The organism is Sulfobacillus thermosulfidooxidans DSM 9293 (assembly GCF_900176145.1).
Classification (GTDB): domain Bacteria; phylum Bacillota; class Sulfobacillia; order Sulfobacillales; family Sulfobacillaceae; genus Sulfobacillus; species Sulfobacillus thermosulfidooxidans.
This window is the reverse complement of the sequence record NZ_FWWY01000001.1, coordinates 1,718,762-1,949,447: the sequence shown is the minus strand read 5'-3', so window position 1 is coordinate 1,949,447 and position 230,686 is coordinate 1,718,762. Positions and strand designations below refer to the sequence as shown.

General features: G+C 48.0%; 229 protein-coding genes, 3 tRNA genes and 2 pseudogenes. 85 read left to right on the top strand and 149 right to left on the bottom strand.

What is annotated here, in order from left to right; translation table 11 throughout:
• Positions 1-77 precede the first annotated feature (77 nt).
• A pseudogene (locus tag B8987_RS09770) lies at positions 78-694 on the top strand (DJ-1/PfpI family protein).
• A 172-nt stretch (positions 695-866) separates the two neighbouring features.
• Here the strand turns inward: B8987_RS09770 and B8987_RS09765 are convergent.
• From B8987_RS09765 to B8987_RS09740, 6 genes are all read right to left on the bottom strand, one after another.
• Entirely contained in the window at positions 867-1,406 is a 540-nt protein-coding gene (locus B8987_RS09765) for a hypothetical protein (RefSeq protein ID WP_139793518.1), read from the bottom strand.
• Positions 1,348-3,189 carry a PHP domain-containing protein gene (locus tag B8987_RS09760; RefSeq protein ID WP_084661390.1) on the bottom strand — a complete coding sequence of 614 codons (1,842 nt, stop codon included), beginning with the start codon at positions 3,187-3,189 and terminating at the stop codon, positions 1,348-1,350. Before B8987_RS09760 ends, B8987_RS09765 begins: the two co-directional genes overlap by 59 nt.
• 41 nt (positions 3,190-3,230) lie before the next feature.
• Complete coding sequence (locus tag B8987_RS09755) at positions 3,231-4,724, bottom strand: SLC13 family permease (protein ID WP_084661389.1); 1,494 nt, start codon at positions 4,722-4,724, stop codon at positions 3,231-3,233.
• Between the two features lie 315 nt (positions 4,725-5,039).
• Entirely contained in the window at positions 5,040-5,969 is a 930-nt protein-coding gene (locus tag B8987_RS09750; protein ID WP_176213214.1) for a PfkB family carbohydrate kinase, read from the bottom strand.
• Between the two features lie 4 nt (positions 5,970-5,973).
• Positions 5,974-7,365 carry a purine-cytosine permease family protein gene (locus tag B8987_RS09745; protein WP_084661387.1) on the bottom strand — a complete coding sequence of 464 codons (1,392 nt, stop codon included), beginning with the start codon at positions 7,363-7,365 and terminating at the stop codon, positions 5,974-5,976.
• A gap of 260 nt (positions 7,366-7,625) precedes the next feature.
• A complete protein-coding gene (locus B8987_RS09740; RefSeq protein WP_084661386.1) occupies positions 7,626-8,897 on the bottom strand; it encodes an aminotransferase-like domain-containing protein in 1,272 nt (423 codons plus the stop codon).
• A 639-nt stretch (positions 8,898-9,536) separates the two neighbouring features.
• Between B8987_RS09740 and B8987_RS09735 the strand changes: the two genes are divergently transcribed.
• From B8987_RS09735 to B8987_RS09705, 7 genes are all read left to right on the top strand, one after another.
• Complete coding sequence (locus B8987_RS09735) at positions 9,537-10,970, top strand: aminotransferase-like domain-containing protein (protein ID WP_084661385.1); 1,434 nt, start codon at positions 9,537-9,539, stop codon at positions 10,968-10,970.
• 93 nt (positions 10,971-11,063) lie between these two features.
• The gene (locus B8987_RS09730) at positions 11,064-12,194 is read left to right on the top strand and encodes a trans-sulfuration enzyme family protein (RefSeq protein ID WP_423242304.1); all 1,131 of its coding nucleotides are present in this window, start codon (positions 11,064-11,066) and stop codon (positions 12,192-12,194) included.
• Between the two features lie 280 nt (positions 12,195-12,474).
• Complete coding sequence (locus tag B8987_RS09725) at positions 12,475-13,710, top strand: ABC transporter substrate-binding protein (protein ID WP_084661383.1); 1,236 nt, start codon at positions 12,475-12,477, stop codon at positions 13,708-13,710.
• Between the two features lie 83 nt (positions 13,711-13,793).
• On the top strand, positions 13,794-14,669 hold the full coding sequence (locus B8987_RS09720; RefSeq protein ID WP_084661382.1) for a branched-chain amino acid ABC transporter permease: 876 nt from the start codon (positions 13,794-13,796) through the stop codon (positions 14,667-14,669).
• Complete coding sequence (locus B8987_RS09715) at positions 14,662-15,618, top strand: branched-chain amino acid ABC transporter permease (protein WP_084661381.1); 957 nt, start codon at positions 14,662-14,664, stop codon at positions 15,616-15,618. The genes B8987_RS09720 and B8987_RS09715 overlap by 8 nt, the downstream gene beginning before the upstream one ends.
• A complete protein-coding gene (locus B8987_RS09710) occupies positions 15,608-16,321 on the top strand; it encodes an ABC transporter ATP-binding protein (protein WP_084661380.1) in 714 nt (237 codons plus the stop codon). Before B8987_RS09715 ends, B8987_RS09710 begins: the two co-directional genes overlap by 11 nt.
• A 45-nt stretch (positions 16,322-16,366) precedes the next feature.
• Entirely contained in the window at positions 16,367-17,071 is a 705-nt protein-coding gene (locus B8987_RS09705; protein ID WP_076006493.1) for an ABC transporter ATP-binding protein, read from the top strand.
• Positions 17,072-17,211: 140 nt separating this feature from the next.
• On the opposite strand, the gene B8987_RS09700 is transcribed toward B8987_RS09705, so the two are convergent.
• From B8987_RS09700 to B8987_RS09665, 9 genes are all read right to left on the bottom strand, one after another.
• A complete protein-coding gene (locus B8987_RS09700) occupies positions 17,212-17,556 on the bottom strand; it encodes an amidohydrolase family protein (RefSeq protein WP_084661379.1) in 345 nt (114 codons plus the stop codon).
• A 15-nt stretch (positions 17,557-17,571) separates the two neighbouring features.
• Positions 17,572-18,003, bottom strand: coding sequence for an amidohydrolase family protein (locus B8987_RS09695; RefSeq protein ID WP_084661378.1), 432 nt, complete (start codon positions 18,001-18,003; stop codon positions 17,572-17,574).
• A gap of 77 nt (positions 18,004-18,080) precedes the next feature.
• Complete coding sequence (locus B8987_RS20240; protein WP_207651517.1) at positions 18,081-18,353, bottom strand: zinc ribbon domain-containing protein; 273 nt, start codon at positions 18,351-18,353, stop codon at positions 18,081-18,083.
• Positions 18,245-18,508 (bottom strand): hypothetical protein, encoded by a 264-nt coding sequence (locus tag B8987_RS19635; RefSeq protein ID WP_176213116.1) that lies wholly within the window; start codon positions 18,506-18,508, stop codon positions 18,245-18,247. The genes B8987_RS20240 and B8987_RS19635 overlap by 109 nt, the downstream gene beginning before the upstream one ends.
• Before the next feature lie 309 nt (positions 18,509-18,817).
• Positions 18,818-19,651, bottom strand: a complete 834-nt coding sequence (locus B8987_RS09685; protein WP_020375933.1) for a 2Fe-2S iron-sulfur cluster-binding protein — start codon at positions 19,649-19,651, stop codon at positions 18,818-18,820.
• A gap of 29 nt (positions 19,652-19,680) precedes the next feature.
• Complete coding sequence (locus B8987_RS09680) at positions 19,681-20,904, bottom strand: complex I 51 kDa subunit family protein (protein WP_084661377.1); 1,224 nt, start codon at positions 20,902-20,904, stop codon at positions 19,681-19,683.
• Positions 20,901-21,350, bottom strand: a complete 450-nt coding sequence (locus B8987_RS09675) for an NADH-quinone oxidoreductase subunit NuoE family protein (protein ID WP_176213213.1) — start codon at positions 21,348-21,350, stop codon at positions 20,901-20,903. Before B8987_RS09675 ends, B8987_RS09680 begins: the two co-directional genes overlap by 4 nt.
• Positions 21,351-21,370: 20 nt before the next feature.
• Entirely contained in the window at positions 21,371-23,323 is a 1,953-nt protein-coding gene (fdhF, locus tag B8987_RS09670; RefSeq protein WP_084661375.1) for a formate dehydrogenase subunit alpha, read from the bottom strand.
• A 194-nt stretch (positions 23,324-23,517) separates the two neighbouring features.
• Positions 23,518-23,898 (bottom strand): zinc ribbon domain-containing protein, encoded by a 381-nt coding sequence (locus tag B8987_RS09665; protein ID WP_084661374.1) that lies wholly within the window; start codon positions 23,896-23,898, stop codon positions 23,518-23,520.
• A gap of 219 nt (positions 23,899-24,117) precedes the next feature.
• Between B8987_RS09665 and B8987_RS09660 the strand changes: the two genes are divergently transcribed.
• Entirely contained in the window at positions 24,118-24,462 is a 345-nt protein-coding gene (locus B8987_RS09660; RefSeq protein ID WP_084661373.1) for a rhodanese-like domain-containing protein, read from the top strand.
• Positions 24,463-24,638: 176 nt separating this feature from the next.
• On the opposite strand, the gene B8987_RS09655 is transcribed toward B8987_RS09660, so the two are convergent.
• The 8 genes from B8987_RS09655 to B8987_RS09620 are packed head-to-tail and all read right to left on the bottom strand — an operon-like array spanning position 24,639 to position 34,045.
• Positions 24,639-25,985 carry a GH1 family beta-glucosidase gene (locus B8987_RS09655; RefSeq protein WP_084661372.1) on the bottom strand — a complete coding sequence of 449 codons (1,347 nt, stop codon included), beginning with the start codon at positions 25,983-25,985 and terminating at the stop codon, positions 24,639-24,641.
• 53 nt (positions 25,986-26,038) lie between these two features.
• Entirely contained in the window at positions 26,039-27,403 is a 1,365-nt protein-coding gene (locus tag B8987_RS09650) for a GH1 family beta-glucosidase (RefSeq protein WP_084661371.1), read from the bottom strand.
• A 6-nt stretch (positions 27,404-27,409) separates the two neighbouring features.
• Positions 27,410-28,441 carry a LacI family DNA-binding transcriptional regulator gene (locus B8987_RS09645; RefSeq protein WP_084661370.1) on the bottom strand — a complete coding sequence of 344 codons (1,032 nt, stop codon included), beginning with the start codon at positions 28,439-28,441 and terminating at the stop codon, positions 27,410-27,412.
• Positions 28,442-28,490: 49 nt separating this feature from the next.
• A complete protein-coding gene (locus tag B8987_RS09640; RefSeq protein WP_084661369.1) occupies positions 28,491-29,462 on the bottom strand; it encodes an ABC transporter ATP-binding protein in 972 nt (323 codons plus the stop codon).
• Entirely contained in the window at positions 29,455-30,444 is a 990-nt protein-coding gene (locus tag B8987_RS09635) for an ABC transporter ATP-binding protein (protein ID WP_084661368.1), read from the bottom strand. Before B8987_RS09635 ends, B8987_RS09640 begins: the two co-directional genes overlap by 8 nt.
• 19 nt (positions 30,445-30,463) lie before the next feature.
• The gene (locus B8987_RS09630; protein WP_028963284.1) at positions 30,464-31,366 is read right to left on the bottom strand and encodes an ABC transporter permease; all 903 of its coding nucleotides are present in this window, start codon (positions 31,364-31,366) and stop codon (positions 30,464-30,466) included.
• A complete protein-coding gene (locus tag B8987_RS09625) occupies positions 31,363-32,352 on the bottom strand; it encodes an ABC transporter permease (RefSeq protein ID WP_084661367.1) in 990 nt (329 codons plus the stop codon). Before B8987_RS09625 ends, B8987_RS09630 begins: the two co-directional genes overlap by 4 nt.
• A gap of 46 nt (positions 32,353-32,398) precedes the next feature.
• Positions 32,399-34,045 (bottom strand): ABC transporter substrate-binding protein, encoded by a 1,647-nt coding sequence (locus tag B8987_RS09620; protein ID WP_084661366.1) that lies wholly within the window; start codon positions 34,043-34,045, stop codon positions 32,399-32,401.
• 328 nt (positions 34,046-34,373) lie between these two features.
• Between B8987_RS09620 and B8987_RS09615 the strand changes: the two genes are divergently transcribed.
• From B8987_RS09615 to B8987_RS09585, 7 genes are all read left to right on the top strand, one after another.
• Complete coding sequence (locus B8987_RS09615; protein WP_084661365.1) at positions 34,374-35,207, top strand: class I SAM-dependent methyltransferase; 834 nt, start codon at positions 34,374-34,376, stop codon at positions 35,205-35,207.
• Positions 35,208-35,530: 323 nt separating this feature from the next.
• A complete protein-coding gene (locus tag B8987_RS09610) occupies positions 35,531-36,826 on the top strand; it encodes an MFS transporter (RefSeq protein ID WP_084661364.1) in 1,296 nt (431 codons plus the stop codon).
• A gap of 142 nt (positions 36,827-36,968) precedes the next feature.
• Positions 36,969-37,760: a DeoR/GlpR family DNA-binding transcription regulator gene (locus tag B8987_RS09605; protein WP_084661363.1), complete on the top strand. Its 792-nt coding sequence runs from the start codon at positions 36,969-36,971 to the stop codon at positions 37,758-37,760.
• Between the two features lie 103 nt (positions 37,761-37,863).
• Entirely contained in the window at positions 37,864-39,042 is a 1,179-nt protein-coding gene (locus B8987_RS09600) for a four-carbon acid sugar kinase family protein (RefSeq protein ID WP_176213212.1), read from the top strand.
• A gap of 2 nt (positions 39,043-39,044) precedes the next feature.
• Positions 39,045-40,061 carry a 4-hydroxythreonine-4-phosphate dehydrogenase PdxA gene (gene pdxA / locus B8987_RS09595; protein WP_084661361.1) on the top strand — a complete coding sequence of 339 codons (1,017 nt, stop codon included), beginning with the start codon at positions 39,045-39,047 and terminating at the stop codon, positions 40,059-40,061.
• Between the two features lie 423 nt (positions 40,062-40,484).
• Entirely contained in the window at positions 40,485-41,024 is a 540-nt protein-coding gene (locus tag B8987_RS09590; protein ID WP_084661360.1) for a thioredoxin family protein, read from the top strand.
• A 162-nt stretch (positions 41,025-41,186) separates the two neighbouring features.
• Entirely contained in the window at positions 41,187-43,070 is a 1,884-nt protein-coding gene (locus B8987_RS09585) for a WD40/YVTN/BNR-like repeat-containing protein (protein WP_084661359.1), read from the top strand.
• 25 nt (positions 43,071-43,095) lie between these two features.
• Here the strand turns inward: B8987_RS09585 and B8987_RS09580 are convergent, their stop codons facing one another.
• Entirely contained in the window at positions 43,096-43,998 is a 903-nt protein-coding gene (locus B8987_RS09580) for a LysR family transcriptional regulator (RefSeq protein WP_084661358.1), read from the bottom strand.
• Between the two features lie 144 nt (positions 43,999-44,142).
• A complete protein-coding gene (locus B8987_RS09575) occupies positions 44,143-45,414 on the bottom strand; it encodes an MFS transporter (RefSeq protein WP_084661357.1) in 1,272 nt (423 codons plus the stop codon).
• Between the two features lie 260 nt (positions 45,415-45,674).
• Here B8987_RS09575 and B8987_RS09570 point away from each other — a divergent pair, with 260 nt between their 5' ends.
• The 7 genes from B8987_RS09570 (at position 45,675) to B8987_RS09545 (ending at position 49,337) form a co-directional block, all read left to right on the top strand.
• Entirely contained in the window at positions 45,675-45,905 is a 231-nt protein-coding gene (locus tag B8987_RS09570) for a DUF2249 domain-containing protein (RefSeq protein WP_084661356.1), read from the top strand.
• 417 nt (positions 45,906-46,322) lie between these two features.
• Positions 46,323-46,712, top strand: a complete 390-nt coding sequence (locus B8987_RS19860; RefSeq protein WP_207651514.1) for a YeeE/YedE thiosulfate transporter family protein — start codon at positions 46,323-46,325, stop codon at positions 46,710-46,712.
• A gap of 24 nt (positions 46,713-46,736) precedes the next feature.
• Positions 46,737-47,585, top strand: a complete 849-nt coding sequence (locus B8987_RS09565) for a YeeE/YedE thiosulfate transporter family protein (RefSeq protein ID WP_207651513.1) — start codon at positions 46,737-46,739, stop codon at positions 47,583-47,585.
• Entirely contained in the window at positions 47,582-47,803 is a 222-nt protein-coding gene (locus B8987_RS09560; protein WP_084661355.1) for a hypothetical protein, read from the top strand. The genes B8987_RS09565 and B8987_RS09560 overlap by 4 nt, the downstream gene beginning before the upstream one ends.
• 125 nt (positions 47,804-47,928) lie before the next feature.
• Positions 47,929-48,237: an FAD-dependent oxidoreductase gene (locus B8987_RS09555; protein WP_084661354.1), complete on the top strand. Its 309-nt coding sequence runs from the start codon at positions 47,929-47,931 to the stop codon at positions 48,235-48,237.
• 20 nt (positions 48,238-48,257) lie between these two features.
• Positions 48,258-48,470, top strand: a complete 213-nt coding sequence (locus B8987_RS09550; protein ID WP_084661353.1) for a hypothetical protein — start codon at positions 48,258-48,260, stop codon at positions 48,468-48,470.
• 48 nt (positions 48,471-48,518) lie between these two features.
• Positions 48,519-49,337 carry an FAD-dependent oxidoreductase gene (locus B8987_RS09545; RefSeq protein ID WP_084661352.1) on the top strand — a complete coding sequence of 273 codons (819 nt, stop codon included), beginning with the start codon at positions 48,519-48,521 and terminating at the stop codon, positions 49,335-49,337.
• A gap of 343 nt (positions 49,338-49,680) precedes the next feature.
• On the opposite strand, the gene B8987_RS09540 is transcribed toward B8987_RS09545, so the two are convergent.
• The 4 genes from B8987_RS09540 to B8987_RS09525 form a co-directional block, all read right to left on the bottom strand.
• Positions 49,681-50,172, bottom strand: a complete 492-nt coding sequence (locus B8987_RS09540; RefSeq protein WP_242940704.1) for an IS607 family transposase — start codon at positions 50,170-50,172, stop codon at positions 49,681-49,683.
• Positions 50,173-50,405: 233 nt separating this feature from the next.
• Positions 50,406-50,747, bottom strand: a complete 342-nt coding sequence (locus B8987_RS09535; RefSeq protein WP_084661350.1) for a DUF6582 domain-containing protein — start codon at positions 50,745-50,747, stop codon at positions 50,406-50,408.
• Positions 50,748-50,872: 125 nt separating this feature from the next.
• Complete coding sequence (gene cydB / locus B8987_RS09530) at positions 50,873-51,874, bottom strand: cytochrome d ubiquinol oxidase subunit II (RefSeq protein ID WP_084661349.1); 1,002 nt, start codon at positions 51,872-51,874, stop codon at positions 50,873-50,875.
• Positions 51,875-51,895: 21 nt separating this feature from the next.
• On the bottom strand, positions 51,896-53,299 hold the full coding sequence (locus B8987_RS09525) for a cytochrome ubiquinol oxidase subunit I (protein WP_084661348.1): 1,404 nt from the start codon (positions 53,297-53,299) through the stop codon (positions 51,896-51,898).
• 368 nt (positions 53,300-53,667) lie between these two features.
• Between B8987_RS09525 and B8987_RS09520 the strand changes: the two genes are divergently transcribed.
• Both B8987_RS09520 and B8987_RS09515 read left to right on the top strand, forming a co-directional pair.
• Entirely contained in the window at positions 53,668-53,898 is a 231-nt protein-coding gene (locus B8987_RS09520; protein WP_084661347.1) for a hypothetical protein, read from the top strand.
• A gap of 351 nt (positions 53,899-54,249) precedes the next feature.
• Positions 54,250-55,707 carry a DUF2079 domain-containing protein gene (locus B8987_RS09515; protein ID WP_176213211.1) on the top strand — a complete coding sequence of 486 codons (1,458 nt, stop codon included), beginning with the start codon at positions 54,250-54,252 and terminating at the stop codon, positions 55,705-55,707.
• Between the two features lie 24 nt (positions 55,708-55,731).
• Here the strand turns inward: B8987_RS09515 and B8987_RS09510 are convergent, their stop codons facing one another.
• A complete protein-coding gene (locus B8987_RS09510) occupies positions 55,732-56,880 on the bottom strand; it encodes an anhydro-N-acetylmuramic acid kinase (RefSeq protein WP_084661345.1) in 1,149 nt (382 codons plus the stop codon).
• A 169-nt stretch (positions 56,881-57,049) separates the two neighbouring features.
• Here B8987_RS09510 and B8987_RS09505 point away from each other — a divergent pair, with 169 nt between their 5' ends.
• From B8987_RS09505 to B8987_RS09465, 9 genes are all read left to right on the top strand, one after another.
• Entirely contained in the window at positions 57,050-58,663 is a 1,614-nt protein-coding gene (locus B8987_RS09505; RefSeq protein WP_020375889.1) for a spore germination protein, read from the top strand.
• A complete protein-coding gene (locus tag B8987_RS09500; protein ID WP_084661344.1) occupies positions 58,656-59,747 on the top strand; it encodes a Ger(x)C family spore germination protein in 1,092 nt (363 codons plus the stop codon). Before B8987_RS09505 ends, B8987_RS09500 begins: the two co-directional genes overlap by 8 nt.
• 50 nt (positions 59,748-59,797) lie before the next feature.
• On the top strand, positions 59,798-60,865 hold the full coding sequence (locus tag B8987_RS09495; RefSeq protein ID WP_020375887.1) for a GerAB/ArcD/ProY family transporter: 1,068 nt from the start codon (positions 59,798-59,800) through the stop codon (positions 60,863-60,865).
• 99 nt (positions 60,866-60,964) lie between these two features.
• Positions 60,965-61,954: an IS1634 family transposase gene (locus tag B8987_RS09490; RefSeq protein ID WP_139793515.1), complete on the top strand. Its 990-nt coding sequence runs from the start codon at positions 60,965-60,967 to the stop codon at positions 61,952-61,954.
• A gap of 75 nt (positions 61,955-62,029) precedes the next feature.
• The gene (locus B8987_RS09485; RefSeq protein WP_076006230.1) at positions 62,030-62,299 is read left to right on the top strand and encodes a transposase; all 270 of its coding nucleotides are present in this window, start codon (positions 62,030-62,032) and stop codon (positions 62,297-62,299) included.
• On the top strand, positions 62,296-63,171 hold the full coding sequence (locus tag B8987_RS09480) for an IS3 family transposase (protein WP_084661343.1): 876 nt from the start codon (positions 62,296-62,298) through the stop codon (positions 63,169-63,171). The genes B8987_RS09485 and B8987_RS09480 overlap by 4 nt, the downstream gene beginning before the upstream one ends.
• 208 nt (positions 63,172-63,379) lie before the next feature.
• Positions 63,380-64,114, top strand: coding sequence for an IS1634 family transposase (locus B8987_RS09475; RefSeq protein WP_084661342.1), 735 nt, complete (start codon positions 63,380-63,382; stop codon positions 64,112-64,114).
• A gap of 75 nt (positions 64,115-64,189) precedes the next feature.
• Positions 64,190-65,665 (top strand): FMN-binding glutamate synthase family protein, encoded by a 1,476-nt coding sequence (locus tag B8987_RS09470; protein ID WP_084661341.1) that lies wholly within the window; start codon positions 64,190-64,192, stop codon positions 65,663-65,665.
• On the top strand, positions 65,658-66,830 hold the full coding sequence (locus B8987_RS09465) for an NAD(P)/FAD-dependent oxidoreductase (protein WP_028963303.1): 1,173 nt from the start codon (positions 65,658-65,660) through the stop codon (positions 66,828-66,830). Before B8987_RS09470 ends, B8987_RS09465 begins: the two co-directional genes overlap by 8 nt.
• A 71-nt stretch (positions 66,831-66,901) precedes the next feature.
• Here B8987_RS09465 and B8987_RS09460 read toward each other — a convergent pair whose 3' ends face one another.
• Entirely contained in the window at positions 66,902-67,846 is a 945-nt protein-coding gene (locus B8987_RS09460; protein WP_020375884.1) for a hypothetical protein, read from the bottom strand.
• Positions 67,827-68,486 (bottom strand): cytochrome b N-terminal domain-containing protein, encoded by a 660-nt coding sequence (locus tag B8987_RS09455; RefSeq protein WP_020375883.1) that lies wholly within the window; start codon positions 68,484-68,486, stop codon positions 67,827-67,829. The genes B8987_RS09460 and B8987_RS09455 overlap by 20 nt, the downstream gene beginning before the upstream one ends.
• Positions 68,487-68,777: 291 nt before the next feature.
• Here B8987_RS09455 and B8987_RS09450 point away from each other — a divergent pair, with 291 nt between their 5' ends.
• The 3 genes from B8987_RS09450 to B8987_RS09440 all read left to right on the top strand — a co-directional run bounded on the left by B8987_RS09450 (position 68,778) and on the right by B8987_RS09440 (position 70,335).
• Positions 68,778-69,032 (top strand): DUF2249 domain-containing protein, encoded by a 255-nt coding sequence (locus tag B8987_RS09450; protein WP_037913740.1) that lies wholly within the window; start codon positions 68,778-68,780, stop codon positions 69,030-69,032.
• A 131-nt stretch (positions 69,033-69,163) separates the two neighbouring features.
• Positions 69,164-69,421, top strand: coding sequence for a hypothetical protein (locus B8987_RS09445; RefSeq protein ID WP_084661340.1), 258 nt, complete (start codon positions 69,164-69,166; stop codon positions 69,419-69,421).
• On the top strand, positions 69,418-70,335 hold the full coding sequence (locus tag B8987_RS09440) for a GGDEF domain-containing protein (protein ID WP_084661339.1): 918 nt from the start codon (positions 69,418-69,420) through the stop codon (positions 70,333-70,335). Before B8987_RS09445 ends, B8987_RS09440 begins: the two co-directional genes overlap by 4 nt.
• 125 nt (positions 70,336-70,460) lie before the next feature.
• Here the strand turns inward: B8987_RS09440 and gad are convergent, their stop codons facing one another.
• On the bottom strand, positions 70,461-71,861 hold the full coding sequence (gad, locus tag B8987_RS09435; RefSeq protein WP_020375880.1) for a glutamate decarboxylase: 1,401 nt from the start codon (positions 71,859-71,861) through the stop codon (positions 70,461-70,463).
• A gap of 514 nt (positions 71,862-72,375) precedes the next feature.
• Between gad and B8987_RS09430 the strand changes: the two genes are divergently transcribed.
• Positions 72,376-73,263, top strand: a complete 888-nt coding sequence (locus B8987_RS09430; protein ID WP_084661338.1) for a hypothetical protein — start codon at positions 72,376-72,378, stop codon at positions 73,261-73,263.
• A 293-nt stretch (positions 73,264-73,556) separates the two neighbouring features.
• Positions 73,557-74,588: an NAD(P)-dependent alcohol dehydrogenase gene (locus B8987_RS09425; RefSeq protein ID WP_028963306.1), complete on the top strand. Its 1,032-nt coding sequence runs from the start codon at positions 73,557-73,559 to the stop codon at positions 74,586-74,588.
• Between the two features lie 82 nt (positions 74,589-74,670).
• On the opposite strand, the gene B8987_RS09420 is transcribed toward B8987_RS09425, so the two are convergent.
• From B8987_RS09420 to B8987_RS09400, 5 genes are all read right to left on the bottom strand, one after another.
• Positions 74,671-75,447 carry an enoyl-CoA hydratase/isomerase family protein gene (locus B8987_RS09420; RefSeq protein ID WP_139793514.1) on the bottom strand — a complete coding sequence of 259 codons (777 nt, stop codon included), beginning with the start codon at positions 75,445-75,447 and terminating at the stop codon, positions 74,671-74,673.
• Between the two features lie 253 nt (positions 75,448-75,700).
• Positions 75,701-76,618, bottom strand: coding sequence for an NAD(P)-dependent oxidoreductase (locus B8987_RS09415; protein ID WP_278281300.1), 918 nt, complete (start codon positions 76,616-76,618; stop codon positions 75,701-75,703).
• 371 nt (positions 76,619-76,989) lie between these two features.
• The gene (locus tag B8987_RS09410) at positions 76,990-78,375 is read right to left on the bottom strand and encodes an APC family permease (protein ID WP_084661335.1); all 1,386 of its coding nucleotides are present in this window, start codon (positions 78,373-78,375) and stop codon (positions 76,990-76,992) included.
• A gap of 287 nt (positions 78,376-78,662) precedes the next feature.
• Positions 78,663-79,103: a cyanase gene (gene cynS, locus B8987_RS09405; RefSeq protein WP_084661334.1), complete on the bottom strand. Its 441-nt coding sequence runs from the start codon at positions 79,101-79,103 to the stop codon at positions 78,663-78,665.
• A 48-nt stretch (positions 79,104-79,151) separates the two neighbouring features.
• Entirely contained in the window at positions 79,152-79,517 is a 366-nt protein-coding gene (locus B8987_RS09400; protein ID WP_084661333.1) for a group I truncated hemoglobin, read from the bottom strand.
• 346 nt (positions 79,518-79,863) lie between these two features.
• On the opposite strand from B8987_RS09400, the gene B8987_RS09395 reads away from it, so the two are divergent.
• The 4 genes from B8987_RS09395 to B8987_RS09380 all read left to right on the top strand — a co-directional run bounded on the left by B8987_RS09395 (position 79,864) and on the right by B8987_RS09380 (position 85,066).
• Complete coding sequence (locus B8987_RS09395) at positions 79,864-81,996, top strand: molybdopterin oxidoreductase family protein (protein ID WP_084661332.1); 2,133 nt, start codon at positions 79,864-79,866, stop codon at positions 81,994-81,996.
• An 18-nt stretch (positions 81,997-82,014) separates the two neighbouring features.
• Entirely contained in the window at positions 82,015-82,593 is a 579-nt protein-coding gene (locus B8987_RS09390) for a precorrin-2 dehydrogenase/sirohydrochlorin ferrochelatase family protein (protein WP_076006449.1), read from the top strand.
• Positions 82,594-82,692: 99 nt separating this feature from the next.
• The gene (locus B8987_RS09385; RefSeq protein ID WP_076006448.1) at positions 82,693-83,931 is read left to right on the top strand and encodes an MFS transporter; all 1,239 of its coding nucleotides are present in this window, start codon (positions 82,693-82,695) and stop codon (positions 83,929-83,931) included.
• A gap of 85 nt (positions 83,932-84,016) precedes the next feature.
• Positions 84,017-85,066 (top strand): anthranilate phosphoribosyltransferase, encoded by a 1,050-nt coding sequence (locus tag B8987_RS09380; protein WP_084661331.1) that lies wholly within the window; start codon positions 84,017-84,019, stop codon positions 85,064-85,066.
• Here the strand turns inward: B8987_RS09380 and nirD are convergent.
• Both nirD and nirB read right to left on the bottom strand, forming a co-directional pair.
• On the bottom strand, positions 85,054-85,419 hold the full coding sequence (nirD, locus tag B8987_RS09375) for a nitrite reductase small subunit NirD (RefSeq protein WP_076006446.1): 366 nt from the start codon (positions 85,417-85,419) through the stop codon (positions 85,054-85,056). The two genes, B8987_RS09380 and nirD, sit on opposite strands and share 13 nt — an antisense overlap.
• A gap of 46 nt (positions 85,420-85,465) precedes the next feature.
• A complete protein-coding gene (gene nirB, locus B8987_RS09370) occupies positions 85,466-87,868 on the bottom strand; it encodes a nitrite reductase large subunit NirB (protein WP_084661330.1) in 2,403 nt (800 codons plus the stop codon).
• Between the two features lie 373 nt (positions 87,869-88,241).
• On the opposite strand from nirB, the gene B8987_RS09365 reads away from it, so the two are divergent.
• The 4 genes from B8987_RS09365 (at position 88,242) to B8987_RS19370 (ending at position 92,195) form a co-directional block, all read left to right on the top strand.
• A complete protein-coding gene (locus B8987_RS09365; RefSeq protein ID WP_084661329.1) occupies positions 88,242-89,723 on the top strand; it encodes an efflux RND transporter periplasmic adaptor subunit in 1,482 nt (493 codons plus the stop codon).
• Positions 89,720-90,409: an ABC transporter ATP-binding protein gene (locus B8987_RS09360; protein ID WP_020375858.1), complete on the top strand. Its 690-nt coding sequence runs from the start codon at positions 89,720-89,722 to the stop codon at positions 90,407-90,409. Before B8987_RS09365 ends, B8987_RS09360 begins: the two co-directional genes overlap by 4 nt.
• Entirely contained in the window at positions 90,406-91,578 is a 1,173-nt protein-coding gene (locus B8987_RS09355; protein WP_020375857.1) for an ABC transporter permease, read from the top strand. Before B8987_RS09360 ends, B8987_RS09355 begins: the two co-directional genes overlap by 4 nt.
• Positions 91,579-91,814: 236 nt before the next feature.
• A complete protein-coding gene (locus tag B8987_RS19370) occupies positions 91,815-92,195 on the top strand; it encodes a hypothetical protein (protein WP_139793512.1) in 381 nt (126 codons plus the stop codon).
• A 48-nt stretch (positions 92,196-92,243) separates the two neighbouring features.
• On the opposite strand, the gene B8987_RS09345 is transcribed toward B8987_RS19370, so the two are convergent.
• The 21 genes from B8987_RS09345 to B8987_RS19630 form a co-directional block, all read right to left on the bottom strand.
• The gene (locus B8987_RS09345; protein WP_020375855.1) at positions 92,244-93,692 is read right to left on the bottom strand and encodes an APC family permease; all 1,449 of its coding nucleotides are present in this window, start codon (positions 93,690-93,692) and stop codon (positions 92,244-92,246) included.
• A 62-nt stretch (positions 93,693-93,754) separates the two neighbouring features.
• Positions 93,755-94,876, bottom strand: coding sequence for a helical membrane plugin domain-containing protein (locus B8987_RS09340; protein WP_139793511.1), 1,122 nt, complete (start codon positions 94,874-94,876; stop codon positions 93,755-93,757).
• Positions 94,877-94,954: 78 nt separating this feature from the next.
• Positions 94,955-95,455, bottom strand: coding sequence for a hydrogenase maturation protease (locus B8987_RS09335; RefSeq protein WP_084661327.1), 501 nt, complete (start codon positions 95,453-95,455; stop codon positions 94,955-94,957).
• Positions 95,452-95,766 carry a hypothetical protein gene (locus B8987_RS09330; protein ID WP_020375852.1) on the bottom strand — a complete coding sequence of 105 codons (315 nt, stop codon included), beginning with the start codon at positions 95,764-95,766 and terminating at the stop codon, positions 95,452-95,454. The genes B8987_RS09335 and B8987_RS09330 overlap by 4 nt, the downstream gene beginning before the upstream one ends.
• Entirely contained in the window at positions 95,759-96,739 is a 981-nt protein-coding gene (locus B8987_RS09325; protein WP_020375851.1) for a hypothetical protein, read from the bottom strand. The genes B8987_RS09330 and B8987_RS09325 overlap by 8 nt, the downstream gene beginning before the upstream one ends.
• A 4-nt stretch (positions 96,740-96,743) precedes the next feature.
• On the bottom strand, positions 96,744-97,394 hold the full coding sequence (locus tag B8987_RS09320; RefSeq protein WP_020375850.1) for a DUF6084 family protein: 651 nt from the start codon (positions 97,392-97,394) through the stop codon (positions 96,744-96,746).
• Positions 97,391-98,011, bottom strand: a complete 621-nt coding sequence (locus B8987_RS09315) for a DUF5947 family protein (protein ID WP_084661326.1) — start codon at positions 98,009-98,011, stop codon at positions 97,391-97,393. Before B8987_RS09315 ends, B8987_RS09320 begins: the two co-directional genes overlap by 4 nt.
• A gap of 12 nt (positions 98,012-98,023) precedes the next feature.
• Positions 98,024-98,914, bottom strand: a complete 891-nt coding sequence (locus tag B8987_RS09310; protein WP_020375848.1) for a NifU family protein — start codon at positions 98,912-98,914, stop codon at positions 98,024-98,026.
• Positions 98,915-98,985: 71 nt separating this feature from the next.
• On the bottom strand, positions 98,986-99,804 hold the full coding sequence (gene hypB, locus B8987_RS09305; RefSeq protein WP_084661325.1) for a hydrogenase nickel incorporation protein HypB: 819 nt from the start codon (positions 99,802-99,804) through the stop codon (positions 98,986-98,988).
• A gap of 62 nt (positions 99,805-99,866) precedes the next feature.
• Positions 99,867-100,268, bottom strand: coding sequence for a hydrogenase maturation nickel metallochaperone HypA/HybF (locus B8987_RS09300; protein WP_020375846.1), 402 nt, complete (start codon positions 100,266-100,268; stop codon positions 99,867-99,869).
• Between the two features lie 9 nt (positions 100,269-100,277).
• Positions 100,278-101,363, bottom strand: a complete 1,086-nt coding sequence (gene hypE, locus B8987_RS09295) for a hydrogenase expression/formation protein HypE (protein ID WP_084661324.1) — start codon at positions 101,361-101,363, stop codon at positions 100,278-100,280.
• A 28-nt stretch (positions 101,364-101,391) separates the two neighbouring features.
• Positions 101,392-102,516, bottom strand: coding sequence for a hydrogenase formation protein HypD (gene hypD, locus B8987_RS09290; RefSeq protein ID WP_084661323.1), 1,125 nt, complete (start codon positions 102,514-102,516; stop codon positions 101,392-101,394).
• Between the two features lie 26 nt (positions 102,517-102,542).
• Positions 102,543-103,211: a D-sedoheptulose-7-phosphate isomerase gene (locus tag B8987_RS09285; protein WP_084661322.1), complete on the bottom strand. Its 669-nt coding sequence runs from the start codon at positions 103,209-103,211 to the stop codon at positions 102,543-102,545.
• Positions 103,208-103,465 carry a HypC/HybG/HupF family hydrogenase formation chaperone gene (locus tag B8987_RS09280; protein WP_020375842.1) on the bottom strand — a complete coding sequence of 86 codons (258 nt, stop codon included), beginning with the start codon at positions 103,463-103,465 and terminating at the stop codon, positions 103,208-103,210. The genes B8987_RS09285 and B8987_RS09280 overlap by 4 nt, the downstream gene beginning before the upstream one ends.
• Positions 103,462-104,046, bottom strand: coding sequence for an SIS domain-containing protein (locus B8987_RS09275; RefSeq protein WP_084661321.1), 585 nt, complete (start codon positions 104,044-104,046; stop codon positions 103,462-103,464). Before B8987_RS09275 ends, B8987_RS09280 begins: the two co-directional genes overlap by 4 nt.
• Positions 104,047-104,076: 30 nt before the next feature.
• Positions 104,077-104,349 (bottom strand): HypC/HybG/HupF family hydrogenase formation chaperone, encoded by a 273-nt coding sequence (locus tag B8987_RS09270; RefSeq protein ID WP_020375840.1) that lies wholly within the window; start codon positions 104,347-104,349, stop codon positions 104,077-104,079.
• Complete coding sequence (hypF, locus tag B8987_RS09265) at positions 104,349-106,703, bottom strand: carbamoyltransferase HypF (protein ID WP_084661320.1); 2,355 nt, start codon at positions 106,701-106,703, stop codon at positions 104,349-104,351. The genes B8987_RS09270 and hypF overlap by 1 nt, the downstream gene beginning before the upstream one ends.
• Positions 106,704-106,745: 42 nt before the next feature.
• A complete protein-coding gene (locus B8987_RS20235) occupies positions 106,746-106,859 on the bottom strand; it encodes a DUF6893 family small protein (RefSeq protein ID WP_020375838.1) in 114 nt (37 codons plus the stop codon).
• An 80-nt stretch (positions 106,860-106,939) separates the two neighbouring features.
• Complete coding sequence (locus B8987_RS09260) at positions 106,940-108,751, bottom strand: nickel-dependent hydrogenase large subunit (RefSeq protein ID WP_020375837.1); 1,812 nt, start codon at positions 108,749-108,751, stop codon at positions 106,940-106,942.
• Between the two features lie 19 nt (positions 108,752-108,770).
• Positions 108,771-109,787 (bottom strand): NADH-quinone oxidoreductase subunit B family protein, encoded by a 1,017-nt coding sequence (locus B8987_RS09255; protein ID WP_028963327.1) that lies wholly within the window; start codon positions 109,785-109,787, stop codon positions 108,771-108,773.
• 387 nt (positions 109,788-110,174) lie between these two features.
• Positions 110,175-110,351: a hypothetical protein gene (locus B8987_RS19630; protein ID WP_156023691.1), complete on the bottom strand. Its 177-nt coding sequence runs from the start codon at positions 110,349-110,351 to the stop codon at positions 110,175-110,177.
• 156 nt (positions 110,352-110,507) lie between these two features.
• On the opposite strand from B8987_RS19630, the gene sor reads away from it, so the two are divergent.
• A complete protein-coding gene (sor, locus tag B8987_RS09250) occupies positions 110,508-111,428 on the top strand; it encodes a sulfur oxygenase/reductase (RefSeq protein WP_020375834.1) in 921 nt (306 codons plus the stop codon).
• Positions 111,429-111,529: 101 nt separating this feature from the next.
• On the opposite strand, the gene B8987_RS09245 is transcribed toward sor, so the two are convergent.
• The 14 genes from B8987_RS09245 to B8987_RS09180 form a co-directional block, all read right to left on the bottom strand.
• Positions 111,530-112,423, bottom strand: coding sequence for a DMT family transporter (locus B8987_RS09245; RefSeq protein WP_020375833.1), 894 nt, complete (start codon positions 112,421-112,423; stop codon positions 111,530-111,532).
• 259 nt (positions 112,424-112,682) lie between these two features.
• Positions 112,683-113,057, bottom strand: coding sequence for a response regulator (locus B8987_RS09240; protein ID WP_020375832.1), 375 nt, complete (start codon positions 113,055-113,057; stop codon positions 112,683-112,685).
• 18 nt (positions 113,058-113,075) lie between these two features.
• Positions 113,076-114,392 carry an MFS transporter gene (locus tag B8987_RS09235; protein WP_020375831.1) on the bottom strand — a complete coding sequence of 439 codons (1,317 nt, stop codon included), beginning with the start codon at positions 114,390-114,392 and terminating at the stop codon, positions 113,076-113,078.
• The gene (locus B8987_RS09230) at positions 114,385-115,053 is read right to left on the bottom strand and encodes a histidine kinase dimerization/phospho-acceptor domain-containing protein (RefSeq protein ID WP_020375830.1); all 669 of its coding nucleotides are present in this window, start codon (positions 115,051-115,053) and stop codon (positions 114,385-114,387) included. Before B8987_RS09230 ends, B8987_RS09235 begins: the two co-directional genes overlap by 8 nt.
• A gap of 79 nt (positions 115,054-115,132) precedes the next feature.
• Positions 115,133-116,929, bottom strand: coding sequence for an ATP-binding response regulator (locus tag B8987_RS09225; protein ID WP_242940702.1), 1,797 nt, complete (start codon positions 116,927-116,929; stop codon positions 115,133-115,135).
• A gap of 69 nt (positions 116,930-116,998) precedes the next feature.
• Positions 116,999-117,514: a response regulator gene (locus B8987_RS09220; RefSeq protein ID WP_020375828.1), complete on the bottom strand. Its 516-nt coding sequence runs from the start codon at positions 117,512-117,514 to the stop codon at positions 116,999-117,001.
• On the bottom strand, positions 117,511-118,773 hold the full coding sequence (locus B8987_RS09215; protein ID WP_084661318.1) for a hypothetical protein: 1,263 nt from the start codon (positions 118,771-118,773) through the stop codon (positions 117,511-117,513). Before B8987_RS09215 ends, B8987_RS09220 begins: the two co-directional genes overlap by 4 nt.
• Before the next feature lie 11 nt (positions 118,774-118,784).
• The gene (locus B8987_RS09210; RefSeq protein ID WP_084661317.1) at positions 118,785-119,069 is read right to left on the bottom strand and encodes a hypothetical protein; all 285 of its coding nucleotides are present in this window, start codon (positions 119,067-119,069) and stop codon (positions 118,785-118,787) included.
• Positions 119,070-119,262: 193 nt separating this feature from the next.
• A complete protein-coding gene (locus tag B8987_RS09205) occupies positions 119,263-122,043 on the bottom strand; it encodes a helix-turn-helix transcriptional regulator (RefSeq protein WP_084661316.1) in 2,781 nt (926 codons plus the stop codon).
• A gap of 431 nt (positions 122,044-122,474) precedes the next feature.
• Positions 122,475-124,286: an EAL domain-containing protein gene (locus B8987_RS09200; RefSeq protein ID WP_084661315.1), complete on the bottom strand. Its 1,812-nt coding sequence runs from the start codon at positions 124,284-124,286 to the stop codon at positions 122,475-122,477.
• Between the two features lie 360 nt (positions 124,287-124,646).
• Positions 124,647-125,465: a Dam family site-specific DNA-(adenine-N6)-methyltransferase gene (locus B8987_RS09195; protein ID WP_084661314.1), complete on the bottom strand. Its 819-nt coding sequence runs from the start codon at positions 125,463-125,465 to the stop codon at positions 124,647-124,649.
• A gap of 71 nt (positions 125,466-125,536) precedes the next feature.
• On the bottom strand, positions 125,537-126,130 hold the full coding sequence (locus B8987_RS09190; RefSeq protein WP_084661313.1) for a LutC/YkgG family protein: 594 nt from the start codon (positions 126,128-126,130) through the stop codon (positions 125,537-125,539).
• Between the two features lie 18 nt (positions 126,131-126,148).
• Positions 126,149-127,600 carry a lactate utilization protein B gene (locus B8987_RS09185; RefSeq protein ID WP_084661312.1) on the bottom strand — a complete coding sequence of 484 codons (1,452 nt, stop codon included), beginning with the start codon at positions 127,598-127,600 and terminating at the stop codon, positions 126,149-126,151.
• Entirely contained in the window at positions 127,601-128,434 is an 834-nt protein-coding gene (locus B8987_RS09180) for a (Fe-S)-binding protein (RefSeq protein WP_242940655.1), read from the bottom strand.
• A 465-nt stretch (positions 128,435-128,899) separates the two neighbouring features.
• Here B8987_RS09180 and B8987_RS09175 point away from each other — a divergent pair, with 465 nt between their 5' ends.
• The 4 genes from B8987_RS09175 (at position 128,900) to B8987_RS09160 (ending at position 132,753) form a co-directional block, all read left to right on the top strand.
• On the top strand, positions 128,900-129,970 hold the full coding sequence (locus B8987_RS09175) for a sugar ABC transporter substrate-binding protein (protein WP_084661310.1): 1,071 nt from the start codon (positions 128,900-128,902) through the stop codon (positions 129,968-129,970).
• A gap of 70 nt (positions 129,971-130,040) precedes the next feature.
• The gene (locus B8987_RS09170; RefSeq protein ID WP_084661309.1) at positions 130,041-130,823 is read left to right on the top strand and encodes an ATP-binding cassette domain-containing protein; all 783 of its coding nucleotides are present in this window, start codon (positions 130,041-130,043) and stop codon (positions 130,821-130,823) included.
• Complete coding sequence (locus B8987_RS09165; RefSeq protein WP_084661308.1) at positions 130,813-131,766, top strand: ABC transporter permease; 954 nt, start codon at positions 130,813-130,815, stop codon at positions 131,764-131,766. Before B8987_RS09170 ends, B8987_RS09165 begins: the two co-directional genes overlap by 11 nt.
• Complete coding sequence (locus B8987_RS09160; RefSeq protein WP_084661307.1) at positions 131,767-132,753, top strand: LacI family DNA-binding transcriptional regulator; 987 nt, start codon at positions 131,767-131,769, stop codon at positions 132,751-132,753.
• Positions 132,754-132,820: 67 nt separating this feature from the next.
• Here B8987_RS09160 and B8987_RS09155 read toward each other — a convergent pair whose 3' ends face one another.
• Genes B8987_RS09155 through B8987_RS09145 form a run of 3 tightly spaced genes read right to left on the bottom strand, consistent with a single transcriptional unit; the run spans position 132,821 to position 135,853 of the window.
• A complete protein-coding gene (locus tag B8987_RS09155) occupies positions 132,821-133,840 on the bottom strand; it encodes a 2-oxo acid dehydrogenase subunit E2 (protein ID WP_084661306.1) in 1,020 nt (339 codons plus the stop codon).
• Between the two features lie 10 nt (positions 133,841-133,850).
• Positions 133,851-134,867: an alpha-ketoacid dehydrogenase subunit beta gene (locus B8987_RS09150; RefSeq protein ID WP_084661305.1), complete on the bottom strand. Its 1,017-nt coding sequence runs from the start codon at positions 134,865-134,867 to the stop codon at positions 133,851-133,853.
• A gap of 23 nt (positions 134,868-134,890) precedes the next feature.
• A complete protein-coding gene (locus tag B8987_RS09145) occupies positions 134,891-135,853 on the bottom strand; it encodes a thiamine pyrophosphate-dependent dehydrogenase E1 component subunit alpha (protein WP_084661304.1) in 963 nt (320 codons plus the stop codon).
• Between the two features lie 112 nt (positions 135,854-135,965).
• Between B8987_RS09145 and B8987_RS09140 the strand changes: the two genes are divergently transcribed.
• Positions 135,966-137,195, top strand: a complete 1,230-nt coding sequence (locus B8987_RS09140; protein ID WP_084661303.1) for an IS256 family transposase — start codon at positions 135,966-135,968, stop codon at positions 137,193-137,195.
• A 25-nt stretch (positions 137,196-137,220) separates the two neighbouring features.
• On the opposite strand, the gene B8987_RS09135 is transcribed toward B8987_RS09140, so the two are convergent.
• The 13 genes from B8987_RS09135 to B8987_RS09075 all read right to left on the bottom strand — a co-directional run bounded on the left by B8987_RS09135 (position 137,221) and on the right by B8987_RS09075 (position 155,266).
• Positions 137,221-137,913, bottom strand: coding sequence for an IclR family transcriptional regulator (locus B8987_RS09135; RefSeq protein WP_242940654.1), 693 nt, complete (start codon positions 137,911-137,913; stop codon positions 137,221-137,223).
• Positions 137,914-138,248: 335 nt separating this feature from the next.
• Positions 138,249-139,340, bottom strand: a complete 1,092-nt coding sequence (locus B8987_RS09130) for a DUF917 domain-containing protein (protein ID WP_084661302.1) — start codon at positions 139,338-139,340, stop codon at positions 138,249-138,251.
• Positions 139,324-140,895, bottom strand: a complete 1,572-nt coding sequence (locus B8987_RS09125) for a hydantoinase/oxoprolinase N-terminal domain-containing protein (protein ID WP_084661301.1) — start codon at positions 140,893-140,895, stop codon at positions 139,324-139,326. The genes B8987_RS09130 and B8987_RS09125 overlap by 17 nt, the downstream gene beginning before the upstream one ends.
• On the bottom strand, positions 140,892-141,968 hold the full coding sequence (locus B8987_RS09120; RefSeq protein ID WP_020375806.1) for a DUF917 domain-containing protein: 1,077 nt from the start codon (positions 141,966-141,968) through the stop codon (positions 140,892-140,894). The genes B8987_RS09125 and B8987_RS09120 overlap by 4 nt, the downstream gene beginning before the upstream one ends.
• Entirely contained in the window at positions 141,965-143,266 is a 1,302-nt protein-coding gene (locus tag B8987_RS09115; protein ID WP_084661300.1) for a purine-cytosine permease family protein, read from the bottom strand. The genes B8987_RS09120 and B8987_RS09115 overlap by 4 nt, the downstream gene beginning before the upstream one ends.
• A gap of 100 nt (positions 143,267-143,366) precedes the next feature.
• Positions 143,367-144,881: a PucR family transcriptional regulator gene (locus B8987_RS09110; protein ID WP_020375804.1), complete on the bottom strand. Its 1,515-nt coding sequence runs from the start codon at positions 144,879-144,881 to the stop codon at positions 143,367-143,369.
• A gap of 137 nt (positions 144,882-145,018) precedes the next feature.
• Entirely contained in the window at positions 145,019-146,605 is a 1,587-nt protein-coding gene (locus B8987_RS09105) for a hydantoinase B/oxoprolinase family protein (protein ID WP_242940653.1), read from the bottom strand.
• Between the two features lie 3 nt (positions 146,606-146,608).
• A complete protein-coding gene (locus B8987_RS09100; RefSeq protein WP_084661298.1) occupies positions 146,609-148,600 on the bottom strand; it encodes a hydantoinase/oxoprolinase family protein in 1,992 nt (663 codons plus the stop codon).
• A gap of 32 nt (positions 148,601-148,632) precedes the next feature.
• On the bottom strand, positions 148,633-149,439 hold the full coding sequence (locus B8987_RS09095; RefSeq protein ID WP_084661297.1) for a putative hydro-lyase: 807 nt from the start codon (positions 149,437-149,439) through the stop codon (positions 148,633-148,635).
• Between the two features lie 43 nt (positions 149,440-149,482).
• Positions 149,483-151,039 (bottom strand): purine-cytosine permease family protein, encoded by a 1,557-nt coding sequence (locus B8987_RS09090; protein ID WP_084661296.1) that lies wholly within the window; start codon positions 151,037-151,039, stop codon positions 149,483-149,485.
• A gap of 1,431 nt (positions 151,040-152,470) precedes the next feature.
• A complete protein-coding gene (locus B8987_RS09085; protein WP_176213208.1) occupies positions 152,471-153,355 on the bottom strand; it encodes a hypothetical protein in 885 nt (294 codons plus the stop codon).
• 311 nt (positions 153,356-153,666) lie between these two features.
• Positions 153,667-154,266 carry a glycosyltransferase family 2 protein gene (locus tag B8987_RS09080; protein ID WP_020375791.1) on the bottom strand — a complete coding sequence of 200 codons (600 nt, stop codon included), beginning with the start codon at positions 154,264-154,266 and terminating at the stop codon, positions 153,667-153,669.
• A 28-nt stretch (positions 154,267-154,294) separates the two neighbouring features.
• Positions 154,295-155,266 (bottom strand): glycosyltransferase family 2 protein, encoded by a 972-nt coding sequence (locus B8987_RS09075; protein ID WP_176213207.1) that lies wholly within the window; start codon positions 155,264-155,266, stop codon positions 154,295-154,297.
• A gap of 250 nt (positions 155,267-155,516) precedes the next feature.
• Between B8987_RS09075 and B8987_RS19365 the strand changes: the two genes are divergently transcribed.
• A complete protein-coding gene (locus B8987_RS19365; RefSeq protein ID WP_139793510.1) occupies positions 155,517-155,711 on the top strand; it encodes a hypothetical protein in 195 nt (64 codons plus the stop codon).
• Positions 155,712-156,790: 1,079 nt separating this feature from the next.
• Here B8987_RS19365 and B8987_RS09065 read toward each other — a convergent pair.
• The 3 genes from B8987_RS09065 to B8987_RS09055 all read right to left on the bottom strand — a co-directional run bounded on the left by B8987_RS09065 (position 156,791) and on the right by B8987_RS09055 (position 157,030).
• Positions 156,791-156,866, bottom strand: a tRNA-Lys gene (locus B8987_RS09065).
• Between the two features lie 9 nt (positions 156,867-156,875).
• Positions 156,876-156,952, bottom strand: a tRNA-Met gene (locus B8987_RS09060).
• A gap of 1 nt (position 156,953) precedes the next feature.
• Positions 156,954-157,030: transfer RNA gene (locus tag B8987_RS09055), tRNA-Met, on the bottom strand.
• A gap of 164 nt (positions 157,031-157,194) precedes the next feature.
• Here B8987_RS09055 and B8987_RS09050 point away from each other — a divergent pair.
• Both B8987_RS09050 and B8987_RS09045 read left to right on the top strand, forming a co-directional pair.
• Entirely contained in the window at positions 157,195-157,410 is a 216-nt protein-coding gene (locus B8987_RS09050) for a hypothetical protein (protein ID WP_020375787.1), read from the top strand.
• 94 nt (positions 157,411-157,504) lie between these two features.
• On the top strand, positions 157,505-157,705 hold the full coding sequence (locus tag B8987_RS09045; RefSeq protein ID WP_020375786.1) for a Spo0E family sporulation regulatory protein-aspartic acid phosphatase: 201 nt from the start codon (positions 157,505-157,507) through the stop codon (positions 157,703-157,705).
• A gap of 22 nt (positions 157,706-157,727) precedes the next feature.
• On the opposite strand, the gene B8987_RS09040 is transcribed toward B8987_RS09045, so the two are convergent.
• Positions 157,728-157,928, bottom strand: a complete 201-nt coding sequence (locus B8987_RS09040) for a Spo0E family sporulation regulatory protein-aspartic acid phosphatase (RefSeq protein ID WP_028963350.1) — start codon at positions 157,926-157,928, stop codon at positions 157,728-157,730.
• Positions 157,929-158,166: 238 nt separating this feature from the next.
• On the opposite strand from B8987_RS09040, the gene B8987_RS09035 reads away from it, so the two are divergent.
• The 6 genes from B8987_RS09035 to csrA are packed head-to-tail and all read left to right on the top strand — an operon-like array spanning position 158,167 to position 161,957.
• Entirely contained in the window at positions 158,167-158,487 is a 321-nt protein-coding gene (locus tag B8987_RS09035) for a DUF327 family protein (RefSeq protein ID WP_028963351.1), read from the top strand.
• 20 nt (positions 158,488-158,507) lie between these two features.
• A complete protein-coding gene (locus B8987_RS09030) occupies positions 158,508-158,837 on the top strand; it encodes a hypothetical protein (RefSeq protein ID WP_020375783.1) in 330 nt (109 codons plus the stop codon).
• A 17-nt stretch (positions 158,838-158,854) separates the two neighbouring features.
• The gene (gene flgK, locus B8987_RS09025) at positions 158,855-160,261 is read left to right on the top strand and encodes a flagellar hook-associated protein FlgK (RefSeq protein WP_028963352.1); all 1,407 of its coding nucleotides are present in this window, start codon (positions 158,855-158,857) and stop codon (positions 160,259-160,261) included.
• A 50-nt stretch (positions 160,262-160,311) separates the two neighbouring features.
• The gene (gene flgL / locus B8987_RS09020; RefSeq protein WP_020375781.1) at positions 160,312-161,211 is read left to right on the top strand and encodes a flagellar hook-associated protein FlgL; all 900 of its coding nucleotides are present in this window, start codon (positions 160,312-160,314) and stop codon (positions 161,209-161,211) included.
• Between the two features lie 34 nt (positions 161,212-161,245).
• Positions 161,246-161,707 (top strand): flagellar assembly protein FliW, encoded by a 462-nt coding sequence (fliW, locus tag B8987_RS09015; RefSeq protein WP_020375780.1) that lies wholly within the window; start codon positions 161,246-161,248, stop codon positions 161,705-161,707.
• On the top strand, positions 161,688-161,957 hold the full coding sequence (gene csrA / locus B8987_RS09010; RefSeq protein WP_020375779.1) for a carbon storage regulator CsrA: 270 nt from the start codon (positions 161,688-161,690) through the stop codon (positions 161,955-161,957). Before fliW ends, csrA begins: the two co-directional genes overlap by 20 nt.
• Here csrA and fliN read toward each other — a convergent pair.
• From fliN to B8987_RS08995, 3 genes are all read right to left on the bottom strand, one after another.
• Entirely contained in the window at positions 161,905-162,306 is a 402-nt protein-coding gene (fliN, locus tag B8987_RS09005) for a flagellar motor switch protein FliN (protein ID WP_076006249.1), read from the bottom strand. The two genes, csrA and fliN, sit on opposite strands and share 53 nt — an antisense overlap.
• 42 nt (positions 162,307-162,348) lie before the next feature.
• Complete coding sequence (locus tag B8987_RS09000) at positions 162,349-163,254, bottom strand: flagellar motor switch protein FliM (protein WP_020375777.1); 906 nt, start codon at positions 163,252-163,254, stop codon at positions 162,349-162,351.
• A gap of 88 nt (positions 163,255-163,342) precedes the next feature.
• Positions 163,343-163,819, bottom strand: a complete 477-nt coding sequence (locus B8987_RS08995; RefSeq protein ID WP_020375776.1) for a flagellar basal body-associated FliL family protein — start codon at positions 163,817-163,819, stop codon at positions 163,343-163,345.
• Positions 163,820-163,908: 89 nt separating this feature from the next.
• Between B8987_RS08995 and B8987_RS08990 the strand changes: the two genes are divergently transcribed.
• A complete protein-coding gene (locus B8987_RS08990) occupies positions 163,909-164,460 on the top strand; it encodes a lytic transglycosylase domain-containing protein (protein WP_020375775.1) in 552 nt (183 codons plus the stop codon).
• Here B8987_RS08990 and B8987_RS08985 read toward each other — a convergent pair.
• The 10 genes from B8987_RS08985 to fliO form a co-directional block, all read right to left on the bottom strand.
• Positions 164,457-165,233: a flagellar hook-basal body protein gene (locus B8987_RS08985; RefSeq protein ID WP_084661293.1), complete on the bottom strand. Its 777-nt coding sequence runs from the start codon at positions 165,231-165,233 to the stop codon at positions 164,457-164,459. The two genes, B8987_RS08990 and B8987_RS08985, sit on opposite strands and share 4 nt — an antisense overlap.
• 103 nt (positions 165,234-165,336) lie before the next feature.
• On the bottom strand, positions 165,337-166,065 hold the full coding sequence (locus B8987_RS08980; RefSeq protein WP_242823863.1) for a flagellar hook-basal body protein: 729 nt from the start codon (positions 166,063-166,065) through the stop codon (positions 165,337-165,339).
• 105 nt (positions 166,066-166,170) lie between these two features.
• The gene (locus tag B8987_RS08975; RefSeq protein WP_020375772.1) at positions 166,171-167,079 is read right to left on the bottom strand and encodes a MinD/ParA family protein; all 909 of its coding nucleotides are present in this window, start codon (positions 167,077-167,079) and stop codon (positions 166,171-166,173) included.
• Positions 167,072-168,178 (bottom strand): flagellar biosynthesis GTPase FlhF, encoded by a 1,107-nt coding sequence (flhF, locus tag B8987_RS08970; protein ID WP_084661292.1) that lies wholly within the window; start codon positions 168,176-168,178, stop codon positions 167,072-167,074. The genes B8987_RS08975 and flhF overlap by 8 nt, the downstream gene beginning before the upstream one ends.
• Positions 168,175-170,211, bottom strand: coding sequence for a flagellar biosynthesis protein FlhA (gene flhA / locus B8987_RS08965; RefSeq protein WP_020375770.1), 2,037 nt, complete (start codon positions 170,209-170,211; stop codon positions 168,175-168,177). Before flhA ends, flhF begins: the two co-directional genes overlap by 4 nt.
• A 3-nt stretch (positions 170,212-170,214) precedes the next feature.
• The gene (locus B8987_RS08960; protein ID WP_084661291.1) at positions 170,215-171,312 is read right to left on the bottom strand and encodes an EscU/YscU/HrcU family type III secretion system export apparatus switch protein; all 1,098 of its coding nucleotides are present in this window, start codon (positions 171,310-171,312) and stop codon (positions 170,215-170,217) included.
• Entirely contained in the window at positions 171,309-172,085 is a 777-nt protein-coding gene (locus B8987_RS08955) for a flagellar biosynthetic protein FliR (protein WP_242940652.1), read from the bottom strand. The genes B8987_RS08960 and B8987_RS08955 overlap by 4 nt, the downstream gene beginning before the upstream one ends.
• A gap of 51 nt (positions 172,086-172,136) precedes the next feature.
• Complete coding sequence (locus B8987_RS08950) at positions 172,137-172,409, bottom strand: flagellar biosynthetic protein FliQ (protein WP_084661290.1); 273 nt, start codon at positions 172,407-172,409, stop codon at positions 172,137-172,139.
• A gap of 11 nt (positions 172,410-172,420) precedes the next feature.
• Positions 172,421-173,185: a flagellar type III secretion system pore protein FliP gene (gene fliP, locus B8987_RS08945; RefSeq protein WP_139793509.1), complete on the bottom strand. Its 765-nt coding sequence runs from the start codon at positions 173,183-173,185 to the stop codon at positions 172,421-172,423.
• Entirely contained in the window at positions 173,182-173,541 is a 360-nt protein-coding gene (gene fliO, locus B8987_RS08940) for a flagellar biosynthetic protein FliO (protein WP_176213205.1), read from the bottom strand. The genes fliP and fliO overlap by 4 nt, the downstream gene beginning before the upstream one ends.
• 131 nt (positions 173,542-173,672) lie before the next feature.
• Between fliO and B8987_RS08935 the strand changes: the two genes are divergently transcribed.
• Positions 173,673-174,158: an extracellular solute-binding protein gene (locus B8987_RS08935; RefSeq protein WP_176213204.1), complete on the top strand. Its 486-nt coding sequence runs from the start codon at positions 173,673-173,675 to the stop codon at positions 174,156-174,158.
• A gap of 116 nt (positions 174,159-174,274) precedes the next feature.
• On the opposite strand, the gene B8987_RS08930 is transcribed toward B8987_RS08935, so the two are convergent.
• From B8987_RS08930 to B8987_RS08825, 21 genes are all read right to left on the bottom strand, one after another.
• Positions 174,275-174,577: a hypothetical protein gene (locus tag B8987_RS08930; RefSeq protein WP_084661287.1), complete on the bottom strand. Its 303-nt coding sequence runs from the start codon at positions 174,575-174,577 to the stop codon at positions 174,275-174,277.
• A 49-nt stretch (positions 174,578-174,626) separates the two neighbouring features.
• Positions 174,627-174,962, bottom strand: a complete 336-nt coding sequence (locus B8987_RS08925) for an ArsR/SmtB family transcription factor (protein WP_084661286.1) — start codon at positions 174,960-174,962, stop codon at positions 174,627-174,629.
• Positions 174,963-175,205: 243 nt separating this feature from the next.
• Positions 175,206-176,507, bottom strand: coding sequence for a transposase (locus B8987_RS08920; RefSeq protein WP_084660898.1), 1,302 nt, complete (start codon positions 176,505-176,507; stop codon positions 175,206-175,208).
• A 312-nt stretch (positions 176,508-176,819) separates the two neighbouring features.
• Complete coding sequence (locus B8987_RS08910) at positions 176,820-178,082, bottom strand: flagellar hook protein FlgE (RefSeq protein ID WP_076006265.1); 1,263 nt, start codon at positions 178,080-178,082, stop codon at positions 176,820-176,822.
• A gap of 75 nt (positions 178,083-178,157) precedes the next feature.
• On the bottom strand, positions 178,158-178,640 hold the full coding sequence (locus tag B8987_RS08905; protein ID WP_051351282.1) for a hypothetical protein: 483 nt from the start codon (positions 178,638-178,640) through the stop codon (positions 178,158-178,160).
• A complete protein-coding gene (locus B8987_RS08900; RefSeq protein WP_028963365.1) occupies positions 178,640-179,059 on the bottom strand; it encodes a flagellar hook capping FlgD N-terminal domain-containing protein in 420 nt (139 codons plus the stop codon). The genes B8987_RS08905 and B8987_RS08900 overlap by 1 nt, the downstream gene beginning before the upstream one ends.
• A gap of 90 nt (positions 179,060-179,149) precedes the next feature.
• Positions 179,150-180,469: a hypothetical protein gene (locus tag B8987_RS08895; RefSeq protein WP_084661284.1), complete on the bottom strand. Its 1,320-nt coding sequence runs from the start codon at positions 180,467-180,469 to the stop codon at positions 179,150-179,152.
• A 45-nt stretch (positions 180,470-180,514) separates the two neighbouring features.
• Positions 180,515-181,141 carry a PilZ domain-containing protein gene (locus B8987_RS08890; protein WP_028963367.1) on the bottom strand — a complete coding sequence of 209 codons (627 nt, stop codon included), beginning with the start codon at positions 181,139-181,141 and terminating at the stop codon, positions 180,515-180,517.
• Positions 181,065-181,574, bottom strand: coding sequence for a hypothetical protein (locus B8987_RS08885; RefSeq protein ID WP_020375752.1), 510 nt, complete (start codon positions 181,572-181,574; stop codon positions 181,065-181,067). The genes B8987_RS08890 and B8987_RS08885 overlap by 77 nt, the downstream gene beginning before the upstream one ends.
• On the bottom strand, positions 181,567-182,922 hold the full coding sequence (locus B8987_RS08880; RefSeq protein WP_028963368.1) for a FliI/YscN family ATPase: 1,356 nt from the start codon (positions 182,920-182,922) through the stop codon (positions 181,567-181,569). The genes B8987_RS08885 and B8987_RS08880 overlap by 8 nt, the downstream gene beginning before the upstream one ends.
• Complete coding sequence (locus B8987_RS08875) at positions 182,909-183,610, bottom strand: hypothetical protein (protein WP_028963369.1); 702 nt, start codon at positions 183,608-183,610, stop codon at positions 182,909-182,911. Before B8987_RS08875 ends, B8987_RS08880 begins: the two co-directional genes overlap by 14 nt.
• The gene (fliG, locus tag B8987_RS08870; protein WP_242823872.1) at positions 183,594-184,586 is read right to left on the bottom strand and encodes a flagellar motor switch protein FliG; all 993 of its coding nucleotides are present in this window, start codon (positions 184,584-184,586) and stop codon (positions 183,594-183,596) included. The genes B8987_RS08875 and fliG overlap by 17 nt, the downstream gene beginning before the upstream one ends.
• A 7-nt stretch (positions 184,587-184,593) precedes the next feature.
• Positions 184,594-186,156 (bottom strand): flagellar basal-body MS-ring/collar protein FliF, encoded by a 1,563-nt coding sequence (gene fliF, locus B8987_RS08865; RefSeq protein ID WP_084661283.1) that lies wholly within the window; start codon positions 186,154-186,156, stop codon positions 184,594-184,596.
• A gap of 17 nt (positions 186,157-186,173) precedes the next feature.
• On the bottom strand, positions 186,174-186,476 hold the full coding sequence (fliE, locus tag B8987_RS08860) for a flagellar hook-basal body complex protein FliE (RefSeq protein ID WP_020375746.1): 303 nt from the start codon (positions 186,474-186,476) through the stop codon (positions 186,174-186,176).
• 7 nt (positions 186,477-186,483) lie between these two features.
• Positions 186,484-186,897, bottom strand: a complete 414-nt coding sequence (flgC, locus tag B8987_RS08855) for a flagellar basal body rod protein FlgC (protein WP_020375745.1) — start codon at positions 186,895-186,897, stop codon at positions 186,484-186,486.
• Positions 186,898-186,900: 3 nt separating this feature from the next.
• Positions 186,901-187,263, bottom strand: coding sequence for a flagellar basal body rod protein FlgB (locus B8987_RS08850; RefSeq protein ID WP_020375744.1), 363 nt, complete (start codon positions 187,261-187,263; stop codon positions 186,901-186,903).
• 105 nt (positions 187,264-187,368) lie between these two features.
• Positions 187,369-188,118: a flagellar motor protein MotB gene (locus B8987_RS08845; protein ID WP_020375743.1), complete on the bottom strand. Its 750-nt coding sequence runs from the start codon at positions 188,116-188,118 to the stop codon at positions 187,369-187,371.
• Positions 188,115-188,948, bottom strand: a complete 834-nt coding sequence (locus tag B8987_RS08840; RefSeq protein WP_020375742.1) for a motility protein A — start codon at positions 188,946-188,948, stop codon at positions 188,115-188,117. Before B8987_RS08840 ends, B8987_RS08845 begins: the two co-directional genes overlap by 4 nt.
• A 41-nt stretch (positions 188,949-188,989) precedes the next feature.
• The gene (locus tag B8987_RS08835; protein ID WP_101494342.1) at positions 188,990-189,565 is read right to left on the bottom strand and encodes a hypothetical protein; all 576 of its coding nucleotides are present in this window, start codon (positions 189,563-189,565) and stop codon (positions 188,990-188,992) included.
• Between the two features lie 97 nt (positions 189,566-189,662).
• Positions 189,663-190,835, bottom strand: coding sequence for a tetratricopeptide repeat protein (locus B8987_RS08830; protein ID WP_084661282.1), 1,173 nt, complete (start codon positions 190,833-190,835; stop codon positions 189,663-189,665).
• A gap of 14 nt (positions 190,836-190,849) precedes the next feature.
• A complete protein-coding gene (locus B8987_RS08825; protein ID WP_176213202.1) occupies positions 190,850-191,317 on the bottom strand; it encodes a FliM/FliN family flagellar motor switch protein in 468 nt (155 codons plus the stop codon).
• Between the two features lie 341 nt (positions 191,318-191,658).
• Between B8987_RS08825 and B8987_RS08820 the strand changes: the two genes are divergently transcribed.
• Positions 191,659-192,393, top strand: a complete 735-nt coding sequence (locus B8987_RS08820) for an SCO family protein (protein WP_020375738.1) — start codon at positions 191,659-191,661, stop codon at positions 192,391-192,393.
• A 64-nt stretch (positions 192,394-192,457) separates the two neighbouring features.
• Positions 192,458-193,384, top strand: a complete 927-nt coding sequence (locus B8987_RS08815; RefSeq protein ID WP_084661280.1) for a hypothetical protein — start codon at positions 192,458-192,460, stop codon at positions 193,382-193,384.
• Here the strand turns inward: B8987_RS08815 and B8987_RS08810 are convergent.
• The 3 genes from B8987_RS08810 to B8987_RS20000 form a co-directional block, all read right to left on the bottom strand.
• On the bottom strand, positions 193,381-193,761 hold the full coding sequence (locus B8987_RS08810) for an FxsA family protein (RefSeq protein WP_020375736.1): 381 nt from the start codon (positions 193,759-193,761) through the stop codon (positions 193,381-193,383). The genes B8987_RS08815 and B8987_RS08810 overlap by 4 nt on opposite strands.
• Before the next feature lie 75 nt (positions 193,762-193,836).
• On the bottom strand, positions 193,837-195,015 hold the full coding sequence (locus B8987_RS08805) for an MFS transporter (protein ID WP_084661279.1): 1,179 nt from the start codon (positions 195,013-195,015) through the stop codon (positions 193,837-193,839).
• 94 nt (positions 195,016-195,109) lie between these two features.
• Entirely contained in the window at positions 195,110-195,463 is a 354-nt protein-coding gene (locus tag B8987_RS20000; protein WP_242940651.1) for a hypothetical protein, read from the bottom strand.
• 199 nt (positions 195,464-195,662) lie between these two features.
• Here B8987_RS20000 and B8987_RS08795 point away from each other — a divergent pair, with 199 nt between their 5' ends.
• From B8987_RS08795 to B8987_RS08785, 3 genes are all read left to right on the top strand, one after another.
• Positions 195,663-195,968 (top strand): MTH1187 family thiamine-binding protein, encoded by a 306-nt coding sequence (locus tag B8987_RS08795; RefSeq protein ID WP_020375733.1) that lies wholly within the window; start codon positions 195,663-195,665, stop codon positions 195,966-195,968.
• 261 nt (positions 195,969-196,229) lie between these two features.
• Positions 196,230-197,294 (top strand): hypothetical protein, encoded by a 1,065-nt coding sequence (locus tag B8987_RS08790; protein WP_084661278.1) that lies wholly within the window; start codon positions 196,230-196,232, stop codon positions 197,292-197,294.
• A 117-nt stretch (positions 197,295-197,411) separates the two neighbouring features.
• Positions 197,412-197,780: a hypothetical protein gene (locus B8987_RS08785; protein WP_051351283.1), complete on the top strand. Its 369-nt coding sequence runs from the start codon at positions 197,412-197,414 to the stop codon at positions 197,778-197,780.
• A gap of 167 nt (positions 197,781-197,947) precedes the next feature.
• On the opposite strand, the gene B8987_RS08780 is transcribed toward B8987_RS08785, so the two are convergent.
• The 3 genes from B8987_RS08780 to B8987_RS08770 are packed head-to-tail and all read right to left on the bottom strand — an operon-like array spanning position 197,948 to position 200,468.
• Complete coding sequence (locus tag B8987_RS08780) at positions 197,948-199,081, bottom strand: hypothetical protein (protein ID WP_084661277.1); 1,134 nt, start codon at positions 199,079-199,081, stop codon at positions 197,948-197,950.
• The gene (gene dcd, locus B8987_RS08775) at positions 199,078-199,695 is read right to left on the bottom strand and encodes a dCTP deaminase (RefSeq protein ID WP_020375729.1); all 618 of its coding nucleotides are present in this window, start codon (positions 199,693-199,695) and stop codon (positions 199,078-199,080) included. The genes B8987_RS08780 and dcd overlap by 4 nt, the downstream gene beginning before the upstream one ends.
• Positions 199,689-200,468 carry a hypothetical protein gene (locus B8987_RS08770; RefSeq protein ID WP_084661276.1) on the bottom strand — a complete coding sequence of 260 codons (780 nt, stop codon included), beginning with the start codon at positions 200,466-200,468 and terminating at the stop codon, positions 199,689-199,691. The genes dcd and B8987_RS08770 overlap by 7 nt, the downstream gene beginning before the upstream one ends.
• Before the next feature lie 182 nt (positions 200,469-200,650).
• Between B8987_RS08770 and B8987_RS08765 the strand changes: the two genes are divergently transcribed.
• Together B8987_RS08765 and B8987_RS08760 are read left to right on the top strand one after the other, a co-directional pair.
• Positions 200,651-201,298: a DUF1054 family protein gene (locus B8987_RS08765; RefSeq protein ID WP_020375727.1), complete on the top strand. Its 648-nt coding sequence runs from the start codon at positions 200,651-200,653 to the stop codon at positions 201,296-201,298.
• Complete coding sequence (locus B8987_RS08760; RefSeq protein WP_084661275.1) at positions 201,295-201,705, top strand: thioesterase family protein; 411 nt, start codon at positions 201,295-201,297, stop codon at positions 201,703-201,705. Before B8987_RS08765 ends, B8987_RS08760 begins: the two co-directional genes overlap by 4 nt.
• A 4-nt stretch (positions 201,706-201,709) precedes the next feature.
• Here the strand turns inward: B8987_RS08760 and B8987_RS08755 are convergent, their stop codons facing one another.
• Entirely contained in the window at positions 201,710-202,699 is a 990-nt protein-coding gene (locus B8987_RS08755) for a LysR family transcriptional regulator (protein ID WP_020375725.1), read from the bottom strand.
• Positions 202,700-202,868: 169 nt separating this feature from the next.
• On the opposite strand from B8987_RS08755, the gene B8987_RS08750 reads away from it, so the two are divergent.
• From B8987_RS08750 to B8987_RS08735, 4 genes are all read left to right on the top strand, one after another.
• The gene (locus tag B8987_RS08750; protein WP_084661274.1) at positions 202,869-204,617 is read left to right on the top strand and encodes a 2-oxoacid:acceptor oxidoreductase subunit alpha; all 1,749 of its coding nucleotides are present in this window, start codon (positions 202,869-202,871) and stop codon (positions 204,615-204,617) included.
• Positions 204,617-205,480 carry a 2-oxoacid:ferredoxin oxidoreductase subunit beta gene (locus tag B8987_RS08745; protein ID WP_028963378.1) on the top strand — a complete coding sequence of 288 codons (864 nt, stop codon included), beginning with the start codon at positions 204,617-204,619 and terminating at the stop codon, positions 205,478-205,480. Before B8987_RS08750 ends, B8987_RS08745 begins: the two co-directional genes overlap by 1 nt.
• Before the next feature lie 105 nt (positions 205,481-205,585).
• Positions 205,586-206,608, top strand: coding sequence for a radical SAM protein (locus B8987_RS08740; protein WP_020375722.1), 1,023 nt, complete (start codon positions 205,586-205,588; stop codon positions 206,606-206,608).
• Between the two features lie 34 nt (positions 206,609-206,642).
• Positions 206,643-207,923 carry a hypothetical protein gene (locus B8987_RS08735; RefSeq protein WP_028963380.1) on the top strand — a complete coding sequence of 427 codons (1,281 nt, stop codon included), beginning with the start codon at positions 206,643-206,645 and terminating at the stop codon, positions 207,921-207,923.
• An 80-nt stretch (positions 207,924-208,003) separates the two neighbouring features.
• On the opposite strand, the gene B8987_RS08730 is transcribed toward B8987_RS08735, so the two are convergent.
• Positions 208,004-209,011 carry an MFS transporter gene (locus B8987_RS08730; RefSeq protein WP_176213201.1) on the bottom strand — a complete coding sequence of 336 codons (1,008 nt, stop codon included), beginning with the start codon at positions 209,009-209,011 and terminating at the stop codon, positions 208,004-208,006.
• Between the two features lie 251 nt (positions 209,012-209,262).
• Here B8987_RS08730 and B8987_RS08720 point away from each other — a divergent pair, with 251 nt between their 5' ends.
• From B8987_RS08720 to B8987_RS19990, 3 genes and pseudogenes are all read left to right on the top strand, one after another.
• The gene (locus B8987_RS08720) at positions 209,263-209,490 is read left to right on the top strand and encodes a hypothetical protein (protein WP_084661272.1); all 228 of its coding nucleotides are present in this window, start codon (positions 209,263-209,265) and stop codon (positions 209,488-209,490) included.
• Positions 209,491-209,558: 68 nt separating this feature from the next.
• Positions 209,559-210,812: pseudogene (locus B8987_RS08715) on the top strand (IS256 family transposase); the annotation flags it as partial.
• Between the two features lie 395 nt (positions 210,813-211,207).
• Positions 211,208-211,987: a transposase gene (locus B8987_RS19990; RefSeq protein ID WP_242823947.1), complete on the top strand. Its 780-nt coding sequence runs from the start codon at positions 211,208-211,210 to the stop codon at positions 211,985-211,987.
• A gap of 91 nt (positions 211,988-212,078) precedes the next feature.
• Here B8987_RS19990 and B8987_RS08705 read toward each other — a convergent pair whose 3' ends face one another.
• The 3 genes from B8987_RS08705 to B8987_RS08695 all read right to left on the bottom strand — a co-directional run bounded on the left by B8987_RS08705 (position 212,079) and on the right by B8987_RS08695 (position 214,298).
• The gene (locus tag B8987_RS08705; protein ID WP_084661271.1) at positions 212,079-212,387 is read right to left on the bottom strand and encodes a hypothetical protein; all 309 of its coding nucleotides are present in this window, start codon (positions 212,385-212,387) and stop codon (positions 212,079-212,081) included.
• Positions 212,388-212,470: 83 nt separating this feature from the next.
• Positions 212,471-213,202, bottom strand: a complete 732-nt coding sequence (locus B8987_RS08700) for a DUF6062 family protein (RefSeq protein WP_020375718.1) — start codon at positions 213,200-213,202, stop codon at positions 212,471-212,473.
• Between the two features lie 562 nt (positions 213,203-213,764).
• Positions 213,765-214,298 (bottom strand): TQO small subunit DoxA domain-containing protein, encoded by a 534-nt coding sequence (locus tag B8987_RS08695; protein WP_020375714.1) that lies wholly within the window; start codon positions 214,296-214,298, stop codon positions 213,765-213,767.
• Positions 214,299-214,685: 387 nt separating this feature from the next.
• On the opposite strand from B8987_RS08695, the gene B8987_RS08690 reads away from it, so the two are divergent.
• Positions 214,686-215,921, top strand: coding sequence for an IS110 family RNA-guided transposase (locus tag B8987_RS08690; protein ID WP_084661229.1), 1,236 nt, complete (start codon positions 214,686-214,688; stop codon positions 215,919-215,921).
• A 177-nt stretch (positions 215,922-216,098) separates the two neighbouring features.
• Here the strand turns inward: B8987_RS08690 and B8987_RS08685 are convergent, their stop codons facing one another.
• Positions 216,099-216,665, bottom strand: coding sequence for a TQO small subunit DoxD (locus B8987_RS08685; RefSeq protein ID WP_139793508.1), 567 nt, complete (start codon positions 216,663-216,665; stop codon positions 216,099-216,101).
• A gap of 487 nt (positions 216,666-217,152) precedes the next feature.
• Between B8987_RS08685 and B8987_RS08680 the strand changes: the two genes are divergently transcribed.
• Positions 217,153-217,809 carry a helix-turn-helix domain-containing protein gene (locus B8987_RS08680; protein WP_020375711.1) on the top strand — a complete coding sequence of 219 codons (657 nt, stop codon included), beginning with the start codon at positions 217,153-217,155 and terminating at the stop codon, positions 217,807-217,809.
• A 62-nt stretch (positions 217,810-217,871) separates the two neighbouring features.
• On the opposite strand, the gene B8987_RS08675 is transcribed toward B8987_RS08680, so the two are convergent.
• Together B8987_RS08675 and B8987_RS08670 are read right to left on the bottom strand one after the other, a co-directional pair.
• The gene (locus B8987_RS08675; protein WP_020375710.1) at positions 217,872-219,140 is read right to left on the bottom strand and encodes an amino acid permease; all 1,269 of its coding nucleotides are present in this window, start codon (positions 219,138-219,140) and stop codon (positions 217,872-217,874) included.
• Positions 219,137-220,075, bottom strand: a complete 939-nt coding sequence (locus B8987_RS08670) for a GntR family transcriptional regulator (protein WP_020375709.1) — start codon at positions 220,073-220,075, stop codon at positions 219,137-219,139. The genes B8987_RS08675 and B8987_RS08670 overlap by 4 nt, the downstream gene beginning before the upstream one ends.
• 184 nt (positions 220,076-220,259) lie before the next feature.
• Here B8987_RS08670 and B8987_RS08665 point away from each other — a divergent pair, with 184 nt between their 5' ends.
• Positions 220,260-220,718: an HAD hydrolase family protein gene (locus B8987_RS08665; RefSeq protein ID WP_020375708.1), complete on the top strand. Its 459-nt coding sequence runs from the start codon at positions 220,260-220,262 to the stop codon at positions 220,716-220,718.
• A 4-nt stretch (positions 220,719-220,722) separates the two neighbouring features.
• Here the strand turns inward: B8987_RS08665 and B8987_RS08660 are convergent, their stop codons facing one another.
• On the bottom strand, positions 220,723-221,220 hold the full coding sequence (locus B8987_RS08660; protein ID WP_020375707.1) for a GAF domain-containing protein: 498 nt from the start codon (positions 221,218-221,220) through the stop codon (positions 220,723-220,725).
• 115 nt (positions 221,221-221,335) lie between these two features.
• Between B8987_RS08660 and B8987_RS08655 the strand changes: the two genes are divergently transcribed.
• From B8987_RS08655 to B8987_RS08645, 3 genes are read left to right on the top strand one after another with little or no spacing between them, the layout of a single operon-like run.
• Positions 221,336-223,054 carry a DNA repair helicase XPB gene (locus B8987_RS08655; RefSeq protein ID WP_020375706.1) on the top strand — a complete coding sequence of 573 codons (1,719 nt, stop codon included), beginning with the start codon at positions 221,336-221,338 and terminating at the stop codon, positions 223,052-223,054.
• A complete protein-coding gene (locus tag B8987_RS08650; protein ID WP_020375705.1) occupies positions 223,051-224,784 on the top strand; it encodes a helicase-associated domain-containing protein in 1,734 nt (577 codons plus the stop codon). The genes B8987_RS08655 and B8987_RS08650 overlap by 4 nt, the downstream gene beginning before the upstream one ends.
• Complete coding sequence (locus B8987_RS08645; RefSeq protein ID WP_020375704.1) at positions 224,781-225,821, top strand: Kelch repeat-containing protein; 1,041 nt, start codon at positions 224,781-224,783, stop codon at positions 225,819-225,821. Before B8987_RS08650 ends, B8987_RS08645 begins: the two co-directional genes overlap by 4 nt.
• A 10-nt stretch (positions 225,822-225,831) precedes the next feature.
• Here the strand turns inward: B8987_RS08645 and B8987_RS08640 are convergent, their stop codons facing one another.
• Both B8987_RS08640 and B8987_RS08635 read right to left on the bottom strand, forming a co-directional pair.
• Positions 225,832-226,872 (bottom strand): rhodanese-like domain-containing protein, encoded by a 1,041-nt coding sequence (locus tag B8987_RS08640; protein WP_020375703.1) that lies wholly within the window; start codon positions 226,870-226,872, stop codon positions 225,832-225,834.
• On the bottom strand, positions 226,847-228,040 hold the full coding sequence (locus tag B8987_RS08635; protein ID WP_020375702.1) for a thiolase family protein: 1,194 nt from the start codon (positions 228,038-228,040) through the stop codon (positions 226,847-226,849). Before B8987_RS08635 ends, B8987_RS08640 begins: the two co-directional genes overlap by 26 nt.
• 98 nt (positions 228,041-228,138) lie before the next feature.
• Here B8987_RS08635 and B8987_RS08630 point away from each other — a divergent pair, with 98 nt between their 5' ends.
• The gene (locus B8987_RS08630) at positions 228,139-228,624 is read left to right on the top strand and encodes a flavin reductase family protein (RefSeq protein ID WP_020375701.1); all 486 of its coding nucleotides are present in this window, start codon (positions 228,139-228,141) and stop codon (positions 228,622-228,624) included.
• Here B8987_RS08630 and B8987_RS08625 read toward each other — a convergent pair.
• The 3 genes from B8987_RS08625 to gmk are packed head-to-tail and all read right to left on the bottom strand — an operon-like array spanning position 228,621 to position 230,575.
• Positions 228,621-228,887 carry a hypothetical protein gene (locus tag B8987_RS08625; protein WP_020375700.1) on the bottom strand — a complete coding sequence of 89 codons (267 nt, stop codon included), beginning with the start codon at positions 228,885-228,887 and terminating at the stop codon, positions 228,621-228,623. The two genes, B8987_RS08630 and B8987_RS08625, sit on opposite strands and share 4 nt — an antisense overlap.
• Before the next feature lie 14 nt (positions 228,888-228,901).
• Entirely contained in the window at positions 228,902-229,975 is a 1,074-nt protein-coding gene (locus B8987_RS08620; protein ID WP_084661270.1) for a glycosyltransferase family 4 protein, read from the bottom strand.
• On the bottom strand, positions 229,976-230,575 hold the full coding sequence (gene gmk, locus B8987_RS08615) for a guanylate kinase (protein WP_020375698.1): 600 nt from the start codon (positions 230,573-230,575) through the stop codon (positions 229,976-229,978).
• Positions 230,576-230,686: the final 111 nt, after the last annotated feature.

The following is a 230,686-nucleotide window of genomic DNA, read 5'->3' as shown; positions in this document are numbered from 1 at the left end:
GGGTCCTTTACGAACCGGTGTGTTAATTCATATGGCCATGCACGCGGCAGACGCTCTTGGAGCGCCTTTCATCTTTGATGCCACGCGTTCTCATTCTTACAGGCGACGGCACCGAATCCCTTGAGGTCATGTATCCATTTCAACGATTTCAAGAAGAAGGTTATGATGTCGACATTGCGGCTTCCAGTAAAAAGGTTCTCGAAACCGTCCTACATGATTTGAACCGGGGTTTGACAACACCTGGGTACCGTATTGAAGCCCCCATCGCCTTCAAAGATGTGCGTCCCGAGGAATATGTTGCCGTCGTTATCCCAGGTGAACGTGCCCCCGAGTATATTCGCAATGACCCGGATTTTGTCATTTTTTTCAGACCGAAAAACCCGTCGCTCAAATTTGTCATGCACCGATCGCTTTAGCCGCGGCCCATGTTATGACCGGCAGAACATCGGCCACTTACCCGGCCTTGAAATCTGATGTAGAGGCCACTGGCGCTCGGTTTGTTGACGGAGCCGCCGTCATTGATGGCCGTATGGTCTCAGCGCGGGCTTGGCCTGATCACCCCCAGTGGATGCGGGCTTTTATGAACATGCTCAAAGAGAAAGCTCCCGTAATCCCTTTGCCATGCCGTCTTGCGACTTACCTGCAGTTCTCGGCTCAATTGGCTGGGAAAACGCCTTCTTTGACGTCATTATGACGCCCATGATATTTCGAAATGGCTAGGATGCTATGCCCTGGAATTGGACCAGATATGTCAAATGGCCCTGGTAAAACAACACCAGGGCCATTTGCGATTTTTGTTCTATCCGGCACTTTTTAGCCAGCAACATCACCATCCCGCTCGCACACGGGTTTTTGCACCATTAGACCTATTGCCTGGTAATAAACAAGGGACTGGTAAAGACTCTGTGATCATCTTGTTGACGAGCACGCAGATAAATTCCATTTAGGCCCGGGTGCAGGGCCACCTGAAGATGTCCCCTGATATCTCGTGGCAGTTCTTGCTCGGTGAGTTGCTCCACAACCAGTTTGAGTCCTATTCCCCCCACCTCAAACGATACCGATCCCTTATGAGTTTCGAGCATTTCCCCATTAACATGCAAGTCAATGGTCGTACCCCCATTAAAATTAGGAATCTCAACGTGAATGGCAAAATCCATGCGTTTGACATCATTCACCCAAAATTCAATGCCATCGGCATCACCAAAGGTATCCGTATCAAAGCGCATACGACGCGGTCCCTCCGATGCCACAATTTTGGCTGGATGATCGAGTCCCCAAGGAGCATAACGCTCGACATGCCCTCGTTTAATGTCAATGGTTCCACGCCACGTTGCCCAGCGGTAGCGATCAAAGATTCTCGCTCCTTCCCAACGGATGAATACGCTTGGAACTGAGTCCCAGGTCATGGTGAAGATCACGCTCTAGAAGCCGCGTCACTCCGTTAAAGATCTCAATGTATTCCCATCCCTGATTACCCAAGAGTTGATATTCCACGTCCACCGCATCATCACGGGTCTCCCACTCATCGCCTTGGACGTATGTTCCACACCGCATTAGCGCAACCACATGTTCTCCCGTCGTGGCCCATGTGTGCCGATCTCTCAAGGCTTTGGCGACCGCCTTTTTGGTCAGTTCCGGTGCTAGTACGCCTGTTAATCCCCCTTTGGTGCCAAAAACTGCCGTGCCCGGCACACCGCCTCCACAACGTCCGCGATGTTCATCACCGTTAGCTGCCACCCCCAATTTATAGCCCCGGCGCATGGCATCTTCCAACAACCAGGGAAAGGAACCCCACGCCGAATGGACTTCAACCAATCGATCTAAAGGCTCATAATACCAGTCGAGATTGCACCGTCTTCCTCCCACATGGGGCATCAGTAAATAGTTATCGGGATCACTAGCATAAGCCTCATATAATTTGTCAATAGGCCATGCTTCTGGCATGGGAATACTCTCCCGTAAATGTTCATGCCATTCCACCCCTCGCACCATATCCGCTTTGTCACCCAAATAGACAACATTATGATCTCCCCCGGCAGCTGAATTACCACACCATTCGATACCCGGGAAGCAAATGAATTGATGATCTTGGCTAAAAGCATTGGCTAGCTGCACATCTTGGGCCCAGTCGGCATCAGTAATTTGAAAATCATTGGCGGTATAGCCTAAAATATCTAATCCTGCAACATCCCGACCATAACTAAAGTTATATTCGGTGGAATTAGTTCCTACCGTGTGATTACTGTGAACGTGCAGGTCAGCAAAATATGCGCGCGGCACGGGACAGGTGGGATCGACAAGAAGATAGATGGGAGTGGCCTCAAGACTTTGGTTCTCCATTTCATAGCGGGCTGAGATTTGGTATTCACCCACCGCCTTTACCGGAAGCATTACACGTGTTGTGCTCCATCCCTTTTCCGATAATTTTACTGGCATCTCTTGGGTTTCATGGTCATGATGGACAAAAATCGAGAGGGGTCCACTTTCATCCGTACAGGTATTGCCCCAATGATCTTCAAGACGGGCAAGAACCGGAATCGACGCATCCGGGCGACTCCAACGCGGACCCGTTAACACCACCTTTTCAGGGGGGCCGGAGACAATGTCAAAAACCACATCACCAATTTCTGCAAACCGCGAGGTGCCGAGAACATCTACGTAGGCACGCATTCTAAAGTCTTTTTCAACAAAAGTTTGAATGCGCGTGCCGGGGCCGCCAAAGCGGCGATCACCCAAGCGAATGATAATATGATCGCCGGGTTTAAGATATCCATCGACGACGTGTACAACCACCGCTTTTTGATAGGGACGCTCATGGCCTTTAACCAAGTACTCGACTTTCAAATCTCTGACGGTACTTTGACTTTGTCCCGGCAAGGGATCACACAGCACGTATTCCGCGCTTAAATAATTGGCGCCACTCGGATCATGAGTTTGGAACGGGGCCCAATCCGAATAAAACTTAAAGGTCAGTTTCAACCACCCACTATCGGCAATACCAGAGGCCCCTACTTCATAATCCACGACGATTTCCTGATAACTTCCGGCGATAAGAGATTCCACACGGGAATCAAGACGCCCTAAAAAGGGCAATCCCCGGTCTGTACCTTTCGGTCCTACTAATCCTGGCAAAGATTCAGAAACCCCCGTGGACGTTGTGAGTTCCATCGTTTTTTTCAGTGAAGACATCTTTGTTCCCTCCTAAATTTATTGAAGAATGGTGATAAAAATCACGGTTGCCAAATGGGATAACCAATGAGAGCCCACCACGGGATCATGACAACGACCATGTAAAGGATGGCGATAGCGGTTAAAGGCGCTCCAGCACGGAAGAATTCGCCAAAGGTAAATTCTCCCGAGGCATAGGCGACGAGGCACGCCTCAATTTCTAACGGAATTAACAAGGCATAAGAATCCACGTTCAGCACGCCCATACTAAAAGACACCGGATTTAAATGTAAGGTCATCGCTAACGTCACGATAATGGGGGTAAATAAGGCAATCGATCCCACATTGCTAACAATGCCAATGCGTAAGATTTGCATGGTCACAATGGCCAAAATGAATAACACGAGCCAATCAGCCGTGGGAAAAAAGTGCTGAAGCTGGTGGGAAAGCCATACGTTGGTTTTGGTTACGGTAAAGGCGTTACTCATACACACCGCTCCTCCCAACAACAACCAGACTCCCCACATCATATGCCGTTCAATCCGCTGCCAATATCCTGATAACAGACCGGGCAAGAATAAAAGACAGGCAGCACCCACCGCGACCAAACCCGTTGAAAGATGCGTCCAGTGACCAGTTGCCCAGAGCACAACGGCGAGAGCCACCACACCTAATGACAGCTTATCCGTCAGATTCAGTGGGCCTAGCTTCGCCCGTTCGGTAGTAATAGTCTCGGGACCATGACGCAATCCCACATCTTGGATTTTGAAATGGCGCAGGGTCCAAAAATACATAATGGGAATTAACCCGGCAAGAGGGAGATTCAACCAAAACCACTGAAACCAATAAATGTGGGCACCAGCCTGATGATTTAATTGATGCGCGACAATGACATTAGGCATCGACCCCGTCAAAAACAACGGTCCAGCAAATACCGCCGCAAATCCCACCGCGCTCATCGTCATCGCCTGCCGTGCCCGTTGACCTTTTTCCCCGGGTTCCAATAACGCATTGGTACCTTGCACAATGGGCAGAAAGATCGCAGCACGGGCAACAATCGCCGGAATGATGACCGCCGTTGCGGTTTGAGCGAGGATATAGGTTTTCAGGAAACTCGATATCTTGGGTTTAGCCCACGACATAATGGTTAAGGCGATGCGTCGGTCTAAGTGACGGGCATTTAGGGCAGAAGCAATCAAAAATGAACCAATCACAAGCAGCGAGGTATTACTCGTAAATCCGGCAAAAGCTACAGATTTCGATGTTGCGCCACTCACATAAAGCAATACCGGGATACTCAGACCCGATATGGCCTTAGGTAGCGCACCCGTAATCCATATAGTACAAGCCCATAAAGTGACAGCCAACGTCGCCCGTTGGTGCATATCAAGTTGAGAACCGAGAGGAAGCCATTCCAATACGGCAAAGAAAATGGCGAACGCTGCCGCCAATCCCACCCACATCGTCCACGCAACGTCCACATGTCGGACGGGAAGCATTTCCACTGTTCCCGAATCTTGCTGGACTACTTCTAAATCTGGCGACAGTCCTTCCATTTACACCCCTCCCCGGACAACCCATATGATCCATATATTATCGGTATTGTATGGTTTATCGATAGATTGGTTCTGCTGCTGTCTCACAAGTTGCTAATCTTAATAACTAGTTCTTTGTAACTAGTTATGATTCTAGTTATACTTATAGCATGTATTCAAGTTAAGTCTCAACCCTGTTTGAAGTAAAATTCATAATTAACCTATTTTGCCGAAATATCATTACAATGAGAAAGGTTTTTTATTCAAAATAAAGAGAGCAAGAAACACGGAGTTTCTCGCCCTCATTATCCCTATCCTCAATATAAATACTAAAATCTAGCGCTTCATGATTCTTTCAATGTCTTTTCGCCGAGGAGACGTGGCCGGTCCTTTTTTTTCAACCGATATGGACGCTGCAATATTGGCAGCCCAAATCGCATCGTAAACAGACCATCCCGCCATCAAAAAAGCGACGAGAACACCTGTATGGGTATCTCCAGCTCCCGTCAAATCCACAACTTGAGCTGGACGCGGGGGGACGTGAACAAGTCCCTGATTGTCGACAAACCATGCCCCCTTCTCACCATCTCGGGCTACGACCAACGAATGGGGTGGACGTTGTGACGCTAAAAGGGCAGCTGCTTCGGTAATTTCATGCTGATTCATCCACTGGCAAATTTCTGCGCGGTTAGCACTGATAAGCCAAGCCCGGCGACGCATGAATTCAAGGCGTTCTGGTGCAATGTCACCAATCAAAGGACCGGGATCAAAAACCAAGCGAATTTCCTCATTCATCATGGTCAAATACTCGGCAATTGTCGCACCCGATACCGGATAAAGCAGATCATAGCCGGATACATAGACCACATCATGGCGGCTTAAATTAAGCGCCACCAAATCATCGGGCCGGATATGACTTTCGATACCAGGACTCGTGACAAACGTACGCTCCCCAGAGGGCTCAACCAGGGTGATAACGAATCCGGTATCATCGCTGCCTTCCCTATAGGTATGAAGAGCAGTAATGCCTTCTTGCTGCAGTACCTCTCTTATGCGTTTACCCATGGGTCCCTGACCAATGCGCCCAGCATATAAAGCCGGTATTCCTTGCCGTGTCACCGCCGATAAGACATTAAAGCCGCCACCTGGGTAATACATAGCAGTTGAGGCCATCACATCCCCTCCGGAAGGGGGGATGTGGGTCACAAAAAGTTGGATATCCATAATAATGCTCCCGATAAGCACAAACCGTCCATTTTTATCCATCAGTCTACCTCGCAGGAGAATGACTCCATAACCAAAGTCCATACACGAGCATGCTAATGGCAAAGGTCATAAGAATCTCTAAGCTCGAATGCGCAAAGATTCCTTGCGCAAAAGGACCAGAAAACCAAGGAGAGGAAGTATAGAGAAGACCTATCCCAACAGAGACGATCCAAATGAAAGTTGCTGGCCACTGAATGCGGCGCACATGGGCGTCATCCACATATAAGGGCAATCGGCGGAAATAGGCAACCAGTTGAAAGGCTAAAAACATACCAGCCCATGCCGCTAATCCCACACCCAAAAGGATTACAAATGCTTCAAAGGGGCCAAGAAAGTTCTTCGCAATGAATAGCACGTAAATCGTGCCGGTGACCATGATGAGAGCATCAAGCACCACCGTTTGGTAACGGGCAAAAGGGATAAATAAATTTAACAAATTTAATCCCGAAGAATATAAACTGAGATCGGCCTCCACAACCAATCCCCCGGCCGCGGTGAGAAAATAGGGAATCGTCATCCATGATGGCATCTCCCGACCTAGCACCGTCAGGGGATTTAAAGCCGTCGCCAATCGCGGCTCCGTCGTGGCCGCCAACATGCCCACTCCCATCAACAAGACAAGCGGAATAAAACCTCCCACACTCGAAGCCACCACAATCGTCTTGGCGCGGGCACTTCGAGGAAGGTATCGGCTGTAATCGGCCGCAGTATTGGTCCAGCTTAATCCGGTACCCGCAATAATAATCGATACCGCGGGCACAAATCCCGTGATCCAGGATCCCGCCGGACGGTGAAACAAGTGCGCCCAATCCGTATGGGACAGAAGAAACCCAATCACCACCAAGGTTAAGATGCCAAACAGATAACTCGCCCACTTTTGGATAATCACCAGCGTGGCCTGTCCTAACAATCCGGCCATAATACTTACACCGACCATAAGGCTCAGTGAAATGCCAGCGGAAGTACCGTAAGATACATGACCCTCGTCCCCAAATAAGGCCATTAACCCAAGCGTACCGATAATAACGGTAATCGTTTCCCATCCCACCAAAGAAATCCAGCTGACCACATTCGGCAAGATATTCCCATAGACACCAAAAATTGAGCGGGACAACGTCATCATGGGCACACCCCCATCCCGTCCCGCTACAGAAAATGAACCCACCAACAAAAACGATAAAGACCCGACAATAATAGCCAGAAGTCCCTGCCAAAAATTGAGTCCAAAACTCGATAGCATCGCCCCATACACCACACCCAGTAATCCCAAATTGCCAGCAAACCAAATCCAAAATAAATCCTGAATTTGACCATGCCGCTCCGAATCGGGAATGGGCTCAATTCCTGATAATTCAATATGCCAGGGACGATTTAACGTCATGCCTTGTCGATCCATTCACATCACACCGTCTTATTAACAAATCATCAGATCAATGCATTGAAAATCTGGTCTGATCTTTCTTGCTTATCTTGCCACGGACTGAGCAAGGCATCGTATAATTTCATCATTTTCCACAAAATTCTTTAAATAAAAAGATGGTCAATATATTGCCTATCAATAATAGGATGGCGGAAGTCGCCCTTCAAAAAAAATTACAAGCGGAGACACGAATGCTCCGCTTGCTCATCAGAATTCATGGGCCCATTTAGAAAAAATTATGGCTGTACAGATTCGATCAACTGCTTAAGTCGCTTCATTCCTTCGGTAATGGCTTCTGGAGGATACAGAGAAAAACTAAGCCGAATATGATTTTGACCCCCATCGCCCACATAAAATGCTGTTCCGGGCACAAAACTGACCCCCATCTTTTCACTGAATGCCATCATTTGAGAAAGTCTCGTAGTACTCGGTAATGTCAGCCAGACAAAAAATCCTCCACTCGGTTTCGTCCATTCACAAAGGGCCCGGAAATCGCGTTCCAAAGCCTCCAACATAGCATCCCGTCGACTTTGGTAATGGGTTTTTAGATGGGCAATGTGAGCCTCATAGTCAATGGACTCTAAAAATCTGCTCAGAACTTCTTGCACAAATCCCCCATTTGCCCCTTCAGCCTTAACTTCCCGGATCTTGGCCACTGCCTCAGCTGGCGCCATAATCCACCCAACACGAAAACCCGGGGCGATGGTTTTAGAGAAAGTATTCAAATACAGCACGTGACTGGGACAAAGTTGGCGAAGAGTTGGCAGCATTTCCCCATCAAAGCCCAAATCACCATAGGCATCATCCTCGACAATAAGGAAATGATATTGTTGTGCTAAATGAATAAGTTGCTGGCGCCGGGCTAAGGTCATCGACCGACCGCTAGGATTTTGATAATTCGGGATGGTATAAAACAATTTGGGTAACGGTTCACCGTTTCGGCGACGACGGGCCAATTCTTCCTGGACAGCATCGACAATCAGGCCGTCCTCATCCATGGGAAAATCGCGTTCTACAGCACCCCGTAAACCAAAAATTTTAATCGCACCGAAATATGTCGGCCGTTCAAACCAGACTTCATCTCCGGGATTCAAAAAGACCCGGGCAATCAGGTCCATGGCTTGTGACGAGCCATGAGTCAATACTAATTCGCCGGGCTGACATGGAATTTGGCGTCTTGCCGCCTGAATGGTTCGAATCCATTCCGGCAATTGTGCCATGCCGGATCCTCCTCCATATTGTAACGCCCTGAGTCCATCGGTTCGTAGCGCCTTATCCGCGGCATCGCGCAGATCATCAATCGAAAACAGTTCCGGATCAGGTAGCCCAAAACCGAGAGCAATCATTTGCGCGTCTTTATTGACAGGTAGGGAGGTAAAGTCGCTTGCTGCAATACCCCTGGCAAAATCAAGACCACTGGCAAAAAGATTCGAAAGCTGAAAGTCCAATGTGGATCCGGACAATAAGGAATTGTGCGAAGAGGAGGATTTCATTTCTGATACAGACATTTTCTGCTCACGCCTTTCTAATCCATGCTGTCTTTGAGTTCATCCCATGGCCTAAAAGATCATCCTGTTGCCCACTGTTTTGACAGTATGCCGACACGTCAGTCAATGATTTCTTACATGTATTGCTCCATCATACCGTACGTGCTCCATCACTTTTCTGTTTTCTTTTAGTCTATCATTCCTGACAGTATTTCGTGCCTGGATAGAGCCAAGCCTTTTAGACTTCTTCATATGTTTTAGTAAGCAGATTTCATCATTCAGGCAACAATACAGCCAACAATACAGTCAACAATGTTGGTCTTTGACTGGGACTTTTCTACTGGTTACGGCAGAAATCACCGATTTTGCTTGACTGGGTTCCGACATTCGCTGGGATAAACTACCGCGGCTGTACACATTAAGCCCAAGCACCAGATTAAAAGAATCTTACAATACGGGAACAACGAGAAAATGTTCCATTTTATCCAACGGTGTACAATGGTGTTATTTGTAAGTCATCATTTCGAGATGCGTGCATCGGTACAGCAGGATTTTTGTCTAAAAAACGCGAACTATCTCCTCAAAATGACAGCCCGATCTGATCCCAGCCCATCATCTTAATCCGCGATCCGTTCATTTTTTGAAGGAGGGGGGAAGTGCATGCGAGCATTTCAAAAAGTTGCCGAAAAAATTCGCTTAGACATTGAAAACGGTGTTTGGCGCATTGGAGACACCCTATCGTCCGAAAGGCAAATGGCTCAGCAGTATCAGGTTAGTCGATCAACAATTCGACGTGCGTGGGAAGAGCTCGAAACAATGGGTTATATTAAATGGGATGCCTTTTCACCTCCTCAAGTCATCAATGTTCCGCAGTGGCCTACCGCTATTGCACGCTCCTCGTTGACCCAATGGAATCAAGCCCAAACGAAGCCAGTATCCAGTTTCTTAAGCGATTTAATGTCGGCAGCGACCAGTCAAGCCCGCTTTAATTTTGAAATCGGCATGCCCGATGCCTCACTGTTACCGATCTTTGAACTCGAAAGCGTCATTCGCGAACTCTTTACACAGCGAACCCGTGAAGTTTTTTCGTATTCACCGACCGCGGGTATCGACCGCGTAAGAGAAGCCATTGCCGAAGAATTTTTAGGACGACGCAATCTTCATCTTTCGCCAGACCATCTTCTCATCACATCCGGATCGCTACAAGCACTGGATTTATTAAGTAGTTTGTGGATACGACCCGGCGATATCGTCATAACCGAGTCCCCCACTTTTGCTGGGGCACTGCAAATATTTCGGGCTCACGGCGCGCAAATCATTGGTATTGACGTGGGAACCGAAGGCGTGAATCCGGCACAAATGAAAGACGCCCTATCACGTCATGATACCCGCCTGATTTACTTGCAACCCTATTATCAAAATCCGACGAGTGTGAGCATGAGTGAAGCGACCCGACAAGCTCTATTAGATCTCGCTATCTCCTATCATGTACCCATCATTGAAGATGATGCCTATGGTTTTTTAGCTCCGGGGCATTCATTGCCTCTGAGAGCCTACAAGGGCGCGGAAGAACATGTGATTTATATCAACACCTTCTCCAAAATTTTAGCTCCCGGTCTACGCGTTGGATTAATTGCCGGGCCTCCAGATCTCATTTACCAACTGACCCAAATTAAACAACTAGGGGATTTACATACTGGGACGGTGAGTCAATTACTCGTGGAAGGCTGGTTGAGAAGCGGCAATATTGATCAATATATCCAAGCCGTGCGCAAGGTTTATGCAGAACGCATCCAGACTGCCAAACAGCTTTTACCGCAGCTAGGCTTCCCGATTTGGGGCAATCCTCATAATGGTTTTTATGTCTTTGCCGAACTCCCTCGCTCCCTCAGTGCCCTCGCCTTTCATCAATACGCGGCCAAACGCGATGTCCTCTTCGCCCCGGGACTGGCCTTTGGCACGGATGATCAATTTCGTCATTGGATAAGGCTTTGTGTCAGCACGGCAAATCCTATGGCCATTCACACTGGCCTGGCTCGGCTCTCTCGACTCGTCAAGGCCTATACAGACACTCCTGGTTCCTTTGGTCTTTGAGAACAGACCATTTGTCACAACATGGTTCTTGTTGTGATTGCCTTTAACTCGTAAAGTGCACCCTAAGAGTTAAAGGAGGAATTGTCCGTGGACATGCTAACGAAACTTATTCACAATCCCGCGCTGATGGACAAATACACCGGGGCCAGCAGCATCCCTGTCTATCACAGTTCAACATATCATCAGGATTTGGCGGATACGCCTGTACGCTGGACATATAGCCGCATCGGCAACCCCACGCGTCAAGCCTTGGAAGATACGATTGCGGAATTAGAAGAAGGCGTCCGCGGTTTCGCCTTTGCTTCAGGAATGGCAGCCATTGCCGCCGTATTCACGTTACTGGGTCAAGGCGATCATATCATTTTGCCCTACGATCTTTATGGCGGCACTTATCATCTGATGACAACGATGGTGGAACGATTCGGTCTTTCAGCGAGTTTTGTCGACATGACAAACTTAACCGCCGTTGAAAACGCCCTAACACCCCGCACCCGGGCATTGTATATTGAAACCCCGTCCAATCCTCTCATGAAAATTACTGATATTCGCGGCATTGTTCATATCGCGCAACATCACAGGCTTTTAACGATTGCCGATAATACCTTTATGTCTCCGTACTTGCAAAGACCCTTAACACTCGGATGCGACATTGTTATTCACTCCGCTACCAAATTCTTGGGTGGCCATAGTGATGTGGTAGCTGGACTCGTAGTCGTCAAGGACAATCAACTTGGCGACAGGCTTGCCCAAATCCAAAAAGATTGGGGAGGGATATTAGGGCCCGAGGACAGTTGGCTCGTTATCCGCGGGATTAAAACATTAGGGGTACGCATGGATCGTGCTCAACAAAATGCTCAATATCTTACCCGATGGCTAAAAAGCCAACCCCAAATCGCGCACGTGTATTACCCCGGATTGCCCGGTCATGACGGCACTGCTCTTCACCATTCCCAGGCGCTGGGACCGGGCTGTGTATTTTCCCTACGTTTTCAAGATCCCAATTATTGGAAGGCCTTTGTTAACCGTCTTCATTATGCCTTATATGCTGTGAGTTTGGGCGGTGTAGAAACCATCGTTAGCCATCCGGCCACGATGTCCCATGCCAGTCTCACAGAAGAAGAACGCCGTCAACAAGGTATTACGGACGATCTGTTGAGAGTGTCCATGGGTATCGAAAGTCTTAATGATCTCCTCGCTGATTTTCAGCAAGCTTTGGAAGGTTAAAGGCGTTCGTCTCAATTTCTCTCAGTGGGCGTATCATGCATTATGGGTTCACCGAATGATCAATTTTAAAGAAGACGAATCATAACTGTTAAATCTCGGTCATCACGGGACCGAGATTTAATTGTCATAAATTGTCGTTTCTTCATACTTCATGTACTATCGATATAACTATTCACATAAAGTACTGAATAATTTTTCAATATTGTCTTATCGAATCAAGTCACTCATTTTGCAGTATTATCATCTTGTCTGTCGATTCATAAAATAGGAGGCACACACGATGATTAGCCGAAAAAGCACTGCCGTCTTGGGTATCTCGGCCGCTTTGCTCTCCGCCTCATTGGCCGGATGTGGCAGCAGCAGTTCACCCACATCTGCACCGAGTTCTCAAAACATTAAAGATATTACTATCGGCACGCTGTATGCGGAATCTGGACCATTTGCTACCTCGTCCATGCCCGAATATAATGGGTTAAAATTTTGGGCTTCACAGGTTGACAAAAGTGGCGGGGTCTTCGTTAAAGCGCTGAACAAAAAGGTTCCTGTGAAAATCGTCGCGTATAATGATCAAAGCTCTCCGACGACCGCAACAACTCTTTATTCCCAATTAATCTCTGTCAATCACGTCAACGTTCTCGTCGCGGACTTTGGTTCCGTGCTCACCTCAGTGGCTGTCCCGATTGCCGAAGAAAATAAAATGTTGCTTTTTGATCAAACAGGCACGGGCGCTTCCTTTTTCACCCCGTCTAATCCCTATATTGTCTTAACCTCCTTGCCGACCTCAGGTTTATGGCCTGATTCATTGGCGCAATATTTAATCAAGAAAGGCTATTCGCGCATCGCTATTGTCTATGCGACGAACGATTTTGACCAATCGCAAGATCAAACATTGGTAAGCAAATTGAAAGCTGCCAATATTACTCCCGTGTATAACAATGGGGTTCCAACCAGCACATCCAGTTATTCGGTCCTGTTAAATAATATGGCTAACACCCACCCTCAAGCGGTCATTGAGCTAGGCTATCCCAACAACGATATCGCCTTCCTTCAGGCACTCAAGGCCAGCGGCGATCATTTTAAGATGGTGTTCACCATATTCCCGGGTCAGTTACCGCAACTGTTCCTGACGAGCAATGGCCCGAGCTCAATCAACAACGTCTATACGTATCCGGCGCCTCCGCTTCTATCTTTTTCGCATGTCAATTATGGACTCAATACCGCCCAATTCGAATCGGCTTATAAACAGCAAACGGGTCAAAGCGCAAACTTTTTAAGCATTGCTGGCTATAACACGGGGCTTATCATTCAAAAAACACTAGAAACAGCCAACAGCCTCAACCAATTGTCGCTACGACATGCGGTCAGCCACTTTTCGGGTTCGCTGACCACATTGGACGGCACTTTTAAGATTAATTCCGAAGGGGCTCAGGTTGGAGAAACTTTGCCCGTCGGCAAAATCACCACCACGTCCCAAGGACAGGTATCGGTTAAGTTTGTGACATCCCCCAATTCTTAATGGAAAGGGTTCCTGCAATCAACCCATCAACCTGCCATATGCCGTTTATTCAAGATTGCAGGAACCCTTAGTAGGAGGATTTTATGTTCACTTATAGTCTCATTTCCGGAATCCTATTTGGCCTATTTTTTGGATTTATGGCTTTAGGACTTAATCTGATTTTCGGCGTCATGCAAATGGTCAATTTAGCCCATGGGGATTTCGTAGTATTGGGAGGCTATCTGGCCGTGGTTCTTTATTCGTCATTGCATCTTAATCCGGTTGTGAGCTTGGTGGTTGCGCTGCTGCTGTTTTTTGTTTTCGGTCTTACCTTGTTTTTCCCGATTATTCCCAGGCTGACGAGTTCCCGGGATCCCGAAATGCTGTCATTAATTTTATTTTTCGGCTTGTCCCAAGTGCTCGAAGCGTTGATGGTCATTGGTTTCGGCGATAATCCGCGTTCGTTGCCCTTATCGGTCTTTGGTAATGCACCGTGGCATTTTCTGGGACAAAGCTACCAAATTGTTTGGGTTATTACCGCGGGCGTTAGTCTCTTGATGATTGCTCTCACTTATCTCTTTTTGTACTACACGCGTACCGGTCAAGCCGTACGCGCCGTCATGGGCAACCGTGACGAAGCGATGGCCAGTGGATTGCCCGTAAAGCGGACATCGGCCATTATTTTCTCTTTAGGCATAGCCCTTGCTGCCATGTCCGGAGTCCTCAGTCCCTTTATGATCGGAAGTCTCGACCCCACCTCTGGACTTGGGCTCACGACGATTGCCTTTGCCATTGTCGTTATCGGATCCTTAGGAAACCCCTTGGGATCGGTTCTAGGTGGACTTGTTTACGGAATTTCATTGATGTTGATGCAAACCTATTTATCATCATGGTCGGTCCTCGTTCCTTATCTCCTATTACTCATCATTGTGTTGGTGAAGCCTTCAGGCTTATTAGGTAAGGGGGTACGCCATGCTTAATGCGCCACGTGCCCATTTAAAACCCCATACCTCCAAGAGGCTTTGGGCAAACAGCCTTATCCCGTTATTAGTCTTGGCCGGTTTTTCTCTCTCGCCGTTGGTGTACGCCAACCATGCCATTTTGTTTCAAATGATGGCCTTCATGACGTTAGCGCAAGGTGTAAACTTGCTCTACGGCTTTACCGGTTATCTGCCATTTGGATATGTCGGATTCTTTGGTATTGGCGCTTATGGCATGGCCATGAGTATCCAGTTACTGCATTTACCGGGACTCTTGGCCGTGGTGATGGGCGGCCTTTTATCCGTCGTCATCGCCGTTATCTTTTCACCGCTTTTGCGTCTATCGGGCGCATATTTCGCGATAAGTTCTTTAGCGGCATCAGAAGTGCTCAGCAATGTCGTATCGAATTCACAGTTGATGCACCTCACTGGTGGTCCTTATGGGGAATCGCTTACGCAAAGTTATCATCCGCTCACCTCGTATATCGCCATGGTCGTGGTTCTCGTGTTAACCACTGTGCTCTTAATCGTCATTCGCAATGCGCCCTTTGGCCGTGCTCTCATGGCCATTCGCGAGGATCCGGTTAGTGCCGCGATGGCGGGGATCGCTGTAGTGAGGTCACGGTCTGTTGTCTGGTTACTTTCCGCCTTAATCGCTGGACTCACGGGAGCCATATTCGGTTGGCATTTGTCTGTCTTTTACCCCAGCACCGTGTTTGATTTGAATATTAGTATTTTAGCGATTGTCTTTACCTTATTTGGAGGTGCTGGCACCGTGAGTGGTCCTGTTTTGGGTTCTATCGTCCTCTATGGGTTATATAACGCGATCGGAATTTCTGAACCGCAATATTTTCAATTGATCTATGGACTACTCATTATAGCCTTAGTCTTATTCTTACCAGATGGCGTCGTATCGTTAATTCAGCGGAGGGGAAAATATGTCCCGTAAACCCTTAATGACCGTGACCAATATTGCTAAGAAGTTTGGGGGTTTTCGTGCTCTGGATGGCATTAGCCTAGTTGTGGAACCCGGGGAAATTCTGGGACTGGTTGGACCCAATGGTTCGGGCAAAACCACGCTGATCAATGTCATTTCGGGACTTTACTATCCCGATCACGGCTCCATTCATTTTCAAGGGGTTGATATCGCTCGCTTGCCCATGCATAAACGATCGGGTTTAGGGATTAACCGAACCTTTCAGATACCCAAACCTTTTAAGTCTCTGACGGTGCAAGAGAATGTGAATTTGGCCTATCATTACGGTAAAAATTCCGTCATGGCTCCGGACGAGGCACTCGAATTCGTCAATCTCAGTCAGTACCGGGATCACTTGGCGTCTGAGTTGAATAGCAGCCAGCAGAAATTATTAGATCTCGCGCGGGCACTGGCGACCGGACCGAAATTGCTTTTAATCGATGAACTGGCAGCCGGACTCAATCATCAAGAACTTGAAACCGTCGCCAATCATTTAAAGAATTTATCGCAACAGAACATCGCCTTAATTGTTGTTGAACATCACCTTGGATTTGTTAATCAATTAACGGAGCGCGTCATTGTCATGAATGCCGGCAAGGAAATTTTTCAAGGGTCATTGAGTCAAGCAGCTCAAGATCCCACGGTGGCCGCCGTCTATTTGGGAACGGGAACGTAAAGATGTTCTGTTCCTGTCATTTCTAAAGAAAGGCGTCGATGCAAAATGGCCCTTTTACAGGTCTCATCGCTTTCTTGTGGTTATCACTCTTTGAATGTGTTACACGACATTCATCTAGATGTAGAACCTGGACAACAAGTGGTTCTTTTAGGAGCCAATGGTGCAGGCAAAACGACCCTGTTAAAATGTCTCATTGGCCTGATTCCCACCTCATCCGGGCACATCATGTTCGCCGGCCAAGACATCACCGAGTGGCCCCCGAGTGAACGCGTCAAGGGAGGACTTGCCTATCTCTCCGAAGTCGGCGTCATTGCCAGTTTAAGTGTGGAAGACAACTTAAACATCGGCGGCTACTATTTAAGTCGCCAGGAACGCCGCCAGCAACTGCAAAGACTGTTTGAACAACTGCCGTTGTTATACGAAAAACGTAAAGATCCGGCGGGAAGTCTCAGTGGTGGCCAACGGAAAATTCTCGGATTTGCCAAGGTCTTAATGGGCAAGCCGCAACTGATATTGATGGATGAACCCTCTTCCGGACTTGCCCCGGTCATGGTGAACGAAATGATTAGCATGCTCAAAACTTACCGTTCTTCGGGTCCAGCATTTCTCATTGCCGAACAGAACATTAAATTTTTAGAGGGAACCGATGATGTCTATGTTTTAGATAATGGGCAAATACGTTTTCACGGCACCCCAAATGATCTAGATGCCGATGCCCATGTTAAAGCCGCCTATTTTGGATTGAATTGACATCATCCTGATCACTCTGAAGATAGTAACTGGCTGGCATTGGGATCCCCATGTTGGGGATCCCAATGCCTCTCTAATCGCGGGAATGTGGGCTCCATTCTTGGTGGCATATTTCGTATCCGTTCTCACAATAGTAGTGTCTAATCGACAATGATCACTCGACGCCTAATCAGGCGTCCTTGTTTAAATACGGCACGGGCCTGTGGCATTTGCGTAAACACGGCATGGACTTGGGCTAAAGGCAAAACCAGCAAGTCCGCTGGGTGAAAGGGCGCAAGAGGATCCCTATCCGCACTTAACCAACGACGCGGAGTATAAGAAATAGCCCGTAATACATCGATTTCATCATCCGGCTGTAATTGTGCAGCATAAAGAGCCAAGGACGCCACCTGCAAGAGATCCCCATTTCCCCAAGGATGAAAGGGATCGTCAATATTATCAGAAGCCAAGGCCACGTTGACCCCCAGGTCCTTCCACAATTTCATGGGCGTTATGCCTCGTCATTTGAGATATGGGGACTCGCGCCCTTGGAGATAGCAATTGGTTTGCGGCAAACTGACAATGTGAATGCCTGCGTCCTGAACAGCACGAGCCACCCGCTGTTGGATCGCATTATCGTAGTTTCCTATGGCAACAACATGGCTCGCAACCACCGGGTTCGGAAACGATCGCTGCAACACTTCATCCGTTAACCACTGTAGCGTCTTGGCTTTGGAATCTAACGTTTCATCAATATGCAGGTCTACTCCTAACCCTAATCGAGTCGCTTGGTCCAAAATCCACTGGATATTTTTCACCGGATGAGCAGCCAGCCACGGCACTCCCCCTAAGGCCGATAGGTTATCGCGGATTTCACACAAGAATTTTGACCAGGCCGGATCGATTTCAGTGGGACACATTAAGACCAACTGTACGTCAATTTTATCTTTCATGGACTCTTTTGCGGCCATCATCGCACTGAATATGCCACTGAACCGAACCAAATCAGGATAATGTCAACGACCCCGCCCTAAAGGGCGAAGCTTGCAGGTATCTCTTGTAGAGACCCCGCGTGCGGCGGGTTGACAGCCGCCCTACGAGCAATGTTGCCCGCAGCGATGGTGTCGGCAGGCCCAGCGAAGCCACACGCGATACACCGAAAAGAGGCTTGGGTTGGACGATTATGGGGATCAATCAATCCACATTGGGGGCAGGTGCGGGAGGTATTGCGCGGATCGACCAACGCGACGGGAACACCCGCCAGTTTCGCCTTGTACGTACCAGACCCCCTTCTCCGTCCCACATCCCTTGGTCCCTATCTTTATCCCACAATGACGGTACGTTCCCGGGCATTTGCTGATACGGCTCAATCTGGGTAATCTGGCCTTCTTCATTCCACCGAATATTCACCAATTCTGAGGGATTATCGATCAAATGAACCCGGTATAACACGGGCATCGCTCTAGTCTCCTTGTCTTTTATGAGCATTTTATGACCATCATAGACCACTACCCTAGAAAACTGTTGGTCCATCCACCCAAAATTCCTGTTTATCCATAGAAGTGTCAACGCAGATGAATAGACACCATTGGCAATTAGTGACGACGGGAACAGAATGACATTAAGGGGATCCCCGGGTCTTGACTGCAACACTGCTTTAACCTTTACATCAAAGTCTACGAGCTTCCCCCACAATAACAAAACTTGATGCTACGGTATCGCAGCACCAAGCCTATTCAAGACTATTGTTGTATCACGCTAGGAGACTCATTCTTCCTGTTGGACAAAATCATAACCGTAGCGTCCTTTAACACACAACATCCCATGAGTCACTGGGTGGTCAAATGGCGATGTGACCTTGACGATATCATTGTCCAACACGTGTAATTCCAAATCACAGCCGACCCCACAGTAGGTACAAATCGTCTCCGTCACGTGAATTTGGGATTCATCCCATCGTCCTTCTTGGCGAAGTTGCCATTCCTTTTTGCCCATCAGGGCACCCGTAGGACAAACGGCAACGCAATTTCCACAAAAGACACAATCGGAATCGGTAAGCCATCGATCCGTGCCCGGGTCGATATGAGCATGGAGTCCTCGTCCCGCGACAGCAATGGCGAATGTATTTTGGGCATCAGTTCCACAGGTGTTAACGCAGCGGTAACATAAAATACATTTATCGAGATCTCGGATATACAAATCATTGTCATCTTTGATCCCCACATGCGCTTGCTCCGGATTGTTAAACCGGTGGATATCCGCTTGTGTTTCCACAATCAAGTTTTGTACATCCGCGGCTAACCCAATATCCACTGCCGATGCGAGTAATTCTGCCACAGTTTTGCGTGCATTTCTGACCCGTTCGGTATCCGTGTGAATCTTCATCTGATCCTCTACGGGTCGTGAACAGGAGGCTACAAGTGCCCTTGAACCTTCGACTTCCACCACACAGGCGCGGCAAGCATTGGCGGGTGTCAGATTAGGATGCCAGCACAAGGTCGGAATGGGTTTGCCAATCTGTTCACAGGCCGCACGTATGGTCGTGCCAGGTAAAACCTCTACAGGTTGTCCATCAATCACGATAGAAACGGTGTCTGCCATAAACGTTGATTCCTCCTTCCCCACCTGGATTACAGGGTTTGGGCATGAATAAGTTGGGGCCGGTCTAATAGTGATAGTAATGCCATGGGAGCCGTCTGCCCTAAACCACAAATGGACGCATCACGCATGGCCATGCCTAAAGAGCGGATGTTCTCTACCTCTTCCAAAAGTTGTGGATGACGGATAAACTCCTTGATGCGGTGTGTCCCGATCCGGCATGGCACACATTGTCCGCAGGATTCTTCAGCAAAAAAGTGCGCCAATCGCTCGACAACACCAAGAAGATCGACGGTGTCATCAAAAACCATAATCGCACCAGAGCCAATACTCGCCCCATGACGCGCTAATGAGGGATAATCCAAGGTCGTTTCCGTAATTTCATCTGGGGTCAAAAAGGTTCCCGCAGCTCCCCCAATGAGTACAGCTCCCAGCTTCCCGCTTCCACCTATCCCGCCACCGAGTTCGGACGATAATAAAATGTCAGACAAAGCTGTACCAAATGGCACTTCATAAACGCCAGGATTTTTGATATGCCCACTCAAAGCCACCAACTTGGTTCCGGGATTTTGCTTAGTTCCCACTTCACGAAACCAGTTCACATCATGAGCGAACAAAAGCGCCACATTCGCCAATGTTTCAACATTTTGAATCAGAGTGGGAGCGCCAAAGACGCCATGAACGGTAGGAAATGGAGGCTTGACCCGGGGTTCCGGCCGTTTTCCTTCAATGCTGTTGAAGAGGGCCGTTTCTTCTCCAGCCACATAAGCCCCAGCCCCCCGTCGAATTTCGATATCCACGCCACTTCCTGGGCCGATCCACCCGTATTTTTTCAGCAATTCGATAGCATCAGCTAACTGTTTTTCCTCTGCGCGGTACTCACCCCGAATATAACAATAAGCGTGAGTGGCTCCGAGTGTTTTAGCCGCCAAAACCAGTCCTACTAAGGGGCCTAGAGGATCTTGTTCAATCAGCATCCGATCTTTAAAAGTCCCGAGTTCACTTTCATCAGCATTCATAATGGCATACTTCATCGAACCAGGGGCCTCTTTGACGCTGCGCCATTTGCGGCCTGTAGGGAAAGCGGCTCCCCCTCTCCCGGTAATTCCACTGGCCTCTAATTCCGCAATAACCTGGTCAACATCGGCTTTCAATATGCGGTCATAAGCATTATCAAATCCACGTTCTCTCAGGCGCTCTATACTGACAGGAGGCGTTTTGGGATTATCCGGCAGTAACCTACGTACCGAGATCATGCTTGCCCTCCTTCCAGTTGAGACTGAATTTTGTCAACAGTAGCTTTTCGCATCACGTGATCGCCGACCAAGGCTGCAGGCGCATGATCACACTGCCCTAAACACAACGTTGATGTGACCCTTACCGTTTGTGGATCGACCCCAGCCGCCACCTTTTGACTTAAGGCCTCCGCTCCATACAATTGGCAAATCACATCGTGACAAATTTGTACCGGAACGCGAGCAGGCTGTTCCCAGGAAAACAGTGCATAAAATGATGCGACCCCATAGACTTCCGCATAAGGAATTGCCATCTGGCGTGAGAGTTCCCCTATGATGTCAGGATTTAAATAGTGAAAATGATCATAAACACGCCATAAAGCCGGCAATAGCTGGTCACGTGTTTTGGGAATGGACTCCAAGAGTTGTTCAACCTTTATTGCCACAGGTAATTCTTGGTCATTCATAACCTGCCACCTCGATTTCATCAATCCTGAATTTCTGCATTCACCATGGTTCTGGGTTCTTGTCTGGGGACATTGGCATCGATCCGTTCTACACGCACCGCACAGGCTTTAAATTCCGCGGTACCAGAACGCGGATCGGTCGCATCAATTGTTAATTGATTGGTGTCGACGAGATCGGGAAAGTGAAACGTCATAAAGACTGTTCCAGGTTGTACCGTCTCACTAATACGAATGGGTACGAGGACTTGTCCCCGCCTGGAGGTCACACGCACGGTGTCTTGATCCGTTAACCCGAGCCCTTTCGCATCATCCGGATGAATTTCCATCCATTCTCCGGGGTGAGGGTGATGATAGATCTCCGATTGCACTCCAGTATTGAAGAATCCTAAACGCCGGCCTGTGGTTAACAAAAAGGGGAAATCCTCGGTAGGCATTTCTACAGGAGGTTGCCAGTCTACGGGAGTAAATGGAGCCGGAGTTCCAATGTTCTCTTCCCACAAACGCGTGTGAAGCGTTCGGGTTCCCGGATGATTCTCGTCGGGACATGGCCACTGAATGCCTTTTTCCCGGGTGAGGCGGTCATAGGTCATACCGTGAAAATTCGGGGCCAGTTGACGCATCTCATCGAACACTTGCTCGGCACTCATCTCTGGCCAGGAATATCCCATGGCATTCGCTAAATGGGTCACAATCCACAAATCATCTTGAGCATCTCCAGGCGCCTTACGGGCACTGCGGACACGCTGTACTCGTCGTTCGCTATTGGTATACGTGCCGTCACTTTCCGCAAACGAGGCCTTGGCTGGCAACACCACATCGGCCATTTGTGCTGTCGCGGTTAAAAAGATGTCCTGAACCACCAACATGTCTAGTTGCTGAAGTAACTGGCGCACGTGATTGCCATTGGCATCAGAATCTACGGGATTTTCGCCAATGACATAAAGACCTTTGAGTTCTCCGCGGTCCATCGCTTCAAACATCTGCGTTTGATTAAATCCCGGAGTTCCAGAAATCGTGACTCCCCAGGCGCTTTCAAACCGTGCACGAATGCTATCCACGCGAATGTCTTGAAATCCCGGCAACCTATCAGGTAAGGCGCCCATGTCTCCACCCCCCTGGACGTTGTTTTGTCCGCGTAGGGGATTCAAGCCGCATCCTTCCCGCCCCACATGGCCTGTGAGTAAGGCGAGATTGATTAACGCAAACACATTGTCTACCGCATTGTGATGCTCGGTAATCCCTAATGTCCAACCGATTATCGCGCGATCCGCCTTCGCATAGGCTCTGGCAACGCGTTCAATCTCTTCGGATGCTATGCCTGTAATGAGCGATGCCCGTTCTGGCGTCCATGCGGCAACACTGGCAGCAAACTCCTCAAAGCCTGTGGTCGCCCGTTTGACAAAATTCTGATCCCATAAACCATCTCGAATAATGACATGAGCCATGGCATTAAGTAAGGCAATGTCGGATCCAATAGCAATCGCCAAGTGGGTATGGGCCTTTTGTGCCGTCAATGTACGTCTGGGATCCACGACTACCAATGTGGCACCATTGTGCACGCCTTTCATCACATGGTGAAAAATAATTGGATGGGCTTCGGCGGCATTGGAGCCCACCAACAAAATAAAGTCGGTATGATGAAATTCATCATAGGAATTGGTTCCCGCCCCACTGCCAAATACTGTCGCGAGACCCGCGACGGAGGGAGCATGTCACGTACGGTTACACGAATCCACATTGTTCGTTCCGAATACAACGCGAGCAAATTTCGATGCGAGATAGTTCAACTCATTCGTAGATTTCGAACAGCTAAACACACCAAGACCTTTGGATCCATATTGCGATTTAACTTGCTGAAACCCCTTAGCGGCGACCTTCAAAGCCTCTTCCCAGGTGGTAGGTTCGAGACGTCCGTTTACACGAATCAAAGGCGTGGTCAATCTCGTTAATGATTGCCGTGGAACACTGGCCATGTTTATCACCTTCCTCAGTATCCAAATAACAGTCTAATAACCCATTATGAATGAGTTGTCATGACACTTGCTTTTAATAATGTAATGTCATACGAAATCGCTATTAACAACATACCATTCACATAACACTCAGTATTTTCAATATTTTTATTGCGAACCGGATCCATTTTTTAACGCCACATGAATTGCAGCACTTAGGCAAGAGGATTGCCGCAATTCGCGCAAAAACGAGCCGTTTGACTTACTACCGCACCGCAGGCTGAACATGTGTTTTTGTTCTCGATTGACAATGCGTCTTCTAATGATTTTTGAGATTGTTTGAGGGTTTCTTCACACTGCGCAATGGTGGTGAACATTGATGCAACTTTATCGGTTTGTCTATTCACACTTCCCGTTTGCATCAAAAGTTCATAACATGCTATACCTAAGTCTTGATAGGCTTCCGCCAACCTATTTTGATCGGATTTTACTTGTGCTCGCAACTTGGTCAACGTCAGTTGATAATCGATTTCTTGAGCCGCATTGTTAACAGCGGATAATGCTTTATCTTTCAGAGCTTTCCAGTCGGGCACCATCGACCGCCCCTCTCATAAATCTTCAAGTTGCAGTGCATATTATTGGTACTATTGTTGATCATGATCATAGAAAAGGCGAGAGACAATGAGGTGAATTTTTCTGAAAATATTCCACTGCGCAGCAACCTATCGTCAATTGTGCAGATATAAAGCTTAAAATCTTAATTAACCCTGTACCTATCGTATTAGGTGAGAACAAACTGAAAGGGCATTGAAACCGTGAATCTATTGAACCTATTTCGGCATCCCAAGAACCTGGTAGATTTAACACCCGATGATCTGGAAGCACGTTTAGCGGATCCTGACACAATCATTATTGACGTGCGCACACCGCACGAATTTCAATCAGGCCACATTCAAGGTGCCATTCCTATTCCTCTAGGACGTGAAAGCATAATCGCCACTCGGTGGCCTCAAAACACGCCCTTGATTTTCATCTGTAAGACAGGCCACAGAAGTCAAGCGGCTGCGGCGACGGCCTTTAAACTGGGTTATACAAACATTTCTCATCTTCAAGGTGGTATGGACCGTTGGAAACGCGAAGGCAAACCTATGACCCACTAACCCGCGCACATATTCTCACGTCTTGCTACCTAATTTCCTGAAAAAAGAATGAGTTGAACAGTCTGCACCGTTGGGGAACAAATCATGATGCGGGAGGAAAACGCTAGAACCGGCCTAAATCCGGCTTCATTCCAAGGCCACAAGGGTTGTGATGAAGCCGGATTTGGGCTTCACTCTTAAACGTGATGATATTCGTAAAACTCACGAAGAAATCGGCTATATGCTAACCCGCTATCCTTGACGATGCGTTGTTGCGTAAGATAATCAACATACACAATACCGAAGCGTTTCGAATATCCCAGTGCCCATTCAAAATTATCCAAAAAAGACCACACGTAATAGCCGTGCACCGGCACACCTTGCTCAATGCTATTGGCTAGAGCATCCCAGTGCATCTCTAAATAGTGTTGCCGCAAGGCGTCATGAATCTGTCCATCTTCAACCACATCTTCGTAAGCTGCTCCATTTTCGGTGATGATAATGGGAATAGGGCCATAATCGTAATGGATTCGTATCAGAAGGTCCGTTAAACCTTTCGCGTCAACGGGCCAACCCATGCTTGTAATCGGTTCTTCGGGCAATATCACTAAAGAGGCATGAGATATTTCATCGGGATTCCAGCGAACCCGGTGCGGAGCGTAGTAATTCACGCCTAAAAAGTCTAGAGGCTGCTGAATCAGGTTTAAATCGCCCTCCGCAATAAAATCGTTGTCAAAAGGCAAGATCTCATCGAGCTCCTCAGGATAGGTTCCTGTAAAAACCGGATCCAAAAACCAGGTATTATGAAATGCATCATGCAGTTGTTGAGCGGTAAGATCCTCCTCTCGAGAGGACGCCGGGTAAACCGGATGAAGATTAAGAGTAATACCGATGCGCCCTTTACCCATATCCCGGTACGATTCGACAGCCAGTCCATGAGAGAGCAGCAGGTGATGGGCAACTTTTCGAGCCACATTCGGTTGCTTGAGGCCCGGGGCATGCCGTCCTTGAATATGACCAGCTACAGTTGTCACCCACGGTTCATTATGGGTAATCCAATTGTGCACGCGGTCACCTAATTTATCAAACACCGTCACCGCATAATCTCTAAAATAAAAAGCGGTATCCCGGTTTATCCACCCACCTTTTTCTTGAAGCGCTTGCGGTAAATCCCAGTGATATAACGTCACTAACGGCTCAATATTTTCCTGCAATAACTGGTCGGTCAATTGGTCATAAAAGTCCAAGCCCCGACTATTTTTCTGCCCGTATCCCATCGGAAAAATCCTAGGCCAACTGATGGAAAACCGGTAATTCGAAATGCCTAATTGGCTCATCAAATTGACATCCTCACGCATCCGGTGATAGTGATCACAAGCAATATCTCCGGTGTCTCCATGAAGAATTTTGCCAGGGGTGTGGGAAAATACATCCCAGATTGAGGCTCCTCGTCCGTCCTCATTCACGGCCCCTTCAATTTGATAAGAAGCTGTGGCAACACCCCAAGCAAAGTGTCGCGGAAAGCGCTTAACTAATGATGTCATAGTTCTTGATCCTTTCTATAATATTGAAAGAGTTAATGCATCAATAACACCACTCAAACAGGATTTAAGGGCAGAGACAACGCATCATGGATTAGTCTTCCATACCATTGGGCACTGTCTTTGAGCGTTCGTTCAAGTGTCGTGTAATCAACATAGACGATTCCAAATCGCTTGGAATATCCAAAAGCCCATTCGAAATTGTCTAATAATGACCACAAAAAATATCCTCTTACATCAACGCCGTGTGCCAGCGCATCAGCAATGGCTTCAATATGATCGGACAAATATTCAATTCGGTCGACATCGTGAATTCTGCCATCGACTATCTCATCAGGATAAGCCGCTCCATTTTCCGTTATGAACAAGGGTATCGGTCCATAGTCACGTTGGAGACGCATTAACAAATCGGTTAACCCCTTGGGTATGACGGGCCATCCCATTGCTGTGATACGGTCTTTTGGGGTGACATGACGCACTGGCCATGGCGACTCGTTATCCCCTGAAGGCGCTACCACTTGCGCTGAATAATAATTAACACCAAGAAAATCCAATGGTTGTTTTATAAGATCCATATCATGGGATAAAAACTGTGGTTGTTTTCCAAAGATATCGATTAGCTCTTCGGGATAATGACCTAAGAATAACGGATCTAGATACCAACGATTGTTAAACACGTCTTGTAAAGATGCTGCTCGAATACTTTCCACCGACGGTTGATCAGGATACACTTGGCTTAAATTCAAGGTTATTCCAATTTGCAAATCATTACGCGTAGAACGCATCGCCATCATTGCTTTACCATGCGATAAAAGAACATGGTGAGCCGCAGTGAGTGCCGCGTCTTTACTGGTGACTCCGGGCGCATGTTCGCCAGTTAAATGCCCCAGTACAGCAGTACACCAAGGTTCGTTATGAGTAATCCATTGTTTGACACGGTCACCTAAGACCGCCACCATAATTTGGGCATATTCCGCAAAGACATCTGAGGTCCGACTATTCAGCCAACCGCCTTGTATTTGCAATTCCGACGGCAAGTCCCAATGATATAACGTTATGGCGGGAATGATTTGATTATCTAATAAAGTATCAACAAGCCGATCATAAAACGCTAGACCTTTAGCGTTGATGTGATGTGAATCGCCGTCAGGTAAAATACGTGGCCAAGATACAGAAAAACGGTAGTGCGTTACGCCAATATGGTTCATTAACGCAATATCTTCAGGATACCTATGATAGTGATCACAAGCGATATCTCCAGTATCTCCGCTTAAGACTTTTCCTGGGGTATGACTAAACTCATCCCAAATAGAAGATCCTCGCCCGTCAATTGTTGCAGCTCCTTCTATTTGGTAAGCAGCTGTTGCTACGCCCCATGCAAATGTTGTGGGGAAATATCTCAGTTTATTGGTTAGTGCCATAAAATATCAACCGTCCTTCCCTGTATCCAATATTTGTTTAGGAATCGTGCTGTTTCGCAAAACAATTTCCGTCGGAATTGTTAAATGTTGGGACAAAGGTGCATGGCCAGACATGAGATTTAAGAGCAATTTCGCTGCGGCACGCCCTAGTTCATCCATATTTTGCCTGACTGTCGTAAGAGAAGGATAGGCAAATGTCGCAGCATCGACATCATCAAAACCCGTCACTCCGATGTCTTCTGGTATCTTCATTCCATATTCCTGAAAAATTTGCATCGCCCCAATGGCGGAGAGATCGGATGAAAATAGAATCACGTCAGGTCTTTCTGTCAATCTCAAAATCTCTCTCGCCGCTTGTTTGCCTCCATCATATGTAAAATTGCCATAGACAATCCAATCCGGATTTGGATTAATTCCCACTTCCCACAATCCGCTATGAAACCCTTGCAATCTCTCCATGGCAGGATGAAGATCTAAAGGACCATAGGCAAATCCAAATCGCCGATAACCCATGTCATATAGTGTTCTAACCATTTCTTGCACACCACGTCGGTTATCAGACATCACTGAGGAAACAGTCTTTCCGGTCAACATAAAATCGAGTCCCGTCACTGGCACTTCCGTCGCCAAAAGAGCATCCAGATCCGGCGGTCGACCAATCAAAAACACTCCATCGACATCTCGATGTTTAACGCGTTCAACAAATCCCCACGTATCAAAGGGAACCTGATTATTCGTGAACATCAATAAATCATAACCCTGCTTACCAATCTCTTGAGAAAAAGCCGTGAGCACTTTGCTAATGAATGGATGACCAAATCCTGATTGATCGTGCGTCTCGAAAACGAGACCAATCGTATGCGTGTGGTTTGTGACCAAATGTCTTGCAGATGCCTTAGGATAATAATGCATTTCCTCAACAATCCGCAGAACCTTTTTGCGTGTCTCTTCGCTAATATCGGAATAACCGTTAATTGCCCGTGATACACATGAGACTGATACTCCAGCTTTGAGCGCAATATCTTTTATCGTCGCCATCGTCAGGACAGCTCCGTTCCTTCAATTATGAGTTCGCTTATACTTGTCGTTATGCTCCAGTGTTCACCAAGTGGCAGGCAGCCCAATGCTGAGGCGAAACCTCTTGTAGGTTAGGTTCTTCTTCTCGACACGTCCCCATCACATAAGGGCAGCGAGGTGCGAAAACACAACCCCGGCGTTGTTCAGACAAATCCGGCGCGGCCATCTGAGTTTCTGGTAATGGTCCTTTAAAAGCAGATCCGGGTGTTGCTTCAAGCAGCAAATGCGTATAAGGATGAACAGGGTGAAAGACGAGTTCCTTCGCCGACGCCTTCTCAACCACCTTTCCCCCATACATTACCATGATTTGGTCCCCAATATATCGAGCAGATGCCAAATCATGCGTGATGTATAAAAACGCCAATTGTTGTTGATCCCGAAGTTTTTTCAGTAGCTCCAAAATACCTGCGCGAATGGAGACATCAAGCATTGACACGGGTTCATCAGCTACTAAAAATTCAGGTTGAGTAGCTAACGCTCTTGCAATAGCTACTCGCTGACGTTGCCCTCCAGAAAGTTCATACGGATATTTCTTACGGATATCGACAGCTGGAATAAGCCCAACAGTTTCTAACAGATGGTTGATATGGTCCATTAAGAGAGAGCCACGTTGACCAGTTTTGCGCCGGACCGGAAACAATAAATGTTGTTCAACAGTTCTCATGGGATTGAGTGAAGCAAATGGATCTTGAAAAATCATTTGTACATGATCCCGATAACGTATCAGACGCGTGCCCCTAATGTTCGTGACATTTTCGCCTTGAAAACGAATATCCCCCGAATAGGGCGTAAGAATTCTCACCAGTGTCTTGCCGATAGTGGTCTTGCCGCTTCCTGATTCCCCAACGAGACTCAACACTTTACCACGCTCAAGAGAAAAAGATACTCCATTCACGGGTCGGATCCATGTTCTTGTCCACTGCTTATTCACCGGAAAACGCACTACGATGTTTGTGGCTGAAATAAACTGCGTATTAGCCATGCTCTACCTCCGAATTCTCATCAAACAGATGACACTCTACAACATGGTGAGGCGTCACAATCGTACGTGGACGTTCCACACGACAAATAGGTTTGGCAAATTCACAACGCGGATGATAAGCACATCCAGCTGGTAAATTACGCAAATCGTGAGGATTGCCAGGAATACCTAAGATTTCAATATCCTCTGCGGTTAATCGAGGAACCGCTCGCATCAATCCCTGAGTATAGGGATGATGGTGATCTCTAGTGATTAACGTATTTTTGTCCGCAATCTCCACCAATCGCCCAGCGTACATCACACAAATTCTTGAAACCATTTCCATAACGAGACTAAAATCATGGCTAATAAACAAGACAGAAAATCCTAAGCGTTCTTTTAGTTCCATGATTTGATCCAAGATAGTCTTTTGTACAACAACATCAAGTGCCGTTGTCGGTTCATCCATTATGAGCACCTGGGGATTTAATGCCAAAGCAATAGCGATGACGACACGCTGACGCATTCCCCCTGATAATTCGTGCGGATAACTGCGCATGCGTAAGGGATCAATCCGCACCATTTTGAGCAATTCTTGACCACGATCGAACGCCTCTTTATGTGACACTGATTCATGACTGGTAATCGTGTCTACAATTTGTTCCCCGATTGTTAAGACCGGATTCAACGCGTTCATAGCGCTTTGAAATACCATGGCAATGGTTTTCCATCGGAATCTTCTCAGCTGTTCATCGTCCATCTGATAGATATCCATTCCGTTTACCCTAACTTGACCACCAGCAACATGAGCTCCATTTTTAAGCAGCCGCATAATGGCAAATGCCAAAGTTGATTTTCCCGATCCGGATTCGCCAACTAATCCAACCATTTCCCCTTTATTCAAACGTAAGGATATATCTTGAACCGCCAGGACATCTCCCTGTGAACTCGGATAGGCAACCGATAAATTGTCAATTTCGAGCACTGACTGGCTGTTAATCATAAGTAGCCTCTCCTCCAATCTAGTGCTTCCCACGAAGACGGGGATTTGTATATTGGTCTACGGCAAAATTCAAAAGGCCAAAGCTGCCACCGACTAACGCAATGGCCAGTCCCGGAGGAACAAACCACCACCACGCACCATTTAACAACGCTTGCCCCGCATCAGCCCAATAAAGCATGGTTCCCCACGTAATTTGCGATACATTGCCGAGTCCTAAAAACTCGAGACCTGTTTCGGCCAAAATGGCATATAATGAGCCATAAATGAGATTGGCAGCAACTAATGCCATCATATTTGGCAAAATTTCAACCATCACGATTCGCCAACTTGACGCCCCCGATAACCGCGCTGCCGTCACGAAATCGCGTCCACCGATGCTCATGACTTGAGACCGAAGAACCCTGGCTCCCCATGCCCATCCAGTCAAACCTATAATGAGGGCAATAGTGAAGGATCCGGCATTCTTCGCATAAGCCGTGATCACAATCAATAACGGTAATCCCGGAATAACAAGCACAATATTGGTAAATGTCGCGAGAATGTTATCGATCCATCCTCCTAAAAATCCGCCGAACATTCCTATCACAATTGCAATAAACGTCGAAACAAAACCCGCACCGATACCAATAGCCAAAGTCGCTCGCGAACCCCATACAATTTGAGAATAAACATCTTGGCCTGTTCCAGTGGTTCCTAGCCAGTGATTAGCATTGGGGGATTGCCATGGAGCGAATTGAGTGCTTTGCGGATTATATCGAATCAACCATGGTGCAAAAATGGCCATCAAAATAAAGACGGCAAATATTACACCTCCAACACGTGCTTTAGGGTCTGAAAAAAATCGGCCGAGACTGTGCGTAATCGTACTGATTTTGGAACCTCTGCGAATGCTTGGACCGTCTGGGGATGTCGTTGCAATCATGACGACACCCCCTCTCGTCGTGCTCTTGGATCCAAACGGGCATAAAGAAGTTCCACCGCGAAGTTGGCTAATAACACGGCGATCGCGATAATGAGAAAAATTCCCTGCATTAATGGATAATCTTCGTTCTCTACTGCGGTTAACAATTGAAATCCCACACCGGGATAGGAAAATACAATTTCCGTCAAAAGGGCACCACTAACAACAAATCCTAGTGCCATTGCAAATCCTGTGACATTGGGTAAAATGGCATTGCGTGCGGCATATACTAACATTAAACGCCTCTTGGAAAGTCCTTTAGCTTCCCCAAACACCACATAATCCTCTCCAAGAGTATTGATCATGTTGTTTCGCATGCCTACCAACCATCCTCCTAACGACGTTAGAACAATGGTCACTGCTGGCAATATCGAATGATAAATAACATTAGAAACAAATTCCCAGTTCCACGATGGTGTTAGTGAAAGAGAATAGGAATGTGCCAACGGAAACCATCCAAGAACGAACCCAAAAACATATAACAATAACAATGCAACCCAAAAGTATGGTATTGCTGCTAAAAACGTTGTCGCTGTAGGAAGAGCACTGGCTAGCCATGATCCTCGTTTCCATGAGGAATAAATGCCTAGCAAGGTCCCGACAACGACACTAATGATGGTCGATGTTCCGGCCAATCCAAGCGTCCAAGGAAGACTCGTTTCAATGACTTTTGTTACAGGAGTCGGGTAATAAGAAATCGAAAGGCCCATTTGTCCATGTACTAGATTAGCTAAATAACCGACATATTGAGTTAACAAAGGTTTATGACTTAGCCCAAATTGCAATTCCAAAGCATGCAGGGCTTGTGGCTGAAGCCGTCCTTGATAACGGGCAAGCAAGACTTCCGCAGGATTGCCCGGCATCAGCCGCGGTAACACAAAATTAATCGTTACCGCAGCCCATATCGATACCAATAGAAAGCCTACCCGCTGTATAAGGTGCCGCATACTATCCCTCCTAAATTCAGCCTCCTTAAGGTTTTCTTTGTTGTGCCTAACCTTTTGGTCGAAGATGCGTCAATATAATGCCCATTGAAGGATAGTAATAAGGAGCAGGTTCCACATAGGGGTTTTGTGGTGTCGGCCATCCCGTAAAATTCTTGGTGTTGTATTCATACCACGTTGCCCCCTCGACCAGAGGAATAGAAGGCAAATCCGTAGCCATGATTTTTTCTAGCGGATAAATATCCTGCTTTTGCTGATTGATTGTTTCGGCACTTTGATAAGCTTGTAACGCATTGTTAGTTTGCGTATTATTCCAACCTTCCCAATTGGCGGAAGAATTGGAGGAAAGCAACGCCGAATACAGGTAATAGGGAGTAGGGCCGGGATCAGTCCAGGAGATCCCTAACTGATAAGTTCCATTGGTAAAGGCGGAATAATAAGCACCGAATTGTTCTTGATTGACATGAATTTGAATACCGACTTTACCCAACTCTTGAGCGATAAGTGAACAATCAGTATCCCAATCCGTCCACCCCGCAACAACATTCAACGTGAACGATAAGGGTTGGCCAGCTGGAGAAACGAATATTCCTTGTGAATTTTTCTTGAATCCGGCTTGTTGGAGAATCTGAATACTCTTTTGCGGATCATACTGAAATGCCAAATCCTTTTGTGGTAAATTGGGGGCGAGCCAGGCCTGATTGTTGGGCAAAACCAAACCCGTTGGGCTCGCAGGTGGCTCATATCCATATTCTCCCACTTTATAAAGTTTCTCACGATTTATGGCATAACTGATAGCTTCTCTCACAGGCAACTGAGCAAGTAATGGATTCTTCAAATTGGTGTATAACATCACGATGTTAACGGGCGGAAACCAAAAATGATTATTGGCGGGATTACGACTTTCATAGACTTGCTTGGCATTGGGAATAAAAATTCCAGCCCAATCAATGTTTCCGGACGCTAGCGCAAGATCGGCACTATCATTACTGGTATAGGCTGGAAATTCAAGAGTATGCACTTTAGGTTCCCCACCCCAGTAATGGGGATTAGCCGTAAACGTATATTCTTGCGGACTAAACGAATGCAACAGGTATGGTCCTGTTCCGACAGGATTGGCATTAGTATAAGTAGCTGGGTTTTTTATTTGGCTCCAAATCTTTTTGGGAAGAATATAAGTTTGGCCTAAAATCCACCATTGCGATCCAATAGACGGCTTAGAAAATCGGAAAACAACTTGATATTTACCATTCGCTTGAACAGCAACTAGACTCTTCCAAATGCCGTTAGCATCTAGAGCTGGATCCTGATGAAGAAGATTAAATGTATAAACAACATCGGAAGATGTAAACGGCTGTCCGTTTGACCATTGGACTCCATGACGCAAATTTACGGTCAAAGTTGTTGCATTATTCGACCACGCATAACTCGTAGCTAACAACGGAACGGAATTTGTTCCTATTAAATTAAAATAAAACAATGTCTGATATATAGGTCCTAAAGTCCCATTCAACGCACCAGAAGAAAATGGGTTAAAATTTTCTGAATATGTTCCTTCTGGAGATTGTACGATAACGAGCGGTTGATTAGTTGCGGCTGAAACTCCACTATTTTCGGCTGCAGCACCACATCCAGCAAGTAGTGAAGGCAAGAGAACAGCAGCACTAAGAGCCGCCATTTTCTGTTTGCTAATCATCAATACCCCTCCGAAAACGTTTTTGGGGAAAGACAAAAACGTATTATTATGCGATAATTCTGTCTTATATGACTATTACCGCACACACCATTATTGGCTCATTATCGTAAATTTGGCAATAAGCTTTTGTGAAAAATAACAAATTTATTTTTCTTATATCGAAAACGATTTTGGTTGGTCATTAACAAAATAGTAGTTGCTGTTTTAAATCCCTTGAACTCTAGTACTTCCCATACAAGTCAAAGAAATATTGTTCACCCAAAATGTTTTACTAGCTTTGTGTCTACCCTATTTTTGGTAAGATGAAACTGTTAGGGGGTTTTTAATTATGTCCCATCAATTTTCGGATCCCGCATTTCTTCGGGAAGCCTATGGTACCGAAGAAGGCCTTGCGATTCGGATTGAGGCGCAAAAGCGATATAATCTCCAGCCTCGCAATATTTTTGACTTAATGACTGAACATGCCATGACACTTGTTTGTCCGCAAAGCATACTAGATATTGGCGCCGGAACCGGAGCATGGTACCCATGGATTAGGAATTATGCCGGGACTTTCTGTCAATATGAAGCCGTCGATCAAGCACCAGCTATGGTGACCTATCTTGAAACGAAATTGAAAAGCGACCCATTCAGTAAAGTGTCCACCGCAGGTGTAGCCACTCTTTCTTATGCCCCCGAATCTTTTGACTGGGTCGGAATGCATTTTATGTTGTATCATGTTCCCAATATTGCGGGTGCCCTGAAAACAGCATGGCAGCTCTTACGCCCTGGCGGTCTACTCTTAACCGCAACTAATGGAGCCAAGAGTTACCCAGAAATGATTCGATATCATGAAACCGCGGTCAAGACATTATCGCTACCCTATACCCCTGATATCCGTGGTGACCGGTTTTCGTTGCGAAATGGTGCCGACTTTTTCCCGCGGCCGCCCCAAAAAGTCGAAATGGTAGGGGGCCTTCGTTTTCCCACTCTTGCCGCTTATTTAGCATACTATGGTTCAGGATTTTGTTGGAGTGGTGTTCCCGTCCAGTATCACCGACCCGAAATTCGTAGCCAGTTGCTTGAGATTATGGCCGAATTAGTGCGAGTTCATTTCGAAAATGACGGATGTCTCACATTGTCACAAACTAGCGGATATTTTTGGATACAAAAAGATTCATAGATTGGTTGATCGGATAATTGAGTTGCCACAAATGATAGCTCGTTCTCTACCGTCTCACTGACTGATAATGCAGGTCGCTTACCAGATTTCCTTATCCAGGATCAGATGCTAATTTATAATCTCTTTGCACATAATTCTGCCTATTTTTCGGACTATTTTCATTTCAATATAATATACTTTATTGACTCATATTAATTGTTTCAATTATGATAATGATTGAAACAATCACCATATTTTTCTTGGCACTGCGCATGAGGATCCATTCGTCATTGTTTATGCATTCTTCCATCGGAGATAGAGGGTATTTTGCAAGGAGGGATATCATGACCAACACGGTTAACGTAACCTCGTCACCGGGACGCACTCGATGGCGCCGAATTATTCCTGTTGCGTTTTTAATGTATACCATCGCCTACATGGACCGCATCAATGTCGGATTTGGTTTTGACGGGATGGAAAAAGGTCTTCATATCTCCGCATCCACCGCAGGACTTGCCGGAGGTATTTTCTTTTTTGGTTATCTGTTTTTGCAGATTCCCGGTGGCTATATTGCGTCAAAATTTAGTGCCAAAAAGTTCGTGTTTGCTTCTCTGTTAGTTTGGGGTGTCTTCGCTGTCCTCACGGGTCTCGTGCAAAACAAAACCGAACTGCTTGTGGTGCGCTTTTTATTAGGGGTAGCAGAAGGTGGAGTGTGGCCCGCGACCCTTGTTCTTCTTTCGCATTGGTTTCCTCAAGACGAAAGAGCTCGAGCAAATATGTACTGGATGTTTTGTTTACCCGCTGCCGCGATTATTATGGCCCCTTTATCCGGTCTCATTGTGCAACATCTATCGTGGCGTTATCTTTTTGTTTTAGAAGGCATTCCCCCTTTTATCTGGGCTATCGTGTGGTGGATCTTTATTGATGACTCTCCCGACACTGCATCTTTTATCAGTCCGGAAGAACGCGCTTACCTCCAAAAGAAATTTCAAGAAGACCGGGCAGCAGCCCAAGATGTTTCACCCAGTTGGAAAAAAGCCTTTACCAATCCTAAAGTCTGGTTATTGGTGGGAATTTATTTCTTGGTTCAAGTCGGCTTTTATGGATTTGCTTTATGGCTACCCACAGTGATCAAGAATTTAACCAAGACAGGATTTACCGAAACAGGCCTGGTCACAGCCCTGCCTTATTTAGCCGCGTTGATTGTAATGTGGATTAATGCCAATCATTCGGATAAAACAGGCGAGCGCAAAGCACACGTTGCCTTACCACTCATTTTTGGCGGGTTAGCATTATTAGGATCGACGTTAACCACCCAAAACATTCTCGTCTCATTAATCTTCCTCATTCTGACCGAAGCATTTATGTTGCCGTATATCGGTGTGTTTTGGACCCTCCCTCCCCTGTTAGTCACAGCTGAAGGACTGGGACCTACAATGGGACTGATTAATGGCATTGGCAATCTAGGAGGGTTTTTTGGTCCCTTTATCGTAGGTGCATTAATTACGGCCACCCACTCCACATTTGCAGGACTGGTCACGTTAACTGGGGTGTTAATTGTGGCGGGACTTTTGGTCTTTTCATTACCCGTTCATACACCGCATGTAGGCAAAGTCACAACTAAACCTGTTCTCCATTAAGATATTAGGTGATTGCCTGACATCTTTGGGCAATCACCGAGTTTGAGATCAGGCTTGTGAAATTTTTATCGAATCACGCCCCATCTATCCCCAGGACATATACAGCCAAGAAGTAGTAAATCGAGAACGGGTGAGGAAAGCGATGAATCAAGACCTGAGACGGGCACGCATTGTGGACATAATCATGAAGAATTCGGCAGTCAAAGTTGAGGAACTGGCGCACGAATTACACGCTTCGTTAGCCACTATTCGCCGCGATTTGACATATCTCGAAAAGCAAGGGCAGATTCTGCGCACATTTGGAGGAGCCGTATCAGTGCCTTCATCCACGGAGTTGAGTTTGCAGAAACGAGCTTTAACTCATCTCGAGGCCAAAAACCGCATTGCCCAAGCATCCCTACCGCTATTGCTAACGTCGCAAAGTGTCATATTAGATGCAGGAACAACCACAGGATGTTTAGCGCGCTTAATTCCGAACGATGTGTCTTTGACGGTGATTACTAATGGACTCAATATCCTCATGGATTTGGCTTATCAAGACCAAATCGATTTGATTGCATTAGGAGGAAGTTTGCGCCATCTCAATCAAGCGTTTATTGGTGATAGCGCCATTATGCAGTTACAAACCTATCATGTCGATACCTGCTTTTTGGGGGCTTTTGGACTTGATCCCGGGGTCGGTCTCACCTCACCCACAGCACCCCAAGCGTATTTAAAACGAAAAATGGCGGAAGCAGCCAACAAAGTGTATATCCTCGCCGATAGCAGCAAATTTTCGGTCAGCTTTCCGCATGTGACCCCTTTACCCCATGGCGTAACCGTGATAACGGAAAAAGCCGTCGATAGCACTACCGCCAAAAAATTTCATGATAGGCACTGGAACATTGTTTCAGCCGCTGAGTTCGTCGATGCGAATCACGAAGGTTCTGCGTAACCCGGTGAATAGCATATCTTTGTGGCTCGTGCCCACAGGCTTACAACCGCCCAAACCCCCAGGACAAAAGGCGGAATGGCGAAATGAAAGAAGGAATCAAATCATGCCAGAAATCGTGGTCTTTGCCGATGACTTAACAGGGGCTAATGCCTCGGCGGGTGCACTTGCTGAGGGGCTCGGCAGACCTATTCGAGTCTATCATGATTTGCCAGCCCATCCCCACGGTCCTTTCGTGTTAAATACCCAAAGCCGCGAAACTCCTTCACAAAGTGGGCTGGTAACAAAATGGGCCCGGGAACTGTGGGAACACGGCTATCGTCATTTTGATAAACGCATTGATACCACTTTACGAGGACCATGTCCTTTAGAATTACAACTCCTCATAAAGGCACTGCCGGTACACCCCTTTGTTGCGGTTATTGCAGCATATCCAAGGGCAGGACGCACAACAAAGCAAGGTCGTCAATATCTTTATGGGCGTCCTTTACGGGAATCGCTACCTGAACTAACAACCGACGTTTTAGTGGACTATCTTTTTGAGGGAGACCATAGAGTGCATATTGTCAGTCGACAAGAACGAGAGCTAGCAAGTACAACATGGGTTAAGGAGCTTATCACATCCTATTCCACGGTCATTTTTGATGCGGAGTCTGAAGATGACCTGTACCACATTGCGTCTCTTCTCAAGCAGATGCGTGGTTATCTTTCGGCCCCTCTGGTAACTGTTAGCAGCGGAAGCATTTTTCCCTATTATATGACGAGTCCTCCAACAACCACCGCTATCATCATGGGCAGTCCCACGCCCACCAATATCCGTCAAGTCCACTACATCCAAAACCATATTCCTGTTCAGGAGATTTCTCTAGAAAGTTCCCCTTATTCTCACCAACCCCAATGTCCCATTATTGTCTTACACTCGGGTCTTGAACCGCTCAAGGACACCGAGCGCCAACCGATCAGTCAATATTTAGCGGAGCGTGCGCTGAACCACCTCACCGCGTTACAAGAAAGCGGATGGATTCCTGAACGCTTCATTGTTACTGGCGGGGAAATGGCACAAACGTTTTTGATCAAAGCCCAAGCCCTGGTCGTGCATAATCATAGGCTCCTCGCCCCCTTGGTTTCCCAAGGCATTATTGAGGGCGGGATCTTCGACCGCGTTGAACTCATCACCAAAGGCGGGCTCGTGGGAGAAGATAGTCTGTTATACCTGTTATCCATCAGTCCCACATTAACGACACAAAGATATTTGACAAGGAAAATCAGCAAAAGGAGCGTTTGAACATGGACCAGTTGACAATGCGTCCCATACGGGTCGGCATCACGATGGGCGATCCCGCAGGGATCGGGCCCGAAATTATTATTAAAGCCTTAACCGATCATTCGCATTATGATGGGATGATTCCTATAATTTATGGTGATCCCTTAGTGTTTAATGAAACCTTAGCACGGGTAAAAAGTCCCTTGCAATTACGCGTCATCGAAGATGCTGTTTCCGCCAAAGGCCATTACGGGACCTTAGAGATTGTGCCAACGTCTAATGTGGAGTCAACACCTAAGTTAGGAGAGGTTCACCCCAAAGCCGGAGATATGGCGGTTAAAGCCATTACCGCCGCCATTCAATCAGCATTACACGGGGAGATCGACGCGATCAATACGGCGCCGATTAACAAGGAGGCCGTGCGTAAAGCCGGCTACCACTATCCTGGGCACACGGAGATGCTGGCCGAACTGTTTTCTGCCCACCATGTGGTGACCATGTTTGTGGTGGGTAATCTTCGCGTGTTCTTTTTAACCCGGCATCATCCTCTTAAAGATGCGATACGGCTTTTAACCATTGAACAGGTCTACGACGGTATTCAACAAGGAATCAAATACCTGGTGGAATTGGGATTTGAACAACCCGTATTAGCCGTCGCCGCGTTAAATCCTCACGCGGGAGAAAACGGGTTAATTGGAACGGAAGAACAAGAGATCTTAATCCCCGCCATTAAAAAAGCACAACAAGATGGTCTTAGCGTTGAAGGACCCATTCCGGCCGATGCCGTCTTCTATCAGGCCCGCATGGGTCGTTACCACGGAGTGTTATCCCTTTACCATGACCAAGGCCATATTGCTACCAAAACCTTAGATTTCAACGGCACGGTTAGTGTCACATTAGGCTTGCCTGTGATACGGACGTCAGTTGACCACGGTACGGCCTTCGACATTGCGGGACAGGGCATTGCCGATGCTCATGGACAATCAGAAGCGCTTCGGGTCGCCAAAGAATTAACCCTATTAAAGCAATCCCGCAATTAATAATTTGAAATAGCCGTTATGAGACCGTTCCTCAATCGATACCGACTGGGAACGGTCTGTCTTTTTATATAGCAGAAGGATTTGAGATTGTACATTTTGCAATAGACCTATTTTACGACTTTATTCAAGGGGCCGTTGACCACAGCATCGCTAGCTTTAATCATCCTTTCTGACTGTCAGAAATCCAACAATGAACAATGGAGGATGTGCCAGGTTAGGTCCATTGATGGATTGATTCTTTGAGCCCACGTGATAGGGTAACAGCATCGGGTTAACATGCGCTTTACCGAAATCTTCTACGCAGGTGACCAATATGGCATATTTAGATGAAAAACTTCAACAACAAGTGTCACAATTTCTTCAAGACCTTAAAGACCCCGTACAACTCCTCATTTATCCTGGCCCCAAAGCGAGTATTTTCAGGTGTTTTGGGATATTTCGCAAGAAGTCGCCCAACTGACCCCGCTTTTCTCCGTGGCTACAGTGGATAAGGCTCCGGAACTGGAACCCGGACATGAGACAGGGCAGAGTATCACGGGTCCCATTGGCATATTGGCGGATAAACAGCATCAAGAAACGGGTATTCGCTATGTTGGGATTCCGAGTGGCCTAGAATTTGGCACGTTTTTAGAAGACATCAAGGCTCTTTCTACCCATCACGAAACGCTTAGCGAAAAAACTCAAGAAACGCTTAAACAACTCGGTCAACCTGTCCATATTCAGGTCTTTACCACACCAACGTGCCGGTGGTGTCCCAGGGCAGTCCGACTGGCCCATGATATGTCCCTCATTCAACCTCACATTACCGATGATCTCATCGATTCCGGCACCTTCAACGAGCTTGCAGCCCGCCACGACGTCTCCAGTGTGCCCAAATCCATTTTCAATGGTCATGTAGAAATTTTGGGAGCCGTTCCCGAAAATGAGTACCTTAAAGGGATTTTGAATGCCGCGTTGCACTAAGACGATTTCAAAATGCAAAAAATGACAGATTGCTTTGTCAGAGGGACCATCTCTTACCCGAGGTGACCCTCATTTATTTTTGGGGGACGTGACCTTTTCCCAACGGAAACCGTTAAATAGAGTAGTGTGGAGATGGCGATCCCATTTGAGGAGGGTCAGACGATGAAAAATGGCCAGGCCCTGATTCTTTTTGGTATCAGTTTCATCATGTTGGCCGCATGCGGCACAAAGCCATCGATGTCTCAACCATTATCGCTCTCGCTCAAGCCATTTCGTGTCAATCAAGAGACCGCAAGTATACGGCCAGTCCTGGCATCCGCGACACTTTCCCTCTCTTCGGTGCAGTTTTTTACGGCCCGATACGGCGACGCCACTGGGGTCATTGGCCAGTACGACGGGGTGCTTCAAACCACAAACGGGGGATATAGCTGGAAACGGCTCTATACTCGCCCCGTTATTACCCACCTGAATATGCTTAATTCCCAAGAAGGTTGGTTAACTACGTGTTCTCACACCGGATGTTCTGATGCCAATCAATTAATGAAAACGGTAAACGGTGGAAAAACCTGGCAACTCATTTATCAGGCTGGGCCTGATATCAGTTTAGGCATTCCTGATTTCGTTTCAACCACCACCGGATATATGGTTGAAACGAATCAACAGACCATGCGATCAGATTTAATGCGAACGAACAATGGAGGCCAGAGTTGGGTTGCCCTCAATTCGCCATTACACACCCCAGGAGTCGTGACAAATGCCGTGGATTTTCTGACACCTCACACGGGGTGGCTCCTGGTTGGCCAGCAAATGGGAGCTGGAGCCGAAACGAAAGCATTATATCACACCCACAATGGAGGCCAAAGCTGGCAGTTAATAGCCAGCACAGGTTCGCTATCCACACCTTCACCACATCCTCCCATTCCTTTAGGAGGCTATGTGGACAGTGAAGGGACTGGTCTTCTCTTCCTCAATGATGCGAGCGGATATTTGCCATTAGTCCGTGGGCCGATCTTGATGACGAGGGATGAAGGTCGCCAATTTACACCGGTTTGGACGAGCATATTCACACCCAGTCAGCAAACAGTTCTGTCGTTATCATTTCCCTCCCCCACAACCTGGTTCCTGCTTTCCTCTTTTCAAGGCATGAATACGCTGTGGCGCACTCGCGATAGAGGGAAAATTTGGTCCGTCATTTATCCTCCGTTAACGCCCAATGGTCCCATAGCATGGACGTCCCATCAGATAGGTGTAGGCATTAGCACCCAGGGTTATCAATCCGATCTTTTAATCACCCATAATGGCGGCATGTCATGGTCGGTTCAACACAAATTTTCTACGCTGGCGGGAACTCCATATTGGGGACCGGATCATAGTTTATGGATGACAACTGCCCAGGGTTCTTTATGGTATAGTCTCAATCACGGATACACGTTTTCACGCGTCAAGGTTTTGCCTCATGATCACATTCAGACACTCGCCGCGAATGCTCATACCATCTTAGCCGCAGTGAAGACGTCTCACGGCCTTGTTCCCATGCGTCTTGAATACCCAATGCGTCCTGGTTCCAAAATTCACTGGCAGATTTTGAACTGGCCCGTAAGTCCGCAGTGGATCGCTGAGCCTAGTGCCCATGATATTTGGGCAATAGGTACGAACAGAGCGCAGTCACAAGCATTCGCCCGGTTTCATCAGTCCCATCCGAATCCCAAAGCAATTGCCCGCTATACCATGCAGCATCCCCTCGCTTTATCTCTCTATCATAGGAATAAAAATGGCCAGTGGGTTCTTTATGAACTGCCCCCAAATATTTTTGCATTGAATCGGCCACAAGGCCTGTTTTTCCCCTCCACCCAAATGGGGTACTTTTGGACAGCCGATCAAATCTTTGTCACAGACAACGGCGGACAGAGCTGGACTCTAATTCTTTCTCCACAAGACCACCCCATATCGTTCGTCGATTTCATATCGTCTTCTGAAGCTTGGATTAACTTTGAAAACGGCTTCCATGCATGGTTTGTGATATCCCTAAAAAATCATTCCCATTAGGCCCCATGTACTCTCAGGCTTTTCATCATGCGCGTGTCAAGATGTTATATTGTGCTTTAAGATGACCAAGAAATAGGTCAGAAACCTTATTGTTCTCGGCGTCCTGTTTGTGGATCAAGTATAAATGACGCAAAATCGGTCCACCTTCCACAGACACCATTCTCACTTGGCGAGTGCTCATCATCGCTGCGATTTGCCGGGACGCAAAACCGACTCCAATCCCGGTAGCCACCGTTTCAATCAAGGCTTCGTGAGAATCCACCTCGCAGACAACGCGCCAGTTCTGTTCAAATCCTCGCTCCCGCAGCGCCTTAATGGCCGTCAGGTGTGTGCCCGAGCCTTCTTTACGCTGAACAAAAGGTAATTGTGCCAGATCTTTTAAGGGAATGGATGTTGGCCACTTCTCATATTGCGGCAAATTCGGAACGACCAGAATCACTTCGTCACGGCCGATCAATTCGGTATGCCACGATTTAGATGGCGGCTCAAGTCCGACAAAACCCATTGCAACACGATCCTCATCAATCGCGTGGAAAACGTTCTGGGAATTCATAATGGACACGTGGACATGAATGTGAGGATATTGATGAAGAAAACTTGCCACCGCCGGCAACACCAGGATTTTCGCTGGCACTGTACTGGAGGCAACCTCAATGAATCCGCTAATCGGCTTTTGTTGATGAAAAGATTGTTTTAAGGCGTCCCATTCTCCAAGAACACGTTGCGCAAACTCTAACACTTGCAATCCTTGAGGAGTCAGCTGAATAGATCCACTAGAACGATCCATTAACGTCGTACCCAATTCTCTTTCAAGATGCTGTAAATGACGAGAAATCGTAGGTTGACTCGTTTGCAAAAGCACAGCAGCGCGGGATAAATTTCCTGTCATCGCAATCGTGCGAAAAATATGCAGATCCTCATCAGTCATCGGGATCGTCCTTCCTATGCAAAAAGTGCATAGTTCTTGGACTTTATTTTACCCTAAACCAAAGAGCGAGAAAAAGTCCGGTGAATACAATCAATAACAAATTTTAAATTTGATGACTCCTGCCCCAACCCTGGCCTAGGGATTTTAACGCCGACCATGAGCTAACCGCACGGCTTCGGGGCGGCGTCTCAATCGCCCCATGGCCCAAACACCTATGGCTGGGCCCAAGGCAAGAACGGCAAGGACATAATGCCAACCAAGAATCGGCTCAAGGATGCCCACCAGTTCAATGGAGCCAATGGTAATGAGAAATCCTACCGCCATTTGCAGGGTTAAGGCACTGCCCTGCAGATCATGCGCGCTTAACTCTGTTACTGCGGCCGAAAATTGGGCAGAATCGGCAATCACACTAATTCCCCAAATGACAGCGACGAGAAATGTCCAACTCGGTGCCAGGCGAAAGGTAAATCCAATGAGAATGGCCATCGTGCCACTGAGAGTCATGGCTCCCATTGTGGCGCGGGTTCGGCCAAAACGGTCAGCTGCCCATCCGCCAGATAGAGCGCCAGCAAATCCGGCCAGTCCAATAGCAATAAAACTGGCCGTCCCAGCTAATCCAATCAGCGTATTGCCATGCCAATCACGAGACCAACTAGCCACAAAAAAAGCGGGCAACCAAGTCCACATCGCATAGAGTTCCCACATATGACCCCAATACCCCAGGTTTGCCCACATCACCGGTCTATCACGCAATACTGCACCAATCCGGTTCCACCGAAATACCGGGGCAGGAAAAGTTCCGGGATGTTCTGGAACGACCCACAAAATCAAAGCCCACGCAATCATAGCCAGTGTCGCGCTCCCGGTTAATACCGCTTGCCAGTGCCGTAATAAGGGAAACCCCACTAGCAAATGAGGCATTGCTGATCCCATTGTCAGCCCTCCAATGAGAATGCCTACAGCGAGTCCGCGTTGGCGGGGAAACCACCTAGCAATCCACTGCACTGCGGTCGGATAGACGACGGCCAAAAAGGCTCCCGTTAAGACGCGTAGGGCAAAAGGTTCCCAACCACCGTGGGGAAAGATCGCTAAGAGCGCGGTCGTCGATGCTGCCCCGAACGCCCCCCATGCCATCAAGGTGCGTAACCGAAATCGATCAGCCAAACCCAAAGTGGCACTAATTAAAGCGCCGCCGACAAAGCCAAGTTGTACCGTAGCGGTAAGCCAACTGAGCAGGGTAGCCGACAAATGCCACTCGACTTGTAATGTTTTGGTTACAGCGGATGCACTAAACCACACACTCATGGCCAGCAATTCCGCGAGTGTAATCCAAAATAAGGCTTTCCACCTGGAGTGAGGCGGTGGTTGTCCTTGGGTGCTCTTTTCTGATTCTTTAGACAGCGATTGTGTCAGCATGAGGTATCCTTCCTCAATATGGCCATGTGATTCTTTTACTATACAAGTTATAGTAATTAAAGACATTGCGCAAGGCTTTTTAGCTCGTAAGAGATTGATAATTTTTGCTAACTCTGCTGACTGATGTGGATGAACAGACCGGCCGTGTTGTTCAGTGAAAAATTCCCCACAGGAGGCATAGTGTCTATTAGCCGTCCCCGGTATCGTAAAAACGTGGAATCATCTGATAGCAAATTTCATGACTAAGGAGTTACATAATCATGGTTGTTTTAGATTTAAAAGGTTTACCAGCAAGCGAAAGGCGCCCGCGGATTGCCGAAGCGGTCAATCAACTTCAGACAGGCGAGTCAGCCATTATTGTGATTCAGCACGAAGATTTTTGGACGGCCATTCCAAAAACCATTGAAGGATTTGCAAGTCAAGTCGATTTTGAATCGATTACGTTTGAAAACAATTACCAAACCTTTAATGTCCTTATCCACAAAAAATAAGAATATGCCATTAAACGGCCAAGAGTCATTCGTCTCTTGGCCCACATATCTTCACCTTGTTAGATCCTGCCTTCAGAAGACGTCATATATAATCCCAAAAATCGTCATTAACTCGAGAAGATCGATAACAACTGTTGCCTCTTCATTGGTTTGTAATTGTTTTAGGGAATGAGATTTTCACTTATCCCCCTAAAAAACGGCTTCCAACAATCCGGAAAAGATTAGTTATTATGAACGACTCCTTAGGATGATGTTGACGCGCCAAAATCCCCGCGTCCGGAGCCATTTGCTCATCAGACATGGGCCACGTAGTCCCCGAACTCTCCCCAAGACGGCCATATTTCCTGCATTTTCCTTATTAGATAATCAAGGCGAATCCTTATGGATTCGTATAACGATTATAAGGTGGTGAATCTCATGATTAAGGCAGATGCACCGTTATGGATTGGCATCGTAATTGGGGCGATTATTGGAGGATTTGCGGAATTATGGGGCATTGCAAATCCTGAGACATTGATCCGCTTAGCACGCTGGAAAGATCCTTTATTCATAGGATGTATTGCTATTGGCTCAGCAATTGGCGCTGTCGTCTTATATGGATTATATGCAAGTGGCGTTGATATGCATTTTGGTCCCAAACCCGTATATATAATCGGAATTGTGTTAGGCGGATTATTCTTTGGCGTGGGAATGGCTATTTCCGGATATGTGCCGGGTTCTGAATGGATGGCTCTTGGAGAAGGGCGGCGTGATGTTCTTTATGCTATTCCCGGTGGAATTCTAGGCGCTGCAGCTTGGACCTTGTAATATCAAAGTGCATGGGGACAATGGTTGGTTCATACCTTAAACTTTGGCAATTTTATTATCACCGGTTCCATCAAGCATATACATCCCGGCCTGACCTTTGGTATATCTCTCATTTATGCTACCATCCTATTATTAGTGGCGTACTTTCTTCCTCGGTATCAAGGAGGACATAAAAGTTGCATTAGACAATCCTTATCGAAAACCATGGATCCTACTGATCAGGAATACCGCGCCGATACTTTGGCTTATCTTTCCGAAGGCGGTCTTTCCGTAAACACAAATAGTTGGAATCATGAGATCGTGGCCCGAGATGTTCCTAATCCTAACTTTTATTCCCCCATTATGTTATTTGTCGGTGCTGTCATTGGTGTGACGGTAGTCTTAGGAATTTTTCTCCATCAAATCTTTGGTGAATCGACAACTTTTTCGTGGTTAGCAGGTCGTTTATTTCTTCCTCACTATGCCTATAGCACCAAAGTCTTCGGAAAAATCGGGTGGGAGCCTTTATCCGATATCGGCACGTTCTTTGGTGCGTTCATAGCCGCCCTATTTATCAGTCGTCGTTTTAATGCCTTTCGGCCAGTCATCCCTCCTTCTTGGCGAAACCGATTTGGCACCAATCTTGTAACCCGGGCTATAGGCGCATTTGTGGGATCTTTTCTGGTTTTGTTTGGTGCCCGCATGGCTGATGGTTGTGCAAGCGGCCACATTTTAAGCGGAGGGGTTCAGATGGCGGTCAGTGCCTGGATTTTCACCATTGCCGTATTAATCGCCATGATCATCACGGCCAAATGGGTTTATGGCAATGCCAGTGAAAAAGTTAATCCGGCACACGAGAGCCCATCACATCCCCAAAGGAGGGTATTACCGTGAAAACATCATCTCGGTTCATGGCTACGATTGTGGGTATAGGATTCGTGTTCACGTTAATGATTGCAGCTTTAGTAACACATAATTCTTCAAGTACGCCCTTAACATTGGCTCAAGTCATGATAACCGCATTGATACCGCTGGGTTTGTTGGGATTTGCTGCGATTTACTACAGCAGTGACAATGCGTCATCGGATAAACACACATTTCATCATTCTTAACGTTTACAGCAAATCGATAGGTTCTTTTGAGGAGAACTGGCGGCAACATGCCGTTCTCCTCAAACTTTCCATCCAGCCATAACTAGACCGGGAATTCAAAATCATTCACCAAAGGAGGAAACATCATGACTCATCAAGAAATTTTTGATCTCATCGTGATTGGTGCACGGGGAGGAGGATATTCTGCCGCATTTCGTCTTGCTAACGCTGATAAACGGGTATTACTTATTGATTCCTTAGGAAATCTCGGAGGCAACTGTCTTTATGAAGGATGCGTTCCCTCTAAAGCGGTGAGGCAAGCCACTATCATGGTCTATAACAGCACACAAGCCAATTTTTTGGAATTACGGGCTCTCGTGTTGCAGGGAATTGGTCAGCCATTCGGGACTTTAAAGACGGTATCCAATCCAGGCGTTACAGCCAACATCGGCTAGAAATTACGCAGACAACATCCTTGAGTTTTATTCACGGCACAGGACGCTTATTAGATGCCCACCACGTCGAAGTCACCGACCTTGATCACAGTGATGTGTTGACTGTAGAGGGGCGTCAAATTTTAATCGCCACCGGCTCTGAGCCCCAATCCTTGCCTATCACCGGATTCGAATATACGTGGAATTCTCACGACCTATTTGCCTGGCAAAAACCCCAAGACAAATTACCCTAAGATTTGGTGATATTAGGTGGGGGTTATATTGGTGTTGAAACAGCCTCCATGTTATCGGATCTGGGGATTCATATTACCTTAATCGAAATGATGCCAACAATTTTATCCGGCATGGACCCCGACTTGATCACGGCAGTGACCGCCAACTTATCCCAACGCATTGAATTGGTCACGAATGTTCGTGTCACCGCTATCCTTCAACAAGATAACCAACAATTTCTGGTTCAAGGTCACAATCTGCACTCAGGCCAAAGACAACAATGGAAAACCTCACGGGTCCTAGCGGCAGCCGGACGTGTTCCTTATATTCCCCCAAGTCTTGGGCTCGACCATCTAGGATTAGCGTATACGTCCCACGGCATCACGGTGGATCCTCAAATGCATACAAATATTCCAAGCATCTATGCAGCGGGAGATGTGACCGGCTTGTCCATGTTATTTCACTCTGCCGTGCGTATGAGTGAGATCGCGGCAACTGCCATGTTAGATCCTCAATCTCCTGATAATGCGTTCAATCCTAGCGAAATGCCTACCACCGTGTTTTCGCGTCCCGAAGCGCTGGCTGTCGGTTTAACGAAAGAGCAGGCTCAACAACGAGGTATCAAAGTCCACGAATATGTGCGACCCATGGGACTTGAAGCGTGGGCGCAAATTGCCGGAGAAACCGAAGGATTTTTGAAGTTTATCATCAATGCCGCGGACGGAACCATAATTGGCGCCCATGGCGTAGGAGCTTGTGCAGCAGCCCTATCAGCAGCTTTGCACATGGCTGTCCGTCTTAAATTGACACCCCGTGCATTAGGACAGATGACTTTCCCCCATCCGACTCAATTCGAAATCATTGATCGACTGGCGCGCAGCATTTGATAAGATTCTTACCTGAAACCTGCCTCGATACAACCAAAGAGGCGGGTTTCTTTTAAAGCCGTCTAAATATAATCCCGATCCTTGTCTTCTTTTTGTAGAAAAAAAGAAGATGAATTATTGTCTTCATTCCCTCCGGAAAGTCTTTCTTGAACGTGGTATCAACAGTTGTCCGATAATATCATCAGATATCATCATTCACTGTTGTTGGGCTGACCTTTTTCTCACGCAAATGCGTGGAAGAGCTTGTGAGAACGGGCTCCCTTATCGGCGTGTCCACGTCTCCCACTTCGGTAAACCGTCATCCCAAGAGAAGGGTTCAGACTCCACTCGTACCACCCGTGCACTACCCGACAGTCATTGGCTGCATGATAGACCTGCTTGGATTTTGGCAGATAAAATGATGACCGGTTCGTTCACCTTGTCTATGACAATGCGAGCACTTTTGCGATGTGTAGGCGGGATTGCGTTCGACGGTTAAGATTCCTTCGCGAAACGCCAAGTCACGCACCCATTGTTTATGCGTGACTTCGACGGTCACACCGTGACTCCTTAAAAATCGCTCCAAATACCGATAGCCAAACCGTGCCAACCGGTCAGGAAATTCAATCAATACGCGTTGAATGGTGTGCTGTTCCGCGAGTCGTAACAGGTGGTGCAGTGGCTGACGGTTCTCATTGAAACCAGACGCTTGCTCTTGAAACATCCGTGACCCTTCGTACCCGTGCGCTTGTGCATATTGTTTCAAACGTTGGACTTGCCGTTCTAAGTTGCCCTCTACCTTTTGCTTGGCAGAAGACACTCGGGCGTAAATCACCACGTGTTCTTGTGTGCGCACTCCCAAAACGATGATTGCTGGTGATTACCTGAAATCCTCTTCGCAGCATGACATCCCCTTAGATGTCACAATGCCTTTGGTAAATCTTCCCTACATTATTGTGGCAAATGTCCGTTGTTTTGCCGCATTAAAACACCCATAACCCGTAACAATTAATCACAATGGTTTTCTGGCAAAACCAAAGCGTCCGACCAGCCCTGACATAGCTTCGGCGGACGCTGCGATGGCTTAACTTATTCTGAATATCCGGCACGTTCTAAGACTTCACGGCTAGGTTCAATTCCAAACACCCGTTCGGCATCCACAATACGCCGCCAAATACGCTCCTTAGCGGCAGGACCTAGTTGATCATAGACATCCATTTGAGGAAAGCGACTAGCCGCATTCCTTGCATGTTTTGGCGTATCAATCGGCAATGCATACCATGCCGGGATAGCATATTGATTCCGATCGAAAGGATATCCTTTGGGTGGAGTCCGGTGTGCCCCCGGAGGTAAATCATCCTCAATCGGCGGAATTTCTTCGGGATCGAACGATTCCCATTTCCCTTTTGCGTGCCTGTGTTCCTCGTTCATTATGACCACCTCTTTCTTTGTTTTGTAATCCATAACCTCGTCACCAGCTAAATCCTATACGGTGACCGGTTAAAAACTCTTGAGCATCTTACAACAAACCACCCAGGGACGTGATGACCTGTCCTTTAATATTCTAAATGTTCTTGCGGCGTTATGCGTTTGCGAAAGACCCAATATGTCCACACTTGATAAGCCAGGACAATGGGAACCATAGTCAATGCCACGATCGTCATGACATGCAATGTATAAGGATTGGCGGCCGCATTATAAATCGTCAAATCATCACGGGGCGATACGCTTGAAATCATTACGTGGGGAAATAGACCGACAAAAAATCCCGCTGTACTGAGCGCAATCATCAGAGATTGCAGCAAGAATCCCCATTGCTGCCGTTTGGCAATGATCCACCGGGCGGCAAAGAGGCTTATCCAGCCAAGTCCTGTTAACAGCAGGTAGATACTGCGGTGATCCACGGTCGCCAAATTTGCCGTCCATATACCAAAAGCCAAGGCAACAATCAGCACAGATGTTAACAAGCTTTTTGCTAGACGTAATGATGCGGTACGCAGTGTTCCCGTGGTCTTTAAGGTTAAAAAAGAGGCGCCTTGGGCTAAGAAGAGAAGAAGACTGAGCACACCTCCTAATATGGTGTACGGTGTGAGTAAACTCCAAAAGCCACCTACATCGTTCATTTGGGCGTTGATGGGGACTCCCTGAAGTAAGTTGGCAAATGCAACTCCCCAGAGCAACGCGGGCAAAAAGCTGCCTGTCCTCAATAAGATATCCCAGGTCCTATGCCAACGTTCTGTGGCCACTTTACTACGATATTCAATGGCAACACCGCGAAAAATCAGCCCCACCAGCATCAACACAAGGGCCAGATAGAATCCACTAAAGAGGGTGGCATACCAAAACGGAAACGCTGCAAATAGTGCACCACCCGCCGTAATCAACCACACTTCATTTCCCGACCACAAAGGTCCAATGGTGTTAATCGCCATGCGTCGTTCGTGATCATTGTGACTGACTAGGGGATATATCATGCCCACCCCGTAGTCAAATCCCTCCAGAATAAAATAGCCGATAAACAACACAGCGATTAAAATAAACCAGAACTCATTGAGCATCCTTATCGCCTCCTTGCCCCGTTATGATTTTGATCCCGCCAGTAACATGTCTTTATCCGTGAGTGATTCGGGCTGATTTGTCGTAGGGTCTAAGCCCATGAATGTGTACTTGCGAAATAGGTAAATCGCTGCGACAGCCATGGATCCATAGACTAAAGCAAATGCACTCAGAGACAATGCAATATCTGCCGCCGAAACACTTTGCGGTGAAGACACCCCGTGCGCCGTACTGAGTAAACCGTATACGACCCATGGCTGACGGCCCACTTCTGTCATAATCCATCCTGCCGAATTGGCTAAATAAGGTAAAATAAGGCTCCATTCCAATAGTCGAAGAAACCACCGTTTCTCAGCAAATCGAGCTTTCTTTAACAAATACACCGCATAGGCAACTAAAGCCAGCATCGCCGTACCGGCAAAAATCATGAGGCGAAACGCATAATACACCGGGGCTACGGGCGGCACATAATTGCCAGGACCGTATTTTTTCACATATTCTGCTTGAACCTGGTGAATACCTTGAACTGCGCCACTTAAGCGTTTATAAGCCAAAATCGACAACATGTCGGGAATTTGAATCTGCGCATAATCCTTTTGCGTTTTCCCATCCACAATAGCAAAGACACTCCATGGCGCGTGCTGTGATGTGGTGTTCCAGAGCGCTTCGGCCGCGGCCAATTTCATAGGTTGTGACGTTTCAAGGTGTGTTGCTTGCAAATCGCCTACAACAATAACCAACACGGCAGAAATTAACCCAACAATCGATGCTAACCGAAATGAAAATTTGAACAACTCTGGATAGTGATGCCGTAACAATTGATAGGAACTAATCGCCAACACGAAAAAGGATGCGGTTAAATAGGAAGCTAAAATGGTATGCGGAAATTCTACCCATAACTGAGGATTGGTCAACAGCGCCCCAAAACTCACCATTTGCGCCGTTCCGTGCACCATTTGGTAACCGACGGGCTCTTGCATAAACGAATTCGCCGTCAAAATCCAAAAACCTGAAGTCATAGTGCCTATCGCTACCAACCAAATAGCCAGCAGATGCACTTTTTTAGATAGCCGATCCCACCCAAAATTCCAAACGCCGATAAACGTTGATTCCATAAAGAAGGCTAACAACGCTTCGACAGCCAAGGGGGCGCCAAAAATATCCCCCACAAATCGGGAATAATTGGCCCAGTCCATGCCAAATTGAAACTCCTGCAATAAACCCGTGACCACCCCTACTGCGAAGTTAATCAAAAACAGTCGACCCCAAAATTGTATGAGCGGTCGATATTCTTCTTTGCCCGTTCGGACATAAATCGTTTCCATTATCGCAATGAGAAACGCCAATCCAATGGTCAGAGGAACAAATAAGAAGTGATATACTGTGGTGACTCCAAATTGTAGCCGAGCCAAACCCAATTGATCCATGTTCTCCCTCCTTACATTGGGATCTGCCTTTATAGGCAAATCCAGATATTATTAGCGTAAGAGTTCGAGAGGGCAAGAAATACGGGCACCTGGGGTGGCTTCGCGTGTCCGATTGGTCCTAGGCCGTTCCTCCAAAGGAACTAGCATAGGTTGGTTTTACACCATTTCAGTGATGTAATAATTTAGGGTATTATGAGCCTGCCACAAAGATGGAAACACAGAAGCCGCTACCGGAATTGGTAACCTGACCCTATTAATCGTTCAACGAGAAAAATATGGGTTAACCGTTGCTGCCACGGACCTTGCAATTCCTTTATAATATTTTCATAAAATTCCTGGGGGCTCGCCATTTGAATGGAGGGGTAAATATGCACTCCAACACTCGTAAAACTATTTCTGACCCAATGTTCCGGCGCAAAACTGGCATGTTAAATGGCCTTACTGCCTTAGGAGCCACTATGATAGCCGTGACACTGACCAGTCCTATTCCCTTATTCTGGAAAGGCCTCATGACAGGTTTATGGATTGCTGGCACAATAGGGCTCATTGGATGGCAAGTCACCTTTCAAAGACATTATCACTCTCATGAGATTGATTAGGATAGATAGCTGCCGCGAAAAGGAGAGTCCGTGAACTCTTTTGTAACTCCTGATTAATTCTCTAATTTATGATCAATACGGCGTATCCGCATTGCTTATTATCCGTGCGTTTAGTGCCATATTATTCTTTATGGCAAACATGTTCTAGTGTTATGGCATGTCTAATGATTTTCTTAAGCATTGATTGAGTGATTATGCATAATCTTCGTCGAATGCCATTGCCCTTCCCTTCCTTCAGATATTTTTCAAATGGAAATACTGAAATCTAAGAAAGTGCCTTCTCACTTGAATTCTGTCAAAGATTTTTCCATTTTGTTACATCACGAAAGGGATTTTGCAGTCATTTGTCGTATGTTTGTTAATAGATCAATTTATTGTCGTGATGAGGAGGTTTCATTAACGTCTCAGACACCCATTGTTAATCCAAATACCACAAAGAAAATATGGGCATTCACCCTCATTGTTTTGATAGTCTATTGGATATTAGCACTCATTCGTCTTTTTACTCAACGCGCCACGACATGGGATTTTGGTTATTACGCACAAATATTATGGTTAATTAATCATGGACATTGGATAGCAAAATCGACCCTTAATGGACATCCTGCTCTAACAGATGCCGGGTCTTGGATCTTATATCCATTGGGCTGGGCCTATTCTGGGCTTGGTTCTTCAGGCATATTATTGATTCAAGCAGCCTCATTGGCGTCAGGTATTCCTTTTCTGGCATGGTGGATGAGAAAATATTCCCTATCTCCCATGATATTTTGGGGTATTTTGTTTCTTTATGCGGTATATCCCGCCATTTTAGGTCCCGCATTATTTGATTGGCATCCTGATACGTTAGCTATTCCTGCCTTTTTCTATGCGGCTTGGGCTATCGAAACCCATCATACTCGCCAATTTTGGCTCGCCTGTTCCTTGATGATCTTGACCAAAGTCACCGCGACACTGGTTGTGATAGGACTAGCAGTTCCGTGGCTATTACGGCGACAATGGACCATGGCTATCAGCACTTTTGCAATAGGCGTGATTTTGGCCTATTTTGAAGTCAACATTCTGTTCCCCGCGGTGGCAGGGCATCAAATGGCCCAATGGACACAATATTATGGATGGTTGGGTCCTACACCGTTATCCGGTCTAGAAAATATCCTCAGCAAACCATGGATTATTATGAAAGCCCTCGGTAACAGCCGTGCCATCTATTTTGTCCTATTGGCTGCTCCTTTAGCGTTTATTCCCACACTTTGGGGCTTAGTCGAAGGCGGATGGGCCTGGCCTGCATGGATCATTTTTCTTTTTAATAGTCTATCTGCATTTCGAGGTCAAATTAACCCATTTAATCAATATTCTTTACCCATTGCGCCATTTTGGTTTATCAGCCTGATACTTTTTTGGGCACATCTACCTGCTCGCCCCATGACGCGACTCCTTCCATGGGGATTGGTCGTGCTCAGTTTCGTCTTTTGGATTCAGGCGGAAGAACCACTCGTGTGGTATGCACAAAACCCTACGAAATCTCTCACATTGTGTTTAAAGAAAATTCCTCCCCATGTACCCGTCTATGGGCAAAACAGTACATTAACAAGGGTTTCAGCGCGACCTATTGTCCGCTTTTTACCTTTGCCGCGCCATTCTCGGATTGTTCCTGATACGGTTGTTATCTTAAATCAACAAGTTAATCCCCTGAATCGTTTGACGCCGCGATCGCTAGTTTCCACAACTTTGAAACGTCTCACTACACATCCTAAGTACTGGAGATTGATCGCTCATCATGGCCCCATATGGGTCTTCCAATTTAAAGCATAATGCGAGAAAAACCATATTCCGGATTTAGACGAAGTGCCCTGGGCGAGGTGTTAAACTTCCTAATAATGCGGGCATCTTAGCTCCTGTGACTTGTGGTATATTTGTCGGTCTTCCTTCAAGAAATTGCCACGCGAAGTACGCAAAAGCCATGGCTTCTGTAGCATCCCCTGGAATCTTAAAGGCATCTGTATGCTGCCACTTTACCCCACCTAGTCTCTTAGATAATTCGGCCATTAATGTCTCGTTATGGACCCCACCGCCCGAAACGATGAGGTCATAAGGCCAAGAGACCTGTTCCTTAATAGCTTGAGCAATGCTTTCTGCGATAAATGCACACACAGTTCGTAGACTATCTTCCTGACTTAAATCATGTGCCTTCATATCCCCCATGAGTTGTGAACAATAATCCCGTCCAAATTGTTCTCTTCCCGCACTTTTGGGAGCTTTTTGTTTTAGATAGGGGTGGTTCATCCACTGCTTGACTAACGTGAGATCTGCCTGACCTAAGGCCGCATAATGTCCCTTGTCATCAAATTGATATGTTCCCTGAGAAACCAATACCATGATGCCATCGAGTAGCATGTTACCCGGACCCGTATCAAACCCCATGACATCTTGTATCTCGGCATTTGGGGGAATGACGGTGATATTGGCGATTCCGCCAATATTCAGAAGGACGCGGGAGCGTGCCGGGGAGCGAAACATGGCATAATCAAAGTAAGGAACCAAAGGTGCTCCCTGACCGCCTGCCGCTACATCGGAAGAGCGGAAATTCGAAATCACGGGGATATCAGTTAACGCCGCTAAAAGGGCAGGGTCGCCGATTTGAAGCGTAAACCCCATTTCAGGATAATGCGCAATGGTCTGCCCATGAAATCCCACAGCGCGAATATCCTGTGCCTCAAGCCCATAAGCCTCAAGAAGCCTCTGAACACTCTGGGCACATTCCCGTGCTAACCAGGTATGCACTTGTCCCAACTGCTTGAGGGACACAGTAGATTGAAACAGCGAAAAGATGTCTTGGCGTTGCACCTCAGTAAAGGGATGATAATCAAAGCCCACGAGTTGACATGTGGGCCAAAGGGTACCATTTTCTTCAATGCTCACAAGAGCTGCATCAATTCCATCTGCTGAAGTTCCAGTCATGAGTCCAATAGCCCAACTTGTTGCCACATATATTCCCCCCCATTTGATACACCGTCATGAATTTGACTTCGTCCGCCACCTTTAAATCCGTTCTCTTGATTCATGCTAGCAAAATGCCACAGAAATTTCGATTTTGGCCATTGCATGGAAAAATTCCCTAAAGCTCACACTAACACAAGGAGGTGAAAATAAGTCGGTGGATGAATTGTTTAATGCCGAAGCCCTGAAAGACGTCATCAAATTGGCAAAGCCGCTTCTACAAGAACTGGAGGGCTGGATCAAGTTATTATCCGAGCCACCTTATTCGCTGCTCCAATATTCGCCCGATTTGTCTGCCGTCTATGATCGTCTCAAATCGGGATTCGGTTCTAGTCCGGATGTGTTATTACGCTGGATCATTGTCCCATCTTGTGCTCCCCACAAAGTGCTAGTAGCCAGCATTGACGGCCTATCGGATACGCAAATGGTCGATCAAGATATTATTGCTCCCTTGTTAAAGACAACAACGTCCCCGGCTTCGTGGGGCGAAAACACCATTACACCGGGCCATATTCATTCTGAAAGCCAGTGGGATAAGATTATCGAAGCCTTAGCTGCTGGCAATACCCTCATTTTTGCGCCAGGCTTTGATAAGGTCTGGGTCGTGGATACCGTGAAATATCGCCAACGCAGTATCAGCCGACCCCAGACTGAACTTAGCGTACGAGGGCCGGAAGAAGCCTTTAACGAAGTCATTTTAACTCAGATGAACCAATTACGGCAGCGCATCTTAGATCCCCAATTACGCTTTCACAAGCTGACGGTTGGAACTCGCCAACATACGACCGTCGTGTTGGCTTATATAGAAGGCTTGGCCAATCCGTCTCTTATCCAAACCTGCCTGAACCGTTTGGAACATGTCAAAATTAGTGGACATGCCAATTCCACGTTAATTGCGGGCCTTATTCGGGATCACCCACGTTCTATTTTTCCCACCATTCGTGCCACAGAACGGGTCGATATTGCCTGTTGGAGGCTCCTTGAGGGTAAAGTCGTAATTTTGGTTGATGGCGATCCCTTTGTCCTCATTGCCCCAGCGCCTTTAGGCGATTTCTACCGCACAGCTATGGACTATTCAGGAGCATGGTATGACACCTCGTTTGTGCGGATGATCCGGTTATTAGGATGGATTTTAGGTATTTATTTTCCGGCTTTATATATTGCGCTCACCGAAGTCAATCCCAATTTAATTCCTTCTACCTTACTTGTCATTACCTTGGGGGATCATGCCGCCTTGCCTTTCTCGCCATTTGTCGAAGCCATCTTAATGGTTGTGATTGTCGAGGTCTTACGTGAAGCCGCACTACGTCTTCCTAAACCCATGAGCACCACGATTGGCACAGTGGGAGCTATTGTCGTCGGAACCGCCGTGGTGAAAGCCGGGTTCGTCAGTCCCCAAATCATTGTGGTCATCACCTTAACCGCATTAAGTTTTTACTCGGTGCCGGTTTATGAATTAACGGGAACATGGCGACTTGTCAACGTGGTTATGCTCTTAGTATCTGCTGTCATGGGCATTTTGGGAATTCTCTTGGTCACCTTACTCTTAATTGGCACGTTAAGCGCAATGACTTCCTTTGGTACCCCCTATTTTGAACCGGCTACGCCCTTTCGGCGTACAGATTGGAAAGACTACCTTATCCGACTTCCATGGACTGTACTGCGAACTCGCCTGTCAGCAGCTCGTCCGCTTGCCATTGTGACCAGTCAACATGAAAAAGTTCCTGAACCGGTACATTTGAAGCGGGGGCGAGCTAACGCGGGTGAATAAGCGTATTGTTAGCAAAGTCCTGGTTGTGGGCTTGTTAGCTCTTTCGTTGACTGGTTGCTGGGATTCCAAAGCCCTCGAACATCGGGGTATTGTCTTAGCTGTTGGAGTCGATAAGACCAAAAGCCCGGGGGAGTACAAATGGATCTTCGTTTTTCCTAACGTCACCCTATCCCCAAGCTCACTGAGCAACATCAAACCCAATCAGGAGTATTATGCTGTCAGTGTGCATGCCACCACCTTCCCCCAAGCATTGATGCGAGCCCAAGAAAAATCCAGTCGCGCGTTATATTTAGGACAGTTACAGACTCTGGTCTGGTCCTGCCATCTTTCCTGGCAACAACTGTGGCCGGTAATCAATGCCATCAATGCGGAGGGCACCGTTCCTAAAACCTATTGGACGATGGCTGCTGAAGCGCCTCTCGAGCCCATTGTGGAATACGTTTCTCCCCAGGTGGTGCCTCCGCGCACTTTTTTATCGGCCTATTTCGAATGCAAAAATTGTCAACCAATTCGCCTTCGCCAAAGCGGCTGGCAATTTTGGTCTCATGGCGTAAGTGCTGGCATCAGTCCCTTTACACCATTGGTTTCCCTCACTGGAAAAGATTTTCGGATTCGCCATATCGTTGCGTATCCATCGGGTGGCCATCCAGTTATCTTCAGCCACCAAGAGACGGAAGGATTTGGGTATTTAACCGGGCGCGTGCAAAAAACGTCATTATCCTTTGCGTGGAATCAGGATCTAGTCAATGTCACCACCATGCATGAGCACCGCGCATTAAGTATTCACCAAATTGGACATACTTTGGACGTCAAAGAAAATATTCGCTTATCTGGGTATATCGACGAAGTGGCAGGTCATCAAATTATGCAGTTGTCTAGTCAACAGGCGGTGATTACTCAAGCAGAGCATGAGATCCTTCAGGCCTGTCTCGATGCTATTCACCGGGCCAATGCTACTAAGGTCGACCCATTTGGCTATGCCGAGCAGATTTTCTGGTTTGGCACACATTCTTCAGCCTTTATGCCGATTCATGCACAAATTACAGTGACGATTTCTGTCAAAGGAGAAGGGATCTTACGGTAAGAATATCGATTGAGCCAATTGGCGCGGCAGAATATGTTCTGTACATTGCCATGTCCATTGTCACGGGCGCCATCTTCATTTGGCCGCAAGCCATTTTGTTGTTGGCAGGCGATGATACCCCTTGGGCTATATTAGCCAGCATCGCCATGGCTGTCGTGATGAGCTCCTTGGCTCTTATCTGGATGAACATCACGCCCTCTGGAATTCTGGCGGACCGCATGCGACATACCTGGCATGGCTTTGCCTGGCCTATTTTGTTCATTCATATCACCTTATGTTTGATTCTTGATGCCACCATGCTGGCATTATTTGCTCAAATGTTATCGGCAGTCTTTTATCCGCTCACGCCCCTATGGGCCATGAAATTAATGATTGCGGCCGAATCCGCATGGTTTGCGAGTCGCTCTTTTCATGTCCTCGCCCGTAATATCCAGTTTTGGTTTCCCATACTCATGCTTCTCCTTTTTCTACTAATTACGATTGAATGGACAAATGTCCACTGCTGGTGGGCCCTTAGACCTTCGACCCATATTGTCGTACATCCTCTGCTGCAAGCGATTTTAAGCACCTGGTTTTTATGGAAACAAAATGAAGTCTCCGTGACCGTTGCTCACTTCGTTCGCTCTCCCACCCAAATGCTCATTCGCAAACTCACCTTAGGGGCGATTCTCTTTCAAGGGATTGTTATTTCTTTGATTTATGTGATTACTGTAGGATCGATAGGCCCTTATGCCGTGCTCCGTTTACGCTGGCCACTGGTCTATGTTCTAAGCAATCAATCGAGTCACACATTTTATTTAAGCCGGCCGGGATTAATCATTTTATTGATATGGACTGGGGCCATCGTCTTTTATTTGGCAGCCCATTTATTTTGTATGGGCGTTAATTTGTCAAAACTATTTACAAAATCCTATAATCTTACTCCGATAGCGGTATGGGTTTTTACCATTTTGGAAATCGTAATTACCTTTTTTATTCCCACTCCGACCACGGCCACCCACTTACTATTAGATTTTTTCAATCCCGTCGACTTAAGCGTTAGTGTAATTGTCCTGGTCACTTCGATTCTCATTCGGTTAATTGCTAACGCTCTACACGCCAAACAGCATCCAGCCTAAATGGCTCGCCAAAGACATTATAGCTCGTTTTCCGCACCTAAAAACTGGTAAATATCCATTAAATACACAGAATATTCTCGCAAAGGATTTTGGCAGCGGATGGCGAATAGAGTCTGTATGAACTTTCTCATTCCCAACAGTCGGGTCGTCGGTGCGGCCCCGCTGTTTCGCCAGGTGGCCGATGACATCGGCCTCGTCGATATGGTCAATCGTTCCGTGCGGTGGGATGCCCGCCAATGCCACGTGTCGCCCGGGGAGCGGCTGTTGGTGATGGTCCTGGATCTGCTGCTCGGCAAATCCCCTCTGTATCGGATGGCCGAACGCTGGACCACCACGGATGTGGCGGTCCTGATCGGAGCCGATCGCTTGGCGGCCGACCTGTCGGATGACAGCTTGGGGCGGGCCTTGGATAAATTGGCCCGCGCGCAACCCGCCCGCATTTTTAGTGCCGTCGCCGCCCAAGCGTATATGCGCGAAGGGGTGACGTTGCACAGTGGACATTTTGACACCACCTCCCGGTCCTTGACAGGGACCTTCGATCATGGGGGATCGGCGCCCGTCCAGCCCGCCTTCGGGCATTCCAAGGATGCGCGCCCGGACCTTAAGCAAATTGTCCTCACGCTATTCGTCAATCGCGAGGGGGTCCCCCTCGCGGGAACCGTCGAGTCCGGGAATCGCTCCGACAAAACACTCAATGCGGAGATGGTCGACCGCGTAGTAGCGGCCATGGAGCCCGAGCAATTGGCGCAACTCATTTATGTCGCCGATTCCGCCTTAGTGACCGGGCCCAACTTAGCCCGGCTGGATCATCAAGGGGTCGCCTTTGTGTCCCGGTGCCCCGACACCTTCGGGATCGTGTCGACCCTGAAGCAGGCGGCTTGGGCCACCGATCAATGGATCGCCATCGGCCCGATTGGCCAACGGCGTCAGGCCGCCCACTATGGCGCGTCAGAGCAGGTGGGCGAGATTGACGGGCGGCATTACCGCTGTGTCGTGTATCGCTCATCCGTCTTAGATCCGCGCCGTGCGAAGACCTTGGATCGCGAGATCCAGCGATCACGGACGGCATTGGAGCAATCCGCCTTTTAAGCCCCTTAAGAAGACGAGACAATCGCGATCTCTCCTGGTAGGATAATTATCAGTTCAGAGGAGAGAGTGTGCACGATGAGTCAAACCTATTCACCGGAATTCAAGCAACAGATTGTTCAAGAAGCTCAAGACACGCAAAATGCGACATTAGTCGCTCGTCGTCATCAGCTGAGTCCATCCATGGTGCGTCGCTGGGTGCGTGAGGCGGTGAAGGCGGCCCACCATCCCCACGATCTCATGAGTCTGGTAGACGAAAATGAACGATTAAAGAAATTACTCGGGGAAAAAGATCTGCAGATTGCCATGCTTCAAGATCTGCTGCAAAAAAAGGGGATCCGTCCGTGACAGAATTGTGTGAACACGTGATGGACTGGCATCACCGCGCTCCCCAGGTGTCCCTTCGCCGATGGTGTGCGACGATTCGCCTTTCACGGGCCACCTTTTATGCGTGGCGTCATCGCCAACGCCATCCTGAACCAGATCGGCCCCATCAGGCGCCGGGTCGACCTCCGCGAGGATACAGCGTCACACAAAATGGCCAGAAAATCGCCGATGGCCAGATTATGGACTGGATTACCGATATTCTGACGACGGAGAACGCGGCCTATGGGTATCATAAAATCACATGGGTCTTGCGACGACGCTATCATCTACAGATTAGTTTCAAAAAGGTGTATCGCCTCCTTCGACAATGGCACTTGTTATGGCCTCAGCGAAAACGCCGCATCCGGCATCCGCGCCGGCTGGCGCGGAACCGCATCATTACGGCTCCCAATCAGCTCTGGCAAACGGACATTACCTATGTGTATATCGCGGGCGAGGATCGGTTTTTGTATCTCCAAGCCATTATCGATGTGTGTGACCGCATGATTATTGCCTACCACATGGGACTCCATTGTCAGGCGACGGATGTTGTGCGAACTCTAAAACACGCGGTACTCCAGCGTCAATCGGAATGGCAAACGCCTCCCGTTCTACGGACGGACAATGGCCCCCAGTTTATCGCCGAGGCCTTCGAAACGGCTTGTGCCGCCTATGGTCTGGAACATGAACGCATTCCGGTGGCCACGCCGAATAAAAACGCCTTTATTGAGTCGTGGCATGCTCAGTTGGAGCGCGAGTGTCTCACTCAAGAATTTGCCACATATGGCGAGGCCTATGCGGCCATAACGCGATGGATTGCCTTTTATAACCAAGATCGGCTGCATGGGAGCTGAGAATTTTGGTCCCCGGCGACGATGCGACAACGAGTCGCTGGAGGGCAAGCGACCTGGATGCCCGTCAAAGTGTAGAAAAGCTAGCGACTTTTGCACTGGGGGACAGGGGCGAGGTGACGCCCTGGCCCCTGTCCCCCAGTCCCAGCCCGTAGGGCTGATATGATGTCCCAATGCGTATCCGCGTGAAAGAGATCGCAAATGTCCAAATTTGGGGGGCGGAATCGCCGCCACGCGCCTCCATCGCCAACGCTTTGCCTGCGCGGCCGACGCAGAAGCGGCGCTGGCCCAATGGCAGACCACTTGGCATCACCCGTGGTTTGCGGTCACCACGACGATCCGGTCGGAGATTCGCCAGACCCGGCCCGGTCGGCCCCGACGCGATCCGGGTCCCGCGGATTCTCACGAAGACTGGTATATCGATGTGACGATCGGTGCCCTGGATGCAGCCCGCCGTCAGCAGGAATGGGAGCGCCGGAGTACATTTGTGTTGATCACCACCGTGCCGGAGACCCGCCTCTCGGCCGCGGAGTTATTGCGCGAGTATAAAGAGCAAACCAGTGTGGAACGGCATTTTCATTTCGTGAAAGACCCCCTCTTTGTGGATGCCCTTTTTTCCAAAAAACCCGAACGCATCGAGGCCCTCGGCTATGTCCTTCTGCTGGCGTGCCTGCTCTATAGTTTACTCGAACGGCGTCTCCGCCGCTCCGAATGTGCGATCCCCTCGCCTTCCCGGGGCGCCTTGCGGCGTCCCACCGGTCACGAAGTGGTTCGGCTCTTGGAATCCGTGCAGGTGGTGACCGATGTCGACGGGCAGCGCCATATCGCGCTCGATCCCCTGTTTCATCCCACCTTGGAGGCGATTTTAGAGGCTCTCGCTATGCCGGCCAGCGTCTTTACCACCCCGCCCTCGCGCATCGTGCCTGACAGTCCAGAAATTCAGTAATTACCAAATTTTAGGTGCGGAATACGAGTTATAGGCCGTTCATCGTTCTCAGATGCCTCAAAAGGAGAATTTATTATGCTAACCACAGTGTTCTTAGCCGTTTTGATTGTTATCATTCTTTTGTTCATTGCCGGAATCGGTCTTTTATGGTGGCTCATCCGCTGGGTGAGCCATGGCGCCGAACAGTTAGCCGGCTCCTCTCCCCGCACTCACCTGACGGAAGTATTTTTTGCTCTACAGGCTTGGTCGTGGCGAGAAATTTTCCTACTCCTGCAACGCGCCCAGAATGGCAAAGCCGCGGAACATCCCATGGGATCATTTGTTTTTCAACCCAGCCTGCTTGATCAACTCGCCTTTGATCCCGCCACATTGGAATTTAAAGAACCCCGTACCCAAGATATTTCCTTGGCAGTGACAATTGGGCCGCGCACTAAAAAACCGTTGAAACTGGAATTACCCGTGCTCATTGCGCCCATGGCTTATGGTATGGCTCTTAGCGCTGACGCCAAACTGGCCCTTGCTCAAATTTCGTCGTTGGCAGGAAGCGCCACTTCATCGGGTGAAGGCCCGTTTCTCCCCGAAGAACGGGCTTATGCCTACCGCTGGGTTCTACAATGGTCGCAAGGGCCATGGAACCATCAAAAGCCCATGATTACTCTCGCCGATATGATCGAAATTCATCTGGGTCAAGGCGCGGAAGCCGCCATTCGCATTTCCAAACATAAGCATTTGCCCCGTCGTCTCAAACGCATTGCCCATAGCCAACATATCGTGATTCGCTCGGGTACCCCACGCCTTCCCCGGGTGTTGAACCATATCAAAGCGCTCAATCCCGATGTCCCGCTCGGAGTCAAACTCCCGGCCACTAACCATATTGAACGGGATTTAGCCATTTTAACCTCGTGGCCGATCGATGTCGTGACCTTAGATGGCCAAGAAGCCGGGAGTTCAGGAAGTCCAGCGGTCATTTCTGACCACTTTGGCATTTCCACCGCCGTTGCCATCAAAAGAGCCAGGACCTGGTTAGATGACCATGATATTCATCACATCTCGCTCATTGCTTCAGGCGGCATCAAAGGTGCAGCCGATATTGCCAAATTACTCGCACTCGGGGCCGACGCTGTGGCCGTGGGTTCGGCCATTCTATTTGCTATGAGCCACATGCAGCTCTCGCCCTTTATGCCCACAACACTAGAAGGAGCCAGTGCCTTAGTTTTTGCAGGTAGTGCCCATCAAAAAAGACCCCCATTTGACGTGGGCGAAGCCGTCGAACATGGCGTGAACTGGTTTAATGCCACCGCCTCAGAACTACGCATCATGTTGGAAGCCATGGGTCTCACCCACATCAACCAGTTACGAACCGTGTCATTGATACCGAAAACCCAAGAGGCAGCCACGTTATTAAATCTGAATTTGCCCTTGGGGCACCCAAACCATAGCTTGGCTGCCCAGTTAGACCGGGTCGTGGCCGAATATCAAGTACTCAACCAACTGCTTTTACGGCAATATCGATTATTAAATGCGCCAAAAGAGATGATGTCCCATGCATAAAGTGGTTGTACTCGGTTCCCGTTTTGGCGGCTCGGCAACCGCCTATTGGTTACACAAACTCTTTGCACGCCATGAGCTCGATGTGACCATTGTTGATCAATGGCCCATGATGACCTACCGCCCTGCCATGGTGATGGCAGCTGCCGGTCATCCCCAAATTGCAGACCAGTGGCATATTAATATGGCCAAGAAATATGAACAGGCGGGCTTTCACTTTATTCGCGATACCATATTCAAAATTGATCCCGCATCGCAGCAAGTCATTTTGACCGGACATCCCCCATTAGCCTATGATACCTTATTTGTAGCCACAGGTTCAGATCCCGGCTGGGCAACCATTGAGGGATTAGGTCCCCAAAGAAGTGGAGTGTGCGAAGACTATCTAGCCCGCAATACGGGATATGCCGTGCACAATCCCATTCATCATATCGTCATCGGTATTGGCTGTTTACACCAAAGTCCTTATGATCCTATTCAACTGCAAGCATCATTAGATGTGCCGGGATTTGAAGTAGGATTTTTACTCGATGCATGGTTGAGCCAGCACAACCGGCGAAAAGGCACCTCGATTACGGTACTCACACCGGCTGGCGTACCAGGGGAGTCCTTAGGATCCATCAGTCAAGAATTTCTTCTCAAAGAATTAAAACGGCGTGATATCCATCTCATCACCCATGCCCAATACGAGCGGGTGACCCGTGAAGCGATTGTGTTGAAGAATCAAGTGACCTTGGAAGCAGACCGGATGATTTGGGTGCCTCCCTATCCCGGCTCTCAACTCCTGCGCCTTAGTGGGCTCGACGACGGCTATGGGTGGATGCCGACCGATGAATATTGTCGTCATGAACGGTGGCCCAATATTTATGCTGTGGGCGATGTTAACCGCTCGGCGCTCCCTAAACTGGGACATATCGCGATGTTACAAGCCAGGACCGCTGTCCATGCCTTCTGGGCAGAACGTAAACATAAAACCAGTCGGCCGTATCATCCGTATATTCTTCATGTGTTATGGTTAGGAAACGGGCGGGGAATTTTTACATTAAGCGATACCCTCTATGGAGGGAAACGGCAATGGGTCAATGTCGGGCGGATGGCTGCGGCCTCAAAATCGGTCTTTAATTGGAGTTACCGCATTTTTGCCGGGTGGATGCCCATTATGCCGTAATTGGGGCATAACAAACGGGCAAAATCGCCTGGACGACTTTAACCCGTTTGTTACGAAAGAACCTTATCCCGTTAAAGTTGAAAATCCTTAGCATGATATTTTTTGTAATAGTCCCGCCATATCAACCGGTGAACCCCCAAATACCTGGGAAGTCGGTTCAATACCGGAATCCACGGGGCAAACATGAGAAATAGGAAGAGAACCAAGCCTGATCCCAAAGCGAGAGCGTCGGCGGCAGATGCATTCGCAATAAAAGGAATCTGATAGATAGCGGTCACAATCGTCATCCACCAGGGCCCCGGATAGGGTGCATCTTCTTCATGAATAATGCCCCATTGATCTCCTTTGAGTTCCAATTTAGCTGCGGCGTCGTGAAGCGGTTTCCCTTGCAAAAACAGCAGCGAATTCTGATTATCAAACTGGTAGTCGGCCGGGCTCCGGTCTAATGCTCCTGTCATTAATCCACTTTGCCCGAGCTGCAAAAGATCTTGCATTAATGCCGCAACCGGACCATAGTCAGCGGGAGGCACAACAATTTTCCCCGCGACATATTTCGCTTGGGGAAGAACGCGATTGTAGGCAGCTTCCCACTGTGCTTGTTGACTGGGGCTGGCGGCTAAAAACTGCTGAAGAGGTGGGTTAAAACGAGGGTTAATGGTTGCCGCATATTGTAACGGTTTGAGGATAAAATCTTCACGGGGATAGACCGGATGCAAAATGCCGACCCACTTCTGAACAAAATCCTGGACATATCCGGTTCCGTTATTATATGGTGGCCCATAATTGGCAATTTCCCCATGACCATCTAAATCCCCCATCGCCACTCTCACGAAGCCTAAAGGATGTTGCCTGGCATACTGGTTAATTTTAATAGCAGGGCGTACCGGTTCATGAAAAATCGCCGATAACAAGATCGTCAAAATCGCTATGACAACTGTGGTGCTCAGTAGGTGTTTGGCAAAATCGGCAGGAATATATTTATAGCGGTGGGTCACATCAATGTCCGGATGGTACATGAGGCACCTCCTTTGGCGTTGGGGCTTTTATCGCACCATCCGCAATCAATTCTTCATGGGTTGGATAGGGGGGAACGACACCTTTAATGCGGACCATGGCAATATGCACCGCGATAATGTAGCCCAACACAAACGGGAACACAATCACATGTAACCCATACATCTGTCCGGCATTTAATGTATTGAACCAGGCCAATCCTAACGCATTTAAACCGTCTTTGGCCTGAACTGCATTCCATTGTGAATAAAAGTCGCCGCGCATGAGATATCCCGTGAACGCGGTGGGAATGGCAATAAGAAGGGCCAGTGTACCTAATAGCCAGGTTCGCTCCCGTCCTCCCCGCCATGCCCCCGAAAAAAATACCCGCAATAGATGCATGACCATGAAGAAAAAGAAGGCTTGCACAGACCAAAAATGTACACCGCGAACAAAAAACCCCAAATGAGAAATGGTCCACCATTGTGGCCCATTAGCCGCCATCACAATGCCTGAAATCAAGAGCATCACGAAACTCGAAGCCGTCAAGGACCCCAACGTATACATAAAGCCTGTAGCATACTCCGGCAATTCTGTGGGAAGCCAGGTATCAATCGAAAACAATTTCCCCATTTTTTGCCGTAAGATCAATGTAAGATTCACAGACTTCCCTCCTTGCGACCATTTTTTCATTCATTATCATGGCTAATCGAACTTTTTTGGGACAGTACTGCAACATGTCGCCAGAACATACCAAGGGTATAGTTATAACGTATCAAAGATTGTTAGCAAAATGATAATCTTAGCGAAATTTTTTATAACTCGAAAGGCGTGGTTCAAGAGTATTGCCCAGGAAGACTCCCAAATGGCCGATGCTACTTTCTATCATGACGGTTATGATTATTAAAAAAAACATTGTCAAAACCTAAAATCGGGTTAAAGGAGTTTTGTCAGATGATTATCCAGAAAAAAGTATCCCAATTTCCGGCCAGACAACGCCATTGGCATTTACTTGAAGCATTTGACAATCTGGCAGTGGGCGACACGCTCATTTTAGAAGCCAATCACAATCCTGCTCCCTTTATCCACGAATTTCAACAACTTCGGCGAGGGGGAATGGTTCAAATGGATGAAGAAGGGCCTAAACGCTGGATTTTTCGTCTCATAAAATTGCAAGAGGATTCCGAAAGGCCCATGCCACTTCTTTAATCTGGGACCTGACATTATTCGTATTTCAACATTCACGAATCACCATGCAACATTTGTGTGATTAGTAAGTCGATGTTTGTTCGAAAAAATGGCAATATAAAAACGATTTTGATAGACGCGGGAGAAGTGTCATGGATCAATTATCGATGCCTTGGGTTATCGTTCCTCTTTGGGCAACGTCTTTGGTTTACTTGGTATCCGGAGCCTTAATTTCCAGCTATTTAGGTAGCTTCTGGGACCGTATCGCCAAACCCGTAGTTCTCACCATGTTTATGGGCAGTATTTTTTGGGCTGTATTCGCTTTGCTTTTGATGAGTCATAACGGACAAACCGCTCGCATTTGGAGCCGATTTTTCTCCCCGCCGCCTATCTCACCGAAGTTTCTGTGATTCAAGCGCAAGTGGCACTATTACACCTGCGTAAATGGCGTTATGACTCTTTACTCTGGATTATGGGCATAGCTTTTGCTATCTTTCTAAATTTCCCGGGCTGTGCATGGAATCCTATTCTCAAACCCATTCCGGACGGGTTTTGGATTGCCATCGTTCATCCGAGTTGGGCGATTATCGCCGTCAAAGTTTTGATTTATGGTGGAGGTGCCACAGCCATTGTTGGTTTGAGTATCTATTCACTCTGGAAACGGTCGAGGAAACAAAGCGTCATCTACATGTTAGCCGGATTGTTGACCACGGCACTTTTCGTTCATGATATTTGGTGGATTCAGCATCACCGAACCTATTATCCGACGATTTGGATTGGCGGATTATTTCTCTGGGCCATTTTGTGGTTTGAATTGCGTCAACAAGTCAAACGCACCCACCAACAACTGACAGTGGATGAATTAACCGGAGCAATGACCCGCAGCTTTGGACATCTTTATGCAACGTCTCTATTACAATCCACCTCCTTAGGGCTAGTTTTTTGCGACCTCGACCAATTCAAACTGGTCAATGACCAGTTTGGACATGCAGCAGGTGATAACATTTTGCGCCAAACCGTTGACCGCTTAAAAAGTGTTTGTCGACCAGAGGATCAAATTATTCGGCTCGGGGGTGATGAGTTTGTGATGATTTTTCCCAGCACCGATCTGAACGATGGTCCCCAAATCCTCCCGCGTATCCAAGAGGCTATTGAAACGCACCCATTTACCATCTCTCCAGGACATGTGGTAAATCTCGGGATTAGTTTAGGTTGGAGTTGGGAACCCATGGGTGGTCATTTTAATGAAGCGGTGATGCGTTCAGACCATGCCATGTACCAGCAAAAAGAGTTGCACCATCAATGTTCAACAACACCGTCCTAGATCCGGACTTGCTCGGCGGGAAATTTGTTTCTTAATCCCCAAAGAGCGATGAAATCTCATTAACCCTGTTTTCTTATCAAAAGCTCAAAGCAAATGACACAACACCTTGGTTCTCACCTTGGTTCTCAATGATGAAACGGTTTATGTTGGCGTAAAGCCTGGGGAAAGGGATGATCTAACCCCTGTAAATACGCCACCGCCCGGTTTAAGTCATCCAAAAAGAGCTGTGCCATATCCATAGAAAAACTGTTGCGAACAACAATGCGCATTATGGTAACGTCTTGCATAGTTGGTGGTAACGGATAGGCTGGTACTTGCCATCCCCGTTCCCGCAATACAAAAGATAAATCCTCTAAAGACCATAAAGGATTCTCTTCCGGTCTTTTTCGCCAGGCAAATACCGGCAAATCCGATCCGTCAGTTACCAGCTCAAACGGCTCCATAGCCCCAATTTCCTGTGCCAAAAAATGAGCAACATTTTGACACGTCTTTTGGACCGTGTAATAGCCCTGACGTCCCAACCGAAGAAAATTATAGTATTGAAGGAGAACTTGGGCCCCGGGTCTGGAAAAATTGAGTCCAAACGTTGGCATACTGCCCCCTAAATATGAGACATTGAAGATTAATTCCTCTGGCAATAACGTCTTATCCCGCCATAAAACCCATCCCAGCCCCGGATAGACCAGTCCGTATTTATGGCCTGAGGTATTAATAGAGTGGACCCGCGGCAGTCTAAAATCCCATACCAAATCTGGTTGCAAGAAGGGCGCCACAAAACCGCCCGATGCCGCATCCACATGAATGGGAATGGACAGGCCCGTGCGTTTTTCTAAATCATCTAAAGCCTGTGCGATAGCTTCAACGGGTTCGTAACTGCCGGTATAGGTCACCCCTAAAATGGGGACAACTCCAATAGTATTTTCGTCCACCGCCTTGATCACACCTTCTGGCGTCAAATAAGGATGTTCGGGCGTGATGTTCACATAGCGGGGTTCGACTTCAAAATAATTCGCAAACTTTTCCCAGACGACTTGGACAGCTGAACTAAAGACAATATTGGGATGGTCGGTGGATTTTCCTTGTTGACGCCGGGATAATTGCCACCGTCTTTTTAAAGCCAGGCCTCCTAACATGCAAGCTTCCGATGAACCTGTTGTGGACACCCCAATACTATTGGCGGGATCCGGAGCATTCCATAAGTTTGCCAGGATTTTCAGACACCGTTCCTCAATAGCAGCCGTCTCAGGATATTCATCTTTATCGATGATATTTTTATTGGCCGCTTCGACATACAGTTTCTGAGCTTCTGGCTCCATCCACGTTCCCACAAAAGTCGCCAAGTTTAACCGAGCACTGCCGTCTAAAGTCAATTCATCATGAACAATTTGATAGGCTGTTTCAGGCAATAATCCTTCTTCCGAGAGACGATATCGGGGAACCGATTCTTCTCCGCGGCGGGCAAACAAGGGATTAATCGCCACTTCCTCCGATGCTTTTTTCATATGCCGATCGGGACGCCAACTCAAAACATCCTCCCCTTTCTTGGCCTTTCTCTTAGGTCAACCGCATTCCAATTCTCTTTCCTCTCTTTGTGTTCTGACTATCATTATAGCGTGCGAGCTTTTGCCATATGGTAGCAATAGAGAATAATCTGCAGGATCGAACTTCTTCTTTGCATCATGGGATAACGATCATGAAGATCGTCGCATTTGTGGGAAGCTTTCTTATCTATCCTCAAGAAAAAAAGCAAATACCGGCAGGAAAAATGAAGAGACTTTGTGTTCCCATATGTGCGTCTTGAGGAAGGACAGACAGAACTCTAGCCATATAGGGGAAAAGATCTCCGATCGCAGGCCGTGAATTTTCAATCCAAGGTGAAATGCCCCTATCCAGGATCTGAAAAATATGCCCAACGCGTTGGGGGAAACACTTCTTAGTAATCGTCATAGATCCGTTCAGACTCGCCCCTCGTATCCTTTCATAGTCAATACTCCGTAAAAGAGCAGAATCTTCACCACAATCATTACCAGAAGGTGATTAATGATGGGGCGTTCCCTAATCAAATATGGCATAAGTAGTTTGTGGATTCTTGATGGATTGTTGCAATTAAAGCCCGCAATGTTTACTAAATCGCTCATCACGCAGGTATTTTTACCTAACCTCGTTGACCAACCTCAGTGGCTGCATCCCATTTTGCACTGGGGCATTCACCAATGGGCCCAACATATGCTAATCGCCAATCTTGGTGCTGCTATTATCCAAATCGTTATAGGAATTTTCATTGCGTTGCCCGCACCCACTTGGGAAAAAACGGGGATAGGATTATCCCTCGTATGGAGTCTTATAGTGTGGATTTGGGGGGAGGGGTTGGGTATGACTTTGACCCCCTTGGCGAATGCCGTAAGTGGCAGTCCCGGGTCGGTATTTTTCTATGCCGTCTTTGCCTATTTGTTATGGCGCCCCGCCTCCGATTGGACACAGGGCCACATCCTATCCCGCATTCGCTGGATCCTCATCGGTCTATGGACATCCGCGACCATCTGGCAAATGCGCATGACATTTGACCATGTCCACCAACTGGCTTGGAGTTTGAAGATGAACCAAACCCGTTTGCCTATCCCCTTATTCAATACTGGTATTCAAAACATCATAACCTTCACAAGCCGTTATCCTCATCTGGCCAACAATCTTCTCCTGATGGCATTTACCGTCTTCACCCTCTTCTGGTTGATATTACCCTACTCTCGCATCCTGATAAATCTCTCGGTGCTATGGTGGCTTTTTTGGTGGATTGTCGGCATGGATTTTGGGATTTGGGGAGCCCTGGCTACAGATCCCAATTCGGCGCCCTTGTGGATTCTTTTAATCGTTTCGAGTAGCCTCGCTGCTAGAACTCCGTCGGCTGTCTCCCGTATTACCCTCCCCTGATACGGACGTTCTTTCACCGCACCGCGGGGCTTAGTGCACATTTCATGATAATATGATCAACGTACATTTCCCGGCTTTAATCCTGAAGATTGCTTTATTAAAAAAGTCACACTTTGTTGTATATAATCATTACAGGTGGGTCGTGGCAGTAAGGCCTCCTATCCAGAGCACACGGCCGAAAAAAAACGATTTTAGCCTAACAGCAAACGAAATATTTTCCTAATTAACTGAATTATTGATCAGAGTAATATGTTATCCATTCACATTTCCCTATCAAAGGATGTGGTTAAACGATGAAAGCCGGACGTATCCATGCCTATCATGAACCCATTACCATCGATGATATCGAAGAACCTAAGATTGACTCCGAAACAGATGTCATTGTCAAAATCGGCGGAGCAGGCGTTTGCCGCACCGACCTGCATATTGTCGATGGCATTTGGAAAGATGCATTGGGAAATCCGTCCTTACCCTACACCATTGGTCATGAAAATGCCGGATGGATTGAAGCCGTAGGCTCCGGAGTGAAAGACTTGCACAAGGGTGATCCCGTTATATTGCACCCACTCATGTCTTGTGGCATTTGCCCTGCTTGCCGGGCAGGACAGGATATGCATTGCACCCATAGCCATTTCCCCGGACTGGACGGCACAGATGGCGGCTACGCGGAATATTTGAAAACTTCGGTTCGGGCCGTTATTCCCTTAGCACCCGGAACCGATCCGGTTCCTCTCGCCCCGTTTGCCGATGCAGGCATTACGGCATATCATGCCGTAAAAAAATTGGTTCCATTAACCGTCCCCGGGACCTTCGTTGTGGTCATAGGTATTGGCGGATTAGGTCATTTTGCTGTACAAATTTTACGCGCCCTTACCCCCGCAACGATTATTGCCGTAGACACCCAAAAGCAACGCCTGCAATTTGCTGAAGAAATTGGAGCCCATTACACGGTTTTGGCTGGAGCAGACGGCGGGGTATCCGGAGTCCGATCAGTGGCCAAAGACGGTGTCAATATCGTGTTAGACTTTGTTGGAGAATACCAAACGCCTCAAGCTGCCATCGCCATGCTGGCCAAAGGGGGCACCTATTCTGTGGTAGGTTATGGAGGTTCCGTCAATGTTCCTACCCTAGAATTCGTTAACCGAGAAATTAATATTGTGGGGAATTTGGTGGGGACTTATAACGAGTTGGCGGAACTTATGGAACTGAATCGCCAAGGAAAAGTCAAAATCACGGCCACACAGTTTCCTTTGCAAGATGCTCCCCGTGTTATGCAAATGCTAGACCGCGGCGAAATCATGGGACGCGCGGTGCTCGTTCCTTAAATTGACTTATCGTTCGCTAGCTAACCCATGTCACAGTCAAATCAAAACGGTGGCATGGGTTAGCTGCTATGTGATCGTGATATTAAAATCTTTTTTTCTCTACAAATGATTGCACCGCCATGTGATGCGCTTTTGTGGCCGCGGCTAGGACTTGTAACTGCTGTTCAACTTGTAGTTGCTCAGACAAAGAATGATCGAGACTCTTATGAATGCCTTCTTTGATCAGACTTAAGGTTACTGATGGCAATTGACGCAGGCGCTCGGCCCAAGCCCAGGTCACAGTATCTAATTGCATATTGGGAACTAATTGATTCAGTAATCCCATAGAATACGCCTGCTCCCCCGTAATGATATCGCCTAGAAGAGCTAATTCCATGGCCTTAGCCATGCCAATTAACCTGGGTAAAAAATAGGTCGATCCGGAATCGGGAACGAGGCCAATTTTCACAAATGATTGCGCAAATTGCGCGTTCTCCGATCCTACTCGGATGTCACAGGCCAAAGCTAAAGACATTCCCGCCCCGGCAGCAATGCCCTGAATTTTCGCGATCGTCGGTTTCGGCATGTGATATAACGCCATAATGACAGGATCATAATAACGGGTCAAATGCTCCTGAATATTGACCTCCCCACCACGAGCAGCCAGTTCCTTTAAATCCTGACCCGAGCAAAATCCTCTCCCACTCCCCGATAGAATAACAACGTGAATATTGTCATCACTGCGAGCTTCTTCGAGCACTAAAGCTAATTCCTTGAGCATACTGTCATTGAGGGCATTGAGAAGATGCGGACGATTGAGACGAATTTCCATTATATGGTCTCGAATGTCCACAATGAGATGTTGATAGGGTGATGTCATCGGACTAAATCCTTTCGCTAGGCACAAGATTAATGATTGACAATCGTATCCGGAGGTCATTTTAGGAGGATAGCCCCCATGTTCTTTACGAATCCATTGCTATGATGATAAACAATTAACTTTCAATGACCCCAATAATCGTTCACTGACATCCGCTCAAACGGTGATTGAGAAAAACTCTTCAAACCCAGTTGATGAATCATCATATTTTGCGGTTTACTTCTTATTTTGGGGCATCTCTCTTCAACCAGATTTACTTGTCATTTCCGCCTTTTCGGACCATATGCCCTTCCGGTGATCCGACAAGGGCTGACATATAATTGATTAGTTCAGCTAAATCTTCATCTCCCACGCGGTGACGCACAGCCAGTCTCAGGAGGTCCGCCGTCATACTGGTTAAAGGAATAGCCGTCGCATGCTGGTTGGCTTGTTCTAATGCGAGATTCAAGTCCTTCAACATCAGCTTGATTGTAAACCACGGTTCATCAGGCGGATTCTGACTTAAGGGTACTCGGTATTTCAAGGCGGGAGATGCAATAACCGAATTCAGCATGAAGTGGATGACTTTCTCACGAGGAAGTCCCGCGCTTTCCGCAATCATCATCCCTTCCACAAACCCTTCTATTTGAAGAGCCAGGTTCAAATTCATCCCGAGTTTTAAGGCCAAAGCTTGACCCACTTCACCAACCCACTCAATACGCGCGGCCATATGGTCTAATGCAGGTCTGACTTGTTCCATGACATCTTGGGAGCCTCCGATAAACATGAGCAACGTCCCGGCCCTGGCAGCATCCACACTGCCCGATACGGGAGCTTCCAACCGCACAGCCCCAGTTTGAGCCACCATGTCCGACATTTTTCGGCTTAAGCGAGGGCTAATCGTGCTCGAATCAACCCAAATATGCTGAGGGCCCAAAGCTGACAAAAGGCCATGATCATCATGGCCAGTTCCGGCGATCTGCTCGATTGCCAGATCATCCGTGACGACCGAGAATATCCACTGGCTCTTTTCAGCCAGTTCACGGGGAGATGACGCCACTTGCACGTGTGCAGGATATTGTTTGGCAAACCTTTCTACCTTCGAAAGCGTTCGATTATAAACGACGAGATCGTATCCGGCTTCAACCAAGCGTGTTGCCATAGCTCTTCCCATCATTCCCAGTCCGATCATGCCATACATCATAAAATGGTCCTTTCTGTGTCAACAATCACTGGATAGTTCCTCAATATATTTGCATCTCGTAAACTCAACGTCAGAGGAATGTCGGTCGTTCTTCACACGTCATCAACATCGTTTCTTGAAGGCAACGAGGACCGTGTGATATGTACCGGAGGCCCTATGCAATCCTATATCTAGTTAACCACATTGCCTGAGTGTTGTCACAAATTTGGCTTAATCATCCATTCAGAAGCTTTTCTCCCCAACAACATCATTCCGTATACAGCTTTTCTAAAACCGGACGATGTATCGCAGGAAAAGTATACAGCCTCTCACCTTGCGTCAGTGAGAGGCTGTATGAAAATCACTGGGCCCGTATTACATCAGCCGGCTTCCTCTTCCAGCTGTAACATGCGTTCAGCATGCGCGGGATCTTTTTTGAGCTTTAGATGGACAATGCCATAACCCAAGACACCCCATACTAAGGCAATATAGGGCAAAATATTATACGGGTAGGCCGGAACCGGATACAGCGAACTATAAATAGGCCAAAACATCGCCAAGGCTCCAAGGACCGGAATAATACGGTGGCGAATCCAACTGAACTGCGTGCGAAAATAACGGATGGCCGAAATATTTATCAAGACATATCCCACGAGCAACATTAATGTGCCTAAGGTTGCGACTTCTCCATAGATATTGCTCGGGCCCACATTATACATCGCTGTGATAATCACAAAAGACACCGCACTGACGAGAAAAATCGCTTTATAAGGAGTTCGGTGCACCGGATGCGTCACACTGAAAGATGTTCCCACCGTCCCATCTCGGGTCAGAGCAAATAAAACACGTCCTGATGCATTTAATGAACCCAGTACACAGGCAAATGCTGAAATCGTCGTACCGACATCGACGGCAATGGCGGCCACATCTCCTAAATACCGGTGAGCCAAATCATTCAGTGGAGCGCCTGATGTTTGAAAGGCTTTGATATGATTTAACCCGAAGCCAATCGTCTGAGCGTAACTGCCAAACGTGAAAAATGTGCCGGCCACAATAACGGTTCCAAAAAGGGCCCACGGCACCAATTTCCGCGAATTTTTAGCTTCTTCGCCAAGCGTCGCTCCGCCTTCAAATCCTGCAAAGGACAAAAGGCCGAACACTGTCGCAAATCCGACTCCCGACCATCCTTTCAAGCTGGGTTCAAAAGGCTTAAAGGAATTGCCACCAGCTCCCCCATGGACCACGATAATGAGTGACAAAACCGTGATGATAAGCACCGAAAGTCCTTCCATGATCAAAGCAAAACGTGCCGATAAGCGGATATCTTTATAGGCGAGATAGGTAGACAGCGCAAGAGCCCCTAGAGTCATCAAATACCACGACGGTTTAATGCCGAAATTTTGTAAAAGCACTTGCGCAATATAGCCAAACATCGCCGCCGTACTTGCGGTAAAGGTCACATAGGTTCCCAATAAAAGCCATCCCGATAAAAAGCCTGCCTTTAACCCCAAGCCTAGGGAATTATACGCATAGAGAGATCCGGCATGGGGGCGCACTTTGGAAAACTCAAAGAACGATACAGCCACTAAGGCAATCCCGACAAAAGCCGCAAGAAACGCCAGAGGCACCGCCGCCCCATCGGCTTGGGCCGCATACGGCGTGTTAAAGGAAATGGCCATTGTCGGAGCTATCATAGCCAATGAGAGCGCAGCGACCTCAAAATAACCAAGATAATTCGATTTTAATGTCGAAGACAATGACTTCATGAATCTCCCTCTTTCGTGTTGTCTAAAAATCACTGTCCTTGGAATTCACAATGATGTTATTTTTTTATCATAAATCGCTTAGTTTTGTAATATATTTTCGGAATATCTGTAATAACTGACAACAACATCATGTAACATGCTATCAATTAAAGGGAATTTCTAACACAATACATGCCCGTTAATCAAGGTAGACGGTACTCCGAAGAAACTGTTGCTCACTAGCAGAATGGAGCTGGAGATTTACGAACCCGGCAATAACTCGCTTAATGAATGTCTAGGCACAACTCTTACCATTTTTTATAGGGCAAAAATTTTCCATTCATCGTTATGATGACACGATCTCCGGCGGGATCAGGTTTCCGATCGATATCCATCATGAAATCGATAGCGCTCATAATGCCATCGCCAAATTTTTCATGGATCAATTCTTTGATCGTATCGCCATAGACTAACAAAATTTCATAGAGCCGGTAAATGGTGGGATCTTGAGGAATTTTTGGGGTATCTCCCCGGTGCGGTACTATACTAAGAGTCTCCAACTCTTCTGGTGCCAAGTCCAAGACAGTGGCTAATTTCGTTATTTCATCATAGGAACACGTCGCCTGCCCCAGACACGCAGCCGTTGTCCAAACTTCTGATCGTCCGACTGCGTGCGCTATGTCAGCCCATGTGAGCTTTAATCGAAATTTCGCATCTAAAATTTTTTGCGTCACTACATGTCGATCCATAGGTTCTCCTCTTTCTTACCGGGAATGCCGGATTCTGATAGCCTATAGTTACACGCCTACAATGGCTTCACGCAATCGTTCAATTGTTGACAATATAATCATCCTATCGCTGTCTTCCACACTAAATTGTTCCAACGAATCGGATAAGTGCTTGCTCACCGCATCAAAGTGATGATCAGTTATCTTCAATTTTCGGTGCGCAGCTTCCATATTTTTGCCGTTATAGTTATTCGGCCCTCCTAAGGCATAAGTAATAAAAGCGGACATGTGTTTTTTCTGGCGATCCATGTTGACTCCTAAAAAAAAGGGCTGTAAATCCTTATCATCAAGAACCTTTTGATAAAACAGAGAAACCACCCTGTCTATGGCCGCACCATATTTTTCATAGAGAGTTGGTGTACTTTCGTAACTCATGGTAAATCCCCCTTGATAAAATTGCGAAAATTATACTTATACACGAAGCATCTTTTCAAGGTAGATGTCAGAAAAAATTCAAGTGATGTTATATATTGGTCAGTTATCACAATTTTCTAGTTGCCTATATACCCTAGATTTCCAAGATATTTAGGTTATCAATATACTTCCACACCTTAAATAAAACTCACATAATAATACGGATTACTGACATAATATTATTAACTTTATGTTAGACATCGCTCAATGACTATGATATTATACGCCTATATCTAACACCCCCATTGCATAAGAACACACCAAGCGCTCTTACCGAGGTCTAAGCATCATTTAGAGGGAGGAGATTATGTCGATCGTTTATACCCCCTGCCCGTTTTGCGCTCTGCAATGCGGGGTAACAATTAAGCAAACCACCAAGGGACAGCGTATTGTGGGTAAGCCTCACGACCCTATTAGCGAAGGGCATCTTTGCCGAAAGGGATTGGCTAGCCTCGAGGTTCTCAACCACACCCAGCGAATCGAAGCCCCACTACTTCGTTCCACTCGTACACAACCTCTTACGGCAACCAGCTGGACGACGGCCCTCGACGCCGTGGCTGAACGTCTACGATCGATCAAAAAAAATTGGGGTCCGGACAGCATTGCTGTTTACGGTAGTGGAGCTCTGACTAATGAGACAGCTTACATCTTGGGAAAATTTGCCCGTTTGGCCCTGGGTACTCGCGAAATCGATTATAATGGGCGTTTTTGCATGTCGTCAGCCGCAAAAGCTTATGTCACCATGTTAGGTCTCGACCGTCCTACCAGCACTTTTGAGGATATTCGCCAGGCAGAAACACTTTTGATCGTTGGCAGCAATCTCAGTGATGCTCATCCTATGGCTATGCGTGCTATTCAACACGCCAAAACCCATGGTGCAACCATTATAGTCATTGATCCACGGCGAACACGATTAGCCAAATCAGCCGATTATCATCTGGCTATCCGTCCTGGGACCGACGGATTCCTTGCGTGGGCGATGATTCATAGCATCATCCAACAGAACTTAGTCAATCATGATTTCGTCACCAATCGCACACTAGGGTTTGAAGAAATGGCCAAGCAAGCCCGGCATTATTCCCCACATGTCGTATCTTTATTGACCGGAATTTCCCCAAAAATCATTGAAACCATTTCTCGTCTCTTTGCAGTGTCTACCCGATCAATGTTGCTTCATGGCCGTGGAATGGAACAGTATCAGCACGGAGTAGAAGCCGTATCGGCATTTTTAAATGTTGTCTTGGTCACAGGGCAAATTGGCCGACCAGGGACTGGCGCGGTAATGTTAACGGGACAGGCTAATGGACAGGGTGGACGGGAACTCGGACAGAAATCTGACCAGCTACCAGGTTCCCGACCCATAACTGATCCGATTCATAGACAAGCCATCGCCCGTGTTTGGGGGGTTGATCCGCAAACAATTCCTCCTGCTGGACGTTTCACAGCCAGCGAATTTTTTCCTGCTATTGATCGAGGGGACATTAAAGCTCTTATGGTTGTCGGAGCTAATCCATTACTATCGGCTCCCGATACTTCTGCAGTCCGTCATGCAGTGAAAAACCTTGAGTTTTTAGTCGTCATCGACCCCATTCTTACCGAAACCGCACAGGAAGCAGACGTTGTCATTCCTGCCGGAGGATTTGGCGTTGCTGAAGGCACGATTACCAATGTCGAAGCTCGGATCGTTCCAGTACTCCCACTTTCTTCTCATCTACGGCCAGTGAACGCATGGCAAGATTGGCAAGTATTTCAAGAGCTTGCTAAAAGACTGGACAGTGCACAATATTTTCCCTACCAAACTACACGAGAGATTTTCGAAGAAATGCAAAAAGCTACGGAAGGTGCCCCTTCAGATTACTCCGGGACGTCTTGGGAAAGCATTATGTCTGGCCAAATTGCCCATTGGCCCATAACCAAGGATTCTCCTTTGGGAACACCGCGTCTCTATGAAACTGCCTTTGCATTTTCTGATGGTAGAGCGCGATTCAGTACCCTTGTGCCTGGTCCAGCCACGGAACTTACAAATTCTGAATATCCTTTTCATCTGATTACGGGCCGTTTAGGTGCCCACTACAATAGCGGCGCGCAAACTCGGTTCATGCCAACTCTCAAAAAGACACCCACTAGCACACTATTCATCCATCCAAAAACAGCTCGACAATTAGCAATTTCTGACGGGTCACCAGTGAGGGTCACGAACTCCCATGGCACAAGTCTGACATTGACTGCCCACATTACACAAGACATACGCCAAGACACGGTGTTTGTCAGTATGCATAACGAGTTGGACAAAGCTATAAATCATCTCATTCCCCTCGGCCCTTTAAGCTTATCCGGTATGCCGGAATTCAAGCACACGGTTGTATCATTAAGCCCCTTGCAATCCCTCTATGAAGAAGTCACAGTCGTTGAAGAAGTCGATCTGGGGATCACTCTATAAGTTTAAGGAGGTGGTAACATGGCATTATTTCCAGTCATGTTGGAAATGAATCGACTGCCTGTCCTTATCGTCGGCGGAGAACAACAAGCCGAGTGGAAAATCAAAGTTCTTCTGGCTTCGGATGCAAATATCACCGTCATAAGCCCTATAGTAACTGTGCCTATTGAACAATGGGCTAAAATCGGAAAAATTACGTGGATTCCTCGACACGTTATGCATTCTGATTTTCAGTCTTTCCGGGTTGTTTTTATCGCAACCTCTGACCCCATAGAAGCAGAACAGTCATGGCAATGGGCCAAACAATATCGCAACTTAGTCAACGTGGTTGATCATCCCACTATGTGTGATTTTTACTCAACAAGCCACTTTCGTCGGCAAGACTTGGTCATCAGCATTTCAACATCCGGTAAGGCTCCTGCCCTTGCACAAGCCTTACGGCAACAGCTAGAAGACATAATTGGACCTGAATGGGTAGAGTTCCTTCAGGAAATTTCTCATCTACGCAGCGCCGGCTATCCGATCTCAGCGATAAAACACCGAGCAGAAGAGTTATCGGAAATCATTGAGCAATACCCCTCTAAAAATATTTCTATGTAATACTTTAAGGGTTCCGACAATCTTTAGAGGCAAAACTTCCATCTGTTCTGTTGAAAACGAACAGTGTCTTGACTTTTTCATTTTTAAGGAGGAAGGTTCATGATAAACCAAAATTCGTATGCGAAAACTTTAGCGTGGCCTACTTTAGGATTTTTCATAGGATTTGCCGGGCTGTCCATCTATGGCCCTCTTGTTCCCAAGTTTATTCACCTCATGCATCTTACTCCACTAGATGCGGGACTTTTGGCGGCTATTGCGAATCTATCAGGTTCCCTCCTTCGTCTACCTTTTGGGGCATGGGCTGATCGGCGCGGCTTTAAACTGCCCTTCTTAACATTGCTGACTGCGGCAGTTCTCGGATTATTAGGTATTGTTTGGGTAATGGCCACCCACTATCCGCATCATATGAACGGTCTCTTTCCGTTATTATTAATTTTAGGATTTCTTGTTGGCGCTGGCATTGCAACATTTCCCGTAGGTATTGCCCAAGTATCACAAGCGGCACCACACACGCGTCAAGGAACTGCTCTTGCGTTATATGCTGGCCTCGGTAATCTCGCTCCCGGCATTTTCGCCCTGTTATTACCGTTTGCTTTTGCCCATATAGGACTCATTCCCGCTTATAGTCTTTGGGCACTATTGATGCTTATAGGCATAGGGATTTATGCGCGTGAATCCCCATCTGTCGCGTTGCTTAAGCCCAACAAAACCGATAGTCCTTTCTTAACAGCATTACGTACAGCCGCAACATGGCCTCTAACATTTCTTTATTTCATAAGTTTTGGTGGATTTTTAGCTCTCGTCGCCTGGTTACCCTCCTTCTGGGTCGGCACATTTCATGTTCCACTAGTCAAAGCTGGTCTGTTTACTTTACTTTTTACTTTAACTACATCCCTCATTCGGATTGTCGGAGGGTGGCTTGCTGATAGAATCTCTCCCACTCTCGTCATTGCTGGCTCGTTATTGGCTGTTGCATTTGGTGCCGCATTTGTCACTCAAAGTGGCACCGTAACGGATGCAATGATAAGTGTTCTGCTTATTGCTGTTGGAATGGGAATTCAAAACGGGGCTGTTTTCAAAATTGTCCCCTTCAGAATTCCTCATGCCGTGGGCGGAGCCGCCGGTATCATTGGTGGACTCGGTGCGCTGGGCGGATTTATTATCCCGCCAGTGATGGCGATGGTCGGCGGTGTGCATCATGCTCCGACCAGTTTTATCATTCTTACAATTTTAGCTCTGATGGGTCTCGGGGCCTTAGTCTACCTAAACCGGCCATCTCTAAACCCACAATCCTTGTTGAAATCCGAAACCGCATTGGATCTCGATTTAGAATCGTAATATTCGCTCATAGCGACATTAATTAAGGATTTGTGCATTAACTTTTAAAGGTTATTACTCCCAGAAATGAGGAACGATTGAAACAGTGGAATTACAATTTTCTGACTTGCTTAAAGAAGTCGCGCGTGGACGGAAAGGCTCCCGTGACCTCACCATAGAAGAAGCCCAGTTGGCTGCACGATTTATCATTGAGAACAAAGCTACTCCGGCCCAAATTGGTGCGTTTTTGGCTAGCGAACGCATAAAGACTGAATCGTCTGAGGAACTGTTCGCCTTTTCTGATACATTGCGTTTACATCTTGTCCCACCCATCCCGATTCCTTGGCGAATTGATCCCGGCCTCGATACGGTTGGCCCGTTCGACGGTAGGCAAAATAGTTTTTTTGCAACGATCCCCGCAACTCTCATTGTTCGTGCTGCGGGCGTTCCCATATTACTTCACGGCGTCAAAAGCCCTCTGCCTCCTAAAAAAGGCACAGGGCTTTTTGATGTCTTATCGGCTCTTCATTTGCCTTTGGGTTCCAGTGCAAACGATATACAGTGCACTTATCAACAACTTGGCATCTCATTTCTCGATGTAGAAATCGTATGCCCTCCTCTCCAACGACTCCGGCCAATCCGCGAAGAACTTTACTTTCGGACATTATTCAATACCGTTGAAAAGACGTTGAATCCGGCAAATAATGCGCGTCTTATCATGGGAATCTTTCATCTCACACAGCGTCGAGCCATTTTGGGTCTGTTATCCCGCCTCAATTATCAAGAAATTTTGATAGTACAAGGAGTAGAAGGGTCCGAAGATCTCTATGTTCACCGTCCCAGTGTTCTATGGAAAGTCACAAGAGACCATACGGAAGAGATAACCATCAATCCCGTGGAGATAGGCTTAATGCCGACCATTAACCGAATGAGCCTGTCCCCATCCGAACAAGCTCAGGCGATACTCCATATATTAGCCGGAGACCCTCATCCCTTACGCGATCTGGTACTATACAATGCCGGTGTGCGATTATGGTTTTCCCGCTGTACATCCAATTGGCAAGAAGGAGTTGAGTTAGCACGCCACCTCTTAGACACAGGGCAAGCCAAAAAGATATTTCAGCAGTGGCAAGCATGGAGACATTATTCAGATTGAGACAATACCGTTTGCGAGACACCAGTGCACATAGCCAATGCCATATCGTCCAATTCGATGTAAATATTATCCTCAACAACTTTTACTGGAAATACGCTGGTCTCCCCCTGATCCGGAGCTTCAGCACAACCGTTATCTAAATTAATTTTCCAGTCATGGAGCGGACAATACACGTGGTGTCCGCTAACAATCCCATCAGCCAGTGATCCTTGCCGATGGGGGCACTGATTAGCGATTGCTCTAAGGGTACCGTCCCGTAATCGGAATACAGCGAGATGGCAATTTCCTACAATCACCTTGCGGCCCGTTTGCGGTGCCACATCAGAAAACCGTAAGACCTTAATCCATGCCATTATGCAAAACATCTCCTTTGCGAAGAGGTTTTAATTATGATCTTCTTTAAGACGGTTGAACGTGGAACGTCTCGAAATAACGACGCTCTTCATCCGTATTAACAATTCTTTGCCACGGATCACGCCATCGTGATAGCGTATCTCGCAACCGCTGGGCATAAGCAAGGCGTTGTTCAGCGTTTTCTAAAGTCTTACGAATGGCTTGAATTCCTACTCGTTCAACCCATGTTGCCGTTCGTTCCATATAGCGGGCATTTTCGCGGTAATACTGCAAAAAGGCTAATGCCCATTCTTCGACTTCGTCTTCTGTACGTACACGTATGAGAAAATCACCTGCACGTACCTTCGCCCCGCCGTTCCCTCCTACAAAAAGATCAAATCCTCCTTCGACTCCTATGACGCCGACATCTTTGACAGTCGACTCCGCACAATTTCGTGGGCAACCAGATACAGCCATTTTGACCTTATGAGGCGTATCTAAACCTTCTAATGCATGTTCGAGACGAATTCCAGCACCAATGGCATCTTGTGTGCCAAAACGGCAAAATTCGGTCCCCACACAAGTTTTCACTGTTCGCATGGCTTTGCCATACGCGTAGCCAGAGGTCATGCCGAGATCTTCCCAGACAGCAGGTAAATCTTCCTTGCGAACACCCAGAAGATCAATACGTTGACCACCCGTAATCTTAATCATGGGTACCTGATACTTATCGGCTACATCAGCAATTTTCCTCAATTGTTCAGAATTGGTTACCCCGCCATAAATTCTGGGAACAACCGAAAACGTTCCATCTCGTTGAATATTTGCGTGAAGGCGTTCATTAACGAGGCGGGACTGGGGATCATCATCCGCCTGCACGGGCCACACCATGCGCACATAATAATTCAAAGCCGGCCGACATTTTGAACATCCTTCGGGGTTTTTCCACTTCAATTGTTTCATGACATCATGAACTTGATAAAGATGGTGCACACGTATCGCCTCGACAACCATCTCATGACTTAAATCTGTACAGGCACATAGCCGATTAGAATCTTCAACTTGGTTTCCAGTCACATATGTCAATAATTGACCGACTAGAGAACGACAACTTCCACATGACCGGGACGCTCCGGTCTCGAGCCGAATATCGTCAACAGAACTTAAGCCTTTTGCCTTGATCGCATTCATTATGGTACCTTTATTGACACCCATACACCCACAAACAATATCGTCATTGTCCCATGTCTCTACAGATGATATGGATTTAGATTCCGCGTTATCTCCCCAAAGACCAGCCTTTTCGAGATCTTCCCACGTTGCCCCTTGGCGTATTAATGAAGAATATTTAGCACTATGCGTCGTATCGCCATAGAGTATGACTCCTGTTAGTTGATTCTGGCGGAACACGGCTTTTTTGTAGCGATTCTTTAAACCATCCATCATCACTAACGTGTTAGAGTGGTCATCATCTTGAAAGTCGCCAGCAGAAAATACTTCGACGCCCGATACCTTTAATTTAGTGACTGGAACGGATCCTTTATAGGACTCCGCTGGCATTTGCGCTAGTTTTTTAGCCAACACTTCGACCTGTTCATAGAGCGGTGCCACAATCCCGTAAACAACGCCTGCATGCTCAGCACATTCTCCGACCGCCCACACATGGGCCTCAGACGTTCGCATGAAATCATCGACCACAATTCCACGATTCACGGTGATCCCTGATGCCTTAGCCAAATCCACGTTGGGTTTAATTCCCACCGCCATCACAACTAAATCCGCACTAATCCTACGGCCGTCCGATAACTCCACGAACTCAACATGATGGTCACCATGAATGGCAATCGTCTTTGCATCCATTGCCAGTTCAATGCCTTGATGGCGCAATTCACGTTCTAGTAGTTTGCCTGCGTGCCAGTCCAACTGGCGCTCCATGAGTGTGGAGACGGCGTGTACCACCGTAACGTTCATCCCTAAAGCATTCAGACCATGAGCAGCTTCCAAACCTAATAATCCTCCACCAATCACAACGGCATTTCTGTGTACTCGCGCCATTTGAATCATCGTTTCGCAATCATCAAAAGAACGAAAAGTAACCACTCCGGGAAGATGAGCACCTGGAACCGGAATCCGCAAAGCCGATGATCCTGTTGCTAGTACTAACTCGTCATATGTAAATGTTAAATCCTGCTCTGTTCGTATGATTTTGTCTTTAGGCTGAAGTTCGATAACTTTGTCTCCCGTTTTCACGGTAATGCCGTGATCGTAGTACCATTTTTCGTCTTTGAGCAATAAACCGCTAGGATCTACATTTCCAGCAAGTACATGGGACAACTGGATCCGGTCATATCCGGGAAATTGCTCTTCACCAATAATGGTCAGTTCATACATATTGGGGGCAATGTTCACAATTCGTTCAGCAAGGCGGGTTGCTGCCATACCATGTCCAATAATTACTAAACGGTTCATCACTCAATCCCCCAATATTTGTTTTTATAACTCATTATAACTAGCGCTATTTCCTAAATTTTTGTGCATCTTTACAAATCATTTCCATTATTAATTTTAGGTTTGTAAACTATCGCAGCCGAGAACAAAAGTTCACGACTTCATTTTGATGCCGATAATCATCTGCATTAATTGGCAACTAATTTAATACACGCTCAACTTTGTATCCGATGAAAATCAAATTCAGTCTTTCTTCAGGACTAACTTGTAGTTTTTCAGATTCGATGACAGTACCCTTATGAATAGGGTTCCACATTCTTCAATCCACCGGTCACAGGGTCAAGTTATATAGACCGTGTGATGACCCATTATAGGACCTAAGGGGAATTTGATCATGATCCATCACAATATGCCTACATCATCTATTAAACAGCGCATGCTTTCATACCGGCGTGTCGTGATACTAGCTGGGGGCACCCTGTTGGTCCTGTCGGCTCTCACTTACATTGTCATCCGGTCGACTCGTCCGCCATTGCCCGCCAAATATCTCACTGCCATCGTTCAACAAGGCAACTTGTCACAAATCGACTCAGCCACAGGAGAAATCATTCCGGTTGAGACGTATACCGTATCCGTACCCGCTAATGCATCTTTAAGCCAGCTGAACGTCAGCTTAGGACAAACTGTGAACACAGGGCAAATGCTGGCAACCTTTAGCGATCCCACTTTGGCCAGTGAGGTGGCCGCACAAAATGCCGCGGTCTTAAGTGAGCAAAACCAAGTGAATCTGCTATTATCATCCGAGTACCGGGCATCCCAACAAGCCAGTATCGTTCAAGCCGAAGACAACCTGCAACAAGCTGAAGACCAATTAGCCCAGGCCCAGTCCCAAGGTGTTGTCACCTCTTCTGTCGAGGGCCCCCTCACTCAAGTCGCCTCCGTGGGGGAATACGTTTCTTCGGGACAACCCCTGGCAACAGTAGGGGGTAAGACAATCACTGCCCCGTGTCAAGGAACTGTTCAACATGTAAACGTGACCATAGGCCAACAAATCACTCCAGGCACACCCATCCTTACACTGACGTCCCCCAGTTTAACAAGCAAAATTTTGGGTGACGAAAGTCAAGTGGCTGGGTTACAAGCTGCATTAGATAAGGTGATGTCACAGGACAGCCAAACCCAACTAACGGCCAGTTTGGATCAAGCCAAAGCTCAACTTGAGCGTGACCAACAAACATTGGTGCAAGAACAGCAGGCATTGGCCAATCTCGTTGTCCAGGCCCCTTTCTCTGGCGAAGTCACGATGTTAAACTCGTCCGCACCACCTGGGGCAAAATTATTGACCTTAGATAGCCAGGCCAAGATGGTCACAGTGCCGATTCCAGAAACCCAGATTAATTTGATTCATACGGGCCAAAGCGTATCCGTGAGTTTACCCGCGCTTCCCGGAAAAGTGGTATCGGGCACGGTTCAAAGCATTGCTCCCGTCGGCAACTACAGCAATGGCGTCGCGAATTTTCCCGTGAATGTGACACTGAATAATGTGAGCGGCATCCGCTACGGCATGAGTGCCGACGTCTCGATCGTGGTAAAAACAATTCATGGCGCTCTATTAGTTCCCCTAGCCAGTCTTCATAGCCGTGGTTCCCACGATTTTGTCGAAGTATTGGCTTCAAATAACCAACTAACACGTATCCCGGTGCATGTGCTTTTAGAAAATGCCACCACGGCGGCCGTGAAATCCAAACGATTAGCGGTTGATGACCGGGTCATTACCGCCGTACTCACCTCCCCCAGTGGGAAACTCCATCTCAAAGCCAAGGGGAGAACCCTTCATAAAGGAAAAACCGCGGGAAAGAAGGGCCATACCAAATGATTCGACTGGTGTCGGTCTATAAAGATTACCATCTTGGTCTAGATGTCTATCCCGTCCTGAAAGACATCACTTTTGAAATTCCCATTGGAATGCTCGCGGCCATTGTAGGACCATCTGGTTCGGGAAAAACCACCCTGCTCAATATTTTAGGCGGACTCGACACTCCCAGTCGCGGAGAATATTGGTTAGGGGGAGAAGATGTTAGTCATTTTAGCCGCGAACAATGGGCTCACAAGCGCAATCACACCATTGGCTTTGTCTTTCAATCGTTTCAGTTGATTCCTGGATTAACCGCTCTCGATAACGTCGCATTGCCCCTCGTATACCGGGGTGTACCTTCGCACAAACGCCGGGAACAAGCCAAAACAGCCTTAGAACAAGTGGGCTTAGGTCATAGGCTCTATCACCGCCCTTCACAATTATCCGGGGGCCAACAGCAGCGAGTCGCCATTGCTCGAGCCCTCATCGGGGATCCTCCGTTGATTTTGGCCGATGAACCCACCGGCAACTTAGATCATGCAACGGGTGTGGAAATCATGGACTTGCTAACAAGCTTAAATCGGCAAGGAAAAACCGTCGTCATTGTGACGCACAGCCAGGAAATAGCCGTATCCTGCCATCAAATCATCCAGATTGAAGATGGGCATGTGATTTTAAATACACGCGAGGTGGAAAAAACACCATGACATGGCGAGATGGGCTTGTTCTAGCCTTTTTGGGATTAATGAGCAACAAACTGCGGGCCATCCTCACAATGTTAGGCGTCATTATCGGAGTGGCGGCCGTAATCGTCTTAGTGGCCATTGGTCAAGGCGCTTCGTCTTTAGTCACATCCCGGATTGAAACGCTTGGTACCAATGTATTGTTTGTCTCCCCCGCTTCTGGTACGCCGTTCCCAGTGAGTGAAACCACTCTGATTCACAGAGTCTTGCCCTTTTCGGATGTGGTCGTTCCCGAGATGACCCAAGGCGCTAAGATATCAACGCTCAACCCGCCGAATCAAGAAAGTGGTCCAGTCGACGGCACCACAGCGGCCTATTTAGAGTTGGGTTCAGTCTCTGTAGCAGCCGGTCACTTTTTGACACCATTAGAAGTGAGCCAGGATCAACATGTGGCCGTTTTAGGGGCGAACCAAGCCACCAACTTGTTTAATGGAGAGAATCCCATCGGATCATCCATTATGATCTTGGGACAGCAATTTCATGTCGTGGGCGTTCTTAATCCGGTGGGTCAAGGGCCTGGAGCCAGTCAAGACAATACCCTATTTATTCCGATTACCGTGAGTGAATCCTTGTTAGGAACCAATCAATTGAGCCAGATCATCGTGAAAGCGCAAAACCCGAATCAAGCCAATTTGGCCGCCAATTACCTCACGAATCTCTATACCAATCAATTCGGATCAACGAGTGCCGTTAGTGTCGCCTCAGAAGATCAGGTCCTTCAAACCTTGCAAGCCACCCGGGCCACTTTCACTGACTTGTTAGCTGGTACCGCTGGCGTGGCCTTGGTTGTTGGAGGGATAGGCATCATGAATATCATGTTAGTCTCCGTTACAGAACGGACGAGAGAGATCGGTATTCGCCAGGCGCTAGGTGCTACCCGCGAAGATATTCTTCTTCAGTTTCTTTTGGAATCCATGGCCATGAGCTTGGTAGGCGGGGTAATTGGCATTCTTTTGGGACTCGGTGTGATGCATATTATCCCAGCAATTTTGAAAACCCCTGCCATCTTCTCGCCCGTCGCCTTAATGCTTGGCTTTGTGTTTAGTACGGCAGTCGGTCTGATCTTTGGCCTCTATCCGGCCATAAAAGCTTCGGCCTTAGATCCCATTCATGCCCTCCGGTATGACGGATAGTTCGAGAAATAAAATAGTCTTCCAAGCTTCAATGGCCTGGTTACGGAACCAAGAAAAAATCCGCATGCCGCACGGATTTGTGAAGGAAACCGACACGCTTTAGAAAAAGATTACAGGTTTTACTAATCTCAGCCTTGCTGTGCTTCTTCACGCCATCAAGGCCGAGGGCATGGGAACGGTAGGATTTTGGCAACAAATAATCGTTTTTTAAACTGGTACAGAAAGGTTGATATTTCATGAGTCTTCGTCGTTTTTTGATGCCTTATCTTTTTATCCCGCTTTTGTCCTTAAGCCTGGTTGGGTGCGGATCGACCAAGGTGAGTTCACCCGCGCCTTCTGTTCATTCCTCTTCAACCCACAGGACTTCGCACAGTAAAGAACACCACCATGCGCATGTGATTCACGTCAAAGGAAGGGTTTCGGTGATCTCTTCGACACAGCTCGTGGTAAAAACAGCTCGTGGTAAAATCTGGACATTTCTCATTAACTCTCACACCAAATATCGTGCGAAAAAGACTCAGATAAACCTAAGTCAAATAAAAGTGGGCTCAACGGTGCAGGTTCGCGCGGTGCACAAAAAGACCAAGACATTCGCCCGGATCGTGCACCTGTTGTAACGTGCACCCTGTCAAGGAAAACCGTGTAGGGATTTAGGGAGTCAAGAACTATTGTCTTGATGAGGAGGCCTTCATCATTTGAGCTTCCGGCTCAAAAATAAACAAGGTTTGAGACTGCGCTTGTTTCCTTTGCACCATCACAAATATGATACCCGCTAACATGAGAATTCCCACGACCTCATCAATCCCTTTGCCGATGACTTGGCCTCCATAAACCAAGAAAAATCCCGTCATCGTCAGTAACCATAAAGAAGTCAACCACGAAATAAGTTGAAGAAAGCGGTGCTGATGCCCATCTAAACCATGGGGCAAGGCTGAGTCATGTTGCCGGCTTAAAAACACTGACGCCGTAATACTGTCAAAAAGAAATTCCAAGACTAAGAAAAATCCCGCTGAACTTAACACCAAATTGAACCAGCTGGTCATCGAGGTCCAAAACAAATTGACACAGACAATGACAAACGCTGCCAAAGACGGTATGATGATAGCCCAAATGGGGGCATTGAAGCGATTGAACCGCGTCAATATGGGGGGTAAGATGTGATCTCGCCCCATCGCGAATAAAGCCCGGGATAAAATAAACGTCGTTAACCACAATGATCCTGCAGTGGATGCCAAAATGGGGATTAAAGCCCACCTATGCACCGAAGGAATCACCATGTGAGCCCACGTCATTAACACATCCGGATGGCGCCGCAAGATGGAGAGGGGTACATTATGCAACATGACGGACCACGACAATCCATAATAGGCTAATACCATCAAGGCACCAATAATGCCCCCGGTCCCGGGCGCACTCCGGGGTTTTGTCGCCTCTTCTGCTGCGTAACTATCGATCTCCCAGCCATCGACAATCGTTGCCGCCACCACCATGGCGATGACGATTCGCTGCCATCTGACGTTGATATCAGCCGTATTTTCGCTAGGAGCCAGGATCACATGGTGCCAATGCCCAAACCCTATCACCATCATCGCCATCACAGCCAAAACTTCCGCCAACAAAAAAATTTGTGTGACGCGTGCTGTCATTCGGCTGCCCAACAGCAGGACACTGGCTGCAAAAATAATCCATAAAAGACTAAAACCCACCACATCCCAAGCGTCAGGCCTCGCTATTCCCAATAAACTAAGGCTTTGATCGGCGGCTGGAATAATAATAGGCGGAATGGACCAAAAGTAGGCCATTATCAAAATCCATGACTGAAACTGGGAAACCTGTGTCCCTAAGACCCGCCGTGACCAGTGATACGATGCCCCAGCATTCGGAAAATGGTGATTCAACAGGCGAAAAATCCAAGAGCTAAAGACAAAGGGAATTGCGACCGCTAAAATGGCCCAGAGCACATCGGCACCAGCGAGTTGCACCAGCAACTGACCAGCTGCCGCCATACTAAATAGCGGAGCCACACTCGATATTGACAAACTTGATAAGTCAGGAAGAGTCAACCCCAACATGAAACGCTTTGAATGGCTCTCTAACCCTGTTCTAGTCGTCATCTCCCGCTCCCGACGCTCCTTTGCTATTCCCTTGTCTTTACGTTTTCATCGAACACGAGCTATTAACTTTCACTCGCGGCGACTTCATGTTCTGACGTACCAGAATCAGCCGTTTGTTGTGACTTTGGTGGCAACGTTAAAATATTTGGCAGATGGCGTAAAAACGCCATACCCACTTTTATGCCGTCTTGAATGGCCGGATCTTTCAAAGCCCCGACCAACCGCATCGCCCCATATTTGGTTGTATCCCGGCGCGCTTCGGCTAGACTAACATCGATAGCTAGTAACATATTTTGGGTCAATTCCGGTAACCCACTGTTCAAGGCCCAATCAGCAAACTCGATGCCCTTATTCGTGATGGCCGGCAATTTTGCTAACGTGTCAACATTCACGTCATCACCTGAAAACGCATCCATAACCCGTTCTAACACTTGTAAACCCCCGCGTTCTTCAAATCGGGTGAGATGGTTCAGTAATTGATTGGCGGTATCGATATGATTTTCCAAGGTTTCGAGCAGGCTTAACAGTTTAGGATTTTTCATGGCCCGTTGGCTAAACTCTACCACCCGGGCGAATTCTGGCTGCGATAACAGTTCGGTTAGCTGTAAAAGCGCCGGGGTGGCCTGTTTGACGTGTTCGGCTAGAGCCATCACTTCTTGGCTCAGAACAAGCTGCATCAAGGACTCGGCCCGGGCTAAGAGCAGAACAGCATTCATCACACTGTCACTTTGCGTCCATTGCACAATCTGATCAACCATCTTATCTTGCCATGGGCTCACCTGTCTGGACAAATCATGAAGGAAGTTGGCAACCTGCTGATTGTCTGCCATTTTAGCAATTTGGGCCAACAGATCAGAGGATAATTGGCCGGAAGCAATGAGATTTAAAATATCCTGGAATCCTTGAGAACCCAGTAGCCTCTTCGCCCAATCTTCCAAACGCGGTGATAGGCTTTGCCACATTTCCCCAATTAAGGTTGTAGTTCCCGCTAAGGGAAAATTTCCTTGGGTCATTTGTTGTTCCAACACCCCGGCAAATTCCTTCACGTTTTGCGCGAGCTGATGCCCTCCTAAGTCATCGATGGCATTGACCAAACTCTCAAAGATGTTTTGGGCCATATCCACTAACTCAGCCTTTTCTACAGTGGCTACATCCTGCCAAGTCGATGCGGATTCTTTCATCATTAATTCCTCCTCTAAATCTTTTTTATGAATTATCAAAAATCACCAGATTCACGTTTCGCTATACCCTTCTCGTAGGTCCTATTCGTTTTGTGCCAATTGATAACCCAGATTGATAACCAAGTCGCAGGCCTGCTCGATTGCCGCCTCAACAGGGGCACTAAGCTCCATCGACCCTTCTTCAGGGCCAAATGTCAGAGGTTGACATCCCACGAGATAGACGGGGGGAAGGGTTCGCGCCTGCTGCTTTGCCATGGAGAGAACGATTAAGGGATTTAGGCTATGACCATCCATCACGGGGGCAGACGTGGGAATATCATCTGGGGTGATGTGAAGGACTTGCAAATGTCCCGGCGTCTCTCCATGCGCATAAGCATCCACTAAAATCACGGCTTTCCACGGCGTATGCAAGGCATAGACGAGATCGACGCTGCGGATGCCAAAATCCTGAAACACCATCATACTCACGGGTAAAGATCGTGCGCTCAAACGCCGGATGACTTCAACGCCAAATCCATCATCTCCTAAAAAAATGTTTCCAATCCCTGCAACGAGAATGGTTGAATCCAAAGAAGGGGTCATGGCCATGCCACCTCGTCTAAATCAAAGAAGAAACGATGCCCCACCAATTGTTCTTGACCCAAATCACGACCAGGATCCTCATCGATGGTCACCACAACATAAATACGCCCTTCCAAGTCTTCTTGGATAGACTCGACAGTCGCGAGCTTTCCTGCCAGCACCGCATCAAAAATATCTTGATGCTTCTTGGGATGAAGCAAAACCTGCGCTCCGGCATTGAGCGGTCGCCCGTCTAAAAACGCTTGAATAGGAGTTTCTTTGGCATCTTGCCAAAAATCAAATGGGTTCCACGCTTCCTCTCTTTCATTCATAATGGCTATCCTCCTTGTCATGGGTGCCGTCTTCTTCCTTGTGGGGTAGAGTAGAAGAATGCGGTGATACGCGGTAGGCCATGCCATGTAATTGGTAGAGATCATCACGGGAGAGATTTTGTGTGCGTTCCAATAATGCCTGAACCTTGGGATCGGCACGCATCGCCTCCTCTTTTTCTGCGTCAGTTAGGGTCAGAATGCGCAGTGTTAGCATTTCATCAATTTCCGCGCCATCAAAGAAATCGCCGGGACTGTTGTCGGCTACAGTGGGATAGTCATACAAAATAATTGGTGAAACCAAACAAATTTTTCCATCTTGCTCATCGCCAGCCAAGACTGGCCACACCCCATCTTGCGTCAATGTTGCCACTTGGTCTTCAAAAGAACGCGGAGGATCCAGTAATGAGACCCATTTTCCCGTTTCCGTCGATAACAGCCAATGGGTCGCAATAAGGGAGTGCCTTAAGGCTGACGCTTCATCAAATCCCGAAATATCCGGCGTCACATTTTTAATCGTTGTCGTCAACAGCCATACGGGCTCTGGTTCACTGATAAACAGATTGCCATGCATTTCCACGTGAAAAACGATATTCTTGACCGCTCCGGCATCCTCAAGGTGAGCGGGAATCTCAATCGTTTTATCCCATGGCAACGAAGTAATGGTCCAACTAAAATCTCGGGGCAAGGCTTGTTGCCAGGACAAGGACGGGGAATCTGGCGAAAGGGGCGGCTCAGCGATTTGTAAAAAGCGTAAACGTAAAGTGATGGCTAAAGAGGATGCCTGTAATAAAGTTTGGGCCCGGCGAAACCAGGGATCCGTCGATTGGGTTTTTTGGTGATAAATTTCAGGAACAATGCGTCCGAAAGTCCACCGCTGTTGATTTTTAATCGCGCTGGGCCGATAGGGATACAGGGCATATCCTTCATAAAGAACGGCGTCAGCAATTTTTTCGGTATTTTGCCATGAGTTCATGAACTTAAGATCTCCTTTCCGTTTCTTGGTCAAGCAGTAATCTTAAGGCATCATCCCATGTCGACACTTCATGTTGGCTGCGGAAAAGATTGAGCCGATCAAAAAGATCCTGATCGATCCGAATCCATGCCTGGTGGGGATAATAAGCGGCCATGAGTTGCCGCCAAATGTTTACAGGCAATTGGAACGGGGCTTCACAATTCCAAGAAATGGGTTGGACTTGCACCCCGCGCTGAGCATCGTGATAAAACAGCGTTCCGCTAAACAAAAATTCCATGGGAATCATGCCCGCGTCCAAGGACTGTAAGTATTTCACCGCTAACACATCAAAATCATACGTACAGACAATCGGCAACTGAGTGGTCGTTTCGTGTTCAAAGCGCGGAACCGATAAAGAGGTTTGAGCCCACAAAAAATTGTGCATGGTTTCATGCCATCTCTGTGGACTACCAAAGACATCAAGCAAACGGTTTTGCACAAATTCGGAATAGGATCGCCCGCGTGGGGCGATTTGCACCTGGACGTGCAAGACCATCGCGTGCACACGCTCAAAAGGCGGAGTGGTTCGAATATGAATCAGAAATTGTAGTGTGGGCATCGCAGCATTGCGGACCAAAGACACGCCATCTATCGCAAATTGAACCGGTTCGGTCATGCTAGACCTCCTCGAGACGGGGCTTGCCTGGCCAATTGATCAAAAAACTGACGAATACGGCGGCTGACCTCATTTCCCCCAGAAAGCCCTTGCCAATTCAGTCGTAGCAGCCCAATCAGTTCGTAAAACCGATCTAGGGGAATAAGAAAACCTTCAGTCATGCCAGAAAGATCGGCAAAAAGCAGCACTTCGACCTCATCACTCATCGTGTCCAAGGCCTCTTGCAAGGGGAGGGTTAAAAACTCCCGGGATATTGGCCCGCCACTTACGGCGCCTGCGGGACTGGGATAAAAAATCTCCGCTTGCCCACCACGTCGTTTAACAATCCCTACCAGATGCACGGGGGACGAAATCATATCCCAAAATTCCATGCCCAGCATCGCTCTACCCAGGGAAATGATGCGTGTGGGGATACTTTGATATTGACTTTGTGCCGGAGCATCAAAGAGAAGTGCACAATGTTGACATGCACAAACCACCTGGCCGGTTTGTAAACGCAGTAAATGACGGTGACCTGTTTGAGGAATCAGGCGATTGCACACTTCACAGACGTCTTCTTCTGTTCGCGTAGAATCTTCCCGCACCCAATTTTTCACACGCAAAATCGATCGTGGCATACATGTTCCTCCCTATTCAGCGACAGGCATCGCAATGCGGGCCTCATGTCCCTCAATCAAAAGCGGTAACGGCTCAAGATGATACGATGTATGATCTATGGAGCGCCCTGCCCGTCTCGCATCATACAGTGCGTGGCAAGATTGACATTCGATTGCACTGTCTTTGACCCGAAGGGTCAATTGGTTGACATGCCGGCACTGGGGACAGTAATCGTGATAGGCAAAGAATTCGTCACCAAGGCGGGCAATAATAACCGGATGATCCTCCACCCTGGTCTTTTGTGCGGATCCTGGGGATAATGTGGTGATGTTATCGAGCGCAAACCATCCCGTGGTCCGCCTGCTCTTGACCGTCACTCCTTGTACCGCGCTTAACGGTATCACCACACGCGAACTATCATCAGCACTCATGGCCTCTAAATGGTCTTCACCTTCGACAATTAAATCCAACATGTCAGGTGCCAAGCGCATCAGTTCTTGTTCAATGGCCGTTTTGACCGTGATTCTCGAAGATGGGCAGCCTTGACAATGTCCTTCCAAGGCCAGCGTCACAATCCCTTGTTCGACGGAAATTAATCGCACATTGCCGTCATGGGTCTTTAAATAGGGCCGTACGTTTTCTAAGGCCTTGTTGACCCGTTCCTCAAAAGATAGGGGATGCATATTATGGATCATCAACAAGGGGCCTAATACCGGATCTTCGGCTAATTTTTGTGGAAGACCGGGATAAGAATGGGCATAATGCATCACTTGCTCGAATCCCATCCGGTACATTTCGAGTAAATCATTAACCAATTCACCCACCTGTTGACGAAATCCAGGAACTGATGTCTTTTCGATCGACTCGAGCTTCTGGTCTACCGCTTCAACCAGCGCTTCAAACTGTGTGGTCATGGCGTCCATGTTGTCGCCTCCTCATATTGAAATGGATCGAGTTTTAAGCCGTGGCCTTCTCGCCCAAAGATTTTGATCCCTCAATGACTGGGCGAGGACAAGGGATGAGTCAAGCGGGTGCGCTCTTTTTGCCAGATAAGCCACTGTATCCACTCGTCGATTCCCTGCCCCGTTTTCACAGATACCGGAAGAATCTTGGCTCCTGGATTAACCTCGTTAATCACGTGATAAAGATTGTCCCACGATATATCCAAATACGGCAGCAAATCGACTTTGGTGACGAGGATCAGATCAGCCGTAACAAACATGTCGGCATATTTCACTGGCTTGTCTTCACCTTCCGTCACACTCAAGAGCACAACGCGGGCGTCTTCTCCCAAATCAAAGAGAGCGGGACAGATGAGGTTACCAACATTTTCGATAAAAAGAATATCGGGCCAAGAACTGAGGTGATCAGCTGCATGCGCCACCATATGGGCATCCAAATGGCAAACACTGCCAGTCGTGATCTGCTTGGCTTCACAGCCTGCTTGCCGCAAGCGTTCAGCATCCCGGTCCGTGCGTTGGTCGCCTACTAAGACCCCCATGGTGATCTGATCTTTCTGCAAACGGGCGACCGTATGCTCTAATAAAGTGGTTTTTCCTGATCCGGGCGAGCTCAGGACTTGGATCGCCGTAATCCCATGCGCGTGAAAAGCCTGACGGTTTTTCTGGGCATTTTGGTTATTGACCGATAATATATCAATTTCCAGGGTTTTATGGTCTTGCATTTCCCCTTTTTGATCTGTCGGATGAGGGGTCCCCTCTTCCCAAAAAGCATGGTGGTGATGGGCAGTCAGTTCCTGGCCCTCTATACCCACATGTTCCACATCATTACCACAACCACACGTTGCACACATCGTTAATGCCCTCCTTGTTTTTCCTTCTTAGCCAACTTAACCAACTTAACTAGCTTAACTAGCTATCCCTGTAAGGGATTGTTACTCGCCATGGGGGTAGAGGGTTTCTCACCCTGGGAGGTATCACGACGAGGCGAAAAGCGAAGACCTGTCAGGCGAATTTGGGTACCCGATAAAATCTTCGCGCCCATTTGGCCACAACCTGGGCAAACATCTAATACGTCCTTCATAGGAAAACGGGTGTTACAAAAACGACATTGCCCTTCGCCGTCTTGCCATTCATAGGTAATACGGGCTTCTTCGGCACAAGTGCCTTGCAGCACCACTTGCAGAGCCAAATCCAGGGCGTCTGGCACAATTCCGCTGAGCATCCCCACATCAAGAACAATTTCCTCGACGTTTCGCCCTTGTGATTCCTGCAAGACATATTCCGAAATGGGAATGGCCAATGACAATTCGTGCATAACAGCCTCCTAGCAAATCCGGGGTAAAGGATCACCGACGAGCATATCTAGCACACGCATTCCCCCAATGTCGGTATGCATAAATACCATTCCTTCGGGTTCTGGTAACACCTCTCCAATAATCTGGGCATGATATCCTTGTTCATGGGAACGGATAATGGCTAACGCCTCATCTGCCACTTGTGCGTCGACAATAGCAATCAGCTTTCCCTCATTGGCAATCGTTAAAGGATCAAGACCTAATAATTCACAGGTGCCTTTTACCACGTCTTTGATAGGAATCGCCCGTTCTTGAAGTCCTATGGCTAAACGGCTGGATTGTGTCAGTTCGTTTAATGTGGTAGCCACCCCACCTCTGGTGGGATCCTTAAGACAATGAATCGCAGGCCCTAATTGTGTGATAAGGTCATAAACGATCTCGTGAAGGGGGGCACTGTCACTTTTCACGTCGGCATCGATATCGAGACTCTCACGCGCTAACATGACGGCTATTCCGTGGTCTCCCAGATCCCCACTCACAATCACCTTATCTCCGACCCGAATCTTGTCATATCCCAAACTCGCCCCGGGTAATAACCGCCCTATTCCGGCTGTATTAATGTAAATCCCGTCCCCTTTGCCGCGCGGCACCACTTTGGTGTCCCCCGTGACAATCGGTACGTGGGCCCGGGCCGAAGCCTCTGCCATCGACGTCACAATGTGCCGTAAGTCTTCAATGGGAAATCCTTCTTCGAGAATAAAGCCCACAGATAAACCAAGAGCCATCGCCCCAGCCATGGCTAAGTCATTGATGGTCCCATGTACCGCTAAGGAACCAATATCCCCGCCAGGAAATGTAACCGGGCTAACAACATAGGTATCGGTCGTTAACGCCACTTTCGAGGACGCATCCCAGGACATCACCGCACTGTCCTCCATGCGGTCTAAATAGGGATTGCTCAAAGCTTGCGCAAAGACCGCATCGATCAAATTGTGGGTCGCTTTGCCTCCGCTGCCATGACTCATAGTAATATGACTTTCGCGTAATACGGCTCGTTTGCGCCGCGCTTCTTGGGCTTTCTCAATTTTTGCCACGACTTCTGACGCTTTGGCCACGTTTCTCCCTCCTCACACTCACACGGTATTACCACGATAAATTCTTGCGTTCTTGGGCCATAGAAAACCGGCCATAATTGTAATAGGCTGCACACGCCCCTTCGGGAGAGACCATACAGGTGCCGATCGGGGTTTCGGGAGTACACGCGGTGCCGAACACTTTACACTGCCATGGTTTAATGACCCCTTTAAGGACTTCACCGCACTGGCAGGCCTTAGGATCGGCAACGCGGACACCGGGAACTTGAAACTTGATTTCCGCATCCCAGTCACGAAATGCATCCCGCAAGCGAAATGCACTGTAGTTAATGAACCCAAGACCTCGCCATTCAAAAAACGGTCGAAGTTCCATGGTCTCGGCCATCGCTTTTTGGGCCATGACATTGCCTTCTTTACGCACCACCCGCGTATACTGGTTTTCTACTTCAGCCCGTCCTTCGGCGATTTGTTTGACCACCATATAAATCGATTGGATAATATCTAATGGTTCAAAGCCGGCGATGACCACGGGCTTGTGGTAATCCCGCGCCACAAATTCATACGGGCGCATGCCCACCACCATGCTGACATGTCCTGGACCTAGGAATCCATCAAGGCGGAGATCAGGGGAATCGAGCAGGGATTTTAACGCCGGGATAATCAAAACATGATTACAAAATACCGAAAAGTTCTTAATGCCTTCAGCTTTGGCGCGTAATAACGTGGCTGCCGTCGAGGGTGCCGTTGTTTCCATGCCCACGGCAAAGAAGACAACCTCTTTGTCAGGATTCTGTTGAGCGACTTTCAGCGCATCCAGAGGCGAGTAGACAAAACGGACATCTGCACCATCCGCCTTGATATCAAGAAGACTGCCATTGGAGCCCGGAACCCGCATCATATCGCCAAACGTGGTAAAAATAACGCCGGGTTGGCGAGCAATGGCGATGGCATCATCGACCCGACCCATCGGTAGAACACAAACCGGGCATCCTGGGCCATGCACTAAGTCGACGTTGGATGGCAACAAATCTTCAATGCCGTGTTTAAAAATAGTGTGTGTATGGCCGCCACAAACTTCCATAATCTTGATATCCCGACCGTGGGCCAAGCGGGCAATTTCACTGGCGGTTTTTTTCGATAATTCTTCGTCTCGATATTCATCAATAAATTGCATCAGACCACTCCCTTCTTCATTCGCTGTTACCTGGATGTTAAGAGGGCTTCCACCAGCCGGACGAGAACATGGGCAATCGTCGCTTGTCCCTCTTGGATACGCGGTGTGTGTTCGTTATGGGCGATAAAGCAGTAGTCGATATCCGCATTCTTGGCAAGTTTTCCGCCATCATACCCCGAAATTCCAATGGTTAAGAGGCCTTGCCGTTTGGCTTGGTTGAGACCTAAAATGACATTTTCGGAGTTCCCACTGGTGGAAAACCCTATGGCGATATCCCCGGCTTTCCCCAACGCAATCACTTGGCGGACAAAGACATTATCAAAGCCCACGTCGTTGGCAATGGCGGTAACGGCGGCAACGTCATGGGTCAATGCCAATACCGGCACAGAGAGATTTAGATCCATAAAATCGGCCACCAGATCTTGACAATCCGTACTGCTTCCTCCATTGCCCATGGCGAGCAACATGCCTCCTTGAGCAAAACAGGCTGCCATGTCTTTAGCGGCCGCAACCAGTTGAGCGTGGGCACTTTGATAAATTTGACGACGTAAAGCTATGGTCTCCTGGCACTTTTTTTGGGTAGATACCGTGACTTGGTGCAACACATCGTCTAAATTCGCCGGGGCCTTGGGACTCGCAAATAATCCGGGATAAAACAACTGGTCAAATTCCGAACCGGCCTCTGGCTGGGTCATGAGATGTCCTCGCTTTCTGTCACTTTGGCCAGCGCGGTGCCCCCGTGGCATAAGATGTCATCTCCGACCGCAAGGTCGGGAACAAACGTGATATCGACCCAGGTTTCTTCGGTATCGCCCCTAACCTGGGCCATCAATTGAAGGGAATCGATAGCCAGCACGTGAAATTTTTGCAATTCATCAGAACAGGTCACACAATGGGCCTCATATTGTGGCAGTCCTTGTAATGACAAGAACAGAGAAGAGGACTTCATAACAACACCTCCTGCTCCAAAAAGACATGAACCAACTCGTACAACACATGACTCACCAGTTCGTGGGTCTCTTGAATCAGCAGCGGATCTGTACTGTCCACCGTGAAAATAAAGTCGGCCACCGTTTCGTCAAATCCTGGGGGCCCTGACAATCCCAAGCTCAACATCCCCAGCTCACGCGCTTCCCTCAGTGCATTGACAATAGACGGGGTTTGCCCATCTGTGGAAAAACCTAGCGCCATATCCCACGGTTTTGCTAACCGTTTCAATCCCCAAGCGTACTTCCACTCGGGATCGAACCCAGTAATTAAGGCATTGTTATTGCTAAGGGAAATGCCGGGCAACGCCTTATTCCCTACGATAGCGGGATGCACAAATTCGACTGCAACGTGCTGAGCGTCAGTCGTCCAAAAGCCCTCACCAAATGTCCAAATTCTCCCCTGTTGATGAAAACGCCGGGCCATTTGATAACATGCCTGGGCTATATGCTCGGATTCCTTGTCAAAAAAGGCTTGGGCAATCCTCTCAGACTCATCAAAGTACCTAGCCACCACCATGTCTAATTCCTGATCGGTTATCATCAGCTCACCTCACGCTGTAGGTCTAGATAGCTATTCGATCTGAGAGGTATCCCACAAATCAAATTCATCATCGAGCGACGTGCCCAGTTCTTGAAGCATGGCTAATGTTTCTTGAGCCTCTTGCTCATCGATTTTGCTCATGGCAAATCCCACGTGAACCAGAACCCAGTCTCCCGGTTCAATCCCTAAAGACTTTAACAGCGTAATACTGACATTACGTTTAATCCCCGTCACATCTACTTTGGCAATGTCACGTTCTCGGTCCACAATCTCGGTAACCCGCCCGGGAATTGCTAAACACATCACCCATTCCTCCTCTGTACATCGCGCAATTCATTACTTTTTAATCCTTGAGCCATGTTGCACCCAATGCCAATTTGTCCTAATGCCAATCCGCCGTCATTGGGCGGAACCACGTGATTGAGGAAAGTTCTCAATCCCTTGGAATGTAATTGGTCTAAGGTTAAGCGGGTTAAGAGCTGATTTTGCCATACACCACCCGATAGCACGACGTGATCGATGCCATAATGGCGGTAGACGAGAGAGGCCATAGAGGCTGTCATCTCAGCAATCGTATGATGAAAACGCAAGGCCATGACAGAAGGAGATTCCCCGCGAAAAATATCGGCTAGGAGATCTTTAATCAGAGGTGTTGGATCCATCTGCCAATATCCAGATCTTTCTTCTCGGATTTCATAGGGATACGGGGACGCCTTACCTTCGCCCGCCAACATTTCACACATAATCGCGGCTTCCCCTTCATAGCTGGCAAAAGGGGTTAATCCAATCAGCGCGGCCACGGCATCAAACAGACGCCCCATGCTCGATGTTAAGATAGAGATTGAGGAGTCAACTTTTCTGGCCAACGCATCAATGTGCCACCACGGCGCTCCAATCTTCTGAATTAAAGGGAGGTCTTCTGGATAGTTATCCCGGGAAAAGATTTGGGCGAGCAGTGCTGACGCCATGCGCCACGGTTCTTTAATCGCCCGGTCCCCACCAATCATAGGAACGGGCTTTAAGGAAGCCACGCGCTCAAACCCGGATAAGGTGGCGAGTAGTACTTCACCGCCCCAAATGGTTTTGTCCGGGCCATATCCCGTACCATCAAAAGCAAGACCGATGACTGGCCCCTCTAAGTGATGCTCCATCATTACACTGGCAACATGCGCATGATGATGTTGCACAGCCAAAGTCGGTAACCCTATTTGTTCGGCAAAGGTCGTCGACAAATAGCCGGGATGCATATCATGCACAACGAATTCAGCTTTCAGATGATAAAGGCGTTCGAAATGGGCAATGCCTTCTTGGAAGGCCTGATAAGCCTTCATATTCTCGAGATCACCCAAATGATGACTCAGATAGACTTTCCCCTGTTGATAAAAGGCAAAGGTATTTTTGAGTTCCCCGCCTACGGCTAGAAGTGGAGGACCTTCCAGCGCCGTTTCAATAATGTCCGGCACATATCCGCGTGAACGCCGTAAGAGTTGCGGCTGATTATCTGCAGCTATTTTGACAATCGAATCGTCACAGCGGATGTAAATTGGGCGATTATGATGGACAAAGGCATCAGCCACCGATTTTAGCATGTCTTTGGCTTCATCATTATCGGTGACAATAGGCTCATCACTCAGATTGCCACTTGTCATCACGACCACGGGTAAAGGCAACGCGTCTTGTAAAGCTTCTAACAACAAGACATGCAGGGGGGTGTAAGGAAGCATAACCCCTAAAGTGCGGTACAAGCCAGCCACCTGTGAGCTTAAAATCCCGGAACGCAAGCGGGTCAATAAGACAATAGGTCGTTCGGTGGACTCTAATAACGCTTTTTCTTTACCGCTCACATAGCATAACTGCTGAACCGCTTCAAGATCTTTGGACATCACGGCGAAGGGTTTCCCAGAACGCCGCTTTAGCTGGCGTAAACGCTTTACCGCCTGATCATCAAAAGGATTACAGGCTAAGTGGTAGCCTCCTAATCCCTTAACCGCAACAATTTGGCCAGACAAAATGGCCTCGGTCCATAAGTGAAACGGATTTTGAGAGATTTCATTTCCTCTTTCAAAGTACACTTGGGGACCACACTGTGGACAGGCATTGGGTTGGGCATGAAAGCGACGATCCAAGGGATCGTCATATTCACGTTGGCAATCCGGACACATCACAAAACGGGCCATTGTGGTCATTGCCCGGTCATACGGAACGCCTTGAATAATGGTGTAGCGAGGTCCGCAATTCGTGCAGTTGATAAAAGGATAGCGGTAACGACGATCTTTCGGATTATGCATCTCCTCAAGACACTCTTCACACACACAGGCATCAGGTCGCACCAGTGCGGCAGGGTCTTTGCCTTGCAGGCTCTTCTGGATGACAAAATCTTTTTCGTCAACCAAAATCGCGACACGCTCTTCCTCAATCTGGTCAATACGGGCTAAAGGCGGAGTCTTGGAAAGCAAGTGGTCGTGGAAACGCTCGAGTGCCCATAAGGGCCCCTGAACTTCAATACTTACCCCTTGATGATCATTGTAAATCCAGCCGGTAAGTCCCAAGTGTTGAGCTTCCCGGTAGACAAACGGCCGAAATCCGACGCCTTGAACAAATCCTTTAATGCGTAGATGCCGCCTTTCAATGCAGCGATCTTCGGGATATGCTTCCATTGCCCCGCCTCCGTAACTCCGCCTTTGACAACCCTCACAACCTTACATATTCCTCATTCGCACATAACGCTGCATATCCGGCAACGACTGCAAAATGAGTTTTCCCAGCCATATCACGAGCGCTAAAAATGCGAGCGTGAACATCATTTGGATCATGTGCGCACCTCCTTCTGCGTGATATGTCCCTAGGGTTTCTCCTCACCATTTGGGCTCACCGTTAAAATCCCTCTGGGATTTTATTCTCCCGGGGCACAACCCACTCCATAGGTAGGCGAATGATTCACTTCAACGGTTTTACCGTTGCCGACATACATATGCACCCCACAGGGCAAACAGGGATCAAAACTCCGCACAGCACGCATAATATCAATCCCTTTAAACGAGTCCGGACCATTTTCTTCGAAAATTGGCGTTCCTTGGACAGCATCTTCATACGGTCCCGGAGTGCCATAAATGTCCCGAGGATTCGCATTCCACGGAGTGGGGGGGTAAGGATGGTAGTTCGCAATTTTTCCATCGCGGATGACGACATGGTGCGACAAGACACCGCGCACGGCTTCATGGAACCCACACCCAATAGCCTCTTCCGGTACTTTGAAGGGTTCCCATACTGTAGTGTGACCAGCCCGGACTTCGGCGATGGCTTGGTCTAAGAAGTATAGTGCAGCCGCTGCCGCATAGGCCTGGAAATACGTGCGGGCCCGGTCACGCTCAATCGCATTGCTCCACTGTGGAATCTTCCATTCGAGCTGCATTTCACCAAACGACGCGGTTTTGGGGAAATTAATCTGCACCGAGTGACCGGTCGCCTTCACCGTGCCCATGTCAACCAATCCCGCCAAGGCTGTGGCCCATAAGCGAGCAATGGCGCCGCCTCCTGTGTCTAATGCCAGATGATCTCCCGAAGATTTGTCATACCACCGGGGGGACATCACCCAGCTGTAGTTCTTGTTAAAGTCGCGTTTTTGCGGCTTGGGAATCGTCGTTTGGTTCCACGGGTGATTTTTATCGACAGGATTTCCTAACGGATCATGGGTCACAAAGCGCTCTTCGTTTTCCCAGCTGCCATAATAGGAAGAGCCCAACAAAATGCGCATCCCCAGATTAATTTCGACCAAATCTGTGGTAATCAACTTGCCGTCGACCACAATTCCGGGCGTCACAAACATCTTGCGGCCCCAGTCGGTCATGTGCTTATAATCGTAATCGCAGGCATTGGGATCTTGGAAGGAGCCCCAACAGCCTAGCAAAATCCGGCGTTGACCGACTGCCTCATAGCCGGGCAATGCCTCGTAGAAAAAGTCAAAGAGATCGTCGTGCAGAGGAACCATTTTCTTCATGAAATCGATGTATTTCATGAGTCTCGTCATGTAGTCGGTAAATAACTGGATGGTCGGCACAGTCCCCACACCACCGGGATACAACGTGGACGGATGGACATGCCGACCTTCCATTAAGATAAACATCTCCCGAGTATACCGACTTACCTGAAGTGCCTCGCGGTATAACTCACCGGTAAAGGGATTAAGAGCCGTCATAATGTCGGCAATAGTTTTGTATCCGTGAATGTCCGCGTGCGGAGCGGATGTTTTTTGGGCTTTTGCCCAAACGCTCGGATTGGTTTCCCGCACCATTTGCTCGCAAAAATCGACACCCACCAAGTTTTCTTGGAAGATATTGTGGTCAAACATGTATTCTGCCGCTTCACCGAGATTGATAATCCACTCAGCAAGCGATGGGGGTTTGACACCGAAAGCCATATTTTGCGCATAGACGGCGCAAGTGGCATGGTTGTCCCCACAAATACCACAAATACGGCTGGTGATAAAATGCGCATCGCGGGGATCCTTGCCTTTCATGAAAATGCTATAACCCCGAAAAATCGACGAGGTACTATGACATTCCACCACTTCACGATTCTCAAAGTCGATTTTGGTATAAATCCCTAAGCTGCCCACAATTCGCGTAATCGGATCCCATGCCATTTCGACAAGTTTCGAGTTATTTGTGGCCTGCTGACTGCTTACTTTGTCTTCCGTTGTAGCCAAAACATTGTCCTCCCTTCAATTACCATACTTTTTGATATCCCGTCGTCAGTTCAGCCCGAGCATGTCGCCAAGACGGTTCATGATTTAAAGTGTCATTGGTGACAGAACGCAAATTGCGGAATAATTTCCCGTAGAGGGAGATGACCGATGACGACATCTTGCCTCCGGGCGGTTCATCCATGAAGGGCATAAACTTATCCGGGAAACCCGGCATGGTACAACCGATGCAGATTCCTCCGACATTGGGACAACCTCCAATGCCCGCCATCCATCCGCGTTTAGGCACGTTGCAATTGACAACGGGTCCCCAACATCCGAGTTTGACAATGCATTTGGGGGAACCGTATTCGGCCGCAAAGTCAGCTTGCTCATAATAGCCCGCGCGGTCACAGCCTTGATGGACCGTTCGTCCAAACAGCCATTGTGGCCGTAATTGATCATCGAGGGGAATCATTGGAGCAGATCCTGCGGCTTGATAGAGGAGGTAGAGAATCGTTTCCGAGAGGTTATCAGGTTGGATGGGGCAGCCTGGCACACACACAATGGGAACGCCAGCCTTAGAGCGCCAATTCCATCCCAAATAATCCGCAATTCCCATCGCACCGGTCGGATTGCCTTGCATAGCATGGATGCCGCCATAACTGGCACAGGTTCCCGCGGCCAAAACCGCCCAGGCTTTGGGTGCCAACTTGTCAATCCATTCATTCGTCGTCATCGGTTGACCCGTTTCGGGATTATTCCCCATGGCCGCCCAATATCCTTCGGCATGAATCTTCTCATTGGGAATGGAGCCTTCAACCACTAACACAAAGGGATCGAGCTCACCGTTCGCGGCTTTCCACCACCACGCCATGAGTTCATCCCCATTGTCATAATCGACTAAGGGCCAGTGAAAGCGAACATTGGGCACACCCGGCAAATATCCCAGTGCTAAATCTTCCACGCTGGGCTGAGTGGCCGCGGTTAAACCCACGGAATCACCATCACAGCTCAGTCCTGCATTAATCCATATCACATGGACTATCGGATCGGGCACAAAAAGTCCCCCCTTGTTTTGTTAAAGTCAACGAAAACGGGATTAAGCGAAGTGATTGTATTTACATAACCGGATCCTTAATTCATGCTAGTTAAACTTATCTAGCAGATCCGTTAAAACTAATATAAACTTATACACGACGTAATATCAACTGTTTGATATAATTTTCTATATTTTTTATGTTTCATCTCAATTTCTATGAATTAGTTATCTCGAATTATATGTCGCTTGTCTTGCTCCTTGATCAGTCCAGTAAAAACGACAACCGTCGCCTTTTTCATCACACCATTATTTTTCTTAATCCTCCACAATTTCAAAGTCTGACAACTTGCTCATGTGCCTTAAGCCGGCCCGTGATCCTTTCCCTTCCCTGTACATAGCTCTTTTTTATCTCTCCAAAAGCGGTTGTCGTTTTATACCAAATTTCCACGCTTCTTTAAAAACTTTCGCACTGTTCTTGGTTTTGTTTGTCGTTCTGGCTGCACCATGCCCCATCATCGTCCCCACCGGGATCTCCCAAAGCGCTCTCATCAGCACCAACAGACGATTTTGCGCCCACATCATCCTTTTATCCTAATCCTAATTGAATTTATGTGTTTCACTACTGTTCATCATTTTAAACATTTAAATACTTATGAGATATTGTCTAGATACTATAGTCGATCAACACTGTACTCGGGTTTAGACCCAACTTCACAAAATACGGAGGGAGAACGCCAAATGCCAAAACCTTATATTGCGATTAACAGTGCGAAAGTTGCGAATCACCCTGATTCTTTTCGGCTATTTGAATCAGTAGGTCCCAAGGTTTGTATGGTCACGGCCAACCATTCCGGATTTGTAGGATTCCAAAACCATGTGCAAATCGGGGTTTTCCCAATGGGTGGACGGTACGGCGGTGCCGAAATGGACATGCGTCAAACCCTCAATCCCTTAGGCATTCGCCAGTACACCATGTGGAAGCGGTGGGAAGATCATGAAGAGATGCACGTACAGCAGTTTGATTCGATTTTCCGGCTGTGTTCCAGTTGTTTGGGCATGGTCATTGAGGGTCCATGGGAACCAATCTATGAAATCGTTAGCAGTGATTTACCAGACAATATGGCGTTAACAGATGTGCCCGCGACATTAGGCAGCCAATTTATGGCCGGACAACCTGTCCCGCCAGTATCTATGCCCTATGGCCAACGTGTCATTGCCGCATCTGAGCACACCATTATTCCTGGCATGGAGAATGCCTTCGAATCCGCCATTGAAGATCTCATGCAAATGTTTAAGAAGGCCCCAGGATTCCTTGGCTATATGGTTTTGAAACAAATTGGCGCATCCGCCATCGGCAGTTTGCAGCTCACACCCGAAGGGATTCATCAAGCCTTGCAAACCCTAGGTGATTACCCGCCGCGTGCGCAATCAGGAAACTTTGAAACATTACAAGCAGCCCCGACACCCAAGGAATACGTCGTTCACATGGAGTGGCAAGATCTCGCCACGGCTCAATTCGGCATTTCCCGGGTTGTGGTGAATACGCGCTACCGAGCCCAGCATGACAAGGTATTAAAGACATTAATCAGAGGACCTTATGTCACCTTGTGGAGCCCGATGATGGAAGACACGTCATGGCGGGAGTATTTGCACTCGTAATATCTTCATATCTTTATCATTGGAAATTGCCCCGGTTCCGAAAAGAACCGGGGCAATCTCTTATCAAGCCACAATGCTAACAAATCACATAGGTAAGCGCTTTAATCCGGGCAGTTTTTCACCGCATGGACCGGAAAAGTGCGCGTGGGCCAATTGACCAAGATAATCCCGCCAATAATCAATAGACCTCCAACCATCACGGTCTGTGTGATTATCTCATGTAGCAGGAGCCATCCGAATAGCACACCGAAAAATGGGGCCAAAAACAAAAACGCGCTCACTTTTCCGGGATCGTTATGATGAAGTAAATAAAACCAAATCCCAAATTGGACAACGGAAGCCATAAGGGCTAACCACAATACGATGACAATGGATTCCATGTTTACCACAAAGCGCGGAGTCTCCAAATTGACAGCGGCAATCATCAAGATCAATCCGCCAATCATCATCTGATAGGCCGTTAAAATCCAAATGTCAAAGCGTGCTCCCCAGCGCTTTATCAAAAGAGTGGCAATCGCCCACGACAAAGCTCCAGTAAAACCATAGACCACGCCCATATGAATAGAGAAATTTCCTCCCAAGGTCACCACGACCCCGAAAAATCCTAAAAGGACCCCCAGGTATTGCCGTAATGTGTAGCGGGCTTTGGTAAAAATCGTCGCTAAGATGACCACTAACAGCGGGTTAACGAACGTGAGAATCGACGACTCGCCTGCGGAGATTGTCTCTAAACTTAAAAAAATCATTCCCATCACGCCAGCCGTTTGAAATAGGCCAATAATCCCCACGCGCACCCAGTCTCCTATGTGCTGTGGCAATGGGCGATGGCGCACGATTATTGCCATGACAATGCCGGCGATCAAAAAACGTACCGCTACCAATAAAAAAGGAGAAATGAACTGCAACCCTATTTTCCCAATGGCAAACGAGGACCCCATCAGGGCGGTTGTCGCAATGACCAATCCCGCAAATTTCAAAGTATCTTTAGTTAACACGCCGCTATAGCCTCCCAAACCCGCCTAAAAAATCACCACCGAAACCGAAACGCCCGTGTATGAAAAAGTTCAGATAACAGACTTTCATTTCCCAATAAAACTTTCTGGTCAAAGAAAAAGTCAGCGCATTGAAGAAAACTGTTAGGTAGTATATCACTTCGAGAATAATAATCAATCTTAGAGGGCACATGAGAATAAGCCAGTTAGCCACAGTACTTGGTATCCCAGGCTGTGATTAACCGGCAGCTTCCTTTGACTCCTATTGACGGCTTTTGGCCAGAACAGCTTCAATTTTGCCAATTAGGCGGGGAAGATCTACCGGTTTGGTATCAAAATCTTCACATCCCTCATCGAAGGCCCGTTGACGATCAGCGGCTAAAGCATGGGCGGTCAATGCGATAATAGGAATATTTTGAGTCAGGGGGTCATGTTTTAAGAGAGCAATTGCTTGCCAGCCATCTAATACCGGCAAACTAATATCCATAAGAACCACATCGGGATGCTCGCTTCGGCAACGCTCAACGCCCTCTTGCCCATCTGTCGCTAAAATGACCTCATAATGCCGTCTCGTCAGTCGACGAGATAGCATATCCCGGTTCATTTCGTTATCTTCAACTAATAAGATCTTACTCATCTATGATCGCTCCTTTCGTCACAGCATTTCTGATCTGTCAAACACGCCAGATGGAGCATTCAAGTCTTCTAAACTGCGTTGCCGTGTCTCCGTGCCAAATATCCATGTCAGAAGACTCCCGCCCAGCATAATGAGGGCCGCGACTCCGGCCACAGGACTTAATCCTCCTTGCTGATTAATTAGTCCAAAGAGTAAGGCGCCCGCAATAGCGCCCAGTCGACTAACCGCGGTAGCCACACCGAGAGCGGTAGCACGCCGATGGGTTGGAAACAGTTCGGCTGGATAAATGCCTGTCACCGTACCTGGGCCATACATGCTCATGGTCTCCCCTACAGTCAACAGCAGAATAATAACGAAAGGAGCTACGTGCGATGCCGCAGTGAGCGCGGCCACTAATCCCAACATGAGGCTCGCAATCCCAAATCCCACGATTTGCAGAGACTTGCGCCCAATCCGGTCGAGATGCCACATGGCCACGAACGATCCCACGATTCCCCCGACATTCACCAAAGCGGTTCCCCAAATCGCGCCCATTTGTCCTGTTAATCCCGAACGCGTTAACATCACCGGAAGAATGAGACCCATGCCATAACTGGCCATCGTTAAGAAAAACCAGGTGCCGAGAATCAGAATCCACCGATTCGCAAAACTCTGGCGAAAAGAGGTGGTATGAGGGTCTGGGTAAGAATAATTCACAGGTTCCAACTGATAGGTGTCAATGAGCTGATGTCCTTGATCTTCTTGTCCCATAGCAATCAACCAACGCGGAGATTCTGGCAGGGACTTTCGCAACCAAATTCCCACGACCGCGGGCAAAGCTGCCAAGGCAAAGACAATGCGCCAGGCGATTAAGGGCGGGACGACAGAAAAAATAATGCCAGAAAGGACGAAACTTAAAGTGGTGCCAATGGGCCACATAAGCCAGATAAACCCCAGCTGAAACCCACGGTTTTTGCTCGGAGAAAATTCTGCCACATAAGCCGGTGCAATGGCATAGTCAGCGCCGATAGCAAAACCAAGAAAAATCCGACTGACGAGCAAAATTCCAAAAGACGGGGAAAGAGCCGATGTGAGGCTGAAGAGGACAAAAAACCATAAATCATAGGTAAAGACTTTTAGTCGGCCCACATGATCGGTCAAAGTTCCCGCCAAAATACCACCCAGAAGGGAACCAAATAAGGTTCCTAGAGCGAGTTCAATGGTGGCGAAATCACTCAAATGAAATTGCCGGGTCAAGGCAATTAAACTCGCGGTCACCACAGTCAAATTATAGCCATCCAGTCCCACAGCAATTCCTGTAGCCCACCGAAGTCTTGGCGTTAGGCTATCACGCATAATCCTTCTCCTGCACATTGTGATGCGGCAAATGGATCATAAACACCACCCGCAACCCTCCTCCGTCTTCGGTTCCACACCATAAATCTCCCGCCAAAACGTGAAAGGCGGCACGTTCTAAACTGACAGTGAGCAACTCCAGGGCGTTCAGTTTGAGCGGATATTGCATGGCACGTTCCATGCGAATTCTTACGCCGTCCTTCTCATTAACGATGCGAACCCGGGGCAATTCATGCGGGCAACCCCGGTTCATGATGTCAAGGCCCGTCTTCCATGCCATTTCGAGCCACAGGGGATCGGTGCGCACCACCAGAGATGAAGACGGCTTTTCATCGAGCTGAATCTTTTCACCGACCCCGTCCCGACTTAAGAGAAACTCTGTCACATTTATTTCCATACACTGGAACTCCCAAGTCCCCTCGACGACTTTCGCCAAATCTATCAGTTGCCCCACCATGCCCAATACCGATTGAGCTGATTGATAGATTTTGCCTAAGTCTGCCGCCCGGGCAATATCCTCATTGTCGACCGCATCTTCCGCTAAAAGCTCACTATACCCTAATATGGCATTTAGATAATTTTTAACATCGTGCCCGACCGCAATTAAAAGGCTGGCAAGAAAATTGTCTTGGGCAAAAGGTATCTTGGACGTCGACATCATTTTCTCTACTCCTTTAAGTTTAAAAATGTGTGGTCTGTTCCTTGAGTTTGGAGAATTTTCATAAGGCTTCTTGTTTATGCTATCCCGCGCGCTTGCTGACGGTTTGGATCATCCTTTGCAATTCCCGCATCAGTTCGTCTTTGGTGTAACTGCCTTTCAAAATCACCCGCTCGACACTTCCTGTTAAACGTTGATAATCATCGGTCGTCATATCCTTAGCTGTGAGCACGATGATAGGAATTCGTTGCCAGGCTGGATTGCGTCGTAATATCGCAATCAGTTCAAATCCATCCATTTCCGGCATTAACAAATCACAAACAATCACTGCGGGAATAAAGGATTTCAACTGTTCAAGTGCTTGAGTCCCATTTTCTGCTTCCTCACACATCCACTCAGCCAATTCCAATTGCTGGCGGATTAGATGGCGGGTATCTTCGTGATCTTCAACAATCAATACAGAACGCCGCGAACCTGTTACCGATTTTTGTAGTGCGCTGAATAACCGGTCCCGATTAATGGGTTTAGCCAAAACATCGACAGCTCCCAAGGCATATCCTCGTTGGGCATCTGGGGCCATCGATAACAGGATGACCGGAATATCCATCAGCAACGGTTCTCGTTTAATGCGGGTGAGAATGCTCCAGCCATCAACCATAGGCAATAAAATATCGAGGATAATCACATCCGGCATGCCTTGCAGGGCAAGCTTAAGCCCCTCAAGACCTGTCAGGGCGGTGATTACGCGGTAACCCATAGGAGTTAACATACGCTGCATAAGGTCTAAGACCGTCGGATCGTCATCAATCACTAAAACGGTATACTGGTTGTTGCTGCTTTCCTCTACCCCCGGGGATTGTTGAACCAAACCCGGCAATTTCACGGTAAAGGTCGAGCCTTGGCCTTCAACACTTTCAACAGTAATGTCTCCCCCCATCATCTGGCAAAAATGACGGCTAATTGCCAATCCTAGGCCTGTTCCCCCATATTTTCTGGTTGTCGAGGCATCGGCTTGACTAAAGGCCTGAAATAGGCGGGATTGCTGTTCGGGACTTAACCCGATTCCGGTATCGCGCACCACAAACTCCACAAAAACATCATGACCCTGCCTTATCCGGTTGACACGTAATTCTACAGTTCCTTGTGTGGTAAATTTGGCCGCGTTGCTTAATAAATTAAACAGCGTTTGCCGGACTTTGGTTAAATCCGCATGAAGATATCCCAGCCAGGGTTCTTGATGCACAATAAATTCATTGTGGTTCGCTTGCATTAAAGGCCCAATGGTTTCACTGACATCGCGAATTAAATCGTCAACGGCAAAGGTTTCGAGAAACAAATCCATTTTGCCCGATTCAATTTTGGAAATATCCAAAATGTCGTTAATCAATGCTAATAAGTGTTTACCTGCCCGGTGAATTTTTTCTAAATCCTGAGCAAATCCCTCATCTTCCAGATCTTCCGCACTTTCCGATAGCATTTCGCTATACCCGATAATCGCATTAAGAGGTGTCCGCAGTTCATGACTCATATTGGCTAAAAACGTGCTTTTCGCCTGGTTGGCCGCTTCCGCCGCTTTGGTACTAGCTTGTAAATCTTCAATGGTTAACCGTCCTAGGCGAACGACCATAAATACAAAGATGGCACCCAATAAGAACACCATGCCGGGAATAATAAGGGAAAACGACGATCGCGCTTCCGCAATTAAAAGGCCTAACGTTAAAAGATAGCCTATGGTGAAAACACAAATAAAACCAAAGACCAACTGCCATGTCTTACGGTAGCGATTACTCGACAAAATTTGAATCACTTTCCATGTGCCTTGACCGGCAAAGCACATTACCAGAGCCCCCAAACCAATCAATATATCCACTATCGTCATCACCAATCATTCCCCCCTTCCCCTTTTTCCCTTGTTTTGGTATGTAGCTGTTTGACCCTGACGGCTTTTCTACCACCGTGTTAACAGCCGCAGAATTTCTTGTTTAGCAGCTTCTAACTCTTTTGTGCGTTCCCGAACTTTTTGCTCTAAGACGGCATTTTGGGCACTCAAATCCAAATAGAGCATCCGAGTCTCAAGCAAATTTTTCACGCGTAAGGCGACTTCAATGGGATCAAAGGGTTTAACCAAAAAATCTCGTGCTCCCTCGGCCAATGCTCGTTGCTTGGATTCTGAGCGCATATCCGCTGTCAGCACTAAAATCGGCAAAAACGTGGTTGGTGGAATAACAGGACGCAGTGCGGCCATGACTTCAAATCCATCCATCTCTGGCATGTGCAAATCCAACAAAATGATATCGGGTGCCAAGGTTTTGACCATGGGCACAACCCGGGTAGGATCTTGGGTTTGATAGATATGGCAATAGCCGCGCCGTTTCAGAATGCGTGATAATAAGTCTAAATTGGTTTCCTGATCATCCACTAACAGGCATTTAGCCTCTTGCAAGAACTGCTCTAAATTTGTCATAACTCCTGGCTTCCTTCCAGCTGGCTCATCTTATGGGAGGGGAACAATGTCTCTTGACGCAATGAGCGTTCCCAGTTCACCATACTCACCACCGCGACCAGTAAAAATAGACCCATAATCACAAATAACCCCTGCGTTAACGACAGACCTAGCAGGGGACGACCAAGTGTCATGATAATCATGGCGCCAAAAGCCAGCAGTTGGGCAAACCCATGAAGATTGTTAAAGATGGTTAATAACCAGGTTCGTTCGGTCAAGGCCACCCGCCGGCTCGCAAATTCCCGTGCCATCAACCGGAATATGCCAAAACTTGATCCGATCAGAGCACCCAATAGCAATAAATAGGGCAAATGCGTCGACAATTTGACAAAGAACAAGACAAAAGCTATGAGAATGCCAGCCAGGCTCCATCGCTGCGGCCCACGTTGATATCCCCTATCATGGATGGGTTGAGAAGGGGTATGCTGATTCCACCCGAGATATCCCATCACCATCAAAATTCCAACCAGATTGCTAATGGCCAAGAGATATCCTGCCACTTTGGTCGCTTGGTCCGATTGCAAGACGTAAAAATGCCCTAACAAATACAACACATTGGCAGTCAAGACCATTAAAGCGCCATAAATCATCAGAGCATAGAGCACAAACCACCGTTCTAGTGTCACTAAAGGTGCCATCGGCAGCTGGGCAGCATAATAGATGTTCTCAGAAACCTGGCTCTTTACTGTAATGAATGCACTGACATTGACAACGGTTCCGAGCACCACCGCAAGAGCTGCTCCCCATATTCCCCATCCCCATGTAAAGAACAAGGGTGCCAGAATATTTCCCAAGGACTGAAATAAAATCGCGCGGGTGACAAAAGTGCGAATTTGAGTAATGGGCAGAATTTGTAGCCAGACGTTATCCCAAGTGCTAAACCAATAAGCTTGAAAGAGTTCCACGACAGCATACAAGATGACATACACCACAACAGACGAACACCAAAATAAGGTCAAGAAAAGTCCCATATTGATTAGGTATCCTCCCACCACAAGACTGGGTCCAGGCGCTTTTTTGATCCATGTGACCAACGAATAATGGCGGGACAAATGCGCACCCAAAACAATCCCGAGCGCCCCAGCTAAGAGGCAAATCCCCAGCCACACCTTTTCATCCAACCCATAATGAGAGAGAAAATAGATCTGAGGAATAACTGTTTGCATCCCGGTTACTAGAAAGGAATCAAAAAAATAGAATCCGACTACTCTCGCTACCACGTATCTCCCCCTCATAGTGCACGCAATATCCGGATTCTAAAGGTCTTGCGTTCAAACCACATAGTTCCTTCCCGGATAAGATGCATAAAGCCCGCATCGTTCCGTAAACAGTCCACGCGGTCCTCATAACTCGCTAAGGACTCAAAGGGAATCATCAGATAAATCAGGTTTACTGGTCCGAATTCGTCGGCATACAGGGTACTGCCCGGATAATACGCTTGCAGAGTATGGATGAATTCAATCGCTTCATCGTAGTACCCCTCTTTGATCCGACAGGAGACCAAATATTGAATCATGATGCCCCTCCTTTTAAAGAGGTCTAGGGGTCTCCTTGTCATCATAGAAAGAGAGGTTGGCACCTGGCTATTCAGGAAATTCCCCATTTTAGCAGGGAATATTTAGGAAAATTCCTCAAAAGAACTTCTGATTACCAAACCGAAGGAATGTTCAAAGATCGTGGTGGGCCACTGGAAGACAATAAAAGACAGGTTACAGCCATCCTTCTTGCAGCGCACGTGTTGCCAAGGCTGTCCGGCTAGAAACTCCTAATTTACGAAAAATGTTGCGCAGATGACGATCAACGGTCTTAGGAGAAATCACCAGATCTTGGGCAATCTCGCGGTCGGTCAGACCTTGAACCACACGCTCAAGAATTTCCGTTTCCCGTGCGGTCAGTCCGACGGCGTTCGTGCGCCCATCATGTCGCTCATAAACTTGGCGGGCGCGGTTCAATAATCTTACAGCTCCAATGTCTTGAAAAATACGACAACTCATATGAAGATCTTTAATCTGGGTTGAGGAATGAGGGCCAAAGATAGCGCGTTCATAATGAATCATTCCTTCTATTCCACGAAAGTGTGCACGGCGCGCCATGGTTAAAGCTGTATCCCAGTACCGATAGGCTTCTTCCACGTGTTGATCACGCATGACGATCCGTGCCATTAACCGTAAGAGAGCAATTTCATACCATAACACTGGAACCTGGTGCACATATTCTATGGCCTCGTGCGCATAATTAAATGCCTCTTGGTCTTGGTGATTGAGCATGGCAAAATAGGCCTGGACGAACAAGAGATAGCCTTTCATCAACGGCAATTGGGCCGTCGGTTGTCTTAATCCCGCCTGCAACCATTTTTCCGCCTCGGTCATATTGCCAAGACGAAGCCACACCATGGCTTTGATGCCATGTGCTAAAGCTTGGATACTGCCAAAAGGAGGAATCTCTTCACTGTCGCGTGGCCGAATCATGGACGCAATGGCACGAGCCAGAGCCAATTCTTCTTCTTCGAGCAACAAGTCCACCGCCAAAAGCAAAATAGGGTCGGGAGCCTGTTCTTTTTCGGTCAGAGCACATTCTACCAAATTGGTTCGGGCCTCGGGCCACATCCCGCGAAAATATTGATAAGGACCCAAGCCCGAATAGCCGGTAACAAAGGTGGATCCTGCCTGCTCTCGGGCTTCCTCTTCCCATATGTGAAGTTCCTCGGCCAAACGGTCGGCCTGTTCGATTTCATACGGTTCTAAAACGACTGTAAATAACAATTCTTCTGTTTTGAACCAGGTCGCATCGCGATATTGCCGCATCTGGTGGGCTTTGGTGGCCGCGCGGGATGCCGATCGTAATACCGCCTGATAATGACCTGATAAAAAACCCAGCACAAAATCCGCATAATCCAAATCGTATCCATGATATTGCACAGCCAAGGGACGAATTTGAGAAATTCGTTCATATGCCTGTTCCATGTTTCCCTGAATGGCCATACTGGCGGCATATGGAATGGTAATACGTGGCCAAGGCACCGTCGATCGAAACAATGCCTTTTCTAACCGCGCGTATTCCCCATCCCCCATAAGTGCCTGCTGAAGCAACTCAACCTGACCAATGAGGTGAAACAACTGGGGATCACTGTGTTGCTGAGCACTTAACGCCAAAAAATACAGAGCCCATGCCTTAACCGCATCTTGACGATAGACATCCGCCAATTGCATGGCCTCAACCAGATATTGTTCACGGCGTTCATCATGAGGATCCAGGCAAAAAGCCAGTTTTAAACAGATCTCGGCGCGTAAAATATGTGTAGTCCCTGCCATCTCGAGCGCACGCTGAAAATGGTTTTGAGCCTGCGTAACCGCCCCCAATGCCAAAGCATGATTCCCGGCCTCACATAACGCCTGGATAGCCAGAATATCTCCCGATTCCGCTAAATGATAAGCTAGGGCATCATAATCGGGAGAATCACTATCCATCAATGCTTGTGCCACTTGCCGGTGATAGCGTTTTCGCTCCGATGGCGAAATTTTGGCCAAAATCACATCACGGACCAGTCCGTGATCAAACTGATACCAGGTTTGAGCGATTTTAGGGGACTCGTCACGGCGTATAATCCGGTATGTTATGGCTTCTGTAAGCGCTTGCTGCAAATCATCGGCAAAAACATCCACGCTATGCTCCCAGATGTCATAAGCAAACCGTTCCCCGATTATGGCCGCCACTTCCATGAGGGATAAGGTTTTTTCAGACAAGCGTAATAGCCGGTATTCAATGGCTTCCAAAACGGTATCAGGCAAGGCATCCAGTATCATACCATGACCTTCTTGGTACCACTGCAAAAGTTCTTGCGCAAACAAGCTGACGCCACGCGTGCGGCGGAATATATGAGACGAAATGGTTAGAGGATCATCCACAGGAGGATAGGCTTCCTTCACAAGCTGGTGAATGTCTTGAGGAGACAAACGAGGCAAAATCATCCGTTCCGCGCCCTGCCGGCGCCATTCGGGCAAAAGCCCCCACAACGGATGATGATGGGTCAATTCATCAGAACGGTAAGTACAGCACAAAAATACGGACAATCGTCTGATGCGAGGAACGAGAAATCGCAGCACATCGAGCGATGAGGAGTCCGCCCACTGCAAGTCTTCAATAAGAATCACACTAGGCCACTTGGGGTCGGCCATCTCGTTCATCAAGTCTGTAACTAACTGATCAATGCCTTGTAAGGACGAAGGCAGGGAATCTGACGGCCTATCCGCATGTAACAGTCTCAAAATCTCTTCCCACGGCCCAAAAGGGCGATGGATATCCGCTATTCCACAATATCCCGTCAAGATACGCCACTGTTGGGGAAGGGAGCCGAGCACTTCATTGACCAGCCGAGTTTTGCCGATGCCGGCTTCTCCTCCGAGAAATAAGGCACAGCCCTTCCCCTCTTCGACTTCAGAAACCAGAGCCCTTAGCCGCGCTTTTTCATTGTCCCGACCGACAAAAGGCATCACGAGTGCTCGTTCCTTTCTACACAAAAAGCACGAAAATCCCTTCGACCATGTCTAAGATCCTCACCACCTAGAGGCTTCACAAAACCAAAGCATTTCCCTTGGGGATCAACGAATTTTCAACTGCTCTCATTGGACAGCAGCTCGTTTTTTTCACGCGATTGCCATATTCGCAAACAGATTATTCGCGAATACCAAAATATTCACCGGAGATCACAGGCCATCGATTTAAGCAAAAACGTGGTATTTCATTCATGACAAGAGATTGTCAATGACCTTTTCATAGGTCAGTTACATTATCAACATGGGTTATTCCCTGGGATTATGCAAAGAAATGCCAGTCATGCACATCTCTTGTCATTCCAATCTTTATCATCATAAACCCAGCATTTGACTTCCTACAACATTTTCCAGTTACGTTGATGATGTTTTCATCGATTTTCTTGCGGATTTTTGTCGTCCACATAATCGTTTGAAGACGACATGACTCCATCTCCTAACCACTGCCAGTGTATAACATGATGCGCATCACGGGCAGCGCTGTATAGCCATCCTTGAGCCCATTGACATCCTAGGGACCTTAGCGTCTGGTGTTGCGCCAAGGTTTCCACTCCTTCAGCAATGGTGCGAAATCCAAAGGGCTGACTCATTCCCACGATAGCTTGAATGAGTCCGCGCCCTGAGGTCGAGTGCCAATCCTGAACAAAACTGCGGTCAATTTTTAAGACATCGATCGGAATCTTTTGCAAATGACTGAGAGAACTGTACCCGGTACCAAAATCATCCAGAGCAATGTGATATCCCTGTTCACGTAAGGTCCCTAAAATGCTAGCAATCTGTTCAGGATAGACCAAGACCGCCGATTCCAGCACCTCAAAGCCAATATTCTGCGGCAAAACCTGGGGATAGCGGGCATGCAAATCCTGAAGCCTCTGCAAAAACTCTGGATGCAATAAATCGGTACTGGTCACATTCACGGAAACCGTTGCTTGGTATCCTTGGATGGTCCACATGGTCAAGTCGCGAAAAACCTGTTCTAAAACCGTTCCATCTAACATTTGCAAGACATGGTGATTTTGAAGAGCAGGGAGAAATTCACCGGGATAATGCAAATGGCCGGCAGAGTCTCGGTAACGGACTAAGGCTTCCCATTCCCGCACCTGTCCACTATTTAAATCGATAATCGGCTGGTAATGCACCACAATGTCCGATGTTCCCAGTGCCTTGTGAATGCGAAAGGCCCACTGCGCTGCCCCCGTCATCGTCTTGGCTGGATAGGCCACCCAGCGTTGCCGGGTTCGCTTGGCTTCATAGAGTTGTTGGTCAGCTCGTTGGATTACAGCCCCTACACTAAGCCCATCCGCGGGAAATGAGGCCACGCCGAACGCTGCCGACACCGTCACGGGGGGATGGCCAGTAATCTGAATCGGTACGGTCAAGGCCTGTAATAATTTGTCGATAATGTGCGATGCCGTCGGAGCGGTGGTTCCTCCCGGCAATGCGAGTAAGAATTCATCACCGCCCCAACGTCCCAAACAATCGCTAGAGCGCAAGACCGCGCGCCAGCGCCGTGCCACTTCTTGTAAAACATGGTCTCCTGCGTCATGACCGTAAGTGTCATTGACCATTTTAAACCCATTAAGATCTGCAAACAGGACCATCACACTTGGGCATTGCCGCATCAAAACTTGCACTTGTTGCTCTGTAGCCCAGCGATTGGGCAAGTGAGTTAATGGGTCATGGACGGCATAATATCCAGATTGTGTACTACTCATAACCAGAAGATCCCAAGCCATACGCTTAGCTGCACTTTCTGCCAGTTGCCAGCGTACCGGATCGGGACTCAAAGTAGACACGGATTGGATAACGTCATGGAATAACGACCAATAAGCGGCCAAAAAGGCCAACGAGCTTAACCCCATTTGGACATGCAGCGTGCCAATCCTTTGCGCAATCTGAATGGCCAACCGGGTTGTAGGGGGTCTGGATAAACTTTTTAAATAGCGAGTCGCCAACTGGTTTAATTCTTGATAGGATCCATGCGTGATCACTAAGCGGTCAAATACCGGATGCGCGGCAATCGTTTGAACAAACATTGGGACCACACGCGCCGCAACAGAAGCCCAAGGAACCGCCGCAATATGTTCTGTATCCTCTGTCGTCCACCCAATGAGCGTTAATCCGTCCGCAAGATTTTGATCATTAAGAGAAATCTCGGCATTTTCCCAAAAATTACTAGACATCACAGTCTCCTTATCACGGTTGGCTAAACATCATGGCAGAATAAAATAATAGAACCATATCAAATGCAGTCGAATTAACTCCATTTTTGGCGTAGGCTAAACTTCTTGTCAACAATTTGGTACCAATAAATTACGTTGAGTTCATTTTTTTTAGTTATTTTTAAGGAATTATGGAGACCTTGATAAACTCAAGTTCTTTTTACCCGTGTCGATTGCACAATGTGTCAGGATGCAGTGTATTTTTCTTGTCATGATTTGCGGTCGTGAGCTTATGCTCAACACGAAACAAGAGAACAGACACAAAGAGGAGAAGAGTATCCATTTTGGTGGATTACTCATCAATCAAGCGGACTTTTTATCTTATTCTTTACTCTCAGCAAATAGCGCCAAGAGTTCATGAGCCACTTGCCGATGATTGCCATCACAACTGATAAAGCGCTGGACATCAAAATAGTCGAGCAACGCCCCCCGGTGGACGTAGATGTTCTCCGTAAAATCTGTGGCATGATTAGAAATCAGAACCGGGATTCCTTGTTTGGCCAGATTCTCCGCCCACATGGCCAAATCTTTCTGATCTCGCCAATCAAAACCTCCCGCCGAATAGCCTGTGAAATTGGCCGTGGACGATAAGGGGACATACGGAGGATCGCAATAAATCACATCACCGGCTTTCGCTGAAGACATGACCGCACGAAAATCCTCCCAAACAAATTCCGCCGTCTTGGCTTTTTCCGCAAAATAATACATTTCTTCTTCTGGAAAATAAGGCTGACGATAACGGCCAAAGGGCACATTGAAAGCGCCTGTCCCGTTATAACGGCACAAACCGTTGTACCCGTGACGGTTCAAGTACAAAAATAAAGCAGATTTTTCCCATGGATCTTCTGTGCTATTAAAGCGTTGCCGTAACGCGTAATAGCGTTCGGCCACATTATTTTCGGGAACAAAATAGCTTCGACAATACTCTATGAATGCTGCCCCATATTTTTGTAGGGTCTGATAAAGTTGAATCAAGTCCCGGTTATTATCAGCGAGCAGTGCACGCGGATAATCGGTATTAAGCCAAACCGCAGCCGAACCCACAAAAGGTTCAATAAGTCTTGTTCCCCGTGGAAGTCTTTCGCGTATGCGGTTCAGTAAACGATATTTTCCTCCAGCCCATTTCAAAAAGGGCTTCATAAGACACCTCGCAGAGATTTCCTGTCGTAGCCCTACTCACCAAAAAACCCTGGCCTTTTTAGCTTTCGTTATCATACCAAAATTTCCTCCATCACGATGGCATAAAGGTCTTTGGGCCCATGAACGCCCGTAATGAGTTGCCCTTCGATATCCCCCGTCATGCTGGGTCCCGCAATCATCTTGATGAGCGGCGGCAAAGAGGGTCGTAGTGCATTGTGAGGTCCTGGCGACTGTAAATGGGCCAAACCCTCCGCAAAGGTCGGGAATATCTGCGAGGTCGATAAGATGACGACATGAACCGGCGGCAAGAGACTCGGCAGCAGGCTCTGGTCGCCATGACCATAAAGGGTCACACTCCCCGCATCGGCTGCCGCCCACGCACACCCTGTGATACCAATACCCGCTTGGGCACAGCGCTGGCGAAATTCTTCGGCATTCCCTCCTCCTTTCCATACATAGAGTTGCTCCGGGGGAAAGACGCGGCGGATCAGATGTTCCCAGGCGCCGGACAGTCCCGCGGCCACGACGGTGTGGGTCCCCTCATTCCCCGCATGACGCTGGGAAATCCGTGTCAACGCCTCTGGCAATTCCGTCGCATGAGCCACATGATAAATTTTTGCCCCGTTCTTCTGCCATTGTTGATCAAATTGTTGTATCACACGCATCACCGCATCCTCCTCCCCTCATTGATCGGTTGATGTGGGTTGATGCCGCTTTGGCCACCATTCATGAAAGGTTTGATCGGCCACGGCGGGCATATCGCGGGTTTCAAACCATCCCGCAAAGACTCCCGGTGCCGCATGCAGCGATTGGTGTTGGCCGGATAAGCGGGTGGCCAGGCGGGCAATACGAACCGAACGCCGATATCCGCCGGGAGTCGACCAAAAACGGGCCCAGGTTTTCATCGTCCAATCCCACAGGCCCGGCGTCATTTTACGTTGGACCTTGATACGGCGCAAATCAACAATATGTTGGGGTAAGTTAATCTCCATGGGGCACGCTTCTTGGCACGCATGGCAGAGCGTGCACAACGAAGAAGGCAACTCCGGCAACATCGCGAAATCTGTTAACAACGGGGTTTCGACGATGCCAATGGGACCCGGATAAACACTGCCGTAGGCATGGCCCCCCACTTCGCGAAAGACGGGGCAGACATTTAAACACGCGCCACACCGGATACAGCTCAACACATCCTCAAAGGCCGTATTCCGCAAAGCCATGCGCCCGTTGTCGACCAATATCACGTGCCACTGCATCGGGCCATCGGCCGATCCCGCCTGTTTGGGCCCCTGAATGAGGGTCGTATACGACGAAAGATGACGGCCAATCCCACTCATCGCCGGTTGTTGAACCAGGTGAATTAAAGAGGCCCAGTCGCGGATCACTTTCTCGACCCCCACAATCGACACGAGAATCCGCGGCAGGGTGGTCACCATATCGGCATTCCCTTCATTGGTAATGAGGACGAGCGTCCCGGTTTCTGCCACGAGGAAATTCCCTCCCGTAACACCCATATCGGCAGCCAGAAACTCCTGACGTAATCGCTCGCGGGCATAGGCTGTCAAATCGGCAATGTCATCGCTTCGGGGGGGCATCACCCCTTGCTGGGCCGCATCGTGTGCGAATAATTCATCGATTTGCTGACGGTTCCGATGCGCGGCCGGTGCGAGGATATGAGAGGGTTTCTCGTGGGCTAATTGGATGATGTATTCCCCGAGATCGGTTTCCCGGACCACCATGCCTGCTTGCTCCAAGGCGCGGTTTAATTCAATTTCTTCGGTCACCATCGATTTACTCTTGATCACCAAACGGACCTGCTCATGGTGGGCAATGTTCAGAACACGATGAACGGCGTCGGCAGCATTCGCCGCAAGATAGGTTTGTCCGCCATGCTCTTCAATACGCGCTCGCAGTGTTGCGAGGAGTTCCGGGAGGTCGCGAATGGCTTGGCGCTTTTCTTGAACCGCCACAAGGCGAGCAGTTTCCAGCTCGGGATGTTGGCGGTACGCTTCCCGTTTGGCGACGGTAAAGCGCCGTGTCACAAAACCGATCGTGTTGCGCATCGTGTGATCGTGCAGAGCGAGCGTGCGCCTAAGCGCCCAGGGGCGATGATCAGAAGGGAGTTGTCCCGCCATTTATTGGCCTCCCTTCAGGCCGGCCGCCTGAATCTGTTCCACGGACAGACGCTTTTGATCCGCCAAATCCACCAACTCCGCCACATGGCACGCGGGAAATTGTGAGCCTTGCCGGATGAGGCGGCCTTTCAGATGGAGAAGACATCCGAGATCCGCACTGGTCAAGCACAGGGCCCCCGTGCTCTCCCGTAAATGGTCGATGTGTTGCAATTTATCATCCGCTAACGTGGTCGAGATCACGGGTTCTGTCACACTGTACGTCCCACCAAACCCACAACATTGCTCCGCATCGTCGGGTTCTAAGGCTTCGATGCCGTAATGTCCTAAAATTTGTGCCGCATCCGGCGCACCCGGCAACAAACGGCGCATATGACAGCCCAAATGATAGGCGACAGGGATTTTCGGTGTGGTCGCGGGTTCCGACGAACAATGCTGGTTCAGCCACATCGACCATTCATGGAGACGTTCTCCTAATTGCACGGCCCGTTGTTTCCAGTGTTCGGCCACGTCTTCGGATGCGCCTTGTGCTAAGGCATCTTCATATAATAATTGCGGATAGGTCTGGATAACCATCGCGGCACACGACCCCGATAAAGACACAATGTCCGGGGATTCACCGTGACTGCTGGCTTCAAAAACCGTGAGGAAATGTCTCGCCAAGATGGCGGCCTCGTGGTGATAGCCCGCATTGTAGCTAAATTGACCACAACACGTTTGATTCTCGGGAAATTCGACGGAGACGTGTCGCCGTTCCAGCACATGCACCGCGGCAATCGCCGCTTGAGGGTGCACGAGATCCGCTAAGCATGTCACAAACAATTGCACACGTTTCACGAACATATCATCCTTCTTTCCCTATCCCGCCTGAATGCGATACGAATCTCTCCTAACTATTATCCAATAACCAGTGTAAGATTTTCATAGTTAGGAGTTTTAATTTTTCAATTCTTTTCAAACTACTTGATGTTGGCCATACCATTGGGATTGGCAGTGTCAATTACTCCTCTTCCTATCTCAATATCCTGGCCTATAATTCTTGGCAAAGCTTCATTTTTCTTTTTTGAGTGATTTTTCCTTCATAAATCGCAAAAATGTTAGATGCATATCAAATACAAAAGAGCTCTCTGACGTTCTTGACACGGAACAACCATGATTCAGTCCTGAAAACTTTACAAAAACCACCTCTAGAATACATAACATCCGACAACTCAGAAAAAGATAATCTAATCACAAGTTATTGACTTTTCGCTGAAAAATAGCGAGTATGGAAACGTATCCACAACAAGAAAGGGGATAATTATGAACATTGAAAAAAAAGGTGTCCTTGGATTAGCGGCAATTTTGGCCTCGACTTTTATTGCGGGGTGCGGGAATTCGCCAACCAACACAAGCCAACCTGCTAACAACAAATCATTGGTCTATTTTATTTTTACTGGATACGCTGCACCTTATTTTGCTCCAATGGCCCAAGCCGTGCAGCAAGCAGCCAAATATTATCCCAATTTAACCATCAAAATCGTTGATGCCAACGGCTCAGCATCGCAAGAAATCACTGATATAAAAGAAGCAGTTGCCAACAACGCTAAAGGAATCATATTGAATCCCGTCAACGGGTCCGTCACAGCCGCCGCACAACAGGCAATGAAACAAGGGGTACCTGTCGTTGCCATTGACCGAGATGTCAACAGCACTACCGCTCGTGATGTGTTTATTGGAGATAATGACAAGGAGTTAGGCTATCTTCAAACTCATTATGCTCTGCAATATCTTACAAACCATAATATTCCCACACCATGGCATGTCGCCATTTTACAAGGAACTTTAGGTTCAAGTACGGCCATTGATCGTCTTGCCGGCGCCATGAAAGCCCTTCAGCCATATATCACAAATGGTAAAGTTAAAATCGTGCTTAATCAAAGCGCCAATTTCGAAACAAGTACAGCTCAAACTATCATGTCAGAATTTTTAGCTAAAGATAGTAATGTGCAACTCGTTATTGCATCGAACGACGCGATGGCATTGGGAGCATTAACTGCTCTGAAGAACGCCGGTATTCAAGCGGGTAAAACAACTTACGTTGTCGGTGCAGATGCCCAGCCACAAAGTTTGACCGCAGTCGCCAACGGCACACAACTCGACACAGTAACCCATTCTCCGTTCGTTGAGGCCTATTGGGCTGTGGAAGCAATGGATAACATTTTGCAATATCATACTCTCCCTCCGAAGAATTTTGACCATGGTGATGTGATAATTCCGATGACTCTTGTGACCAAAGCGAACGTGTCGAAAATCGCAGGATGGGGTACGCCACAAACTGTTCCTCCGTTACCATATGGGCATGCAACATCGCACGCCGTGGCTTCATCGTGATACAAGATGACTTACTTTTTTCACGTACCTTAATTACCTTTCGCACTATTTTACGAGGAGTTAGCATTCCATGAGCACACCTAATCAGTCTCGCACTGAAACACCTTTATTATCATTAAGACATTTGAAAAAGTCTTTTGGTCCGGTCCACGCTGTTAATGATGTTAGCCTAGACATTTATTCGGGTGAAGTCATAGGCTTAGTTGGCGACAATGCCGCTGGGAAGTCCACTTTTCTCAGCCTTCTCACTGGCTATAACTTGATGGATTCCGGCGAGATTTACTATAAGGGGCGACCGGTCACTGTCAAGTCGCCCCGCTCCTCTCGACAAGAATTAAAGATTGAGATGATTTATCAGAATTTGTCATTAGCCCCTGATCTACCCATTTGGCAAAATCTCTTTCTTGGTGAAGAAATAACTTTTGCCGGCATTTTTAATAACCGACGACGCATGATAAACGAATCTCAACGCGTTGTCAGGGAATTAAACGCGAAAGCGAATCCTACAGATTTGGTCGGGACTTTGTCAGGAGGCGAACAGCAACTCGTCGCAATTGCCCGTGCCTTACTGTTCTCTCGGGAATTAATTATTATGGATGAACCAACGGCAGCGATTTCTGTAGCCAAGATCGACGAAGTCCTAAAACTTATTCGTCATTTAAAAGCTCAGGGAAAGTCGGTCCTTCTCGTAAGTCATCGCTTAGAAGATATACTGACCGTAGCTGACCGCATCGTGGTCTTTGCCCATGGCAAAATCAAGCAAATCATGGAAAACCGAAATATTAGCCTGGAGGATTTGGTGCATGCTATGTTTGACCGTACTCCAGAAGAGGAGGTCAAGGATGTCCATTAACCAACAGTTGTTCGGAGAACCAGGAAGCGTCAAACGCCCTATCGTTTTCCTAATTATTGCACTGATTATTTCGACACTAATTGCCCCCTCTTTTCTCTCAGGCCGTAATATTGATGCCCTATTAGTCAGCAGCAGCTTTCTGATCGTCCTTACAGTAGGTGAATCACTGGTCATCATGACAGGTATGATCGACCTAGGTGTTCAAAGTATTATGGCTTCAGCAGGAATGTTTGTGGCATTTTTAACCGTGTTACATGGCTTTCCGGCCATAACAGCATTACCACTAACTATCATAGCCGGAGCCGTCGTTGGATGGATTGTGGGTTTATTGGTCACCAAAGGGCGCATTCCGTCATTTATCGTGACGTTAGGAACGTACTGGGGACTAAAAGGCGTCGCTCTTTTATTCAATGGAGGAAATTATATTAGTCCTAACAATGGCTTATTCAACTTTTCAAGTTTGGCAAATAATACGTTAGGAATTTCTAATTTACTTCTTATCACCTTTTTTATCATTATCATTGGTCAAATCATGCTCTCAGCTACTCCACTCGGGATTTGGCTAAAAAGTTTAGGTTCGAATGAAGCAGCAGCCAAAACTGTGGGCCTTCGTATAGATTCTTTAAAAATCTTGGTATTTATCATTTCAGGCATACTTGCGGCATTGGCTGGAATCATGATCGCAGCTTGGCAAGGTTCCATTTATCCCACTACTGGAAGTGGCTATTCTCTCCAAGCTATTGCCGCAGTTATTTTAGGCGGGATTCCCTTTTCCGGTGGGCGTGGATCAGTAATTGGCGCGGCGATTGGTGCATTGATTATCGGATTAATCGATGATTTAATCGTTCTGTTAGGATTGCCATCACTCTATGAATACATTTTTGTTGCTGTAATTTTAGTCATTGCTGGATTCCAAGCTCGTTCTCGAGGTGTGGTGAAATAAGTGGCGACCATTAAAGATGTAGCACGGCGTGCTGGTGTTGGTGTTGCCACGGTTTCACGCGCACTCAACCGCACTGGTTACGTTAAATCAGAAACATTACACAAAATTGAACAAGCTATGGCTGAATTAGGTTATATTCCTAATCGACAAGCACGTGCCATGGTTGGCGGCTCGACCATGACGATTGGAGTCCTGGTGCCCGACATGGATAATTCGCTATTCATGCGCATAGTCCAAGCTATCAACGATGCCGCTTATCGATATGATTATACGTTGCTGGTTATGGATTCACGTGGTGAAGCAGAACGAGAAGCCAAAATTGTCCGAGCCATGCAAGAACTCCGTGTCGATGGTCTCATCTTATTTGGCACGCCGGGAACTCACGAGGTACTTAATCACTTATCGCCTACGGGCCCCCTTGTAATCTTAGACCGACTCATACCAAGCTTTCCTGGTCCCCAAGTGTCTGTAAATCACTACGAAGGGGCCAAAATAGCCGTAAACTTGCTCTTACAATATTGTCATTTTCCTCCAGCTTTCATTGCTGGTCCATATCATGTTTCAAGTGCTCAAGAGCGCTATAAAGGCTATCAAGACGTCTTGTACGATCATCAAATTAGTATCGATCAAAATCGTATTGAACCCGCCGATTTCACGTATCAGGCCGGTTATGAAGCTATGCAACGATTAATTGCCCGCGTATCAGACCTTGACGGAGTCTTCGCCGTAAACGATCTGGCAGCCCTAGGGGCCATGAAAGCCATTTATGAACATGGGTTACGTTGCCCTGATGATATTCGTTTAGTTGGATTCGACGACATCCATGCTGCGCGGTACGTAACACCATCTCTTACAACAATTCGTCAACCCATGGAAGCTATAGGAGAAAGTGCCGTGAACATCGTACTAAAACAAATCCACGGTGAACTGGTCGATACGAAACCCATTGTACTCCCTGGAAAACTCATTCGCCGTGAATCGTGTTAATGGCAACCTCTAATAATCAAAGCCTGTTTGCATCTTAAATAAATTTCTTGCTGTTAGTGGAATGCCGCTATACAGACCCACGCAAAACCTTATCTACTGTTACCAAAAATTCCGCAGCGTCTACTCCATCTAATACTCGGTGATCGAAGGTGAGGGAGACGGGAAACGTGTCGCTATTTCCCATGCCAATACCTAAAATAGCAACAGTCGGTACCATAAGACGCGGGGTAAAATATTCAATACCCCAAGGTCCCAAATTAGAAATAATGAAAGATGGTTGGGAAAAATCGAACCGATTCCACACGCCTTTGTTAACTGCTTGACGTAATTCTTCTAATTTTGTCTTCCAACCCTCTAGGTCATAAGACCCCCTAATAACCGGTACTATTAGTCCTTGAGACGTCGCAGTAGCAATACCTAATTTCAGTTCAGTAGCACGAACAAATCCGTCCGCAGTCGCCCAACCATGAATTTCTGGATGGGTTTTCAAAGCTTGATCCACTGCCCACGCAATGCGAACTAATGGAGACCATTGTGCATTTCCTGCAATAATTCTTCGTTGTAAAGTAGTCGGCAAGGCACCTGGATCCGTTAAGTTCTGAATTAAACGTTGCCGAAACGGCGAATACTCTGTCACGTCCTGGGATTCTTGACGTTCCAGCCATGCATCAATATCTTCGATAGTTAAAGGTCGATGGGCAGTGACTTCAGCAACATCCTTTAGGTTAATTCCCTTTTCTTTGGCATACTTTCGCACACGCGGAGACGCTGGCACAAAGTCGTTAGGTGATGTAAGAGCCGTAGAATTCGTGTCTTTTACGATATTAGTCGCCTCTCGGCGGGGAGGCTCGGTTGAAATTTCAGCAATAGGTTGTCCTGAAATGAATGTTTCGTTTTCTTGAATAATCGGTCTTAAATAACCGTCCCGAGGCGCTTCAATGGTTAAACTCACTTTATCAACCATTGCTTCGGCGATGATTTCTCCTTGATGGACCATTGCTCCCGGATCATAAATCCAATGAATCAATACGGCTTCAGCATCTGAACTGTCACTGTAATCGATTTTCAAAACAAACTCTTCTGCCATAACAATCTCCTTACCTCAATGATTGTCGTATTGCTTCTGCAATTTTTTCTACTGAGGGAATCACCGCGTGTTCTAATACACGACTATAAGGGATAGGAACGTCAGGGACTCCTAAACGGAGAATAGGAGCTTCAAGATAATCTAATGCTTCTTCTGCAATGATGGCCGCGATTTCTCCCGTCATACCGAAAGATCGATAGTCTTCATCGACAATAATGGCATGATGAGTCTTCTTAACGCTATTGATAATAGTCTCATGGTCTAAGGGAACTAAAGTTCGCAGATCAATAATCTCTGCAGAAACGCCCTCGTCCTTCATTTTCTGTCGAGCTCGCAAAGCTTTGGGAACCATAGCGCCAATAGTAATGATGCTCACGTCAGTTCCTTCCGCAACAACATTTGCTTGTCCCAAAGGCACCGTGTATGAATCTTCAGGAACGTGAACTTCTGCTAAATCATCTGATGGCATCCATCCTAATCCCAATAGACCCTTGTGAAAAAAATACATAACGGGATTGTCATCGCGAATGGCGGAAATCATCAACCCTTTCGCGTCATATGCATTCGAAGGTATAACAATTTTTAAACCCGGAACATGGGCAAACAATCCATATAAAGTTTGACTATGTTGAGCTGCATCACTATATCCTCCACCAATAGCCGTCATAATCACAACGGGATGGCGAAAACTCCCACCTGACATATAATGATTTTTCGCTAAATGATTATAAATCTGATCCATCGCAACTCCAAAGAAATCCACAAACATAAGTTCTACAATAGGTCTAATTCCCTCTGTACTGGCGCCAATAGCGGCACCAATAAACGCACTTTCGGAGATCGGCGTGTCCATTACTCGCTCGGGTCCATATCGTTGGAACAAACCTTGGGTCGCGCCAAAAATTCCTCCATAAATTCCAACGTCTTCTCCCCATACCATCACACTAGGATCACGTTCCATTTCTTGAGCAATGCCTTCGCTGATTGCTCTAGCCATCGTCAGTTTCCGAATGGGCGTGCTTATCATCGTTTTCATCTCCTCTCCATTCATTAAACTTCCATGAAAACATCTCTTAATGCCTCTTCGGGAGCGGGTTCTGGTGATTCCCGTGCAAAATTCACAGCATCCTCAACTAATTGACTCACTTCTGCTTGAATACGCTCATCCTCTTGCTCTGTTAAAAATTGATGTTCTATGAGATAATCACGGAACCTCTTAATGGGATCCAATTGCCGCCAAGAATCCTTTTCTCCTGCGTGAAGATAAGCTTCAGCATCACCTTGAAAATGACCGTAAAGTCGTGTTGTCTCAATTTCCAATAATGTAGGACCGCGACCTTCTCGAGCTCGGGAAATGGCCTCCTCGGCTGCTTCTGATATGGCGATAACATCATTTCCGGAAATATAAATACCTGGAATTCCATATGCATGAGCTCGATCACTATTGTGTGCTATAGACGTTGATTGATCCTTTGGAACCGAAATAGCATAGTGATTATCCTCTATCACAAATACAACGGGAACTTTCCACACAGAAGCTAAGTTGAGACTCTCATGAAAGGTGCCTTGATTGGCGGCTCCTTCACCTGCAAACGCCACAGCTACATTGTCTCGCCCTTGTCGGGAAAAGGCTAAGGCAGCCCCTACAGCTGGAGGGAATCCTGCGCCGACGATACCAGAACAACTAAAGTGGACATTGGGATCAAATAGATGCATATGACCACCTTTACCGCGTGATAATCCCGTTCGCCGTCCAAAAATTTCTGCCGTCATCTGGCGCAAATTTACTCCTTTAGCAATCGCAAAATGATGAGGTCGATGTGGAGCAGTAACAACATCGTCCTGGCGTAAATGTTGGATTACGCCTACCGCTACTGGTTCTTGTCCAGCCGCCAAATGCATTTCTCCTGGAATAGTTCCCGCAGCAATACTAAAGAGTGGACTTTTTCCTTCTGTATAAATGTCAGCCAATCGATCTTCATACCGGCGAATTAGGCACATTGTACGATACATCGAGTAGAGTCCGATATTGTGTGTAAAAGGGGCTTAAAAATTTCAAAGCCATTGCGTTTCCTTGGTAGATTTGAAAGCGACACAACTCGACAAATCTTAGGAGGATCACGCAATGGCTCATTATCAGATTACACTGGATGATCAAACAATCCAAGCCCTGGTCGGACAAAAGGATCAGGCCTTCGCGCTCTTGTTGCAACAGGTCTTAAATCAGGTGTTAGAAGCCGAAGTGACGGAACATCTTCAAGCCGACCGGTACGAGCGGACCGAAGACCGGCGCGGATATCGCAACGGCTCACGGAGCCGGCAGCTCACGACGCGCGTCGGCACGTTGACGCTGGAGGTCCCGCGGACGCGGGACGGGGAGTTCAGTCCCACACTCTTTGAGCGGTACCAGCGGCATGAAAAAGCTCTCGTCCTCACTCTGATGGAAATGGTGGTGAATGGGGTGTCAACCCGCAAAATCCGGCGCGTGACCGAAGAGCTCTGTGGCACCGAATTTTCGAAGTCTACGGTGTCGGACCTGGCGAAAGGCTTAGAGGCGGCCGTCCAGCAATGGCGAACCCGATCCCTCGCGGAGACGCAGTACCCGTTCCTGATTGTGGATGCCTTGGTCTTGAAAATCCGTGAGAACGGGGCCGTGCGGCCCCGGAGCGGGTGTGTGGTGACCGGCATTAATGCGGCGGGGTACCGAGAAATTCTCGGGTTTTGGATCGGGGATAGCGAATCGAAGCAGACGTGGACGGCCGTGTTTACCGACCTCAAGGATCGAGGCTTAACGGGCGTCGACCTGGTGGTGTCGGATGACCACCGCGGGCTGCGGCAGGCTATCGAACAGCAATTCCAAGGGGCGAGTTGGCAGCGCTGCCAAACGCACCTCACGCGGAATATCCTCGATGCCGCGCCCAAAGCGGTGCAGGAGGAGCTGCACGGCCGCCTCCGCGCGCTCTTCGAAGCCCCCGACCGGGCCACCGTCGACACCTTGTGGACCAAACTGCTCGAGGACTTTGCCGAGCGGGCTCCCCGAGCCGTGGCGATTGGGGAGAACGGGCTCGAGGACGCGCTGGCGGTGTTGCAACTCCCCGAGTCGCTGCGCCAGCGATTACGCACCACGAATGGCGTCGAGCGGCTCAATGCCGAGATCCGGCGCCGAGAACGGGTGATTCGGATTTTTCCGAACCGGGAGTCGGCGATCCGCCTGGTGGGCGCGCTGTTGCTCGAGCAGCATGAGGTGTGGACCACGGGTAAGCGGTATCTGAATCTCGAGCCTTACTGGCAAGCGAAACGATCTCAAGCGGCGGCGGACGAGCCGCCTCATGCGGGACCAGTGTTCGTCGCCTAACGACACGCAAACCAAGGGAACGCTTTTACACACAAATTAGGACTTGACCAGAGACAGCCAACGCGCCCCATACGCAACTGGTATAATTAAAGAGAGGTACGCCTATACAGCAAATACCTTCTTCCCATTCTTCTTCGTCCAGACTATACCCTCGTTCTCTTGTTACTAGTCGTTCATGCTGTATTTCATCCCATTGAATGCGGGAATATGGAGTTCGGCGTTGCGGAGGATGATGAATATAATATGCATGAAAATCTTTGGGTGAAATGTGAGCCAAAATTACTTTCCCCAATGCATGAACAAAAGCATGTTCTTGATAACCTACATATAACGACCGCACCTTTATAGCCTGGTCACCTTCGGCAATATATTGGATAATTACTTCATTTGACTCCCATTTAGCCACATAACTCGTTTCCCGTAATTCCTGGCTAACCTTCTGTGCTACCATTCGCAATTCGTCAGGCACCATATGACTCATCTGAACTTGATTATGCAAATAGGAAATTTTATAAGATAACGTATAAACTTGACGGGTTCGATCTCTTTGAACATAACCACTATCCACTAAAGTGTTCATCAAATGGTAACATGTGCTCAACGGTATCTTTGAGACAGCACTTAGCCATTTGATAGTAACTCCAGTGGGTTGTTCTGCCATTAAATCCAATAACTGCAAACCACGGGAAAGGCTTTTAATCGTCCACGATTCAGCCATTACCACGCCTCCAAGGGGTCTCTGATTTAGCCTTTGTATCAGATTATACGATTAAATATTTACCGCTCAATACACACAATTTCAAATAATGATAATTATCCATCGTTAGGTATAAACATAGGTCTCATCTTTAAGCAATCTGTTCTTGAAATTCATTAGAAGAATAATTAGCGCATTACATAAATATTTGCCAGAGGACAAGAGCCTATCCTCTGGCATGCCATAATTTGTATACTAATACTACTTGATTGCTGATAGGAACAATCTTAATGACTAAAATCTCAAAGAAGACACCAGTCTCATGATATATCGCTAGTTCGATACGACATTACTAACTATAAAGGAACATAATCAAAATCATAGCGAAACCCACGTGGGCCCCAGATCTTTAGCGCCTCTGGTGTCTTCATGATCGAAGGCGCAGGAATCACAATTACGGCCACTCGCTGGCCATATCGCAAACGCTCCGTTGTAATCGCCTGTCCCGTTGTACTATCAAGAACAGTGATAAGGTCCGGAACAGTCGCGACATGTTTACCCTCGTCATCGCGGGCAATAAGATTCTCGTTTTGAAAATCAATTATTAGCGATCTATTCTTGAATTCCTCCATACCCTCGATGCGCATGGTTCCCCTAGCAAAGCCCTCAATCGTCCGTCGATTAACTTCAGCAATTTTACCCCGAAAAATGATACGACCCTCACCATAATCTGCATACGCCGTCACGCTAGCAATCGCTGATATTGGGTCAAGGTGATTTTCTTGAGCATTGATAACAGCTTGCCCGATGCGCCATGCCAAACTCAATGTTCCACGAATCGCATTGTTCCGTAATTGGTCTCCCAACATCGGAAATTGCGCCACAAAGGCATGGCCCCCCATGCGAATAGTAACACCGCGAGCAATCCATTCAAACGCCAAATTATCATGGAGGTGGTCTAAAATCACATAATCACCAAATTCATTAGCAATACAAGCAGGTGTCCCATTTAAACCCCCAACGTGAAAGGTCACCATATATAGTTCAGGGAAGGCGCGGCCCATCCCATCTGCGTCGACAATGGGTCTATTCAGTTGTGCCGCAACCACAATAGGGATCAGGCTATTAATGCCACCCGCCTCGATAGGACAAGGAATGGCATTGGATATCCCCAAATGCTTCTCTAAGCGAAGAAATGCTTTCACAGGTTCGTCGCCATGAGGCGGTTTTTCAAAAAGGACAGTGGGGGCTCCCATCCCCGCGATAGCAATAACCCAGTCATCACCCGCAATATCATCGGCTTCTAAAACTTTGACCGGTCCGTATTGTTCCAATGCCCTCTGAGCCATCAATTGCCCGATGTACGGATCCCCTCCTCCACCTGTTCCCAAAATACTGGCCCCAATTGCAATGGGTGTCAGATCTTTAACATCAAGCATCCAGCTCATCTGATTTTTGCCCTCCTAACCGTCCAGCCACAACAACACGCACCCGAGAAGCATTAGATGGCAGATAAGCCAAGGGGATTTCTTCAACTTCGACTAATTCAAGGGAACCGGGATCCGCGCCTGCCCGTACGGCTTCAGCACGCGCCTGCGCTTCCGCTTCCGCCAAAACATCTTCTCGTTTCCTACCTGCCATGCTATAAATGCGATCAACTCGTCCTGACACTTGCGCAATTGCTGCCCCAATAGCATTAGCAACGTCATAATTAGCTGGACGAATGACTTCAGATACTCCTTCTAATCTATCAGGCAACAGCGCACTGCCTCCTCCTACTGCAATCAGGGGAATAGGTGCGGAGTTAGTTTTAATTCGGTCAATTCCTTCCTCAATCATGTGAATAGCAATCTCATATGCTTTGTGACTTAGAGCAGGAGAAATATTAGGGAACTGCGTTCCGACGTGAGCTTTCCCTTCAAATACTGCAACATCAGTCAACGTTGGAATATCTCCCCCAAACACAAGGCCTTCTTCAATAATGCGGTAACCTACGCTATCCGGTCCGACGCGAACAGCGCCATCAGGTAATTGACGGATGCGGGATCCCCCACCCAATCCAAGCGCAATCAAATCAGGCATCCGAAAATTGGTGCGTACGCCCCCAACTTCTACCGCCATAGCGGATTGCCTCGGAAATCCTCCTTGAATGACACCAATATCCGACGAAGTCCCTCCAACATCAATAATGACAGCATCATTAACATGGGACAAATACGCGGCTCCCCGCATGGAATTCGTTGGACCACAGGCGACGGTCAATATGGGAAACCGAAGAGCATAATCCATAGCCATTAATGTTCCATCATTTTGTGCCAAGAATAATTCGGCAGAAATACCCAAAGTTGCAAGAGCTTGCGCAAATGCTGAAGCGGCGTGACGGGCCACCTCAGTCACTGCAGCATTCAACACAGTGGCATTTTCTCGTTCTAACAATCCAATGGAACCGATTTCATGAGATAGTGATGTTGATAAATGAGGATAATCCCGGGCGATGAGTTCGTAAACCCATTGCTCATGATCAGCATTCACTGGAGAAAAAACCGATGTCACTGCTACAGCCGAAATTTTGTAGGCATATTGATCAAGAAATTTTCTAATGCCATCCTTATCCAACGTTGAAATTAATCGCCCGTCGAATTCGTGCCCTCCCTTAACTAAGGTTGTAGCACTCTGAACAACATCCTTAAGATCTTCTGGCCATCCCGTAAGAGGAGGAATTGCTTGAGTAGCAGGCGCGCCAATACGGATCAATCCCACTTTATTGAGACGCCGTCTTTCAATTATTGCATTAGTAACTTGGGTTGTCCCGAGCATAGCATGAGTGATAAGCGTGGGTTGAATTTTCGACTGATTCAATATGTCTTCTACAGCGCATTTAATCGATGACACAACATCGTCTGTCACGGGTCGTTTCGCCTTTGCGATAATTTTATCGTTCTCATCAAGAATAACGGCGTCGGTATTGGTTCCTCCAACGTCAATGCCTAAGCGAAATTTCATAATGACCTCCTAAAGGGAATATAATCAAAATCATATCCAAAGTAGCGTGGACCGACGGTTTCCAACCCTTTTGATGTATGCCAGACCGATTCCGCTGGCATCCCCAACACTCTGATACGTTGACCATAAGTCAACATTTCTGTTGTAATGGGTCTTAATGTTTCACTATCCAAAACACAGATCAAATCGGGTACAGTTGTCACCACAACGCCATTTTGCATGGCTAATAAATTTTCGTTTTGAAATTCTATCCGAAGAATATCTCCTTCGTATTGATGCATTCCCGTGGCTGTCATTGTCCCACGCGCAAAGCCATCTGCGCTCCGTCGCAATACATCAACCACTTTTCCTTGGAAAAATTCATGAGCCTCGTAAGAGGCCGCAAGAATTCTGAGCTTTTGATCGATATCTAATGTAGAATCTTGAAGCAAATGGCCAATACGAGTGGCTTTAGAGATAGTATTGCGAACCAATGCCTGTCTGGCTTGGTTCACCGTCACGGGATAAAGTGCAATGATGGCCGAACCTCCCATCGCAATGGTGGTACTCCGGGCCAACCGTTCAGTCCATGGGTTATCTATTGCGTCTATGACGAGATTATTGCCTTTTTCATCGACGATGACCATCGGAGTCGCCGAAACTTCATGGATATGCAAAGAGGTCATTTGCAATTCGGGAAAAGCTCGCCCCATGCTGTCTCCGTCAATAATAGGCAGTGCCATTTCAGCAGCTACGGCTAAAGGAATCATAGAATTAATACCGCCGGCTTCAATCGTCATAATTGCGACAGCTTTGCGACCTAAAATGGTTTCTAAGCGGTTTACAGCAGTTTTTACTTCTTTTCCACTAGGAATTTTCTCCACCATCACCGTAGGAGCTCCCATCATGGCGGCAGGAACTACTAGTCCATCTTCGGGAAGTTCATCAATATCTACCAATTGAACATCTCCAAATCGTCGGATGGCCGCTTCAGCCATCAACCGCCCAATATATGGATCTCCTCCGCCTCCTGTTCCCAAAAACGTTGCTCCTAATGCTAAGGCGTCTAAATCACTTCCCGTTAGCCATTTCAAAGACTCTCACCTGCCAAAGTCGGATTTTTGATTGAACGTGGACTTATTTTCACAAGCAATGCATATAAGACAATCGCTGAAATCAATGCATTAATGGAACCAATGCCCCACGGTACAAAATATCCGATAAGTGATGCTGCAATCCATGACACCACCATAGGCCAATTTCCGCCTTCCACACTTCGAGGCAAGGCACCTTGAGCCCGTGTTACATCGAGAATGTGCCGATGACGTTTTAGAATCCAGTAATCACTAAGCATGATTCCAGATATTGGAGGAATAGTTACACCCAAAACGGTTAAAAACCCTATGAAGTGTTGCAGGATACCTATAGCTGCCAAAAAGGTTCCCAGTCCGCCTATGATCCACGTAGTGGAAATTCGCGATATCTTGAAACCGAATACCGTATCCATTAAGTTCACGATGCCAAGACTGGACGAGTATAGGTTCCAATCATTGATTTTTAACGTGGCGGTAATCAAAATAATGGTTCCCAGTAAACCTGACGTCGAGTAGATTATATGCACGACATTCTCACTACGCACAGCATGAGCTAGCAAAACACCGACCAAGCCTATTACATACTCGCCTAACGTAATCCCAACAATCGTTTGCTTGATGACATCTTGCGGATTTCGATTAAATCGAGTCATATCCGGAGTAATCACCGCGCCAATAATAAAACCGCCAGCAACCAATGTAGTCCCTTGTGCTAAAGACAATAGATGGCCAGGCGGAGCCATAGTGATAAGATGATGTAAATGGTGATGGCTAAGGCCCGAAATTGTCGACCATGCCGCCAATAGCAAAAAAAGAGGAACAGCAATATATGCGGTCCATCCCATGGATAAGAATCCATATGTCACAATAATAATAACAGCAACTCCTGCAATTATTGACCAGAGCCATTCTGGTAAGATACCAATGAGTTGAACTAATCCTTGTGCGAAAACGGCATTTTGGATACCAAACCAACCAACAAGTCCGACTGCAATAACTAAACCGACGACAGCAGAACCATAACGACCAAATCCAGACCATCGTGCTAGTAAAGATGTCGACAAGCCCTCCCGCTGTCCAGCAATTCCTACTACAATCGACACAATTTCAAGCACAACAGCACCCAGCGTTAAGGCCCAAAAAGCGGACCAAAACGACATGCCATATCCTAAGGTTGCTCCCAACAAAAACTGTGATAATGCAGATAGTTGACCAAACCGCATTACGGCAACAGAAACCCATCCGTACCGTGCATTCTGCGGAACCCGCGAAAGTGGAAAATCTTCTCCTTGTGCCATATAAATCCCTCCCGATCTCGAATGATTACAATTTGTGAGACAACCATGAATTCGAGAAAAAACAGGAGGATTCATTCGACAAACTGCACGAACAACATTTTTATTTTTTGTGCAGTTTGTTTTCCATATTTAACGCTTTCAAAGCGAGCTGAAGAACGAGTTGGGTAGTTGAATCATCCACGTCGACATGGAGTAGATGACTTATACGATCCAGGCGATAGCGGAGAGAATTCCTGTGGATTTTTAATTGAGCAGCAGCAACCGATAAACGACCTCGACTTTCCATATATATTTCCAAGGTTTCTAGTAATTCTTGAGCATTTGGTTCATTCAATAATGGTTTCAGGAAATCTTCAGATAATGATTTAGATCGGGGAGAATCTATCCAACCATATAAAAACCGTTCGATTCCAATATCTTTGAAATGAGTAATGGATCCAAATCCGTGACGTGACCGCCCGACTACCAATGCTTCATGAGCCTCTTCGAAACTTTTGCGCATTCCTTGAACTCCATTATAGGAAAAGCCAACGCCAGCTGTTATTCCAGGGACATGAAATCGATGTAAAATCGGTCTCAATGCTTCATGTACATAAGACATTCCTTGCATAACATTCAGTGCATTTAACGCTTCTGGCGATTCAACAATCAAGACAAACTCATCAGAATGGGGAAGCACCAGTCCATGACCAAAAATCAGACGAGCCTCCCTTTCGATTTGTTGAAAAAGTTGTGATTTTAATCGTAGCACAGACGATTCTGGGATACCTTGTTTAATAAAGTCTCGAAACGAATCGAGATCCCATAATACAACGGTGTGATAACGACCTAAATCCAACTGAAATTGTTTAGCAGCATGAATCAATGAGCCCGTCGGTATTCGCGGATCAACAAGGAGCTCTAATAAAAATTCCGATCGATGACGCAGCTCCGATTCTATCTCACCAGCTTCACGATCTAAAAGAATACCAGCTAATAACCGAATATGTTGAAGAACCGACAAAGAAATGCCGGGTGCTGTCTGAATTTGTACACCACGTCCTCGTCCCCATGTTATGGACATGGTCATCTCATCCTTGAAATCCGACAAAAGGTTCTTCGACTCACCGGAATTATTTATTCGAACAAAAATTCCTAGACGAGAGAGTTCTTTGATGAAATCATTGGTTGTTTTCGCCATTTCCCATAGGGAGGTAATCTCCTTAATTTTTTCAAGATCACAATGTAATCGGAGCATCTCTTTTTGAGCAAGCCGGGACCAAATAAAATGGACAACATAATCCATCTTTGATAAAGGCACCGTAAATATCGGAATAGAAAGCCGTTCAGCCAATAGAATAGTCGCTTCGGAAATCTGACCTGGAGGGATTATCATCCCTGCTCCATTATTACTGGCAATCTGTAATAACAAACTATCCCAGAGAACCGTCGACTTCATCACGCTAGGTACAATCCATAAAATATGCGCCTCGTGTATATTCTGTATGGAGAAATCCAATAATAGGCGAACATCGGAGACAGGCCGGATTAAATTGACTGGTTTTCGGGTTAGTAATTGAATATCTTGATCGTGGCCGTTTTCTAACAAATCTTTCAAATTCATAGTGGTCGCCACAGTGTTATTCCTCCAGATGGTAATGCACAGATACAACGAAATAGGAAGGTTACATTTATCCTAACCGTTATGTTCATAAAAAGTTTTCCCAAAATTATCAAATTATCGTAGCAATCGAAACAAAGATATTCGTTATTTTAGTCCTTCTTCCCCCATCCTCCCCCGCCGGGCGTCCGAATCTCCAACACGTCTCCTGTGTGTACTGTTCCGTGCCATTTTCCTGGCAGTTTAGTAGAGGTCTTGCTATGAATTGTGGTCAACCATGCTTCTCCGGGTTTGCCCGCTTCTCCACCCGCTAATCCGTATGGTCCTTGCTCCCTGCGTTCACTCAGTAACGTTACAGTCATTGGGCAGAGAAATTCGTAGGTGCGAATGATCCCGTCTCCACCCTTGAATTTTCCTACGCCTCCACTCTTCCGCGAAATTTGATACCGCCGTACACGCAAGGGGAGTTCCCGTTCTAATGCTTCGATCGGTGTATTCATCGTATTACTCATATGAACATGGACACCACTGACCCCGTCCCAAGTAGGACCTGCACCGGCACCACCACCAATGGTTTCATAATAGGCAACAGCACGGGGATGACTGATATCGCGTTGATCCACACCTCCTAAAGTCAGATTATTCATAGTGCCTTGTCCCGCGGCCGGAATCTTTCGGGGTAGGGCTTGAGCTAAAGCTCCCAATACGACGTCAACAATACGCTGACTGGTTTCAACATTGCCACCAGCCACAGCGGCAGGCATGGTGGCATCAACAATCGTTCCTGGCCTCGTAATAATGGTGAGAGGGCGAAAGCCTCCTTCATTGCTTGGAATCTCTTCGTCCACAACCGCCCGGAACGCATAAAACGTAGCACTAACCGTAATAGCTCGAACTGCGTTTACACTGCCAGCCACCTGACCCGCGCTATCGGAAAAATCGACTGTCGCATGGTCTTTATTAATCTCGATGGTTACACGGATCGGAATATGGTGAGTGCCTTGACCGTCATCGTCTAAAAAATCTTCATAACGGTAAGTTCCATCAGGAATATCCTCAATAAGACTTCGCGTGACGCGTTCTGCATAGTCTTGAAGTCCTCGAGCGTACGCTGTAACTGTCTGTAATCCATGATCACGAACATAAGACAACAACCGCCTAATCCCCACACGGTTAGCTGCCAATTGTGCCGATAAATCGCTCAATCTCTCTTCCGGTGTGCGAACATTACGCAAGATAAGTTGAAGCACACCATCATTCATTACACCTTGTTGTTTTAACAAAATTGGCGGAATAATAAGCCCTTCTTGGAACATTTCGGTCGCAATGGGAAGGCTTCCTGGACTTATTCCGCCCACATCCGCATGGTGGGCGCGGTTGGCCACATAGAAGACAGCATCCTCATGTCCATCAACAAAAACGCCTTCAACTACGGTAATATCAGGTAAATGTGTTCCGCCATGATAAGGGTCATTTAAAATGACCGCATCACCGGGCTGCAATGTAAACTGCTTTAAGGCTTCTGCCACACTTTGCGGCATGGACCCTAAATGCACAGGCATGTGTTCAGCTTGCGCAATGGTCTTTCCATCAGCGTCAAAAATTGCACACGAATAATCACGTCGTTCCTTAATATTCGGGCTATGAGACGTTCGTCTTAAGGTTTCTCCCATTTCTTCAGCTACCGCTTGAAATAAATGTTTAAAGACTTCCAGCTTTACCGCATTCACAGTGATCATCCCTCATTGCGTTATATGAATAATGCCGTAATGGTCCACTGTCGCTTGATAATGGGGAGGAATGAGAATCGTCGACGCAGGCTCAATAACGAGAGCTGGCCCGAAAATACGTTGGTCCGCCGATAATTCCTCCCGACGATAACAAGGAGTCGACAGGGATTCCCCCTTAAATACCATGGGGCGATGGGCAAACGGCTTAGCAGCGGCGGAATTCTGCCATAAAGGAAGGGGAATCGTGCGCATTTCGGCAATCGACCGCACATAAAGGTTCACACATTCTACAGGTGTCAACAATTCTTTATGCAAATAATACTGCTCATGTAATTGGTGAAACATATCGACCGTGTCTTTCAATGTTCCTTGCCACGGGGTTAAAATCTCATAAGATTCGCCCTGGTAGCGTAAATCAAGATGATAGAAAGACGTAATGCTCTCAGCCCGGTGTCCATCATCTGCCAATTGCTTCACCGTTTTATCCGCGAGTTTTTCTAGAAGATCTTGAATATATTCCAAAGTGAGGTCATGAGTGGGTTTCAAAACGCTCGCCAGCGCATCCGCATACGCCTGAGAACGGGCTAAACCTTGAGCACTAAAGGTTCCTGCGTCAGGAGGAATTAATACTTCTTGGATTCCCAGCATGGCTGCGAGATCTGCAGCATGAAGCCCCCCAGCTCCTCCAAAACTTAATAGTACAAATTGTGCAGGATCGACACCCTTCATAGCAGTCACCCGCCGTATAGCCCGGGCCATAGCCGCGTTCACAACTTCTATAATCCCTTCGGCCAATGCAACATCGGTCATTTCTACTCCATGTTTTAGACCTTGATCTATCAATGTTTGAAAGGCCTGGTGCGTAGCGTTTCGATCCAGTATCATCTTGCCGCCGAGAAAATTGTCTTGATCTAATCGTCCTAAAAGAAAATTGGCATCCGTAACCGTTACCGTCATTCCGCCTTGGCCATAGCACGCAGGCCCCGGAAAAGACCCTGCCGACTGCGGTCCTACTCGAAGATTGCCCCCGCGATCAAACGAGGCCATAGATCCCCCTCCAGCCCCTACCGTGTGAATGTCCACCATAGGCGAGCGCAAGGGAAGGTGATCAAATTCCATATCCCGCGTTATCGGAATGCGCCCCTGAATCATGGCCACATCCGTACTGGTCCCTCCCATATCGAAAGTGACAATGCGCTCATATCCAAGAGCCCGTGCCAGTTCAAAACTTGCCACGACACCTCCTGCGGGGCCCGATAGCATCATTGCAGCGGGTTGTTCTATGATGCGTTTAGCCGACATATATCCTCCGGCCGAAGACATAACACGCAATGATGAGCCCAAGGTCTCGGACAACTGTTCTAAATAACGGGAAACGACCGGAGCGACGTAGGCTGAAATGACAGTTGTACTGGTTCGTTCATACTCCCGGTGCTCAGGATTCACATGCGAAGAGGCAAACACATAAGGATACTGTTGCCGTAACGACGTCACGACGTGCTCTTCGTGAACCCCATTGACATAGCTATGAAGAAATACGATGGCAATGGCTTCAGGATTATAGCTCTGAAGCCTCTTCCCTAATTTCTCTATCTCTTCCTGTGTTAAAGGAACAAGAGGTTGACCTTGCCAGTCCATGCGCTCCGTTACACCAAAACGGCCTTCTTGAGGCACGAGCACATCAGGTTTTTTTACGTGTAGATCATAAATGCCAATGCGATTTTGTCGGCCGATCTCTAACACATCTTCAAATCCTCGGGTCGTCACTAAAGCCACTTTGGCACCTTTACGCTCCAAAAAGGCATTGGTAGCAATGGTCGACCCATGAATAATAAGGGCTAGCTGTAAAATCTCAAGTTCTTTTAGACCTTGCAAAACGGCCTTCTCGGGGTTACCAGGGGTTGACAAAACTTTATGCTGCCTAATTTTCTGCCCATCAAAAACCCAAAAATCGGTAAAAGTGCCTCCTATATCAATCCCTACGGTGACAATCGTTTCTGCCATCTGTTATCATCCTTCACGCTTTAGCCTTCGGCTTAATGAAACAGGGATCTCCTATCACGAATTTGATCATCTCGCAAATCCGTAATAAACATATGACCCGGGGCGTGGGTAATGGCGATATCTGGCGCCATCTCTTGAATAACGGCTTGCGGAGTCACTCCGCAAGCCCAAAACACCGGTACCTCGTTATCTTGTAATTCGATCGCATCTCCGTAATCAGGATGACAAATGTCAGCAATCCCGAGAACAGCCGGATCCCCAATGTGAATCGGTCCGCCATGTGCTAAAGGATAGTGACTCGTGATTTCCTCGGCGAGGGAGACTTGAGTGCGCTCAATGGGCCGCATGGAAACGACTAACGGTCCATGAAACGATTGGGAGGCATGGCACGGCATAGCGGTCTTAAACATGGGAACGTTACGTCCTTGTTCCAAGTGACGCAAACGCACACCATGTTCAAGGAGCTGATGTTCTGTGGTAAAACTGCACCCCAATACAAATGCTACAAAATCATCTTCCCACAACGCCCGAAGATCAGTCGGTTCATCCACTAAAACTCCCTGCCGGTAAACGCGGTAACGAGGCAGGTCTGTTCGTAAATCCGCGTCTTTCGCCACATTCCGCGGGATAGGATCGCCAGGCTCAGTCATGTCTAGTAAAGGCATGGGCCTTGGATTCAATTGGCAAAACGTGTAAAAGTCCCTAGCGATGTCCTTGCGCAAGATGACCAAATTTGCTTGCACATAGCCTAATGCGATGCCCGAGGTTGGTCCAACCCACTGACCTTCCCGAATAAGTCCCCTGGCTTCTTGAGAAGTAAGAGCACCCAAATGCGTCATCGTCACTTGCCTCTCCTTTCGCCAATGTCATGATGAAAACGCACTAGCTTGAAGGTTGCTCTACGGTCAGCGTCTGTACCATCACACCTTCGGTTTTGCAGACATCATGGCACTGAGCATTAGACCCACAGCATACCGAACATAAAGCGCCCTCGTGAAACGGACAAATGACCATGTCAACGGTCTCAAATTCTTCGTGGCACAAAATACATTCCAGCGTTGGCTGGCTCGTAACCGGCACCTGTGCGGTCGATGAGATCCGGTAGGGGCGACCTTTCAAGGCTAGAGCAATCACTGGAGGGAATATGAGTCCCAATGCCGCCGAAACAAAAGGCGCCAAATTTTCTCCAAGTGGTCCCGCAACCCCAAAAGCCAAAGGAGCCGCGATTACCAGCGCCAAGATCAAAGTCCCTACGCCGACAGGGTTGAAATGCGGTAAAAAGGCCCGTTTATATTCATAGGGTCGGGTATTAATCTTAAGAAGCCACTTATTAAAAAGGGTGTCGGATACAACGCTCATAGCCCAAGCAATAATAAATACGCCCTCGAACGTTAGGACTTGTAACATATGCGCGAAAATATTGCCCATCATAAGCAAAGTGCCTAAGACCGCTGTTAAAATTCCCCACCATTGCCGTCCCGGAGTAAAATGAAACACACGCGAAAAGAAGTTAGAATACGCTAAAGACCCAGAGTAGACATTAATCGTATTAATCCGTAGCTGCGTAATAATAACGGTCAGCATGCCGCCAATCCCCAAGACACTGCTAAAATATGTCCCGGGATTGGTTTGATGAAATTCCAATCCGAAGTACGATCCTAATAGCACAACGCCTAAAAATGTCACAATCATCACAACATAACCGTTAAAAATAGATCCCACTAACTGATCTTTTTTGCGTACAAACCGGCCTAAATCCGCGCCTTGTGTAGCCATGCTAATCAGTGCAAAAACCGTTGCTCCCAGTTGTAGAAACACCGGGCCTGCCACCGTCGAAGGAGCTTTTGCTGGCTTGTAGGATAACCAGGCAATGGGATGGCTAACATGTGCTGCATGATAAAATACTAACGAGACCGCCACAATATAAATCGGCAAGGTAATCCACATCAGCCAACTTAGAAAACTCATTCCCCAAATAGCCAATACCAAAAACGTTACGCCAATCAAGAGCTCCCAGATAATAACGGGGACATGAGGAGCACTTGCTTGAAGGGCTGCAACAAGTATGGAACCTTCAAAGGCAAAGAACATTAAATAATTAAAGCTATACACTAATGACGCAATGGCTGATCCCATAAATCCATAACCACTGCCCCGGGTGATTAAATCACTATCAAGACCTGTCCGACTGCCAACCCAACTAAAGAAAAACCCAACAGAGCCAATTAACACCACTCCAAAGACCATACCCCAAATTGTTGGCCAAGTGCCGTATTCTAAGGTTAACTGTCCACCCCACGCAAGAAAAAACATGGCCGTAGATACCCCGATAAAGACACTAAAAATACTCGACCAATGCCATAAGCGAAAACTCTCCGGAACATATCGTAATGCATAATCTTCGCGGCGATCTTTTGCTGAAACAGATTTTTGAGCCACAATAATCTCCTCCGATGCGAATGATGATTTATGTCAGATCTGGGAAGACGCCATTCACAACCTAAACGATATTCTATTTCACCGTATACTTATGGAATCAATAGAATCAAGAGGAATGAATGAAATTTGGGACATCTTCACAATCATTATAAAGCATAATGAAATTTGCTGTCATCTTAACAAAGAATGACCCATAGGAAAATGGTCACCTGAATAATTTGTGCATTTTTATTCATTAAACAAAAAGCTTGGCACCTAGGTCCAACTCAGCTAGAGAAATCTATGGTGAGCTTTGGGAATATCATCTTGCTAATCCATCCCCGAATTTTTCTTACATTGTAATAACGTGTTCTTTCCCATCAACACAATTTCTCAGTCATCAGGCTATACTTCAACCGCGAATCCATTACGGAACGCCAGACCGTTATCACAGATCTTAGGCGGAAACGTGGGGGTCAGCGATACAGGCGGGCAAAGTGAGCGCAGATATTTCCCACCGCCACCAGGATCCGAAACCACTGGCTGATGACTTTTTCGTTCAGTCCGTAATGCGGTTTGGTAATATGCTGGCAATGCTCACCGGGTTCGCATTGCTTGCGCGCTAGGCGGGAAGAGCACTATCACTATAATAATCTGACAGAGATCTATTATCGTCAAACCTTTTCAGCACATCCGGCTCATGAGTGTCTCTCGGCGCCCGTAATGCGTTATCGGCGGTTGCACCTTATAAGCTCAAGGAACACATACCGCCTGCAATAGTGGTCAGAGTAAAGCTTAGCCAGCGGATCTGCACCGAGTCTTGATCCGACCACGCAGCGCAGACAGGGAGGGCGTAGGCCGAAATCGTGTGAATGCATAAGATTCTTCATGAGCCCAAGGCTTCTCATCAATCAACTCTTGCAAGGCCACAATTCTCACTTTTGCATAGCCGGGAATTATCGGAGCCAAAAGCAACTCTACCATGTGGTCGTGCGTTACTGGTACCGTATGGTCCGTCGGCGCAGTCAAAAGAGTCAGGTGAAGTAGGAAGCGCTCCTAAGCATCCTACGACGGTTCCCGTTGAAACGGCCCAAGCTATCAATTCCTTACACTGCCTTGCCCAAGTACATCATTTTGTAAATCTCTGGTCGAAGAGCCAAGTGCGGCAAATCCGCACGCTGAGTTCTACAGGAGTTGCGGTGCATAAGAGGGCACCCTTCTACCCGGACGTAGCGCATTAAGGTAGAGACCCCGATTAACAGAAATAGGTTCTTTATCCCTCAAGGTGATCTTGTGGTTGATCAATCAAGAAATACGAATAGCCTGAGTAGGCTCCAGTTAGTTCGCGATAATATCCAATCGCCAATGGCTGATCTAGCAAGTTTTTTCATACACATTGCATCAATCAGACCGGGTTTATTCGACATCATGATGAATGGTAGGATTTTTCTTCTATGACGAGGCTGATTGATTGGACCAATGATCTATGACCCATTTCAAAATGTTTATATCTTGTCCCCACCAAGAAGCAGAAAAATTAAAGTAAAGAGCGGCTTCTTCTCGGCTTCCTATCGTCATAAATTCGGTATCGACGTTCTCGTACGGTTCCATCACTATTGCCAAGAAATGGGGATTAGCCCGCTTAGCACGCTGCAGGTATTCTTCGGCATCCACGCGTTGTCTACGGATCGCAAGCCACAACCGTTCATATTCTAAGAAAGTTCCTGTGTCGTCTTCAAATTGAACAAATAAAGCTGAAAGCTCATCCAGATCATCTTGCTCATGCAAGACACGGATTAAATCGTACCGCACACCCAAATGATCTTCAGGATCCCACTTAAGGATTTCAAGAAATATCGCACGTGCTTCGTCCAACAACCCACCATCACTCAAGATTCGCCCCATGGCCAGCTTGGCGCGAAACCACGGCCGTACTTCTACAATGCCGTATAAAGAATTAGGAGATTCATCTTGTTTTGCTAGCTCTTGATATTCATAAATGAGATTCTCTGAAGCAACGACAGCTTGTTCAAAATATCTTTTCTGCTTACGCCATGTATTGGTAGTTTCCGCTAAAATTAAATAGGCATCACTACAATGAGGATTCATGGATAAAGCCTGTTTTGCCAATTCATATCGTCTCGGTTTTTGGCTTTCCCACGCCAGCATCACCAGTTCTCGAGCTTTTTCCTTAGGCTCGTCCGTTTCCATTTCTGAAAGCATTTTTTGTGCTTCCGCTGACAATAAAAATTTGTTCAGATCCTCCAATGACGCAGAGTTAAAATTTTCTTGTTGCAGAAGTCTCCCGATTTTGCTCATTAATAATTCGGTCGCCATGGGAGGTGGAGCCACAGATAACGAATAAGGGATAGAACCCTGAAATGATTTGTTGGTCGACATCATAGCATCACTCCATCTTTTTCAACCCTAGAAAATAAACATTAATGTATCCAACCGTTTAGCCAACCATGAGAATCTCTTAAACCGTAGACTCTTTTCGTGCTTAAGAATCAGTCAGCTTGGTGTGTGTCAGAACACTAGATGAAACACTTCGTCGCGAGGACGATAAATACCTCCGAACACAAATTCATCATGACGCAAGAAACATGATAAAGAGCATAACAACTTACATATTCCTGATCTTCACGTTATTCCTCACGCGGATAAAAACCCCACTTTTGAAAAAATCGCTCGCGATTTTGCTTGAAATAACTCCGATTCATTCGCCGAATAGCTCGAAACTCATTTATCGTTGAACTCACCCAGTGATGGAATACCGCTTCACTGTCAAACCATGTTCTCCAGCGATTCGTATTACGAATACGTTGTAACATATCATCGTCCTCGAAATAAGCCGGCCAAAACGATTCGTCAAATTCGCCAACTTCATCAAAAAGTCGGTGGTCACACAAAAAGGCACTCATGGCAAGTCGTCTAGTGGGTGGACTCACTTCGACGTGATCCGGTCTTCCACTAGCCAAGATCACGTTATCACGTTGCAAATCTTCCACCAATCGATCGATGAAGCCTGGTGCCAATCGTACGTCATCGTTAAGCACTAACACATACTGTGCCCCATCCTTCAATGCTTGACGAATTCCCCAATTCCAGCTTTTCGCCACACCCCAATTATCTTCACGATTATCTCGAAGATAAAGAGGCAGTCCCGGAGGTAAACTAGCCAACGTATCCACTAAGTGAGTCGCACCCATCGTCGGAATTGTCACAGCGACTTTACCGTTACCCATATTCCACCCCTCGTTAACTTTCGATTGCCTAGTGACTTTCCAGTTTCACAGTGGATTTGCGTAATTCTTTAGGAATCGGGGGAGGTTTTAAGATTCCTAACCAGTGGTAATAAAACTCTACCGGGACTAAAAATAGCGTTAAAATCCATGCTGTAAGGTAATCACGTGCGTTATATTTACGGCCATCTAACCAATCAGCTAATCTTTTGGGTAAGCCAATTAGCAAGGACAAAAGGCCGACGCTCAAAGACCATAATCCTAACCACAGGCTTAACAACGACAATAACTCGCCTAAAACAATAAATAATTCCGTGGGTTGAAACCGAGGAATATACCGAGGGGCAATGTCAGGATGATTGCGAAAGAGAAATCCTTCGTAACGTTTTCGGTGGGCCTTGGAAAAATAAAACCACCAGGTTTCCTGCCTCGGTGGATGAAAAACAACAGCATCGCGCACAAAGACAATTCGGTAACCGGCACCTAAAACCGAAAAAGCTAAATCAGAATCTTCTCGGTACGGCGATTTAAAGCCGCCAACCGCTTCAATAACAGAACGGCGGTAAAACATATTAGCGGTCATAAATTGCCGACCAAAGCGATTATGAACTTGATGGGTAAAAATCGTCGCATTGCCGCCACTTTCCACAGCACCTTCAACACCACCGACCTGTGGATCAGTAAATCCTTTCAGTCCCTGCTCTAACCAATCCCGCGCGGGCACGGCATCCGCATCGGTAAAGGCAACAATGGTTCCCTGGGCCGCTTTCCACCCAGCTTCCCGTGCCCGTCCTGGTCCTCCGTGGGGAACTTTCAATAATCGGATAGTAAAAGGACTATTCGTCTGAAATGACTGAATGGCTTCTTGTACATCGTCTGTCGATCCGTCATCAACAATGATGATTTCATCTGGTTGCCTGGTATTAGCCGCTAATGATTCAATCGTGCGCGCCACGAGATGTGCCTGATTGTAAATAGGAATAACTACACTTACGGAGTCCACAGTCCATTCTCCCCGATGTTCCTGATTCACTGCATTAATGACATAATACCTCAGTCATGATTTATATTCTTGATGCCCAAATTACAATAAGTACCTTAGCATCTTGACGTTAAAGTCTACCCATCAAAACGTTTACGGAAACCAATCACGTCTGTACTCAATAATACACTACGCCACAATGCAGAATCCAACAAAATTCGCCACATACATGATGACATTCAATCGCTGACCGAAATTCGGGAGAACGATCGTGATGTCGTCCACCAACTTCTCAAACATCGCATCATCAATCGTGTTCAAAAGATCCGGTACGGTTCAAGAGGCTCAGGCGCAGCAATTAACTGCTCAAGATCCCTTATCGTGGGGACGCCCCTATCTAACACCCAAAGAGAACGCCCATTTGTGGCTATGGCTGAATCCCGCTGGGTCGCCTCATTCGCGATGACGGCGAACACATGGTACGCTCCCTTGCCGGACGCGGTATATGGAAACGATATCGTGCACCTGCTCGCAGGACCGGGATTAGATCCACAAGGCGCAGCCCTACGCACTCCAGACCTGATAAAAGATTGGTGAGCCGTGGACTGGAACCGGGATCAAGAACTTACGGATTGCGGCAATGTCTTTCAACTGTGGGTCGATCGGCGCACCGGGTTTTGTCGACGGATGACGAGCGAAGGGTCTAACGGGCGTCAATGGGATATTATTGTCGATTCACTGGAGATCAATGCGCACCCCATCCCTGATGACGTATTTTGTGGGCATGTTCCAGATTGATCAGAAAAAATTTGGAAAAGCTTTGCAGGACTTTACGATCCGGATGCCGAAGCTGACAAAGCTTAAAAATGAGCAATATACGCCATTACGAGAAGATGTTTATGAAAGTCCCAACCTACCTGCTCATTCAAACAACTATTTGTGGGAATGATCATTTCCAGCATTTTAGGCATTGGAGCTACTTCTTCTAGCCCTGTTATGCTTGCGTTTAGTATTCATCTCCTATCGTTCCTGCTGTTGTGCCTCAAGCCTCAAGTGTCCCATTCATATCGCTAATCCCCACATCCGCAACGGAACCACTGATATTGTAGATGCCAAGGGCTCTGTATCGTATAACCTATCAGCGCAATTGCAAGCGCGAGCATATCTTTGGTATGAGGAAGCAATTGGTGGAATACTTATTTGGGTCAAGCCACGCCGCCTCCCATAGGGATCAACCATGGGAAAAATCATTTGTTACGCAACACTCAGAAGTAAGCTGTAGCATAACAAACTTAAATGCAGACTACTATGAAGCCCAAGCCATGATGTGGGTTAATGGCGGACCCGCACAGGATTCTTCGATTCGAACTATCGGTTAAAGTCTACCTAACCGTAATGCGTAGCTCTTATTCCGCTATCCTTACTGTTTTGGCATGTGATGTATTGCTTGTGGCATTGTCTATTCTTGGACCCGTGAACCATTTTTCGGCCTTCCTTAGCCGCAAAATAAAAAACCGCAATTCATTGCGGTATCTGAATTTCATCTGGTGGGCGCGCACGGGCTCGAACCGTGGACCCGCTGATTAAGAGTCAGCTGCTCTACCAACTGAGCTACGCGCCCGCATATTTATGGTAGCGGCGGGTGGATTCGAACCACCGACATCACGGGTATGAACCGTGTGCTCTAACCAACTGAGCTACGCCGCCATGGTTGCGGGGACAGGATTTGAACCTGTGACCTCCGGGTTATGAGCCCGACGAGCTACCTGGCTGCTCTACCCCGCGGCAGATATGTCTTCAATGCACAACGATCATTATAGGTACCCAGTCGCAAAATGTCAACAACTCTAGGTATCAAAATCATCTCACACGATTTAGTATCTTCTATGCTACACTAAATATTATCAACAGTCGACCTCATGAACCCAAAGATAAAAGGAGGGAATTTTATGATCCGCAAGACGCGTCTTGCTGGCTATGACTTTAGTATAGAAAAAAATCCTGAAGGTATTCATGTCTCAGTCAAGCCTACTGAGGGGCATGCCGAAGCCCGGACGGAAGTGTTTCAGATGTTTGATCAATTTCGAAAGACAGCACGTCAAAATGGTGTAGGTCCTACCGAGATTTTAGCTTACTGGCTTAAACAACAATTAGGCATGAAATAAAATAGCAATTTATTCCAAATATACCACGATCTTGTTTATTACACAGATCGTGGTATACTCTTGTCAGTCAACAATGCGAAAGGAGAGACAAGCCGTGAATCAACTACGGAACGCCAGCGATTATCGTCGTGCCATTGAGCATATCCGTTTACTCCAAGGCGTGTTAAGCACCTTGGCCAAAATTAAAGGCAATTTAGATCCTGATGTATTGGCTGTAAGCCAAGAAATCGACGAATATGTTGTGTCTGTTCAACAATATTGGCAAAAACAGGGTCAAGAAGCCCTCTTGGGGTAACCATTCCCCAAATGAAGAGTCACTAGTCACCGGCCATCCGTTCTGCTTGTTCAGAAACTAACGGCTGCCGACGTAAATACCGTACTAATAATTGATCGACTTCATGACTTACAGCCATCAAATCGCGATTATAAATATCCAAAGTGCTCGCATAGATTCGGTCTAGTTCTCGTTTAAGTTTTGAGATACGGTCTAGAATTATCTGTTCGGCTTCCTCTCTCATAGGAATATACCCTCTTTATATGTCGTAGTGTTGTTCATTAACCTTTAGAATTCGCGATTTTTTGACAGATTTCCTTCAAAAATCTGCCATTCATCAACTTTTTTTTGCCCCAAATTCCTCGCTAAATTTCGACTCTCCCAGGCGTTACCCGTAAAATAAATTTATGCAGGCCAAAAGACTCTCGACAGGTTCACGAATTAATGAACCTCATATGGCAGATAAGACGGTCTCGAGACAAATGGCGTCCCGTGACGTCTCAAACGTCTGGACAAGACTCGATGCCCAAGAAAAGCAAGTTATCGCTCAATTAAGTCTCGAGAGTGTGAACCGATATGTGAAGACGGTGAAAGAGCTTTTGGAAGAAGCATTAAAGGCGCATCAGGTTAAAGCTGGGGGATATTTTTCTCCATTAGGGCATTTTCGCTACCTGGTGCGTGTCCAAGCCGTCAATAAGGAATTAGAGCGCTTGCGTCAAGCCTTAATGACCCCGTCACCCCTACACATTGTGATGAAACGGCTTGAGCTGATTCGCGGATTGTTATGTGACATTTTGATGTGATTATCAAAGGCAGGAGAGCCATGAACGAATTTGATGCCTTAATGCACCATCTCATGACTTTAGAAACGTTAACAGAACAAAAAATTGACGCGGCAACAAGTCGTGACACAAGTCGCCTGGTCCAACTGTTACAAGAGGAATTGGATCCGCTCAATTACATCAACCAACATTTGTTAGATCTCGCCACTTTAAGTCAGGCACAGCGGAAAATTATTGGTCAACATGCCATGCGGTGGCAGGAGCGTACACAATTTTTGCATGACGTTTTACAAACACAATTAGGATATTGTGACTTTGTACGGATGCTTATGGGTGATACCCGCGCCCAAGCGCTCAATATGGATCTGTAAAAGGAGAAGACCACGACATGTCCTTTACCATTTTAAATATCGCCAGTCGCAGTTTGGCTGCTGAACAATTGGCCATGGAGGTCACTGGTAACAACATGGCCAATGCTACTACTCCTGGTTACCGCAGGGAAACCGCTAACCTGGTTGAAACACCCCCTATTCCTGCAGCCAATCTAAACGGCACCTTACAAGGTCAAGGAGTCAGCGTCGACGCCATTTTACGAGCCCAAGATGCTTTTTTATCACGGAGTGTACGAACCCAATTCGGTTCTATGGGTTATTGGAAAAGTCTTAATACCGCGCTGTCCCAAATTCAAAATGTCTTTCAAGAGCCTTCCGCCAGCGGATTATCTGAGGCCATGACAAATTTTTTTAATGCTTGGCTCACCTTATCGCAAACGCCCACCAGCCTCGCTGCGCGACAAGCGGTTCTCGAACAAGGAAAATCTTTAGCCAGTACCTTTAACACCATGAGCAATGAGCTGAATCAAGAAATCCAAAATCTCAATAATTCCGTGACTAGCATGGTGGGAAAAATTAACACTATTACGAGTCAAATCGCAAAACTCAATACAGAAATCGCCAATGTCAGTGGTTCGGGTGGAACCGCTAATGCGTTATTAGACCAGCGCGGACTCTTAATGGACCAATTGAGTCAATTGGTCAATATATCTTACACCGTAAATCCTGATCAAACTGTAAACATCTATTTAGGAAGCAATGCCCTGGTGGTCAATCAAAAGGCCTATTCCCTCATAACAGGTCCCAGTGCTTCTTCCTCTGGTGTTGATCAAGTCTATTTGAATGACAATCCTAATCAGCCGCTAAATAGTTCAACAGGACTCACCAATGGTGAGTTAGCAGGGCTCATCAAAGCCGGAAGTATCGACATCCCAAACTATTTATCGCAACTGAACACACTGGCCGAATCCGTAGCTAATGCCGTCAACAGCCAACAAACCCAGGGCTATCAGCTTAACAGTAGTCAAAAAGGTGGCGATTTCTTTGTGGTTCCCACTTCCGGAGCCATTACCGCCAGTACTATTCAAGTCAATCCCCAACTGACCATTCAAGGGATTGCCGCAGCGTCAAATCCTAATTCTCCGAATGATGGAAGCAATGCCCAAATTATTGCCAATTTGGTCTATGACACACAATCGACATTGGGTAATTACACTTTTAGCCAGTACTATACGAATCTTGTCGGACAAGTAGGCAATGACGGCCAGCATGCTCAGAATCAATATAACAGTGCTAATTCCACATTACAGGCATTAAGAAATGCTAGGCAATCTGCAACCGGAGTCGATCTTAACCAGTCATCGGCGCATCTCATTCAAGAACAACAAAGTTACCAAGCCGCAGCACAACTGGTCAGTGTCGAACAAACAATCATGACCAGCTTATTACAAGCGGTTGGATAAAACATGTACCCGTCCTCGTGATAAAACTATTCTGATAGGAGCTATGTAACATGGAAATTACTCCAATCGTCTTGATGAACACCTTACTACAAAACGTCCAAACTCAATATCAACGCATTGGCCAATTACAAGAAGAAGCGTCAACGGGTCAAAGATTTCAAGTCCCGTCAGACAGTCCAAGCCGGGTAACGGCAACCATGAATTTGAATACCGCTTTAGCCCAAACCAAAGCCTATGAAACGGCGGCGACGCAGGCTCAAAATTGGCTTAACACCACCAGTGGCGCATTACAAAATATGCAGCAAATTTGGCAAAATGTCTTAAATATTGCCGTGGAAGCCTCTAATAATACGCTGACAGCCACAGACCGGGAAGCGTTGGCGATTCAAGTTCAGCAAGCTCAAAAAGCACTCGGTCAGCTTCTCAATACGCGTTATGAAGGAACATACATTTTTAACGGATACAACAGCCAAACAGCCCCGATTTCTTCTTCAGGAACAACCAATTTTCCTACCAGCCAGCAACTTCAAACATTTCAAATTGGTGAAAGTAGTTCAGTCACGGTGAATCTAACGGGGAATGAAAACGTCGGTCAACCCAGTGGTTCCAATTATTTCGCGACTATCTACAACGACCTCAGCGGGCTACAATTGGCTATTACCCAGGGAGCTTCCGCCTCTCAAACTTATATCAGCACGCTTAAAACTGATCAGAGCTATCTTTCCACCGCTCAAAGTATTGTTGGCGGGCGACTCGAACGGGTTAACCAAACTAAAACCCAGCTGCAAAGTTTGAGCTTCAATCTCAATCAAACCATTGCGCAAATTTCTGGGGCTAATATGGCTTCCGTCACTGTACAGTTGGCTCAAGAGGAACAAGCCTATCAAGCGGCCTTACAAAGTGGTGCGCAAATTTTGCCCTTGTCTCTGCTCAATTTCATTCACCCCTAAAATCCAGGGGGTGTAAAAAAGGGAGTCTTACAGCATGATTACAAAAGAGACCATTCAAACCCGGTTTCATGGTGAAATTACCATATCTGCATCGGATATTTTGGTGATGGACCAAGAAATACTAGGCTTTGCCAAGCACCGGCAATTTGTTTTGTTGCCCCATCACCCCGAGAGTCCCTTTCTTTACTTGCAATCGGTGACCGATCCTCAACTAGCCTTTATTGTGATTGATCCGCTCACGTTTAAACCGGATTATGTGGTACCAGAGGAAGAAGTTCCCGGATTGGGCAATCCCGAATTTTGGGCTATTCTATGTATATGTACGGTAGGTCAATCCGCAAATGGGCAAGGACTTTATGCCACCGCTAATCTCAAAAGCCCCTTGATCTTTAACCGGCAGACGCGGCATGGCGGCCAATTTGTGTTATCCTTACCGTATCCGTTTGAATATCCCTTGTTTGGGGAGGCCCAAAACAATGCTGGTGCTCAGCCGTAAAATTGATGAAGCGCTCATAATAGGCAATGCTGAAATTCGCATTGTCGTCCTAGGAATTCAAGGCGATCAAGTGAAATTAGGTATTGAAGCTCCCCGCCACATCACCGTGATGCGCGAGGAGCTCTTTCAAGCCCAGCAACATAACCAAATGGCGTCGTTATCCGTTCCTCCCGAAACCCTAACCGATTTAACGGCCTCTAATCCGAAGACTCCTCTTCGTCCCCAGGAAAAGAAGCCAAAATCTCCGTAACCTTTACACCAAATTGTTCGCCGATAATGACCACTTCACCCTTGGCGACAATGCGGCCATTTAAATAGACATCAACAGGTTCCCCGTAAGTCCGCTCTAACTCGATGACGGATCCCGGTCCAATTTCCAATACGTCTTGCACAGATAAATCGGTACTGCCCAAAACCACCTCAACATCCATAGGCACATCCCAAAGAAAATCAACGGGCGAAACAGGCCGGTCCGGTTTAGGAGGCACGTCTAAATCCGCAAATTCTACCGGGCGGGCCTCAAGCCCCGGATGATCTGCCAATCCCTCAGTTAATGCCTGCAATTCTTCTTTGGTTAACCGTCCTTTATTCTCACTCATATGAGATAATCTCCTTTATTCGTTTGCATCCCTATAGCGTCATCATTCTTGATCATCTGGATTAACCCGTCCTGTCACTCGGACAGCTAAATGGCCGCCGACTTTACCCGCCACGACATGGAATTTTTCCTGATTGGCCAAAGACAATGTTAAAGGCTTGTCATAACGATTTTTTAAGATGATGATATCACCGGGTTTCAATTGGCGAAATTCTCCTAGGGAAATCGTGGTACGCCCCAAAACCACATCAGCGCGAACCGAACTGCGGCTTAAAAGCTTGAGCATTTCTTGGGTTTTCGGTTTCACATCTTGATCGTCTTCACGTCCTAAGGCATGACGTCCAAGCATAAGAGCAAAAGGCTCAATAGCGGGATATGGCCACACCCATGACAATATCCCTTTGTGGCTGTCAATGGAAATTTGTTGTTGCTGCACGACCACTAAATCCCCTTCAGAGGATATTTGGGTGAATGCCGGATTATATTCGATCGTGTCGATGCGGGCTTCAAACGGCATCAGCGATGACCAACTTTGACCCAGTAAGCTCAATAAGCGTTCCATAATCCGGCGATAAATAGTCTGTTCAATCTCGGTTAACTCGCGGCTGGGAAAATGACCGAAACCTGGGCCACCTAAAGCGCGGTCAATAATCGCTAAGGTCACTTCCGGTGAACTCTCGAGGAGTCCAGAACCCGATTGATTGATGGTAAATAAGGCGAGCACGCTCGGAATGGTTACCCCTTCCACATACTGCTCATAGGGCATTTGTTCTGTGCTAATATGTTGGATCTGCACAGGTGTTCTCAAATACGTTGAGAGGAAGTTCGAAGCCATCCGTAAATACGATTCCATCATCAAGGTAATGGCGTCAAGTTGTAAACGGCTTAGCTGGTGTGGCCTTTGAAAATCATAGGGACGTACTTCCTTCAGATCTTTGACCAGTCCCATCAATCTCATTCCCTTCTGCTGCAGAATTCCTCAGGGTTTTCAATGCCTCGTGTTTTCCTACATGATTCTGGTAAATATTAAATTGATGTTATTGCGTCATGAGTGATGAAAAGTAAATCGGGCCAATGGTTCCCGGACCAAAAATGGATTCCAAAACCTCTCGTACCTGATCCTTGAAGGTCGAAATCCCGCCGGATTGCGTAAATTCTTGATACGAAGTACTCCGAGCCAGGGTAATTAGATCGTTACGAATCTTTGCATCCAGTTCGGGAGAACCGGTTCCCGTTCCCCCTGTGGCTGCCGTTGGTGATCCTCCTTGAGCCGTTAAAGCCTGTTTGGTCACATTGAATTCCAAATTAAAACTCACATAATGCCCTGAACTGCCGAGGTTACTTTCAATTCCGGTCTCGGTCACAGAAATTGCCGTGAGAGGATTGTAGGGCAGGGACGCCACGACGGGCTTCGGAGTGTGGCTTAACAATGAGGGATCTCCAAAAATCAGAGCGGCAGCACCCGAACCGGCACCCAAAAGAAAAATTAGAAAATAGCTCAATATTTTTTTCACAATGAAATCCTCCTTGAAAAATCCATCTAAAATTTACAGGTTCCGTCATGACTCCCTGTACACTGAAACCAAGGAGGAGTAGACGTATTATGGAACCATTATTGTTTTGGGCCTTGGAAACATTATTGTTTAATGACTTTCAGCCATCCTCATCCAATTCCCCATTCCAAAACATGCTAACCGATGTAACCAATCAGCTATTGCCCGGGTCTTCCCAAGAGGCTCCGTCTGGCCCTAGCAACATTGCCGGGATTGACCAAGCCATCCAACAAGCTGCCTTGAGTACTGGACTATCCCCCGCCCTGCTAAAAGCCGTCGCGACGGTGGAATCGTCACTGAATCCGGCAGCGGTAAGCTCAGCTGGCGCCATTGGGGTGATGCAGCTCATGCCGCAAACCGCAGAGTCTTTAGGAGTCAATCCCTACAATGCGGAACAAAACATTTTAGGTGGTGCCGAGTATCTCAAGAGCCTTTTAGACAATTTCCATGGCAATTTGACCCTCGCTCTTGCCGCCTATAACGCGGGGCCTGGAGCGGTTGACCACTTTGGAGGCATTCCGCCTTACCAACAGACCCAAGATTATGTCCAAAAGGTCTTGTCCACTTATCAAGCCTTGGCCTCATCACCAGAGAGCACCTAAGTGATAATTTGGGTCAACCCCTTGTCTAAACTTTGAGAGATAGCGAGAATTTTGGCATTCATTTGATAGGCCCCCTGCGCTTGGATCAAATCCGTTAACTCCGAAGCCATATTCACCCCACTGGCATTAAGTGAGGATGTTTGCAACAGACCAGCGCCTCTCTGGCCTGGTTTTACCAGCACGGGTGTACCACTCGCCACGCTTAAACCATAGAGATTGTAGCCTGAGCTAATTAATCCGGCAGGATTGGGAATCAAAGCGATTTGCAGCTGGCCAACCGGTTTAAACGATTGACCCGGTAGGCCGGCCATCACCGTGCCGTCTTGGGTCACATACCAGCTCGAACCCGCAGGGATGGTAATCGGCGGATACATCACATTGCCATTAGGTAATTCTAAATGGCCTTGGCTATCCGTTTGAAGCGTTCCTGACCGCGTATAGGCTAAGCTGCCATCTGCCGTTTTTACGACAAAAAACCCGTTACCATCAATGGCCACATCATGGGGATTTGATGTCGCCATCATCTGATTTGAAAATACTGGCACATTTTCTGCCAAATGGGCCCCGGAAGTCAGGGACAATGACGGCTCGATGATTTGCTTGCCCACAGCGCGAAGCGCAGGCCTGAGTCTTTCGCCCGAACTCGATGCAAGAACGCTGACGCGCTCGCCAAACCCCGGCGTCTGGTTATTCGCGATATTGGTCGCAATTGCATTTAGCCATAAATTTTGGCTTTCTAGACCACTCGTCCCCGCACTCATCACACTAAACACGTTCCATTCCTCCTTCAACTCGCCAGTAGCCTCTAGCCATTAACAACAACAGGGGCTTAAAATCTCATCTCAGCGTTTTCCCTCTCAACTCATCTCATCTCAACTAGGCAATAATGCTGAGAGACGCTGCCGTCTTTAAGCGACTGCTTTCTTCATTAATGAGAGTGGTTAAAGATTGGTACGTCTGTTCAGCTTCCATCATCGTCATAGTTTCTTGCGTCATATTGCCATTGGATGTATTAACCGCTCCTTGCATCACTTGACCGGTAAAGGGCAGACGTCTAGGCGCCTGGTACAAGCTATTTCCGAGCGCCTTAATCCCTTGGTTAGGTAAATCAACCAGCCCTAGGGTGGCCACCACCTGACCATTTTGCGTAATTTGTCCTCCGGGGCTCACATGAAACGGAGCAAGGCCGACGTCAATAGGTTGTCCGCTAGAAGACAGGACGAAATCGCCCGTAGCGGTAACGAGCTGTCCTTGGGCATTGACCGAGAACCGCCCGTCTTGTGTATAAGCCAATCCTTTCGGGGTTTTTACCACAAAGAAGCCTTGGCCCATGATTGCCAAATCCGTATAATGGCCTGTGGTTCGTACCTGACCCGGGGTCAAATTCACTCCAGAAAGGACGGCCTGCTCGGTAATCACCTGACCAATCGGAACCATACCGGACGGACCTTGCCCCATCACCGTTTCCGGTAATAGACCGACCACTTGACTATGCTGGGCTAAATATCCCAAAGAATTTTGATTGGCCAGATTGCCTGCCACCGTTTCGAGCACTTGATGCTGAGTTAATAAGCCCGCGGCACCGGTATAGAGTGCATTCATCATCCTCACAACCTTTCGTGTCCGTCTCGTTTTCCTGATTGCCCTCGTTGTCGCTCTTTTGATTTCTCATAACAAGATCCATTCGCCCGTTATCCGAATTCCTTCCCGTTATCCGAATTCCTTCGGTAAGGAAGACAGAAGCGAACTCATGCGATGAACAAACTGTCCCCACCGTCCCCGTTTGGGAGGTTTAACGCGGTGAATCATCTGGTCAGCTAAATCCCCAATATCTTGCGCAGCCATAGAACTGGGGTACAACAGAATCAAGGGCTCTTGGCGAGACACGGCTTGTTGAGCATGCAGATCTTCGCGAACTACGCCAAAAAATCCGACAGGTTGATTTAACATGCGCTCCGCCAAGTTAATCACCCGCATTCCCATTTCTTCCCCATGCTTTAGGGACTTGCTACGGTTCATCACGAGTTGCAAGCGAACATTCCCTTGCGCTTCCCAAATGGATTTAATCAAACCATACGCATCGGCCAAAGCCGGGGGTTCAGGATTGGTCACTACTAACGCTTCATCGGCAGCTAACACAAATGACAGCACATTCGCAGCAATGCCAGCCCCTGTGTCCACCAATAACCAATCACATTCGCCCTCTAGGTCCTGAAATCCTTCTATGATGCCGGAGATTTCGACATCATCCAAAGACGCCAATTGACTAATCCCTGACGCACCAGGAATAATGCGCAATCCAAGGGGTCCTTGTTGGAGCACATCTTTCATGCTCACGCGTTTTTGCACCACATCCCATAGGGTAAAGCTAGGTTCATAGCCCAAGAGAATATTGATATTGGCAAGGCCCAAGTCGGCATCTAATATCACCACCCGCTGCCCTCTTTGTTGTAAGGCGATGGCCAAATTCAAGGTGAGTTGGCTTTTGCCCACTCCTCCCTTCCCCGAGGTCACAGCCACGATCCGGCTGCCTTGATTCCGTCTTTCGAAGATCTCTTCTTGCACTTTGGCGCTTTGGCGTTTAATCCAGGCGCGCAACTGGTCGGCCTGCTCAGCCATGGTAAGCTCCTCCTTTAACCAGCCACTGCAGTAAATGACCTTCCCGGGCACTTTCGATGTCATGGGGCACTTGTTGCCCGGTGGTGACATACATTACTGGATTTTTCAACTCTAACAAGGCGGACAGAACGGGTCCCGGGCACAACGCCTCGTCCACCTTGGTCAAACACAAGGTGACCGCGATATCCTGAGACAGTTTTTTCGCCGTATCTACAAACAATGAACGGGAATAGGTTGCGGGCATGCACAAGAGAACATCGGTGGCTTTGGCATGCTTCACCACACTGAGTCCAGAGCGTATCCCCATCGGCTCACTGATGCTATGTCCAGGGGTGTCAATCAAGACAACATCGGCGGGATAATCTTGAATATACTTGGGTACATCCTGCGGACGTTTGGCAATCACGACAGGCACATCCAAAATACTGCCGAAGGTCTGCAGTTGTTCGGAGGCTGCGACACGAAAGGTGTCCGTCGTAATGAGAAGAACGCGCTTGCCCTCTTCTAAACCCAATTTGCTGGCAAGTTTAGCAATCGTCGTGGTTTTTCCAGCCCCGGTCGGTCCAATAAACACTACAACATGAGGGGTATCACCACTCAAGGGCGGAGACAGCACAATACGCTCTCCCAAGAGTTCTTGCAACATGTCGAGCTGCGTATCCTTCTCGCCCTTAGGGAGGGCCCCGGTTAATTCTCGCGCCCACTTTTCATCCACTTCGAGCGACAATAAATGGGCAAGAATCGGACTATCTTTGGCTTTGCGGGGAGCACTGACCTGCGATATTTTTTTATCCATCTGCATTAACAGGGACATCATTTCTTCTAACCGCTCATCACGGCTCTCCCGTTCCGCAGAGGTACTGGTTACGGCAATTTCCGGGCGGGAACTCTCACTTTCGCGAGCCCGTTCAGAAACAGGGGCTGAGGACGGAAGAGGATAGTCAGTAGCGGCTAACACCTGATAGCCGCGCTCCCAAAACTTCCACCAGCGGTCTTTGGCGGGACCGGATGACAAGAGCACAGCCTCATCGCCCAATTCCCATTTCGCCCGGATTAAGGCTTCTTCGACACTTTGGCCCGTAAAGCGTTTAACAATCATATCTCTACCACTCCCATTGTTTTAATTCCGATATCACTTTGAATTTCGGCATAGGACAAAACGGTCAAATCTTTAAACAGCCGTTCCGTCAAACGCTTAAAATACAAGCGCACATAGGGGGATGAAATAACCACTTTGGGGACGCCTTGCGGCAACTTCAAAAGCTGGGTATTGAGGGCATTCACGACTTTTTGGGCAATCGTGGGATCGAGGTTTAAATAGGTCCCCCGGTCCGTTTGCTCTAAGGCGTCTTTCATTTCCTGCTCTATCGCAGGCGATAAGACGACTGCATGCAAAAATCCTTGTTTAATCAACGGCTCCGTGATATGACGCGACAATTGTTGGCGGACCTGTTCGGTTAACAAATCGATGTCGCGACTTGTCCTGGCCCCATCCGCCAAGGCCTCCAAAATGGTCGGCATATCGCGGATCGACACTTTTTCCCTGAGTAAATTGGCTAAGACGCGCTCGACTTCACCGAGAGTCAAGAGATCGGGAATCAGTTCAGAGACCACCACGGGGTGAGTTAACTTGACATAATCTACGAGTTTCTTGACTTCTTCACGATCGAGAATTTCATGCGCATGGTGACGAATCACTTCAGCTAAATGGGTCACCAAAATTGAGCCGGCATCAATCACCGTGGCACCGGCCAATTCCGCCCGGTCACGGGCATCTTCACGGATCCAATAGGCAGGCAGTCCAAAGACCGGATCCTTGGTTAAAATCGCGCCATCGATTCCCAGTTCCTGCCCACCCATTGCCAAAAATCTGTCGGGACGGACTTCAGAGGTCGCCACACTCGCGCCGCGAATACGGATGCGGTATTGATTAAGGGTCAATTCCAAACTGTCGCGCACCCTCACCGGGGGCACAACCAGTCCTAGTTCAGCGGTTATTTGACGTCTCAGTGCCATAATACGATCTCTTAAGTCTTGTCCGGCTTGTCCACCGACCAGGGGCACCAAACCCACTCCCACCTCTAACTCAATCACATCAAACCCAATCAACTGCATGACCGCTTCCGGTTTTTTGGCCAATTCTTGATTTTGTTGGTTTTGTCGCGCAATTTCTTGCGCTTTTTGTGCCTTCTGTCGTTGTTCGATTTGCCATCCCCCATAAAAGGCTATAGCTCCCAACAAAAGAGGCACAAAAGGAGGCAATCCGAGGGCGGCCATCAAAAACAGCACAATGGCGACAATGTATAACACCCGCGGCAATTGTGTCAGTTGGTTTAAGACATCTTTGTTGAGAGTCCCTTGCGATCCCGAACGGGTGACGAGAATTCCGGTTGCAGTGGATAATAAGAGGGCAGGAATTTGGGTGGTAATGCCTTCCCCAATGGTCAATATCGTATAGGTATTTAACGCGGTCGTGATCGCCAAGTGCCTTTCGGATAGCCCAATAATCAGACCACCGATAATATTGATAAAGACGATGATAATACCGGCAATCGCATCTCCACGAACAAATTTGGACGCCCCATCCATGGCCCCATAAAAATCGGCCTCCCGCTCAATATCCTGACGTCGTTTTTTGGCCTCTTGCTCGCGAATTAAACCCGCATTCAGCTCCGCATCAACAGCCATTTGTTTACCAGGCATGGCATCGAGCGTAAACCGAGCGGCCACTTCACTCACCCTTTCGGCCCCTCGGGTGATCACCATAAATTGAATCACGATCAGAATGATGAAAATGATAATACCCACCACGACGTTATTGCCGACCACGAGCCGTCCAAAGGTCTGGATGACAGAGCCCGGATCTCCTGATAGCAAAATAAGCCGGGTCGCCGTGACCTCGAGTGCCAGGCGGAATAAGGTGGTCAGCAATAAAAGGGAAGGAAACACCGACAAGTCTAACACTTCATTAATAAACATGGTTGACACAAGCACAGCAATAGATAAGGCAATATTGATAATGAGAAAGAAATCCAGAGCCCATGGTGGAATGGGAATCACCAGCATTAAGATTGCAATAACCGCAGCGACAGGCACAAAGGCTTCTTTTAACAACGCTCGGCTTTTGGCCATCAATTAATGCCTCCTCTCCATTCGGTGTGCATGACGTTTGCGAATCAAAAACGCCAAGATATCCGCCACCGCCTGATAATGTTCTTCTAAAATCACATGGCCAATCGGCACTTCGTAAAGCGACCGGGCTAAAGGGGGATTTTCCACTAGGGGTACCCCATGGCGGACGGCGATTTCCCGGATGTTATAAGCCATTTCATCCGCACCTTTGGCAATCACAACGGGGGCCGGCATGGTCTTCTCATCCCATTTCAGAGCCACTGCATAGTGCGTTGGGTTGGTAATCACCACTTGCGCATTTTTCACTTGCCGCACCCCTGAACGCCAAATGCGACGCGCCATTTCCCGCCGTTTACCTTTTATTTGGGGATTGCCCTCCGTCTCTTTCAATTCGTCCCGCACCTCTTGCGTAGTCATACGAATTTTCAATTGAAAGGCATAGGCTTGATAAGCCATGTCTAAGACACCAATGATAAAAAAGGCGACGGACATCACCAAAAGTACCTGGCTCAACATATTGAGCGACGTGCTTAAAGCTTGGCCGAGGGATTCCACCATGAGCCCAGCGTAATTAGCCAATTGCTGATGAATAACCCATGCGGCTAAGGCTCCCATGATCCCGACTTTTAATAAGCCCTTAAAAAGCTGCCAGACACTATCTCGGGAAAACATGCGTTTGAGACCTTCAACCGGATTCAAACGGGTCATATCCGCCTTAAGGGCGCTGAATGATAGCCGAAAGCCCTTTTCTAGACTGCTCGCAAATAGTCCCGCCACCAGTAAAGGGAGCGTCAAAGGTAAGAGAATGCGGATCATCACCGAAAAGGCTAAAAGCCATGCCGACGCCATCGTTCCTTGCGGATTTTCGGCTAGTTGCAGGACAGCCGATTCCATCTCGCCTAATTGGGTTCCAGCCCACGGCAAATAATGGCGAATCACGACAAAACCCACCGCTAAGGCGAGGGCAGCCTGAAAATCCGGACTTTTCCAGTGTTGTCCCTGTTTTTGTAATTGCTGCTTTTTATGGGGAGTCGCTTGTTGACTTTTTTCGCCAGCGGAAGCGAAATACATACGAGGCAGGCTGAGGCTCAAGTGACTCATGATTTTCCCTCCAAAATCGCCAAAAGCCGACTCACATCCACAAAAGCGTGATTCCAAAACTCGGGTAAGATCCCGACTAATATCGGAATCATGGCCGCAAACACCAAAAGACTGACCCCGAAATTAACGGGCAATGACAGAAAATAGGCATTCATTTGAGGAAAAGCCCGGGATAAAATCCCCACTGCCATGTTCACCACTAAGCCGGCTAACATGAGGGGAAAAGCCACTAGTAACGTCATTGTCAAGGCGCTTGACATCAGACCTATCACAAACGACAGGGCTGAGGTTGGAAAGCTCACCACATTAAGGCCAATAGCCTGAAATGAAGCATGCAGCGCAATGACCGATAATTCCAAGCCGCCGGAACCCACAAATACAAATAAGGCCAAGAGTGTTTGCCATTCAGATAAGAATGACCCACTATTATCTAAGGCGGGATTCGAGGTAATGGCTAGACCTAAGCCCAGTTCATAGGTGACCACCTGGCCCGCCATATCAAAAACGGAAAGAAAAAGCGATAAAATCAACCCCATTAAAACGCCAATCGCAAACTGAATCACAAGTCCCAAGGTCCACAACAATGAGGGCATGGCAGCGATTTTTAGGGTCGGCGCTAGCACAGCGGCGAGCATAATAATGATGACGACTTTGAGCATTCGCGGCAGGTAAGATGAACTCAGCACAGGGGCACTAAACACTAACCCGCTAATCCGCGCCGCAATCAAAAAATATTCTTGTGTTAAGGTTTGCGCACTCACCGTCATTGTCATTGTGCTCTCACGGATCTTGTTATGACCCCTTTGTCCTCGTGTGTTTGTGTTTTAGGGCAGATACGCCACGTGCCAAAATGTTGATAAATCATTTTGGGTAAAGGTCACCAAAAGCCTTAGAAACCATGGACCCGCCAAATACAGCATGATGCCCACGACAATCAATTTGGGCATAAATGATAGCGTGAGTTCTTGAATCTGTGTTGTCGCTTGAAATATTCCGACTAAAAGTCCGACAACTAACGCGGCAATTAAAATCGGGCCCAAAATAATTCCCGTCGTCATCATAGCCGACCGACTTAAGGCAATCGCATGATCAAACATTTCCCTCACCCCTATCTCACCCCATGAAAGGACATCACCAAAGACTGCACCACTAAATTCCAACCATTAGCTAATACGAACAACAACAGCTTTAAGGGCAAAGAAATCAATGTCGGGGGAACCATCATCATTCCTAATGACATCAATACCGTCGACACGACGAGGTCCACAATCATAAAAGGAATAAAAATATACACACCAATTTCAAAGGCCGTTTTCAATTCGGAAATAATAAAGGCTGGAATCAGAGCCACCGTGGGAACCTGGCTGAGATTCTTTGGTGGCGGCACATGATCCAAATGCAAAAACAATGCCAAATCACTAGGACGAGTTTGCTGATACATAAACACTCGCAAAGGGTCTAAAGCCCTGACCGAAGCGCGTTCTAATCCGATTTGTCCATGTAAGTAAGGGATTAAGGCTTGATGATCAATTTGACCAAACGTGGGCGCCATAATGAAAAAAGTGAGAAAAAGGGCCAAGCCAATTAACACTTGGTTAGGGGGAGTTTGCTGCAAGCCTAAAGCACTTCGTACAAACGCCAACACGGTAATCACACGCGTAAACGCCGTCATCGTCAGTAAGATGGCTGGCAAAAATGACAACAGGGTCAAGAGCGCTAAAATACTGATCACTTGGGATGGTGAGCTGCTTCCATGAGTACTCACCGAGATTTGCGGAATCGATGGACCTTGAGCAAAAGCCAAAGGTCCTGTGATGACCGTTCCGATCACCGTAGCCAGCACCCACAGCGTTCTCTTAACTCGTAATTTCATGACTTTCCCTCGTTACGCCGAATCTTATGCCACAAGTCCTCCGCAAATTGCGATAAGGTCGTTTCTTGCATGGCAATGATTGCTGGTGCTTGCCGGGCAATTACCTCTTCATCCACTTCCATTAGTAAGGAAATGTTTTGCTCGGTAATACCTAAAGCTACTGTCTTGTCCGCAATTTGGACAAGTGCAATTCCCCGTTTGGGACCCAGTGGCAAATAATCGATCTGTTGAAGATAATGGGCCTGACTGACCCGCCCCCACCCAATCTTTTTTAATAAGCGGGCGGCAAAGTACGCTAAACCCACCACTAAAGCCATAGCCCATAGAAAATTTAAAAAGACCGCAACAGAATTCAAAGCCCTAATCCCCCTAACTTCATGGGGTATTATATAAATTTCCATGGTTCGACAGGAAATAACAAGCAGTATTTATTGCAAAAAAGTTCACAGGAATTGTGTAGAATTTTACAGTCAGGAATTTGCGCCGTTTGCCAAATCTGAATCCATTCATTTCCGATTCCCAAGCCGTGGGCAATAAGTTCACCATTGCTGAAGCGCCGTTACCGGGGAATGTCAAACAAGCCACTTCACTTTTTGGTGGGTATTTGGGAATGTTTTCGAAAGCGAGCCGTGCCCAGCAGCAAGCCGGCTTTGCCTTTATCAAATATCTCACATCAAAAGCAGGACAGACGTATTGGATGGAACACAGCGAAGGCTATCTTCCCGTCCGCAGTGATGTCGCGGCAGAAGCCACTCAGTTCCTAAGCACCCATCCTGCTCAGCAGGTTTCATTAAGCGTCCTCAACACAGCAATTGCCGAGCCCAAAGTCGCTTGGTGGGATCAATTCTCCCACGAGGTTCTGCTCAATGCCATAATTGCCGTCTTGCTTAACAAGGAAACGCCGGTTCAAGCCATGCACAGTGCCTATCAACAGACCGTATCTCTCGCACAAAAAGACGGAACCTATCAGTAATAACGAAACAAGATAGCAAGCAGCAAGATAATAGCAACAATCTAAGGTCCTAAACGACGAAGCCCCTTTGGCAGACAACAGAAATTCCTTGTCCATAGGGGCTTCGTGTTATGGATTTAATGATCCGAAGTGTCGCTGCTTGAAGATGGGAGTTCTTGATCGCAATCTTGAAAACATGCCTCAACACTCTCACGCGACAAATTCTCACCCTTGACGTGAATACGCACTTCTCCATTATGCTCGACAACTTTGATGTCTTCCACCTGCACCCAAGCGTCCGAATCATGACAGCCGCATTGTCCCTCTTGACATGCCTGCACAGCTTCTTGAATGACGTTTAACGAAAAGTCCTTAGGGAAAACAATCTGAACTTCTCCGGCTTCTTCAACAACCTTACACGCTTGCTTAATTTGACTCACCTTGATTCCTCCTTATATCGATATCTATCGATTTATCAATCAAAAAAACCTAAATCCGTCCCTGTGGTGGGCATAAAGGAGTTCCGCAGCTGAGATTAAGACGGTTTAAGTAATCACGAAAAGCATTCCAAGTCGCGAGATTGACACGATAATAATGGTACGTGCCGTAGTTTTCTTGTTCCACTAATTCGGCCTCGACTAATATTTTTAAATGATGCGAAATGGTGGATTGGGACAATGGATATTTTTCCATCAAATCCATCACACAACAGGCTGGCACATTATCTTTGATCTCACACGCGGAAGATGATGTCCCAAAAAGATCACAGAATAACCGATATCGCGTTTCATGACCGAGCGCTTTAAAAATCATGACCGGATTCATAAATCGCCTCTTTCATCGATATCTATCGATATAATAACAAATGATATTGGGATTGTCTCGATTTTTATTTCTGGAGTTTTTTCCGCTGTAGCCGATTTCAGTCAATCTGCGGCGACTCCACAGCCGTTTGTCACGCAGATCCCAGAGGGTGAATGGGCCTCAATTATGGCGGAACAGGATGAATCGACGCCGAAGCAGCGGCCCGACGGGCCGTTCCGGGATTTCGATGAATGGGGGTGGGGTTCACGACCCCACGAGGCGGCGCATCCGCTCCGGTTGCCGTTGCCGTATCCGCCCGAGCGCCATCGCCAACATCACGATGAGGGCCAACCCGCAGCGGAGTTGCATTTTCTTTAGCCCCCGAATGGTATGGAGTTCCAACCCGAACGACACATCCAACCGACTGTTCACCCGTTCCACCGCCGTGCGATGGGCATACTCGCGCTTCCATTGATAACTGGCCCGGTCCATGGGCGTAAAAATCCGCCGATCGGTCTGTAAGGGAATGCGCAGGCCCTGGACGACGGGGCAGGTGTCTTGACCCCGGCAGGACACGCCCGCAAAGCGGGCGGGGCACCGCTTTTTGAGACGTTGGCGCCTGACTTCGAATCCGCCGTTACTCATGGTGTGAACCTGACCCGTGACCGGATCCTGACAAAAGACGTCGCCACGATAATTGTAGGTCACCGTCGAATGGCCCGGTAGCACTCGCGTGGCATCCGGGTCCCGCCACATATTCCGGATATCGATCACCGGCTTAATCTGGTAGCTATCCCAGCAGGCGGCGATCAATTTGGTATCATCATAGCCCCGGTCGGCCGTTAAAAGGACGGCACGGGACAGCAGCACCCCGTGGCGATGGTGCAGATGATCCAACATGGGCATCGCCCGGGTCACATCGGACACCGACGCTTTCGTCACCTCCCACGCCACCGGCAATTCGTACGTCGAATCCACCACCAGGTGCAGCTTATACCCGAACCACTTGACCACTTTGGTCCAGGTAGTCCCGTCCTCATGCACACCGCGGTATTCCTTCCGTCCAAAATCGGCATCGACGTCCCGGCGCCCATCGGCGGTGGGGTTTTTGGCGGGCCGCACGGCCCGCGACGAGATACCCTTGCTGTCCATGGCCAAGCGCTGACCGAAATTCGGGAGCACGGCGGCGAGGTCATCCACCAGCTGCTCAAACATCCCGTCCACGGTATCCTGTTCGGCCATCAGACGATGCAGAAATCGGGTGTAGGCCGACGCGGGCGGGACGGCCGCGTTGCGGAACCCGCACAGCATGCGCAGTTGCGCATTGCGGGCCAGTTCTCGGCGAAGGCTCTCGATGCTGGGGTGTTGGAAAACCACCCCGGCCAACACCGAATTCCACATCGCCCGGACCGGGTACGCATTCCGCCCATGCCCACGGGCGGCTTCCAGGTGGGCCATGAGGGTTTCATCCGGGACCGTCTCGAGGACGAGCACGAGGCGTTCGAGGTCGCCTAATTCTTCGAGATCTTGCCACGAAAAGAGAGAAAGTTGTGGTATGATAGCCATACGGGAGAGCTCCTTTCGGAAAATTGTGGTTGGTACTTCAATTTTACCAGAGCTCGGCCCGTTTTTCTTAGGGTTTTGCGGGTTTCGGGGATCGCGGCACGGTGTGCCGCGGGTGGGGTCAAATCGGCCGCCGGCGGCCGACCGGGAACCGAAAAGCCGCATTCCTCCGTCCATGAATGGGGGAAATTCTTTATGAGCCTCTGCGAATCCCGCGCCCCTCTACGGTTTCAAGACAGCGCAAATGCCTCTTCTGGGAAATCGGAAGCTCCGCTTAAGAGGCTCTTAAGCGGAGCAGACCTAACGATCAAAGAATTATGGGGCAATGCTATTTACCAGGGTGGTATCTAACGCTTGGTCTACCGAAATTACTTTAGCATTGGCTTGATATCCCTGCTGCGCCATAATCATACTCACAAACTGATTGGCCAAAGACACATTGGATTCTTCAAGAGAACCCGATGCGATAGAACCAAATCCACCGGAAGCCGGTTGTCCTATCTTCGCCGTTCCCGAATTGGCCGATTGCTGCCACAGGCTATTCCCGATATTCACCAGCCCGGCATCGTTATTGAAGTTCGCTAAAGCCACTTGGGCAATCGGTTGCGTTTGCCCATTGGAAAATGTCCCGGTAATGACGCCATTGGACCCGATCGTATAATTGGCCAAGGTTCCTTGGGGATATCCGTTGGCAGTACCTGATAGTGAAGTAGACGCCACATCAGAGGTTAACCCCTGTAGATTCAGAGTGATTTGTTGAGGTGACGTGGACCCATCCGTTGTCGTCAGTTGCACAGTCACCGTGCTGCCACTAGCAATACTACCATTACTATTAAAGGTAACCGTTCCGGATCCTAATGAGGTGGTAGATGGCGGGTCGGTAACATTGACGGTCCACGACACTCCGTTGTTGGTTGTTGCTTGAGGATCCGAAAAGTTAACATCCAAAGTAACCGGATTTCCTAAGGAATCGTAAACTGTGACCGGAACCGTTCGCGTAGTTGTATTGGAGGTTCCTGCGGGAGTTGCCAGAGATGCATTGAGATTACCTGTGACGGTCATCGTGGTCGTTGCTGATGGCGGCATCGTCATGTCTGGTTGAATCGTAATGGGGGCAATGTTACCAGCCGTTTCACCCGTCAACTGGCCATTTTGTGCTGTCCACCCCATGACGAAATATCCTTGCGGATTAACCAGTTGTCCTTGCGCATCTAGAGTAAAATCACCACTGCGACTATAAGCGTAGCCAGTCGGCGTTTTAATCACAAAGAATCCATGCCCTGAAATCGCCATGTTCGTCTTGATCCCAGTGGTCTGAAGACTACCTTGGCTCATGTTAACATCGACCGCGCCGATGCCAACAGCCGCACCTGATGAGACTTGTTCGGGATTGGTGCCTCCTAGGGTTGCCGTGGGACTTGTGCCCCCCGATAACGTTTGCTCCATGGTTTGGGCAAAACTCATATTGCTACTTTTGTAGCCCGTTGTGTTCACGTTCGCGATATTTTGGGAGACGACACCCAAAAGCGCTTGTTCGGCATTGAGTCCTGATATCGCCGCATACAATGTTCCAGACATAAAACCTTCCTCCTAATTTCTAAAATTTGATCAGGTCATAATGCAAAAGCGCGTTTTGATCTTAAGCCGCCGTGATTATCCGTCGGCGTTTGGCATAGCCAACAAGCTCCAGTGCGGAACGGAGGGAGTACTCGCAGTCTGTCGAGTGCTCGAAGCTTCCTCTGAACCATTTTCTTTGTTTGAGGTCCGGCTTACATAAACCACCGCATCCACTTGAGTAATGACTTTCATCCCATCCGCCGGGGATTCAAGACTCGTAATGACAGTTCTTGTTGGCGGAGCCACAATAAAAATATCGGAACCCATGATAATCGCGGCTTGTCGTGATCCTTTTCTGTGCACCTCATCAATCGCTTTGCTGAGTTGATTTGCTTCCATCTGGGTTAGATGAATACCCCGGGTCTGCATGCGTTCTTGGGCATGCTGGCTAAAGACCAGTTTCTCCTGCAAAAGACTCTCAAAGCGACTGCCTTGCCCGACCACAGCAGAAGCTGAGGAATTCTCCCTGACTTGTGGTGTTCCGTGAGATGAACCAACTGGATGAGAATAGCCTGACATTACGCTTGCACCTGAGTAATGTCATTGACTGGCACGCTTCCGATTCCCTTAACATCAACAAGCAAATTTTGACCTTGTTGCAACACCGCTGTTACGATACCGCTTCCTTGGGCCGTACTGACCGTCTTTCCAATCAGTTGCGATAATTGAACCACAGGATTTTGTTGTTGTAGGGTTGAGAGAATATCATTCAATGTCGTCGATTGCTTGGTCACCGCCGCCAGGCTGGAAAACTGGGCTAACTGTGCCACAAATTGCGTATTGTCCATGGGTTGCAACGGATTTTGATATTGTAATTCCGCCGCTAACAAGGTCAGAAAGGCGGACTCACCTAAGTTCCCACCAGGCCCCTGCGACGCCGTGGATGTGGGGGAGTTGGCCGAACTCGTGCCGAGGTTTAAGAGATTGTTGATAGGCATACTCAATGTTTGTTATCCATCCTTTCGTTCAATGGTTATTGATTTGGCGTCGTTCTCATTTCCCCACGCCATGGGTGATCTCCGGTCTTCTTATGCTTGGTAATCCACTGCCGTCTGCGACTTAAGAGAGGGATGTCTAACGCTCGTAGCGGTTCCATGCCTGGCACGCCACGGCATCGGCTGCATGGGTGGCTCGTAAAGAGCCCCAAAGTATCCCCCGCCCTGCGAAGAATTACCTTGTCCCATCGCATTTTGTCCCATGCCTAAAAAGACCGAGACTTGGGATACAGGAAGGGATGCTGCAGTTATATTTTGAACTTGTCCCAAATTCTCGGCCAAGGCTCCTGCTAATCCTGCTGAATTCACCTCGAAATTGACCTTCCAGCTGTTTTGCATGTGAAGAAGTGTCATAATTAAGGGCCCTGATTGTTTGGGCATCGTTAAAATCCACTTGCTACCAGGCGTCCCGTTCGGAGCTTTCCAGTGTACCGGTTTGATCACCCAGCCTCCAACATGCCGCTGCAAAATACCTTTGTGAATTGCTTGGCCTAATATAGCATGTACAGGCACACCATTACTGGGAGACATGACCGACGCCTTCAAAGCTATGGGTGATGGGTTAGGTTCTATGGAACTTATCCCGCCCAGTCCCCCTGAAGTAATCTCACCAGAATCTTTGCGGCGTTTAGGAAGTAGCTTTGTGTTTCCCGAAGACTGTAAAGTCTTCTTCCCGGAAAGGGACACGGATCGCCTAATCGTGGGCATAGTAAATTTACGGATAAAGACAAGCTTTGGGGTGGTCCCTGTTTCCGTGGTGCTGGGATTACGGTGACTGTTGCCCAAGCTTTCCGAATTTGTTAACAAATTTGGGGGTTGAGGCGCCTTCCTCAATGTTATCTGACTTTGACTTGCCAATCCAGATTTTAAGGACCCCGAATTCGCTTTGTGCAAAGACACCTGGCGCATGACATGCCCCACCAAAGTTGTTTCCAACTCATGGCCAGTATGCATGGAACCCAGTAACAGTCCTGGAACAACCGTTCCCAACACAGCTTCACGGGGCAACTGGTGCTTTTTATGACTGTGAGAATGTTTACGAGCAATCAGTTGGTGTTGGGTGTGAAGGCGGTAGGGGTGATGGGATGTAGGGCTCGGTCGAGATAACGTCTTCTTCACTTGGACTTTTTTAACCTTCACCCATTTGGAGCTTAGGCGTAGTGTTGTAGGTGACTTTAATACGGAATTTTCGTGTGCCCGATGAGAAACACGGGATTTTCTCCCACCCAGCTTATGCGCGACAACTCGCGAAAATTTGGCTTCGTTGTGACCATGCTTCTCCCTGATCCCTTGAGTAGCCAGTTTCCCGCTATCTGAAAGTGTCGTTCGTGTCATGAAATGGACTGCTGGCATATACGATTCACCTCCTTTAATCCCGATGATCAACCATCATAAAAATCAGTCCCTCCGAGTTTGTTGCCGGTGATACTGTCCTCTGACAAACCGTTCGATAAGAGTCCGGTCTTGTGGCTTAATCTGGATAAAGGTCACTGCACTTTCCCATGTTTTTTTACCACGGATTTCCCGAGGTTTGGTGGCAACCCGCGTCACTTGTGATAAGAGAATGACTTCATCTGTTCCTAGCCGCAAGCGCATTTTCAAGTGCAATCCGCGCCACAGTTCAACGGCACTAGGAAACCTGAGGCCTGTTGCCGAGAGGTCAAATGTTGTGGTCATTAGGAGCTCCGAATCGGGTCGAATTAGGCCGTATTCCAACGGCACTTGCACTTTGACCCGCAAACTGCCCCGTTGTTCGATAACCTTAGACTGTCCTTGGAGTTTAACGACAATGATCGGAATCGGATCTAAAACTTCCGTGATTACCCCTTGTTGTTCATACAATAAATCGTCAAAAGGCCAGCGTATGGTAATTGTCGTTCCCGGTAAGGGCGTCAATTCCATATCATGGTCTTTGAGGGCATCCAAATAAACTTCTTGGCGTACCCGTCTAATGACTCGAGTGCTGACCAATTTTCCGGGCCGTACCACGAGATATACGGATTGATGTGACTCCAAAAGGGACACGGAACAAAGAGGCCTCCCTGATCATAAGCTTACGGGAGAGTCCTAACGCCAAGAACCCTTCAGCCTGCAGGCGATTTTGTCGGTCGTTCTTTCGTGCTTGCCGACGTGCCATCAGGCGCTGTACCTGTTTGAGCGACTGGCGTAAGGAAACTATTTCCTCCCGACATTTTTCAATTCGCCGTGATATGACCAATTCCTCTTTTTCTAACTGGGCAATTTTCCGGAGGTGGAATTGGTAATTCTCATAATATGCCAATAACTCTGTCGAGCCGATTACATCAGGACCGATATTCTGGGACACATGAGCCAGCGTGCTACGCGCCCTTTGCAAATCTTCTAAAGCATGTTCCCAGCTGTCCATCTCATGAACCTTTGTTTGCATGGTTTTCATGAGATAACTTACATACATGTGTAAACCTTTTTGACTAGCCATCGTTCTCCTTCTCATGTGCGTGATCGTCGCGCCTTAGGTGCGTGATTGTGTCAAAGATTCCTTCCATTTGACTAAGAAGCTCTTGGGGTTGACACCGCTCGCCACGTTTTTGATCTAAAAATGCTTGAATGGTGGGATAAATATTGAGTGCCTGATCCAGCAACTCATCCCGGCCCGGGGTGTAAGCACCGACCTCCAATAAGTCTTCCGCCTCTTTAACCCGCGCCACAATTTCTTTGAATGATCGAGCCATTTGCAGATGCTTTTCAGAAACAATGTCGGGCATCAGACGCGATAAACTCCCCACCACATCAATGGCTGGAAAATGGCCACGATGAGCTAATTGCCGGGACAAAATAATATGGCCATCCAGTAATCCCCGAAGGATATCAGATAGCGGATCCTCATAAGGATCATCACCATCAACCAATACCGTATAAATTCCTGTAATCGAACCTTTCTCCGTCGCACCGGCCCGTTCCAGTAACCGGGGCAATAAATGCAAAACCGAAGGAGTATATCCTCGAGCCGAGGGGAGTTCTCCCGTTTCCATGCCAATTTCTCGTTGGGCTAAAGCCACCCGAGTCAAAGAATCCATGACCAGCAATACCTGATGTCCCTGATCACGGAAATCTTCCGCGATTAAGGTCGCTGCCCATGCCGCTTTTAATCGCATAATGGCTGGCATATCTGACGTTGCGGCGATGATCACGGTACGCTTTTTCGCCTCAGGTCCGAGCTGGCGAAAGAATTCCGCGACTTCCCTGCCCCGTTCGCCAATTAAGCCGACGACAACGATATCCGCTTCGGTACCATTTAAAATCTCTTGTAATAAAGTGGTCTTGCCAAACCCTGCCCCCGCAAACACGCCAACACGTTGTCCCTGGCCCACTGTTAAAAGCCCATCAATCGCTCGAATACCGGTCCATAAAATATTGTCAACGGCTTGACGGCTTAATGGGGACATTGGCACCGTGGTCAAAAAACGTCTTGGCCCAATAGGCATCGGTCCCCTATCTAAAGGCTTGCCAATGCCATCAAGAAGACGTCCCAACACTTCTTTTCCGCTCACCATGCTAAAAGGCCGTCCCTTAGCGATGACGGCAAGGCCTGGCCTTATCCCCATGACATCATGATAGGGGGTCAACAATACCCGGTGATCTTCGAGGAATCCGACGCATTCCACCTCAACTTCCTGGGTTTCAGACAGCTGGATTTTCCCAACTTCTCCTACCGCCATTCGAACTCCCGAAGCAATAAGACTTTGTCCCCGCACTGCCGTGATATGTCCGATAGGCACAAGCAGGCGTGATACCGGGAATTGTTTAATCTTTTCACACACTTCCATAGAGCACCTCATCGAGCATCTTGCTCAGTGCTTGGATGGGCCCTACTAAAAATTCCTCGCCATCCGCTGTCTCTATGCGCATCGCAAGATTCTCCAAGGACCGGTCAACCGCTACTTTGACCTGGGACCACAAATCTCCCCAGTTTTTTGTCAAGTGTTCTAAGGTGTTGTGAAATTCGGGTGATAAGAATAGGGTCACTTGATGGGCTTCCAAACTCCCTATAATATCCGTCAAATACGTCCGCAGGGAATCCGGATGGTGCATCGCTTCGTTTTCTATAAATTTTCCTGCTAACGCCGCAGCTTGAGCCAACACCAATTCCGGCTCTAAAAGCTTGGTGAATGCCCCCAGTTGTTCAATTTTATTCAATACATGTTGAACCTGCTGGGCCATCTCTGACCACTGGTTCATAACTTGCTGCTTGGCCTCCAACACGCCTTGTTGATGTCCTTGTTCATATCCTTGAGCCTGTGCTTGCTGGCGAATCTGATTGGCCTCGCCTTCCGCTTCTTCGATGATGGCACGAGCCTCTTCCTTGGCCCGGGTAACAATGTTCATGGCTGCTTCTTTCGCGTCCGTTAACGCGACTTGCACTTGTCCCTTGCCATCATCTTGGGGATCAAGCCGGATCGGCTTCATCCCATTTTTCACGGCCCATGCCTTGAGCACATTAGACGACAAAGTCATCACGCTCCCCCCGAGAAATGACCAATTCTCCCTGATCCTCTAGCTGACGAATGACATTGACAATTTCCCGCTGGGCTTGTTCCACATCACGAATCCGCACGGGTCCTAAGACATCAATGTCTTCCTTTAATAACTCGGCGGCCTTTTGTGACAGGTTTCGCATAACCTTTTGCGAAACATCAGGCGGTGTTCCCTTTAAGGCCAGTGCCAAGGTCTTATTATCGACACGCCGCAGCACTTTTTGCATGGCTCGGTCATCGATTTGCACAATATTTTCAAATACAAACATCCTGTTTCGAATTTCATCAGCGAGTTCTGGGTCAAATTCCTCAAGGCGCTGTAAAATCAGGCGCTCGGAAGTCCGGTCCGTGTTATTCAAAATGGGGACAATCGCATTAATGCCCCCGGCCCCCGATATTTCCTCAGCAGCCAGATTGGTCAGTTTCTTCTCCATCAATTGTTCAATCTCTTTGATCACTTCAGGGGCAGCCCGGCCCATGACCGCAATGCGCCGGGCGACATCGCTTTGTAGTTCGGGATCCAAAGACGACAACACCTGGGATGCTTGCGTCGGGTCCATATAGGCTAATACCACGGCAATGGTCTGCGGATGTTCATTCATCATTAAAGTCATCACCTGACTCGGATCGGCCTTGCGCAAGACTTCAAAAGGGCGCCGCTGCAAAAATCCGGTTAACCGCTGCAGAATTTCTTGGGCCCTGGGGCCATCAAACGCCCGCTCTAGCATATCCCGAGCCATATCAATCCCGCCCTCGGCAAGTTGCTTCTCGGCCTTGGACATCTCATAGAATTCGGTCACGACCTCATCAACCACTTGTGAATCGACCCGCTTAAGATTGGCGATTTCCATCGTGATCGCTTCCACTTCCGAGCGCCTAAGATAGCGAAGAAGCGTCGCGGCCTGTTCGGTTCCCATCGACATCAACAATACCGCCGCTTTGCGAGCACCTGACATCCGCAATTTATTCATCCTCCTGAATCCAAGCCCGGATTAAGCGTGCCGCCCCTTCGGGATCTTTTTGTAACATGTCCTGCAAGTAACTCTTGGCTGTTTCCGCCAGGGTCGGTTCTTTAGCCTGGCGAATTTCATTCAGCAAATCGGTAACGGATAACGATTGCCCTCCTGGGCTCGCCAAGGCGGGTTCGAAAGTGGGGGCCGGCGCTTGCCGCCGCATCTTAGCTAACCCTCGCCACACAATAATCGCAAGCACAATCCCTAACAAAGCTAAAAGCCCTTCCATAATATCGCGACGAATTTGCTGGGCCTTTTGCGCCTGGGCCATTTGCTTTAAGGCTTGATTGACCGAAGAACGGTTGAATGGTTGGCCCAAAATCGTCACCACATCACCCCGGGCCGGATTAATACCAGCCGCCGATGCCACCAAATTTTTCAGCGCCGTGCGCTGGCTCGCACTGAGTGGCTTGTCGACCGCAACCGCCACGGTCATCCGGCTAATACTGCCCGACGGAATCACTTGATGGGTGCTAGTGGTATCGACTAACCAATGTGACGTCGTGGAATTGCTTTGCGATTTGGACGGCCCTAAAGCGCCGGTTGTGACGGGATAGGTGGGCGTATTGCCTCCAGCACCGGCTGGGGTGGCGGTACCCGCCGCTTGCGAGCTGGTTTGGGTCGTGACCGACTGCGAAGATAAGACGGACTTCCCATATTGGGTCGAGTTCACAGTTGACTGGTCAAAATTCAGTGTAGCATTGACCCGGACGACCGCTGCTCCCGGTCCTAAGACTTGGTCCAGCATCGACGTCACATTTTGTGCAATCTGGTTGTCGACCTGATCCTCGGCTTGCAGTTCTGCTTGATTGGTCCCCGTGATTTGCGATCCCGGTTGATTATTCAGAGCCGTTTGCGACAGCAAAGTCCCTTGTTGATCGACGACCGTCACTTGGTTAGGCGACAAGCCTGCCACAGAGTGTGCCACCAAATTCATAATCCCCCGCACTTGCGAAGGACTTAATGAGGCACCCGGGTTTAAATCTAAAAAGACCGACGCCGTGGGACTCGCTGTGCTTTCACCAAACAGAGCCGGAGGTGGTTCATTGATAAGAACCCGGGAATCATGTACGCCATTAATCGAATTAATGGTTTGCGCCAGTGTGGCTTCTAAATCCGCCAATTGGGTTAGCGTAATCTCTTGATTGGTCTCTCCCAAACTAAAATTTAACGGCTGCGGTAATCCCACTGTGCTAGAGGGGATATTCAAATCGGCTAAATCCACCCGCACCTGGTCGACATCTTTCTTCGGTACCAGGACGGTCCGCCCTTGATCCGCGAGCTCATAAGGGATTTTCATCTGCGTTAATTGCGTGGTGATTTGTCCCGCACTCCGAGGGCTTAAGTTGGTATAAAGGGGCTGCCAATCGGGACTGGTTACCCAATGAACAGCCACTAACAGCACACTCAAGACCAGCGCCACAACCACACCAAGGCGCAGGCGCTGGGTCAGGGTCTGCTGTTTCCACCACTGAAGAACCTGTTGACTATACTGTTTGACTCGTTGATTCATTGTCCGCCCCTAATCTTTTATCCCACAGACATGTTCATAATGGTTTGATAGGCCTGCACCACGTTATTCCGAATCGCTGTCGCCACATCTAATGTGCTTTGCGCTTCGGCAATCGCCACCATGGCCCCAGTAATGGTCACTTGGCCGGTCATAGCCCCTGTAATTTGCTGATTGGCATGGGCTTGACTAGACTCGAGTTGGCTAATCGCGCCTTTTAATAACGCCCCAAACGTGCTGGCACCCGCACCATGGCCGCCTACAGATGATCCCACGGTATTTAAATTAGCAGGGTTCGTTAAAGTGAGTCCCACAGGATTCATATGAATTCTACGCTCCCAACGTCAAAGCTTTTAAGATCATGTTTTTATCGGCCGAAAAGGCATTCGCATTCGCTTGATAGGCCTGGGATGCCTCGGCCATATCCACCATTTGAGTCGATAAATTGACATTCGATTCCAAAACATAACCTTGCGCATTCGCCAGGGGACTGGTGGGATCATAAACCTTGGGAAAAGGGGCTTGGCTGTCTAAAATGGCCTTGACCACCACGCCTTGCCCAATGCCGCGGTATGGTCCGTTTGATGGTGCCGGTGCTTCAGCTAAGATGGCCGATTCACTTTGATAAGGGAAACCCGTCACCGTTTTAGTGGTCGTCGCATTCGCTAAATTATTGGCAACCAGATCTAATCGCAAAGACTCGGCACTTAAAGCCGAAGCGGTAATATTCAGGGCATCAAACATGAATTACAAGGCCCTCCCTTCACTCACGATTTTTATTTCCGTGGTTTTATAATTAAATGCTTGCACGGCGGTTTGGTACAACAGTTGAGTCTTGGCCAAATCCGTCGTTTGTTGCGTCATGGAAACACTGTTTAAATCAGGCTGTAAGGACATCGTGTTGACCATCACTTGACCTTTGACCTGGGCAATGGCTTTGGGACCTTTGGCGATAGCCGCCGCTAACTCATGCTGAAAAGACAAGCTCTCACTTTTATATCCGGGGGTATCATAATTCGCCAAGTTATTGGCAATGATGGTTTCCGCTTTTTGAGACAAATTCAAGGTGGTGATGATACTTTGTGATGCCGTCGTGTCAAATAATCCCATGATGTCATCTCCTTACCTCTAATAACCACAACCGGTTTACAATATCACAATCTTTTTGTGTGTCATGCTCTTCATAAAGACTGAAAGGCTTTGACTCGTTTACATTTAGGGTCCGTTACCAATGGCCACTTGGGCCACCGATGAACGGAGAATTAAGATATTCACCCGCCTATTGAGCTGGCGTCCCTGGGGTGTTTGATTGCTCGCAATAGGATGGTAATGGCCAAAGGCGGCGATAGAGAGACGGCTCGGATGAATGCCTGGTACATGGGCCAAAATATAGACCACATTTGCTGCGCGCGCTGCCGACAATTGCCAGTTACTGGGATACTTGGCCGTACGGATCGGAGTCGAGTCCGTATAGCCCGCGACTTCAATATCATTCGGCACAGTTTTTAAGATATTGCCTAACTGTGATAATAACGACGCGGCTTGGGGCGAGACTTTCGCCGATCCCGAGGCAAAGAGCAGCGAGGCATTCAAACTCACTTCTACGCCCCGTTCATTACTTGTCACGGATACCGCTTGACTCAAGTGAGCTTGATTAATCTTTTGCTGCAATTCATCTTCTAACCGGTTTAAACTCGCCAATTCCGCATGTGTCCCGGATAATCCATTTATAATCGAGGGCCCAGGTGACTTTCCGATAATGCTTTTTGAGTCAAACTGGTTAGCTAATGCCTGAGATACCAAGGAAAACTTGACCTGTTCGGTCCGGTTCATGGCATAAAGCACAATGAAAAAGGCCAGCAATAAGGTAATTAAGTCGGCATAGGTTATGAGCCAACGCATCATTCCGGCATTTTCATTGCCACCGTCTTCGTTTTCTGTCTCCTTTTCCCAGATCTCGTTCATGATGCCTCCTGTGCTCCAGATTTCGCCTCACTATCTCCCTCCGCATGGGAAGTAGTATCCTGCGCTGCAGGCGATCCGGAGGGACGAATAATCGTCATGAGCTTGTCTTTTAACAAACTAGGAGCCATACCTTGGCTAATCGCTAACAGGCCTTCAAGACTAATTTGGCGCATCAACAGATCATGTTTTGCCTTATTTTTGAGATTGGTGGCCATAGGAAGCCATAATAAATTGGCACTAGAGACTCCATAGAGCGTAGCAATAAAGGCCAGACCAATGGCTGAAGCCAAGTCGTTGGGATTACCCGATAATTCTCCCAAAACGTGAACTAATCCCATAATCGTTCCCACAATGCCCATCGTGGGAGCATATCCCCCGGCCTGCTCAAAAATACTGGCTCCCATTTTCTGTTGAGAATAGCGCGCGTAAATATCGGATTCCAACATTTGTCGCATTAAGGTGGGATCCGCATTATCCACAATGAGTTGCAACCCTTTACTCAAAAACTCATCATGGGTTAATTCAATCTCCGGCTCTAATGCCAAAGGTTGTTGACGCCTGGCAATGTCTGCATACCTGGCCAATTGATCAATGAGGACAATGGGATCAAATTTTTTCCGTGTCAGTCCCATCCGAAACAATGTCGGGACTTTCTTCAATTCATCGACGGAAAAGGACACGGCAGTGGCACCGATTGTGCCTCCAAACACAATGAGTGCTGCGGTCCCTTGGAGCAAAGCCCCAGCGCGCCCGCCTTCCAAGACAAATCCGGTAACGAGCGCCAGCACTCCGAAAATAATGCCGCCTATGGCCGTGACATCTAAACGCATAGCTCCTCCTTGGGTTCATCCGTGGTCTATTCCACCATGTTTTACATCCAAATACCGCGTTGAGCCTTCGCGATCGCCATGCGCCTTATCGAAGCATAGGGACTGGCAAACCAGTCATATTCGTCGGCGGTAACAAATTTCCGGCGAATAATCTCGCGCCGTAAACAAACCGGATCCAGCTCAATACCATTCAAATTATCGACCCCGATAAAATTCCCGGGAGACACCGTAATCTGTGGAAGCCATGTGCGTTCCTCGGGGACATATTCAGCATGAATGTCGAACATCCGTCGGTTGCCAATAACTTCCCAGACCCCGGTCCATGACGGCGGCCCCAGCACGACGTGATACATACTTTCCCGATTCCGTTCCCGGTTAGGTTTAATAATGTGCTTGCAAAAAATGGGTTCCCCTAACACCGGATCAATTTGGTAGAGGACATGGTTAAGAATATATTGAATCAATTCTTCACGGGTTGGAATTAATTCACCACTGGGAAAATAACGGTCTTGTTCACGTCTTCGTCCGCGGCGCCTCGTCTTAGGCCCTTGAAAAATGGGTGTGGTCAACGGAACGACTTGACCATTTTGGAAAAAGGCCAGCGTTTTATTAACCAATGTCACCCCCCCTTCCATTCTCTTTGTCATGCACGTTTCGACAGTGTCTTTCCAATTCCTTCTTTTGTTGACAACAATTTACGAGCGGGACATTTTTTCAGCGGAACAGCCATTGTTGAAAAGCTTGCTCTGGGCCTTCGGTCTGGCCGATTCGCTCAAACACTTCGCGGACCGTTTGAGGAGACACAATTTGCGTCACCAGCTCATACAATTCCTCGGGTTTGGCATCTCCAAGTAATGCAAAGAAAAATTTCCAACCCTCGTGAAAAAACGGAAAATCTTCTAACAGACGGGTCACCATCACAAAACTATCTTTAGGACGATTGGCAAGATGTAGTGATTTGGCCGCCCATAACAAGGCCCGGTAACCATCAGCCCCAGGTTCCTGGGATTCTCGTAACCCGTAAGCGCCCGTGCCCGCTTGAAAAAAATAGGTCGACGCTTCTTCAAACCGGTCTAGCGCATACAGCGCGTGACCCATGAGATAAGCTCGGTCCGCGTTAGGAAAACGCGCTATTAAAGGCGCTAACATTTGTAATGCGTCATGCGGTTTTTTCAAGCCCATAAGAGCCTCGGCCATCATCGTGCGCACATCAAGACTCTTCTCATTGCTAAAAAGACTTTTCGTGCCCTCCTTTTTCAATAATCGTAAAGCCGCCGAGAATTCCCTGGTGTCAAGAAGCCACCGGGCTCTGACCAACAAGTCCATATGTTTGGCTTCGCGAATAATCCCTTCCAGCTTAGAAACGGGCTTCACACTATCCCCCGTACGCAAGATGCTTATCTCGCCCTCGAGAATGGGTTCACTGAATGCGGTGAGTTCGGGATAGGGGTCGGCTTTGTAAACGCCGTGAAACCCATGCCAACGCGATAGCCTGAGAATGCGAAGTTCCTTTTTTGATTCATCGCCTCCTGAACGCAGGACCGGCAGCCGGTAAGCCGCCACATGCCGGCTGGTGTAGTGATTCAAGTCATGAAGATCCATGCGACGAATGATTTCATTTCCGTCGAGGAAGAGGATCATATCCGTGTCCAAATCCTGTTCCTTGCGCAAAATTTGGTCATATTGCAATCGAAACGATCCTGGCCAGTCCCGCTGAATTTCAATTCCTGGTGGCCAAAGTGAATCATCCAGTTGACGATGCCATGGTCCTAATTCCACAAACACAATCCGATTCGCCCAACCAATAAAGGGGGCACTCGTCTCTTCGATTTGGGTCTCGTCATAAGCCCATGTATTGACGATAACCGTCCATTGATTCTCGTCCATAAAATCTCCGCCTTTTAGTGAGTCAGGCGCCCCCATTTCGTCACTTGGACGCCAAACTTATTACCCACCAGCACAACCCGTCCATAGCCGACGGTTTTGCCGTTCAGTTTTAACACTAGGGGCTCCACCCACCGTGTCTTAAGCGGTAACCGGGAGCCAATGCCAATCTGCATCACCTCCCCTACCTTTAAGGGGGCTGTCCCGATTTCGGCTGTAAACCGTAACTGCAAGGATCCAAGTGGCGCCCATTTCTCGAGAATCTGGGGTGGCACCTTTGGCGTATTGATGCTGTCATGATTGGTTGCACTGTTAGCCTCAATGTCCGCAGCTTCCTCAGCAGTTTTCGGTTCCGCAGCTAGATGGTCTTCTGATTCTGATTCTTTAGACTCTGTTTCCGGCGATTTTTCATTTTCTTTAGACAGCACAGCCTGAAGCAACTTGTCAATTTCTTCTTGTGACAACGGTTCATCACTCATCATCATCCCTCCTTTTCTATAGGGCCCATAAAGGTCCATAAGGTTCTAGGAACAACTTTCATATCTTGAGTGCATTCGTCTTTCTCAATCTTGGGACCGTACTCTACGCCTATGCAGCGTCCCATAACGCGCCCTATGCATTTGCTTTCTCTCTAATTCGACAAAATTCCTCTTTTTACCTCAGGGAATTTATTCATTTTTGCCTTACCGAAACGCTTTGGGTACAATAGAACTAGTGAAGATTTGTGGACGGAATCGGTGTCAAGAGGGATATTAAGAGAAAACCCGGTCAAAGACCGGGTTCATCCTGGATGGCATCACAACGACTTGAGGGGTGTAAAAAGATAATGCCAACACCAAATGATGGTGCCATGGGTCACAGTCAAGCGAACAAAAAACTCACACAATGGATCGCTATTGCGGGATCGCTCTTGGCGCTCTCGGCAGGATTGTGGTGGGGGATGAGAGGGACAACCTCTCACCCTGTTAAACCCGCGAATGTCCAATTGACGGCATTGAAACCCTCTGAGAAGGCCAAACAAGCCGCGGATGCAGGGATCCTGACACCATTACAAGGGAAAATGGCTCCCAATTTTGCACTCCCCGATCAAAACGGACACCTTATTCGTTTAAGCCAATTTCGGGGGAAAGTTGTGGTCCTCACGCCGATGGACCCCACCTGTACCACGGTCTGTCCCGTTTTAGCGGGAGAAATTGTGGCGGCTAATCATGAATTGGGTCCTATCGCAAAAAATGTAGTGTTTGTAGGGTTCAACGTCGATCCTTATTGGGAATCTATCCAGTCGTTGCAAAAATTTGACCAGGAACATGGTCTGACCACCATGAAAAATTGGTACTTTGTGACCGGAACAACCAGGCAGTTAGAAGCTGTGTGGCGCAAGTATTATATTTGGGTCCAGCGGTTGCCCAAACAAAAAAGCGTGAATCACGCCAGCTATATCTATTTTATCGGCCCTCATGGGCATGAACGGTGGTTAGTAGGTGGCTCAGCGGATAAGTCCTTAAGTACGTCATATACCGCGTTAATTGTGCAATATGCAAAAGCCTTGGCTCAACATTGATTTCAGAACCTGAGAGAATGTGGATCCCTAAATTTCAATCGTCGAAGAGTGTAGGAGGATCATCATGACAATGCCTTTTGACCGCAGACGGGCGTTAACTTATGGATTAGGGCTTCTATGGATTTTTGATGCATTATTAAAAATCCAGCCTGATATGTTTCACGCGCTGCTCATAGCTAACGTACTGGCTCCTGCCGCCACAGATTCCCAGCCTCCGTGGCTTTTTCACATTATGACTCAAGGAGCTCGCCTTTGGATTTCACTAGGCATGTTATCCAATATCTTACTATTCATCATTGAAGCCCTTATTGGTCTTCTTATTCTCAAAGGACCAGATAGCCGGGCAGGAAGATTGGGACTCTGGCTGTCCTTGTTTTGGGGAGCCGTCGTTTGGATTTTCGCCGAGGGCTTAGGAGGGTTAGTGTCCGGTTCGCCAAGTTTCATTCAAGGATCTCCCGGTTCAATTCCTTTTTATGCCATGGCCGCGATGTTATTGTTGCAACGTAAGGATTGGTGGACCGAAGAACGCATTTATAACGTGGCCCGTTATGGCCTCGCTATTTTCTGGGTCATCACTTTTCTTTGGGAGGTGCTTCCTTCATCGGGATTTTGGACCCCGCAAGGACTTGCGGCCCAATTTGGTGATATCACCATGAACGGGAATGAGCCGACTCTTCTACAAATGGCTATTAATGCGATGGTCATCACCAGTCAATTACATCCGGTATTGGAAAATGCGATTTATAGCGCTATCTTGTTAATCTTGGCACTCTTAAGTTTATTCCGGCCTAAATCCCGCTGGACATGGCTTTTAACCGGCGCTTGGCTCTTCTTTATTTGGGCTATTCCCCAAGCTTTTGGTACGCTATTTAGCGGGACGGGTACCGACCCGGGAATGATTTTGCCATTTGCCCTGCTCATTTGGACCTTATTAGGCTCACAATTCCCTTTTATGCGGCACAATCTGACTCACTCCAAGCAAGCCTCTTAACGCCAGAGCCGTTCCAGAAAGCGGTTGGACACCCAGCGGGCGATGAGCCTGGCAGCTCCCAAACGAACTTTCGGAATCATAAATAATAAGCCAATAATGCCGGTTAAGGGGCCTGGCGTAATCATAAAGGCCATAGAAATGAGCAGTAATGCCCCCTCACCTAACCTGTGAACGGGGAAACCCTCAGACGCCCATTCCCGTTTGACGGTTTCCCACCACTGCTTACCGCTGATTTTGGCCAAGTACGCGCCTAATAGTGATGACACCAAGGTAATGCCAATAGTCCATCCCCATCCCAAATAATGGGCAATGAGAAATAACAAGAATAACTCCACTAACGGCACAACTAAGAAGAGAGCTAAAAGTCGCTTTAGCATTTTATACCTCTCCTTTCCCCGCATGAAAGCGTTCAACGCCTAAGTGTGGTGGTCTCTTCTTCTAGTGTACCACGCTTAAGACTCCATCACAGGAGGCGGGGGTAAAGGACGCCCAGGTAATCCATTAACAAGCCACCAGGCAATTAACCCGGTTAAAAAAGTGGCCAAGATTAATGGTGCATAGGGCCAGTGCGTATAAAGAAGGCCGCCTGGTAAAGGAGCCAACGCACCTGCACTTTCTGTGACCAAGTTAAATAATCCATAAGCAGTTCCCGCTTCTTCACGCCGAACCACTCTGCCCACGGCCACCCCTTGTAGCCCCCTGGCGGATTCGCCTGTTCCTCGAAAAACTCCGGAGATCAAGGCCCATGTCACGCTCGTTGGTGCCCATAAAATCGCTAACCAGCCGAGAGTTACCAGGCCCAGTCCCCATCCAATGGTATTGGTAATCCCATATTTCTCACCGACTTTGCCCCAGACAGGTCCACTTAAAGTGCCGCACAAAATGCCCAGGCTACCTAAATAGCCAATCGTTTGTAGGGAAAAGTGACTGACTGATTTCCAAAACGGAACCACATAGGGAAAAGCCATGCCTTGCACAATGGCTAGGCCCGCGGCAAACATCATCCATTGAAAAAGTCTGGGCCGCCCCTTAGGAGTCCATCTCGGTCGTTTGGGCTTGATGGATTGTTGGGGTGGATGACTCTTAACCGGCACAATCGCCAAAGTGGAAAGCAAATATAAGAAACCGCTAAGAATAAAAACCGTCTGATATGACCAATGCGTGGCTAAATATGCCCCAATAGGCGGGCCGACAACCATCCCCGCGCCAAAAACACTCATCACGATATTGTAAGCTGTCGATAGGTGATTCGATTGGGCTTCTTCCACAACAACGGCCTGCAAAGCGGGTGTAGAAAACGCCGATCCAAAATACAATAAAACCCCGGGTATAAGCCATTGCCAGGATGGGGCCCATGCAAATAAAAAGGGTACCGGCACCCCCAAAATCCAGCCCCACAAGACAATTGTCCGGCGGTCTATGCGGTCGGCCAAATATCCTCCCGGAAATACGACAAGTGCTGTGGCAATGCCCGCTATCGTCGACATGATGCCAACAGAAACGGCATTGCCCCCTAATTTTTCGATGTATAGCGGCCATAAAATCCCATATAGGCCAAAGCCTAATCCCCACAATCCCATGGAGAGAGTTAACCACCACAGGTCATGGGTCATCCCGAGCTTTTTTCCCATGTCTGTCCCTCCCCGGCATTGACACCCGTTAGGACAACGTCGTGTCCTTACACGTCTACGCGGGGACAAAGGAGGCTAGACCATTCGATAATGCTTAGCGGTCCTTTTGAGAAAAATTTTCTCCAAAAGCCGATTGCAACATTTTTACAGGAACCCGAGCCATGCCTTCTAGAGCCCACGTCAATTCATCGAGACTTTTTGCCCAGGGTGAGGATCCTGTTCCCATTGTGCGCCGAACAGCCCGAAAAGGGGTTGCAATCACGATGTCTAAATAACCCAATTCTTTGCGTATCGCTTCATTGAGCGAATTCACCGATTCGGTAGCATATCGGTCATGAGTTTGTGAGGGCTGATGAGAAGATTCTCCGTGCGTTCGAGTTTTCTCCTCATTTCTTTGTCCTTGGTGCTCATTTTCATGCTCCGAGTTATATGCCTTATCTTGTTCCATCGCCTTCCCTCCCTATTGCCGTTAGTATGATCAGGCTCAAGGAGTACCATACACCAATCCGTGCTCATCAGGATTTCCCTGGGTAAAAATCCTCCAAGCGGGATAACATAAGGGATGACTCCACAGCACCTACCTGTCGATCCTTCCTGAGATGACGAAAAAACACTGAAATAGCCAAAACAGAAGGAGGTATTGTCCAATGGCAATTGCTGAAATCAAGGTCTGGCCGGTTGGGACTGACGATGCCAGTGTCTCTTCTTATATTCGCCAATGCTTTCGTGTCGCTGAAAATAATGAAGATGTGGAAGCGGTATTAACCCCGACTTCAACAATTTTAGAAGGTCCTCTCCCCTCAATAATGTCGGTGGCCCGGGCTATGCATGATGCTCCTTTTGACCTCGGATGCGAACGTGTGGTCACAACGATCACTATTGATGAACGTCAAGACCGTGAAGAACATATGGAAGACATGGTCGATAGCGTCATCAATAATTTGGAAGCCTAATAAGCCTTAAGTATTCTCTTGCCGTTCCGAGTATTCGTGGTCGGAACGGTCATTTTTTACTGATTACCTTGTTATACTTTTTAACTTTTCTGAACTCTTTTATCCAACACCTGTAGCTCCATTTCACCATGTCATTGGGACGATGGCTATGCTACTCTAGCCATAAATCATTAAGGCGAATGTGAATTACCGTATGATTCATAACATGTTGTCGTACACCGAATTCAGATCATTAAGTCAAATCGCGGAGGCGTTTCCAATATGGGATCCTTTCTGCCACCGAGCCATGAACAACAGCTGTTTTATGGACTTTTTTTCTTGATTGCCACCATTGTTCTCATCACTTTGGTTGTAAGATGGCTCTCACGAAAAGGACAACACCTTCCTCCAGTTCCTTACCCACATTCTTTTTTGCATGCCTATGAATGGTTAGCACGAGCATTAGGCTCATTATGGCTGTTGGATGGCTTTTTACAGGCACAACCGTCGATGATCACGCGCTTTATTGGTGGCGTGTTAGCCCCTTTAATTAGCGGACAGCCATGGCCGCTTAACATTATCATCAAGTGGTCTATGACCTTGTGGTCGTTGAATCCCGTCTTGTGGAATGAATTCGCGACGTGGATACAAATCGGCATTGGTCTAACTATTCTCCTTGGTGGCCACAGCAAATATCGGCGACTGGGTTTATGGATCTCGGTGTTTTGGGGACTTGCCGTGTGGATTGGCGGCGAGGCATTAGGCGGCATTTTTGTGGGGGGAAGCGTCTTGGAAGGCGCACCCGGATCGGTATTACTCTATGTACTCGCCGCCATCTTTTTGTTGGTTCCGGAACAATTTTGGCATTCCCCGCGTCCCATTAAGATGCTACAACGATTCATGGCAGGCCTATGGTTTTTTGTCGCCCTGTTACAAGCGCTTCCTTCCTCTGGCTGGTGGAATCGCGGGGGGTTATCGAGCTATATTCTCAGCATGGCCGAAATGCCCCAACCCCATATCTTTTCCTTGCCCCTGTATGCATGGGCTCATTCGTTAGGCCAATACCCCTTGTTGTGGAATACAGCGCTCGTCCTGACATTTTTTCTTCTTGGCTTCCTGTGGACATTTTCACCACGCTCACCGTTAACATGGTGGCTAAGTCTCACCGTGACATTTAGCACCTGGTGGTTCGGTCAAGATTTTGGCATCTTAGGCGGCATGGGCACAGATCCCAATAGCGGCGCCATTATTTTGGTTGCCTTAATCACTTATGCGCAACTACTCAAGTTACCTTTATGGCACCGCATAGTCGAGCGCGACACTCACGTCACAAAATCCGCAGGATAGAATCACTGAACTTTTTGCCTCAACGATCTGACCCTTTTGTTCCCCATTCCCGGAGTTCGGGGATTATCTTACCGCGCCCTTATAAGCCCTGACGATATTCGGAAAGGAAAAGTGTTCATGCGAAAACGTCTACAAGCCATGGATGAGATGCGAGCGACTTTTACAGCCACGTTTAAACGATTTGGGCAGAAGCCTGCCTTTCGGGGAAATCCCATCACCACTCTACTATTTGTCGATGTTTTGGATGACCAGGGGCAACTCGTGACAGATCATATTTGGTTCTCCTTGACCAAAGGATTTCAACAAGTCCATTTGGAACCCGGAGACCGTATCCAGTTTGAGGCACGGGTTAAAGAGTATCTGAAAGGCTACCGCGGTTACCGTGAAGAGGTCAGACTCGAACATCCTTTGGTCCCGGACTATAAACTCAGCTATCCCACTAAAATCCGGAAAATACCTCCTAATTCAACCTCTGGTAAAGAATAGCAAAATACGCTGGCTTTAATCACATAGACAGCTCGACCCAAAAAAGTCCCTTGAACCGGAAAGAAGTGTAAGGGCTAATCCGACATCAAAACGCCGCCAACATGTGACATCTCCTATTTAACAGGCCTTTCGTTAGGGCGATGAATGGTGGATTGGTCTTGGCCGTATTACCGGCTAATGCCCTGTTTGTATACGATAGACGAGACAGAGCGTGTTTGTCTCCAAACAAATAGGACAAATCCTGATGTCAGCAATAGATTGCGTGCCGCAAAGATGTAAATGACCCATGGAAACATTCCCCGAATCGCATAGCCTACCGGATATCCCAAAGAGGTGAGCAGGTAAGCTAAGATAAAAGATAGATTCCCGCGCTTCAGCGCTAATATTGGAGCTAACCAAATGAGGTATTGGGCCGAAAACACCTTGGTCGTGAGTAACAAGATACCCAAAGTTAAGATGGCTGCCTCGATGATATCTAACGATCCTCGCCATTGCGCCCAAAAGACCGCCAGCCAACTGATGATGCCAACAAGGGTTAAACTGTCTCCTATGAAATGTGCTAAACCATGAGCTGTTACATCAACCGATCCAAAGGCATAAAACAAATGGGGGTGCGATAGCAAAGCGGTTAAGCTCGCCGCTAAGGAACCGATTTCAATAGGACGATTTAACAAATACCGGTAGGATGTAAAGGCTTGATGGGAAGCCAACAAGGCTTGAAATCCAACCATAGCAAGACCCGCTAAAAGGCTTAAAGCCAACCTGTCCCACCGAATTCGGTGGGTTTCTCGCCATTCTGCAATAAGAAATACCGGCCAAAAAACAGCGGGAAACAATTTCAACAAAAACCCAATAACCGAAAACGTCCACGCCCAAGACCAGTGTTTTTGGAGCGCTTGGTCAATGGCTAAAAATCCAAAGAGCGCCGCAAAAATATCATAGCGTTCCGAAAAGAGCCCAATGGTACCCACGCTAAGATAACCTAACACTTTGATGCCCCACTGCGTGCCATGATGTTTCATTCCTTCACTCAGCAATACAGCGAGCGCCACCAAAGTCAAAACCGCAAAACTGAAGCGATAGGAAAATGGTAAAAGCAATGGCAATAAAAAAATAAATTGGGACATGGCCGGATACTCTTTGGGCCAGTGATGCAACCAAGGTGGTGTTAAGGCGAGAAGAGCATAGCGGTGATATTCGCCTACGTCATTTTCCCGAAAATGGACCGCCAGCCACAATTCCACCAGGCTAAACATACCAAAGGCGATCCAGACGGCAGCAGGTTTTTTAAGTACCCTCATGCCCCAGCCCTGTCCGCGCCAATGAGTTTAATGGCTCGCCAATCTTGATCTAGCGATAATTTGGAGAATTCGGGACCGACAGGCCCGGTATATTTCCCACCTTGTTGAGCATAGGCGATATGGCTTCCCTCCACCTGATGAAACACCAGTTGTGCCACCCGAGTCCCCGGATATAAATAAACCGGGGTGTCAGCCAAATTAGCTAATTCCAGAGTTAAACTCCCGCGGTATCCCGGCGAAACCATCACCGCGGTGGCCACCATCAATCCCAACCGTCCCCATGATGAGCGGCCAATCACGTAAGCCATCAAATCCGGGGGCACTTGAATAAACTCTAAAGTCACGCCCAAGACTAATTGGTTGGGATGTAAAATCATTTTGTCCCCAACATCCACATGAACCCGTTCCTGATAATCCACCGAAGACCCCGTATCCATATTCATGGGATCAATAGGGCCTCGTGCCGACCGTTTCATCAAAATAAATTCCGTCCCTAAACGCACGTCAACCGATCCCCCCTTGATCTGCTCAGGACTCAAAAGGGGTGTAACAATAAGACGTTCTGGCAAAGATTTTTCCATGCGCTCTTTTAATACTTGTTCCCCAATTACCATAAGTCCACCCCATCTCGTTTTTCCATTAGCGCGGCTTTTTGCCATTGATCGGTTAAAATCCGTCCCTCAATGGCCTTAAAGGCTAAAAGCGCCGCTCCTTTACGCATAGGGGCCGGGACGTAATGGAGAGCCACCAGAACAGCTGGGATGTCTTTGGGACTCTCACCGGATGTTTCATGCGGCACGACGCCATAGTTCAGCTCTTCTAAATACATTGCATACCCGGGCATCGGTGCCAACGCAATATTGGTGACGGGCACGTCCGCACCGCTCGCCTGTGAAAAAAATTGTCGCACCTCAGAACGGATTCCATCAAGTCCAAAATTCTGGATGTAATTATGCCACAATACGCCAAAAAGACTCTCCAAAGACGACGGCAATTGTCCCTCATAGCAGGCATATAAGGCAGCGGGTCCAAGTTTCTTGACGATAACCTCCATCCGTTCAACATCCGACGCCGCCCATAATAAGCCGATAGCCGCCATTGCTAAGGGATCTTCCCCCAGATATTCGGGGTAAGCCATAAAAATCATATGACGGGTTTCTACAATATCCCACTGTAATCCCGGGGCAATCACCCACGGTTTGTCACCGGTTTTCAGATATTGCGCCATAATCTTCGCACAGGGACTAATACTTTGCCTCAGGCGCGCTATCCACATGGCCCGGGATGGTCCATCCATTTCCTCGAGCGCTTGACGAATATCTTCGGACAACCCGCTCGTCATTTCATCCTGCCATTTTTGCCATGCAATTTCATGCCATGATTCCACACTGATCCTCCTCACCCCTGCTAATTCGCCATCTCACGGCGAGAATCCTTTGCCTTAGAATGTCACATCCTGGCAGGATATCCCGAAATTTGTGTCATCCGCCCTGCCCCTGTCATTTGGCCGAGCGATCAAGCTGTGCTACCATTACCCTATACAATCTAAAATTGTAGAAAGGATCCAACATGTATCAATTCACAGGATTTACTCAAGATGATTTTAATATTTTTCTCATTCCCGAATTTCACGACCGTATGAGCGCTGTTCGAACCCGCATCCGTCCTAAACTCGCCATGATTGGGGACGATTTAGCGCCCAAATTGTCAGAACTCCTGCATCATCCGATTTATCCTCATACAGCGTCTCATGCTAGAAGACGCGTAAATCCCCCAGATGATACCTGGGTTTCATTTTCGCGCAACGAACGCGGTTATAAACGGTTTGCCCATTTTGAAGTCGGCATTACCTTAGATTATGTGTTTGTCCGCTTTGTCGTCAAGCGTGAAGGCGAAGACGATAAACCGATTCTTTTGCAATATCTCAAAAGCCGTGGTCAAGATGCCTTTCAACTCTCCGATCCCTCCACAATTTATTGGTACAAAGATGATCACGGCGTCGACCCATTTCCTATAGAACATATCACCTCAGAAAAAATGCAAGAGATCATCCGCCATACCGAAGTCAAAAGTCATGGGTTTACTGTCGGTGTCATCTTCGAACGAACCAACCCCATCGTCGGTAAGGCCGAATTAATTACCCGAGCATATAATGCTATTGTCCATCTATCCCCATTATACTTGGGCTCCGTGCCCAGCGAGGCGTTAAGCAAATGACCTGTTCATTAGATAACATTCCCGATCAATTAATTTATGACTTAACAGCTCGGGTGACAGATGACATGACAGCCCAAGCCGTGGGAAATCCTACGCCGGTCCCAGTTTTGGCAACCCCGGTGCTTTTAGGACTGTGTGAAAAGGCCGCTGCTGAAGCATTGCTCCCGTTCTTAGATGATCAATGCCTCATTGTCGGCGTCAATGTGTCCTTAACTCATCACAGTCCGACTCCCGTGGGCTCTACCGTCACAATTCATGTGACACTCGCCGCCCGCGATGGCAATAAATTCACTTGGGACATTACCGGGCATGATGATTTTGGCGATATTGTTGAGGTCCGTTTAACCTCAGCCGTCATTTCGCAAAAAGCATTGGAACGGCGCCTTCAAGCGACAATGCACAGCTAATCTTTTACGGCTTACGCTCTTTGGATTCCTTTTGATGTGGGTTCCAAGGCAAAGCGGCTTCATAAGCCCGCGTTTCCCAATACCATGGAGGCCATAACCGCGGTTCTACCTGATAATGATCGAAAAAGGTCGTCAACAAAGCCATCAATCCCCCGCTCCGAGGGGGATCTTTGGCGAGGATCAACGACGTTGTGCGGGCCAACGGCGGCAAATTCTTCACCCGGATGGTCTCCAAGCTGCCATTGGCCAGATCCTCGGCGACTACTGATTCCGGTACAAACGCCACTCCAAGGCCCACTTTGACCATGCTTTTCACCAAATCGTGACTATTAAATTCCATCAGGACATGAGGAATAATCCCATGTTGTTCGAGGACCCCGTCCATGAAGGCCCGAAATCGCGATGGGGTTTGATAGGAAATAAACTCCATATGAGACAACTCTTCTAAATCAAGTTCACGGGGCAGTTTTTTCGCTTTCTCAGGACTCACAACCAGACGCACCGGATCTTGAAACAGCGGGACCGAATCCACCTGGGGATGGACAATTGGCACCGTCACAAGACCGACGGCAACATCCTGACGAATGACTTTGTCTAAGGTATCTTGAATTTCCCCGATGTGTACGCGTACCCTAAGACTCGGAAAATTCCGTGTAAAAATGGCCAGCACTTTCGGCAATGAAAACACCGCAATGGTCGAGACGGCCCCTAGATCAATTTCTCCCTGGCCTGGTCGTTCAATTTCAGCAATGGCTTCATACGTTTGGTCAACCAAGGCTAAAATCCGCTTGGCATAATGATATAATACCTCACCACTTGGGGTCAGACGCAGTCTACGACCTTGCCGGATGACGAGGCGGGTTTGAAAGCTCTCTTCCAATGCAGCTAATTGCTTGGTCACTGCAGGCTGGGTTAACGATAATTGTTCAGCAGCCCGGGTTAAGCTTCCTGCATCAATAATCCGCACAAATGTTTTGAGATGGGACAAAATCATGCGCGACGCCTCTCTTTATTTATCCTCGTCATTGTACTCCAAGCGATTTTGATATTCCATTGGGTTATGTCTAGGATAAATATTTTTCATTTTCAAACTTTTTGCATCAGGTCTACAGTAAAGACAGCGCCAAATTCGTTCGACGCACTTATGCGAGGAGGCATTTATTATGTTGGCTTGGAAGATCGGTGGAGATCAAGGCGAAGGCATTGATTCCACGGGAGACATCGTCATCCACGTCGCTAATCACTTGGGCTATTATGTCTACGGCTATAAATCTTTTTCATCCCGGATCAAAGGCGGTCACACTAATTACAAAGTGCGCATTGCCAATCAACCTATCCATGCAACTACTAAGAGAACGGATATCTTAATTGCCTTAAATCAAGAAACCATCAATCTCAATCACCATGAGCTGGACGGGGGGATTATCCTGGCTGACAGCGCGTTTTCTCCCTATTTACCCGACGACTCCAAGGCGTTTTTAGTCCCATTAGCCATGAGTCAAATGGCAAAGGATCAGGGCTCATTATTAATGCGGAATATGATTGCTGTTGGCGCTTCAGCAGCCCTTCTGGGACTTCCTTTAGATGCATTTGGCCAATATATCGTAAAGCGTTTTGCGAAAAAGGGAGAAAGTATCATAAACGCTAACAAGCGGGCGCTATCGATGGGCTATGAGGCTATTATGGCACAATTTGACCAAATTCCCGCGCCTCCCGCTTTAGGCATTCCCGTGCCGGGTGACCGTATTGTCCTCACGGGCAATGATGCCACGGCTCTTGGAGCACTGGCTGCTGGATGCCGGATTATGTGCGGTTACCCGATCACTCCGGCAACCGATATTATGGAAGCACTCGCTAAATATTTTCCGATGGTCGGCGGCGTGGTCATGCAGATGGAAGACGAGCTCGCTTCGATCACAGCGGCCATTGGGGCTGGATTTGCTGGAGCCCGGGCCATGACGGCCACTTCAGGACCAGGCTTATCGTTAATGCAAGAAGCTATTGGGCTTGCCGCCATGACCGAGACTCCCGTCGTGATTGTGGATACCCAAAGAGCCGGTCCCAGCACCGGAATGCCCACCAAACAAGAACAGTCTGACTTGTTGGCTTTGATTTATGGGGGGCATGGGGAAGCTCCACGGATTGTCATTACCCCATCGTCGGTTGAAGAAGCCTTTGAAGATGCCTATGAGGCCTTCAATCTCGCCGATCACTTTCAAACCCCTGTCATCATTGCCACGGATCTCTCTTTAGCCTTGTGGCAACAAACAGTAGAACGTCAAGCCGTCGACGGGTCTCATGTCCCCATTGACCGAGGCGCCATTTATTCCGCCCAAGACCTAAGTACCGTGGCGAATTCCTTTAGGCGCTATGCCTTTACCCTCGACGATATTTCTCCCAGAACCCTGCCTGGGATGTCTCACGGACAATACTTAGCGACAGGCGTGGAACATGGACAAAACGGAAAAGTATCGGAGGATCCTATTAATCGCCAACACATGATGGACAAACGACTCAACAAAGTTCTCCAAATTCATCAGCTCAGAACGCCTGTGCGTTATGACGGTCCAGAAGATGCCGATGTCGTCTTACTAGCCATTGGATCAACCGTCGGCATCAATAAAGAGGCGAAAGAGATATTGGCAAAATCCGGGGTGCGTGCGGCAGTCGCGTGGTTACGAACCCTTTCACCCTTTCCCAAAGATCAGTGCCAAAGATTCTTCGCCAAAGCGCGCCACATTCTGGTGGTCGAACAAAATGCCACCGGCCAAGTGGCCCATCTCCTCAAGGGCGCGGGTTTATTTGATGGTCGCTACCACTCACTGTTGAAATATGATGGTGTGCCTTTCTTACCGGAAGAAGTTGCACAAGAAACCCAAAACTTATTAGCCCAACTCGAGGTGAATCATTAATGGCCACATTACAGGATTTTAAGACGCAGGAAAAATCATGGTGGTGTCCAGGCTGTGGCGATTTCGGCGTACTGGCTGCATTGGAAAAAGCCTTAGTAGAGGTGGGCGCTGATCCTTCGACAACAGCCATTATTGCGGGCATTGGATGTTCCGGTAAAATCGGCAATTATATCAATTCCTACAATCTGCACGTGACGCATGGACGCACCCTGCCCTCTGCTATGGGGGTCAAATTGGCCAATCGCGACTTAACGGTCTTGGCCGTCGGCGGCGATGGCGATGCTTATGCTATCGGGATGGGACATTTTATGCATGCCTTAAGGCGCAATGTCAATATCACCTACATCGTGATGGATAATCACGTCTATGGTTTGACCAAAGGACAAACGTCGCCGACATCCGAAATAGGGTTTCACACCAAAACCTCGCCCGATGGAAGCATTGATACGCCGGTACACCCTCTAATGTTGGCTGTCGCTGGTGGTGCTACCTATGTTGCGCAGGGATTTTCCAGCTGGCAACCCCAGTTAACGCATTTAATTGTCGAAGGCATTAAACATCCGGGTTTTGCGATGATTAATGTCATCTCGCCCTGTGTGACCTATAACCGGGTGAATACTTATGAGTGGTATAAGAAAACTTTAGTCAACTTAGATGAGGATCCCAGTTATCGTCCCACATCTCGGGCGATCGCCTTAGCCCGTCTTGAAGAGACAGATGAACTGGTTACCGGTCTCATCTATCAAGAACCTTCTGTGCCCTATGAAGACCAGATTCCGGGTTTTTCAAAACAACCCATTGTGAATCAAAATTGGCATGTCGATGCGGCATTATGGAATCAAATCCTTGAGCATTTCGAGTAAAGCAGTTAGGACCATTTGGTCACCATCAGGAGATCCTAATGGTCCTAACTCCCTCCCGGCTTTCCCGTCATAATACAATTAGACCGCCAGGGGAGGGAACACATCATGAATTTCAATGAAGCACCACACATCATTACCTGGGAATTAACCCGGGCTTGCCAATTACATTGCCGTCACTGCCGGGCCCGAGCAATTCCACGCCGTGACTTTCGCGAGTTGACGTTGCCCCAAATTGAGAATGTTTTAGATGATATCGCCAGTATGCGTCCTAAGCCCATGATTATTTTCACGGGAGGAGACCCGCTCGAACGTGACGATTTATCCGATATTATAAAAGCTGCTGTTAGCCGCAAAATCCGCACGGCGATCGCCCCCAGTGTGACGCCTTCGTTAACCCCACAAATTATCAAAATTTGGAAAACCCTTGGAGTCCAAGCAGTTTCCATTAGTCTAGATGGCGCCACCCAAGCAGTACATGACCGCTTTAGAGGCGTGTTAGGGACCTTTGCACGGAGTGTAGAAATCGCCGAAGCCGTCGTCAATCAAGGTATGGATCTTCAAATCAACACCTCAGTTTCACCCTTTACGCTACAAGATCTGCCCAAAATGGGTCGCCTGGTGCAAATCCTGAAAGCCAAAAGCTGGGAAGTCTTTTTTGTCATTCCTACCGGACGAGCCCGCTTATCAGAAAGTCTGGATGCTAAGCACATTGAATCCTCACTGGAATGGCTAAGAGATTATGCAAAAGACGTGTCATTTCGGGTAACAGCCGTCGGAGCGCCGCAATTTTCTCGGGTCATGGCTAGACCTTTAAATCAAAGTCCCACCATTCGCGAAGCGCAAGGATTTGCCTTTATCAGTCATTATGGAGATGTGTTCCCATCCGGTTACTTACCCGTATCGGCTGGCAATGTTAAGCGTCAGCGTTTTAGTGAAATCTACCGGGAATCCCCTTTGTTCTGTGATTTGCGCAATCCCGACAAATTAGAAGGGCGTTGTGGTCAATGTGCTTATCGTGCTATTTGTGGCGGTTCCCGGGCAAGAGCCTACGCCGTAACGGGAAATTATTTAGCTGAAGATCCCGGTTGCCCCGGAACAGAACTCGCACAGTCGATGCAAACCGTATAATAAGAGATAAACGGAAAAACAAGGAGCGAGAGTTATGCAACTCAGACCAACATTGATATGGGATTTAACGCAGGTAGAGATGAAGACCCCATGGCAACTTGCCGATGCCTTCCATATCATTTCCGAGTTGCGACGCATTGATCACGCTCTTTTGTGGGTCATCGTCAAAGACCCTTGTCCCATGTATCATGAATTAGGCACTGTGCTTGATTATGCTTTGAGCCACGGTTCTGATGAATCGCCGCTAGAAATCATATTGCAATGGCGGGAATCACCTGGCGAAGATAGCCACTGGATGCACTTTATATCGAAGCCGGTCACGATCCTGGTTGATGAAGAGCTGCCTCTAAAAGGTCATGCTCAGGTGTTGCATGCGGTTCCCAGTCAATTGGCCTGTGAACAGGAAGTGAACACATTCTGGGTGCAAAACGCCAAGAGTGACGAAAAGAATGAGATTCTTTGTCATTTTGCGGAAAACAAGGTAGTCCGTATCGATTTAGCGCACACCCCCGTTGTCGAAGCGAATGGTATCGTGCATCCGGCATTACAGGCAATGGATATTCGGATGGGAGATATTCGTCTGCGCTCACTGACCGATATCTTATCCCGTCCTAGTGAGTCCGCGGCCTGGAATTATTTGCCCGCTCAGCTTGCGTTGCCGCGCACCCCATGTCATATTTTGAAAATGCCTTTTAACGCGACCAGGGGAAATCATGCCTGGATTCATGAGGCCATTTATCCGTTAGTACAAGTCAACTATGAAAGATTATTAGAGCAATCGGCGCTTACCGTTCGTTTATTATATGCGCTACAATGTTCTGATGATGTGATTGCGCAAATTTTCGAACCGGAAATACCCGATTTAGAACATATTCTCCGGTTGATTGCGGATAAAGGGTCTCGGAGTACACGGTTACTACGCTTTGCCGAGGACAGTGCAGATTGGGAGCAAAATTATAATCTGGGGGCATTTCTTCTCTTCATTACTGGTCAAGAACCCTTTGTACCCCGGTGGATTTATGATCCTGAATCTCATGGCGGAATCATTCAAGCTCAGTGGTTGCACCAATTAGTCAAACCGTGGAACGATGGGACAGCATTAATGACCGATGAAGGTGTCAGCCGCTACCTTGAACAAATTAATCACTGGCTGGAACAACAACATCTCGATGCGTTTGGCATTTGGACTTTACCGTTATGGTTATCCATCATGGACGCGAGCGGACATGTTCACCCTGCTGAAACCATTGAAGAGCATTTTGCGTCAATCCTTAATATTGTATGGCCCTATGATCTCATCGTGTCTCAAGAATAGCTTAAACAAGACATCTTCGGTAGTCGACATCTTTTGGTGCTTGACTTTGAGAGGTGGATGACTTCTTGTCCGTCATGGATTTACACCTTGACAACTGCCATGTTCAGTATGCCTAATACGGCCGCTACGCTTAAAACCAGAAATCCCCAAGCGGGCTGGTGTAACGTCCACAGAGCGCCTATCACGAGAGTTCCTACAAGTTGACTCAGTCCTTTAAGCCCGGCAATTTGTCCAAGCCCCATCCCGCGTACATGAGGCGATAAAATAGCCACTGTCAGGGTCTTCTGTCCGGTTTCAATAAGGCCTGTGGCTAGACCGGAAAAGATAAACAAGACAGGCCAGAACAGTAGAGGCAAAAGGTGAAAATCTGCAAATCCTAAAAGACTCAGGGTCCACAAAATATAACCCGTAACCGTAGCCAATTTTGGATGCCCGTGATCAGCCATTAATCCGGCTGGATAGGACGAAGCGGCATAAAAAATATTATGAATCGTGTAAAGAGCAAACCCTATTACATCGGTAGAAAAAGGCAGACCGTGAGGATGGGCCAGTAGTACACGCAAGATAAAGAAGGTTGGCGCCGCTTGGCTAAACCAAAACACAATGACTGCGCGGCGGAAAATCCGGTACTGTTCGGGCCATGAAATCGCTTCGCCCGGTTTTGAAGGAGATGATTCCAAGGACGTTTCCTTGGTGAATTCTACTCGTTTAGGCTCCCGAATAAATAACATGATCACGAGGATTGTCAGTACCGCTGGAATCGCACTCAAGGCAATGAGCGTTCGCGAAGAAATCATCGCGATAAGCAGGGTTGCCGCTAAAGGACCTAAGATCGCACCCAGTGTATCAAATGTTTCACGAAAACCATAGGCCTTGCCGCGGTCACTAGACGGCACTTCATCGGCAATCATAGTATCTCGAATCGGACCTCTGGCTCCCCGACCAATCCACGCCAACGTTCTCAGCAGCACAATCCATGGCCAATAACTGACCAACGCAATTAACGCTTTAATTCCAGTTAGAATATAGCCAACGACGACAATGGACCGTCTTGACTCCGTATTATTCGCCCATTTTCCTCCTAACAAAGAGAGGCATTTGCGCTGTCTTGAAACCGTAGAGGGGCGCGGGATTCGCAGAGGCTCATAAAGAATTTCCCCCATTCATGGACGGAGGAATGCGGCTTTTCGGTTCCCGGTCGGCCGCCGGCGGCCGATTTGACCCCACCCGCGGCACACCGTGCCGCGATCCCCGAAACCCGCAAAACCCTAAGAAAAACGGGCCGAGCTCTGGTAAAATTGAAGTACCAACCACAATTTTCCGAAAGGAGCTCTCCCGTATGGCTATCATACCACAACTTTCTCTCTTTTCGTGGCAAGATCTCGAAGAATTAGGCGACCTCGAACGCCTCGTGCTCGTCCTCGAGACGGTCCCGGATGAAACCCTCATGGCCCACCTGGAAGCCGCCCGTGGGCATGGGCGGAATGCGTACCCGGTCCGGGCGATGTGGAATTCGGTGTTGGCCGGGGTGGTTTTCCGAGAATGCCCCATTTTTCGTGGAAATTGAAACTAGCGATCCTGATGGCTCTCTGGTTTACTAGAGAGGTCTGAACCCATCTTGAGGAGGAATCGCTAGTGACTACCAGTATAAAGAAAAAATCGCTTCCCGAACAGTCGGTGACGGTGCCGTGGGTGGACATCCTCCAGGATGCCGAAGACGGGTTATTGGCGCTGTCGATCCGGGTCGGATTGCAGGTTTTGCAACAGATGATGGCGGCCGAGGTGGAGCAGTTGGCAGGGCCTAAAGGCCGTCATGATCCGCAACGCCAAGCGGTCCGACACGGGACCGAAGTCGGCAGCGTCTTTTTGGGGGATCGCAAAATCTCCGTTCCGCACCCCCGGGTGCGGGCCGCTGATGGCTCGGAGGAAATTCCGTTAGACACCTACCATCAGTTTCAGGACCCGACGCTGGCGACACAAGCCGTACTGGAACGCATGCTGTATGGCTTAGCGAGCCGCCAACAGCGCCATGCCGATGCAGCCTTTGAAGCCGCGATGGAGCAGCCAGGCCCCAGCAAAAGCACGGTGAGCCGCCGCTTTATCCAAGCCACCCAACAGGCCCTTGACCGCTTTCTCCAGCGCCGGTTGGATGACCGGACGTGGGTGGTGGTGATGATCGATGGTTTGCGTGTAGCGGACCATCTGGTGGTGGGCGCCTTAGGGATTGATGCGGACGGTCACAAGCGTGTCTTGGGATTGGTCGAAGGGGCGACAGAAAATCATACCGTAGTCATGGCCTTATTGCAGGATCTCATCACTCGCGGCCTGACGGCCGCGCAGGGATTACTCGTGGTCATCGATGGGGCCAAGGCCTTAGCCAAAGCCGTGCACGACGTCTGGGGAGACCAAGTCCTCATCCAACGCTGCCAAATCCACAAGCAACGGAATGTGCTCGACCACCTGCCGAAATCGGCCGAAAATCGGGTCCGCCAGCGCTTACGGAAAGCGTATCAAGAACCGGATGCGGACAGGGCCGCGCAGGCATTAGAAGCGCTCGCGAAAGAGCTCGAATGGGATCATCCCGGCGCCGCTGGGAGTCTCCGGGAAGGACTGGCGGAAACGTTAACCGTCCATCGATTGGGCCTGCCGGGCCTCTTACGCCAAACGTTGGCGAACACCAATGCCATGGAATCCATCAACAGTCAATTTCGGACCCATGCGCAAAATGTCAAACATTGGACCAATGGGCAACAAGTCTTACGCTGGTTGGCGTCGGCGAGCTTTTTTATCGAAGACACGTTGACGCGGATCCCCGGCTATCGCGAGATTCCCGTGTTGCAAACGGCCTTAAAAGCCACGTGTTCCAAAACGCCGGAACAAAAAACCGAGACAAATCGGTTAAATCACGAGAAAGGATGCGCTAGCGAAATTCCACGAAGCTTGGGACAACCTCTGGTTTTCCAACACCCCAGCATCGAGAGCCTTCGCCGAGAACTGGCCCGCAATGCGCAACTGCGCATGCTGTGCGGGTTCCGCAACGCGGCCGTCCCGCCCGCGTCGGCCTACACCCGATTTCTGCATCGTCTGATGGCCGAACAGGATACCGTGGACGGGATGTTTGAGCAGCTGGTGGATGACCTCGCCGCCGTGCTCCCGAATTTCGGTCAGCGCTTGGCCATGGACAGCAAGGGTATCTCGTCGCGGGCCGTGCGGCCCGCCAAAAACCCCACCGCCGATGGGCGCCGGGACGTCGATGCCGATTTGGACGGAAGGAATACCGCGGTGTGCATGAGGACGGGACTACCTGGACCAAAGTGGTCAAGTGGTTCGGGTATAAGCTGCACCTGGTGGTGGATTCGACGTACGAATTGCCGGTGGCGTGGGAGGTGACGAAAGCGTCGGTGTCCGATGTGACCCGGGCGATGCCCATGTTGGATCATCTGCACCATCGCCACGGGGTGCTGCTGTCCCGTGCCGTCCTTTTAACGGCCGACCGGGGCTATGATGATACCAAATTGATCGCCGCCTGCTGGGATAGCTACCAGATTAAGCCGGTGATCGATATCCGGAATATGTGGCGGGACCCGGATGCCACGCGAGTGCTACCGGGCCATTCGACGGTGACCTACAATTATCGTGGCGACGTCTTTTGTCAGGATCCGGTCACGGGTCAGGTTCACACCATGAGTAACGGCGGATTCGAAGTCAGGCGCCAACGTCTCAAAAAGCGGTGCCCCGCCCGCTTTGCGGGCGTGTCCTGCCGGGGTCAAGACACCTGCCCCGTCGTCCAGGGCCTGCGCATTCCCTTACAGACCGATCGGCGGATTTTTACGCCCATGGACCGGGCCAGTTATCAATGGAAGCGCGAGTATGCCCATCGCACGGCGGTGGAACGGGTGAACAGTCGGTTGGATGTGTCGTTCGGGTTGGAACTCCATACCATTCGGGGGCTAAAGAAAATGCAACTCCGCTGCGGGTTGGCCCTCATCGTGATGTTGGCGATGGCGCTCGGGCGGATACGGCAACGGCAACCGGAGCGGATGCGCCGCCTCGTGGGGTCGTGAACCCCACCCCCATTCATCGAAATCCCGGAACGGCCCGTCGGGCCGCTGCTTCGGCGTCGATTCATCCTGTTCCGCCATAATTGAGGCCCATTCACCCTCTGGGATCTGCGTGACAAACGGCTGTGGAGTCGCCGCAGATTGACTGAAATCGGCTACAGCGGAAAAAACTCAAAGAGGATAGGGATTGACTAAAATTAGAGATCCCTTCAATCACTGCAAGAGCAAAAACGGGTGCTCCGATTGTCAACAAAAACGCCGGCAACACCGTCGTGACTAATTCATGTCCCATATCCGAAAACAAAGAAGCTAGGGAAAATCCCCAAACATTACGGGTACGCCAGGATGCTAATGCCAATCCTTCTTTTGCAAATCCTTCTTTGTCAGCATCGTGATGTTCCATTCATCATCCCTCCGCATTGCTGTCTTCTCGCCACTTTCTTAGCTCCATCTAGAAAACTGGTCGTTCTTACCACCACCATGACTCTATGATGTGTGAGGGCGTTCACGTAAAGAATCAAGGGCGGGCGGTGCGCTTGATGATTCCTGGGACACGGCAGAATCTGACCAATAGGCTAAAACCTGACGCCAGACTAATAATGTGTCGCGGTCCTGAGGGTGCAAATAATCTGCTTGGGCCGCCTTGTGAACTGGGTCTAACCAAGCCTTCCATCGTTCTTGTTCCAAAGTCCATAATTTTTGCCGCACATCACGAGAAATATCCGACCTGATCACCAGATGCTTAAAATGCGACCAACATAACGCAATGTGTTCATCTCCTGTTCTGACCCGTTGTATAACTAATGGTGTATAACGCTGGATGACTTCATCTTCTACAACACATGCTGGGCACTTTTCAGGTTTCGCGTACGGGAATGACATGTCACAAAGATGACTTAAGACGTCGTAAACAATAATCGATCCGCCTAAGGGATCACCATAAGTCGCCAGTTGCGTCACATGGCGTGGACAAAATCCCCACGCTTGGCGAATTATCTGTCGCAGCTCAAAATCATTCACCATTTCATAAAACAGCATATCAAAATATTTATCTAAGGCATGCACCTGGGCCTGACAAATCACACACTGTTGGGAAGAAAACGCTTCGACGGTAGACGCCTCATTATCCTCAGGCGATAACCCCGTGACTTCCTCAGGTCTTTGAGATTTGCGGTGAAATTGATTCCACTGGGCTTTTATCCACTGCACAAGTGTCATTTTGGATATAGACTCTCATCCTCCGGGCCTAAACCCACGATGAGGACAAGGTCTCGCTCCCTTCCCACACAGATTGGAATGATGACGAAAAAAATAACACCAACACATAAGTACATTACTTATGTTGAAGGTGTTATTAGCGAAGTAGCGTCCGCGATTTGGGCCTTAAAGCCACGGTCAACACCATGACCTGTTAACCACATTGTGCCATGATATGACCCAGATGGTCAATCTGTAGTGATCAGTTAGAAAAAATGCGTGACTCTGTTATTTTGAAGACAAGCTGCCGTACAAACCAAAAAGCCGTTGGTTCTAGGATATGGGAAGACTACCGTTTTTATTCCCTTGTCAAATTTTTTAATGGTCTAAGGCAACAAGTCTTCACCTTAACAACTTCAAAAGACATTTTCGAAGGGAAGTTGGTCCTAAGAAATTCTGGAAAAAGATGTGCGGACAACAAGGGAATTCGAATCGAGAAAAAAAGACATTTGGAATAAAGGTTTAGACCTCCTCCCGTTTCAAGCTTTTTGGGGGGAGGAGGTCTAAACTCTTTACGTCAAATTTATTTCACGGGTACCGTCGTTTGCCACTTCAATCCACTTACATCTTCCACGGTCACAACGGCCTGACTTTGGCCTTGCAATTTAGCTTGGGCCGACGGACTCAAAGGCAATTGAATCGTGGCTTCTGCGGACAAGGGTACGACAAATCCCCATGGCCCTTCTGACACTTTTTGAAAGAAGTATTTATTGTGAATGGCTGAAGGATTCACCGCCGCCAATTGTTTCGGTCCCCAGATTTCCGCTGGTGTCGATTCCGTCGTACCTTGCACCGTAACTTCAACCACAAAGTTGCCGTAGGTGTCTGGGCCATTGGGACGATACACTTCTAAGTTTAAAGTATGAGGGCTCACTGTCGTTCCCGTTAACACCAGTTTCGGCGCTTTGTTGTAATTCACCAATTTGCCCCACAAGCCATGGTGTTCAAATTGGTATGCCCACAAGGTCAAAAACATGGCGACAATTAACATGCCAATGCTTTGTTTTTTCAGTACCGCCGCTTTGGCGGGCTGCCGTGACTCTCGCTCAACTTGCATGACCTGATTCCTCCTCGTATAAAGAAATTGATTCTGCTACCCTGAGGCTTTATCTTGAGGCCTGCCTCGCGGCCAGCAGCAATCGGCATTCGGGATGATCAGGCTTGCCAGATCGGGTTTCGTCGGCGATGCTCGAAGAAGATCGGGACGATTCAAGACTGCATTCCTCCTGCCGGATTGACGGCTTCGAAAGTCTGTGAGTCGGCGACGCCGCTTCGTCACAGTTAACGCGCGGGATGCCGCTCCCCCCGTGGAGACCCGTGGCACCGGTCTATCGCACACCGCGGGTGGCGATGACGGCTTATAAGCGAGGTTGCGGCGAAGGCGTCGGCGCGTCGGCGAAATCCCGTTCCCGATGCATTCCTCCGCGAAGGGAGGTGAAATCCCATGGATAGCGTGTTGTACGTCGGTATTGACACCAGTCTCGGGGCTCACGTCGTCTGCGCGATGGCGGCGGATGGCCAGGTCGTCGCGCGGACGACCGTCCCCAACGATCAGGCGGGGGCCGAGCAATTCGTCGCCTGGCTGCACCCCCACGCCGCGCCGTACGCGCGGCTGGCCATTGGCGTCGAGGCCACGTCCGTGTACCATGTGCCGCTGATGGAATGGCTGACGCAAACCCCCGACTTGCAGCGGTGGCAACCCACCTGGTACGTCCTCAATCCGAAAGTCGTCCAGAAATTCCGAGAGACCTATGTGGATCGGGGCAAAACCGACCGAGCGGATGCCGCCCTGATTGCGGATGTCATGCGGTTTGGGCGCGTCACGCCCTGGACCCCGCCGGATCCGCGCTATGCGGCGTTGCAGGTCTTGACCCGCCATCGTCGGCAGCTGAGCCACCTCATCACCCAAGAAAAAAATCGCGCGTTGGTGCAATTGTTTTGTGTCTGGGGGCAGTATGCCCATACGGAGGAGCCGTTTTTCTCGAACGTCTTTGGGGTAGCGTCGCAAACCGTGTTGGAACGCTACACGCCCGATACGCTGGCAGCCATCCCGCTGGCGGATCTGGTGGCGGAAATCGCGGCGGCCGGTCGCCAACGGCTGAAAGCGCCCGATGACATTGCGCAGACCTTGCACCGCTTGGCGCGGCGCGCCTTTCGGTTGCATCCGGACGAGCAGGACGCGCGGCACCAAAGCTTGGTCCTGCATTTGGACACCATCCGGGCCTTGGAACATCAACAACAGGCGCTGGACAAAGTGATTGCCCGTGACATGCAGGCGTTTCGCCAAACCCTGACCACGATTCCGGGGATTGGTCCGGTCTATGGCGCGGGCCTCTTGGCCGAAATCGGTCCCATCGAACGATTTCCGTCGGAAAATGCCTTGGCCAAATATGCGGGGCTGACCTGGCGCCCGCATCAATCGGGGAATTTTGATGCCGACATCCGTCCGCTGACGCGGACGGGGAACGTCTATTTGCGGTACTACTTCATCGAAGCGGCGGAGAGGGTCCGGGTGCGGGACCCGCAGTTCAAAGCCTTTTACGAGAAGAAGTACCACGAAGCCACGCACCACGCGCATAAGCGGGCGTTGGTCTTGACGGCACGCAAGTTGGTCGGCGTGGTCTACGGGATGCTGACCCGGGGCCAAATCTACGACGAAAGGAAGTTGATGCCGCACTAAAGGGATTGACAACTGATTTGCCATTATCTACCACCTCCTTTTAGGCAGGTTTATGTTGCCCTGGCCCTGTTCGTCGTTGTCCTAAGCTGATCGGTTCTTGACATTTAACCGCGGGACTTTATCGATCTCAAAACACGAGACAGCGATTTCGACTGATTCCCATTGTTCGATTTTTAATTAGGTCAAGTGAATATCTAATTTGCCAAGGCGGACATGACCGTCCCAGTATTTGTGAATCCAGTGATCCACACTAAAGCTGCCGGCACCAATAAAGAGGAAGATCATAGCGCCAATTCCTTCGACCGTCCCAATTTGAAACTCGTCGATACATGCCGTTCCAAGCCACCCGTTACCAAATAACATACCGAATGATAGTAACGTGCCACCTAAAGCGGCCAACCGGGTCATGGTACCTGTTAAAAGAAAGAGACCCACCGTAAATTCAATCCATGTAAACGTGATTAAAAACGCCCAGGCCAAATGGGGATGTAACAAGAGCCATTGCATCATGGCCCGAATCGGCGGTAAAGCGTGCGGCATCATGGTGCTAAACTTGTGGGCAATATTACTTTTGGCATACCAATCTAATTTCGCTGGTGCGTTAATGTACCGGCGAGCCCACGCCGATAAGAACTGAAATCCTAAAATAAAACGCAAAGGCCACAAATAAGATACGGGTATCCAGTTGGTTTCTACTGGGTCTTTCGCAACAATCGTATCAGTCGGAGCTTGCGTTTGTACCATCTTAATCACTCCTTATTTCAGCGCCAAAATTATTCAATAAAGGTAAACCTAGAATCAAAAATTGACAGTAAATTTGGAACTATTTTTATTTTACACTAATTACTTCCATTCTTTTGCTATTTTGGCAAATCCCTCTCATAAAAAAAGAGCACTCTACTTTATTCTTTAAAGCCAAACATACAATGATCTGCTGCACCCTATGCAGCAGTATTAAAACAGTTGTAATAATAAGAGCACATCAACATCGTTGACGTCATTTAAGATAATGCGATTTTGATCAGTTCCCAAGAGCAACAAAGGATAATCTTTGTTCCGAAAGGATGCGGGAAATTCAAGATTTTAGTGGATGCCAAAGAACAAGTGAGAAAGAATGAGGATAAACACAGGACCATGGGATATTCTGCTTAATGGAGAATAACTTATAAGTATTATAAGATTTTCTTGCAATCAATAGAAATCTATTCTATGATGACATTGAGGTGAGAAGATGTTTGGCCATTACTTAAGGGTTCAAGAAGTTGCCATGTTACTTGGCGTTTCGCCGGCGACTGTCCGCTGGTATGCGAATCAATATCATTTACCCAGCTACCGCATCGGACAAGGACAAATTCACCACCGCCGGTTTAAGTATGACGATGTTCAACGTCTCGCTCTCAAATTAGGAAAGGCTCTTCCGCCCGAACCCCAGTGGGACGCTACCCTGCCGTTCTCACTTCAAGACGCGGCCTTGTATTTGGGCCTCTCCGTTAAATTCTTGATGACTGGCGGATATGTTAAAGCAGGCGAGCAAATCACACGCGAACGTTTGGAACATCTCGAAGCGGCCATATACCACCTCGACACCGATCATCCCGATCAGAACGGCGATGGTACTCTTGTCAATATCGCAAAGGAGGAAGAGATACCCATGATGATGAACAAAATGGGATGTCAGCACAGGGGGAATCACGGTATGCATGCCATGGGAGGGGCGATGGGACGTCGTCCGGGAATGATGTCCAATCCCTTTTATGATCCCGAAGACTTGCTTAGTCTAAAGAGCATGAAACGTCACCTAGAAGCACAGAAAGCTGACATTGAAGACCGGATTGCAGAGATTGAGAAACTCATTGCATCGCACCCGGACAACGAGCAACCCCAATAACAAATCTCATTCCCATTCGACTATCGAAAAGCCACAACGAGCTTCCCGCCTGACAAGTAGGTTTACGCTATTTCCTCAGGCGGGATCGCCTTCTCAACACGTGGGACTTTAAGCCACCACCCAAGAAAAGCTAATGCGATAGGCAAAATCATCGCCCATCCCACAAAAATCAAGGCAAGAGCACTGATCAGCGCCCCGAGCAATGCCAATAGCCGTGCTGAGAATCCCGGCAACAAGCGCCATGCGGCTAACATCGCCACCAGGTAAAGTACAATGAAAACAGCCGACGGCCACGCGATCAATTGGGCCAGGGAGGTATGAAACACCAACACACTACCTAGGACCACCGCATCGGGCAGCAGCAGCGCAGCAAACACCCGCGCGGGCGTTCGTCTTATGGGATGCAAATGAGCAAAAAAGCGAGGTAAATCACCCGTCCGAGCTTGCGCATAAACGAGCCGGGAAAAGCCAGCAATATAGGTATGCATCGTTCCATAGGTGATTAAGAGCGCAATCACCGCGGTAATAATAGCTCCCACCCTCCCCAGTTCCATACCAATGAGCACGGATAACCCCGCTCCATGGGATTGCATGTGGTAAGCCATAGTGCCAATACTCACCGAAGATACTGCCAGATATAAAATGCCCACGACAGCCACAGCAACCATCAAGGCTCTTGGAATATCACGCACGGGATTTATGAATTCTTCCGATAAATGGCCGATCATTTCCCAGCCGACAAATGCCCAATAAAGTAGCGCCACCGATTCTCCAACAGGCCACCACCCATGCGGCAAAAAAGGCACGAACGCCCGCGCGCTCACATGCGGCAGGGCACTAAGCACCGCAATTAATAGAAGGCCACTAATAGCGACTACTACAGCCGTAGCCGCCCAACCGGAAAATTGAATACCAAAATAATTGACCAAAAGGGCCGTCGCTAATAGTCCTGCGGCCACAAACACCACATCAGCGGGCGACCAGTGACATAATGCTCCTAAATATCCTGCGCCAATCAACGCTGCAGCCGGAGCGGCCACAGGCACTGTGCCCAAATAAAGAATTCCTACGATTTTTCCGGCTTTCGGTCCAAATGCTAAACGAGCATAACTGGCGATGCCGCCCGCATCGGGACGGTAGATAGCCAGCTTTCCAAATGTTTTGGCCATGGGAATTGCCATCAAGGTCATAACAAGCCATGCGATGATTGCTGCCGGCCCCGCCAACTGAGCGGTTAAGGTTGGTAGAATAAGAATCCCAGATCCCAATACTCCGGCAATGGTCATGCCCGCGCCTTCTCGCCATGTCAATACGCGTCTTAGGGTCGTCATGCGTTTTGCTCCAATCGTGAACGGATTTCTCGCAATGTGCCTTCGGTAAAAGTCCGGTCATCCACGATCACCGGTGCGTCAGGCTTAAATGCTTTCAGTATTTCTGCCACTTTGGTGGCCGCTACGATAAGCGGCACGTCCTCAAGCAGCCTGGGCAATGTTTGGGGTTCCTCTAACGATGCTTCAACCACATTAATATCGTCGAATCCGGCTTGATGAATCATGTCACGCAGCCGATGTGTTCCTTCCCAATTGACACAAGCAATGCCAACTCTGTCTCCTTGAGAAAGGTTTTGTAACGCCTTAATGGTCTCTAAATGGGCGCTAAGAAGGCCTGGAATCACCGCATTAGACCGTCCTGGGAGGGCTTGTTGTACCTCTTCAACATGTTGAAACGTGGTAACAAACAGGGCGAATTGATTCAAATCCGTTTTATTCCACCGCGCCAAAGCCTCTAAAACAATAGGTTCAACATCAACGTCGAGCGCACGCGCCAAATCTTCGGCTAATAACGTGGTTTGTTCCGATGTACACTCAATGACGGCCAGCCGAACCCGCGGCTTTTCTTTGGCATGTTCGCGCATTGCCCGCGGTAATAAAGCTTGGGCAAATAACACAGGATCTTCACCCAAGTCCCGAATACGCTCCAAGGTTTCTTTAATCAGCTGCTCCATTTCGTGTGACAGAGGCTTTTTTGCAGGCGGATGAACAAAAAATCCCTTACCGCTGTGGCTCGATACATACCCTAATTCTTCGAGGGCGGCATAGACCTTGACCACGGTGTTTCGGTGAATCCTTAACACAGCCGCCAACTCCCGCACACTAGGGAGCCTTTCGCCATCTTGCCAACAGCCATCTTCGATGGCGGCCTTCAATTGACGAAACAATTGATCATGAATCGGCCATTCCCATTTAGGATTTACAAAAACATCCATTCATCTGTACCTCTGTTCTATATTTGTAGTACAGTTTACCAACAAATCACCCATCTGCCAAGAAGATTTCCAGGATTCGGATGAATTTAACTATTGTCAAGTTTTGCTGACTTAGAGAGAATAAAACCGTAATCATCCAGTTCATCAGAAAGACCAGTTAACCCGTCAAAAGGAGCAATTCCGCGTGGCACTAAGTATTGATATCCCAGGCCTCGGCCTCAGAGAATATGATCATGTCGTTTTTGATTTAAATGGCACGTTGGCCACCGATGGTCGCATTAGTGAAACGATGGCACTGAGTTTGCAAGATCTTAACAAGCTGATTCACGTTCACATTCTGACTGCTGGTACCCATGGCCAAATTGATACCATCCGCCGGATAACGGGCATTGCTCCGGTTCTCATCCAAGTCGCTGAAGATAAAACGCAGTACGTCAAAAAACTACAACGGGTTATAGCCGTAGGAAATGGAGCCAATGACACCGAGATGCTCCAAGCCGCCGATTTGGCGATTTGTGTCATTGGCTTTGAAGGGGCCTTTACCAAGACATTGCTGGCATCAGATATTGTTGTCCGTAAAGGACAAGACGCCATTGATCTCTTGCTCAAACCCAACCGATTAAAGGCGACTTTGCGCCTTTAATCGGCTAGTTTTGGGTCATCTGTGTCCAATTCTCTCCCAGTAACTGGGCCACGGTTTCTAAAACCTCCTGTTCTGGTTCGTGAAACCGGTCAAACTCTGGGGAATCCACATCTAGGACTCCAACCATTTGCTGAGCTGAGTGGATAGGAACGACAATTTCGGACCGGGACTGGCTATCGCAGGCAATGTGGCCGGGAAATTCTAAGACATTAGGCACCACAATCGTCTGGTGGAGCTTGGCACACTGTCCGACCACACCTTGTCCGACAGCAATGCGGGTACACGCCACCAACCCTTGGAAAGGGCCTAAAACCAGAGAGTCTGTCCCTGGAATTAAGAGGTAAAACCCCACCCAGTTTATCTGGGAGAGATATTGATTGAGCAGGGCTGAAATATTTGCGAGGGTCGCAATACGGTTTCTTTCGCCTTCAATAATCGAACGCGCAAACGTTTTGACGTCGTCGATTGTGGCTCCTTGTTGCAGCATGTTTTCGAATTCCATTGATCCGCTCCTTGATGCATATGCCGTTTATTTTATCATATTGGCGTCATGGCGGATCTTGTCGCAATTCGATACAATGGATTTAACTATATGCTGGAATCGGGGAGGCTCATTCGTGGATCGCCTGCCACTTATTGTTCAGTCGGATCGCACCTTACTACTTGAAGTGAATAACCCCTTATTTGAGGAAGCCCGCGATAGCCTTGTCGGTTTTGCCGAGCTCGTGAAAAGTCCAGAACATGTCCATACCTATCGCATTAGCTCGTTGTCATTATGGAACGCCGTGGCCTCAGGTTTAAGTCCTGAAGACATGCTCAGCCGTTTAACCCGCTATGCGCAATATCCAGTGCCGACAGAAGTTCAGCAGTTCATCGAAGATCAAGGACGGCGCTACGGCAAACTACGGTTAGAAGTGGCCCCAGATGGCCACGGATTATGGCTCACCAGCGATGATCCGTGGCTACTGACTCAGATCAAACATCATAAAAATGTGGATCCATTTCTCGGTGAAGAGCTAAAGCCCGGTTACCGGATCGACCCCGCTCACCGGGGGCTCTTAAAACAAGCACTGGCCAAAGCGGGGTGGCCTGCTGATGACCGGGCGGGCTATACCCCCGGTTCGCCTTTGGCATTCTCCTTACGCGAACAGGATAAGCGGGGTCAAGATTTTCGGCTCCGGCCCTATCAAATTGACGCAGTTCAATCGTTCTGGGGTGATGGTGCTGTGGACCGGGGAAGTGGCGTCATTGTCCTTCCCTGTGGAGCGGGAAAGACATTAGTGGGACTTGGTGTTATGGAAAAAGTCAGGGCCCATACTTTGATTTTGACAACATCAGTCGCCTCTTTACACCAATGGCGTGATGAATTGCTCGACAAAACGTCGCTTAGCCCAGAGGACATTGGTGAATATTCCTCACGGACCAAATCCATCAAACCGGTTACGCTAACGACCTATCAATTGTTAAGCCACCGCCAAAAAGGCGAATACGTTCATTTTTACCGCTTAGATGATCATGACTGGGGTCTTATCATTTATGATGAAGTCCATCTATTGCCTGCGCCCGTTTTTCGCTTAACAGCCAGTTTGCAAGCCAGAAGACGCCTCGGTCTGACGGCAACCCTCATTCGCGAAGACGGCCGCGCTGATGATGTGTTTTCCCTCATAGGTCCCAAACGCTTTGACATGCCTTGGAAAGATCTCGAACAACAAGGGTGGATTGCAGAAGCCTCATGTCGCGAAATCCGGGTGTGTATGCCCGAATCGTGGCGCGAACGCTATGCCATGGCTGAAGACAACGAACGCGCTCGCATTGCGGCCTCCAATCCTGCCAAAATTGGCACAATCCATGAGTTACTCGCTGATCACGAAGGCGACCACATCTTGATAATTGGTCAATACCTCGACCAGTTGGAACAAATTCGGCAAGAAATTCATGCCCCCATGATTACGGGACAAACGCCTGTGGCTGAACGGGAAAAATTATATCAACAATTTCGGGACGGCGAAATTCCCGTCCTCATTGTCTCCAAAGTCGCCAACTTTGCCATTGATCTGCCTGACGCCAATGTCGCCATTCAGGTTTCCGGAGCTTTTGGTTCACGACAGGAAGAGGCCCAACGCTTAGGCCGTATTTTACGGCCGAAAAAGGATGGAGGACCCGCAACTTTTTACACAATCGTCTCAGAAGACACCAAAGAACAAGATTTTGCGCAAAAACGCCAACTCTTTTTGTGCGAACAAGGCTACCGCTATGAAATCGCCCATGCCGATGAAAAGGGAGCGCCCCGCGAACAATCTGCTCCTATTATCCGCTTTCCAGGAGGGAATTCGTGAGCACATACTATTCCTTATCATTAGTTTTGGATAGTTTAGGACCAGAACCTTTATGGCATATGACCGCCTTTGGTCAATATTCCAGGGAATTCGTCTGGGAAACTTTATTAGATCCTGAGCGCATCTCCCAGGTTATTGGGACCTTAAATAAAAAAGAAGGACAAAACTTATTACAATTTCTTGTCGAAGATTTAGCCGGATATCATCCCCTGTCTGCACTTCACCGCGATGAGAAACTTATCGAGAAGTTAAATCAGGGCTTCCTTCTGTTTACCCTAACAGATGGCTACGTCAGACCAGTTATTCCTTTTGACTTTTATCCGGCGATTTTAGATAGCTTGTTAATAGACCGTCCCTTAGCCTTAACGAGTCCGGTAAAAACACCTCGGTCTCCTTTAACCAACGGTTTTGAAGCGATTTTGCCTCTCTTTCACCTGCTCAGCCAAGCCCGAAAAGAACCATTGCCAATCACCACCAACGGCCAAATCTATCGCCGCACCCTGGTCAAAATGAAAAAAATATTGCCCGCCTCCATTTCTGATGACACGATCGATGAGGCTATGCGAGTCGGTTTCTATTATCATCTACTGCAACGGGGACCAGAGCGAACCATAGAAGCTTCGTTAGATGTCGAAGATTTTTTTGCCCATGGATTGTCAGAAATTTTGAGTCGATATCTTCAATTTGCACTGGAACACGGCACACCTTTTCAACTCATCACCATAGCTCTCGCCGCGTTATTAGCTCCCGACGAATGGCTTGATACGGAAGTCTTGCTAAAATGGGCAAAAGGTCAAAGACTTCCCGGTGCCTTTGATCTCTACAGTCTTTCCTATTTTCTAGACCATTTGGTTCAATTGGGCATATGGGAAAAACATAATAAATTCTTAGGACGGTTAACGAATCCTTACTATTTTGGCTGGATTCGTCATGAATTCGAGCCTCTCAGTGATCAAACGTTGGTCATTGAACCCACCGGGGAGGTTCTTGTGCCGCCCAACACGTCGCTATCGACTTTATGGGACTTGGATGGCATGGCCGAGATCAAAAAATATGACCAAATGCGCGTTTATCATATTAATCGGCATAGTATCACCACCGCCGTTTTAGATGGTTGGGATCCTGACACCTATTTACAGCGGTTACAAGACATGTCACGCGTACCGATTCCTAGCAATTTAGAACATAATATTCGTGATTGGTTTCGCCAACTCACCCGCCACAGTGTCATTCACGCCACCATTCTTCACAGTGCCACTGCCGAGGATTCCTATAATGCCGAACGGATTTTAGGTCCATTGATCATAAAACGCCTCTCTCCCACCGAACTAATTGTAAATCGGGCCGATCTGAAAGGGATAACACAAGCGTTGGACAAATCGGGAATTCCGCTTATCCCGATTGTTCATGAATTAGATGCTAACCGAGAAACAAAAATGAACGCGTACACGTCATATGATTATTATTATGAGGATGATGCATTTGATAGTCGCCGCCGTAGCGTCCAACAAGGAAATCCTTTAGGGCTTAGTCGAAAGATTCGTAACTTGGTTGGCACGGGCAAAATGGTCAGGATCCGATACCGCCCAGCAGGAAAAAATGCGCCAGAAGTTATCCGCTTACGCCCCATTCACATTGATCCTATTGCGCTAGACGGGGTCCTCGATAATAATCAGGTCTTAACCTTGTATTTGAACCAAATCGACAGCTATGAGGTTGAGACATCATGATCATTCAATCGCGTTGGCGGGTACGTCCTCGCTTCTTTGTTTTTCTCATGACCCTCATAGCGATCCTCATCTGGATCATTTTTGGACATGCTGGCTTTTCACACACGCCGAATACCTCTCAGGCAAGACCAAATCTTCAGGCGGTGCACAGGGCCTCTTTGCCCGTAAGATGCCTCACCCATTATCCGGCGTTCGCTTTGCCTTTTCCGCTGAAGAATATACAAGGCATTACCGTAGGCAATAACATTTTGGTAGCAGGAACTTCACAAGACAATTCCCATCCCCAAGGTGTATCCTACGCCATAAGCCCTGGCGGCTTAGTACAAGGTCCCTCTTTGTCTTTACCCCCCGGGGGTGCGCTACTGAACTCCCAAAATATGATATGGTGGGCCGGGGGAAGTCCCCATAACACACCGAGCACAACTGCTATCAACGTACAAAGTCATCAAACTTTATCCCATTTTTTGCCAGTTGCTTTAAGCAATGCTGGGGTAGCGGTCACTTCTCGCGCGAGCTTTCTCGTTGGCGGCAATAGCCATGGCGGTTTTTCAGCGCGAATCTATGAGCTCTCTTCCGCAAATGGAACCATCCAAAATTGGGGATTATTACCTCAAGCGGTCAAAGATCCGACAGTCCAAGTGGGAAACAATATGCTCGTTGTCGCGGGAGGCATTTTACCGAACGGGTCTATGAACTCATCGGTGTGGATTTACCAGCTGTCCTCGCATCACTTGATCAACACCTTACAATTGCCGTATGGCATCTCGGGTGCGCAAATGGTCTATCTACAGCATCATTTTTGGCTATTAGGCGGAGAAACCAGCCCCCATCACCTTTTATCCACTATTTGGGTGATCACCTCCCATTCCCTAATCCTGACTACCGCTCATTTGCCTACCGCCCTCACCCAATTCGCAGCAGGCATCATGAATCACCAAATTTGGATTATTGGCGGGGTAACACCTGGGGGTCCGACTGCGACCATCAGAGTTCTGAAGCTAATAGTGAGTGCGCCTCATCCTCAGGCATCCTCTTAGAGTGTGGGCCTTAACCTTGAACGAGAGGAAAATTATGGGATATAGGCCAGGAAAAGGTAGAAGGTTGCCATCCTGCCATGCCCATTTTCAACACATAACTGTGGTAACCGAGCAAGCGCAAAATCGTATTGGCTTGAGCGGCGGTTTGCAGCGTTTGGGACACCAAGACGACTTTCATCTTCGGATGAATCAGATTCAGATGTTGACCAAGGGCTGCAAAAGGGATATTGATACTACCAGCAATATGGCCCCTACGAAATTCCTCAGTACTTCGTAAGTCAATCACTTCCGGCGCATGGGCACTGTGTAACGCCGCGTACAAAGTTCCCGAATCAATGGTCCAGGGATATCCATAGCCTAGAGGATAGGGATGATAGAGGCGGGTGAATATCGTACTCACAGCGCGCACAAGGCTCCTGGGCAAACGATCGGACCCAGCTTTTGGGGAACTTGTGCTCTCGAGCCCCTTAACATTCCCTGTCATAGTCGGCCAATTGACTGGGGCGTTGTGGAGCCAACCCGCCATATTTTGATTCCAAGTACCAATGCCGCCTCGCAAATTCCACGCGTGAAAACCAAAGAGTCGCAGAATGACTGTGACCAGATTCGCTCCATCACCGTCATAACACATTACGACAATAGGTTCGTGCCATAAGGGAGACGTTGGCGATGCATGCACCAGCTCCATGAGTTCAGGTCCAAAACTTTGCAGGGGAATGTTTCGAGCTCCCACAATGTGTCCTTGCCGAAATCCTTCCGGGCCGTTTGTTTGCCGCACGTCTAATAGCAGCAAGAGCTGATGGCGCTTTCGACTTTGAGCCATTAACGACTTAAGAGCCGACGCATTAAGTTGATAGCTATGATGAATGGCCGCATCACGAAAATAGTGCTCTAATCTCTTTTTCCAGGGACCATTCACCCCATAGGGGCTGTCCGGACCAATTGCAGGATGCGAAACGGGCCGAACAATCCCCATCACGCTAACACTTCCAAGAAAACTTAGCACACCGATCCAGAAAATCGTTTTAGACCGCTTCAATAACGGCCGCAATCCCCTGGCCTCCTCCAATACACAGCGATAACAATCCAAATTGTTGTTGGCGATGATGTAATTCCAATGCCAAAGTCAAAAGTAACCGGGCCCCTGACGCACCCACGGGGTGGCCTAGCGCAATGGCCCCACCATTGACATTCGTTTTCTCGCGGTCGAGATGCAGTTCTTTTTCCACCGCCAGATATTGCGAGGCAAAGGCTTCATTAATTTCTACAAGGCCTACATCCTCGATATCCAATCCCGCATTGTCTAAGGCAATCCGTGAAGCGGGGACAGGCCCAATCCCCATTATTCGGGGATCCACACCGGCAATGCCATAACTCACAAGTCGGGCTAAAGGCTTTAAACCATGGGCGGCCACAAAATCGCCTGTTGCCAGAACCACCATTGCACTGCCGTCGTTAATTCCTGACGAATTGCCAGCGGTCACTGTCCCCGGATTCTTAAAAGCCGGTCTTAGATGCGCTAACGTTTCGACGTTGGTCTCGGGACGAATATGTTCATCGTGTAAAACCATTTCAGTTTTCCCTTTTATTACAACCGGTACACCTATAATTTCTTCTTCAAAACGTCCAGAACTTCGGGCCTTGGCTGCGCGCTGATGACTTAAGGCCGCATAGGCATCTTGTTCTTCGCGAGAAATGTGGTATTTTTCCGCCAAATTTTCTGCTGTCATGCCCATACCGAGCCCACAGCCCATGTCCGTCAACACATCAAAAAGGCCGTCCGTCAGTTCCGGAGGGCCGTCCTTGATGCCAAAACGGTTGTTACGTAAATGAAAAGGGGCTTGACTCATATTTTCCGTTCCGCCCGCAAGCGCGACATGTCCCTCTCCTAACAACAAGGACTGGGCAGCCGAAATAGCGGCCTGAAGGCCCGAACCGCACAAGCGGTTCACCGTTAAGGCTGGTGCACTCTGTGGCACCTTCGCATTTAATGCAATGTGCCTAGCGGTATAAGCCGCATCTTTACTCGAAGGTATCACATTCCCAATCACCGCAAAATCTATCGCTTCGGGCATAAGACCCACTTTAGCTATAGCCGCCTCAGCGGCAATCCGCCCTAATTCTGTTGAGTCGATCTTGTGCAATGCTCCCCCATAGGTGCCAAAAGGTGTCCTTTGCCCCCCCAAGAGATAAATTTCTGTGGACCGTGATACTAACATGTATTCAACCCCCTAAGTCTTGACCATCAAGACAATCTGGTTTTCTTTTTGCTGGCCTCATGATAACATGGGAGCGTTACCTAGAAAGGAAAATCCCAGTGGAAAGCCAACAATATCGCCAAACCTTAGGGCATTTTGCAACCGGGGTCACCGTGGTTATCGCCGAACTCGAGGGTTCTTTGCACGGTATGACCGCAAACTCTTTTACGTCAGTGTCCTTACATCCCCCACTGATTCTTTTAGCTATTGACCACAAGGCCCGGATGAAAAATGCCATGATCCCAAATCGCCCGTTAACCATTAGTATTTTGAAAGAATCCCAAAAAGTCCTAAGTCAACTTTTCGCCCAGCCCCATCCCACAAGCGATCCTTTTGATGGTCTACGGTTGGAACGGGCTAGAAACGGTATCCCCTATTTGGCCGACAGTCTAGCCTACCTGGCGTGTCACATTACGCAAATCTTGCCTCAAGGGGATCATGACGTGGTGATATGCCAGGTAGAAGAATTTAACATTTTAAGTGAGGATGGACCCTTGATTTTTTACCAAGGACATTATCACCATCTGGATGGCCTTATCCCTTAACCTTCAAAACGGGGAAGGCCATCCAGATCGGCTTCATCAAGAACTATGCCGCCCAAAGGCAAAGTCCCATTATGGCGTTCAATTTGCCGCATAATAATGGCATCAATCAAGGGCCTCAAGACTTTCGGACGAAATACCGAGTATCCTAAAGCCTTTAAGGCAGTTTTCGGCATGGTTATCCGGCAATGCAAAAGATCAACCGACGTATTGGCAATCACGACATCGGGTTTAGAACGGTCCACGCTGACCACAACGATATCCATCGTAACAATCCTCCTCAGTTTTGGGTTTTCCTATTGCGTGATATCTTTGTCAACCTGAGCTGTTCATAAAGTTCGATCATGCGTTTTAAATTCTCGTCAAAATTGTAGCGGCTGGCAACCCACCTGGGACCCTGTTCTCCCATCTGCCGGATCCGGCTTGGGTCATCGACGATTTGTTGCAAGATTTGTTGCCACGCTACGATGTTGTGGGGCTCCACTAAAAAACCCGTGACATTTTCATCAATGACCTCCGTGAGTCCCCCCAAACGATGGGCAATTACGGCGCGCCCAAGAGCCATCATTTCTAAAGGTGCGACGCCAAAGGATTCACGGCGCGATGCATAAAGACCGACATCGGCCCACGCCAAGACGTCTGGGAGTTCATCGAGACCCACTTTCCCGACCCATGTAATTCGCTCATCCAGGTGGTAGGTTTTTGCCAATTCTAACAAGGTCTGCCGTTGACTTCCTTCACCTAAAATACGCCCCACATAATCTCCTTGGACATCTTTTAACGCCGTCAAAATGAGATCAATCCCGTATACAGGCTCTAACGCCTTATTAATCACAAAGCGTAAAGGCCCTTTATGAGGTGGGTGGGGACGAAACCGATGGAGATCAATCCCAAAAGGAATGACCGAGATGGGTTTATCGGTATAGCGTGCACTGAGTGTTTTCAAGTATTGACTCGAACACGTAATCGCATCCGCTTGCCCAAGAATCCACTGGATCATCCGGCATGACAAAAATCCATGGCGCTCGGGAAAACATTCAATATCAGCTCCCCAGATCGACATCACTAATGGCGATAACCGAGCTAATGCGGCTAATAAGCCGTAATGAGAAATATAGTGCGCATGAATGATATCTGGTGAAAATGCGTGGACTTCCCGGCGAATTTGCCAAACCGCGCGGGGAACGTCGCGTCTGAATCGTAATGCTTTGGGTAATAGGTGCACCAGGTCTTGACCAAAATCATCCCATGGCCTTTCCGACCAGATGGCAATTTCGTGGCCCTGTTGTTTAAGACCCAAGGCCCAACGCCTGGTGTGCACACTCGCCGCATCGGCAATGATAGCGATTCGCATTTAATGATCATCCTGCAACTGGTGGATCATCTCATCTAATTGATACTGTCCATCTCGCCGCAACCGTTCCACACGAATAATATCTTTAACGCGCGCAATACACGTCGCTAAATCATCGTTTTTAACAATATAGTCATAGCTTTTGGCATGGCGTAATTGTTCAACGGCATTATCCAGGCGTGCCGCCAAATTGGATACCTTCGACCGGGAGAGAATGCGTTTTTTGAGTTCCTCGAGGCTTGGGGGCAATAAAAAAATCGAAACCACTCGCCGAAGACGTTCTTGATATTTCAGACGCCCTTTATAATCGAGCTCCATAATCCCGTCACGGCCTTCCACAAACAATTCACGAGGAGAGCCATAATAATGGTCGCGATAAACATTCTCATATTCAAAAATCTGCCCTTGCTCAACAAGCTGTAAAAATTCCTGAACCGATACAAACCGGTAATCAAATCCATCGATTTCCCCTTGCCGGGGTGCCCGGGTCGTAAATGTGACCACTTTATGAAGTGTCGGATCATCTTGTAATAAGGCCCGCATCACCGAACCTTTTCCAGCGCCTGATGGTCCAGTGAAAATAAATAATATCGGTTCCACCTTGTCCTCCGTCGTTATCTTCCCTTTCATCTATTGTAACCAATTTTCCAAAACTCGGGGTCGTTCTTATTCTACTGCCTGATAGCCGGTCGTACCATGGCAGAATCAGGT

Excerpts from the sequence above, each read along its gene's own strand:
- B8987_RS09765 (WP_139793518.1), bottom strand. The coding sequence starts at position 1,406 with ATGACCTGGGACTCAGTTCCAAGCGTATTCATCCGTTGGGAAGGAGCG.
- B8987_RS09760 (WP_084661390.1), bottom strand. The coding sequence starts at position 3,189 with ATGTCTTCACTGAAAAAAACGATGGAACTCACAACGTCCACGGGGGTT.
- B8987_RS09755 (WP_084661389.1), bottom strand. The coding sequence starts at position 4,724 with ATGGAAGGACTGTCGCCAGATTTAGAAGTAGTCCAGCAAGATTCGGGA.
- B8987_RS09750 (WP_176213214.1), bottom strand. The coding sequence starts at position 5,969 with ATGGATAAAAATGGACGGTTTGTGCTTATCGGGAGCATTATTATGGAT.
- B8987_RS09745 (WP_084661387.1), bottom strand. The coding sequence starts at position 7,365 with ATGGATCGACAAGGCATGACGTTAAATCGTCCCTGGCATATTGAATTA.
- B8987_RS09740 (WP_084661386.1), bottom strand. The coding sequence starts at position 8,897 with ATGTCTGTATCAGAAATGAAATCCTCCTCTTCGCACAATTCCTTATTG.
- B8987_RS09735 (WP_084661385.1), top strand. The coding sequence starts at position 9,537 with ATGCGAGCATTTCAAAAAGTTGCCGAAAAAATTCGCTTAGACATTGAA.
- B8987_RS09730 (WP_423242304.1), top strand. The coding sequence starts at position 11,064 with ATGCTAACGAAACTTATTCACAATCCCGCGCTGATGGACAAATACACC.
- B8987_RS09725 (WP_084661383.1), top strand. The coding sequence starts at position 12,475 with ATGATTAGCCGAAAAAGCACTGCCGTCTTGGGTATCTCGGCCGCTTTG.
- B8987_RS09720 (WP_084661382.1), top strand. The coding sequence starts at position 13,794 with ATGTTCACTTATAGTCTCATTTCCGGAATCCTATTTGGCCTATTTTTT.
- B8987_RS09715 (WP_084661381.1), top strand. The coding sequence starts at position 14,662 with ATGCTTAATGCGCCACGTGCCCATTTAAAACCCCATACCTCCAAGAGG.
- B8987_RS09710 (WP_084661380.1), top strand. The coding sequence starts at position 15,608 with ATGTCCCGTAAACCCTTAATGACCGTGACCAATATTGCTAAGAAGTTT.
- B8987_RS09705 (WP_076006493.1), top strand. The coding sequence starts at position 16,367 with ATGGCCCTTTTACAGGTCTCATCGCTTTCTTGTGGTTATCACTCTTTG.
- B8987_RS09700 (WP_084661379.1), bottom strand. The coding sequence starts at position 17,556 with ATGAAATTGTGGAAGGACCTGGGGGTCAACGTGGCCTTGGCTTCTGAT.
- B8987_RS09695 (WP_084661378.1), bottom strand. The coding sequence starts at position 18,003 with ATGAAAGATAAAATTGACGTACAGTTGGTCTTAATGTGTCCCACTGAA.
- B8987_RS19635 (WP_176213116.1), bottom strand. The coding sequence starts at position 18,508 with ATGCCCGTGTTATACCGGGTTCATTTGATCGATAATCCCTCAGAATTG.
- B8987_RS09685 (WP_020375933.1), bottom strand. The coding sequence starts at position 19,651 with ATGGCAGACACCGTTTCTATCGTGATTGATGGACAACCTGTAGAGGTT.
- B8987_RS09680 (WP_084661377.1), bottom strand. The coding sequence starts at position 20,904 with ATGATCTCGGTACGTAGGTTACTGCCGGATAATCCCAAAACGCCTCCT.
- B8987_RS09675 (WP_176213213.1), bottom strand. The coding sequence starts at position 21,350 with ATGAATGACCAAGAATTACCTGTGGCAATAAAGGTTGAACAACTCTTG.
- B8987_RS09665 (WP_084661374.1), bottom strand. The coding sequence starts at position 23,898 with ATGGTGCCCGACTGGAAAGCTCTGAAAGATAAAGCATTATCCGCTGTT.
- B8987_RS09655 (WP_084661372.1), bottom strand. The coding sequence starts at position 25,985 with ATGACATCATTAGTTAAGCGCTTTCCGCGACACTTTGCTTGGGGTGTT.
- B8987_RS09650 (WP_084661371.1), bottom strand. The coding sequence starts at position 27,403 with ATGGCACTAACCAATAAACTGAGATATTTCCCCACAACATTTGCATGG.
- B8987_RS09645 (WP_084661370.1), bottom strand. The coding sequence starts at position 28,441 with ATGGCGACGATAAAAGATATTGCGCTCAAAGCTGGAGTATCAGTCTCA.
- B8987_RS09640 (WP_084661369.1), bottom strand. The coding sequence starts at position 29,462 with ATGGCTAATACGCAGTTTATTTCAGCCACAAACATCGTAGTGCGTTTT.
- B8987_RS09635 (WP_084661368.1), bottom strand. The coding sequence starts at position 30,444 with ATGATTAACAGCCAGTCAGTGCTCGAAATTGACAATTTATCGGTTGCC.
- B8987_RS09630 (WP_028963284.1), bottom strand. The coding sequence starts at position 31,366 with ATGATTGCAACGACATCCCCAGACGGTCCAAGCATTCGCAGAGGTTCC.
- B8987_RS09625 (WP_084661367.1), bottom strand. The coding sequence starts at position 32,352 with ATGCGGCACCTTATACAGCGGGTAGGCTTTCTATTGGTATCGATATGG.
- B8987_RS09620 (WP_084661366.1), bottom strand. The coding sequence starts at position 34,045 with ATGATTAGCAAACAGAAAATGGCGGCTCTTAGTGCTGCTGTTCTCTTG.
- B8987_RS09615 (WP_084661365.1), top strand. The coding sequence starts at position 34,374 with ATGTCCCATCAATTTTCGGATCCCGCATTTCTTCGGGAAGCCTATGGT.
- B8987_RS09610 (WP_084661364.1), top strand. The coding sequence starts at position 35,531 with ATGACCAACACGGTTAACGTAACCTCGTCACCGGGACGCACTCGATGG.
- B8987_RS09605 (WP_084661363.1), top strand. The coding sequence starts at position 36,969 with ATGAATCAAGACCTGAGACGGGCACGCATTGTGGACATAATCATGAAG.
- B8987_RS09600 (WP_176213212.1), top strand. The coding sequence starts at position 37,864 with ATGCCAGAAATCGTGGTCTTTGCCGATGACTTAACAGGGGCTAATGCC.
- pdxA (WP_084661361.1), top strand. The coding sequence starts at position 39,045 with ATGGACCAGTTGACAATGCGTCCCATACGGGTCGGCATCACGATGGGC.
- B8987_RS09585 (WP_084661359.1), top strand. The coding sequence starts at position 41,187 with ATGAAAAATGGCCAGGCCCTGATTCTTTTTGGTATCAGTTTCATCATG.
- B8987_RS09580 (WP_084661358.1), bottom strand. The coding sequence starts at position 43,998 with ATGACTGATGAGGATCTGCATATTTTTCGCACGATTGCGATGACAGGA.
- B8987_RS09575 (WP_084661357.1), bottom strand. The coding sequence starts at position 45,414 with ATGCTGACACAATCGCTGTCTAAAGAATCAGAAAAGAGCACCCAAGGA.
- B8987_RS09570 (WP_084661356.1), top strand. The coding sequence starts at position 45,675 with ATGGTTGTTTTAGATTTAAAAGGTTTACCAGCAAGCGAAAGGCGCCCG.
- B8987_RS19860 (WP_207651514.1), top strand. The coding sequence starts at position 46,323 with ATGATTAAGGCAGATGCACCGTTATGGATTGGCATCGTAATTGGGGCG.
- B8987_RS09555 (WP_084661354.1), top strand. The coding sequence starts at position 47,929 with ATGACTCATCAAGAAATTTTTGATCTCATCGTGATTGGTGCACGGGGA.
- B8987_RS09545 (WP_084661352.1), top strand. The coding sequence starts at position 48,519 with ATGTTATCGGATCTGGGGATTCATATTACCTTAATCGAAATGATGCCA.
- B8987_RS09535 (WP_084661350.1), bottom strand. The coding sequence starts at position 50,747 with ATGAACGAGGAACACAGGCACGCAAAAGGGAAATGGGAATCGTTCGAT.
- cydB (WP_084661349.1), bottom strand. The coding sequence starts at position 51,874 with ATGCTCAATGAGTTCTGGTTTATTTTAATCGCTGTGTTGTTTATCGGC.
- B8987_RS09525 (WP_084661348.1), bottom strand. The coding sequence starts at position 53,299 with ATGGATCAATTGGGTTTGGCTCGGCTACAATTTGGAGTCACCACAGTA.
- B8987_RS09520 (WP_084661347.1), top strand. The coding sequence starts at position 53,668 with ATGCACTCCAACACTCGTAAAACTATTTCTGACCCAATGTTCCGGCGC.
- B8987_RS09515 (WP_176213211.1), top strand. The coding sequence starts at position 54,250 with ATGTTTGTTAATAGATCAATTTATTGTCGTGATGAGGAGGTTTCATTA.
- B8987_RS09495 (WP_020375887.1), top strand. The coding sequence starts at position 59,798 with ATGTCCATTGTCACGGGCGCCATCTTCATTTGGCCGCAAGCCATTTTG.
- B8987_RS09490 (WP_139793515.1), top strand. The coding sequence starts at position 60,965 with ATGGCGAATAGAGTCTGTATGAACTTTCTCATTCCCAACAGTCGGGTC.
- B8987_RS09485 (WP_076006230.1), top strand. The coding sequence starts at position 62,030 with ATGAGTCAAACCTATTCACCGGAATTCAAGCAACAGATTGTTCAAGAA.
- B8987_RS09470 (WP_084661341.1), top strand. The coding sequence starts at position 64,190 with ATGCTAACCACAGTGTTCTTAGCCGTTTTGATTGTTATCATTCTTTTG.
- B8987_RS09465 (WP_028963303.1), top strand. The coding sequence starts at position 65,658 with ATGCATAAAGTGGTTGTACTCGGTTCCCGTTTTGGCGGCTCGGCAACC.
- B8987_RS09460 (WP_020375884.1), bottom strand. The coding sequence starts at position 67,846 with ATGTACCATCCGGACATTGATGTGACCCACCGCTATAAATATATTCCT.
- B8987_RS09450 (WP_037913740.1), top strand. The coding sequence starts at position 68,778 with ATGATTATCCAGAAAAAAGTATCCCAATTTCCGGCCAGACAACGCCAT.
- B8987_RS09445 (WP_084661340.1), top strand. The coding sequence starts at position 69,164 with ATGGATCAATTATCGATGCCTTGGGTTATCGTTCCTCTTTGGGCAACG.
- B8987_RS09430 (WP_084661338.1), top strand. The coding sequence starts at position 72,376 with ATGATGGGGCGTTCCCTAATCAAATATGGCATAAGTAGTTTGTGGATT.
- B8987_RS09425 (WP_028963306.1), top strand. The coding sequence starts at position 73,557 with ATGAAAGCCGGACGTATCCATGCCTATCATGAACCCATTACCATCGAT.
- B8987_RS09420 (WP_139793514.1), bottom strand. The coding sequence starts at position 75,447 with ATGACATCACCCTATCAACATCTCATTGTGGACATTCGAGACCATATA.
- B8987_RS09415 (WP_278281300.1), bottom strand. The coding sequence starts at position 76,618 with ATGATCGGACTGGGAATGATGGGAAGAGCTATGGCAACACGCTTGGTT.
- B8987_RS09410 (WP_084661335.1), bottom strand. The coding sequence starts at position 78,375 with ATGAAGTCATTGTCTTCGACATTAAAATCGAATTATCTTGGTTATTTT.
- cynS (WP_084661334.1), bottom strand. The coding sequence starts at position 79,103 with ATGGATCGACATGTAGTGACGCAAAAAATTTTAGATGCGAAATTTCGA.
- B8987_RS09400 (WP_084661333.1), bottom strand. The coding sequence starts at position 79,517 with ATGAGTTACGAAAGTACACCAACTCTCTATGAAAAATATGGTGCGGCC.
- B8987_RS09395 (WP_084661332.1), top strand. The coding sequence starts at position 79,864 with ATGTCGATCGTTTATACCCCCTGCCCGTTTTGCGCTCTGCAATGCGGG.
- B8987_RS09390 (WP_076006449.1), top strand. The coding sequence starts at position 82,015 with ATGGCATTATTTCCAGTCATGTTGGAAATGAATCGACTGCCTGTCCTT.
- B8987_RS09385 (WP_076006448.1), top strand. The coding sequence starts at position 82,693 with ATGATAAACCAAAATTCGTATGCGAAAACTTTAGCGTGGCCTACTTTA.
- nirD (WP_076006446.1), bottom strand. The coding sequence starts at position 85,419 with ATGGCATGGATTAAGGTCTTACGGTTTTCTGATGTGGCACCGCAAACG.
- nirB (WP_084661330.1), bottom strand. The coding sequence starts at position 87,868 with ATGAACCGTTTAGTAATTATTGGACATGGTATGGCAGCAACCCGCCTT.
- B8987_RS09365 (WP_084661329.1), top strand. The coding sequence starts at position 88,242 with ATGATCCATCACAATATGCCTACATCATCTATTAAACAGCGCATGCTT.
- B8987_RS09360 (WP_020375858.1), top strand. The coding sequence starts at position 89,720 with ATGATTCGACTGGTGTCGGTCTATAAAGATTACCATCTTGGTCTAGAT.
- B8987_RS09355 (WP_020375857.1), top strand. The coding sequence starts at position 90,406 with ATGACATGGCGAGATGGGCTTGTTCTAGCCTTTTTGGGATTAATGAGC.
- B8987_RS19370 (WP_139793512.1), top strand. The coding sequence starts at position 91,815 with ATGAGTCTTCGTCGTTTTTTGATGCCTTATCTTTTTATCCCGCTTTTG.
- B8987_RS09345 (WP_020375855.1), bottom strand. The coding sequence starts at position 93,692 with ATGACGACTAGAACAGGGTTAGAGAGCCATTCAAAGCGTTTCATGTTG.
- B8987_RS09340 (WP_139793511.1), bottom strand. The coding sequence starts at position 94,876 with ATGATGAAAGAATCCGCATCGACTTGGCAGGATGTAGCCACTGTAGAA.
- B8987_RS09335 (WP_084661327.1), bottom strand. The coding sequence starts at position 95,455 with ATGACCCCTTCTTTGGATTCAACCATTCTCGTTGCAGGGATTGGAAAC.
- B8987_RS09330 (WP_020375852.1), bottom strand. The coding sequence starts at position 95,766 with ATGAATGAAAGAGAGGAAGCGTGGAACCCATTTGATTTTTGGCAAGAT.
- B8987_RS09325 (WP_020375851.1), bottom strand. The coding sequence starts at position 96,739 with ATGAACTCATGGCAAAATACCGAAAAAATTGCTGACGCCGTTCTTTAT.
- B8987_RS09320 (WP_020375850.1), bottom strand. The coding sequence starts at position 97,394 with ATGACCGAACCGGTTCAATTTGCGATAGATGGCGTGTCTTTGGTCCGC.
- B8987_RS09315 (WP_084661326.1), bottom strand. The coding sequence starts at position 98,011 with ATGCCACGATCGATTTTGCGTGTGAAAAATTGGGTGCGGGAAGATTCT.
- B8987_RS09310 (WP_020375848.1), bottom strand. The coding sequence starts at position 98,914 with ATGGACGCCATGACCACACAGTTTGAAGCGCTGGTTGAAGCGGTAGAC.
- hypB (WP_084661325.1), bottom strand. The coding sequence starts at position 99,804 with ATGTGTGCAACGTGTGGTTGTGGTAATGATGTGGAACATGTGGGTATA.
- B8987_RS09300 (WP_020375846.1), bottom strand. The coding sequence starts at position 100,268 with ATGCACGAATTGTCATTGGCCATTCCCATTTCGGAATATGTCTTGCAG.
- hypD (WP_084661323.1), bottom strand. The coding sequence starts at position 102,516 with ATGCAATTTATTGATGAATATCGAGACGAAGAATTATCGAAAAAAACC.
- B8987_RS09285 (WP_084661322.1), bottom strand. The coding sequence starts at position 103,211 with ATGACCCAGCCAGAGGCCGGTTCGGAATTTGACCAGTTGTTTTATCCC.
- B8987_RS09280 (WP_020375842.1), bottom strand. The coding sequence starts at position 103,465 with ATGAAGTCCTCTTCTCTGTTCTTGTCATTACAAGGACTGCCACAATAT.
- B8987_RS09275 (WP_084661321.1), bottom strand. The coding sequence starts at position 104,046 with ATGATAACCGATCAGGAATTAGACATGGTGGTGGCTAGGTACTTTGAT.
- B8987_RS09270 (WP_020375840.1), bottom strand. The coding sequence starts at position 104,349 with ATGTGTTTAGCAATTCCCGGGCGGGTTACCGAGATTGTGGACCGAGAA.
- hypF (WP_084661320.1), bottom strand. The coding sequence starts at position 106,703 with ATGGAAGCATATCCCGAAGATCGCTGCATTGAAAGGCGGCATCTACGC.
- B8987_RS20235 (WP_020375838.1), bottom strand. The coding sequence starts at position 106,859 with ATGATCCAAATGATGTTCACGCTCGCATTTTTAGCGCTCGTGATATGG.
- B8987_RS19630 (WP_156023691.1), bottom strand. The coding sequence starts at position 110,351 with ATGATGTGGGCGCAAAATCGTCTGTTGGTGCTGATGAGAGCGCTTTGG.
- sor (WP_020375834.1), top strand. The coding sequence starts at position 110,508 with ATGCCAAAACCTTATATTGCGATTAACAGTGCGAAAGTTGCGAATCAC.
- B8987_RS09240 (WP_020375832.1), bottom strand. The coding sequence starts at position 113,057 with ATGAGTAAGATCTTATTAGTTGAAGATAACGAAATGAACCGGGATATG.
- B8987_RS09235 (WP_020375831.1), bottom strand. The coding sequence starts at position 114,392 with ATGCGTGATAGCCTAACGCCAAGACTTCGGTGGGCTACAGGAATTGCT.
- B8987_RS09230 (WP_020375830.1), bottom strand. The coding sequence starts at position 115,053 with ATGATGTCGACGTCCAAGATACCTTTTGCCCAAGACAATTTTCTTGCC.
- B8987_RS09225 (WP_242940702.1), bottom strand. The coding sequence starts at position 116,929 with ATGACGATAGTGGATATATTGATTGGTTTGGGGGCTCTGGTAATGTGC.
- B8987_RS09220 (WP_020375828.1), bottom strand. The coding sequence starts at position 117,514 with ATGACAAATTTAGAGCAGTTCTTGCAAGAGGCTAAATGCCTGTTAGTG.
- B8987_RS09210 (WP_084661317.1), bottom strand. The coding sequence starts at position 119,069 with ATGATTCAATATTTGGTCTCCTGTCGGATCAAAGAGGGGTACTACGAT.
- B8987_RS09205 (WP_084661316.1), bottom strand. The coding sequence starts at position 122,043 with ATGCCTTTTGTCGGTCGGGACAATGAAAAAGCGCGGCTAAGGGCTCTG.
- B8987_RS09200 (WP_084661315.1), bottom strand. The coding sequence starts at position 124,286 with ATGTCTAGTAATTTTTGGGAAAATGCCGAGATTTCTCTTAATGATCAA.
- B8987_RS09195 (WP_084661314.1), bottom strand. The coding sequence starts at position 125,465 with ATGAAGCCCTTTTTGAAATGGGCTGGAGGAAAATATCGTTTACTGAAC.
- B8987_RS09190 (WP_084661313.1), bottom strand. The coding sequence starts at position 126,130 with ATGCGTGTGATACAACAATTTGATCAACAATGGCAGAAGAACGGGGCA.
- B8987_RS09185 (WP_084661312.1), bottom strand. The coding sequence starts at position 127,600 with ATGGCGGGACAACTCCCTTCTGATCATCGCCCCTGGGCGCTTAGGCGC.
- B8987_RS09175 (WP_084661310.1), top strand. The coding sequence starts at position 128,900 with ATGAACATTGAAAAAAAAGGTGTCCTTGGATTAGCGGCAATTTTGGCC.
- B8987_RS09170 (WP_084661309.1), top strand. The coding sequence starts at position 130,041 with ATGAGCACACCTAATCAGTCTCGCACTGAAACACCTTTATTATCATTA.
- B8987_RS09165 (WP_084661308.1), top strand. The coding sequence starts at position 130,813 with ATGTCCATTAACCAACAGTTGTTCGGAGAACCAGGAAGCGTCAAACGC.
- B8987_RS09155 (WP_084661306.1), bottom strand. The coding sequence starts at position 133,840 with ATGGCAGAAGAGTTTGTTTTGAAAATCGATTACAGTGACAGTTCAGAT.
- B8987_RS09150 (WP_084661305.1), bottom strand. The coding sequence starts at position 134,867 with ATGATAAGCACGCCCATTCGGAAACTGACGATGGCTAGAGCAATCAGC.
- B8987_RS09145 (WP_084661304.1), bottom strand. The coding sequence starts at position 135,853 with ATGTATCGTACAATGTGCCTAATTCGCCGGTATGAAGATCGATTGGCT.
- B8987_RS09140 (WP_084661303.1), top strand. The coding sequence starts at position 135,966 with ATGGCTCATTATCAGATTACACTGGATGATCAAACAATCCAAGCCCTG.
- B8987_RS09135 (WP_242940654.1), bottom strand. The coding sequence starts at position 137,913 with ATGGCTGAATCGTGGACGATTAAAAGCCTTTCCCGTGGTTTGCAGTTA.
- B8987_RS09130 (WP_084661302.1), bottom strand. The coding sequence starts at position 139,340 with ATGAGCTGGATGCTTGATGTTAAAGATCTGACACCCATTGCAATTGGG.
- B8987_RS09125 (WP_084661301.1), bottom strand. The coding sequence starts at position 140,895 with ATGAAATTTCGCTTAGGCATTGACGTTGGAGGAACCAATACCGACGCC.
- B8987_RS09115 (WP_084661300.1), bottom strand. The coding sequence starts at position 143,266 with ATGGCACAAGGAGAAGATTTTCCACTTTCGCGGGTTCCGCAGAATGCA.
- B8987_RS09105 (WP_242940653.1), bottom strand. The coding sequence starts at position 146,605 with ATGATCACTGTGAATGCGGTAAAGCTGGAAGTCTTTAAACATTTATTT.
- B8987_RS09100 (WP_084661298.1), bottom strand. The coding sequence starts at position 148,600 with ATGGCAGAAACGATTGTCACCGTAGGGATTGATATAGGAGGCACTTTT.
- B8987_RS09095 (WP_084661297.1), bottom strand. The coding sequence starts at position 149,439 with ATGACGCATTTGGGTGCTCTTACTTCTCAAGAAGCCAGGGGACTTATT.
- B8987_RS09085 (WP_176213208.1), bottom strand. The coding sequence starts at position 153,355 with ATGGCGACCGAATTATTAATGAGCAAAATCGGGAGACTTCTGCAACAA.
- B8987_RS09080 (WP_020375791.1), bottom strand. The coding sequence starts at position 154,266 with ATGGGTAACGGTAAAGTCGCTGTGACAATTCCGACGATGGGTGCGACT.
- B8987_RS09050 (WP_020375787.1), top strand. The coding sequence starts at position 157,195 with ATGATCCGCAAGACGCGTCTTGCTGGCTATGACTTTAGTATAGAAAAA.
- B8987_RS09040 (WP_028963350.1), bottom strand. The coding sequence starts at position 157,928 with ATGAGAGAGGAAGCCGAACAGATAATTCTAGACCGTATCTCAAAACTT.
- B8987_RS09035 (WP_028963351.1), top strand. The coding sequence starts at position 158,167 with ATGGCGTCCCGTGACGTCTCAAACGTCTGGACAAGACTCGATGCCCAA.
- B8987_RS09030 (WP_020375783.1), top strand. The coding sequence starts at position 158,508 with ATGAACGAATTTGATGCCTTAATGCACCATCTCATGACTTTAGAAACG.
- flgK (WP_028963352.1), top strand. The coding sequence starts at position 158,855 with ATGTCCTTTACCATTTTAAATATCGCCAGTCGCAGTTTGGCTGCTGAA.
- flgL (WP_020375781.1), top strand. The coding sequence starts at position 160,312 with ATGGAAATTACTCCAATCGTCTTGATGAACACCTTACTACAAAACGTC.
- fliW (WP_020375780.1), top strand. The coding sequence starts at position 161,246 with ATGATTACAAAAGAGACCATTCAAACCCGGTTTCATGGTGAAATTACC.
- csrA (WP_020375779.1), top strand. The coding sequence starts at position 161,688 with ATGCTGGTGCTCAGCCGTAAAATTGATGAAGCGCTCATAATAGGCAAT.
- fliN (WP_076006249.1), bottom strand. The coding sequence starts at position 162,306 with ATGAGTGAGAATAAAGGACGGTTAACCAAAGAAGAATTGCAGGCATTA.
- B8987_RS09000 (WP_020375777.1), bottom strand. The coding sequence starts at position 163,254 with ATGGGACTGGTCAAAGATCTGAAGGAAGTACGTCCCTATGATTTTCAA.
- B8987_RS08990 (WP_020375775.1), top strand. The coding sequence starts at position 163,909 with ATGGAACCATTATTGTTTTGGGCCTTGGAAACATTATTGTTTAATGAC.
- B8987_RS08980 (WP_242823863.1), bottom strand. The coding sequence starts at position 166,065 with ATGATGAATGCACTCTATACCGGTGCCGCGGGCTTATTAACTCAGCAT.
- B8987_RS08975 (WP_020375772.1), bottom strand. The coding sequence starts at position 167,079 with ATGGCTGAGCAGGCCGACCAGTTGCGCGCCTGGATTAAACGCCAAAGC.
- flhF (WP_084661292.1), bottom strand. The coding sequence starts at position 168,178 with ATGATTGTTAAACGCTTTACGGGCCAAAGTGTCGAAGAAGCCTTAATC.
- flhA (WP_020375770.1), bottom strand. The coding sequence starts at position 170,211 with ATGGCCAAAAGCCGAGCGTTGTTAAAAGAAGCCTTTGTGCCTGTCGCT.
- B8987_RS08960 (WP_084661291.1), bottom strand. The coding sequence starts at position 171,312 with ATGAGTCACTTGAGCCTCAGCCTGCCTCGTATGTATTTCGCTTCCGCT.
- B8987_RS08955 (WP_242940652.1), bottom strand. The coding sequence starts at position 172,085 with ATGACAATGACGGTGAGTGCGCAAACCTTAACACAAGAATATTTTTTG.
- B8987_RS08950 (WP_084661290.1), bottom strand. The coding sequence starts at position 172,409 with ATGTTTGATCATGCGATTGCCTTAAGTCGGTCGGCTATGATGACGACG.
- fliP (WP_139793509.1), bottom strand. The coding sequence starts at position 173,185 with ATGAAATTACGAGTTAAGAGAACGCTGTGGGTGCTGGCTACGGTGATC.
- B8987_RS08925 (WP_084661286.1), bottom strand. The coding sequence starts at position 174,962 with ATGAATCCGGTCATGATTTTTAAAGCGCTCGGTCATGAAACGCGATAT.
- B8987_RS08920 (WP_084660898.1), bottom strand. The coding sequence starts at position 176,507 with ATGGCTATCATACCACAACTTTCTCTCTTTTCGTGGCAAGATCTCGAA.
- B8987_RS08910 (WP_076006265.1), bottom strand. The coding sequence starts at position 178,082 with ATGTCTGGAACATTGTATGCGGCGATATCAGGACTCAATGCCGAACAA.
- B8987_RS08905 (WP_051351282.1), bottom strand. The coding sequence starts at position 178,640 with ATGTCAGGCTATTCTCATCCAGTTGGTTCATCTCACGGAACACCACAA.
- B8987_RS08900 (WP_028963365.1), bottom strand. The coding sequence starts at position 179,059 with ATGCCTATCAACAATCTCTTAAACCTCGGCACGAGTTCGGCCAACTCC.
- B8987_RS08895 (WP_084661284.1), bottom strand. The coding sequence starts at position 180,469 with ATGCCAGCAGTCCATTTCATGACACGAACGACACTTTCAGATAGCGGG.
- B8987_RS08885 (WP_020375752.1), bottom strand. The coding sequence starts at position 181,574 with ATGGCTAGTCAAAAAGGTTTACACATGTATGTAAGTTATCTCATGAAA.
- B8987_RS08880 (WP_028963368.1), bottom strand. The coding sequence starts at position 182,922 with ATGGAAGTGTGTGAAAAGATTAAACAATTCCCGGTATCACGCCTGCTT.
- B8987_RS08875 (WP_028963369.1), bottom strand. The coding sequence starts at position 183,610 with ATGACTTTGTCGTCTAATGTGCTCAAGGCATGGGCCGTGAAAAATGGG.
- fliG (WP_242823872.1), bottom strand. The coding sequence starts at position 184,586 with ATGTCAGGTGCTCGCAAAGCGGCGGTATTGTTGATGTCGATGGGAACC.
- fliF (WP_084661283.1), bottom strand. The coding sequence starts at position 186,156 with ATGAATCAACGAGTCAAACAGTATAGTCAACAGGTTCTTCAGTGGTGG.
- fliE (WP_020375746.1), bottom strand. The coding sequence starts at position 186,476 with ATGAATCCTGTGGGACTCACTTTAACGAACCCTGCTAATTTAAATACC.
- flgC (WP_020375745.1), bottom strand. The coding sequence starts at position 186,897 with ATGTTTGATGCCCTGAATATTACCGCTTCGGCTTTAAGTGCCGAGTCT.
- B8987_RS08850 (WP_020375744.1), bottom strand. The coding sequence starts at position 187,263 with ATGGGATTATTTGACACGACGGCATCACAAAGTATCATCACCACCTTG.
- B8987_RS08845 (WP_020375743.1), bottom strand. The coding sequence starts at position 188,118 with ATGAACGAGATCTGGGAAAAGGAGACAGAAAACGAAGACGGTGGCAAT.
- B8987_RS08840 (WP_020375742.1), bottom strand. The coding sequence starts at position 188,948 with ATGCGTTTAGATGTCACGGCCATAGGCGGCATTATTTTCGGAGTGCTG.
- B8987_RS08830 (WP_084661282.1), bottom strand. The coding sequence starts at position 190,835 with ATGGACGAGAATCAATGGACGGTTATCGTCAATACATGGGCTTATGAC.
- B8987_RS08825 (WP_176213202.1), bottom strand. The coding sequence starts at position 191,317 with ATGATGATGAGTGATGAACCGTTGTCACAAGAAGAAATTGACAAGTTG.
- B8987_RS08820 (WP_020375738.1), top strand. The coding sequence starts at position 191,659 with ATGCCAACACCAAATGATGGTGCCATGGGTCACAGTCAAGCGAACAAA.
- B8987_RS08815 (WP_084661280.1), top strand. The coding sequence starts at position 192,458 with ATGACAATGCCTTTTGACCGCAGACGGGCGTTAACTTATGGATTAGGG.
- B8987_RS08810 (WP_020375736.1), bottom strand. The coding sequence starts at position 193,761 with ATGCTAAAGCGACTTTTAGCTCTCTTCTTAGTTGTGCCGTTAGTGGAG.
- B8987_RS08805 (WP_084661279.1), bottom strand. The coding sequence starts at position 195,015 with ATGGGAAAAAAGCTCGGGATGACCCATGACCTGTGGTGGTTAACTCTC.
- B8987_RS20000 (WP_242940651.1), bottom strand. The coding sequence starts at position 195,463 with ATGGAACAAGATAAGGCATATAACTCGGAGCATGAAAATGAGCACCAA.
- B8987_RS08795 (WP_020375733.1), top strand. The coding sequence starts at position 195,663 with ATGGCAATTGCTGAAATCAAGGTCTGGCCGGTTGGGACTGACGATGCC.
- B8987_RS08790 (WP_084661278.1), top strand. The coding sequence starts at position 196,230 with ATGGGATCCTTTCTGCCACCGAGCCATGAACAACAGCTGTTTTATGGA.
- B8987_RS08785 (WP_051351283.1), top strand. The coding sequence starts at position 197,412 with ATGCGAAAACGTCTACAAGCCATGGATGAGATGCGAGCGACTTTTACA.
- B8987_RS08780 (WP_084661277.1), bottom strand. The coding sequence starts at position 199,081 with ATGAGGGTACTTAAAAAACCTGCTGCCGTCTGGATCGCCTTTGGTATG.
- dcd (WP_020375729.1), bottom strand. The coding sequence starts at position 199,695 with ATGGTAATTGGGGAACAAGTATTAAAAGAGCGCATGGAAAAATCTTTG.
- B8987_RS08765 (WP_020375727.1), top strand. The coding sequence starts at position 200,651 with ATGTATCAATTCACAGGATTTACTCAAGATGATTTTAATATTTTTCTC.
- B8987_RS08760 (WP_084661275.1), top strand. The coding sequence starts at position 201,295 with ATGACCTGTTCATTAGATAACATTCCCGATCAATTAATTTATGACTTA.
- B8987_RS08755 (WP_020375725.1), bottom strand. The coding sequence starts at position 202,699 with ATGATTTTGTCCCATCTCAAAACATTTGTGCGGATTATTGATGCAGGA.
- B8987_RS08750 (WP_084661274.1), top strand. The coding sequence starts at position 202,869 with ATGTTGGCTTGGAAGATCGGTGGAGATCAAGGCGAAGGCATTGATTCC.
- B8987_RS08745 (WP_028963378.1), top strand. The coding sequence starts at position 204,617 with ATGGCCACATTACAGGATTTTAAGACGCAGGAAAAATCATGGTGGTGT.
- B8987_RS08740 (WP_020375722.1), top strand. The coding sequence starts at position 205,586 with ATGAATTTCAATGAAGCACCACACATCATTACCTGGGAATTAACCCGG.
- B8987_RS08735 (WP_028963380.1), top strand. The coding sequence starts at position 206,643 with ATGCAACTCAGACCAACATTGATATGGGATTTAACGCAGGTAGAGATG.
- B8987_RS08720 (WP_084661272.1), top strand. The coding sequence starts at position 209,263 with ATGGCTATCATACCACAACTTTCTCTCTTTTCGTGGCAAGATCTCGAA.
- B8987_RS08705 (WP_084661271.1), bottom strand. The coding sequence starts at position 212,387 with ATGGAACATCACGATGCTGACAAAGAAGGATTTGCAAAAGAAGGATTG.
- B8987_RS08700 (WP_020375718.1), bottom strand. The coding sequence starts at position 213,202 with ATGACACTTGTGCAGTGGATAAAAGCCCAGTGGAATCAATTTCACCGC.
- B8987_RS08695 (WP_020375714.1), bottom strand. The coding sequence starts at position 214,298 with ATGCAAGTTGAGCGAGAGTCACGGCAGCCCGCCAAAGCGGCGGTACTG.
- B8987_RS08690 (WP_084661229.1), top strand. The coding sequence starts at position 214,686 with ATGGATAGCGTGTTGTACGTCGGTATTGACACCAGTCTCGGGGCTCAC.
- B8987_RS08685 (WP_139793508.1), bottom strand. The coding sequence starts at position 216,665 with ATGGTACAAACGCAAGCTCCGACTGATACGATTGTTGCGAAAGACCCA.
- B8987_RS08680 (WP_020375711.1), top strand. The coding sequence starts at position 217,153 with ATGTTTGGCCATTACTTAAGGGTTCAAGAAGTTGCCATGTTACTTGGC.
- B8987_RS08675 (WP_020375710.1), bottom strand. The coding sequence starts at position 219,140 with ATGACGACCCTAAGACGCGTATTGACATGGCGAGAAGGCGCGGGCATG.
- B8987_RS08670 (WP_020375709.1), bottom strand. The coding sequence starts at position 220,075 with ATGGATGTTTTTGTAAATCCTAAATGGGAATGGCCGATTCATGATCAA.
- B8987_RS08660 (WP_020375707.1), bottom strand. The coding sequence starts at position 221,220 with ATGGAATTCGAAAACATGCTGCAACAAGGAGCCACAATCGACGACGTC.
- B8987_RS08645 (WP_020375704.1), top strand. The coding sequence starts at position 224,781 with ATGATCATTCAATCGCGTTGGCGGGTACGTCCTCGCTTCTTTGTTTTT.
- B8987_RS08635 (WP_020375702.1), bottom strand. The coding sequence starts at position 228,040 with ATGTTAGTATCACGGTCCACAGAAATTTATCTCTTGGGGGGGCAAAGG.
- B8987_RS08625 (WP_020375700.1), bottom strand. The coding sequence starts at position 228,887 with ATGGATATCGTTGTGGTCAGCGTGGACCGTTCTAAACCCGATGTCGTG.
- B8987_RS08620 (WP_084661270.1), bottom strand. The coding sequence starts at position 229,975 with ATGCGAATCGCTATCATTGCCGATGCGGCGAGTGTGCACACCAGGCGT.